This is a genomic window from Streptomyces sp. SCPE 10, assembly GCF_051980735.1.
Lineage (GTDB): Bacteria > Actinomycetota > Actinomycetes > Streptomycetales > Streptomycetaceae > Streptomyces > Streptomyces misionensis.
In genome coordinates this window covers 7,166,319-7,395,584 of record NZ_CP197069.1, presented here as the reverse complement: position 1 = coordinate 7,395,584, position 229,266 = coordinate 7,166,319, and the positions used below count along the sequence as shown (strand labels likewise).

The window sequence follows — 229,266 nt, the reverse complement described above, 5'->3', positions numbered from 1 at the left end:
GAGTACACGTTGGCGGTGTCGAAGAAGTTGATGCCCGCGTCCAGCGCCTGCCGGATCAGCGGACGGGATGCCTCCTCGTCCAGGGTCCATTCGTGGTTGCCGCGGTCCGGCAGACCGTAGGTCATGCAGCCCAGACAGACGCGCGAGACGTCCAGGCCCGTCGAACCGAGCTTCACATACTGCATCGTTGCTGCTCCTGCCTTCGGGACGGGTGATCGCCTCCGAGCCTACGACGTGGCCCGGCACCGGCTTGACGGCCTCGGGGCACGGACGCTTTGATCCTGACACGTGCCGCGCCGCCCGGCGTGGGCAGGAAGGAGCGGACGTGCCCCTTTGGGGTGTCTTTCGCGCCACCGGTCCGGCCAGGACCACCGGCGCCCTGTCACTGGCCCTCGGCGTCGCCGCCTCGGTACTGGCGGGCTGCGCCGCGCCCGACGGGACCGGCTCCGCGAAGCCCGCCGCCGTCCGGCTGCCACCGCGGCACGCCGGGTTCGACTACCAGATCGGCGGCGCGTACACCCCGCCGGCCGGAGTGCGGATCGTCAGCCGCGACCGGTCCGACGCGCCCGCGCCCGGTCTGTACAACATCTGCTACGTCAACGCCTTCCAGGCGCAGCCCGACGAGCGCGGCTCCTGGCCGCGCGACCTGCTGCTGCGCGACGCGCACGGCGGGGTCGTCGTCGACCGGGACTGGAACGAGGCGCTGCTGGACATCGGCACCGCGGCCAAGCGCGAGCGGGTGGCGCAACGGGTGAACCGCTGGATCGACGGCTGCGCGCGCAAGGGCTTCGACGCGGTGGAACCGGACAACTACGACAGCTACACCCGCTCCCACGGACTGCTCGACGCGGGCGACGCGACGGCCTTCATGGCCCTGCTCTCCCGCCACGCGCACGCCCGGCACCTGGCCATCGCCCAGAAGAACACCGCCGAACTGGCCGGGCAGCGGCGCCGGGCCGGGCTGGACTTCGCGGTGACCGAGGAGTGCGGGCAGTACGACGAGTGCGGGGTGTACGCGAAGGCGTTCGCGGACCGGGTGGTGGACATCGAGTACACCGCGAGCGGACTGCGCAAGGCCCTCGCGGGCTGGGGCGACCGTCTGAGCATCGTCCGCCGCGACCGTGACGTCACGACACCGGGCAGCAAGGGGTACCTGCGGGCGGTGCGCTAGGAACGGCGGACCGCGCGGACGGGGGCACGGCCGCGCGGTGCGTCCGCGGTCGCCCCGCGGCGGGGCGGGTGCCGGGCAGCCCATGGCCACCAGGTACAAAGGTCGCCGGGCTCCGCCCCGGGTTTCGGGTGGTGGGGCCGCGGTCACCCGGCCGGTCCCGGCCGCCGGGTGGCGCCATCACCGACCGAAGGGGTTCGACCATGGGACACGACGAGGCGGCGGGCTCTGCCGTGGTGACGGGGGCGTCGTCCGGTATCGGTGCCGAGTACGCCGTCCAGTTGGCGCGGCGCGGCTGGAATCCGGTGCTGGTGGCCCGGCGCGCCGATCGGCTCGACTCCCTGGCGCGACGGCTGCGGGCGGAGACCGGGGCGGAAGCGGAGTCGGTGGTGGCCGATCTCGCGCGGTCCGCGGACCTCGCCCGGGTCGCCGAGCGGGTCGCCGCGGACGACGTGGGCCTCCTGGTGAACAACGCGGGGATCAACGGCTACGGGCCTTTCGCCGAGGTCGACCCCGCCCTGCTGACCAAGGTGATCGACGTGAACGTCGTGGCGCCGACCGTGCTGACCCGCGCCGCCGTCCCCGGCATGGTGGCGCGGGGCCGCGGCGCGATCGTCAACGTCGCCTCGCTGCTGGCGTTCGCCGGCGCCCTGCCGCCCGGCCCCCTCCCGCAGCGGGCCGTGTACGGGGGCACCAAGGGGTACATGGTGACGTTCACCAGGACCCTCGCCGCCGAACTCGCCGGCACCCCGGTGGGCGTCCAGGTCGTCTGCCCCGGGCTCACCGCCACCGAGTTCCACCTGGGCACGGGCGAGGCGCCCGTCGCCGGGGAGGCCCGGGTCCACGACGAGGGCGGCATGGCGCCGGCCGACGTCGTCACCGCGTCCCTCGCCGCCCTCTCGGCCGGGGAGGTGGTGTGTGTGCCCGGTCTGTCCGAGTCCGCGGCCGTGGAGCGGCTCGCCGAGGCGGAGCTGGCGGTGCGCAACGGCTCCGGCACCGCCCTGGCCCCCCGCTACCGCGCCGCGGAGCGCGCACGCGACTGAACGGGTGCCGCCGCCATCCGGCCTTCGGGGCGTAGATGTTGCTGCCGCCAGGTGACCCTCCGGCGTGGGAGGCGGCCGGAGGTCGTACCGTCGGATGATCCTCGACCGCAGGCGACCGGTGCCCGGCCGGTCACGGCCGTACCGGAGGAACGCGGTGCCGACCCATCCGACCACGCTGAAAGCCCTGGCCGGGGCGGCACTGCTGCCCCTGGCCCTCGTCACCCCCGCCTGGGGCGGCCCCGCGGCCCCGGCCCCGCGGGCCGAGCAGCCCAGCACCCTGTGCGCCGTCGCCGGCACCCTGCGCGGCGACCACGGCCAGCACGCCGTGGTCTCCCTGTGCGCGGGCACCGGGACCCCTCGGTTCTCCGTCTCCGCCCCCGCCTCCTGCGGCCGGGCCGGCACCCGCGTCCGGTACAACTGCCGCAGCGACGGCAGGTGGACGGCCACCCGCTCCGGGAAGACCCTGTCGGGGGGCACGCTGCCCGGCTCCGGCGAGTACCCGGGACCCGGGGCCTACGACATCACGGCCACCGTGCGGGTGCGGTCCGCGCCCGCCGGGGTCGACCTCACGGGCACGGTGCGGGCCACGCTGACCCTGACCGACGCCAAGGCGAAGCCCACCCACGCCATCACCGTCGACCGCACGACGCTGCGCCGCAACGCCACCACCACGCTGACCTACACGGTCCGCCGGGACAGCGCCCAGGGCGACGGCAGCGGGCGGTTCGGGCTGATCGGCGAGGCGGGCACCAGCGTGCGGATCGCCACCTCCGACGCCCGCTGCGTCAACCCGCTGGTCGGCGAGTACCCGGCGAAGACCCGGCTGTCCTACTCCCTGGACTGCGCGCTGACCGAGTTGCAGCCCGGCCACCCGGAGCAGGTGAAGGTCCGTGTCACGGTCGGCGGCACCTGCTCCACGGTGGTGTCCAAGCTCGGCTTCTGGATGCCGAACGGCCAGGACCTGGAGACCGGCGGCATGCTGGAGGGCCCGAAGGTGACCTGCGTCTAGGGTCTTTCGTTTGGATCAGGCCGGATCAGGGAGCGGGGTCTGGTGCCGTGCATCGCAAGGCGGAGGAGGGCGACATGGCGGAGCCATGGCAACCGACGACAACGCCGCGAGGCGCGGTGCCAGGGCCCGCGAGCCCGGCACGATCCAAACGAGAGGCCCTAGGCCGTGTCCGCAAAGTCGGTTGCTCGTTGGTTGGTTCGTGGTGCGTCGTCATGAGTTGACTGATGAGTCGTGGGCGGTGATCGAGCCGTTGCTGGCTCCGTCGCGGATGGGCAGGCCGGTGCGGGACCGCCGTCAGGTGGTGAACGGGATTCTGTGGAAGCTGTCCACGGGTGCGGCCTGGCGGGACCTGCCCGAGCGGTACGGGCCGTGGAAGACGGTCTACGAGCGCTTCCGCCGCTGGTCGGCCGACGGAACCTGGGACCGGCTCCTGGCCCACGTCCAGCAGCACTCGGATGCCGTCGGCACGGTCGACTGGACCATCGCGTGCGTCGACTCCACCACCGTGCGGGCCCACCAGCACGCGGCCGGGGCCCGAAAAGGGGGCCCTGGCCGGGCGAGGCGATCGGCCGGTCCCGCGGCGGGCTGACCACGAAGATCCACCTCGCCTGCGACGGCCAGGGCCGGCCCCTCGCCTTCACGATCACGGCCGGGAACGTCAACGACTGCACCCAGTTCGAGCAGGTCATGGCCCGCATCCGCGTCCAGCGGTGCGGTCCCGGCCGGCCCAGGACCCGACCCGAGCGGGTCGCCGCCGACAAGGGCTACTCGTCCGCGAAGATCCGCTCCTACCTCCGCCGCCGAGGCATCAAGGCCGTGATCCCCGAACGGATCGACCAGATCAACGGCCGCCTCCGCCGCGGCGAGAGCCTCTGCCGACTCGACCGGGCCGCCTACCGGCGCCGCAACGTCGTCGAGCGCTGCTTCAACAAGCTCAAACACCACAAGGCCCTGGCCACCCGCTACGACAAACGCGCCCGCCACTACCAGGCCATGGTCACCATCGCCTGCCTACTGCTCTGGCTGCCCTGACTTTACGGACACGACCTAGGTGTGCTGTCCGAACAGCATGTCCGAACAGCACACCTAGGGTCGATCCAGCAGGTCGAGGGCCATCGCCCAGGCGAACTCCGGGCGGCTGCCGTCCGGGCCCGGCTCGCCGGAGTACGGGTCCCCGAGGCGGACGCCCATCCCGCGCAGCCGCGCCAGGCTGTCCCGGTAGGCGGGGTGGGCGGCCAGCGCACCGGCGACACAGGGCAGCACGGCGATGGGCACTCCGAGTCCCGCGGCCTCGCACAGGGTGCCGAGGGCCAGGGTGTCGGCGATGCCCGCCGCCCACTTGTTGACGGTGTTGAAGGTGGCCGGCGCGACCACCACGGCGTCCGGTGGCGGGAACGGGCGCGGGTCGGCCGGTGTCCGCCACGCCGACCGCACGACCCGGCCGGTCTGCGCCTCCACCGCCGCGGCGTCGAAGAACCCGTTCATCGCGACCGGGGTGGCGATCACCCCGACCTCCCAGTCCCGCTCCTGCGCGGCCGTGATCAGTTTGCTGACGCCCGCGGCGATCCCGGCCGCGCAGACGACGACGTACAGGAAGGGCTTCTCGCGTGTTCCGGCGTGTTCGGTCACCCGGGAAGCGTATCGAGCGACGACCGTCCGCGCGGGTGCGGTCGGTCCCTCGCGGCCGGCGGTCCGCGACGCGGGCGCGGTCGTGGGCCGGAGGGGGTGCGTCGCCCGCGCGGGCGCCCCCGCCCCCGTCTTCCGGGGTGGCGGGGGCGCCCGGCCGGTCAGTCCGCCTGTGTCGGTGCCGGTTCGGAGTCCGTCACGGTGATCGCGCCCACCGGGCAGGCCCGGGCGGCCTCGCGGACCATGGGATCGCCCGCCCCGTCCGCACGGCCGGGGACCAGCATGCTGAAGCCGTCGTCGTCCTGGGTGAACACGCCCGGCGCGGTCAGCGCGCACTGACCCGCGCCGATACAGACGTCCTTGTCGATCTCGATGTGCATGAGCTGAGCCTCTTACCAGGTCACGGGGAGTTCCAGCATCCCCTGGATGGTGTCGCCGGGTTTGAACGGGATGGTCTCGGCGGGTGCGGCCAGCCGCAGGCCGGGCAGCCGGGTGAGCAGGGTGCCGAGGGCGATCTCCAGTTCCGCGCGGGCCAGGTTCTGGCCCAGGCACTGGTGGATGCCGAAGCCGAACGCCACGTGGTGGCGGGCGGGACGGTGGAAGTCGAGGACGTCCGGGTCCTCGTACTGGTCGGGGTCGCGGTTGATCACCGAGGTGGAGAAGAAGACGCCGTCGCCGGCCCGGATGGTGGTGCCGTCGATCTCGATGTCCTCCAGCGCCACCCTCGCCAGCCCGTCGGCGATGGACAGCATCCGCATCAGTTCCTCGACCGCGGCGGGCAGCAGCGTCGGGTCGGCCCGCAGTTCGGCCAGCCGGGCAGGGTTCTCCAGGAGGGTGTAGGTGCCGAGGGAGATCATGTTGGCGGTGGTCTCGTGGCCCGCGACCAGCAGGATCACGGCGAGCAGTACGACGTCGGCGCGCTCCAGCGTGCCCTGGGCCAGTTGCTGGTGGACCAGTTCGTCGAGGACGCCGTCGCCCGGTTCGGAGTCGCGCTGCTTGGCGTCGATCAGACCGCCGATGTACTCCTCCAGGCGGGCGCGGGCGGCCCGGGTGTCCTCGGCCGTCGGACCGCGCAGCAGCCGCCGGGACTGCTCCTCGAAGAACTCGTGGTCGGCGTAGGGCACGCCGAGCAGGTCGCAGATGACCATCGACGGTACGGGCAGCGCGAACGCGGAGACCAGTTCGGCGGGCGGCCCCTTCTCGATCATCGTGTCCAGCAGCCCGTCCACGATCCGCTGGATGGCGGGCCGCAGCCCGCTCGCGCGTTTGACGGTGAACGACGGGATCATCATCCGCCGCTGCCGCTGGTGCTCGGGGTCGTCCTGGCCGAGCAGGGCCACCCGGCGGTCGCGGATGCCCGCGAAGCGCTCCGTGGGCACCGGGAACTCGGCGCGTCGGCGGTCGCTGGACAGCCGGGGGTCGGCGAGCAGCGCGCGGGCGGCGGCGTGCCCGGTGACCAGCCAGACCTCGCGTCCGTCGTACAGGGTGACGCGGGCCAGGGGGCGCTGCTCGCGCAGGGGGGCGTAGCCGGTGGGCGGGTGGTAGGGACAGGTGCGGTCCTGGGGGAAGGCGACGGGGTCGGCCGGGATTGCCGGGCCGGTGATGTCCGTCAGTTCCGTCATGGAAAGACCTCGCAGACGAAGAAGTGCCTCGTACCGATCTTCATTAGATGCCTCAGGCACCTATGAATCGACGGCAAGTTCGGCCACTTCAATGTTCCACCCGATCTGTCCGATCCGCGAAGGTACGAGGAACCGGATCCGGCCATTCGGCCCCGGCGCGCGGGAGCGGCGCTGTGGGCCGGTTCAGGGCCGCCGGGCGCCCCCGCCGGCCCTGGCGAAGGCCTGGGCGACGGTGAGGCTGTCCTCGTAGACGTGGTGGCGTACGACGAGGCCGCCGCGCACCGTCAGATGGAGGGCGAACCGGGCGGCGTAGGAGCGGCCAGTCGGTGCGGCGGTCTGCCTGAGGACGCCGAGCACGACCGCGTCCTCGCCGTCGACCAGGATCCGTTCGACCGTGGTGGCCGCCTTCTCGGGGATGTGGTGGGCGGCCAGTTCCCGGTAGTGGGCGGCCGCGTCGGCGCGGGTGGCGCGGTGCCGGATCCACGGGGTGTCCGGGCGGCCGTGCTCCTCCTCGGGCCAGTCCAGCCGCCAGTCGCAGTCGTCGGCGTACAGCTCGGCGATCCGGTCCGGCTCGCCCGCCTCGATCCTGGCGAGCAGTTCCTGGACGGTGGTGCGGGTGGCGCGGGCGGCGTGGCCGGTCGGCAAGGCGGGTGCTCCGGGGAGAGGGCGGTCACGGTCACTCCACTGTGCCGGGACCGGCCGAGTGAGGCGATCACCCGGTGGGTAGTGATCTTGTTCGAGTTGTCATCCCGGCCGGCGTGGGGGCGTCGGCGGTGGGGAAGCACGGTACGGATGATTCACCGGGCATCCGGTGTTGCAGCCGGGTGACGGACCATCCGTTGGAACGACGAAGGGGACTGAACCGATGCCTCTCGAGGGTGAGTACGAGCCGAGCCCTGAGCAGTGGGTGCGCGAGCAGGTCGAGTTGTACGAGAGTTCGGGCGGGACGGAGGGGACCACGCTGCGCGACACCGGGCTGCCGGTGATCGTGCTGACCACCCGGGGCGCGAAGAGCGGGAAGATCCGCAAGACGCCGCTGATGCGGGTGGAGCACGAGGGCGCGTACGCGGTGGTCGCCTCGCAGGGCGGCGCGCCGAAGCACCCGGTGTGGTACTTCAACATCAAGGCCGATCCGCGGGTCGAGCTGCAGGACGGCCCGGTGCGGCAGGACATGGTGACGCGCGAGGTCACCGGGGCGGAGAAGGCCCAGTGGTGGGAGCGGGCGGTGGCCGCGTTCCCGCCGTACGCCGACTACCAGCGCAAGACGGACCGGGAGATCCCGGTGTTCGTGCTGGAGCGGGCCGAGATCGGCTGACCGGGGGCCGGCCCGCGGCCCGTTCCGGAGAAAACTCCGCCCGGCAGGTGTGAAGCCGGTTCCGGGCGGGCAGTCGTGCGATCAGGCCCCGCCGCGTTCCCCCGTCGCGGCGGGGCTCTGTCGTGTCCCGTCGGCCGGGCGGTCGGTGATGTCGAGGAAGATCTGGTCGGCGGCCGGGAACGTCGCGGTCAGGGAGCGCTTGATGCGGTCGGCGGCCTTCTCGACGCGCTCGCTGTCCAGGCCCGGTACGAGGTCGATCCGCGCGGCCACCAGGGTGGAGTCGAGGCCCAGCCTCATGGTGAACAGCGCCGCCACGCAGTCGATCTCCGGCTGCGCCCGCAGCAGCGCGTGGATCCGTCCGCTCAGCTCGGGGTCGGCGGCCTCGCCGATGAGCTGGTCGCGGGCTTCACGGCCGAGCCGGTAGGCGACGTACACCAGCAGCACGCCGATGGCGAGCGAGGCGGACGCCTCCCAGACGACCTGACCGGTCGCCATGTGCAGGGCCATGCCGGCGATCGCCAGGGTCACGCCGAGCACGGCCGTGCCGTCCTCGGCGACCACGGTGCGCAGCGCCGGGTCGCGCAGCGCGGCCCGTCCGCCGCCCCGGCGGCGCACCTGGTGCAGGGCGCGCAGCAGCGAGCCGCCCTCGGCGAGCAGCGCCACACCCAGCACGATCAGGCCCGCGACATAGCCCTCGGTCTTCTCCTGGGTGCCTTCGCGCAGGGCCTCGAAGCCCTGGAAGAAGGAGAAGCAGCCGCCCATCACGAAGATCCCGACGGCGGCGAGCAGGGACCAGAAGTATCGCTCCTTGCCGTAGCCGAAGGGGTGCCGCTTGTCGGCGGGGCGGCGGCTGCGCCGCAGGGCGGCCAGCAGGAACACCTCGTTGAACCCGTCGGCGACGGAGTGCGCGGCCTCCGACAGCAGCGCGGGCGAGCCGGAGAGGACACCGCCGACGGCCTTGGCGACGGCGATCAGCAGATTGGCGGCGAGGGCGACGAGGACGGTGATCCGGGTACGCCGGTCGGCGCGTGCGCCCTTTTGGTCTCGCGGTGATGGTTCGCTCACCCCCGGCGGTTGCCCCCGAAGCCGGCGGATCACACCGTGCGCCCGGCGGGAAACGGGGAAGTCGGTGCTTCGAGGCCCCCACGGCAAGGAGGAGACATGGGCGGTGACGGCAACCGCGCCTACGGCCACAAGACGTTCAGCCGGTCGCGCAGCCACTTCCGCGACCGGATCACGGCGGACGGCTCGGACGGCTGGCCCGTGGCGCCGGGGCGCTACCGGCTGGTGGTGTCCCGGGCGTGCCCGTGGGCCAGCCGGGCGGTGATCTCCCGCCGGCTGCTGGGCCTGGAGGACGCGCTGTCGATGGCGGTGGCCGACCCGATCCAGGACGACCGCAGCTGGCGCTTCACCCTGGATCCGGACGGCCGGGACCCGGTGCTCGGCATCCGCTACCTGAGCGAGGCCTACGACCGCCGGGAGACCGGCTACCCGGGCGGGGTGAGCGTGCCCGCCGTGGTGGACGTGCCCAGCGGGCGACTGGTGACCAACGACTACCAGCAGCTCACCCTGGACCTCGCCACCGAGTGGACGGCACTGCACCGCGAGGGCGCCCCCGACCTGTATCCGGCGAAGCGGCGCGACGAGATCGACGCGGTGATGGCCGAGGTGTACGAGGACGTCAACAACGGGGTGTACCGGGCCGGTTTCGCCACGCACCAGAAGGAGTACGAGGAGGCGTGCGCGGGTGTGTTCCGGCGGCTGGAACTGCTCTCCGAACGGCTGTCCGGACAGCGGTATCTGGTCGGGGACACCCTCACGGAAGCGGACATCCGGCTGTTCACCACGCTGGTCCGGTTCGACCCGGTGTACCACGGCCACTTCAAGTGCAACCGGTGGAAGCTGGCGGAGGACCCGGTGCTGTGGGCGTACGCCCGGGACCTGTTCCAGACGCCGGGCTTCGGTGACACCGTCGACTTCGACCACATCAAACGCCACTACTACCAGGTGCACTCGGGCATCAACCCGACCGGCATCGTGCCGCTCGGCCCGGATCTCGCGGGCTGGCTGAGTCCGCACCATCGCGAGCAGCTGGGCGGCCGGCCGTTCGGCGACGGCACGCCGCCGGGGCCGGTGCCCCCGGGCGAACGGGTGGCCCCCCAGGGCCGCCCCGCATGAGGATCCCTTGACGAGGAAGTAGTCAGCTATGTCCAAGTCGAAGAAGAAAAAGCTCCCCTTCGTCTACCAGCCGATCGGATTCGCGCTCAGCTGGGTGAGCGGCGCGGTCGCCGGTCTCGCCTTCAAACAGGCGTGGAAGGCGATGCGCCACGAGGACGACGCGCCCAGCGCCCTGGACCAGGAGCGCGGCTGGGGCGAGATCCTGCTGGCCGCGGCGGTGCAGGGCGCGATCTTCGCGGTGGTCCGCACCGCCGTGGACCGCACCGGCGCGAAGGCCATCGCGCGGTCGACGGGGGTGTGGCCGGTGGCCGACGACAAGGACGACGCACACTGAGCCGGCGGCCGGGAGCGGGCCGCGACCGCTCCCGGCCCGCTCCACCCGACCTGACCGGGTCCCGCGCCGGCCGGTTTCCGCGCGGCCCGGCGGCCGGTCCGGCCGATATCCCTGGCCGGATCCCGCTCAACCACGAGGGCCTGGCCGAAGTTCGCGCCGGGCGCGGTGGGGTCAGTCGGCCAGGAGCCAGTCGCCGTCGCGCATCAGGTCGCGGCCGGGCAGTTCGTTCGCTTCCCGCCAGGCCTGGATGCGGTCGGGGACGACGCGGAAGTACAGGTAGCGGGTGGTGAGCCAGCGGGGGTCGAAGCCGGTCTTGCCCGCGAAGACCTCGGCGTCCTCCTCGGGCAGGTCCTCGGGCGTGACCGCCCGGGCGCTGCCCTCCACGAGCACGACGTCCCGGGTGGGGCCGATGCCGAGCCGGGCCCGGCCGGTGGCCACCAGATTGCGGCCGGTGGGGCTGTCGGCGGGGGTGGCGAACAGCAGCACCGCGCCGTCCCAGACGAACGACAACGGCACCAGATAGGGCGCGCCGCCGTCGGGGCCGGCCGTGGCCACCCAGGCGTCGACGTCGTGGTCCAGCCGGTGCAGGGTGTCCTTCTTGCGCTGCTCGGCGGTGCGGGCGGGCGGCGGGGTCATCGCGTTCGGCCTCCAGGAAGTGACGAGTGCCGTCCAGTGTGGCCGCCGGGGACACGTCGGCGCACGGATGCGGGCAAGCGCCGGTGCGTCGCCGCCGGGCGTCAGTCGCAGCCGGCCTTCCGCTTCAGCAGGGGCCAGGCCTCGACGCCGTGCGCGGTGCGGACGTAGGCGGTGGCGCGGTCGGGGGTGAGCCACAGCCGCCAGTCGTGGTAGCGGTACCCGGTGTCGTACGCGTCGGCGGGCAGGTGCCCCACCCGGCCCCGGTACGGCGCGGTGAGCAGGCCCGCGTCGGCGAGGACGCCCTTGGGGTCGCGGGCGTAGTCCCGCCGGCCCATGTCCAGGAAGTGGGCGGACTCCCAGCCGCAGTGCTCCGGCCCCGACGCGCTCTCCAACGTGGTCACCGGCACCCTCCTGCCGTCGCGGCCGGTCCAGATCTCCCGGCCGGTGGTGGCCGTGAAGCTCGGCGGGAGTTCGGCCGGGTCGCAGGAGGCGCTGGTCTCGGGGCCCCAGCCGGGCCGGTTCGGCTGGTCCTTGGCCACCACGACGGCCGCCTTGGTACGGCCGCCGACGTCCAGGGAGAACAGCACCCGGTCGGCCGCACGGCGCTCCACGCGGTATCCGTGGTCGGGCAGTTCCGGCTGGAACATGCCGAGGTACAGCGCGAGCCCCTGCTCGGGGGTGGCGCCGCCGTCGGACTCGCTCCAGCCGTCGGGCCCGGTGCCGTCGAAGATCCGGCCGTCGCACTCCAGCGCCCGCCCGGCCGCTCCGGAGGCCGCCGACAGCGCCTCGGGACCGTCGTCGTCGGCGCTCTTGACCGGGACGTAGAGGGGTCCCCGGTACGGCGTGGCGGGCGGGGTGCCGTGTACCACCAGGTCCGCCCTGGGACCGTCGTCGTGGCCGCAACCGGTCGCCAGTACGGCCGTCAGGCCCGCCAGTACCCCCGTGACCAGTCCTCCGCGCATGCGCCGCCCCCTTCGCTCCCGGATCCGTACGGCTCTTGGACACCCGAGCGGCCCGGAAGGTTGGGGGGACGGGGCGAAACTCGGACCATGGTGCCGTTTCGCGGACGCGCGAGGCGGGGCACTGGGGGACCATGAGCGACGTGAACACTATGCGAGCCATCGGCCAGGACGTCCTCGGCGGTCCCGAGGTGCTGAAGGAAGTACGGCTGGAGCGGCCCGAGCCGCGGCCGAACGAGGTACTGGTCCGGGTGCGGGCCGCCGGGGTGAACCCCACCGACTGGAAACACCGGGCCACCGGCGGGTTCCTCGGCGAGCCGCCGTTCGTGCTCGGCTGGGACGTGTCCGGGGAGGTCGCCGCGACGGGGGTCGGCGTGGCCGCCTTCCGGCCCGGCGACGAGGTGTTCGGCATGCTGCCCTACCCGTTCGGGCACGGCTCGCACGCCGAGTACGTGATCGCCCCGGTCCGCGCCCTGTGGCACAAGCCGGCCTCGGTCGACCACACCCAGGCGGGCGCGCTGCCGCTGGTCTCGCTGACCGCCTGGCAGGCGCTGACGGAGCAGGCCGACGTGCGGCCGGGACAGCGGGTGCTGATCCACGCGGCGGCCGGCGGGGTCGGGCACGTGGCCGTGCAGATCGCCAAGGCGCGCGGCGCGTACGTGATCGGCACGGCGAGCGCGGGCAAGCACGACTTCCTGCGGGAGATCGGCGTGGACGAGCCCGTCGACTACCGGTCCACCGATGTCACGGAGACGGTGCGGGACGTGGACGTGGTCCTGGACACCCTCGGCGGCGAGACGTCCGTGCGTTCGCTGCGGACGCTGCGGCCGGGCGGGGTCCTGGTCTCCATCGTGCCGATGGGTTCCCCTGAGCTGTTCGACGAGGCCGAGCGGCTCGGCGTACGGGCGGTACGGATGCTGGTGGACGCCGACCGGGCCGGCATGCAGTCGGTCGCGGAGCTGGTGGAGTCCGGGAAACTGCGGGCCACGATCGCGGGGACGTACCCGCTGGCGGATGCCGCGAAGGCGCACGAACAGGGCGAGACCGGGCGCACCACGGGGAAGCTGGTCCTCCTGGTCGACTGAGCCGCCCGGCGGGACACGCCTCAAACCGCGAGACATATGTCAATCGAACATGCTCAAATTCCTTCCATCGAGGGTAACTTGACGGTCGATAACCGACGTCCGGGTGCGGGTGGGAGGTGATGCCGAGGTGCGACGGGAACCCGTGTCCCTCACCCGGCATCTGCGTGTGTACGCCTATCGTGCGCACACCGTCCTGGAGTTCCGGGGCGAGATCGACATCAGTGCGGCGGCGGAGATCCTCCCGGTCCTGGACCGGGTCACCGCCCGCCCCGGCGCACGGGTTGTGATCGATCTGCGGCCCGTGGACTTCTTCGACTGCTCGGGGCTGCGCCTGCTCTACCGGGCGCGGGCCCACGTCCAGGCGGGCGACGGACGGCTGCACCTGGTGTGCACCCATCCGCTGACCCTGCGCGTGCTGCGGGTGACGGGCCTGTCCCGGCTGCTGCCGCCGCACGCCACGCCGGACGCGGCCCTGGAGCAGGCCGCAGCCGCCTCCGGTTCGGGTGAGCCGCTCCTCAGCCCTCCTCGAACAGGGCGCTGACGGACTCGCCGTTGTGGATGCGCCGTACCGCCTCGGCGAGGGCCGGGGCGATGGACAGCACCCGCAGCTTCTCGGTGTGCTCGCCGGCGGGGATCGGCACGGTGTTGGTGCAGACGATCTCCAGCACGTCGGGCTGCTCGCCCAGGCGCTTGAGGGCGCCGGAGGCGAACAGCCCGTGGGTGCACGCCACTCGGATCGAGCGTGCGCCCAACTCCCGCAGCCGGTCCAGGAGTTCCAGCACGGTGCTGCCCTTGGCGATCTCGTCGTCCAGCACGATGACGTCCCGTCCGGCGATCTCGCCGATGACGGAGCTGATGCTCACCCGGTCGTCCGCGTACCGCTGCTTGGCGCCGGCCGCCACCTGCGCGCCGATGCGCCGGGCGAAGGCGGCGGCCTCCTTGGCGTTGCCGAGGTCCGGGGAGACCACCGTGGTGCGCGACAGGTCGTACTGCCGGAAGTGGTCGGCCAGTTCGCGCAGCGCGTGCAGATGGTCCACCGGCACCGAGAAGAAGCCGTGCACCTGCGGGGAGTGCAGGGTCATGGCGAGCACCCGGCTCGCGCCCGCCGCCACCATGAGGTCGGCGACCAGCCGCCCGCCGATGGAGATGCGGGGCGCGTCCTTCTTGTCGGAGCGGGCGTAGGAGTAGTGCGGCATGACGACGGTGATCCGGGAGGCGGAGGCGCCGCGGGCCGCGTCGCACATCAGCAGCAGTTCCACCAGGTGTTCCTGGACCGGCTTGACCAGCGGCTGGATCAGGAAGACGTCCCGTTCCCGGCAGTTGGCCTGGAGCTGGACCTCCAGGCAGTCGTTGGCGAACCGGCTGATCCGCGTGGGGCTGAGCGGCACACCGAGGTGGGCGCAGACCTCCTCGGCCAGGTCGGGATGGGCACTGCCGCTGAAGACGGCGATGTCTCGCACGATCTGCTCCTCGCATGATCATTCCGGGCTGCCGCGCTCATGCTACTGGCCGGGGCCGCAGCGGTAGAGCGTCTGGCCGGGGGCCGCGGCCGTGCCACCGTAGGCCGCGGCCGGGACCTCGGCGCAGGAGGACGCGACCCAGTCGGCGATCCGCGTCGCCGCGGTCTTCCCGGCCGCCGGGTTCGCCGTGCCGGCCGTCGGCGGGCCGAACCTCGCGCCGCCGCCCGCCAGGACGTAACGGACCCGGCCGTCGGCCACCAGCCGCCGGAACCGCGCCGGTGTCGGGAAGGGCACCTGGCCGCTGAACCCGCCGAGCGGGAGCACCTGGGCGCCGGCCGCGAGGATGTACGGGGACGCCGCGTTCCAGTTGGTGGTGGCGAACACGTAGCGGGCGGAGCCCTGGTGGGCGCGGGTGTAGTCGAGCAGCCGGCGCTGGGCCGCGCTCATGCCGCCGTCCGAGGCGATGCCGCCCCAGGCGCCGGGCCCGGCGGCGGTCGTACGGCCGCGGGCCGCCTGGGCGCCGGGGGTGCCGGTGCGCGCGGGGCCCCGGTCCGGGGCGGTCGGGCCGACCGAGCCCATGCCGGCGGTGCCGTAGGCGGGGTCGAAGACCTGCGCCGCCCACGCGGTCGGGGCGGCGAGCAGGGCCGCGAGGGAGGCGGCGAGCCCGCCGAGCGCGAGCCGGCCGCCGGCGCGCGGGCGGCCCGGCCGGGTGAGGACCAGCAGGACGACGGCGGCCGACCCGAGCACCGCCACCGCGGGCGCCAGCCACGGCAGGAAGGAGGGGAACCGGCCGGCCAGGTACGCGCTCCAGGCCGTCGTCGCCGCGACCGCGCCCGGCAGGGCCCACGCGCGGCGCCCGCCGGCCCGGTGGGCGCGCCACAGCCGCACCGTCCCGGCGCCGGTGAGCGCGGCGAGCGGCACCGCGATCACGCCCATGTAGTAGGTGTGCGGGCCGACGCTGCCGGCGCTGAAGACCAGGAAGTACGTGGCGAGCCAGGTGCCCCACAGCAGGAAGCCGGCCCGCGCGGCGTCGGTGCGCGGCCGCCCCCGGCGCCAGAGCACTCCGCAGCCGGCGGCCACGGCGGCGAACGGGTAGAACCAGCCGGTCTGGGCGGCGAGCGCGGGGCCGAACATCTTCGCCCAGCCGTCGCGGGCGCCGCCGAAGCCGCCCCCGGCCCGGTACGTGGCGCCCTCGGGGGCCGCCGCGCCCCGCTGCCCTTCGGCCCGGTGGGCGTGGCGGGCGGGCCCGGCCGCGCCCGTCGCACCGGCGCCGCGCCGTGTGCCGGAGTGCCCGGTGGCGTCCGGGACCGCGGCGCCCGGCCCCCCGGCCCCCCGCGCGGCGCCGCCCCGGTGCCCGGCCCCCTGGGTCGCGCTCACGCTCCCGGTGGCGGCCGCGCTCACGCCCAGCGAGGCGAAGCGGTTCAGGAAGTTGTAGCCGACGACCATGCTGAACGCGGAGTTGTCGGTGGTGCCGTCCACGTACGGCCGCGCCTTCGCCGGTACGAGGGTGACGGCGAGCATCCAAGAGGCCGACACGGCGAGCGTCACCAGGGCGGCCAGGCCGAGGTGGGCGAGCCGGCGGCGCAGCGCGACCGGGGCCGAGACCAGGTGGACCAGGGCGAGCGCGGGCAGCACGGCCCAGGCCTCCAGCATCTTGGCCTGGAAGGCCGCGCCGACCCAGAAGCCGGCCTGCAGCAGCGGGCTCAGCCGGCCGGCGCGGGCGGCGCGCTGGGTGGCCTCGGCGGCGAGCAGCAGGCAGAGGGTGAAGGCCGGGTCCTCGACGGAGGTGCGGAACAGACCGACCGCGACGGGGGTCACCAGGAAGGCCGCGCCGGCGACGAGGGCCGCGTGGGTCCCGGCCCAGCGGTGCACCAGGCGGTACAGCACCAGCAGGCTCGCCACGCCTTCGAGGACCTGGGGCAGGGTCAGGGTCCACGGGTGGAAACCGAGGAGGCGGGCGGAGAGCGCCTGCGGCCACAGGAACCCCGGGGTCTTGTCGAGGGTGATGGAGTTCCCGGGGTCGAAAGAGCCGTAGAAGAACGCCTTCCAGCTCTGCGTCATGCTGCGGGCCGCGTCGGCGTAGAACGTGTGGTACTGGCTGTGTCCGATGCCCCAGGTGTAGAGCAGGGCGGCGAGCGCGGTGAGGAGCAGCAGTGCGGGACGGGCGTATGCGGGCTCGCCCGCCGGGGTTTTCCAGGGTGTGCGGCGGCCGGCCCCGGTGGGGGCGGCCGCGTCGAGAACGTTCGTGGCCATGCGCCGCAGTGTTGGTCACGGCCCGCGCCGAAAACGCCGTGTCGCGGCCGCTTCAAGGAAACTCTCATCGTCGGCAGGGCAATTCTTTGATCACACCATCAGGAATTTGCTCGGGTAAAGCGCATTCATTGCATTCGGTGCCCGCGGCACCGGCGTGCCCGGTCAGCCGCCGAGCACGCCGGGCAGGGCGAGCGCGGCCAGCAGCGTGGCGCCGACCACGACCCAGGCGACGTAGTCGCCGACATGGCCGGACTGGAGGCGGCGCAGGGGTGTGGTCCACGCGGGCGCGCCCGGGCGGCGCGGCCGGGTGACGGTGACGGCGGCGACGGCCACGGCGAGGACGGCGGAGAGCAGACCGAGCAGCACACCGTGCGCGGTCCAGGCGGCCGAGGCCCGGGCACCGCCCGAGCCGGCCTCGTTGACCGAGCGGGCCACGAGGTCGCCGAAGCCGGGAACGGTGCCCACGGCGAGCGACGCGGCGAGCAGTACGGCGGCGACCGTGGTCATGGTGTCCGGGACCCGGCCGACCAGCCCGGAGGTCTCGGGCTCCTCCTCGGAGCCGCTGGTCTCGTAGGCGTCGGTGTCCTCGGGGGGCGGCCCGAGGCCGAAGAAGACGCGGGCGGTCACCCGGAGCACCGCGGCCGCCGTGAGCGCGGAGACGGCCACGTACACCACGGTGAGCGGGCCGCCGACCGCCTCCTCGCTGACCGCCTTGCCGAGCCCGGTGCCGAACGGCGGCAGGCCCGCGAGGGCGAGACCGCCGACGGCGAACAGCACGGCGGTGGCGCGCAGCCGGCCCGCCCGGCCGTGCAGCGCGTGTTCGTCCACGCTGCCGAACCGGTCCAGCAGGTGGCCCGCACAGGCGAACAGCGCGGCCTTCACCCCGGCGTGGCCGAGGATGTACAGGGCGGCGCCGTCGTCGCCCTCGGGGGTGAGGACGCCGACGGCGACGAGGAACAGGCCGGTGTGGGCGATGGTGGAGAAGGCGAGCAGCCGTTTGATGTGCCGCTGGTACCAGCACATGACGGCGCCGGTGACGGCGGTGAGCACGCCGAGCGTCAGCAGGGCACGGGTCAGGTCGGCGGCCGGGATGCCGCCGGGTCCGGCGAAGACGGTGCCGTAGACGCGCCAGACGCCGTACACGCCGAGTTCGACCATCACGCCGGACAGCAGCATGCACACCGGGGTGGGGGCGACGGCGTGGGCGTCGGGGAGCCAGAAGTGGAAGGGCACGGTGGCCGCTTTGACCAGCAGCCCGGTGAGCACCAGCACGAAGGCGGCCAGGACCAGTGCGTCGGGCCCGCCGTGGCCGGCCGTGCTGTCGAGACCCCGGCCGATCTTCGTCATGGACAGTTCGCCGGTGCGGGCGTACAGCAGCGCGATGCCGGTCAACAGGCCGTACGCGCCCAGCGAGTTGACGACGCCGAAGGTCAGCGCCCCCTGGACCGCCTTGGCCTCGTCGATGCGGTGGCCGGTCAGGGCGTAGGCCACCACGCTCATCAGCTCGAAGAACACGAAGGCGTTGAACAGGTCCCCGGCGACGGCGAATCCGCACATGGCGCCCTGGAAGACCAGCATCAGCGCGGGGAACGAACCGGCGTGGCCGTGCGGCGGCTCGTCGAAGTAGCGCCAGGAGTAGGCGAGGGCCGAGAGGGCGAGCAGGGAGACGAGCGCCGCCATGCCGAGCGACGGGCCGTCCCCGATCAGCTCGATGCCGACGCTCTCGCCGCCGACGGGCTCCCAGCCGCCGACCCACTCGACCATCGGCGGCGAGGAGCCGGACAGCAGCACGAGGGCGAGCGCGGCGGTCGCGGCGCAGACCACGAGGCCGGTCGACTCGGCGGCGGCGCGCGGCAGTCTGCGGCCCGCGACGGCCAGCAGGGCGGCCCCGAGCAGCGGCACCGCGACGAGGAGGGGGAGCAGATGACGCATCAGCCGCGCAGCTCCCGCAGTTCGTCGGGGTCGACGGTGCCGTGCCGTTTGACGATCTGCAGCACGAGGGCGAGCAGCAGGGCGGTCACGGTGGCGCCGACGACGATGTCGGTGAGGGTGAGGGCCTGCACCACCGGGTCCACCACGGGCCGGGAGCCGGGCTTGATGTCCGAGAAGACGGGCGCGGTGCCGCCGGACCGGTAGCCGACCGCCAGCAGCAGGATGTACGTGGAGACCTGGCACACCGACAGACAGCCCACGGCGTGGATCAGGTTGCGGCTGGTGGCAAGGCCGTAGACGCCGGTCAGGAAGACGTAGGCGGCGACCAGGTACGGCAGGACATGTGTCACGCTGCTCACCCTGCGCTCTCCTCCTCGATCTCGACGGCCTGGTCCAGGAAGTTGGCGAGCAGGACGACGACCGCGCTCGCCACCTCCATGCCGACGGCCGCGTTCAGCAGCGGGACGGTGCCGCCCGAGGACAGCGTGTTGAACGTGCCGTACGGCAGCAGTGTGTTGGCGAGGAACGCGGTGCCGGCCAGGACGCCGGCAAGGCCCAGCACCAGGTAGGCGGAGACGGCGCAGGCGTCGGTGGCCTCGAAGACGCCGAGGGGGCGGACGCGTTCGAGCGCGTGGTAGTCGGCGCCGAGGTACAGCAGGTGCAGGGCGGTAGCGGCGACCACCCCGCCCTGGAAGCCGCCGCCGGGGCTGAGCTGGCCGTGGGCGATCACGTACAGGCCGCAGACCAGGGCGACGGGCATCACGAGCAGCGCGTAGCGGCGCACGGGCAGGGCCACGCGGGCGGGTTCGGGGCGGGCCCGGTGTTCGTCGCGGGCCTGGCGCAGCAGCACCACACAGCCGAGGACGGCGGCGAACAGGATGCTCATCTCGCCGAGGGTGTCGTAGGCGCGCTGGTCGAAGTTGACGGAGGCGATGGCGTTGGCGGTGTGCCGGGTGAGGGAGGCGTGCACCGCACGGGTGCCGTAGGGGTGTGAACGGCCGCCGAAGCCGGGCAGGTCGAGGCAGGCGGCGGCCAGCAGGGCGGCGAGGCCCGCACCGCCCACGGCCAGCAGCCACAGCCGCAGCCGCCGGCTCACCGCGCACCGTCCCGGTCCCGGCCGCGGCGGCGGATCTTGCGGACCGACAGCATGACCAGCAGCGGGGTGAGGACGGCGCCCACCGCGAGCTGGGACAGGCCGACGTCGGGTGCCTGGAGCACGGTGAACAGCACGGCGAGCAGGACGCCGAGGACGGAGAGGACCAGCGCCTGGCGGGCGGGGTCTCGCTGGGCCACGGCCGCGGTGGCCGCGCCGGCCACCAGCAGCAGGGCCACGAGGATCACGGCTTCGTCCATGCCCCACCTCCCGTCCGGGGTGCCGGGTCAGCCACCGCGCACCCCCTGGAAGGCGCCCGACAGGGCCCGCGAGGCGATCAGGTTGCCGCCGATCAGCAGGGCGCCGATCACCAGCAGCTTCACCATGGCCCGGCCCGGCCCGGTGGCCGCGCACACCGCGGCCACGACCACGGCGCCCACCGCGGCCACCGCGTAGGTCAGCCCCCAGGCGCTCGGCCGCTGTCCCTCCAGGTCCTCGTGGAGCAGCCGGGCGAAGACCAGGGTGCCGACCGGTCCGAGCAGGGCGAGCAGCAGGGCGAGGTCGACGTAGGAGGGGCGACCGTACCCCTGGGCGAGCAGCAGCAGCGCCGGGCACAGGGCCGCGGTGGTGAGGTTCTGGGCGACGACGCGGCGGGCGGTCGGTCCGGTGGTCACGCCCCACAGGGCGGCCGCCCCTCCCCCGGCCAGTTCGACGGTCGCCGCCAGGATCCAGCCGTTCACCGCCAGCTCACCGCCCGCCGGCCGGCCCGTGCCAGCAGCGCGCCCACGGCGGCGACACTCGCGCCCACGATCCACTCCAACGGGTAGACGCTGCTGATCAGCACCAGCCAGAGCAGGGTCAACGCGACCCACCACAGGAGGAGTTCACCGACGACGAGCAGCACCGCACGGGGTGTCGTCCGCCGGTCCATCCGCCACCTCCTCGTTCTCCGGTTCGCGGCGGTGTGTCCGCTTCGCCGCCCGGTGCATCCAAGCACCGCCGCACCCCCGGCGGGGCGGCGGCACGCGGGTCCGGGGGCGGAGTGCCCCGGGAGCGTGAACGGAAACCGGGACATGACCGGCACCCCAAGTGAAGGTCCGTACCAGACTCTTGACGCCCCCTTATCTCACTCCTTAAATCAACCAGGAAATCTTCCCCCCACCGACCCCCCACGATCGGAGTGCCATGGCCTCCCCCCGACTGCTGCGCAGATGTCTGCTCGCTGCCCTGTCCGCCGTGCTGATCGGCTCGGCCGCCGTCGGCCCGGCGCACGCGCGCCCCGCCGACCCGGCCGCCGCGCCCGCCGCCGCGACCGTGACCGCCTTCTCCGACACCTTCGACGGGCCCGCGGGCTCACCGGTCGACTCCTCGAAGTGGACGCTGGAAACGGGCGACAACGTCAACAACCACGAGCGGGAGTACTACACCTCCGGCACCAACAACGCGGCCCTGGACGGCCAGGGCCATCTGGTGATCACGGCCCGCAAGGAGAACCCGGCCGGTTACCAGTGCTGGTACGGCACGTGCCAGTACACCTCGGCCCGGCTCAACACCTCCGGGAAGTTCTCCGCGCGGTACGGCCACGTCGAGGCCCGGATGAAGATCCCGCGCGGGCAGGGCATGTGGCCCGCGTTCTGGATGCTGGGCACCCCGGTGAACTGGCCGGACTCGGGTGAGATCGACGTGATGGAGAACGTCGGCTTCGAGCCCTCGACCGTGCACGGCACCATCCACGGCCCCGGCTACTCCGGCTCCGGCGGCATCGGCGCCGCCTACTCGCTGCCGAACGGGCAGGCCTTCGCGGACGGCTTCCACACCTTCGCCGTGGACTGGGCACCGGACTCCATCACCTGGTCCGTGGACGGGAACGTCTACGAGCGGCGCACGCCCGCCGACCTCGGCGGCAAGACCTGGGTCTACAACGACCGGCCGTTCTTCCTGATCCTCAACCTGGCGGTCGGCGGCTACTGGCCCGGCGACCCGGACGGCAGCACCCAGTTCCCGGCGCAGCTGGTGGTGGACTCGGTGTCCGTCACGACCACCGACAGCGCGGCCGGGGCCCCGATCCGGGGGCTGGCCGGCAAGTGCGTGGACGTGGCCGGCGCGAACTCCGCGAACGGCACCCCGGTCCAGCTCTACGACTGCAACGGCACCGCGGCCCAGTCCTGGACGGTCGGCTCGGACGGCACGATCCGGGCGCTCGGCAAGTGCCTGGACGTCACCGGCCAGGGCACGGCGGACGGCTCGACGGTCCAGCTGTGGGACTGCACGGGCGGGGCCAACCAGAAGTGGACGGTCACCGGGGCGCACGACATCGTGAACCCACAGGCGAACAAGTGCCTGGACGTCACCGGGAACAACTCGGCCAACGGGACACGGCTGCAGATCTGGTCCTGCACCGGTGGGGCCAACCAGAAGTGGACGGTCGGCTGAGCGGACCGCTCAGTGCAGCCTCCAGGTGTATTTGTCGCCACCGACCCAGCGGACCACGTCCGGGTCGTCGAGGTCGTGGATGGTGATGCCGTGCGCCGCGGCGACCTCCAGGACGTCGGTGACGGTCCTCGCCTCGCCGATCACCTCCTTGTCGATCTCCACGACCCGGAAGGGCGGCTCGCCCGGCTTCCCCGGGCAGACGCCGAGCACCCAGACCCGTGGCTGGCAGATGTGGGGAGCTGCTTGTTCGGTCATGCAATTCAGGTTAGGACGGAACGGCCGCCGACGGGTCGCCGCGCACCGGCGCCGTCCGCGCTCACGGGCGGCGCCAGTCGTCGCTGGTCAGATGGGAGCCGGCCTGGGGCCCCATGCGGAGCATGCCGCCGTCGACGCTCCAGGAGGCGCCGGTGACGTAGGAGGCGTCCGGGCCCGCGAGGAAGGCGATCACGGCCGCCACCTCGCGGGCGTCGCCCGGCCGTCCGAGCGGCACCCCGGGGCGGCGCACTCCGTGGACGTCGGTGTCCTCCTGGCCGGTCATCGGGGTGGCGATCTCGCCCGGCGCGACCGCGTTCACCGTGATGCCGTGCTCGGCCAGCTCCAGGGCCATCACCTGGGTGAGCAGCCCGAGCCCGCCCTTGGCCGCGCAGTAGGGGGCGGAGCCGACCCGGGGCTGGTGCTCGTGCACCGAGGTGACGTTGACGATCCGGCCGCCGTCGCCCTGCCGGATCATGTGCCGGGCCGCCCGCTGCCCGCACAGGAAGGGGCCGACGAGGTCGACGTCCAGGACCCGGCGGACGTCCTCCAGGGTGAGGTCGAGGTAGGGCGTGCTGGTGCCCGTGCCGGCGTTGTTGACCAGCACGTCGACCCGGCCGAGCGTGTCGCACAGCTCGTCCACGGTGTCGGCGGCCTCGGGCAGCCGGGTCAGGTCCAGCCGGGCGACGGCGGCGGTGCGGCCCTTCTCCCGGACCTCCCGGGCCGTCTCCTCGGCGCCCTGCTCGTCCGTGTGCCAGGTGATGCCGACGTCCAGGCCCGCCTCGGCCAGTCGTACGGCGGTGGCCCGGCCGATGCCGGAGTCCGCGCCGGTGACGATTGCCGTGCGGCGTGCGGCCGGGGATGCGGGCATGGTGTGTCTCCTTCGGTGGTCGGCTCTCGGCCGGGTCACCGCAGTACCCGGCGCGCGACCGGCAAAACGGGCGGGTCCGCGGCTCCCCGCGCCGGGTGCCGGGCGCCGTGCGGTGAGGCAACCTTGGCTGCATGGACCCCGTTGCCGCCCTGGAGCGGATCGCGTTTCTGCTGGAGCGGGCGCTGGCGCCGACCTATCGGGTGCGGGCCTTTCGCACGGCCGCCCGGGTGCTCGGCGGGCTCGGGCCCGGTGAGCTGGCGGCGCGGGCGGCGGACGGGACGCTGGAGGGGCTGAAGGGCGTCGGGCCGAAGACCGCCCAGGTGGTGCGGGAGGCCCTGTCCGGGTCGGTGCCCGGGTATCTGCGCAAGCTGGAGGAGGAGGCCGGGAGCGAGACCGCCGAGGGTCCCGGGTCGACGCTGCGGGCGCTGCTGCGCGGCGACTGCCACACCCACTCGGACTGGTCCGACGGGGGCAGCCCGATCGAGGAGATGGGGCGGGCGGCGGCCGCCGTCGGCCACGAGTGGACCGCGCTCACCGACCACTCCCCGCGGCTGACCGTGGCCCGGGGCCTGTCGCCCGAGCGGCTGCGCGAGCAGCTGGACGTGGTGGCGGAGCTGAACGCGCGCTGGGCGCCGTTCCGGCTGCTCACCGGGATCGAGTGCGACATCCTCGACGACGGCTCGCTGGACCAGGAGCCCGAGCTGCTGGAGCGGCTCGACGTGGTCGTCGTCTCCGTGCACTCCAAGCTGCGGATGGACGCCGACGCGATGACCCGGCGGATGGTGACCGCCGTACGCGATCCGCACGCCGATGTCCTCGGGCACTGCACCGGGCGGCTGGTCACGGGCCGGGGGCGGCCGGAGTCCCGGTTCGACGCGGACGAGGTGTTCGCCGCCTGCGCCGAGTCCGGTACGGCCGTGGAGATCAACAGTCGGCCCGAACGGCTGGACCCGCCCCGGCGGCTGCTGCGCCGGGCCGTGGCCGCGGGGACGCTGTTCTCCATCGACACCGACGCGCACGCGCCCGGCCAGCTGGACTGGCAGATCCTCGGCTGCGCCCGGGCGGAGGAGTGCGGGGTGCCGGCCGAGCGGGTGGTGACCACCTGGTCGGCCGACGAGCTGCTGGGCTGGACGCGGCACGGCCGGGTGCCGGCACGCGTGGCGGGGGCCTGACGTGGTACCCGGGACCGGAACGAGAAAGTCCCGCAGAGAGGGTCACCGGATGGAGCGCGCCGCGGTCTTCGACGTCGACGGAACCCTCGTCGACACCAATCATCTGCACGTCGTCACCTGGTGGGAGGCGTTCCGGCAGGCCGGTCACGACGTGCCCATGCACGCGGTGCACCGGGCGGTCGGCCTCGGTTCGTCGGACCTGGTCGCGCATCTGCTGGGCGAGGACCGCGACCGGGGGCAGGACGACGCGCTCAGCGCGGCGCACAAGGCGCTGTACGGGCAGTACTTCGACCGGCTGCCCGCGCTGCCGGGCGCCGGGGAGCTGCTGCGGCGGCTGCACCACGACGGCTGGACGGTCGTCCTGGCCACGTCGGCGAGTGGTTCGGAGCTGGGGGCGCTGCGCCGGGCGATCGACGCGGACGACGCCATCGCCGACACCGCGAGCAGCGACGACGTGCAGCGGGGCAAGCCCGCTCCGGAGCCGGTGGAACACGCGCTGGAGCTGGCCGGGGTACCGGCCTCGCGGGCGGTGTTCGTCGGGGACACGGTGTGGGACATGCGGGCCGGCGCCAAGGCCGGGGTGCGCTGTGTCGGGGTGCTGTGCGGCGGGATCCCCCGGGCCGATCTGGAGGAGGCGGGCGCGGAGGCGGTCTACGCGGACCCCGCCGACCTGCTGGCCCGCCTCGACACCAGCCCGTTCACCTGACGGCCGCGCCGTGTGAGGCAGGTCACGGGCGGGGGTGGAACACCGCGGTCCGCCCGCCCGTTGAACCGACCGTGGGTGCGGATGGGACAGTGTCCCCGGGCCTCACCTTTTGCCCACAGGGACGATCGTTCGGCTGAAGCCCTGTGGAGCCTTTCGCCGAGAGGCGACCGCCATCCGTGCCCACCCACAGACCGCCCCGGCCGTGAATCCCCCCGTCACGGCCGGGGCTTTCCTCTGCCTCCGCACCGGGACGGGACGTGCCGCGGCCGTCCCAGGGGCGCTCGGTGCGCGTCGGGCACGCGTGTGCGCCCGGGGTGCCCGGGTACCCGGCCGGTCGGTGCGGGCCGTGCGCCCGAGGACCGGAAGGAGCCAAGGTGAGCAGCTCAGCGGGCAGCAGGGTGGTGGTCACGGGGGCCACCGGCAATGTCGGTACGAGCGTGGTGCGTCTGCTCTCCCAGGACCCCGGGATCAAGTCGGTGCGGGGCATCGCCCGGCGCGTCCCCGGCTGGTCGCCGGCGCGGACCGAGTGGTCCGCCGTCGACCTGGCGTCGGACCGGGCGAACCTGGCCGAGCGGTTCGAGGGCGCGGACGCGGTGATCCATCTGGCCTGGGCGTTCCAGCCGACGCACGATCCGGCGACCACCTGGCGGACCAATGTGCTCGGCGGGATCCGGGTGCTGGAGGGGGTGGCCGCGGCGCGGGTGCCGGTGCTGGTGCACGCCTCGTCCGTGGGCGCGTACTCGCCGGGCCCCAAGGACCGCGCGGTGGACGAGTCCTGGCCGACGCACGGGTGGCCGGACGCCGCGTACTGCCGGGAGAAGGCGTATCTGGAGCGCACCCTGGACGTGTTCGAGCGCGACCATCCCGAGGTGCGGGTGGTGCGGATGCGGCCGGCCTTCCTGTTCAAGTGGGAGTCGGCGAGCGAGCAGCGCCGGATCTTCGGCGGGCGCTTCCTGCCCGGCCGGCTGGCCCGGCCCGACCTGCTGCCGTTCCTGCCGGACATCCCGGGCCTGCGGGTACAGGCCCTGCACACCGACGACGCCGCCGAGGCCTATCGGCTCGCGGTGCACTCGCCGACCGCGCGCGGCGCCTACAACCTCGCCGCCGAGCCGCCGCTCGACGCCGCCGTGCTCGGCGAACTGCTCGGCGCCCGCCCGATGCGGCTGCCGCGCACGGCGGCCCGCTCGGCCATCGCCGCGGCCTGGGGCCTGCGTCTGCTGCCCGCCTCCCCGCACCTGTTCGACGCGGTGCTGCGACTGCCGCTGATGGACTGCACCCGGGCCCGCGAGGAACTGGGCTGGCGGCCGCGGTGGACGGCGACGGAGGTGCTGGAGGAGTTCCTGGACGGGCTGCGGCAGGGCGGCGGCATGGACACCGCGCCGATGCACAGCGGCACGATGGGCTGACCGGACGCACTGGGGAGAACCGACATGGCCGCACATGACGAACAGCGACACGACGCACCGCCCGGCCGGGAGCCGGACCATCCGCCGGGCCCGGTCCCGCGCGACCTGCCCGACCAGCAGTCCGGCCCGGACGACCACTGGGACCCGGACCACCCGGCGCCCGGTCCGGCCGAGGACGCCCCCGACCCGGACGAGGCCGGCGCCGGCCCCCGGGACGCCCCGCGCAGCGGCACGGTCCACCCGGAGCATCCCGCGCCGCAGGAGCCCTCGGGCTGACGGACGGGCACGGCGTCTCACCGGGACGGGTGACCGGTCGGCCCGGTGCCTTGTGCGTCGGCGCGGGCCCGGGGAAGCATGATCGGCCATGCCCACCAAGACTCTTGCGATCCCCACCCCGGACGGCGTCGCCGACGCGTACGCCGCCTTCCCCGACGACGGCGAACGGCACCCGGGTGTGCTGCTCTACCCCGACGCCTTCGGGCTGCGGCCCGTGCTGGAGGAGATGGCCCGGACGCTGTCGGGACACGGGTACTGCGTACTCGTGCCCAACGTCTACTACCGCCAGGGCCCGGCGCCACTGATCGACCTTCCCGAGCACATCGGCGACGAGGACAGGCCCGCGGTCATCGCCCGGCTGACGCCCCTGGTCGACGCGCACACCACCGAACGGGTGCTGCGCGACGCCGACGCCTTCCTCGCGTTCCTCACCGCCCAGCCCGAGGTGGGCCCGGGGCCGGTCGGCGCGATCGGCTACTGCATGGGCGCCGTGCTGGCGATGCGTACGGCGACGGCGCACCCCGACCGGGTGGCCGCGGTCGCCGGGTTCCACCCCGGGTTCCTGGTCACCGACGCCCCCGACAGCCCACACCGGCTCATCCCGGAGCGTCTCGCCGCGGACGTGCACCTCGGCCTCGCGGAGAACGACATGTCGCCCGAGGCCGTCCGCGAGATCGAGCGGGCCTTCGAGGCCGCGGGCGTCGCGCACACCACCGAGGTCTATCCCGGCGCCGTCCACGGCTTCACCATGTCCGACACCGACGCCTTCGACCCGGCCGCGTACCGGCGCCACTGGGACCGGCTGCTCCCGCTGCTCGGCCGCGCCCTGAAAAACGGCTGAGGCACCGCGGGCCGGCGCGTCCGGTCACACTCCAGGTGTGCGCTCCCGCAGCGCCGTCCGCCAGGCGGGGAGCGGGCTTTCGGGGGCCGGGGCGGGGCGGTGGCCGCCGGCGGCGAAGAAGTCGGCCAGGGGGAGGATCGCGGCGCCGACGGTCACCGCGTCCGGGCCGAGCCGGCCCAGCTCGATGGTGACCTTGTCGGCGGGGTGGTGCAGGGCGTACGTCGTCGCGTGCCGGCGCACGGAGGGCAGGAAACGGGTGCCGAGCTGGAGCCCGGCCCAGCCGCCGACGATGATCCGCTCGGGCTGGAAGAGGTTGATCAGATCGGACAGCCCCGCCCCCAGGTACTCGGCGGTCTCCTCCAGGACGGCCAGCGCCACCGGGTCCGCCGCGCGGCCCTCGGCCGGGTAGGCGGCGGCGAGCATGGCGGTGAGCGCGGTCTCCTCGTCGGCGTCCGCCGGTGGCCGGCCGCCCTCCTCGCGCCAGCGGGCGAGCAGCGACTCGGCGCCCGCGTACGCCTCCAGGCAGCCGGGCGCGCCGCACCGGCAGCGGCGTCCGCGCACGCGGACCGTCAGATGGCCCCACTCGACGGCCCGCCCGCGCTCCACCTCGGGAGTGACCAGACAGGCGCCGACACCGGAGCCGAAGAGCACGACCACCGCGTTGCGGGCGCCGCGTCCCGCGCCGAACCACATCTCGGCCTGGCCCAGGGTCTTGGCGCCGTTGTCGATGAAGTACCGGACGGTTCCGGGGAGTTCGGAGGAGGCGCGGAGCAGCTGCTCCAGCGGTACCGCGTCCCAGCCGATGGTCTGCCCGTGCACGACGGAGCCCCGGTCGGCGGTGTTCTCCACGATGCCGGGCACGCCGATCCCGACGCCCAGCAGCCGCTCGGGCACGGCGGCCTCGGCGGCGAGCATCTCGGCGACTCCGTCGCGGATGTGCCCGGCGATGACCTCGGCGTCGTAGCCCTGCGGGGTCAGCGGGCGTTCGGTGCGGGCGAGTTCGGTCAGGGCGAGGTCGAACAGCTCGATGCGGACGCGGGTCTCGCCGACGTCGACGCCGATCAGCTGACCGCTGTCCGGGGAGACCCGCAGCAGGGTGCGGGGCCGGCCGCCGTCGGAGTCGACGCTGCCGGCCTCCTCCACCAGTCCGTCGGCGACCAGGTCGGCGACCACGTTGCTGACCGAGCCGGAGCTGAGGCCGGTGGCCGGGCCCAGCTCGAAGCGGCTCAACGGGCCGTCGAAGTACAGCCTTTGCAGCACCGCGGTGCGGTTGCCTCGTCGTAGGTCACGTACCGTGCGCCCGTTCCGCCCCGCCATGCGGCTCCTTTCACGAACCATGCCCGACCTGCAACATACTCCTTCGGGCAGCCGGAACGCGACCTTCCACCAACCCTTAGTTCACGCTGTGAGCTAAGGCAGGGGTTCCGGCACGCGTCCCGGCGGGGCGGCATCCCCGGCTCAGCCGGCCGCGTACACGTCCTCCACGTAACGGCCCTGCGCCACCAGGGAGTCGAGCCAGCGCCCGGCGGCCGCCTCGTCGGCACCCGGGGTGCGCTCCCGGTACAGGGTACGGAACGCCTCGCGGACGCCCGGCGCCATACGGGCGCCGTCGCCGCAGACGTACACCCGGGCCCCCTCGGAAAGCAGCGCCCACACCTCGTCGGCCTCGGCGGCGATCCGGTGCTGCACGAAGCGGGCGCCGTCCTCGGGTGCCTCGCTGAAGGCCGGGCGCAGCCGGACCGCGCCCGCGGCCTCGGCGGCCCGCAGCTCCTCGGCGTGCAGGAAGTCCGCGTCGGGCGCGTCGCAGCCGAAGTAGAGCAGTGCCTCCGGGAGTCGGCGGCCCGCGCGCAGGGCCGCGGCCCGGTCGGCGACGGTGCCGCGGAACGGGGCGAGTCCGGTGCCCGCGGCCACCATCACCACCGGCGCGCAGCCGTCGACGCGGAAGGCCTCGCGGCACGGCTGCACCCGGGCGTACACGGTGTCGCCGGGCCGCAGGCCGGCCAGGTGACCCGACCCGGTGCCCCGGTACCGGCCGCGGCCCGACCGGGCGGGGGCGTCGAGGACCGAGACCATCAGGTCGGCGTGGCGCGGGTCGGCCGCCGGGGAGGAGGAGAGGGAGTAGTGGCGGGGCCGCAGCGGGGTCAGCAGGTCGAGCAGGAGCGGCCAGTCGAGGGCACCGCGCAGCGCCGGGTGGTCCTCGGCCAGCTCCACGAGGGTGCGCGGGTCGTCTTCGGGCAGGGCCGCGAGGGCGGCGCGCTCGGGCGGGCAGGGGTTGGCCTCGGCGAGCAGGGCGAGCTGCCGGGCCGTGGGCCGCTCCTGCAGCTCGACGTGGTGGGTCAGCAACTGCCGCACGGTCAGCGGGCGGTCCACCGCCAGACCGTCGCGCCGCGCACGGGTGGCGCGGATGTCCAGGACGGTGCCGCCGTCGAGGCCGAGGGCGGCGAGCGCGCGGTCCACCAGGTCGGGGGCGTTGACGGGGAGGACGGCCAGGTGGTCGGCGGTGCGGTAGGTGACCCCGTCGGGCAGGGCGATGCGCAGGAACCGCTTGGTGCGCGGGTGGCCGGGGGCGGTGAGGTCGTACGCCTCGGTGACGGTCATCGCGGTCAGCTCGTGCCGTTCGGCCAGCGCGTCCAGCGGGCCGCCGGTCAGGGTGCGCACCTCGTAGGCGTGGCCGGGCTCCGGCGGGACGTCCCGGGCGGCGTCCGGATCGCCGTACGCGGTCAGCAACGCGGTGCGCAGCCGGGCGGTGAACTCCCGCACGGTGCCGGTGAGGTCGCCGGAGGCGTCGGCGGCCGCCCGGTCGGTGAGCCGGGTGGCGCCGAGTTCGGCGAGGCGGGCGTCGATGCGGGTGGGGACCTGCTGGTAGGTGGCGGCCCAGTTGCGGTCGCCGACGCCGAGGACGGCGTACGTCACCCCGGTGAGGTCGGGGACGCCGTCGAGCAGGGCGGTGAAGGCGGTGGCGTCGTCGGTGGGGCGGCCGTTGTAGGAGGCGGCGGTGATGACGACGGGCCGGTCCGTGGGCAGCCCGTCCGCGTAGGCGTCGAGCGCGGCCACCTCGGTGGCGCAGCCCAGCGCGGCCGCCTCGTCGGCGAGTTGTCCGGCGAAGGCGCGGCAGGTGCCGTAGTTGCTGCCGTGCAGGAAGAGCACGCCGGTGCCGGGGCGGACCCGGGACGGGAGGGCGTCCGGGGCCGGCGTCGACTCGCCCCGCGCGGGTGCGCCGGGAAGCGGGGCGTGGGCCCGGTCGGCGGGGGTGCGCGGGGTGAGGGTGAGGGTGAAGCCCTCGGGCTTGAGGGTGAGGGTCTCCTTCACGTCGAGCCGGTAGCCGGCGTGGTCGTGCAGCCGGTAGCGGTGCACCAGCAGGGCGAGCAGCATGGTCGCCTCGTGCAGCGCGAACTGCCGTCCGATGCAGGCGCGTTCGCCGGTGCCGAAGGGCTTGAAGGCGTGCACCGGGCGGGCCTCCTCCGCCTCGGCGGTGAACCGCTCGGGGTCGAACAGCTCCGGGTTGTCGCCCCAGACGGGCTGGCGGTGCAGCATCGGCGTGAGCACGGTGACGGGCTGTCCGGCGGCGAGCGGGATCCGGCCGCCGAGCAGGGTGTCCTCGCGGGCGTGCCGGCTGAACGCGGCGGCCGTCGGCCACAGCCGCAGCGCCTCGTTGAGCACCTGACGGGTGTAGGTGAGCCGTCCGACGTCCTCGTACGTCGGCTCGGGGTCGGCCGCGTCGCCCCACAGCGCGTCGGCCTCCCGCTGCACCAGCCGGAGCACGGCGGGGTGCTTGGCCAGGTAGTACAGGGCGAAGGACATCGCGCCCGAGGTGGTCTCGTGCCCGGCGATCAGGAAGGTGATCACCTGGTTGCGGATGTTGGCATGGTCCAGGGTGGTGCCGTCCGCCGGGTGCGGCGCGCTGAGCATCAGCCCGAGCAGGTCCTCGGCGCCGCTCTGGTCGGTGCCGGTGCGGGCGGCGACGACGTCGTCCACCACTCCGGCGAGGAAGTCCGCGTCCCGGCGGAAGGCCGCGTCGGCCGCTGCGTGGTCGCCGCCCGCGGGCGCGGCCACGCGGGTCATGCTCCACTCCAGGCAGCGGACCATGGACTCCACGAAGGGGTGGGGCCGTTCGCGCCCGAAGGAGCCGAAGTCGTAGCCGAACCCGGCGAGTCCGATGGTGTCGAGGGTCATCCGGGTCATGTCGTCGGCCACGTCGACCGGGCGCCCGGCGTGGGCCGCGCGGTCCCAGGAGTCGATGAGCCGGCGGGCCACCCGCAGCATCACCGGGTGGTAGGTGCGCATGGAGCCGAGCGCGAAGGCGGGCATCAGGATGTCGTGCGCCTTGGCCCAGTTGGGTTCGTCGTTGTACGCGGTGAACAGGCCGTCGGCGGTGAAGGCGCGCACGTTCTCCAGCGCGGGTCCGATGTGCTTGGCGAAGCGGTCCTCGTCGGCGAGGTCGGCGACCAGGTCCGCGTCCGCGACGAACAGGGTCTCCCGGCCGTGCAGCCGGCGCACCAGCACCGGGCCGTGGGTGCGCATCAGGCCCATGGTGTGCTGGATGGGGGTGCGTCCGACACCGGTGGTGCCGAGATCCACGACGGGGACGCCGGAGGGGGCGGGATGCGGTGCGGTGGGGGGCATGGCGCGGCAACTCCCTTTTCACGGTGCGCGGGTGTCTCGCGCTCCAGCCTGCTCGCCCCGCTCCCCTGCCCGGGACCACACCACTACACGATCGTGCAGTGGAAACCGGCCCGCGGGGCTTGCGCCCGGCCGCGGCCGGTGCCCCGCCGATTTGGCGCCGGCCTGGGCCTTCGTCTTGGATGAGGCGGACACTGCGGCACGTCGGGAGGTACGGGTGGAGGCGGGCGACGCCGTGGTCTGGCGCAACCGCGCCCTGACCCTGTTCGACCGGGTGGTGGTGCCGGTCGCGGTGTGCGACGCGTACGGCCGTGTCGTACTGGCCAATCCCGCGATGGCCGCGGAGTGCGGTACGACGCCGGGGCGGCTGCGCGGCCGGGACGTGCTGGAGCTGTTCCGCCCGCAGCGGGCCACGCAGGTGGAGCGGATCGTCGAGGCGTTGCGGCTGCGGCGCCGCTCGCGCTACCGGGTCTCGGTGTGCTGGCGGGCGCCGGACGGCGGCGAGCGGTACGGGGAGCTGACCGCGGACCCGGTGAGCGACAGCGTGGAGGAGACGCCCGCGCTGCTGGTGATGCTGCGGGTCGAGGACGAGCGCCCCGCCGCCCCGCCGGGCCCCGCCCCGGCGCCGGTCACCCCTGTCGAGGGCCGGGTGCTGGCCCTGCTGGCCTCGGGCGCCACCACCGCCCGCGCCGCCCGCGAACTCGGTCTCACCACCGACGGCGTCAACTACCATCTCCGCCGTCTCTCCGCCCGCTGGGGCGCCGCCAACCGCACCGAACTGGTGGCCCGCGCCTACGCGTCGGGGGTGCTGAGCCCGGGAGTGTGGCCACCCGAGGCACCCTGACGCACGAGCCGGCCCCCGTCGGCGTGGAGTCAGGGGGGGTCGGCCGGCGCGCCGCCCCGGCCGCCGGCGGGCGGCGCCGAGCGGCCGTCGGCCGTCAGTTCCCGACCCCGGACGGCTCCCGGACCGCGCCGAAGCGGGCCAGGACGTGCCAGACCTTCTTCAGGTCCTGCGGGTCGTAGCGGCCGGTGCGGGCCGCGTCGCCGATGATCCGCGGGGTGAGGACGCCCCGCTCCGCGATCCGGGCGCCCAGCCGCGAGTACTCGGCGCCCCGGTAGTCGGCGTGGCGGTGCAGCCGCTCGACGGTGAGCCGGTAGCCGGGGTGCCACTCCAGCGGGAACGGCAGCCGCCGGGCCGCCGCCGCCACGGGCGTGCCCCGGTAGCTCGGGTCCAGCACCAGCGCCCGCACGTCCCGGGTGAGCAGCACGCCCCCGTGCACATGGCACTCGATGTAGTCGTCGAGCGCGTCCCGCTCGTCCGCCTCGGCGAGCGCGATCAGCGGCATCGCGCCCGCCACCCCGAAGTCGGTGGGCTCGGCCGCGCTGTCCGGGTAGCAGAAGGTGGCCCGGTGCACGACCGGTGCGGCCAGCCGCAGGAACGAGGAGCCGAACCGCGGCGCGGCGCCCGCCGGTTGGCGGCGGAAGTCCAGCGCGCCGTACACCGGCCGCTCCCCCGGCTCGGCGTCGTCGTACGCGCCGCCGAAGATCCGGCTCTCCCAGCGCCAGCGGTCGCCGCCCGGGTGTGCGGTGAGCCCGCCGTTGCTCGTGCCGGTGACGAACTGGGAGTGGTAGGCGCCGTCCCGGGCGAGGGAGTCGAGGACGGGGAGCCCGCCCGACAGCCGGTCCGGATGGAAGTTGAGGGTGATGTGCGGGCCGGGGGCGAGCGCGGGCCCGGACGCGCGGGCGCCCACGTGCCGCAGGGCCCGGTGGGCGCGTGACGGCAGGCCGTCCGGAAAGCCCGGGAAATCCATTGGCTCACCCTCCCCTGGGGTATCTACGCTGCTCAGGGACCCATCTTGCGGGTTCCGTGCACGTACGACGAAGGAATTTCCCATGCGATCGCTCACCGAGCAGGACATCCGCGGCTCTTTCGTGAACTGCTCCAAGGGGGAGGCCAAGCGGCTGGCGATACCCCGGGACCTCGACGAACGGCCGTGGGACGATCTGGACTTCCTCGGCTGGCGGGATCCGGGCGCACCCGACCGCAGTTATCTGGTGACCGAGCGGGCGGACCGGCTCGTGGGCATCGCGTTGCGCTTCCCGGCGTCCCAGCGCGGCTTCCTGCACCGCAGCATGTGCTCGGTGTGCCTGACCACGCACCCCGGCGGCGGCGTGTCGCTGATGACCGCGCGCAAGGCGGGCACGGCGGGCCGCGAGGGCAACTCGGTGGGCCTGTACATGTGTACGGATCTGGCGTGTTCCCTGTACGTCCGCGGCAAGAAGGTCCCCGAGTCCGGTACGCGGTTCGAGGAGAGCCTGACGCTGGAGGAGCAGATCGCACGCACGGCCGGCAACCTGGCCGCCTTCGTCGACAAGCTCTACGCCTAGGGTCTTTCGTTTGGATCAGGCCGGATCAGGGAGCGGGGCCCGGTGCGTGCAGATGCAAGGCGGAGGAGGGAGTCGACGCGATGGGGGTGCCCCCGCGCGAGTGAAGCCGAGCGTGGGGGAGTCGGCGACTGACGACAACGCGGCAGATGCGCGTGCCGGGCCCCGCGAGCCCGGCTTGATCCAACGAGAGGCCCTAGGCCGTGTCCGCAAAGTCGGTTGCTCGTTGGTTGGTTCGTGGTGCGTCGTCATGAGCTGACTGATGAGTCGTGGGCGGTGATCGAGCCGTTGCTGGCTCCGTCGCGGATGGGCAGGCCGGTGCGGGACCGCCGTCAGGTGGTGAACGGGATTCTGTGGAAGCTGTCCACGGGTGCGGCCTGGCGGGACCTGCCCGAGCGGTACGGGCCGTGGAAGACGGTCTACGAGCGCTTCCGCCGCTGGTCGGCCGACGGAACCTGGGACCGGCTCCTGGCCCACGTCCAGCAGCACTCGGATGCCGTCGGCACGGTCGACTGGACCATCGCGTGCGTCGACTCCACCACCGTGCGGGCCCACCAGCACGCGGCCGGGGCCCGAAAAGGGGGCCCTGGCCGGGCGAGGCGATCGGCCGGTCCCGCGGCGGGCTGACCACGAAGATCCACCTCGCCTGCGACGGCCAGGGCCGGCCCCTCGCCTTCACGATCACGGCCGGGAACGTCAACGACTGCACCCAGTTCGAGCAGGTCATGGCCCGCATCCGCGTCCAGCGGTGCGGTCCCGGCCGGCCCAGGACCCGACCCGAGCGGGTCGCCGCCGACAAGGGCTACTCGTCCGCGAAGATCCGCTCCTACCTCCGCCGCCGAGGCATCAAGGCCGTGATCCCCGAACGGATCGACCAGATCAACGGCCGCCTCCGCCGCGGCGAGAGCCTCTGCCGACTCGACCGGGCCGCCTACCGGCGCCGCAACGTCGTCGAGCGCTGCTTCAACAAGCTCAAACACCACAAGGCCCTGGCCACCCGCTACGACAAACGCGCCCGCCACTACCAGGCCATGGTCACCATCGCCTGCCTCCTGCTCTGGCTGCCCTGACTTTACGGACACGACCTAGGTACCAACGCTCGGCCGGATGGCCCAAGCGTCTCCGCCCCGCGCCCGCCCTCCTCGAACGGCCACGTTCGACGCGGCCGGGGAACGGGAACAGGCGAAGGAATGTACGACGTACGCAAGGGGATCGAGGGACTGCGGCGCCTGGTGATGCGCCGTCGGGAGCCGGTGGTCGTCCAGACGCTGCGGTCGGCCGCGGCGGCGACGGTCGCCTATGTCATCGCGCTCCGGCTGAGTCCCGAGCCGGCCCCGCTGACCTCGCCCCTGACCGCGCTGCTCGTGGTCCAGGTGACCTTCTACGCCACGCTGACCAACGGCATCCGGCGGGTGAACGCGGTGGTGGCCGGTGTGCTGGTCGCCATCGCCTTCAGCGTGCTGGTGGGCCTGACCTGGTGGAGCCTGGCGCTGCTGATCGTGGCCGCACTGGCGGTGGGCCATCTGGTGCGGGTGGACGAGTACGTCGCCGAGGTGGCGATCAGCGCGATGCTGGTGCTCGGCGTGACCACGGTCGGGTTCACCGCCTGGGCACGGATCGTGGAGACGCTGATCGGCGCGGTCGTGGGCACCGCCTGCAATCTGCTGCTGCCGCCACCGGTGTGGGTGGACGCGGCGGGCCGGTCGATCGCGGACCTGGCGCGCCGGGTGCGGCAGTTGATGCTGCGGATGGGTGAGGAGGCCGCCGGCCACATCCCCTGGCAGCGGGCGGCCGAACGGCTGCACGAGGCACGCCGGCTGGACCAGTACATCGCCGAGGTCGACGCCTCGCTGCGGCAGGCCGAGGACAGTCTGCGGCTCAATCCGCGGGTCAAGGAGGGCCTGCTGCACCGGGTGGTGCTCCGTACCGGCCTGGACACGCTGGAGATCTGCACGGTGGTGCTGCGGGTGCTGGCCCGTTCCTTCACGGACCTGGCGAAGGCCCGCGGCTCCGAGGATCTGTTCCCGCCCCGGGTCGGAGCGGTGGTGGAGGAGCTGCTGTCGGAGATCGGCGACGCGGTGGTCAGTTTCGCGGTGCTGGTGACCGCCCATCTGAGTGCGGACGCCGAGTCGGCGGAGGCGCGGCTGACGGCCGAGCTGCACACCGCGGCCGGCACCCGCGACCGGCTGGCCGAGCTGCTGCGCGAGGAGGTCAGCAGGGACTGGGCGAACTGGCAGCTGCTGGGCGCCGTACTGACCGAGACGACCCGGATCATCGACGAGCTGAACACCGAGCACCGCACCCGCCGTCTGCTGGAGGAGCTGGACCGGGTCTCCGCCGAGCAGCGTGCCAAGCTGCCCCGGATGACGCGGATGCGTGAGCGGCTCGGCATCCAGGAGAAGCTGTGGAGCGACCGGGCGGGGTTCGGCGACCGTACCCGGTGAGGCCGCCCGGCCGCCGTGTCCCGCGTCGCCGTCCTTGCCCCGCGCGCCCGGCTCGGGCCAAGGTGGCCCTCACGACCGGGCGACCGACGACCTGAGGTGTGGGATGGACACGGAGGCAGCGGCGAGCGGCGGCTGGAGCAGACGCCGGTTCATCGGGGTGGGCGCGGGTGCGGCGGCCGTGGTCGCGGTGCCGTCGCCGGCCGCCCCTCCCCCGACCGCCGCGCGGACCGCGGACCCGCGGCGGCCGCCCGGCGACCGCTCCGCGGGGCCGCGCCCGCTGTACGTGGGCACCTATACCTCCACCCCGGGCGGCGGCACCGGCATCGGGCTCGCCTCCTACGACCCGCAGTCGGGTGCGATCACGGGGTCCGGCACGCTCACCGGGGTCCCCGACCCGTCGTACCTCGCCGTGCACCCGGACGGGTGCACGCTGTACGCGGTGGACGAGCGGCAGGACGGCGGGGTGACGGCCGTACGGCTGGCGGACCGGCGGGTCCTCGGCACCCGGAGCACCGGGGGCGCCGGGCCCTGTCATCTGTCGGTGCACCCCTGCGGGCGCTGGCTGCTCAGCGCGAACTACGGGTCCGGCAGTGTCGCCGTGCATCCGATCGCCGCCTCGGGCGCCCTGGGCGAGCGCACCGACCTGGTCACGCACAGCTCCCCGGCGCCCGGTCCGGGCCAGGAGGGGCCGCACGCCCACCAGTTCACGACCGCTCCGGACGGCCGGCACCTGCTCGCGGTGGACCTCGGCACGGACACCGTCTACACGTACCGTCTGGACCCGGCGAAGGGCACGCTCAGCGAGACCGGCCAGGCGCACACCCGGCCGGGCGCGGGGCCGCGGCACCTGACCTTCCACCCCGGCGGGCGGCACGCCTACCTGGCCAACGAGGTCGACGACACGATCGCGGTCTGCGCCTACGACCCGCCCTCCGGCCGGCTGACGATCGGCGCCCCGCAGTCCACGGGCTCCTCGGGGGACGTCACCAACTACCCGGCGCAGATCCTGGTCACGGGCGACGGCCGGTACGCCTTCCTGGCCAACCGCGGCCACAACAGCCTGGCGAGGTACGCGGTGGAGGCCGACGGGGCCCGGCTGCGGCTGCTGGGCACGGTGCCGGTCGGCGGGGACTTCCCGCGGCAGATCGCGTTCTCGCCGGACGGCCGGCTGCTGTTCGCGGCGAACCAGCGCTCGGGCACGGTCACCGTCTTCCACGTCGACACCGACCGCGGGGAACTGCGGCTCGCCGGCGAGCCGTTCGCGTCACCCGTCGCCGTCTGCGCGCTGCCGCTGTAGCGCCCGGGGGCAGCCCGCGGTGGCCGCCTGCGCCAGCAGGGCGTGCACCCGCTCGGTGAGCTGGGCGAGGTCGTCGGCGGGGCGGTGGAAGGACAGGCGTACGTCGCCGTGGGCGCGGGTGCGTTCGATGCGCAGGGTCAGCCCGTGCCGGTCGACGGCGAGGGGCAGTACGCGGGTGGCGGCGTGCAGGCTTTCGGGCCGTACCAGCCGGGTGAGCCGCTGCACGGCGTCCGGGTGGGCGTCGGCGAGATGGGTGAGCAGCCGGGCCTCGGCGGTGGCCAGCGGGTCGGGGCGGGCGGCGGTGAACTCGTCCGGTTCGAGGAGTACGGCGCCGCCGGCCCGCCGCAGCACCACGCGGTCGGGGTGGCAGCGCAGGGCGCCGCCGCCGGGGGCCGGGGCGAGGCGGCCGGCCAGCCAGAGGCGGGCGCGGATGCGGTCGCGCACGGGTACGGGCGCCACGTCGGCGAACTCCAGCACCGCGCGGGCGCCCTGCCGCGCCGCCGTGAGGAGGGCGCTGTCGTCGGGCAGCGCGAGCAGGACCGCGCCGTCGTCGGCCATGGTGTGCGCGCCGACGTACTCCTCCCGCGTGCCGCCCGCGGTCACCGCGCACGACCATGCGGCGACGAGCACCGACCGCGCTCGTTCCGCCGCGCCGGGGGCGGCCGTCCACGCCTGCGTGTCATCCATCCCGAGACCTCCTCATTAGGTAAGGCTTACCTAACTTATCGGAGATCGGGACGCACGCCAACCAGGCCCCGGCCGGGGAAAGGGTCGGCGGGACGGGTTCTTCAGGCGATGGCGCCCAGCAGCGCCCGTGCGCACAGATCGCGCACCTGCTCCCGGCTCGACTCGCCGTCGCGCAGCCACTCCAGGCACACGGCGGTGGTGAAGGCGAGCCAGCCGCGCACGGCCAGCCGTAGCTGCGGACCGCGCTCGCAGGCGGGCCCGAACTCGGGGTCGGCCGCGAGGGCGGCCAGGATCTGCTTCTCCTGGGCGGCCAGGGCCCGCCGGTAGACCCGGCGCACGGCCTGGTCGCCGGCGGCGTCGGCGCGGTGGAAGGCGCGGAAGCCGTGGGCGTGGGCCTGGACGTAGCCGAGGTAGGTGTCGAGCCCGGCGGTCAGCTGCTCGCGCACCGGCACGCCGGGCTCGGCCGCCGTCATGCGCAGCATCCGCTCGCTCTCGCGCTCCACGACGGCGGCGAAGAAGTCCCGCTTGGTCGGGAAGTAGTGGTACAGCAGCCCCCGGGAGACCCCGGCGAGATCGGCGACCCGCTCGATCCACACGTCGTCGTACGGACTCTCCGAGAACAGTCGCGCGCCGACCGACAGCAGCTGCTCACGGCGTTCCCCGGTGCTGAGTCGGCGCCGGGCGCGTTCCCCCTGGTTCGCGGGCATGCCGTCACTTTACTTGACGTCGGTTCAACAAGCGGACCACACTGGAAGCCGTTATTGAATCCACGTATAACAAGCGCGGATCGGCGGCTCGACGGTCCGCCCGGGCAAGGGAGTTCGGCGTCATGGCGGGTACGGCGGAGGGATCAGGTCCGAGCGGGGCCGCACCGGGCGCGGGTCCGGCCGAGCCCGCGCTGCCGAAGGGGTTCCGCAGCGCCGAGCTGGGCTGGCCCGAGCTGCACCGCATCCCGCACCCCCGCCACCGGCTGCCGCTGCTCGGCGATGTGCTGGGCGTCGACCGCGACCGGCCCGTGCAGGACTCGATGCGCCTCGGGCGCGAGCTGGGGCCGGTCTTCCGGCGGCGGATCTTCGGCAAGGAGTTCGTCCTCGTGTGGGGGGCGGAGCAGACCGCCGACCTCGCCGACGAGTCCCGGTTCGCCAAGCACGTCGGCCTCGGTGTGGCCAACCTCCGGCCGGTCGCCGGGGACGGGCTGTTCACCGCGTACAACCACGAGCCCAACTGGCAGCTGGCCCACGATGTGCTGGTGCCCGGGTTCAGCCGGGAGGCCATGGCGGGCTACCACGGGATGATGCTGACGGTCGCCGGGCGGCTGACCGACCACTGGGACCGGGAACTGGCCGCCGGCCGCACGGTGGACGTGCCCGGGGACATGACCAAGCTGACCCTGGAGACGATCGCCCGGACCGGGTTCGGGCACGACTTCGGCTCCTTCGAACGGGACCGGCCGCACCCCTTCGTCACGGCCATGGTCGGCACGCTCTCCTACGCGCAGCGCCTCAACAGCGTGCCCTCCCCGTTGGCCCCGCTGGTGCTGCGCGGCGCCGCCCGGCGCAACGCGGCCGACATGGCCCTCCTGAACCGCACGGTCGACGCGCTGGTCGAGCAGCGGCGCCGGTCGGGCGGCGGGGAGGGGGACCTGCTGGACCGGATGCTGGCCACGGCGCACCCGGAGACCGGCGAGAAGCTGTCCCCGCAGAACGTCCGCAGGCAGGTGATCACGTTCCTCGTGGCGGGCCACGAGACCACGTCCGGCGCGCTCTCCTTCGCCCTGTACTACCTCGCCCGGCACCCGGAGATCGCCGCGAAGGCGCGGGCCGAGGTGGACCGCGTCTGGGGCGGCACCGCGCGGCCCGGCTACGAGCAGGTGGCCAAGCTGCGCTATGTGCGCCGGGTGCTGGACGAGTCCCTGCGGCTGTGGCCGACCGCGCCCGGCTACGGCCGCGAGGCGCTGCGGGACACGGTGCTCGCCGGGGACCATCCGATGCGCCGGGGTGCGTGGGCGCTGGTCCTCACGCCCCTGCTGCACCGGGACCCCGGGGTGTGGGGCGAGGACGCCGAGCGTTTCGACCCGGACCGCTTCGAGCCCCGGGCGGTCCGCACCCGCCCGCCGCACACCTTCAAGCCCTTCGGCACGGGCGTACGGGCCTGCATCGGCCGCCAGTTCGCCCTGCACGAGGCCACCCTCGTCCTGGCCCTGCTGCTCCGCCGCTACGAGCTGCGGCCGGACCCCGGCTACCGGCTGACGATCACCGAGCGGCTGACCCTGATGCCGCAGGGGTTCCGGCTGCACCTGGAGCGCAGGCGGCCGGCGGGGGCGGCCCCGCCGGTCCCGGAGGAGGCGGCGCCGTGGACCGGCGAGGAGGACACGGCACCCGCCGAGGGCTGCCCGCTGCACACGGCGGGCAGCCGGTCCGCCCCCGGCGCCCCGGCGTAGCGCGCGAACGACGCGGTGCCGCGGGCGGGCCGGGCCGTCGGGATCCGGCGACCCGCCGCCCGGTGGGAGCGGTCAGTCCGCCGTTTCCCAGTGCGCCGGGCGCCGCACCGACGCGGGGAGCCTCGTGGCCCGGTTGCCGCGGGCCGCGTTCAGCTGGGGCTGGGTGAGGAAGAAGGCGCCGGTGAGGTCCGCGTCGCCGAGGTCGGCGTCACGGAGGTCGGCACCGATCATGTCCGCGTCGCGCAGATCGGCCCCGGTGAGGTCGGCCGCGATGAGGTACGCGCCGCGCAGGCTCGCCCCGCGCAGGTCGGCGCCCCGCAGCCGGGCCCCGATCAGGTCCGCGCCCCGCCGGTCCTTCACCTTGCGGCCCTTGCGGTCCGGGGCCCGGACCAGCTCGCTGGTGCGCAGCAGCAGCACGTTGACCCGTTGGCGGTGCGCGGCGACATCCAGCCCGGCCAGTTCCTCGGCCGGCTGCCGGGTGAGCCGCTCGGTCTCCCGCAGGGCCCGCCGCAGCTCGGGGTGGACGGGGCGGGCGGCGGCCAGCCCCAGCGCTTCGGTCAGGTACCACAGCAGCTCGTGGAGCTGCCGTACGACGGGAAACACGTCGAACATCAGACGGGCCCGCTCCTGTGGAGCGCCCCGCCAGTCCTGCCCGCCGAAGGTGTGCCCCGAGACCTTCTGTCCCGCGCCGAAGCAGTCGTAGACGGTGCAGCCGGTGAATCCCTTGTCGCGCAGCCGGGCGTGGATGCCGCAGCGGTGGTCGGTGCCGAGGTTGGGGCAGGGCCGCCCCGCGGGCTTGTCGAGCGCGAAGTCCGCGGAGGCCGCGAAGGGGAGGGCGACGCAGCACAGCCCGAAGCAGTTCCCGCAGTCGCCGCGCAGCTCCGCGAGCCCGGCCGTCTCATCTGACATGAGCACAGCCTACTGGCGCCGACCTGCCGGAACGCCCCGCGCCCACCGGGGTTGCGGCCCCTGCCCCGGAGGAGTTACCTGGAAGTACCGGCGGTGAAGCGCGCGGCGTGGGGGTTCCGGCACGTACCGAGGGCCCGGTCGACGTGTGCTCCCCCGGCCCTGGCTCTTGCTCGCCGCCGCCGTCCAGCGTTCTACGCGGAGGTGACCAAGGTGAAAGCCGTCGTCTACGAAAAGCCGTTCAGCGTGGCGGTGAGGGACGTCGATGACCCTCGGATCCAGCACCCCAACGACGTTCTCGTGCGCGTCACGTCGACCGCGATCTGCGGCTCCGACCTCCATATGTACGAGGGCCGCACGGCGGCCGAGCCGGGCATCGTCTTCGGGCACGAGAACCTCGGTGTGATCGAGGAGATCGGCAGCGGTGTCAGCTCCCTGTCGGTGGGTGACCGGGTTGTGATGCCGTTCAACGTGGCCTGCGGTTTCTGCAAGAACTGCCTGGCCGGTGAGACCGGTTTCTGCCTGACGGTGAACCCCGGCTTCGCGGGCGGTGCCTACGGATACGTGGCCATGGGCCCGTACAAGGGCGGGCAGGCCGAGCATCTGCGGGTGCCCTTCGCCGACTTCAACTGTCTGAAGCTGCCGCCGGGCGAACAGTTCGAGACCGACTTCGTGCTGCTCGCCGACATCTTCCCGACCGGCTACCACGGTTGTGAGCTGGCCCAGGTGTCCCCCGGTGAGAGTGTGGCCGTCTACGGCGCCGGTCCGGTGGGTCTGATGGCCGCCTACTCGGCGCTGCTGCGCGGCGCGTCCAAGGTGTTCGTGGTGGACCGGGTGCCCGAGCGGCTGGCCAAGGCCGAGGAGATCGGGGCGGTCCCCATCGACTTCACCAAGGGCGATCCGGCCGAGCAGATCCGGGCCCAGACGAACGGCGAGGGCACGGACAAGGGCGTGGACGCCGTCGGCTACCAGGCCCAGGCACACGACGACGTCGGCCACGAGGAACCGGCCGTCGTCCTCAACTCGCTGGTGGAGACGGTACGGCCGACCGGCAGGCTCGGTGTGCCGGGCCTGTATGTGCCGTCCGATCCGGGCGGGCCCGACGAGCACGCGAAGCACGGCCAACTCCTGGTCTCCATCGGCAAGATGTTCGAGAAGGGCCAGAAGGTGGGCACGGGCCAGTGCAACGTCAAGCGGTACAACCGCCAGCTGCGCGATCTGATCATCGCCGGGCGGGCCAAGCCCAGCTTCGTGGTCTCCCATGAGCTGCCGCTGGAGGACGCGCCGCAGGCGTACGAGAAGTTCGACAAGCGGATCGAGGGCTACACCAAGGTCGTACTGCACCCGGGTCACGCGCTCGCCGCATGAGGCACCAGGGGTCCGGGCGCCCGGCGCGGGTGCCCGGACCCGTGTGTCACACCTCGTCCCGGACGACCGCCAGCAGCCGGTCCAGCACCCGGGGCGCGCCCGTGCGCAGCCCGTCGTGCTCGTACTCGTTCGTCACCCAGGGCCGCAGACCGCGGATGGCACGCGCGGTCTGAAGGGAGTGGCCGGCGTCGACGTACATGTCGTCGTGGTAGACGGCCGCGGCGACCGGGACCTCGTTGCGGGCGAGACGGTCGCGGTCGTACAGCGGGGTCCAGTCGGTGCGGGCGGCGAGCAGTTCGGCCGTCTCGCGCAGCGGGCGCAGCGCCGGGTCGTTCTCGAACATCCAGGGGTGCACGGTCTCGCCGGTGAACAGCACCGGGGCGTCGCCCGCGAGCGCCTTCGCCGCGTCGAACTGCGGGAACTCGGCGCGGACGCGCTCGGCGGCCCAGGCGGTGGGGCGCGTGTCCTGGCCGTAGATCGACTCGTGGACGACGGCGTACAGCGGGTGCGCGGCGTACGACAGCAGGGCCTGCGCCTGCTCCTGGAAGGCGTCCGACAGTTCGGGTCCGGCCGGGGTGCGGACGAACGCGTCGGCGAGGAGGTGGTGGAGGCGGTGGCTGCCGTCACTCGTGCCGAGCATCAGGCCGAGGGACTGGAACGCCTCGACGGTGAAGCGGTAGCCGTTCGGCAGGACCACGTCGCGGGTGAGCAGGTGGTCGGCGATCCGCCGGGCCCGCTCGACGTCCTGCGGGTAGCGGGCGTAGTGCGCGGCGACCTTGCGCTCGATGCGCGGGTAGGCGGCGCGGTAGACGTCCTCGGCGTGCGCGTCGAGGGAGGGCAGCCCCCCGGTGATCAGTGCGGTGGCGAGGCCCTCCGGGGCGAGGGAGAGGTACGACACCGTGCAGAAGCCGCCGAAGCTCTGGCCGAGCACGGTCCAGGGGGCGCCGCCGGTGACCTCGGCGCGGATGTGCTCGCAGTCGCGGACGATGGAGTCCGCGCGGAAGCGGGCGAGGTAGTCGGCCTGCGCGGCGGGCCCGCCGCGCAGCGGCAGCGTCTGCCGGTTGGCGGGCGTGGAGCTGCCGGTGCCGCGCTGGTCGAGCAGCAGCACCCGGTACTCCCGCAACGCCCGGTCGAGCCACGCCTGCCGTCCGACGAAACGATTCGCCCCGAATCCCGGGCCGCCCTGGAGGTACAGCAACCAGGGCAGCTCCTCCCCCGCCTTCTCCCCGGCGACCACCTCCCGCGCGTACAACTCGATGCTCTCGCCGCCCGGATCGGCGTGATCAAGCGGCACGGTGAACCGGCGATCGGTCAGTACGACGCCGGGCTGGCGGTAGCTGGTGCTCAACGGGTCTCCCGGAAGGGGTGGGGCGCAGGGGGTCCAGTTCAGCACACGGGGTCGGGAGGGCAGGGCGCCAGGGTGATCCTCGCCGCCACCGGCCGGCGGTCGGACGCCGCCCCGGCCGGGCCGCTGGGGGCCACCGAGTCGAAGCCCGCGCCCGCGCCACGCCGCGCCTCCCGGTCTCCGGCAGCCGCGACGGGGCGATTAGGCTGCGATTCGTCCCGTGGTCGACTCCGAGGAGCCGCGATGCGTGTCGCCCTGTTCCTGACGTGTGTCAACGACACGCTCTATCCGGACACCGGACGGGCCGTGGTGAGGCTGTTGCGGAGGCTGGGCGTCGACGTCGAGTTCCCGCTGGGGCAGACGTGCTGCGGGCAGGCGCACTACAACACCGGGTACCGGCACGAGGCGGAGCCGCTGGCGCGCCGCTTCGCCGAGGTGTTCGAGGGGTACGACGCGGTCGTGACGCCCTCCGGGTCCTGCGGGGCGATGGTGCGCGAGCTGTATCCCCGGATGGGTGAGCGGGCGCGGGCCGAGGGGCGCGGGGACTCGCTGGCGCGGACCCTGGCGCCGGTGGTGCCGAAGACGTACGAGCTGACGGAGTTCCTGGTGGACGTGGTGGGCGTGACCGATGTGGGCGCCTGGTACCCGCACCGGGTCACCTACCACCCGACCTGCCACGGGCTGCGCGCCCTGGGCCTGGGCGACCGGCCGCGCCGGCTGCTGGAGGCGGTCAGGGGGCTGGAACTGGTGGAGTTGCCGGGCGCGGAGGAGTGCTGCGGGTTCGGCGGGACGTTCGCGGTGAAGAACGCCGCGGTGTCGGCGGCGATGGGCACGGACAAGGTGCGCAACGCCGAGTCGACCGGCGCCGAGGTGCTGTGCGCGGCCGACAACTCCTGTCTGATGCACATCGGCGGCACCTTGAGCCGTCTCGGGGCGGGCCTGCGGCCCGTCCACATCGCGGAGATCCTGGCGAGCACGGAGGAGGACCCGGCACGGTGAGCGGCACCTACGTCGGCATGCCGGCGTTTCCCGAGGCGGCGCGCGACGCCGTCGGCAACCGTACGCTGCGCGGCAATCTGCGCCACGCGACCCACACCATCCGCGCCAAACGGGCCGGCGCGGTGGCCGAGTTGGCCGACTGGGCCCAGCTGCGCGAGGCGGGCCGCCGGATCAAGGACCACACCCTGCGCCATCTCGACCGGTACCTGGAGCAGCTGGAGGCCTCGGTGACCGCGGCGGGCGGTACGGTCCACTGGGCCGCCGACGCCGAGGAGGCCAACCGGATCGTGGCCCGGCTGGTCAAGGAGACCGGCGAGTCGGAGGTCGTCAAGGTCAAGTCGATGGCGACCCAGGAGATCGGCCTCAACGAGGCGCTGGAGGCCGAGGGCATCCGCGCGTACGAGACCGATCTCGCCGAGCTGATCGTGCAGTTGGGCCACGACCGCCCCTCGCACATCCTCGTCCCCGCCATCCACCGCAACCGCGGCGAGATCCGTGACATCTTCACGCACGAGATGGGCTCCTGGGGCCGCCCGGCCCCCGAGGGGCTGACCGACCGGCCCGCCGACCTCGCCGAGGCCGCCCGGGTCCACCTGCGGGAGAAGTTCCTGCGGGCCAAGGTCGGCGTCTCCGGCGCCAATTTCATGGTCGCCGAGACCGGCACCCTGGTCGTGGTCGAGTCCGAGGGCAACGCACGGATGTGCCTGACCCTGCCGGAGACGCTGATCTCGGTGGTCGGCATCGAGAAGATCGTGCCCACCTGGCGCGACCTGGAGGTCTTCCTGCAGACCCTCCCCCGCTCCTCCACCGCCGAGCGGATGAACCCGTACACCAGCACCTGGACCGGCACCACCGACGGGGACGGCCCGCGGACCTTCCATCTGGTGCTGCTCGACAACGGCCGCACGGACACGCTGGCGGACCAGGTGGGCCGGCAGGCCCTGCGCTGCATCCGCTGCTCGGCCTGTCTCAACGTCTGCCCGGTCTACGAGCGGGCGGGCGGGCATGCCTACGGCTCCGTCTACCCCGGCCCCATCGGCGCCATCCTCACCCCCCAGATGCGGGGCACCGCGAGCGAGATCGACGCCTCGCTGCCGTACGCGTCCAGCCTGTGCGGGGCCTGCTACGAGGTGTGCCCGGTCGCCATCGACATCCCCGAGGTGCTGGTGCACCTGCGGGAGCGGGTCGTGCAGGGCGGGCCGGCGGTACGGCGGGGCAACAAGGTGGTGCTGCGCCCGGCGAAGGGGCACGCGGCCGAGCGGGCGGCGATGCGGGCGGCGGGCTGGGCGTTCACGCACCCGGGCGCGCTGCGCGCCGGGCAGCGGCTCGCCTCCCGCAGCCGCCGGCTGCACCCCCGTACCCTGCCGGGCCCCGGCCGGGCGTGGACCGGCAGCCGGGATCTGCCGGTGGTGCCGGCGGAGCCGTTCCGGGACTGGTGGCAGCGTACGCGCGGTGGAGAGGACGCCAAGTGAACAGCAGGGAACGGATCCTGGGCCGGGTGCGGCGCGCGCTCGCCGACGTGCCCGCGGACGACCCGCCGTACGAGCGGGCCGTGCCCCGGGAGTATCTGCGCGAGCACGGGGAGCGGACCACCGAGGAGACGGTGGAGCTGCTGGCGGAGAACCTGGCGGACTACCGGGCGGTCGTGCACCGCACCGGCCGCGAGGAACTGCCGAACCTGATCATGCGGCTGCTCGACGCGCACGGCACCCGGGAGGTGCTGGTGCCCGACGGGCTGCCCCCGACGTGGCTGTCCGCGACGAAGGCGCGGCGGGTCGAGGACCGCGCGACGGACACCCCGGACCGCCTCGACCGGGTCGACAGCGTGGTGACGGGCTGTGCCGTGGCCGTCGCCGAGACCGGCACCATCGTCCTCGACGGCTCCGCCGACCAGGGCCGGCGCCGTATCTCGCTCATCCCCGACCACCACATCTGCGTGGTGCGGGTGCCGGAGCAGATCGTGGGGTCCGTCCCGCAGGCCCTCGAACGGCTCGACCCCACCCGCCCGTTGACCTGGATCTCCGGGCCGTCGGCCACCAGCGACATCGAACTGGACCGGGTGGAGGGCGTGCACGGACCGCGCGCGCTGGAAGTGATCCTGGTGGGCTAGAGCCTTTCTCCCGGGTCAGATCGGCTCGGCCGGCCTGCGGGCGGCGGATCAGGCCGCGGTGAAGCCGCCGTCCGCGGCGAGTACCGCGCCCGTGACGAAAGCGGACCGCGGTGAGACCAGGAAGCACAGGACCTCCGCGATCTCACGGGGCTGCGCCACCCTGCCCAGGGGCTGGGCGTCCGCGAAGGACGCGAGGTAGGCGCGGCTGTCGGGGCGGAAGGTGTCGAGGAGATCGGTTTCGACGACGCCCGCGGCGACGAGGTTCGCACGGATGCCGAGGGGCCCGCCTTCCAGTGCCAGCACCTTGGTGAGCTGGGCCAGCGCGCCCTTCGACGCGCTGTAGGCGACCCCTTCGGGCAGCCCGACGGTGGACGCGTAGGAACCGGTGCTGACGATGGCGCCGCCACCGCGCTCCGCCATGGACCGGAAGGCTTCGCGGGCGAAGAAGAAGGCGCCGCGGGCGTTGACGTCCATCACGCTGTCCCAGTCCTGCGCGGTGGTCTGGGTGACGGGTTTGTTCAGGGTGCGTCCGGCGTTGTTGACGAGGATGTCCAGCCCGCCGAAGGCGTCGACGGCGGCCTCTACCGCGCGGGCGGCGGTCACTTCCGCGGTGACATCGCCGGTCACCGTCACGACGCCGGGGAACTCCGTTGCCAGCGAGTCCAGTTCGGGTCGTATGTCGAGGGCGACGACATGTGCGCCGCGGGCGTGGAGGAGGGCCACGGTCTCCTTGCCGATGCCCCGCGCGGCGCCGGTGACGATGGCCGTCTTTCCGGTGAACTCGGCGGTTTCGGTGGACGGGGTCGTGGATGTCATGCGGGGTCCTCCCTGATGGGGTGGTGGTCGGGTGGTCGGGTGTGGTGACGGACGGCTTGTTGGCGAGGGGGGATTACGTCGTCAGTGGTCCAGGCCGGCGGACCGGTCCCGGAGGAGAAGGGTGCCGCCCAGGCCGGCGAGCACCACGGCGACGATGACGGCGGTGCCCGGGCCGTAGCCCGCCAGGGGGTCGCCCTGGTCCGTCCGCTGTCCGGCTTCGTCGACCGCGGTGACGAGGGCGAGGATGACGGCACCGCCGATCTGCATGAAGGTGTTGAGCAGGGCTCCCGCGAGCCCCTGGTCCCGGTCGGGCACCCCGGCCACCGCGCTCATGTTCAGGGCCGGAAATGTCGCCGCGGTGCCGATGCCGTTGACGACCATGACGGGCAGGACCACGGTGAGGAAGGAACTGTCCGGTCCGATCCGGAGGAACAAGGCGTAGGACAGCGCGAGCAGCAGCATCCCGGCGGCGATCGTCCTGTGCACGCCGAACCGGGCCGCGAGCCGTCCCGCGAACGGCGCCAGTGCGCCGTTGGCGAGGCCGAGCGGGACGAAGGCGCCGGCCGTCTGCAGCGGCGTCCAGTCCAGCACGTTCTGCAGGTAGAGCGTGGCGAGGAACGCGAAGGACGTGTAGGCGCCCCACATGGCGAAGATCGTCAGGTTGGTGCCGACGGTTGCGCGCCGGGCAAGGAAGGCCAGCGGGACCAAGGGCCTGCGCGCGCGGGACTCGACGCGCAGGAACAGGCCGAGCAGGCCGGCCGCGGCGGCGAAGAGGACAAGGGTGCGGGCCGACAGCCAGCCGTGCGAGGGAGCCTGGGTGAGGGCGTAGACCAGGAGCACCAGTGCTCCGGTGGCCGTCAGCGCACCCGGAACGTCGATCCTCTCGCGTGCGCTGTCACGGGGGTCCGCCGGCAGCAGGCGCGGTCCCGCGAGCAGTGCGGCCGCGGCGATGGGCACCGGGAGCGCGAAGACCAGCCGCCACGACACTTCGGTCAGCACGCCACCGAGCACGAGCCCTCCGATGAAGCCGCAGGCGCCGGCGGTCGCGTACCAGCCGAGAGCGCGTCCGCGCCGCGTGCCTTCCGGCCAGTTGGTGGTGATCAAGGAGAGGGCCGCCGGGGCCAGGAAGCCCGCCGCGACGCCCTTCGCCAGCCGTGCCGCGATCAGCAGGCCACCGGTCGGAGCGAGCGCTCCCAGTACGCTCACCACGCCGAAGACGGCGACGGCGGTCAGGAAGGCGCGTCGCCGGCCGAACAGATCGGCGACCCGGCCGCCCAGGAGCAGAAACCCTCCGTAGCCGAGGGCATAGGCGGATACGACCCATTGCAGAGACCCCGATGACATGCCGAGGTCACGCTGGATGGCCGGCAGGGCCACGCCGACGTCGGACAGGTCGATCGCGTCCATGAAATGAGCCGCGCACAGGACCAGCAGGGCCGTGGTGCCGGGTGACGGGGAAACTTCCGGGGCGGACCCGGTCCGGCCCGCGCCGATGGTGTGTTCGCCGGTCTGCTTCATCGCTCCGCCTTCTTCCGGGGATGGTTGTGCGGGACAGGGCCCGCACCGCGGGCGTGGGAGAGGACGACGCCGCCGCGCTCCCTCACGAGGCCCGCTCCGTCCGGTCCTCGCGGTAGAGCACGAGGTGTTCGTGATGGAGCACGCCGTCCCGGATGTCCCCGGTGGCGGTGAATCCGGTGTCGTCGACGTAGTCGAGGTGGCTGCCGCTGACCGTGTACCGGCCCGTGTACGCGCTGCGCCGGTCTCCCCGGGCCTCGTCGTAGCGCCCGTCCGGCCGCAGCTCCTGACGGATGTGACCGTCCGCGGTCACCCACATGCCGACCACGTCGGCGTTCTCCGGATCGCGGTCGCTCCGCGCATCGCCTGTCATCGAGATTCCCTTCCTCGGTGGGCCGCAGGTGTCATGCCCGACCGAGTCTGCGCAGGTCAGCAAGGGTGTGCCAGGGTGCTCTGTGCCTGGGTGCGGCACACCCGGGATGCGCGGGCGGCCACCACCCACAGATCCGAACGAGAGGCCCTAGCCTGGAGGCCATGGACGACAACCACCTCGGGGAGTTCCTGCGCGCACGCCGCGCCCGCCTGCGGCCACAGGACGTCAACATGGCGAGTCACGGTGTGCGCAGAGTCGCCGGACTGCGCCGTGAGGAGGTCGCCGTCCTGGCCGGCGTCAACGCCGACTACTACACCCGGCTGGAGCAGGGGCGCGAGCGCCACCCCTCGGCACAGGTGCTGGACGCGCTCAGCCGCGCGCTCCTGCTCGACACGGACGCCCGCGACCATCTGCACCGCCTGGCCGGAGTGTCACCGGACGGCCGACGCTCCCTCCACACCACCGAGCACGTCGGTCCCGCGCTGCGTCAGCTGATGGACGGCTACCCGCACACCCCGGCGTTCGTCATGAACCGCACCCTCGACATCCTGGCCGCGAACGCCCTGGCCGACGCCCTCTACGCCCCCTTCACCCCCGCGGACAACCTGGCCCGCATGACCTTCCTCGACCCGGCCGGACGGCAGTTCTACCGGGACTGGGACCGGGCCGCCCAAGCCGCCGTCGCCAACCTGCGCCAGGCGAGCGGCTTCGACCCCGAAAACCCGCGTCTGCGTCACCTCGTGGCCGACCTGACCGAGCACAGTGCGGAATTCCGGCGGTTGTGGGCGCAGCACACCGTGCGCGGCAAAACCCAGGACGCCAAGCAACTCCTCCACCCGGACGTCGGGCCTCTCTCCCTCACCTACCAGTCCTTCGACGTCCGCGACGCGCCGGGCCAGCAACTCGTGATCTACCACGCCGAGCCGGGCAGCCCCTCCGCCCAGGCCCTGACCCTCCTCGGCACCCTGCACGCCGGCGAGCAGCGGGCGCGGTCCGGCTCCGTCGGACAGTGAGTCCCGCGCACCGCGGCTGGTCGGCGAGTCCCCTACCGTGACATGCCGGCCCGAGGGCGGACGACGCGCGCCGTCGTCGCGCGATGCGGGGGCGGCGCCGTTAGCGTGAGGACATGATCCGGTTCGAGCACGTCACGAAACGGTATCCGGACGGTACGACGGCCGTGGACGACCTCTCCTTCGAGGTGGCCGAGGGCGAACTGGTGACGCTGGTCGGGCCCTCGGGCTGCGGCAAGACCACCACCATGATGATGGTGAACCGGCTCATCGAGCCGACCTCCGGGCGGATCCGGGTCGGCGGCGAGGACATCGCCGGGGTCGACCCGGTGCGGCTGCGCCGCCGTATCGGCTACGTCATCCAGCAGGTGGGCCTGTTCCCGCACCGCACCGTGCTGGACAACACCGCGAGCGTGCCCGTGCTGCTCGGCTGGAAACGGGCGAAGGCCCGGGCCCGCGCCGCCGAGCTGCTGGATCTGGTGGGCCTGGACCCGAAGACGTACGGGCCGCGCTATCCGGAGCAGCTGTCCGGCGGGCAGCGGCAGCGGGTCGGGGTGGCGCGGGCGCTGGCGGCGGATCCGCCGGTGCTGCTGATGGACGAGCCGTTCGGCGCGGTCGACCCGGTGGTGCGCGAGCAGCTGCAGGACGAGTTCCTGCGGATGCAGGCAGCCGTGCGCAAGACGGTACTGCTGGTCACGCACGACATCGAGGAGGCCGTCCGGCTGGGCGACCGCATCGCCGTGTACGGGCAGGGCCGGATCGAGCAGTTCGACACGCCGGGGGCGGTGCTGGGGTCGCCCGCGACACCGTATGTCGCCGGGTTCGTGGGCGCGGACCGGGGGCTGAAGCGGCTGTCGGTGACCGCGATCGAGCCGGACGACCTCCGGCAGCCACCCGTGGCCCGCCCGGACGAGCCCGCCGGGACGGCGCGGCAGCGGCTGCGGGAGCAGGGCGCACGCTGGGCGGTCGTCCTGGACGCGCACGGCGATCTGCACGGCTGGGTGGGTGCCGAGGACCTGGCGGCGGGCGGCACGGTCGGGGAGCTGGCCCATCGGATGACCGCCTGGGTGCCGGTGGGGGCGCCGCTGAAGCAGGCGTTCGGGGTGATGCTCCAGTACGACGCCGGGTGGGTCGCGGTGCTGGACGGGGCGCGTTTCCTCGGGGTGCTCACCCCGGCGAAGCTGCACGAGGCGCTGCGCCGCTCGGTGGACGCGGACGCGCGGGGCGTGGCGCGCGGGCAGGTGCCCTTCGACTCGGTGTCGGACGCCTGAGGCGGCCTACTTCAGCAGGCCCTTGTCCTTGAGGTAGGTGCGGGCCACGTCGGCGGGCAGCCGCCGCCAGCTGTCCACCTGTTCGTCCAGTCCGGCCAGGTCGCGCGTGGTGAGGACGGTGTTGAGCCGGCCGAGGGTCCGGGTGACCCCGGCGGCGCCCGCGCGGGCGCGGTTGACGACCGGGACCACGTAGTCGGCGTTCTGCAGCCGCCGGTCGTCGGTGAGCAGGACCAGGCCGAACCGGTCGAGGGTGGCGTCCGTGGTGGTGGTCAGCACCAGTTGGTCGTGGCCGTCCTGCACGGCCCGCTTGGCCTGGGTGGTGCCTACGCCCTTGGGGTCGACGCCGGTGACGTCGATGCCGTACACCTTGCGCAATCCCGGCGCGCAGTAGGGCCGTTGCACGCATTCGTCGCCTGCCGCGATGCGTACCGGCAGCCGTGCCGCGCCGAGGTCGCCGAGGGTCTTGAGGTGGTGCCGGCGGGCGTAGTCGGCGCGTACCGCGAACGCGTTCTGGGCGAGGGCCCGTCCCGGTGGGAGCACGGTGAGCCCGCGGGGCGTGGCGAGCGCGCGCAGGGCCCTCATCGTGACGGCGAGGTCGGGTGAGCCCACCGGTCGGGCGCGGGGGCCGTGGGTCTTCGCGTTCAGCCAGTCGGCGAAGGTGGCCGCGTACTCGGGCACGACGTCGATCCGGCCGGACTCCAGGGCCGGTTCGTACAGCTCCCGGTTGTTGACGGTGAGGATCGAGGTGCGGTAGCCGGCCTGGTTCAGCAGCTGAGCGTACATCTGGGCGAGCAGGTCGCTCTCGGTGAAGCCGGCCGAGCCGATGGTCAGGTGGTGGCTGTCGCCGGGCGGGGCGGTGACCTGGCCGCGGTTCTCCAGGGAGGGCCCGGTGGTGCAGGCGGTGAGGGCGAGCAGCAGGGCGGCCGGGAGGGCGCGGCGGGCGCCCGTCGCCCGCCGCCTTCTCGTCCGTCCGCCGCGGTCCACTCCCCCATGGTGCCGCGGGCTCATCGCCCGGCCCGCGACCACGCCGGCCCCAGCCGTTCGGCGATCTCGAAGAGGCCCTCCACGAGCAGCGCGAACACCGCGACGATCAGGGCGCCGGCGACCACCTGGGGGGTGCTGGCGAGGTTGAAGCCCGCCGTGATGATCCGGCCGAGCCCGCCGCCCCCCGCGAGCGCCGCGATGGTAGCGGTGGCGACGAGCTGTACGGCGGCGATCCGGATCCCGTTCAGGATCATGGGGAGGGAAAGGGGCAGTTCCACGTGAAACATCACTTGCCGGCCGGTCATCCCCATGCCCCGGGCCGCCTGGACGACTCCCCGGTCGACCTCGCGCATCCCGACGTAGGCGTTGGTGAGCAGCGGTGGCACGGCGAACAGCACCAGTGCCACCACGGTGGGCCCTTGGCCCCAGTCGCCGACCGGGGTGAGCAGCAGCAGGACCAGCACGGCGAAGGTGGGGACGGCCCGGCCGACGTTGGAGATGTTCACGGCGAGCGCCCCGCCCCGGCCGAGGTGGCCGAGGACCAGGGCGACGGGCAGGGCGATCAGACAGCTGAGGAGGAGGCAGACGCCGGTGAGGGCGAGGTGCTGGAGCAGCCGGTGCCACACCCCGTCGTCGCCGGACCAGTGCGCGGGGTCGGCGAGCCAGTTCCAGGTGGCGGTGAGCGTGCTCATGGGGGGCCTTCCGGCCGGGCGGCGGTCATGGGCGGGCCGCCCGGGTCCAGGGGGTGATCAGCCACTGCACGCCCAGCAGGAGCAGGTCGGCGGCGACGGCGATCAGCACGCACAGCACGGACGCGGTGAGCACCTGGGCCTTGAAGTAGGTGTTCATGCCGGCGTAGATGAGGTTCCCGAGGCCCCCGTAGCCGACGATCGCGCCGACCGTGACCAGGGAGACCGCCGAGACGGTGGCGATGCGCAGCCCGGCCATGGCGGCGGGCAGGGCGAGCGGGAGTTCCACGGTGAGCAGCAGCCGCAGCGGGCCGTAGCCGAGGCCGCGCGCCGCCTGCCGGGTCTCCTCCGGGACCGCGCGCAGGCCCGCGAGGAGATTGCGCACCAGCAGGGTGAGCGAGTACAGGACCAGTCCGGCGACGACGAGGGTGGCCGAGAGGCCGTACAGGGGCAGCAGCAGGGAGAACATCGCCAGGGAGGGGATGGTGTAGAGGACCGTGGTCAGGGCGAGGACGGGGGCCGCGGCCCAGCCCCAGCGGCGGGCGAGGACCGCGAGCGGCACCGCGATGGCGAGGCCGATCAGAATCGACAGCGAGGTCAGCTGGAGGTGCTGGACGACCGCGTCGAGCAGGATCCGGCGGCGGCTGCTCAGATAGGCGCCGCAGATCCACTCGTTGCGCGCGAGGCAGTCGTCCGGGGCGGCGGTCACGGCTCCATTGCACCGGGCGGGGGCGCCGGCCGGCGCGTGGTGGAGGGCCGTACGAGGGAGGGCCGCACGGGGGACGGCGGCGCGGGCGCCTCAGCCGGGCGCACGCCTCGCCCGGCCGGGCACCGGGAGGATCGCGGTCTACGGCCGGTGTTCCAGGTCGCACTGGTACCAGGTGCCCGGCTTCCCGCCGAGGTCGGCGGGGTCTGCCGGTCCGACCGGCACGAACCCGGCCTTGACCAGCACTTTCCGGGACGCGACGTTGGTGTGGGAGGCGGCCGCCCGCAGGGTGCGCAGCCCGTGCCGCTCCGCCGCCAGCCGGCACAGCTCCCGGACGGTGGCGGTCGCCACGCCGCGGCCGGCGACGTGCTGTGCGACCCGGTAGCCGAGGTCGGCGGTGCCGTCCTCGATGTCGTACAGGTTGAACCGGCCCAGCACGGAGCCGTCCTCGGCGACCAGCACGTAGAAGGCGCAGATGCCCGCCTCCTGCTCGGCCAGCAGGGCGCTGTGCCGGTCGGCGAACCGCTCGAAGTACTCGTCGCCCCGGTCCGAGACGGAGGCGGCGAAGTAGGCGCGGTTCGCCAGCTCGAAGGCCAGGACCGCCGGGGCGTGGTCGGCATGCAACCGCTTCAGTTCGGGCACGGCGCGACTCTACCCAGCGGGCGCGCCGAGGCCCTCCGGATTTCCGCCGGAGGCCGGGCCGAGCCGATGCGCGGTGGCTACCGCACCAGGCCGGCCGCGTCGCAGAGGGTGGCGGCGGTGGCCGTGGCGAGGCCGTCGGCCAGCCGCTCCACCCGGGCGCCGGCCCGCGCGCCGGCGCCGTCGAAGACCAGCATCAGCTGACGGGCGAGCAGTTCCGGGTCGCGGGCGCCGCCCCGCTCGGCCTCGGTCCGGAACGCGTGCGCCAGACGCTCCTTGGCCTCGCGGGCGACCTCGCTCGCCGGGTGGCCGGGGTCCTTCAGCTCGACCAGCGCGGCAAGGAAGGGGCAGCCCTGGAAGTCGGCGTCCAGGGAGTCCCGCTCCAACCGCTCGAAGACGTACAGGATGCGCTCGCGCGGCGGCGCCTGCGGGTCGGGGTGCGTGAGCCGGGCGTCGTAGCCGGGGACGCGGCGCTCCAGGCTCGCGGCCAGCATCTCGTCCTTGCTGCCGAAGAGCTGGTACATCGACCGTTTGGAGACCCCGGCCTCCCGGCACAGCGCCTCGACGCCGATGGAGACGCCGTCCCGGTAGCAGAGCCGGGCGGCCGCGTCGAGCAGCCGGTCACGCGGGGATGCCTTGTCGGTGGTGGCCATGGGACGAGGTTACCGCGCCGGAAACCGATCGGTATATCGAGCGGAAGGCGGATGACAGAGATGCTGAACAAGCGCTTAGATAGAACCGCTCCTGACAGAGTCCGAACGCTGCTCACCCGACCCGCGGAGGCCCCGTTGTTCACATCCGTCGACGATGTCTCCGCCCGTCTCGCCGAGACCGGCTACCTCGCCTCGCCCGCCGTCGCCACCACCGTGTTCCTCGCGGCCCGGCTGGGCAAGCCGCTGCTGGTGGAGGGGCCCGCCGGAGTGGGCAAGACCGAGCTGGCCAAGGCGGTCGCCCAGGTGGCCTCGGCCCGGCTGGTCCGGCTCCAGTGCTACGAGGGTGTCGACGAGTCCCGGGCGCTGTACGAGTGGAACCACGCCAAGCAGCTGCTGCGCATCAGCGCGGGCCGGGACGAGAGCTGGGACGAGACCCGCACCGACATCTTCAGCGAGGAGTTCCTGCTCCCCCGGCCGCTGCTGACCGCCATCCGCGGCGACGAGCCGACGGTGCTGCTGATCGACGAGACCGACAAGGCCGACGTCGAGATGGAGGGCCTGCTCCTGGAGGTGCTCAGCGACTTCCAGATCACGGTGCCGGAGCTGGGCACGGTCACCGCGACCCGGCGCCCCTTCGTCGTGCTCACCTCCAACGCGGGCCGGGAGCTGTCCGAGGCGCTGCGCCGCCGCTGTCTGTTCCTGCACATCGGCTTCCCCGAGCCGGAGCTGGAGCGGCGGATCGTCCGGCTGAAGGTGCCGGGCCTGTCCGAGGCGCTGACGGAGTCGCTGGTGCGGGTGGTCGGGGCGCTGCGCGCGATGGACCTGCGCAAGGCGCCGTCCGTCGCCGAGACCGTCGACTGGGCGCGCACCCTGCTGGCCCTGGGCGCGGACACCCTGGACGAGCAGGTCGTACGGGACAGCCTCGGGGTGATCCTCAAGCACCAGGACGACATCCAGAAGGCCGCCGCCAAGCTCGACCTGGACACGCTGTGACGGATGCCGCCGACCGGATCACCGCCCTGGTCGGGGCGCTGCGCGCGCACGGGCTGCGGATCGGCACCGGGGAGAGCGTGGACGCGGCCCGCGCGGCGCGGGAACTGGGCTTCGCGAACCGGGAGCTGCTGCGCGAGGGACTGGCCGCGACGCTGCTGCACGGCACGGCCCAGCGCGCGGTGTTCGACCCCGTCTTCGACCTCTACTTCCCGCGTGGCGTGGGCGCTCCGGGCGGCCGGCCGGCGAGCCGCGAGACCCTGCGCGACCGACTGGCCGAGGCCCTCGCGGCCGACGACCGGACGCTGCTGGCCCAATTGGCCCAGGAGGCGGTCGAAAGCCTCGGCGGATACGGGAGTTCACCCGAATCGGACGGCTGGTCCGCGTACCAGACCCTGGAACGGCTGCGCCCGCAGACGCTGCTGGCCCGGGTGCGGGCCGAGGTGCGGGCGGGCGAGGGCGCGGGGGCGGGCTTCACCGACCGGCTGCTGGACGACGAGATCCGGCGCCGTATCGAGGAGTTCCGGCGGCTGGTCGGGGCGGAGGCGCGGCGCCGGGTCGCCGAGCGGCGCGGGCGGGACGAGATCGCGCGCCGGGCGGTGCGCCCGACGGCCGACCGGGTGGACTTCCTGATCGCCGACCGCGACCAACTGGCCGAGCTGCGCAGGACGGTCCAGCCGCTGGCGCGCAAGCTGGCCACCCGGCTCACGGCGCGCCGCCGCCGGGCCGCGCGCGGCACCGTCGATCTGCGCCGCACCCTGCGCTCCTCGCTGTCCACCGGCGGCGTCCCGATGCGGCCGGTGCTGCGCCGGCGCCGCCCGGTCCGCCCCGAACTGGTGCTGCTCTGCGACGTGTCCGGCTCGGTGTCGGGCTTCTCGAACTTCACCATGCTGCTGGTGCAGGCGCTGCACGACCAGTTCGCCAAGGTCCGGGTGTTCGCCTTCGTCAACCGGCTGGACGAGGTGACCGGCCTGCTCGACCACGGCCGCGCCGACCCCGGGGGCCTCGGCGCCCGCATCCGTGCCGAGGCCACGCTCACCGGCTTCCACGACAGCAGCGACTACGGCACGGCGCTGGGCGAGTTCGCGGAGCGGTACGGCGCCGCGGTCGGCCCGCGCACCACGGTGTTCGTGCTCGGCGACGCCCGCACCAACATGAGCGACCCGAACCTGCCCGCGCTCGCCGGGATCGCCCGCAGGGCCCGGCGCGTCCACTGGCTCAATCCCGAGCCGGCCGGCCAGTGGGGCACCGGGGACTCGGCGGCGCCCGCGTACGCGGAGCTGGTGGCGATGCACGAGTGCCGTACCGCACGGCAGTTGGGGGAGCTGGTGGGGCGGCTGTTGCCGGTGTGAGGGGGCGGTGGGGGACAACCGCGGGTGACTGTGATCGACTGATCGCCGTACCGCTGTCTCCGTACGGGGGCCCGTGCCCTTCTCCCACGAGGATGTCCGCCCATGACGCACCCGCCCGTGCCGCTCGGCACCTTCCCCACTCCCGTCGAACCGGCGCCCCGGCTGGCCGCGGCGCTGGGGCTCGGCCCGGAGGACCTGTGGGTCAAGCGGGACGACCTGACCGGTCTCGGCGGGGGCGGCAACAAGATCCGCAAGCTGGAGTGGACGGTGGGCGCGGCGCTCGCCGAGGGCGCGGACACGCTGGTGACGACGGGCGCCGCGCAGAGCAACCACGCCCGGCTGACCGCGGCCGCGGGCGCCAGGGTCGGGCTGGACGTCGTCCTGGTGCTGCGCGGCGGTGCCGGTGCCTCCCGGTCCGGGAACCTGGCCCTGGACGGGCTGTTCGGGGCCAGGCTCGTCTGGGCGGGCGAGGTGGACCAGGCCGGTCTGGACGCGGCCGCGGCCGAGGTGTGCGACCGGCTGCGGGCGGACGGGGCCCGGCCGGCGCTGATCCCGTTCGGCGGGTCGGGGACGCTGGGCGCCCGCGGCTACGTCCGCTGCGGTGAGGAGCTGCGCGCGCAGGTGCCGGACGTGCGCACGGCGGTGGTCGCGCTGGGCTCGGGCGGCACCATGGCGGGACTGGTCGCCGCCCTCGGCACCGATGCGGTGCTCGGCGTGGACGTCGGCGCGCTGGCCGATCCGGCCGCCGCGGTGGCGGAGTTCGCGGCGCCGCTGACCGCACAGGAGGTCACGGCACGGAAGCTGCGGGTGCGCCGGGACCAGGTGGGCGCCGGTTACGCGGCGCTGACCGGCCCGGTGACGGAGGCGCTGCGACTGGCCGCCCGCACCGAAGGGATCGTCCTGGACCCGACCTACACGGGCCGGGCACTGGCCGGACTGCGCGCGGCGGTGCGCGACGGTTCCGTACGACCCGGTGAGAAGACGGTGTTCGTGCACACCGGTGGACTGCCCGGACTGTTCGGGCACGCGCAGGCGGTGGCCGCCGCGGAGGAGGGGGCGGGGGTGTACTGACGCGGCCGAGCGCGCTCCCGGCGGTGGCCGGGGGGCCACGGAAAATTCGTCGGCCGGCACCCGCAACCTCGACCGGGGTCGGACGTCTGTCGGGGTGGAGGCCTCCACTTCGACCAGTTGTCCGAGCCGAACCACGAAGGAACCCATGTCCGCACACCGTGTCCCCCGTCCGAGCCGCGCCCGCAAGCTGCGCACCGTCCTGGGGGTCTCCGCGCTGGGCGCGGCCCTCGCCGTCACCGGCACCGTCGCCGCGCAGGCGGCCCAGCCCGGCCACCACTCCGCCGGCCGGTCCGACGGCACGGCGAGCCCGACCCCGGCCCGAGCGGCGACCCCCTCGCCGGTGCCGTCCGTCCCCGGGCACGCCAACACCCCGGTCCCCGTGCCGTCGACCCCGGCCCACGGGAAGGCCCCCAGCCCCGTGCCGTCCGTGGCGTCCCCGGTGCCGGTGCCGTCCACGCCCGCCGGGACCCCGCGCCCGGTGCCCGCGACACCCGCACCGGTGCCGGCGACGCCCTCCCCGGTGCCCTCCACGCACGACGGGCGGGCCACGCCGAGGCCCGTTCCGCCCCACGGTCCGGTGACCCCGGCCCCGGTTCCGCCGCAGCACTGAGGTGAGGCGGGTGCGGGGAGCCGTCGTACGACCGGCTCCCCGCACCCGGCCCCAGGAGATCCATGACGACAGCGACACCGCCTGCGGCCCTGCCCTGGCAACGGGCCGGCACGGCGCACTCCCCCGCGTTCTGGCGCAGATGCGCCCGGATCCTCGTCCGCGCCCGGTTGGGCACCGGCACGGACCCGGCCGGCGCACCGGCCGCGCCGGGGCGCCCCCTCGACCCGGCCACCGCCCTCGAACCCCCGCCCGGCATCGAGGAGTTGTACCACCACCGCCGGCTGTCCCTGGTGCGCCTGGCGGTGCTGCTGGTGGACGATCTGCCCACGGCGGAGGACGTCGTGCAGGACGCCTTCACCGCACTGCTGCGCCGGCACGGCCACCGGCTCGCCGCCCTCGACGACCCGGAGGCGTATCTGCGCACCAGCGTCGTCAACACGGCCCGCTCGGTGCTGCGCCGGCGCAGGACCGTACGAGCCCATGTCCCGGCCCCGGAGGAGCACGCGCCCGCACCCGAGGAGGACGTCCTCCTGCACGAGGACCACCGGGAGGTGCTGGCGGCGCTGCGCACCCTGACCCGGCGGCAGCGCGAGGTCCTGGTGCTGCGCTACTGGTCGCATCTGACCGAGGCCGAGATCGCGGCCACGCTCGGTCTGTCACGGGGCACCGTCAAGTCCACGGCCAGCCGGGCCCTGGACGCACTCGGCCGCCGTCTGGAGGGCCTGCGATGAACGATCCCGCTGCGGCGGACACGCCGCGCCCCGTCGAGGAACGGCTGCGGGCCGCACTGGCCGCCCGCGCGAACGCGGTGGGCCCGGCCGATCTGCGGCCCCTGCGCCCGCCGAGCGCCGCGCCGCGCCGGCCCGCGCTGCCCCTGCCGCTGCCGTCGCTCCGGTCGCTGCCGTCGCGCGCGGCCGTGGCGGGTCTGCTGGCCCTGGCCGCCGTGGCCGCCTTCGTCCTCCTCACGCTGCACGATCCCCGGACCCGCCCGGCGGAACCGGCGCACTCCCCCCGGCCGGCGGTCACCACCCCCACGCCGGTACCGAGCGCTTCGGCCCGCAACCCCCGGGCGGTCCCCTCCCCGGCGTCGGAGCCCCCACGGCCGTCCGGGTGAGCCCGGCCCGGCGACGGCATCCGCGCCGTCGCCGAGGGAAACGTCCGCTTCGTCCACCGGTCGAGCGCCCGCACCGCTAAGTTGGGCGGCATGAGCAACCTTGACCGCGCGCCCGTGCCCACCGTCTGCGGGGGCCGTGGATTCGTCGTCGCCGAACCCGTCCGCGAACTGCTGAGCCCCCGGCACGTCACGCTGGGGGAATCCACCGAGGTGCGCCGGCTGCTGCCGAACCTGGGCCGCCGCATGATCGGCGCGTGGGCCTTCGTCGACCACTACGGCCCGGACGACATCGCCGACGAGCCCGGCATGCAGGTCCCGCCGCATCCGCACATCGGGTTGCAGACGGTCAGCTGGCTGCACGAGGGCGAGGTGCTGCACCGTGACTCCACGGGCAGCCTCCAGACGATCCGGCCCCGGCAGCTGGGCCTGATGACCGCGGGGCGCGCGATCAGTCACTCCGAGGAGAGTCCGCGACCGCACGCCCGCCTTCTGCACGGCGCCCAGTTGTGGGTGGCGCTGCCCGACGCGCACCGGCACACGGACCCGGGGTTCGAGTTCCACGCCGAGCTGCCCACGGTGACCGCGCCCGGCCTGACCGCCACGGTGCTCCTCGGCGGCCTGGACGGCTCCGTCTCCCCCGGCACCGCCTACACCCCCATCGTCGGCGCGGACCTCGCCCTCACCCGGGGCGCGGACGTCCGGCTGCCGCTGGAACCCGACTTCGAGTACGGCGTCCTGGCCATGTCCGGCGAGGTCCACGTGGACGGCGTGCCGGTCCTGCCGGGCTCGATGCTCTACCTCGGCTGCGGCCGCTCCGAACTCCCGCTGCGCGCCGAGTCGGACGCCGCGCTCATGCTCCTCGGCGGCGAGCCCTTCGCCGAGGAACTCGTCATGTGGTGGAACTTCGTCGCCCGCACCCAGGAGGAGATCGAGCAGGCCCGCGAGGACTGGACGAAGGGGGTTCGGTTCGGCGAGGTGAAGGGCTACGACGGGGCTCCGCTGCGCGCACCGCGGCTACCGGAAGTACCGCTGAAACCGCGCGGAAGGGTGCGTTGACCTGGGGAAACCCTGATTTGCAGTCCAAGGCGTTCGAGACCGTCTCTTCGCCTATCCTCCAACGACGGTCGCTGGTGGCGCGAACCCTTGAACACTGCCTCCGGGACGCCTCCGAGGCTGCCCGCGTTTCCAAGATCTGGTCATATGAGAGCAGCTTTGGCCAGTCGAATGCTGACCCAATGCTGACTTTGCTGACGAGTCATCAGCGCATGGCGAAGCGGTGTGATCGCTCCTTGGAGCGTGGCTGAGGGAGAGATCATCTGCATCGCGTTGTCGGCTGATGCTGCCCCCGGAGCCGATTAGCCTTCGGGGCCAGGAGCACCGCACCGGCCGTACGGCCACGTTTGTGGAACCTCACGGTCTTCTCCGACGGCAGGAAAGCGAAGCACGGCGAGACTCCTGTCGCGCCTGTGACCGACGACAGAGGTCCACCGTCGAGAACGTCCGCTCCCCGGCCTTGTCCCGCTTGCCGCAGTGCTGTCGGCTGCCCGTGCGTACTTGCGCCGCCATCCGAGTGACCACGCGTGACGGCTTCCGCAGGGTCTGGGGATGAGCGGGTGCACTGAACGGCGTCCGCAGAAGGGGCCACAGTCAAGGAGACATCGAATGCGCGTACCGCGCAGAATCGCAGGGAGCGCCGTTCTCTCGCTCCTGCTGGTGGGCATCTCGCCCGCCACCGCCCAGGCCGCGGCGGCCGAGACCCGAAACGGCGTCACCTGTCCGACCCAGCATCGGGACACCGCGACGAACAAGGCGCCGTCCCCCCAACTGGAGGCCTACCACGCCAATGACTGGCGTCTCGGCCCCAAAGTACTTCCCCGGACCGGCCCCATCGGGAGGATGTTGCGGGGCTACCGCCCGGAGGGCCCCACCTCGCGGTACTGGTTCCTCGGGTGCTACTGGCAGACGAATCCACAGAACGACCCGCAGGTCGGCGGCTGGTGGTTCCCGGACCACAACGGGTTCGTGCTCCGCAACGGCCGGCCCGTGGAACGGTCACTGACCCTGCGGAAGGGGCAGTTGATCGACCTCTTCGGCAGGGGGGACGCGGGCCACTTCCTCGCACCGAAGGGCACACCGTACGCCAAGCGCGCGATCCCTCCGAGCAACCTCGACGAGTACAACGCCTCCGACCCTCCGTTCAACTACCACCTCTACGAGGTCACCGAGGAATTCACGGTCGAGGCCGGCCCCATCAGGCCCTGGTTCAACCAGCCCGGGCTCGGCACCCAGTACTACACGAGCACCATCGTCGGGGACCTGAAGAGCCAGGGGAAGCTGAGGGAAATCACCGGCACGTGACGGCACGCCGGTCCGGTCGTGTGCACCGCGTGACGCGACCGGACCGGCTGGGTCCGCAGGGGTGTTCAACCGGTGAACGCGGGGGTGCCGTTCGGGACGTCGAGGCCGGACGGGCCGTCGTACCCGGCGGTGCCGGTGCACAGGTAGGAGCCGCCACAGCTGCGGCGCGGTCGGCGACGGGCGCGGCACCTGCGCTGGGCACGCCCTAAACGGTGGGCTCCTTTCGGCGAGGCATCAGCAAGAAGGCCAGCACCGCCACCATGACCGGCAGGATGCTGACGGTCAGCATGGTGAGCCGTAGACCGTCGGCGAAGTCCAGCCCGAGGTCCAGTCCCGAGGCCTGACGGAGCAGGTTGGCGTCGTACACGGTGCTGCCCGGAGTCTGCGCCAGTCCGCTGCGCACAGCATCCACGGCCCGTCCGGCCCGGGCCACCGACAGCCCGCGTGACTTCGCGTCCATGAGCCACTGCCGCCGGAAGAAGAGATTGAGAAGCAGAACGTACACGGTGGGCCCGAAAGCGGCACCGGTCATCCCGAAGGCCATTTGGACGGAGGCCACCGCGCCGGAGTGCCCGGGCGGCGCGTGGGAAAGGACCGTTTCGGACACCGATGCGGAAGTGACCACCGACCCCAGGTTGCACAACCATGTGGTCGGCACGAGGAGCCACAGCGCCATCGCGGGGCCGGCTGTACCCGCCAGCAGTAGTCCACTTGCCGCCATCACCACCAGGCCATTGATCATCACCGGGCGCGAACCGCACTTGCCGATGAGGCTTCCGGCCAGGATCACGGTACCGGCAATCAGGAGGGTACCGGGCAGGTACAGCAGACCGACGGACTCGGGCGAGAGCGATAGCACGACGCTGCTGAACTGCCCAAGGACGATGCCAAGCCCCGCAATCAGGAAATTCAGCGTGAGGGTCGCCGCCAGGGCCACCTTGAACGGTGCGCTGCGGAACAGTGTCAGGTCGACGGCGGGTTCCGGAGTGCGACGTGCATGAAGCACGAAGATCGCGGCGAGAACCGGGCTGATCACCAACGGCGCCCATGTCTCGGGCCGGAGAATGCCGTTCTGCGCCGCGGCGAGGCCGAGGACGAGCGCCAGAAGGGTCGCTCCGATCAGGGTGACACCCACCACGTCGAGGCGACGGCCCGGCTGGACGGGTGACTCCGGAACGTACCGGGACGTCAACCACAGCGACACCAAGCACAGCAACGGGGTCATCAGGAAGAGGAAGCGCCAGCCGACGACCGCCACCGCCCAGCCCGTGAACGCGGGGATCACACCGCACAGGATCACGTCGACGGCCATGAGGCCACCGATGGCGATCGGCCGCTTCTCTGGCGTCACGGACACCTTCAGCAGGGCCAGCGGCACTGCCAGCAGCGCGGTCATCCCCAGCCCTGCCAGAAAGCGCATCGCAAGCAGGAAGCCATAGCCGGGCGAGAAGACGGAGAGCAGGTCGGCGATCGTGACGATGACCAGTCCCAGCATCAGCAGCCGCTTGAGTCCGATGGAGTCCCCGAGCCTGCCCGCGGCGAGAACAGAGGTGGCCATCACCAGCGTCGCTGCCCCGCCGAGCAACCCCACGACTTGCGGTGGCACATGGAGGGCCCGGCTCACCTCCGGCAGATTCAGGCCGAAAACCAGCGGATCGGCGACGGTGACTGTGAAAGCGAGAGCGAGAGCGAGGATGATCCGCAGGGGCGTCGAGTTGGTAGCCGACTCAGCGGATGACACCGCAGAGGCTCCCGTGCTTCGTCGCATATCGGTTGACACTAACCCGGCCACTGCGCACCGCCGGGTTCCCCGGGCCGACACGCACCGAAAGACAGCAGCGAGCCCCCTCCCGATCAGGCCATTGTCACCAGCGACCAAGGCGGCACCCCGACATCCTCACAGTCGTACCCGGGGCCGCAGCCCGGTGGCGCTCGAGAAGGTGCTGGACGCTGGTCGCGCGGGAGATGGAGAGCATCCGCGGCGAGCGGTGCGGCCGACGGCGAATCGATCCCGCTCCTCGCCGCCCTCGAACGGGGACCAGGGGATCGTGGCGCCATGACCTACCGGACCCGGTTGCCGGGGTGAGGACGCGGTGATCTACTCGAAGAAGCAGGTACGTTGGAGCACTCGCCCGGTAACACATAGAGCATGGCGCAGAACGCCGCCCACTGGCGTGCACCGGGAGAGCCGGAACATGTCGTCGAAGGTCCTTCCTCAGTTCGCGTGGTGGCCACAAGCCGTGCTGTCCAGCCATGTGAGAGGAGTGCGGTGATGGCATCCTCAGGTACCGGCCACCGTCCCATGCAACGCTTGCGGCACGGTCTCGGCGAGGCGGCGACCGGCATCGGCCAGGCGGCGGCCGTCAGCGGAAAGGCCACCGCGGCTGCCGTACGTCACCCGGGGCAGACCATCGACCGTGCCAAGAAGATGACGCGGGCCGTGCCTGTGGCATGGCACTCGGTGAAGCCGACGCTGACCGGTCGGCCGGGCGACTGGCGCCGCGAGTATGCGTACACCCTGGGGGAACAGGCGTTCGTCTACGGCTTCCCCTACATCTACAACGCCGTGCTCCGCCACCGCTGGGTGACCCAGAAGCCCGAGACGGAAACGACGCCCTACGCGCCCGTCAACCACTTCTGGCATGCGAGCAGGCTCTGGGACGCCTCGGATCGGGAGGGCGTGTCCCCCAACAACGACACGCTGTACTCCTGGGCGTGGGTGGACCTGCGCGAGGAGCCCCTCGTTCTCTCGCACCCGGACATGGGCAACCGCTACTTCACCTTCGAACTGGTCGCCTTCACGTCTGACAACTACGACTACGTGGGCATGCGGGCGACCGGATCGAAGGCCGGTGACTTCGCCCTCATCGGCCCTGGGTGGACCGGCGACCTCCCGCAGGGGGTGCGCCGCACGGCGACCGCCCCCACCCCGTGGGTCCTGGTGGTCGGGCGGACCCTCGTCGAGGGCGAACACGACCTCGCGGCCGTCCACGCACTGCAGCAGCAGTACCGGTTGACGCCGCTCCACCTGTTCGGCAAGGAAAGCGCCACGCTCCCGGAACGCCGCGACGTACCGGTACCGGCCGACCTCGCCAAGGATCCGCTCGGGCCGTGGAAGACGCTCAACGCGGTGCTGGCCGAGAACCCTCCGCCGAAACACCACGATGTCCTGCTACGGCAGTTCGCGGAGATCGGCATCGGCCCGGGGCTGGACGTCGAGGCACAACCGGAGCCGGTGAAGGAAGGCCTGATCAGGGCCGCCACCGCCGCTGTACCCATGCTCGAACAGCAGCTGCTCAGCGGCCAGTGGGGCGAGTTGATCAACGGCTGGCGGTACCCTCCCCCGCAGATCGGGCACCTCGGGGACGACTTCCTCAGACGGGCCGCGGAGCAGTCCCTGGTGGGCGTCGCGATCAACGATCCCGAGGAAGCCGTCTACCTGGCGGCCTTCACCGACGGCGCCGGTGAAACCCTGGCCGCCGGCGACTACGAACTGCACTACGAGGCGGGGACGCTGCCGCCGGTCAGCGCCTTCTGGTCACTGACCGCCTATGACGAGGACCGGAACCTCATCCCGAATCCGATCGACCGGTACTCCATCGGAGACCGCACCCAGGGACTGGTCAGGGACGCCGACGGGGGCTTGACGCTCTACCTGCGGCCCGACTCACCAGGACCCGCTCGGGAGCCGAACTGGTTGCCGACACCGCGGCAGGGCGTCTGGTACGTGGCGCTGCGCATGTACCTCCCAAAGCCGGAGGTCATCGACGCACAGTGGCACTCCCCTCCGATCACCCGTGTCGGTTGATATCGCCGACCCAGCAGGTGCCGGCGGGCTTCGGCCAGGACCAGCGGGTGTAGGTCTCCTGAACGGCGTCTTCGGCCTCCGCCAGTGAGCCGAGGATCCGGACCGGGTCCTGGTGGCAGGCTCGGCCGGCGGAAGCCAACTGCCGGGCTACGCCGGCGCCGCCGCTCGGGCGATCCGGGTTGTGACGGCACCGAGCCGGACCGGCGAAACCGGCCCCTGCCTGCGAAACAGCAGAAAGGGGCTATTCGCCTTGCGGTGCGCCGGTCATCCAGTCCCAGCGGGTGACCGTGAGGGCGACAACGGCGAGGTTGACCAGGCCGTGTTCGGCGTGCGTCCGTATCCGCTCGGCGGGGTCGGGGTCCGGGTGAGTACGTCGGGGAGCAGGAAGCACCGTCAGCCATGAACGCTCGGCGATCAGCTCGCGCATGACGTGGGAGACATGGGTGTCCAACCGGTCCCACACCAGCACGATCGGCAGGTCGCCTCCTGCCACGCGGTCACGGCCTGTTCGTCGCGTTCGGCGACCCGCCGCGCGGGCACCTGCGGGCCGAAGCCGAGCCGGTCCATCAGCTCGTTGCACCCGAGACGCTGTGGGAGACGTGTAACTCGGGTGTCCGCTTTTCCTATGTGCCGGGCAGAGGCACCCTCCAGCGCAATGTGGCACCGCCCCCGTCGGGGCTGGACACGTCGAGGTGCCCGCCCAGCTGTTCTGCTCGCTCGGCCATGTTGCACAGTCCGCTGCGCCGGCCGCCGGGTGGTATGCCCACACCGTTGTCCGAGACGGTGAGGGAAACCTCGCGGCCGTCGGTCGTCAAGACGACCTGGGCCCGGTCGGCGTGGGCGTGGCGGACGACGTTGGTGAGGGCTTCGGAGAGGACTGCCACAATGTGGTCGGCGATCTCGTAGGGCACATCCGTGTCGACAAGGCCCTCCATACGCACACTGGGCACGAATCCCAGCACCGGGGTCTCCTCGCCGACCACTCGCACCACCCGGGCCCGCAGCCCCGCGTCGCCGGCACCCTCGCGGGCTCGCAGCCCGAAGATCGTCGCGCGGATGATCTTTATGGTCTCGTCCAGGTCGTCCACGGCCCGCAGCACCCGCTCTGCGGCCTCGGGATGCTCAATGAAGTGGCCCGCACCCTGCAGCGTCATGCCGGTCGCGAAGAGCCGCTGGATGGCGAGGTCGTGCAGATCCCGGGCGATCCGGTCGCGGTCCTGGAGCACCGCGATCTGTTCGGCCTCCTTGCGGCGCTCGGCAAGTTCCATCGCGATTGCGGCCTGCGCGGCGAAGCCCCGCAGCATGTCGGTCTCCTTGTCCGAGAACACCGGCGCGCCGGCCTCGCGGGCCACCAGCACCACGCCGCGCACGCCGCCTTCCCCGGTGCCGATAGGGACAGCCACGGCGGGGCCCAGCCCGTGGAAGCGCGGAGGTTCCGGGGAGATCCGCTCGTCCTGTTGGACGTCGTCGCAGGCGACCGGCGCGGCTGCGGAGAGGGCAAGGCCCATGAGAGTCCCGGATCGGGGCAGCACCAGCCCCCGGTGTGCCTCCGAGTCCAAGCCCACGGCAATCTCCACGGTGAGGGACTTGGTGCCCTCCATGGGCAGTGCCACTGCCGCCAGGGCCGCCCCCATGATCTCGCGTGCCCGTTCTGCGATCACTTTCAGGGCCTCGGCGCGTGCGCTGCCGGACATCAGGCCGTGGGTGATCTCGGCGTTCGCCAGCAGCCAGCGCTCACGCAGCCGGGAGTCCTCGTACAGGCGGGCGTTGTCGATCGCCACGCCGGCCGCCACGGCCAGCGTGGACAGCACCGCCTCGTCCTCCTCGTCGAACTGCAACCCGCCGCGTTTCTCGGTCAGGTACAGGTTGCCGAAGACCTGGCCACGGACCCTGATGGGAACGCCCAGGAAGCTGTTCATCGGCGGGTGGTGGGCCGGGAAGCCGTACGAGGCCGGGTGTTGGGAGATCTTCTCCAGTCGGAGCGGCTCCGGGTGCCGGATCACCTCGCCGAGGATGCCGTGGCCCTCCGGGAAGGGACCGATCTCGGCGATTTGCCCCACGGTCATACCCACGGTGTGGAAGGCCGACAGGGACCTGCCGTCGGCGCCGATCACGCCGAGGGCGGCGTATTCGGCGTCGACCAGCACGGCGGCCGCCTCCACGATGTGGTGCAGCGCCTGTTCGAGGTCCAATTCGCGGCCGACGGAAAGCACGGCCTCCAGCAGGCTGTGTATCCGGTCCCGGGTGCCGCGGGCCGCGTCGATCCGGGCCTGCAGCTCCTTCAGCAGCTCATCCAATTTCAGCTGCGGCAGTCGTACACGGGGCTCTTCTGCGCTTGTCACACCGCTCCTCCGGTCCCCTCGTACACGAGTCGGGACTGACGCGGTCACTGCTCATATTAGCCATCGCCTGTCAAATAGTGCAGCGCGGCCAGGCCAATGACAGGAAGCCGTCTTGCGTCCTCGGACGGGCCACGTTGCCGGTTCTCAGGGCCGGTCGGCCCACGCCGCGGGACGGAGGGCACCTGCCCCGGCGCGCCGCTCCCTTCCAGGCTGGGAGGTACGGAGCGTTCAGAGCTGAGGAGTGGCGTCATGGTCCGCTATGTGTACGACTTCCAGGGCAGTGGCCGTGACCTGAGCGGCCGGCTCGGCGGCAGGGGCGCGAACCTGGCGGAGATGGCCCGGGTGGGGCTACCGATACCGCTGGGGCTCATCGTCGCCACCGAAGCCTGCCGCACATTCCTGGCCGCCGGTGAGGAACCGGAGGGCATGCCGGCGGAGGTGTCCCGTCACCTTGCGGCGCTGGAGGCGGGTGCCGGGCGGCTGCCTGGGCAGGGGGACGATTCTCTGTTGTTGTCCGTCCGCTCCGGGGCGCGCTTCTCGGTGCCCGGCATGCTGGAGACGGTTCTCGACATCGGTCTCAACGACGACTCCGTGCTCGGCCTGGCCAAGCCGGCCGGCAGCGAGCGCTTCGCCTGGGACTCCCACCGCCAGGTCGTCCAGATGTACGGAAGCACGGTGATGGGAGACGACGCCGACACGCGCGACGTGGAGTTGCTCGCCGCGGTGAACCGGATGCACGAGGAGAACCCGATGCTCGCTCGACCGGGAGGGTGCGGGCCGACTGGTCCGGGTCGCCGTCAACGAGGGTCGCGCTGCCCGACCGGACGTCGGCACCGGCGTCCGCGACGAGCACGGCGGCGACCCGGGGTCCCTCCACTTCTTCCACGAGGTCGGCCTGGACAGGCCTGACAGCGGAGGGAGGCACGTCGTGGCAGCCAGTGGGATGCGAGAGCATCGGCGCATCAATCTCGACCATGCCGAGGCGCTGCGGTTGCTGGGCAGCGTGTCGCTGGGAAGGATCATCTTCACCCGGCAGGCCCTGCCCACCGTCCGCCCGGTCAGCCACGTCATGGACGACGGGGACATCGTCATTCGCACCCCCGAGGGTGCCGCGCTGACGTCTCACGCACAGCAGGCCGACAGCACGGGCGTCGTCGTCGCGTACGAGGCCGATGCCATCGACCCGGACACCCACCTCGGTTGGAGCGTCGTCGTCACGGGGTACGCCCAGCTGGTGACCGACCCGGTTGAACTGGAGCGTATCCATGGGCTGATGCCGCCTTGGGTGCCGGTTGAACCCATGGACCAGGCGGTGCGCATCCGCCCCGAGCTGGTCACCGGTGTCCTTTTCACCGAGACGGGCGGCACGGCGAAGACAGCCGGCTGACGTGCGCCGACGTACACGGGCCACCGGCTCGTGGCAGGGCGGCTTCGCTACGACAACGAGGTGTGACGGACTCCGCTCCTTCCACGCTTGCAACGGCTGCGGGGCTCCTGCGCTCGGAGCCCATAGGGACCGTAGGGCCGTTCCGTACGCGATCCAGCCCTTCGCCGGGCCCCTCGGCCCCCTCGCCATCGCGGCTCCGGTCTTCGGCGCGAGCGCTCACGCACGAGCACGGCTCGATCGGCGTTGCATGTCCCGATGGGACGAGGAGTGGGACCTCGTCCTCGGGGTGGCGGCTCAGCTGTGCGCGACGACAGCGACAGGGGCGGCGACGTGGTGCAGGGCGGAGTGCGTGACATGGCCGATGTGGGCGCCGAACGCGCCGGTGCGGATGCGCCGGCCGACGACGACCAGGGAGGCATCACGGGAGTCGTTCACGAGGACCTGCGCGGCGCTGCCGCATCGGCTCGCCTCGATCACCTCGACGTTCGGGAACTTCTGCCGCCAGGGACGCAGCACCTTGCTCAGGAGGGAGGACTGTCCGCGTTCGAGCGTGTCGCAGAGTTCGGCGTCGCCGGGGAAGCGGTGAAAGGACGTGGGCGGTTCGGACCAGGCGTGGACGGCCCGTAGAACAGCTTCCCGACGAGCGGCTGCGTCGAAGGCGAACTCCAGCAGCGTGTCGTCCGGACGATCGATGTCGAGGCCGAGCACGACGGGCCGGAAAGGCGCCGCGGCGGACGGCACGCCTGCCGGATCCATCCTGTGCTCGTCGGCGGCCTGCTCCTCCGCGCGCACCAGCACCACCGGACGCTCGGCGCGGGCCACGACACCCAGACTCACCGAGCCGACCATGAACCCCTCCATCCCACCGAGCGCCCGGGAACCCAGCACCAGCAGTTCGGCGAAGCCCGCCGCCTCGCACAGGACGTCGGCCACGGTCCCCGTGAGCTGCTCGGTGATCACCTCAATGCGCGGGTGGCGCAGCCGGATCCCCTCCGCGGATTCCTGTATGAACTGCTGAGCCCAGTGCTGGTACCCGTCCAGGTCCAGCAACGGGGTGCGGGCCACGTACTTGGGCGTCGGCTCCTGGACATGCACGATCTTCAGGGGCAGGCCACGCAGCAGCGCTTCGCGAGCCGCCCACTCCGCTGCGGCCCGTCCTTCGGGCGAGTCGTCGAGGCCGACGGTGACGGTGCGGGACATGGTGTCCACCTCCCGGTGCGAGGGTTCCAGCGTGACGCCTCGGCGCCGGCCTCATCAGGGGCCACACGGCCCGTTCGGGGTCCGACCGACCCTCTGCAATGCGGTGGCCGGACGGGCCCTCCACAGGCCGGGCGGTCCCCGGCAGCTTCGGGGCAGTCAATGCTCGCCCCGGCGACGACCGCCCGCCTCGTGCGCTTCCTGCGAGCGGATCCCACTGCGGTACGGTCGCTCCACCCTGAACTGGCCGGCCTCTCAGCCCGAGAACGCGACATTCCCCCGCTGACCGGCGACGGTCCGACCAACCGCAAGATCGGCAAGGATCAGGCGGCGGTGAGCAGGTTCTTCACCTCGACCACGTCGCAGATCTCCTCGACCTCCGCCACCAGCCGGGCCAGTGTCGCGGAGGGCATCCGGCCGGACAGCTCCACAATGCCGTCGTGCACGGCCACATCGACGTTTTCCCGGTCACCCGGTGGGCAGCATGCGGCGATCGTCGCCTCGACCTCCGTCCGGATACCGGCGTCGTCCCTGATGAGCGACTGCAGCAGCGCATCACAGCGTACGACGCCCACCAGGCGGCCCTCGCGGTCGGTGACGGGCATCCGCTTCAGCCGGGACAGAGCGGCGAGCCATGCCGCCTCGGTGACGGTCGCGCCCGGCAGCACCGTGATCGCTGGACTTGTCATCAGGTCGGCGGCCAGGTCCCCACGGGCCTTGCCATGGATCCGGCGCTCGCGCAGCCTGCCGATGGGGCCGGGCCGGTGTCCGGATGCCTCGAAGGCGACCTTGGCCAGCAGGTCGGACTCCGAGACGACGCCGACCACATGATCCTCGGCATCCACGACCGGGAGCGCGCCCACGTGCTCGCGTGCCAGCGTGCGGGCGATGTCACGGTAGGGCAGGTCTTCGCCCAGGGAGGCGGCGGGCATGTCCATCACGTCCCGCACCAGCAACGGCCCCGGCCCGGACGCGGATGCGGACTGCGGCGTGAGCGGGGCGGACGGAGATGCCAGGCGGGCCGTGGCGCTCGGCAGAGCCGTCTGGGCCTGCGCTTCTGTACCCGCGTGCTTGGCCGCGGCCGTGGCCACGGCACCCAGATAGCGAAGCAACGTGTCGTGCCGTGCTGTTTCGCCGGGGCTGGAGGGGCGGGAGGGCACATCACGCCGGACCTCGGTCCCCGCGGAGAAGTTCTCGTGCTCGTTCACGGCGGCCTCCAGACTCCGTCGAGTTGCCTACCGTCCCAGTCTTCCGCCCCGTCTTCCCGTGCCAAGAGCCGAACGGCCCTGGCGGAACGGCATGACGGCCCTGTCCGATGCGGGCCGGAACGGCAACGGTGAGACTGGAAGAGCAGCCGACCGGCAGGAGGCCGCCGATGAGCCTGCGGGACTTCCTGGAACGATTCCGTCCGGTGGGCACGCCGGGAGCGTCCGCCACCGGTGTGCCCGCCGACCGTACGGCAGAACGCGCCGCGGAACTGGAACCCGCCCTCGCCCGGCTGGCGGGCGTTCAGCAGGAGGCGGCGCAGATACGGGCAGCCGCTGAGCGGGAGGCCGAGGCCCTTCGGCAGAACGCCGCACGAGAGGCGGCAGGCATGGTGGAGGCCGCGCGGAAGCGCGCTCCCGAGGTTCGCCGAGAGGCCGCGGAACCCCACCTGCGGGAGGCACGGCATGAGGCGGCCGCCCTCCGCGCCGCCGGAGACCGCACTGCCTCGGCGATCCGCGAGCGGGCCTTGGAGCGTATGCCCCGTCTCGTGGATATCGCTGTGACCGATGCCCTGCGCCTGACAGACGGGGAGCGGGAAGAGCCATGAGTGCCGGGTGGGTCGCCGGAGCGGTGCGTGCAAAGGGCCTCGTCGGCCGGTATCCGGGTACCGACGGGGCACGGGAGATCGCGTGTGGTCCGACACTCGACGACGCCCTGCAGCGCCTGGCGACCACGCCCTATGCAAGGTACACACGGATGGCGACGGACTTGCGCCAGGCGCAGCGGGCGGTGTCCGCCACCCTACTGTGGCATCTGCGGGTACTGGCCGGCTGGCTGCCCCGGGGCGGTACCCGCCTGCTGGTTCCGCTCGCCGCCGGGTTCGAGATCGCCAACGTGGCCTCCCGGCTGCCTGCATCCGACGGTCGCCGCGCGGAGGCCTTGGAGCCCTACCGGCTCGGCGCCCTGGAGACCGCCTGGCGCAGTCTGGAACACGCCGGGACACCCGCACAGACACGGGCGGTGCTCACGGCCTCGCCCTGGGGCGACCCGGGCGGCGACACGCCGTGGGCCCTGGTCACCGGCATGCGGATGGCCGCCGCGCGCCGCACCGCTGTCGCCGTACCGCCCGCGCGGCGCTCGGCCCAGGGACGCGCCGTCCTGCTGGCAGCTCGTGAGCTGTTCGTGCATGAGCGCTCCCTTGAGGAGCCGGTGCTGCGCGATGCGACGCGGCTGCTGGGGAGGCGGGGGACGGCCGCCGCCACGTACGAGGAGTTCCGCGCGTGTCTGCCTCCGTCCGCGGCATGGGTCCTGGAGGGCATCGACGAGCCGGGTGACCTGTGGCGGGCGGAGGCGCGGTGGTGGCGTACGGTGCAGGCGGACGGCGCGGCGCTGGTGCGTCAGGCCCGATACGGGCCCCGGGTGGTCGTCGGTGCGGTGGCGCTGCTGTCCGTGGACGCCTGGCGGGTGCGGGCGGCGCTGGAGTCGGCGGCGCGCGGAGGACGGCCCGGGGAGGTGTTCGATGCCCTGGTCTGAGGCGGTGACGCCGGTCCGGATGCGCCGTGTTGCGGTGATCGTGCCGCAGGCGGCCCTGCGGGCCGCTCTGGTGCGGATCGCCGAGGAGGGCTGCGTGGAACTGGACCGCGCCGAAGAAGCGGCTCCGGGGGCGGCGACCGTGCGACTACAGCGGTTGCGGGGACGGGGCGCAACGGTCGGCCCCGAATGCGCCCGGACAGCGCTCTTGGCCGCCGCCGCGCCCGATCTCGACCTTCTCGAACGCGAGGAAGAAGTCGCACTGCTGGCGGGCGAGGCCCAGTTGGAGGAGCGCGCGGAGGGCGCGGTACGGCAGGGAGAGGTGGCCGCGCTGGCCGGGTGGTGCCCGGCCGCCGAGGTACCCCGCGTTGCGGGACGGCTGGCCGCTACGGGAGGCGCGCTGCTGCCGCTGCCGTCTCCGCGCGGAACCGATCCGCCGACGCTGCTGCGGCCGGGCCGGGCCGCCTCCTTCACCCCGCTGGTGACCACGTACGGTACGCCCGCCTACGCGGACGTCGATCCCTCGTGGCCGGCGGGCCTCACTTACGTCGCAATGTTCGGGATCATGTTCGGCGACGTGGGGCACGGGGCGCTGTTGGTGCTCGGCGCGGTCGCGTTGCGCCTCGGGTGGCCGCGCCGGTTGGCCGGATTGGGCCGGTTGTGGCCGTTCCTCGCGGGTGCGGGCGTCGCTTCCATGGTGGCCGGGGCCGCCTACGGCGAGTTCTTCGGGCCCACGGGTCTGCTGCCGGTGCTGTGGCTGAGCCCGCTGGAGAGTCCCGCCCGTCTGCTGGCCGCCGCCGTGGTGTTCGGTGCTGGTCTGCTGGCCCTGGCACACGCCGCCGGAGCGGTGAACCGGGTGCGTGAGGGCGGCTGGGGCTCCGCCCTGTACGCGGCGTCAGGCTGCGCCGGGCTGATGTTCTATCCGGGCCTCGCTCTGGCCGGTACAGGTGTGGTCCTGCACCGGCAGGCTCCGGCCGTCGCCGGAGCCGCCCTTGCCGTGACCGGGCTGGCGCTGGTGGCGTCCGGTCTGTTCCGGGCCACCGCGGGCGGTGGTGCGGGACTCGCCGAGACGGCGGTACGGCTGTTCGACGTCGTCGTGCGGACCGGCACCAACACGCTCTCCTTCGCCCGGCTGGCCGCCTTCGGCCTGACCCATGCCGCTCTCGCGGATCTGGTGTGGCGCGGAACGACCGGCCTGGCCGGGCGTGGGGCCGCCGGAGTCGCGGGCGCCGCCGTACTGTTTGTCGTGGGCACGACCGTTTCCTTCGGTCTGGAAGCCCTGGTGGCCGGTGTGCAGGCGCTGCGGCTGGAGTTCTACGAACTCTTCTCCCGGCTCTTCGACAGGGAGGGCCGTCCGTTCCGTCCCTGGCACGTTCCCCGGCGGAGCCTGCCGATCCCGCTACGAAGGTGATCCCATGCTCACCTGGCTGATCGCCCTTCCCGTCCTGGTCGCGGTGCTCGGCGCCGTCCGGCTGCTGCGGCAGCGCCGGACCAGACACGCCTTCCGCTGGCTGCTCGCCGCGAACCTCACCCTCCTGGGCGGCGCCCTGGTCGTCCTCGCCACCGCGTTGACGGGGCCGGCACAGGCCTCGGCGCAGGCCACCGGATCCGGAGGGGTCAACGGTTCCGCCTTGATCGGGGCGGCTATCGCAGTGGCCGGCGCGTCGATAGGAGCCGCGATAGCCGTCGCCTACACGGGCGCCGCGGCACTGGCCGCGTTGAGCGAACGGCCGGAGATGTTCGGCCGGACCATGGTGATCGTCGGTCTGGCGGAGGGCATCGCGGTGTACGGGCTGGTGGTCGCGATCCTGCTGATCGGAAAGGCATGACGATGGCCACTGTGGCCGCCATCGGTACACGGACCAGCGTGTCCGGCCTGGCGCTGGCGGGGGTCGACGTGCTCGTTGCGGAGGATCCGAACGCCGTCCGCCGGGCCTGGTGGACGCTGCCCCGCACGGTCGGCCTCGTGATCCTCACGGCTGAGGCCGCCGAAGCGCTGGGCGGCGCGGCGACGGCGCCGGACCCGTCCAGGCCGCTGACGGTGGTGATGCCCGGATGACCGCTCCCGTGGACGCGCTGAGCCCGGTACGCGCCGAGTTGCTGCGCTCGGCACGGGCCTCGGCCGACGCTGTACGGGACCGTGCTCGGGCCGATGCGGAGGAAACCCTGCGCTCAGCCCGCGCCACGGCCGAGGCGGTGCTCGCCCGGGCCCGGGACCTCGGCAGTGCCGAGGGTGCCGCCGGGGCGGCTCGGGAACGGGTGCGGGCGGTCCAGGATGCCTGGGCGGCGGAACTGGCGGCCAGGGCCGAGGTCTACGCGGCACTCAGGGCTGCGGTCCACGCAGGCGTGCGAAGGGGATTCACGGAGGACGCGTCTCTGCGGTCGCGCTGCGCGCAGGCCGCACGAAAGCTGTTGGGTCCGCAGGCGAGGGTCACGCCAGCCTCGCAGGGCGGGGTGACGGCCGAGGTGCCCGGCCGCCGGGTCGACCTGTCTGCGGACGCCCTCGCCGATCGCGCCCTGGACCGGCTCGGTGCCCGGGCCGAGGCGTTGTGGGAGCCGGCATGACCAGCCGCGGCAACCCTTCGTCGGACTCGTCGGGCAGGCATACGCTTCCGCGGATCACACCCGGCGCTCCGCCGGACGGCGCGGACCGCCCACGAGTCCTCCGCGTCGCGGGTCCTCTCGTGGAGATCACCTGTCCGCCCACGGTGGCCATGCACGACCTGGTCGTGCTGGGTGCCGCCCGGCTGCCGGGCGAGGTGGTCGCCATCCAGGGCGACACGGCCACCATCGAGGCGTACGAGTACACCGGCGGGCTGGCCCCCGGGCACCCTGCGGAGCCCCAGGGCCGCCCCCTGTCGGTGCGGCTGGCACCGGATCTGCTCGGCGCCGTGTTCGACGGGCTGCTGCGCCCTCTGGCCGGCAGCGGCGGCCTTCTCCCGGCGAGCGGACCGACGACGGCTGAACCGGACCGACGCACCTGGTCGTTCACTCCGCGAGTGGCCGAGGGGGCGCCGCTCGCGGCCGGTGACGTTCTCGGGGAGATCGACGCGGGCGTGCCGCTGCGCCTCCTGGTCCCCCCGGACCTGTCGGGTGAGGTGACCTGGATCGCGGCGGCCGGCGATCACTGTTCAACCGGCGTGCTCGCCGTGGTGGGCGGCCAGGAAGTGCGGATGGCGCAGTCCTGGCCGGTGCGCAGACCCCGACCGGTCGCGCGGCGGCTGCCGGCGGACGTGCCCCTGAACACCGGGCAGCGGGCCGTCGACCTGATCTTCCCGGTGGCACGTGGCAGTACGGTCGCCGTGCCCGGCGGCTTCGGCACCGGCAAGACCATGCTGCTGCAGCAGATCGCCAAGTGGTGTGACGCCGACGTCATTGTCTACGTCGGCTGCGGCGAGCGCGGCAACGAGATGGCAGACGTCATCGAGGAGCTGGCGGAGCTGACCGATCCGCGTACTGGGGGCCGTCTGGCCGAACGGACCGTGACGATCGCGAACACCTCGAACATGCCGATGATGGCCCGCGAGGCCGGCGTGCACACGGGCGCGACGGTCGCCGAGTACTTCCGCGACATGGGCCTCGACGTCGTTCTGATCGCCGACTCGACCTCCCGCTGGGCGGAGGCGCTGCGCGAGTTCGCCTCCCGTATGGGCGAGCTCCCTGCCGAGGAAGGCTATCCGGCGGGACTCGCCTCGCAACTGGCCGCGTTCTACGAGCGGGCTGCCGCCGTGCGCACCCTCGGCGGGACGACCGGCTCGGTCACCGTGATCGGCGCGGTGTCTCCACCGGGCGGTGACCGCACCGAGCCCGTCACCGCGCACACCGAGCGTTTGGTGCGCTGCCTGTGGAGCCTGGACCGCGATCTCGCCTACGCACGCCACTACCCGGCCGTGTCCTGGTCGGAGTCCTTCTCCCGGGACGCCGCCACGCTGGCCGCCGCCCATGCGCGTGCCGGTGACGCCGAGTGGGCCGAGCGGCGTGCCCGTGTGGTGCGGCAGCTGGCGGAGGCGGACCGGCTGGCCGACATCGTCGAGCTGGTCGGGATCACGGCGCTGCCGCCCCGGGAACGGATCAGTGTGCTCGCCGGCCGGCTGCTGCGCGAGGCTGCGATCCAGCAGAACGCGCTGTCCCCGGCGGACGCCTACAGTGCGCCCGAGAAGACGGCGGCCCTGGTGGAGGCCGTGCTGACGGTTGTCGACCGCTGCCTGGAACTGGTGGACTCCGGCATTCCTGCGGATTCCGTCGAAGCCGTCGACTTCACCCCTCTGCTGCGGGCGCGCGAGACGGCGGGCCCCGCCGAGACCACTCCGGTGGCCGCGGCCCGCGACACCGTGCTGGCCCGGCTCAAGGAGGCGGCATGACCGGCGCCGTGGGCATCGAGTACGCGGGGGTGCGGGATCTGCGTGGTCCGCTTCTTTTTGTCGAGGGGGTGAGCGGGGTCGGGTGGGACGAGTTCGCCACGATCGCCCTCGAATCCGGTGAGCGACGGCACGGCCTGGTCCTGGAAGTGGATCGCGACATGGCGGTGGTGCAGGTCCTGGAAGATACGGCCGGCATGAACCGCACCGGCACCCGCGTCGCATTCTCCGGCACGCCACTGCGGATCCCGGTCGGTGCGGGGTGGCTGGGACGGGTGTGCAACGGGCGGGGCGAGCCGGCGGACGGAGGTCCACCGGTGCTGGGCAGGTCGTACGCCCTGGTCGGCGGCGCGCCGATCAACCCGGTACGCCGGGAACCGCCCAACGATGCGGTGCTCACCGGTGTGGGCGCCGTGGACGTGCTCACCACGCTGGTGCGGGGCCAGAAGCTGCCGGTGTTCTCGGCGGCCGGGCTGCCGCACCTGGAACTGGCCGTGCAGATCGCCGCTCAGGCGACGTGCGGAGGTGAGCCGTTCGCCGTCGTGTTCGCCGGTATGGGACTCACCCATGCCGACACGGTGTCCGTCCGCGACGGGCTGGCGGCACGCTCGGCCGCGAGGGAACTGGTCCTGCTCCTCAACACCGCCGACGACCCGGTGATCGAACGGCTGCTGACCCCGCGACTCGCCCTGACCGTGGCCGAGCACCTGGCGTTCAGCGTGGGTCGTCACGTCCTGGTGGTCATGACGGACATGACGGCCTACGCGGAGGCGCTGCGCGAGGTGTCCGCCGCGCGTGGCGAGATTCCGGCCCGCCGGGCCTATCCCGGATACCTCTACAGCGACCTCGCGTCCCTCTACGAACGCTGCGGCCGCATCAGGGGGCGGCCGGGGTCGGTGACCATCCTGCCGGTGCTCACCATGCCCGCGGGCGACATCACCCACCCTGTCCCGGACCTCACCGGCTACATCACGGAAGGCCAGATCGTGCTGTCCGCCGAGGTGCAGGCGGCAGGTACGTATCCGCCCGTGGATCCGCTGGCCTCGCTGTCGCGGCTGATGCGCAAGGGAACCGGAGCTGGACGCACCCGCGCGGACCATCCCGCCGTCGCGGCACAGTTGATCGCCGCGCTGGCCCGGTCCCGGCAGGTGCGCCAGCTCGCCGACCTGATCGGACGCTCGGCGCTCAGCCCGACGGATCTGCGCCATCTGGACTTCGAGGACGCTTTCCGGCACCGGTTCCTGACGCAAGGCGTCGACGAGAACCGGTCGCTGGACGACTCGCTGGACCGGGCCTGGGAGGTACTGCTGACTCTGCCGCGCAGCCAGCTCGGCATGCTTCCGGCCGACCTGCTCGACGCCCACGCTCCGCCGCAGAACCCGGAGGGACGATGAGTCCGCGGGCGCGCCGGGTCCCGGCCGGACGCGCCGGGCGCCTGCGGCTGCGTCGCAGCCTCGCCACCGCGGTGCGCGGGGCGGACCTCCTGGAACGCAAGCTCCGGCTCCTGCTGGACCGGGAGCGCATGGCACGACGAGCGGCTGAGGACGCGGGCCTGGTATGGCGACGGAAGCTGGCCGAGGCGGAAACATGGCTGGTGCGAGGTGTGCTGCTCGGCGGCGAACGCGCGCTGGCCGAGGCAGCGCCGGTGGAGCGGGCACGCGTCGACGTCCAGTGGGGCGTGCTGATGGGCGTGCGCCACCCGGCAGCGGTCGGCTGGACAGACCCCGTCCGCTCCCCGTGGGAACGGACCCCGTCCAACACCGCCCTCGCGCACGCCGAGACGGCCTACCGTGCCGCGGCCCGCGCCGCGGCGGAACTCGCCGCCCACCAGGCAGCCGCCGAGCTTCTGGCGTCCGAGGCCGTACGGACGCGGCAGCGGCTCCGCGCACTGCGCCAGCACTGGATTCCTCGCCTGCAGAACGAACTGGCGGCAGCAGAGCTGGCGTTGGAGGAAACGGAACACGAAGAAGCGGTTCGGCGCCGATGGGCCGTCGGCCAGAGTGACCCTGCGGCCGAACGGCCCACGCCCGGGACCTGAGGTCCCTTTCGTCCTGAGCGGTCGCGGTCAGACCGGACACCAGGAAACCGAGACACTCGGCGGCGATCACCATGTCCGACGTCGCCACCACCGACCTCTACGAAGTGACCATGGCCATGCCCTACCTCCGGGAGGACATGCGGGCCCCAGCCACCTTCAGCCTCGTCGTCCGCGCCCCCACCCGGCCGGGGTACGTGCTGAACCAGTCCCTCCTCGGCGCACACACCGACCGTGCCCGTGCAAGCGCAGGGTCGACAGGGCCGTCCCGGGGACCAATGGCCCCTGGCAGGCCGACAGCCCCGAAGACTTCCATGGAGACGGCGGCGGCGTTCCCTCCACGTCACAGCAGGGAGGAGGCGAGGGCGATGCCCGCTCCCGCACCACTGACGAAGAACGACCAGGCCGTACCGACTACAGGCATGGAGGCGACAGGCGCCTCGATGCGCGCCCGCGTCGGCGACGAGATCGTCGTACGGGGGACCGCGGCCGGAGTCGTCGCACATGACGGCGAGATCGTCGGCCTCCAGCACGCGGACGGGAGTCCGCCCTACGGCGTGCGCTGGGCCGACAGTGGACGGGTGCCCCTGTACCTCCCAGGTCCTGATGCCTGCATTCGCCATCTGGTGATCGGAGACGGCCATGTCCGGGCCCGTTGACCGCCGGCCGATCGTGGTGGGTCTCGATCCTGACCCCGGCCATCGGATGGCGCCGGCCTGGGCGGCCGACGAGGCCGCCCGTCGGCGGTTGCCGTTGCGCCTGGTCCATGTCGAGGGCATGCCCACCGGGGGCTACCGCGGGCGGGAAGTCCCCCCGTCGTGGGAGGAGTGGAACGAGGCGCTGCACAAAGCCGGCCAGCAGGTGCTGGAGGAGGCCGCGGTCTTCGTCACGACCCGGCACCCACAGCTCGAGGTGGGGTCTCTGCTCGCGGAGGGCGACCCCGTGTGGGTGCTGCGCGAGCAGAGTCGCGACGCCGCCGCCGTAGTGCTGGGATGTCGCCACCTGAGCCGCAGGCAGGAGGTGTTCGGCTCGCACTCGGTGGCCCTGCCGGTCATGGCCCGTGCGCACTGTCCCGTGGTGGTCGTTCCCGAGCCGGAACACATCACCCAGGAGCCGGCTTACTTCGTCGTCGGCGTCGACGGCAGCGAACACTCCGCCGCCGCTGTCGACGTGGCGTTCGAGGAGGCGGCCCTGCGCGGCGCCGAGCTGCGGGCCCTGCTCGTCTGGGAGCCCGGACCGCTCCGGATCTTCGACGAGTACGAGCCGCAGCAGGAGTGCCGCCGCTTGCTCTCCGAGATCACGGCAGGCCGCCATGCCCGCTTCCCCGAGGTCGACCTGCGTCACGAAGTGGTCCTCGGGCATCCCGTCGAAGTTCTCACCGAAGCTTCGGCGCACGCCCTGGGTCTCGTGATGGGAACCCGGGGCCGTGGAGGTTTCACCGGCATGTTGCTGGGCTCGGTCAGCCAAGGCGTGTTGCACCACGCCGCCTGCCCTGTCATCGCCGTTCCGGCACCGGGGTGAAACCCAGGTCCGGCACGAAGGGAAGCAGCCATGACCGCAGAACCCCCCGACGTGAAGACCGTCACCGCACTCGTGGCGGACGCCGCCGCAGCGCCCTCCCTGCACAACGCACAGCCCTGGACCTTCCGCTACCTGCAAGACATCGGCGTGCTCCGCCTGTACGCCGATCCGGAACGCACCATGCCGCGGGCCGATCCCGACAATCGGGGCCTGCACATCGGTTGCGGCGCCGCGCTGCTGAACCTGCGCGTGGCCGCCGCGGCAGCGGGCCTGGCGCCCCTGGTCCGCCTGCTGCCCGACTCGGCCTACCCGGACTTCCTCGCCGAAGTACATCTGTGCGGCACCGCACCACCCGACGGCATGCTCGCTCGGCTGGGCGCTGCGATCCGGCGCCGCCACTCCAGTCGGCTGCCCTTCCGCGACGAGGAAATCCCCGGCGCGATGCGGGAGGGGCTGTCCGAAGCGGCCGGCGACGAGGGGGCCCAGCTGTTGTTCCCCGGTGCATGGCATGCGCAGTCGATCCTGGAACTGGTGCGGGACGCAGAGGGCAGAGAGGCACTCGCGCCGGACGTGCGTGAGGAAACGGCGCGCTGGACGCACACGGGGCTGCCCCATGCCGCTGGGATGACCGACGGTATCCCTGGCGAGGCGTTCGGTCCCCGGCAGCGCGGCACCTCGGCTCCTGTACGTGACTTCGCCGTCGGCCGTGCGATGCCCGGCCGTGGCTGGGCGCCCTTCGAGAAGAACCCGAACATCGCCCTGCTGGGCACGGCTCGCGACGGGCCCGTGGACTGGCTCGTGGCCGGTCAGGCACTGGAGCGGGTGCTGCTTCGGGCCACCACCGACGGCCTCGTCGCCTCGGTCACCTCGCAGCCCCTGGAATGGCCTGAGATCCGGTGGGCCGTCCGCGACCCCCTCTCGTCCATGGCACACGTCCAGATGGTGATCAGGCTCGGCTACGGCCCCGAAGGCCCCGCGAGCCCACGTCGGCCGGTGGCCGATCTGCTCGACATTCTCTGAACACCCCAGCGGACAGCATCGGGCACTGAGGAGTGGTCGCATGAAGGCTTCTGGGGCGATGACCGCAACCTGGAGGTGGCCTGTCGGACGTTCCGTCGCCGATCGTCAGCACGCCCACCACGCAGGGCCGCCCGGCCCCCTTCGGAGACCGGAGCCCCGCATGAGCCCTGACCCGGCTCGGCAGGCGACGGCCGTCCTGCGCGAGGGCGGACCGTCGACCGACGTGACGACGACGGCGCCACCGGATCTGCGAGACACCCCCACACATCGTCAGCGCGCGGACCGCCAAGGAGACGTACCGCGTCCCGATCGTCCTCGCCCGCATCCAAGACCCGAGCCGCGCGGACACGTCGACGGCGAGATCCGGGTCGTAGAGATCACCCGTGCCGGTCGCTCACTGCTCCCCGCCCACGGTGTCCTGGCAGAGCCCGGTGACCTGGTCACCTTCAGCGTCGCCGCGACGGCTCTCGCCCGGCTGAGCGGCTTCCTCGGCAAGGAGCTCGGAACGTGAAGGTCCTGATCGCGGGCGCGGGCCGGCTCGGCACCCGGATCGCCCAGGTACTGTCCGCCGCCCGAAACGACGTCACCCTCGTCGAGAACGACGAGGGCCGGCTGGCCGAACTCGGCGACCTGCCGCACGTACGCGACGTAGTGGGGGACGCCTGCGAGCCGGCACTGCTCGAGCACGCGGGAGTCCTCGCCTGCGGCCTCGTCATCGCAACCGGAGTGGGACGAGTGGCCGCGCGTGTCAACGAGGAGGAGAACGCCTGGCTCTTCGACCAGCGGTGGGGCGTGGACGTGGCCGTGCCCGGGGCCACACCGCTGATCTCCCTGATCGCCCGGGACAGCACACCTAGGGTCTTTCGTTTGGATCAGGCCGGATCAGGGAGCGGGGTCTGGTGCCGTGCATCGCAAGGCGGAGGAGGGCGACATGGCGGAGCCATGGCAACCGACGACAACGCCGCGAGGCGCGGTGCCAGGGCCCGCGAGCCCGGCAAGATCCAAACGAGAGGCCCTAGTCCTCGTGGTTCGATCCGTAGGCCTGCCGAACGGAAGCGGCGACCCGTTCGATCAGTTCGGGGAGCGCCGACCGCACCGCTTCGCTCAGGGGCGCGCCGAGTTCGACGTCCGCCACCTCCATGGCGTACACCACGAGCCTCTGCGGCAGCTGTCCGAGTACCTCCGCCAGCGCAAGGCACTCCCCCAGACCGAGCGCATGGGTGCTCGCCGTAGCTGCTGTCCGGGAGGCAGCGTCCGCCGCTGTCAGAGTGTGCAGCTCCCCCGGCCGGGCCGGCCGTGCCCGGAGGGATTCCACCACAACCACCGTGTCCGCACCGCGCCACAGGTCGAGCATCCGTGCGGGTTCGCCGTCGCTGACCGTCAGGACGGTTCCGTCCGGGACACGGTCCCGCAAGGCCTCCACTGTCGCCGGGCCGACCCCGTCGTCTCCGCGCAGGGTGTTGCCCACGCCGATCACCACGACCCGGCTGTTCATCGACGTTCCACGGTCAGATCGAGGAAGTGGGCGGCACAGGAGATGCAGGGGTCGTGGTTGCGGATGGCGCGTTCGCACAGATGGGTGAGCTCTTCGTCGTCGGCGGCGGGCCCGGCCGCATCCAGTCGCGCTTGGACCGCCTTGCGCACGTCCTCCTCGATGGCCGTCTGGTTCTGGGCCGTGGGTGGGATGATGCGGGCCTCGGTGAGCGTGCCGTCCTCGGCGAGGGCATAGCGGTGGTACAGCAGGCCCCGGGGCGCCTCGGTGGCTCCGGAGCCGACACCCTGGCGTGCCGGTACCTCGACAGCCGACCGGGGAGGTCGTTCGTACCCGTCGATGATCCGCACGGCTTCCTCGATGGCCTGTACCACTTCCACGGCGCGTACAACGATGCTCCGGAAGGGGTTGTCGCATACGGCGCCGGCCAGCGGGTCGCCCAGTCCGGCCTCTCGTGCCGCCTCGGCGGCCACAGGATGCAGCCACCGGCCGTTGACCGCGTAGCGGGCCAGCGGACCTGTGAGGTAGCGGCGGCTGTCGAGAGTGGCCGTCAGGGCCGTGGAGTGGGGTACCTGTGCTTCCCGGACGTGCTGTTCGAACTCGGACAGGGGGAACTCGCTCGGCGCCCCGCCGTGGCCGTCGGCGGTCATGACCGCCGGTGTTCCGGAGTCGATGGCGTAGCGGCCGGGATCACGCAGTGCGAACAGGTCGTGGTCACATACGGCGTCCGGAAAGTCGAACGCCGCCACCCAGCGGACGGTTTCCAGCGCGTCCTCCCGGGCTTGCCGCAGCCGTTCCGCCAGTGGACGGAGTTCATCCGGTGCAGGCGTCCGGTAGAAACCGCCGATCCGAACGTTCACGGGGTGAATGGGGCGGCCGCCCAGCTGTTCGAGGATCGCGTTGCCGGTCTGTTTCATCCGCAGGCCTCGTTCGACGGCGGCACGCTGATCGCGGGCGAGTTCCACGACGTCCGCACGGCCGACGAAGTCCGGGGCATGCAACAGGTAGATGTGCAGGGTGTGGCTCTCGATCCACTCGCCGCAGTACAGCAGACGCCGCAGTTCCGCGAGCGGGCCGTCCACCGTGACACCGCACGCGTTCTCGATCGCCCGGCAGGCGCTGATCTGGTAGGCGACCGGGCAGATGCCACAGATACGAGCGGTGATGTCGGGCGGCTCGGTGTGGCCCCGACCGGTCAGGAATGCCTCGAAGAAGCGCGGCGGTTCGTAGATGCGAAGCCGTGTCTCGGCGACTGCGTCCCCCTCGACGCGCAGGTGGAGGGACGCCTCGCCTTCCACCCTGGCCAGCGCGTCCAGGCGCAGGACGCGGGTTTCGCGATGGTTCATGCGAGCCTTTCCGGGTGGCGGTCCGTCAGGCCGGCGGGCTCTGCTGCTCCTCGGCCGCAAGGTCGGGTACGGAGGCATATTCCGGCGACGCGGCGTTGAAGGTGCGGAAGACACGCTGGATGTCGCGCTCGCTCATTCCGTCGCGGCGCAACTGCGCGATCATGGAGCGCAAGTTGGGTTGGCTCGACGGCCCAAAGCAGCCGTAGCAGCCGCGCCCGTAGGCGGGGCAGATGGCGCCGCAGCCGGCATGTGTGACCGGGCCCAGACAGGGGGTGCCGTGGGCGACGGTGATGCAGGTGGTGCCGCATCTCTTGCACTCGAAGCAGACGCTGTGGTTGGAGATCTGGGGCCTGCGTCCGGCCAGAAAGGCGGTGATGACTTCGAGGAGTTGGTGGCGGTCGACAGGGCAGCCGCGCAGTTCGAAATCCACCGGCACGTGGGCCGAGATCGGTGTCGAGGTCTCCAGGGTGGCGATGTACTCCGGCTGAGCGTAGACGGCGGCGAGGAACTCGTCGACGTGGGCAAAGTTGCGGAGGGCCTGTACGCCGCCCGAGGTGGCGCAGGCCCCGATGGTCACCAGATACCGGGAAATGCGGCGGACGTACTGGAGCCGCTCGGCGTCCTCGGCGGTGGTGATCGACCCCTCGACCAGGGAGAGGTCGTAGGGTCCCCGGCCCTCGAGCCGCGCGCGTGTCCGGTCGGCGCCCTCGGCCGGGGTCATCTCCAGGAAGTGGTCGATCCGTACGCGTTCGGTAAGGCCGAGGAGTTCGTCCTCGCAGTCGAGCAGCGTCAGCTGGCAGCCGTCGCAGGAGGCGAACTTCCACACCGCGAGCGTCGGCCGTGTGCGGATGACCGGGCCGAGATCGGTGAGCATGTCACAGCTCCCTCATGAGGAGCAGGTCTGCCACGCGGTCGTAGCCGACGACCGGCCCGTCCCGGCACAGCAGGAGCGGACCGAGCTGGCAGTGGCCGCAGTGGCCGGTGGCGCAGTGCATGTTGCGTTCCAAGGACACCTGGATGCGGTGCGGGGCCAAGCCCCGTGCCATGAGGTCGCGTGCGGTGTATCGCATCATCGCCTCGGGTCCGCACACCAGCGCGCAGGTCCGTTCGGGGCGCAGGTGGATGCGGTTCAGGAGCGTGGTGACCACGCCCACCGCACCCTGCCAGCCCGGGCCGGGCCGGTCGACGGTCACCTCCACCCGGGCCTGACCGCGCCAGCACTCGGTCTCGTCCCGATAGACCAGATCGGCGGGCGTACGAGCTCCGACGAGTACCGCGAGGCGACCGCGCGCGGCCGGCCGGCGCAAGAGCTCGTGTACGACCGGTCGCAGCGGAGCCAGCCCGATGCCTCCGGCGACCACCAGCACATCCTGGCCCGCTGCCGCTGCGAGGTCCCAGCCGGTGCCGTACGGCCCGCTGAGCCCGACCGTGTCCCCCGGGCGCAGCCGGTACAGCGCGGTCGAGACAGCGCCCACAGCGCGGACGGTGTGCACGAGACCCCCGTGGCGGCCCCGCAGCGCGCTGGCGGAGACGGGCACCTGGCCGATCCCGAAGGTGTAGATCATCGCGAACTGCCCCGGTGAGAAGGGCGCCAGGCCTTCTCCTGCCGGTACCAGCTCGATCGACCGGGTGTCGCCGGTCTCGTCCCGGGTATCGGCGACCCGGTACGGCAGCGGGGGCGTCACGGTGCTCATGGTGGCTCCGGTGCGGATGCCGGCCGCTCCCCGGACCGCGTCCAGTCGTACAGGGCGGCCGCTTCCTCGGTGATGTCGATACCGACCGGACACCACACGATGCAGCGTCCGCAGCCCACACAACCGGACGACCCGAACTGGTCGTACCAGGTGCCGAGTTTGTGGGTCATCCACTGCCGGTAGCGGCTGCGCGAGGAGGCGCGGACCGGACCGCCGTGCAGCTGGGAGAAGTCCAGGTCGAAGCAGGAGTCCCACAGCTGCCACCGCTCCGCGTGGTCCCCGGTGAGGTCGGTGACGTCCTCGGTGGTGGTGCAGAAGCAGGTGGGGCACACCATGGTGCAGTTGCCGCAGGTCAGGCACCGCCCTGCCACGTCGTCCCAGCGGGGGGCGTCAAGCGTTCCGGCCATCAGCTCCCGCAGGTCTGCCTCGGGCATGGTCCGGCCCATGTGGTCGGCCGCGGCCGTGACGCCTGCGCGAGCCGTTTCCCTGGTTTCCGGGTCGGCCGGACGGCCGGGCAGTTCGGCCAGGATCTCCGCACCTTCCCGGCTGCCGTCGCGGACCCAGAAGCGGTGCCCGTCCTCGTCGACCACTTCCGTCATCACCAGGTCGTAGCCGGGACCGGCAGCTGGTCCGGTGCCCATCGAGACGCAGAAGCAGGTGGCGCCGGGCTCCGTGCACTCGACCACGATCAGCAGGGCCCCGGAGCGCCGCCCCTCGTAACCGTGGTCTCGGTACGCCCCACCGGTCAGTACCCGGTCCTGGACGGCGATCGCCCGCAGATCGCAGGGGCGCACCCCCAGGAAGGCATACCGAGGCGGCGTGGCCTGGTCGGGCGTGAAAACCAGCTTGCCGTCCTCGCGGTCGGCGCTCCACTGACGCACCCGCGCCGGGTGCAGGAAGGACTTCCACGACTGGGGGCCTGCCGCATTCGCGAAGGCCGCTCCGTCCGGCCGCTCCCGCAGCCGGTACCGACCCGCCTCCAGCTCCACTCCCCACCCGTACGGCAACTCGTCGGCCGACCGCAGTTCCGTCAGCACGATGGCACCGTCCCGCGCGGTGGGTCCGATCACGGTGAAGCCGCGCCGGATCAGCACCTCCACGAGCGCGGCCATGCCGTCCTTGCCCATGACGAGCCCGTCGGACGCGGGCGGCCGGGAGGCGTTCACATCGGCGTCGGCACTCATGACCGGCCTCCTTCGGCACAGCGGATGGCACGTAGACCTCGCCGTCTCCTCAAGTCCAACGATCGCAGCATTTCCCGTGCGGCGCCGCGCCGACAGAGCCAGGTGGGCAGCTGCGGGGCCCATTGGTCCCGGCCGGTCCCGGCCGGCCTTCTGCAGCGGGAGCACCGGAACGGGACCGGTGCCGCGGCCGGGTTGCTCCCCGGTCTCGGAAACCTGACGAAGTTCACCCGAAGCCTGGGTTCTCTCTGAAAACCGCAGCACTGTTTGGCCACGGCTCGTGCCGACGAACCGAGCGCAGTCGGCCGGACCGACGTTCGGCCATGCAGGAGGGACGAACGTCCCCTGCCGCACGCCCTGGCCATCGCGATGTCATGAGGAAGGACTGATCCGGGAGCCATCGCGACGGCCGGACCGAGGTATGCCATGAACGACCGTCCCACCCTCACAGCACGGCTGTGCCACCAGATCACGGCGCTCGTGTCCTCACGGTACGAACCGGCCTTGCTGACCGTCACCGCGGCGGCCCTGACCGCCGGCGGTACGGCCTGGCTCATCGGTGCCGGCCCGCTCGCCGACCTGTTCTGGACGCTGGGCACGCTGTCGGCCGTCGTCCCGGCGGTGGCATGGGTGCTCGCCTCGTTGCGGCACGGTCACGCGGGCGTCGATCTGATCGCTGTCCTCGCGCTCGGCGGCACGCTGGCCGTTCACGAGTACCTGGCCGGTGCCCTGATCGCGCTGATGCTGGCCACCGGCCGCACTCTGGAGGCCGCGGCCCAGCGCCGCGCCTCCCATGACCTGCACGCCCTGCTGGAACATGCCCCGCGGTTCGCGCGCCGCCGGGCCCTCGGCGGGGTGACCACGGTGCCGCTGGCCGAGGTCGCTGTCGGGGACCTGCTCGTCGTCGGCCCGGGCGAGGTGGTCCCCGTCGACGGGCGGGTGGAGGGCGTTGCCGCCGCCCTTGACGAGTCGGTGCTCACGGGCGAGCCCCTCCAGGTCGAGCGGACCCAGGGCGACTCGGTGCGCAGTGGTGCGGTCAATGCCGGCGGCGCCTTCGAGCTGCGTGCCACGGCCACCGAGCAGGACAGCACCTACGCCGGAATCGTGCGGCTGGCCCGGCAGGCCGGTGCCGAGTCCGCGCCGGTCGTACGGCTGGCCGACCGCTACGCCGCCTGGTTCCTCCCGCTGAGCCTGGGGGTGGCGGGACTGGCGTGGCTGGCCGGCGGCTCCGAGGTGCGCGCGGTCGCCGTCCTGGTGGTCGCCACCCCGTGTCCACTGCTGCTGGCCGCTCCCGTGGCCATCGTCTCGGGTCTCTCTCGCGCCTCTCGCCTCGGCGTCGTCATCCGTGACGGCGGCGCACTCGAAAACCTCGGCCGCGCCCGCACGCTGCTGCTCGACAAGACCGGGACCCTCACCCGCGGCCGCCCCCGCGTCCTCGACGTGACCGCCGCCCCCGAGACCAGACCTGCGGACGTCCTTCGCCTGGCAGCCTCCCTCGACCAGTACTCGCCGCACATTCTCGCCCAGGCCATCGTCGACGCATCCAGGGAACGCAAGCTGGAGCTGTCGGCCCCGGCGGACGTCACCGAGGAGCCCGGCCGGGGCGCCACGGGCACCGTGGACGGGCGCCGGGTCTCCATCGGCCGTATCGACACCGCGGGCGCACGGCCGGCCTGGGCCGGAGCGGTCGATGACCGCGCCCTCCTCGACGGCGCGGCCGTCGCCTGGCTCACCGTCGACGGAAACCTGGCCGGCGCCATCCTGCTGCGCGATCCATTGCGCCAGGACGCGCCGCGCACCCTGCGGCACCTGCGGGCGGCGGGCATGGAACGGATCCTGATGCTCACCGGTGACCGCGCGGCGCCCGCCCGTGAAGTCGGTGCCGTCCTCGGTCTGGACGACGTCCGCGCGGAATTGAGCCCCGCCGACAAGGTCGCCGCTGTCCGCGCCGAGCAACGGCACGCCGTCACCGTGATGGTCGGGGACGGAGTCAACGACGCCCCCGCCCTCGCCGCCGCCGACATCGGCGTGGCCATGGGCGCCCGGGGATCCACTGCCTCCTCCGAGGCCGCCGACATCGTCCTGGTCACCGACCGTGTCGACCGCCTCGCCGACGCCGTCACCATCGCCCAACGCTCCCGGCGCATCGCCGTCCAAAGTGCCCTCGGCGGCATGCTGATGTCCCTGGCCGCCATGGCCGCGGCCGCCATCGGCCTGCTTCCACCCACTGCCGGCGCTCTGCTCCAGGAGGGAATCGACGTGGTCGTCATCCTCAACGCCCTGCGCGCCCTGCACACCGACCGGGCAGCCCGACCGGCCCTCAGCCAGGAAGCCGAAGCCCTCATCCACCGCTTCGCCGCCGAACACGACGACCTCCAGGACGTCCTCGCATCCGTTCGCGACTCCGCCGACCGCCTCTCGGACTCCCCGGGCCCACAGGCCCTGGAAGCAGTCGAGGAGACCCACCGGCTGCTCGTCGAGCGGCTCCTCCCGCACGAGTACGCCGAGGAACACGAGCTGTACCCAGCCCTCTCGCCGACGCTCGGTGGCCCCGAGGCCACGGCCACCATGAGCCGTGCCCACACGGAAATAGAACGTCTCTCCCGCCGCATCGCGACCCACTTGCAACTTGCCCACGCGAGCGGGGGCCTCTCCCCCGAGCAACTCGACGACCTGCGCTCCTGTCTATATGGCCTGAACACCGTCCTGCACCTGCACTTCACCCAGGAAGAGGAGAACTACTTCTCCCTCGCTCCGTGAGCGACGGCAGCACCGGTCTCCTCGTTCCGAGCCGGTTCCCGTGAAGGACGCGTGAGTGGGCGTTGCGGGCGCCGAGGACGACGCGGATCTGAGCCGTCCGGCCACGGATGGGGCCCTTCGACCCAGTGCGGACGGGGGACGCCGGGCGCATGGTCGAAACGGGCCCGAAGGAAGGAGGGGCCGGCATGCCATGGGAGACCATCCGGAAGAGCACCCCGCCGCGCACCGCCCCCAATCTGCGCGACTACGACGAGGAGTGCGCGAGCTTCTCGTGGCGGGCGGCGCGCGGCAGGCTTCAGGGCCTGCCTGGCGGGCGGGGACTGAACATCGCGCACGAGGCCGTGGACCGGCACGCGTCGTCGGACCGGGCCACAGCGGTCGCACTGCGTTGCATCGCACGGGACGACTCCGTCACCTCCGTGACCTATGCGGATCTGGCCCGCTCGACGTCACGGTTCGCCAACGTGCTCCGCGGCCTCGGCATCGGGTACGGCGACCGGGTGGTGACACTTCTGGGGCGCTGCCCCGAGTTGTACACCGCGGTCCTCGGCACGCTGAAGAACACCAGTGTTCTGTGCCCGCTGTTCTCCGCCTTCGGACCGGATCCGGTATTCCAGCGGATGACCCTGGGCGACGCGCAGGTCCTGGTCACCACCGCGGACCTCTACCGGAAGAAGGTCGCCGGGCGACGCGACGCCCTCGCCGCCCTGCGCCACGTGCTGATCGTCGGCGACGGGGCGGAGGACTTGCCCGGCACTCTGTCCCTCACCGCGCTCATGGCCGACGCGGCCGACACCTTCACGATCCCTCCGACCTCGCCGCACGACATGGCCCTGCTGCACTTCACGAGTGGCACGACGGGCATCCCCAAGGGCGCGGTGCACGTGCACGAGGCGGCCGTCGCCCACTACACGACCGCGTTGTACGCCCTCGACCTGCATGAGGACGACGTGTTCTGGTGCACCGCCGACCCGGGCTGGGTCACCGGGATGTCGTACGGGATCGTCGCCCCTCTCATGCACGGGGTGACGGTCGTGGTGGACGAGGGCGACTACGACGCCCGCCGCTGGTACCGGATCCTCGCCGCGCAGCGGGTGAGCGTCTGGTACACGGCGCCGACGGCCCTGCGCATGCTGATGCGGACGACACCGAGGGCGGGGCCGTACGACCTGCCCCGCTCCTTCGACCTGAGCGCACTGCGGTTCATCGCGTCGGTCGGCGAGCCGCTCAACCCGGAGGCCGTGGTGTGGGGGCGGGACGTACTCGGGCTGCCGGTGCACGACAACTGGTGGCAGACCGAGACCGGCGCCATCATGATCGCCAACTTCGTCTCCTGCGACATCCGCCCCGGTTCGATGGGGCGCCCGCTGCCCGGTGTGGAGGCGGTGGTGCTGCGGCGCGGCGAGGACGGTCGCGCCGAAGTCACCGACGGGCACGTCACCGTCCTGGAGGCGCCCGGCGCGGAGGGTGAACTGGCGCTCCGGCTCGGCTGGCCGTCCATGTTCCGTGGCTATCTGCACGACGAGCCACGCAGTGCGGCGGCCTTCGCGGACGGCTGGTACCTCACCGGTGACCTGGTACGGCGCGACGCCGACGGCTGGTTCTGGTTCGTCGGGCGCGCCGACGACGTCATCAAGTCGGCAGGACACCTCATCGGACCGTTCGAGGTCGAGAGTGCTCTGATGGAGCATCCGGCGGTCGCCGAGTCCGGGGTCATCGGCCGGCCCGATCCCGTGGCAGGGAACATCGTCAAGGCGTTCGTCACGCTGCGGCCTGGCTTCGACGCGAACAGCGCGACCCGGCGGGATCTGCTGGCCTTCGCCAGGCGTCGGCTGGGCCCGGCCGTGGCGCCCCGCGAGATCGCCTTCGACCAGCACCTGCCGCACACCCGCAGCGGCAAGGTCATGCGCCGCCTGCTGCGGGCACGGGAACTCGGACTGCCCGAGGGTGACATCTCCACCCTGGAGGACTCCACCTCGGAGGCCACCTCCACCGCGAGGACGGAGCAGCCCGCATGACCACCACTCGCACCCCTCACGCACCACGTCCCGCCGCCCGGCCGAACCGTCGGGCCGCACATCGTCTGGCCCTGCTGGAGTCCATGCTGCGCGTCCGCCGGTTCGAAGAACGCTGCGTGGAGTTGTACAGCGCGGCGCGCATCCGGGGTTTCATGCACCTCTACATCGGTGAGGAGGCCGTGGCCGTCGGCGTCAACGAGGCGCTCACGGACGACGACGCGGTCGTGTCGACGTACCGCGAACACGGGCACGCGCTTGCCCGCGGGGTTCCGGCCGAGGCCGTCATGGCAGAGATGTTCGGCAAGGTCACCGGCTGTAGCCGTGGCCGGGGCGGCTCGATGCACCTCTTCGACGCCGGCCGTCGCTTCTACGGCGGCAACGCGATCGTCGGCGGCGGGCTCCCCCTCGCGGCAGGCCTCGCCCTCGCCGACCGCATGACCGGCCAGGGCCGCGTCACCTGCTGTTTCTTCGGCGACGGCGCCTTCGCCGAGGGCGAGTTCCACGAGACCGCCAACCTCGCCGCGCTCTGGCGACTGCCCCTGCTGCTGGTCTGCGAGAACAACCTGTACGCCATGGGCACCGCACTGGCTCGCCACCAGGCCCAGACCGACCTCGCGCTGCGCGCGGCCGCGTATGGCATGGTCTCCTGGGCCGTCGACGGCATGGACGTCTTCGCCGTCGAGGACGCCGCCCGGCGGGCCGCGGAAGGGGTGCGCGCCGGAACCGGACCGCACTTCCTGGAGATGCGCACGTACCGCTTCCGCGCCCACTCCATGTACGACTCCGACCGCTACCGTGACAAGGCCGAGATCGAGCGCTGGAAGGAGCGCGACCCGGTCGAGGGGCTCGCGCGGCGGCTCCGGGATGCGAAAGAGCTGACCAACAAGGCCCGGACGGCATTGGAGGACCGTCTGGCCGCCGAGATCGACGCGGCCGTGGATGCGGCCGAGCAGGCTCCGGAAGAGCCCGTCGAGGAGTTGCTGAAGTACGTCACCAGCCCGGTGGAGGTGACCCCGTCATGACCACGACGCACACGCGTATCGCCGAAGCCGCCGCGTCTTCCGAACGGAAGACGACGTATCGGGAGGCCATGCGTGAGGCCCTGCGCGAGGTGCTGCGCAGCGACGAGCGGGTGTTCCTGATGGGCGAGGACGTCGGCCGGTACGGCGGCTGCTTCGGTGTCAGCCTCGGCCTGCTGGAGGAGTTCGGTCCGGAACGGATCCGCGACGCCCCGCTGTCGGAGTCGGCGTTCGTCGGTGCGGGCATAGGTGCGGCCCTGGCGGGCATGCGGCCGATCGTCGAGATCATGACGGTCAACTTCAGCCTGCTGGCTCTCGATCAGATTCTCAACAACGCGGCGACCCTGCTGCACATGTCAGGCGGCCAACTGCCCGTACCGATCGTGATCAGGATGACCACGGGTGCGGGACGACAGCTCGCGGCCCAGCACTCGCACAGCCTCGAGGGCTGGTACGCGCACATCCCCGGCCTGCGGGTCCTGGCCCCGGCAACCCTCACCGACGCCCGCTACATGCTGGCCCCCGCACTCGCCGACCCCGACCCGGTGCTGATCTTCGAGCATGGCAGCCTGTACAACGTCTCGGGCGACCTGCCCGCCGACGCCGGGCCGGTCGGCATCGACCACGCGGCCATCCGTCGACCCGGCACGGACGTCTCGCTGATCACCTACGGCGGCTCCCTGCCCAAGGTACTGGCCGCCGCCGACGACCTCACGAGCGGCGGCATCAGCGCCGAGGTCATCGATCTGCGCTCGCTGCGCCCCCTGGACGACGCAACCGTCGGCGGCTCCGTCGCACGCACCCACCGTGCCGTCGTGGTCGACGAGGGCTGGCGCACCGGCAGCCTCGCCGCCGAGATCTCGGCACGCCTCACGGAGCAGCACTTCTACGACCTCGACGCGCCCGTCGAGCGGGTGTGCAGCGCCGAAGTCCCCATACCGTACGCGCACAGGCTGGAGGCGGCCGCGCTGCCACAGGTCGAGGGGATCGTCGCAGCCGCACGCCGCGCCGTGGGCGAACCAGCGGCGACCGAAACCGACGGGGCGAAACGGCGGCCGGCCACCGAAAGGTCGGGCTGAGATGACCGCGTTCACCATGCCCTCGCTCGGCGCCGACATGGACGAGGGTCTGCTGCAGGAGTGGCTCGTGAGCCCCGGGGACCGGGTGCGTAGGGGCGATGTCATGGCGGTCGTGGAGACGGACAAAGCAGCCATCGAGGTCGAATGCTTCCAGGCCGGGACCGTGGGGCGGCTGCTCGTCGAACCGGGGACCCGGGTGCCGGTGGGGACACCGCTCGCGCTGATCGAGGACCACGCCGTGCCGAACGCGCTGGCGGGCACCTCCGGCGAGCCGGTTCCAGCCGGGGCGGAACGGGTCCCGGCCAGGTCCACCGAGCCGACCGGGGAGGTCATCTCCGACAAGGCACCCCCGCGCGCGGCGACCGACCAGGGACCAGTCGCACGGCACCAGCGTCCGACGCCTCGGAAGAAGGCGGCCCGCAAGCCCGAGGCCACCGCGGTCGACGTCGCATCCCGCAAGGAGCCGACCGGCGAGCAGGTACACACGCCCCCGGAGCCGTCCGGTGGATCCGTCCCGGTGATCGGCGCCGGTCCGCTCGTACGGCATCTGGCCTCGCTGCGCGGTGTCGACCTGACGACACTGCATGGCACCGGCCGGGGCGGCCGGATCACCCGTGCCGATGTGGAGCACGCCAAGCCGCCCCTCGCCCCCAGGGTGCGGGCCACCCCGTACGCACGGCGCCTCGCCCACGACCTGGGCGTCGACCTGGCGGCGGTGCGGGGTACCGGGGACGGCGGAGCCGTCCGGGCGGCGGACGTGCGCACGGCCGTCCGCGCCCCCATTGGAGGAAACGGACCCGAGCGACCCGAGTGGGGCCCGCTGAACGTCGACCAGCGTCCGGACGCCCGCGTACGGAGAGACAGTCGCCCGGAGGACCGTAAGGACATCATGCGCCGTGCCATCGCGGACCTCATGAGCCGCTCCAAGCGGGAGATTCCGCACTACTACCTGTACACCACCGTCGACCTGACGGCGGCCGAGGACTGGCTCCGCCGGATCAACCGTGCTCGTACACCTACCGAGCGGCTTGTGCCCGCGGCCCTGCTCCTCAAAGCCGCCGCCGTAGCGGCACGCGAGGTCTCGGCGCTCAACGGCTACTGGCAGAACGGTGGATTCGCCCCCGCGTGCGAGGTCAATCTGGGCATCGCGGTCTCGCTCCGGCAGGGTGGACTGCTCGTACCGGTGATCCACAACGCCGACACACTGCCACCCGACGCCCTCATGACCCGTCTGAAGGAATTGGTACAGCGTGCACGTCGAGGGCGGCTGCGCTGGACCGAGACGGTCGGCGCCACCTTGACCGTCACCAGCCTGGGCGACCAGGGCGTGGAGGCCGTGTTCGGGGTGATCCACCCACCCCAGGTGGCCCTGGTGGGCTTTGGTGCCGTCGTCGAGCGGCCCTGGGCCGCGGGCGGCATGCTCGGAGTGCGTCCGGTGGTGACCGCGACACTGGCCGCCGACCACCGGGCCACGGACGGCGCCGTGGGGGCGCGCTACCTCTCGGCGGTCGACCGGCTTCTGCAGAGACCGGAGGAACTGTGACCCAGATGAAGCCGCTGAACAACGCCGAGGCCCTGTCGCTGGTCAAGGACTCGGTCACGCAGATCGTCCCCGACGCCGACTTCACTCTGATCCGACCCGACGACAGGTTCCGCGATGTGCTTGAACTGGACTCGCTCGATTTCCTCAGCCTGATCGAACTGCTGTCCGAGCAAGCGGGCGTCCGTATCGACGAAGAGGACTACCCGATCCTGACCACGCTGGCCGACACGACGCGGTTCCTGGTCGAAAGGACCCGCCAAGGGTCATGACGACTCCCGGTGCAGCACCACTTTCAGGGGCGCCTGCGCTGGTGCCGTGCCCGAACGCCTCATGGCCGTCTTCCGTCCGGTCGGGACCGAAGGAGTGGGCGACCAAGGGAGAGACGGGCAGATGGCCGAATCTCAAAAGCCCCAGCAGCGACTCCAGATGCGGGGGCACCGGTTTGCCATGCGCGGATGTTGGCGATGTGCCGCGCACGGCACACGTGCAGAGCACGAAACCGTCCGGGCCGCCCGACGCCTCGATGACCACGTCGGACCCCGACCTCTCGGACAGCTCGGCGATCATGCGGGCCTCACCTGGAACCTGCGGTGGTCCCGACCAGGGATGCGCAGATACCCGGCCGGCCGCTCAGGGCTGTCCACACGCAGGACGAGTGAGGTGAGCGCTGCGAAGAGCCGGTCACGTCATTCCCCCATGTCCTCGGGGAACAACTCCGCGCTCCCGGATTGTGGGCGAACAGGTGGACCTAGAAGTACAGGGCCACCAGGTCAGCCCGCCGCTCCTCAGCCGCTGCGGGAGGCCCCGCCCGGACCGGCGGCCGCCTCGGTCATCGCCTCACTCATGGTGGCGGTGATCACCCCGTACAGAGCGGTCCACGACTCCTCGATCTGCGGCGTCCAGGCCTCGCCCGCAAAGTGCCTGAGGGTGGCGAGCAGGCTGGCACCGACCGCCGGGAAGTGCTCAGGCAGCGCGCCGTAGCCAACGTGCCGGGCTCCGAGACTTCGCAGGATGCGTACGACCACCTCGGTGTCTTCGAGGTTGGCCACCAGGCCGCCGAGGGCGTTCCAGAGCCGGTCCTCCTGATCCTCCATGTGCCGCGCGAACAGGCCCCGGACACCGGGGTTGTTGTCGAAGAGGTGCTCGTAGAAGTACTTGGTGATCTTGGTTCCGTGGGGCTCGACGACTGCGAAGCTGCCGGCGATCAGAGTGGCGTTGAAAGTCATGCCGCGACCGTAGGCAGGCGCTGTTACCGCTCCGTACCCGATCGATGGTGCGTACTTGTCGGATTCCTCAACCTGCGACCAAGATCCTTGAAAGGAAGATGCACCAGACAAATGACATACGCGCAACACGGCTGAGATAACAGCGGCTTCCGCAGCCCGCGCTTCCTCCGACAGCGCCAGAGGCACACCTCGCGGCGCGGCAGGCCTCTGCACGCATGGGTCCACGTACGAGTTCTTGGCCGGGATCCGGTCAGCCCGCGACCGCGGTCAGCGTTGACCCGTCGCCCCCTCGGACGTGCAACTACTCTCCGTGTTCACTCGGATGGGTGACGTGAAGGGGCGGTGGTGTGCAAGCACGGGTGGCATGAGGTGGAGGGCGTGCGCACCCACAGGGGTGTGCCCCGGAAGGAGGACATCGTGTTCCGCCATTCGACACGTACGCTTGTAGTGGGTCTGTGCGCGCTGGTCGCGGCCGCGCCTGCGGCGCCGGCCGTGGCCGCGCCGGCCGGGGGTGCGCCGTCTCCCATGCCGCACACCGCCGCCCGAGCTCTCCACGAGCAGACGCTCGCCGACCTGACCACCACGATGAAGGGCGAGGCCTACGCCTACGCCGCCTACAGTCTCTTCGCCGCCGAGGCCGACCGCCAGGGCCTGCCTGCCCTCGGCAAGCTCTTCCGAAGCACGGCGCAGACCGAGCTGAACGAGCACCTGCGCGAGGCGGCCACGCTGGCCGGAACCGTCGGGTCAAACGCGGCCAACCTGCGCCAGGCCATCAGCGGTGAGTCCTACGAGCACCAGGTCATGTACCGCCGCTTCGCCGAGCAGGCCCGGGCGGACGGGGACCTTGAGGCCGCGAAACTCTTCAGCGAACTCGCCGCGGACGAGGGCCGCCACCGCGACGCCTTCCGCACGGCCCTCACGGCCGTCACCACCGGACACGGCACCATCCCGGCACCAATGAAGGCCGACGTGGTGGCGGTGCCCGCCGGGCCGGCGAAGGTGAAGGCCGCCCGCACCAAGGCCAACCTGGACACCGCCCTGCACGGCGAGGCGCTCGCCCACGCCAAGTACATGCTCTTCGCCGCCCACGCCCGGCAGACCGGCAACACGGCGCTGGCCCGCCTGTGGGAGGGCACCGCCAAGGTCGAACTGCGCGAGCACCTCGCCGGTGAGGCAATCCTGGCCGGACTGGTCCGCACGACGAGGGAGAACCTGCGCACGGCCATCACCGGGGAGCACAACGAGGCGACCACCGTGTACTCGGGGTTCGCCCGGCGGGCCACCGCCGTAGGCGACACCGCCGCCGCTCGCTTCTGGCGCGACACCGCCGCCGACGAGGCCAGGCACGCCGCCGCCTTCCAGAAGGCACTCAACCAGCTGCGCTGACAGCCCTGTCCGCACCCGGAGACCGGCCCACGCGCCGCGCGGCAGTCCGGCCGGCTGAGGTACCTCGCATAAGCCGGACTGCCACGGCGCGGCTGCCGTCCAGCCACCACCCAGGGCCGGACCGTGGCCGAGGTCGGCGCGGCCGAGCAGCCAGACGGCGACCGTCAGCACGAACGGGGCGATCGCCCACGAAGTGAGACCGGATCCCGTCTCGGTGTGCTCTGCCACCGGCGCGCTCTCGCGCTCGGCGCCCGCGGGCGGCGCCCCCGGCCCCGCGGCGGACCCGCGGCTCCGGCGCACGTGCCGACGAGCCCCCGGCCCCGCCGAGTGACCCTGGAGTCATTGCCGGTGCCGGTGTGGTAGCCGATGGGGGGGAGCGCGCGGGGCGTGGATCGGACAGCCCTTCGTCCGAGCCATGAATGTCTATTGATCGGCAGGCGTGATCCGGCGGCCCGTGAGGATTGTGGGCTCGATCGACACCCACATCTCGCGCTCGCCGCCTGCCCACGGCGTGGTGTGCGCGCGTTGGGCGAGCCCGCGTACCGCCTCCGGGTCCGTCACCACACGTGCCGGCCCGACGGCGAGCACGCTCCAGCCCTGGCTCAGAGCGTCGTCAATGTGGTCGGCTTCGAAGGCGACCTCGGTCTCCGCTGCCGCCGCCGTCATAGAGTCGGGCGCGGTCCGGAAGACGATGGCGTCATCGACGCATTCGTAGTTGACCGGGACGACCGCCGGACGGCCCTCGGACGTCGATGTCGCGACGCGCCCCACCCCGTGCGTGGAGAGCAGGGTGCGGCACTCCTGCGGGCTCAGGTCCCGAAGCCGGGGGTGAAGCAGTGCGTGGCCCTGACCGGGGGGAGATCGATGCCTTCGCCACGCAGCGCGGCGACCGAGGTGCCCAGCGCGTCGGTCAGCCTGATGAGCGTCGCCAAGTTCGGATCGCCGGGCTGTTCCTCCAGGTAGGCCAAATAGTAGGGCGACATTCGCGCGCGGCCGGCCGTCTCCTCTCGGCTCAGTCCCCGCCTTCGGCGTTCGACGGCCACCCGCCGGCCGATCCCACCGGGGTGTCCGCCCCGGTCGGCCTGGTCGTCGTGGAGGCGGTCACCGCCTCGCCGGTTGCCGGCGATACCTGGTCCGCTCCCGCAGGCTGCTCGTGTTCGAGATGGCGGATGTGGGCGTCCGGCCCTGGAAACACGAGCGTCACATTGTGCGTGTCGGACCAGCGCACGTCGTAGGGGGGTGTTCCGTCGTCGTGGTGCAGTCCGACGATCTCGCCGTCGCGCTTGGCACCGCCGGCCGCGGGGCTTTCGATGACGAGTTGATCGCCGAGGTGAGCTCGCATGATCGCCGCCCTCTCCTCAGAATGGTGCTGTATCCAACCTGCCACGCGGGCCGCACCACCGCACGGGGCGGCGGTCCCGTATCCGCGAGGTGGGCGTCCCGCACCCGGGAGGCACGATGCATCACCGAACAGTCGAGGAGCTGATGTCCCGGGACGTCGTCCGGGCACGGCCCGACACGCCGTTCAAGGAGCTCGTCAGGCTCCTGGAGGAGAACGGGGTCACCGCCGTACCGGTGGTGGACGAGCTCGGCCGCCCGATGGGCGTGGTGTCCGAGGCCGACCTGCTGCGCAAGAGTGCCGACCAGACCGACCCGTCCGGCAGGACTCCCATCCCGCATCTCGAGGCCTGGGAACGCGCCAAGGCCGAGGGATCCCGCGCCGAGGAACTGATGTCCGCTCCCGCCGTGTGTGCACGGCCCGAGTGGACCGTGGTCGAGGCCGCCCGCCTCATGGAAATCCAGAATGTCAAACGCCTGCCCGTGGTCGACGAAGCCGATCGGCTGCTGGGCATCGTCAGCCGCGGTGATCTGCTGCGGGTCTTCCTCCGCCGTGACGAGGCCATCCGCGAGGAGATCACCGGAGATCTTCTGCGGCGCACGTTGAGGCTCGAACCCCGGGACGTGACCGCGGAGGTGCGCGATGGGCGGGTCGTCCTTGCGGGCACTGTGGAGTACAGGAGTCTGATCCCCGTCATCGAGCAGTTGTGCCGGGGCGTCGACGGCGTGGTCTCGGTCAGCGCGCAGCTCGGCTTTCGGACGGACGACGCGCGGGACACACCTGACGAGACCCTGTGAAGCGCCCCGGAGTCACAGAGGTTGTCCGGCGCTCCGCCGGGTGCCGGGCCGTGTGGCGGCCATGCCTTGGATGTCGCGTTCGGTGGTCTCCAGCAGCTGATGGGCGAGATCCACCAGGGCCCTGCCTGCCGCCAGTTCGTCGCCGATCTCCGGCATGTTCGTGTCCGCCGGGTGACAGCGCGACCTTCCGTGGCGGCGGACGCCTCCCGCTCACCGGCCGCCGCGTGCAGCAGGTGGAGCGAGATCCCGGGCCGGCCCGCCTCGTCGGCGGCCCAGTCGACGGCCTCAAGGCCGACCTCGGATCCGTCGGCGTCCACATGCGCCATGGCGAGGACCGGGAGACCCTTGAAGAGGGGAACCTCGCCGCCCATCCAGGCGAATGTCCGGACCGTCCACGCGATCGGACTCGTTCGCCGTTCCCTCCAGCCTCTTACGAGACGGAGACCGCTGCCGTGCCACCAGTCGTCACCGTGGGCCTCGACGGCTCGCCCGAGAGTCTGGCCGCCGCCCGGTGGGCCGCCGAAGAGGCCGACAGGCGAAAGCTCGCTCTCCGGCTGTTGCACGCGTGGCCGACGCTTGCCCCGGAACCGGTTTGTCTCCCCGCGGAAGTGGATCAGAACTACTGGGCGAAGCGTCTCGTCGACACAGCGCAGGCGGAACTCCGGGCCCGCCACCCGGGCCTGGCCATCGACAAGAGCCTGGTCGCCGACGACGCCCAGCACGCCCTGCTGCAAGCGGCCTCCGAGTCGGAGATGGTCGTCCTGGGCTCCCGGGGACTCGAGTCCGTGGAGAGCTACTTCCTCGGGGACGTCAGCATGCCCGTCGTGGCGCGGGCCGAGCGGCCCGTGGTGCTGGTGCGCGCCGAACCCCGGAAAGAGCAGGGCCCCGGCACCGCCGCGGGCCGTGTCGTTGTGGCCCTGAAACTGCACGGATCGCCTGAGGACCTCCTCGACTTCGCCTTCCGTACCGCTGCTGCCAGGGACCTTCCCGTCCTCGCCGTCCACGGCCGCAGCGTGCCGCTTCACGCACGTACGCCCTGGGGAGTGGACCACCGTTTCAGCGAGGAGAGGACCCGAGACGCGCACGAGCAGGTGAGCACAGCGCTGCAACCGTGGCGGGAGAAGTACCCGCAGGTCGACGTGGCCGACAGCATCCGTCTCGAAAGCCCGGCCAAGGCCGTCGTACAGGTTGCGGAGGGCGCCTCACTGCTGGTCATGGGCCGGCGTCGGCACCGTGCCGGTCTGGTGCCCCATCTCGGTCCGGTGGCGCAGGCCGCCGTTCATCATGGACGTTGCCCGGTCGCCGTGGTTCCTCATGACTGAGCCCGGTCTCCACGAGCCGTGTGCCGACGTCTCCGCTCTGCGGTCAAGTGTTCCGCGCGACGGGGAGCCGCCGTCGCGCGCCGCGGTGTGCGAGACCCACACCGCGACGCTGTTCTTCGTCGGCGACCGAGCCTACAAGCTCAAGAAGCCGGTCGATCTGGGGTTCCTGGACTACACCACCGTCGCGGCCCGCCGAGCCGCATGCGAGCGCGAGATAGCCCTCAACCGCAGGTTCGCCCCCGATGTCTACGTGGGACTCGGTGAGTTCCGCAGTCCTGACGGGGAATCACCTGAACCACTCGTGGTGATGCGTCGCATGCCGGAGGAGCGCCGCCTCTCCCATCTCGTACGGGCGGGGGCTGTCGTGGACGACGTCCTTCGCAGCATCGCCCGGCAACTGGCGGCATGGCACGCGCACGCGCCCCGTGGTCGCGACGTGGAGGAGCAGGGCACGCGGGACGCGCTGTCGGCACGATGGGAGGCGAGCTTCGCGCAGGTCCGGGCACTGACCACGGACGGCCCCGTGGCCGGCTGCCTGACAGAGATCGAGAGGCTGGTGCGCCGCTATCTGGCCGGTCGCAAGCGGCTGTTCGACACCCGCATCGAGCAGGGACAGGTGGTCGACGGGCACGGTGACCTGCTCGCCGAGGACGTCTTCTGCCTCGACGACGGCCCCCGCATCCTGGACTGCTTGGAATTCGACGACCACCTCCGCTATGTCGACGGCCTCGACGATGCCGCCTTCCTCGCCATGGACCTGGAACAGCTCGGAGCCGGGGAAGCCGCGGCGTACTTCCTTGCCCGGTATGGCGAATACTCCGGGGACCTCGCGCCCCCGTCCCTGTGGCACCACTACGTCGCCTACCGCGCTTTCGTCCGAGCCAAGGTCTCGGTGATCCAGGCCCGGCAGGGCGCGCCCAACGCAGAAGCCGCGGCGCGGCGGCTCGCCTCCATGGCGCTGCGCCACCTGCGCACCTCCGCCGTCGGCCTCATCCTGGTCGGCGGGCTGCCGGGCAGTGGGAAGTCCACTCTCTCAGGAGCCCTGGCCGACCGTCTGGGGGTCACTCTGCTCAGCAGTGACCGCATGCGCAAGGAACTGGCGGGCATCCCGGCGGAGCAGTCCGCAGCGGCGGGCTATGGCGAAGGGCTGTACACGCCCGAGTGGACGGCCAGGACTTACGCCGCCCTGCTCGACCGCGCGGCCGCACTGCTTTCCGCCGGTGAATCGGTTGTCCTCGACGCCACGTGGACGGATGCCGCACAGCGCGAAGCCGCGATGTGTGTGGCCGAACGAACCAGCGCCGACCTGGTGGCCCTCCACTGCCAGGTGCCGGGCGAACTGTCGACGGCCCGCCTGAGCACGCGCGGCCCGGGCATCTCCGACGCCGGCCCTGACATCGCCACCGCCATGGCTGCCGAGGAGCCGCCGTGGCCCGAGGCAGTCCCGGTCGACACCAGCGGCCCACTGGAGTCTGCGGTAACTCAGGCGCTGGCGGCCGTACGCCCGTGGGGCAGTGGTCAGGCGCCCGTCTTCCGCCGCCCCTACAGCGAGCCGGACTGAGGTGCTGTGAGGGGCCGTGTTGCCCGGGTACAGCGCGGCGGTGCCTCTATGTCTTCCGTCAAGCGAGACGTGGGGTTCTGGTTTCGTAGAAGGTGCCGTCGCGGAGCATCGCGAACAGCACGTTGATCCGTTGTCGGGCGCGGCGGAGGAGGGCAGATCACCCCGGCAGCGCAACCGAGCGGTTGAGGTGTGGGAGGCCGACGACGAGCTGGTTCAGGCAGACTGGGCGGCCGGCCTGGGCCCGTCCCCACGGGGCCCGGTGGTCTGGAGGCCGCCGGTTCCCCATCGGGCCACTCGCTGGGCCGGGCCTGGCGGGGCGCAATCGGCTGGAGTTTCCCGGCTAGCTCTCGGAGGAGTGCGCGGATGGTGGCAGAGCCATGTCGAGAAGCGCGTTGATGGTCTCCTCGCCGAGCGCGCTGTCGTGGTGGAGGGATCGGCGGACGAGTTGCCCGACGGTTTCCGGATCCGCGTCCAGCTGTGTGCGGGCGTCCAGGCGAATCTCGCTCAGGAGTCCTGCGGTGTGATCCGGCTTTCGCTGGACGTACCAGTCGAAGACCTTGACCACGTCGCGGTAGAGGGTGCCGAGCCGGATTCCGCTCCTCCCCTTCTTGACGCCTGTGGCCAGATGGGAGAGCACGGCTGGCTTTATTCACGAGTCGTGACGGCGGTTGTACACGGGTTTGGGAGGCGCCCGTTTCCACGGTCGGGTGATGTTCACGAGTTTTGAAGGCAGTGGGGGGCTTGCCAGGACAGCATCGGGGTGTTCCCGGTGAAAGGCCCTGGTCATGCCGCAGATGTCGAAGGTCGAGCTGTACGCGGCGATCCGGCGGGACCACCGGGCCGGCGTGACGATGCGGGAGTTGGAGCGCAAGTACAACGTTGCCTGGCGGACGGTGCGCAAGGCTCTGGACTCGGCCTGGCCGGAGCCGCGCAAGCCGTTGCCGCCGCGGCCGTCGGCGCTGGATCCGTACAAGGCGGTGATCGACGGGATCCTTAGGGCGGACCTGGACGCGCCGCGCAAGCAGCGGCACACGGTCACCCGGATCTTCCACCGGCTGATCGAGGAACACAGCGCCGACGTGTCCTATCCGATGGTCAGGCGCTATGTCGCCGACCGGAAGCCGCAGATCGCGGTGGAGGCGGGCAAGGCGCCCATCGAGGCGTTCATCCCGCAGACCCATCCGCCCGGCATGGAGGCGGAGGTCGACTTCGGCGACGTGGCCGTGCGTCTGGCAGGCGAGCTGGTGACCTGCTACCTGTTCTCCTTTCGCCTGTCGTATTCGGGCAAGGCCGTCCACCGAGTGTTCGCCTCCGCTGGTCAGGAAGCCTTCTTCGAGGGGCACGTGCACGCGCTGCGGACGCTGGGCGGTGTCCCGCGGGGGCGAGTGCGCTATGACAACCTCAAGGCCGCCGTCGCCCAGGTGCTGGGGCTGAGCCGGGCGAGGGTGGAGACCGACCGGTGGATCGCCTTCCGATCGCACTTCGGCATCGAGAGCTTCTACTGCCGCCCAGGCATCGACGGCGCCCACGAGAAAGGCGGTGTCGAGGGTCAGATCGGCTACTTCCGCCGCAACCACTTCACCCCGGTGCCGGAGGTCGCCTCGCTGGCGGAGCTGAACGAGATGGTCGAGCAGTGGGACCTGCACGACGGCCGGCGCCGGATCGGCTCGCGGCCACGGACGATCGACGAGTACTTCGCCGTCGAACAGCCGCTGCTGATGCCGCTGCCGGAGGAACCGTTCGAGACCGGGCGGGTGTTCACCCCCAGGGTCGACCGCTACAGCCAGATCGCCGTCCGCACCAACCGCTACTCGGTGCCGGTCCGCCTGATCGGCAAACGCGTCCGGGTCGTTCTGCACGCCTCTCACCTGGTGGTTTACGACCAGAACGTGGAAGTGGCCCGGCATGAGCGGCTGATCGCCAAGGGCGGCTGCCGCCTGGATCTGGACCACTACCTGGAAGCCCTGATCCGCAAGCCGGGCGCTTTTCCCGGCGCCACCGCTCTCGAACAAGCTCGCTCCGCAGGCAGGTTCACCCCGGTCCATGACGCCTGGTGGACCCAGGCCCAGAAGGTCCACGGCGAGCGGGACGGCACCCGGGCCCTGATCGAGGTGCTGCTGCTGGGCAGGCACATCCCGCACGAGTACCTGGTCGCCGGCCTGGCTACCGCCCTGCGGGCCGGGGCCCTGACCGCGGACGCGGTCGCCCTGGAGGCCCGCAAGGCCGCCCAGGCCGAGGACGAACCTGCTGTCCTTGGCCCGTCGGGCACCGAAGCGGGACAGCCATCGGGAACCGTGACGTTCCTGCATGAGTGGAAGCTGTCCCACCTTCCGCCGGACACCAGGCCGCTGCCCTCGGTGACCCCCTATGACCAGTTGCTCCGACGCCGTCGCGCCGACGGCGGCGCCCACCGAGAGGAAGAAGCCCAGTGACCCTGCCCCGCCAGCGAGGATTGACCGAGCAGGCCGCCACCACCGCCATCGACACCGCCTGCCGTCTGCTGCGGTTGCCGTCGATCCGCAAGGAGTTCGCCGACATCGCCGACCGGGCGGTGAAGGACCAGCTAACCTATCGCGGCTTCCTCGCCGAGCTGCTGATGGCCGAGTGCGACGACCGGGCCCGCCGCCGCTCGGAACGCAGGATCAAGGCGGCCGGGTTTCCGCGGGAGAAGTCGCTGCGGGCCTTCGACTTCGACGCCAACCCCAACATCGACGCGGCCACCGTCAACACGCTCGCCAGCTGCGAGTGGATCAAGAAGGGGCAGCCGCTCTGCCTGATCGGTGACTCCGGCACCGGCAAGTCGCACATGCTGATCGCCCTGGGCACCGAGGCCGCTATGCAGGGCTACCGGGTCCGATACACGCTGGCCACGAAACTGGTGAACGAGCTGGTCGAGGCCGCCGACGAGAAGCAGCTCACGAAGACCATCGCCCGCTACGGCCGCGTCGATCTTTTGTGCATCGACGAGTTGGGATACATGGAACTGGACCGGCACGGCGCCGAGTTGCTGTTCCAGGTCCTGACCGAGCGCGAGGAGAAGAACAGCGTCGCCATCGCCTCCAACGAGTCGTTCGGCGGCTGGACGAAGACCTTCACCGACCCCCGGCTCTGCGCGGCCATCGTCGACCGCCTGACCTTCAACGGCACGATCATCGAGACCGGCACCGACTCCTACCGGCTCGCCTCCACCAGGGCCCGGGTGGAGGAACCCGCCAAGGCCGGCTGACACCTGCAGGCCCCACCTCGACGGCCCGCCGCCCTCACGGGCGGCGGGCCGTCCCACCCCATCTTTGAACCCCGCTTGATCTCCTCGCGCTCACCCGGCTTCATCGCGATGAGTGCGGACACTGCCGAACACGACCTCAATCGGACAGCGAGACCGGGGACCACATGCCGAACCACTGCTCGGCTCCCCAATCCTCATACCGTTCCACCTCGGTGAACCCCAGCTTCGCCGCGAGGCGCATCGAGCGTTCGTTGGCGGTCTGGGTGGTGAGCACCACCGGCTCGCCGGGCAGCGCTTCGGCGCACCAGTCGAGTGCCGCCGCGCACGCCTCCGCGGCATACCCGTGTCCCCACGCCTGCGGCAGGAACATGTAGCCGAGCTCGACCTCCGAGGCCCCGGGGCGGACGTGAACCGGATGCTCCGGGTCGCGCCGCTCAAGCGTGACGATCCCGATCATCGCCCCGTCGAGATCGACCACGAAGAGGCCAGGGCGCCGCTTGGGTGTCTCGGGCACCGCACGCTCGAACTCGTCGCGCTGTCTGGGGCCGCCGATATAGGTGCCCACCTCGGGCGAGGTGAACAACTCGATGACCGCCGCACGGTCGCGGGCCTCGGGCTCACGGAGCACGAGCCTCTCGGTCTTGATCGGGGCAGGTGGCCAGGCGACAGGTCCTAACTCAGTCATGCAGGCCAGCTAATCAGCAGGCTCGGTAGCGATCAAGACTCGCGGACCGGTCACCCCACCTGCTCAGGCACGTCCTTCTTCTCTCACATCCCCTCCAACGAGCCACGACCCGCATTGCTTCGCCCTGCGGGCTCAAGGACGGGAACTGACGTCATTTCTCGTGAACATCCACGGCCCCGCCGACCGCTCACCGCCACCCAAACGGATGGACAAACGCTGCTGCTTGAAGTGAACGAAGCCACACGGCCTCGATCAGCGTCGTGCGCAGCGCCGACATGGGGACGAGGCTGTCGATTCCCATCGTGAGGGAGACCGCGGGCCACCAGGCAAGGACCTTGGCTGCCTCCTCGGTCTACTTTCCGTCGACGTGGATGACCTTGGTGAGGCGGTTGTGGTCGGCGACGAGCCCCTGGGGCTGCGGGGGTGCCGAAAGATGTGATGGCGGAGAGGAGCGCGCCGGGGCCGTGGGCTCGGTGATGCTGTTCAGCCCAGTCCCGGGCCACGGCCTGCGACCAGCGAGGTCCACCTGCGCCGTGGGCCTGGGGCTCGGGCATCTTGTGGTCTTCGAACCTCGGGTCCGGAAGGTCGTCCTCGGCGACGCTCGCGATCTTCGCCAGCCCGGCGCGGTCCACCAGACGGCCCGGCTCCAGCTCGGGGCATTCAGGTCGAGGACGCACACGTGCAACGGCCGTGCATCCGGCACGCGTCGGCGGTGCTCCGCCCACAGCGCCAGATGATCACGCCAGTTGGGCAGGACCGTAGTGGGCGCGGTGAACCCGGCGATGGTGGCGATACTCGCCTTGCCCGGGTCGGCGGGGTGGACCAGGAGGTCCGCGGCCGTGACAGTGAGCGCGTCCTGGACGGGGCGGGCGTCGTAGCGTTCGTAGGCGCTGTCGAAGACCACGCCGGGCCGGTGCCAGGCGGTGCCGTCCCACCAGTAGCCGCCGTGCCGGTAGAGGAAGCCGGTGTGCCCGTAGACCCAGTCGTGGTAAAGCCCGCCCCGGCTGCCGTCCTTGACCAGCACCACCGTTCGGCCGCCGACGGGAACCGCTCGGCCCCGTCGGCGCCTCAGGGCTCGCGGTACTCCTGCTCCGGCCGCCCCGCCACCCCGTAGCGCAGGCGCATCCGCAGCGCGCCGCGGCCGACCATGTCGGCCAGATACCGCTGTGCGGTGGCGCGGGAGACGCCGACCATCGCGGCGACCTCACCGGCGGACAGCGGCCCGGCCGCCTCCCGGACCGCGCGGAGCACCAGTTCCCGGGTCACGGTGTGCGCGGCGGTGGTGGTCCGGCGACCGCCGTCCCCGCTCTCGCGCAGGGCGGCGAGCGCGTCGTCCAGAGTCCGCTGGTCCACGGTGTCCGCGTCGGTCAGTTGCCGGTAGCGCACATAGCCGCGCAGCCGCCGGCCCAGCTCGTCCGGCGGGAACGGCTTGATCAGATACGCCAGCGCGCCCGCCGCCAGAGCCGAACGCACCGTACGCCCCTCGGCCGCCGCGCTGAGCACGAACGTGTCGCAGGGCAGCGCGCGCAGCAGCTCCAGCCCCGGCCGGTCCGGCAGGTACAGGTCCACGAGCGCGAGGTCGATCGGGGACTCGGCCCGCTCCAGGAGCGCGAGCGCCGCACCGGCCGCGTGCGCCGTGCCGGCGACCGCGCAGCCCGGCGTCTGCGCCACGACGTCGGCGTGCAGACCGGCGACCCGGAAGTCGTCGTCGACGACCAGGACGGAGAGCAGCCGCCCCGGACCGGCGGACGCGGACGCAGGACCGGTGCTCACGTGGCGCACTCCGGAGGGACGTCGGAACGGGCGGAGGAGGGGATCCGAGGCGCGTCCGCCCCCGCACGGGTCCCGGTATCGGCTCCGGTGCCGCTCCTGGTTCCGGTCGCGGTATTGGTCGCGGTGCTGGGGCCGGGGCCGGGGTGGGGGATCGGCGCGGTTCCGTCGGGCGTCCCCGAACCGCTGCCCGCACGGGAGGGCGACACGTCGGGGCCGCCCCCGGTCCCGGGAGCGTCCTCGTCGTCCGCGAGCACACCGGGCAGACGCGCCACGAAGACGGCCCCGCCGGTGACCCGGTCGTCCGGTTCGCCGGCCGCTTCACCGGCCGCGCCGCCGATCGTGCCAGGGCCGTCAGCCGTCGCCGCGTCTCCCGTCCCGGCCTGCGGCGGCGCGCCCGGGTCCGTCAGCCGGAGGTCGCCGCCGCGGGCGCGGGCGACCTGGCGGGCCAGCGGAAGCCCGATGCCGCGTCCGGGCGGGGCGGCGGAGTCCGGCTCCTTCGTGGAGACCCCCTCGTCGAACAGGTCCGCGCGCCGCGCCGGGTCCACCCCGTCCCCGCTGTCGGCCACCGTGATCAGCAACTCCCCCTCCAAACCGATGAGTTCGACCTCCACCCGGCGCGGAACGCGGCGTCCCGACCGCGCGGCGTCGACGGCGTTGTCCACCAGGTTGCCGAGGACCGTGGTCACGTCGACGGGCGAGGTGACGGTCCGGCGCACCCAGGTGCCGCCGCCCAGCACCAGCGTCACCTCGCGCTCCCGCGCCGCGGCCGCCTTGGCGGACAGGAAGGCGCGCAGCGAGGAGTCCCGCAGGGCCTTGTCGTCGAAGTCCGGCAGGGTCTCGCCCAGCGGCCCCGAGCCGAGCAGGGCCTCCAGGTAGCCGGTGGCCTCGGCCGGCTGCCCTGAGCGCAGCAGCCCGAAGAGCACGTGCAGCCGGTTGGCGAACTCGTGCCGCTGCGCCCGCAGCGCACCGCTCATGGTCCGTACGGCGTCGAGCTGCCGGGTCAGCGACTCCACCGCCGTTCGGTCCTGGACGGTGAGGAGTGTGCCGAGCCGGCGTCCCTCGCGCCGCACGGTCCGCGCCGACACCACAAGGACCCGCTCGCGGACGACGGCCATCACCGCGCGCCCGGCGGCAGGCCTGCGCAGCACCGCGCGCACCCGCGGGGTCAGACCCAGCTCGGCGACGGGTGTGCCGGGCGCCGCGTCCACGCCGAGCAGTCTGCGCACCTCGTCGTTGGCGACCGTCACCCGGTCCCCGGCGTCCAGCGCGAGGACGCCCTCGCCGATGCCGTGCAGCACGGCCTCGTGCTCCTGCACCAGCGTGGCCAGCTCCTCCGGTTCGAGACCGAGGGTGAGCCGCTTCCAGCGCTGGGCCAGCAGCACGGACGCGGCGAGACCGACCAGCAGCGCCGCGACGAGCCAGCCCACGCCGCTGAGCAGGACCCGCGTCTGCGCGGCCTGCACGGCCGCGGCGGACACGCCCACGTTCGCCTCGCCGACCACCTCGCGGGAGCCCGGGGCGCGCACCGGGACCTTGGCGACCACCTCCTCGCCGAGGTGGGCGTGGTGGCGGGCCAGCTCCTCGTGCCCGGAGAGCGCGACCGACGGGTCGGTGCTCACCGGGCGGCCCAGCTGCGCGGGGTCGGGGTGGGTCAGCCGGGTGCCGCGGTCGTCGGTGACGACGACGAACAGCGCGCCGGCCGCGCGCCGCACCTCCTCGGCGCGCGCGTTGAGCGGGCTGCCCGCCAGAACGGTGCGGGACACGTGTGCGGCGCCGCCGCCGGGCCGCTCGGCGGCGGCCGACCACCGGTCCGCGTCCGCGCGCACGGCGGGCTCGCCGGCCACGGTCCGGGCGACGGCGAGGGCCCGCTGCTGGTACTCGCGGGTGAGGCGCTGCTCGCTGTCGTACGCGAAGGCGCCGAAGGCGGTGCTCACCACCAGGGTGACCACCGCGCACTGCAACAGCACCGTACGGGTGCGCAGCCGCGGCCGCCGCCAGACCCGGCGCCGCCGACGCGCCGGCGGTCCTTGAGGACGGCCGGCGGCGGACGGGGGCGGGGCGGGTCTCACCGGCCCTACGGTAGCTCCCCCGCCGAGCGCTGAGCACAATGCGCACAACTCGCGGAAAGGCGGTTTCGCGGGTAACGCGCGCATGCTTCAAAGCCGCCGGGTCCGGCGCATAGCTTCCCCGCTGGAACACATGCGACGCGACCGGGGCGCCCCCACGGGGCGCGGCCGGGCCGAACCGGTCCGGCGCCCGTCGGGTCGCCGGCGGCGTCGCGGCACGAGCCGCAACCGCAGGAGAACACATGCTCATACCGCGCGCAGCGTGGCGCGTCGGCACCGCACGCACCGGCACCGCCCCCCATCGCCGCCCCCTCCCGGCGGCCACAGCCTCCCTACGCCCGGTACGCCCCGCACACCTCGTGCGCCGTACCGCCGCGGCCGCCGGGCGGCGGCCGTGACGGGGCACGCGTGGCTGCTGCTGGCCACCCTCGCGGCGGCGATCGGCGTCCTGGTGCTGCTGATCAACTCACGGCTGAGGTTCCACCCCTTCGTGGCGCTGATGGTGGTGTCGATCGGCGTCGCCCTGGTGGCGGGCCTGTCCACCGAACAGATCACGGACTCGGTGGAGAAGGGCGCCGGGGACATCCTCGGCAACGTCGGCATCACCCTGGCGTTCGGCGCGATGCTGGGCCGTCTGCTGGCCGACTCCGGCGCCACCGAACGGATCGCGGGCGTGATCGTGGACCGCGCCGGAACCCGCTCGCTGCCCTGGTACATGGCCGGGGCCGCGTTCGTCATCGGCATCCCGATGTTCTTCGAGGTCGGTCTGATCGTGCTGCTGCCGCTGATCTTCAGCGTCGCGCGCAGGCTCCAGGCCGACGGCCGGATCAAGGGCTCGGCCCATGTCTACCTGGCCGCCCCCACCATCGCGGCGCTGTGCACGCTGCACGGCATGGTGCCGCCGCACCCCGGCCCGCTCATCGGCGTCCAGGGACTGCACGCCGACCTCGGCACCACCATCCTGGTCGGCCTGATCTGCGCGGTGCCCACCATCGTCGTCTCCGGCCCGTTGTACGGCCGCTGGATCGCGCCGCGCCTGGCCGTGCACCCCGACCGGGAACTCGTCGCGCAGTTCACCGGCAGGGCGCCGGCCGAGGACGCGGACACGTCGTCCGCGGCGGGCGGCGCCGCGCGACCGGGCGCGGCGGGCGCCGGGCGGACCGGCGGTGTCGCCCTGGGCTGGGCCCTGGCGTCGGTGCTGGTGCCGGTGGTGCTGATGCTGCTGCGCACCGTCGCCGAGCTGGCGCTCGCCGGATCGAGTCCGGTGCGGCACGTGCTCACCTTCACGGGCGAGCCGGTGATCGCGATGTTCGCCGGTTTCCTGTTCGCGCTGTTCGCCCTCGGCTACCGCAGCGGGCACGCGCCGGAGAAGGTGCGCGAGTCGCTGACCGGGGCCATCAAGTCCGTGGCCGGAATCCTGCTGATCATCGCGGGCGGCGGCGCGTTCAACCAGGTGCTGGAGGACACCGGGATCGGCAAGGCCGTCGAGTCGGCCGCCACCGGCGCGCACCTCAACCTCCTGCTGCTGGGCTGGCTGATCGCCCTGGTCCTGTCCTTCTCCACCGGTTCGGCGACGGTCGGCATCGTCGCCGCGACCGGCATCCTCGCCCCCATGGCGGGCGACGGAGGCGTGCAGAACTCCTTGCTGGTCGTCGCGATCGGCGCGGGCTCGATCGGTCTCAACTACGTGAACCACGCCGGCTTCTGGCTGGTCAAGGAGTCCTTCGGCATGACCCTCGGCCAGGCGACGAAGTCGCACACCGCGATCCAGACCCTCGTCAGCGTCTGCGGGCTGCTGATGGCCCTGCTGATCTCGGTCTTCGTCTGACGCGGGCGGTCCGTGGTCATGGTCGGGTGAGGATCCCGGAACGCTGGCCACCTGCACGGGAGTTCGGGCCATCGGGCGGCTGGGCGGGGCCGGGGTACGTGGACGGCCCCGCACTCCTTCGCGAAGCCGACGGCGTGATGCAGCGCAGGCCGGTGCCCTGGTAGCCGCCGTCGGCGATGGTGGGCGTGCCGCGGCAGGCGCGGTCGACCCCGGACTCCGTGAACGCCCGGCAGTCGTTGCGGCTGCCGGGCAGCGGCAGGCCGATGGCCACCACCAGGCGGCTGCCGGGTCGGCACCACCGTCCCCCGCCCCGGCTCCCCCACCATCGCAGATCCCGCATGACCCGCTCGAAAGACCCCAGGGTGGCGACTCTCCCCACTACCGCTCAGGAACACGATCCCAGTGCACTGCGGCACCGGCTGGTCGATCAGCTTCTCGTGGCCGGCCACGTCCGCACCGCCGCTGTGGAGACCGCCCTGCGCAGGGTTCCCCGCCATGTTTTCGCGCCGGAAGTGCCCGTGCAGACCGCGTACGCCGATGACATCATCCCCACACGGCCGACGCCCGCATCAGCAGCTCCGTCAGCGCACCGTGGCTTCAGGCCGTCATGCTGGAGTCGGCCCGCCTCCGGCTTGGCCACCATGTCCTGGAGGTCGGCTCAGGCGGTTACAACGCCGCCTTGATCGCCGAACTGGTCGGCCGGACCGGCCGCGGGCCTGGCGCGACCTCGCCCGCGATGCCCAGGCCGCGGTCACCGAGTACGCGAAGGAACAGGGCGAGCCACGGTATGACGCCGAAGCCGGCGTGAAGAAAGCTGCGCGCCACCCGGCGGACGACAGCCGGCCTCGAGACCCCCATGAAGGTCGCCCAAGCCGCCCTCCAGGAGAGGCTCCCGCGGTACTTCCCGTGGCAGTTCGGCGTCGACTTCGACGTCATCGGCCGAGGAAGCCCGCAGGACATCTTCGACTCCCAGCTGGACGTCCGTGACCTGCTCCGGTCCCAGGACCAGACCGAGTGGGTCATCATCTCCACCGGCATGTTCATGAACTACCTCTTCGAGCCCGGCTCGGGCATGGTGGACCTGCCCAACGACACTGTCAACGCGCTGGGAAGTCTGCAGACGGCGGTCACCGTGACGACGCCCGAAGACATCGGCGTCCTGACCGCGGACATCCTCTTCGCCGAACCTCGCATCCGCAACGAGATCGTCTACCTCGCCGGTGACACCATCACCTACGGTGAGCTGGCCGAAACGCTCGAGACCGTGCTGGAACGTCCCTTCCGCCGTGCGGTGTGGACGGTTCCGGCGCTGCTCGACGAACTGGCCGCCGACCCGGACAACATGACGCGGAAGTACCGCGCGGTCTTCGCACGGGGCCGCGGCGTCGCGTGGGCGAAGGACGACACCTACAACGCACGCCACGCGATCCCCGTGACCGACCTCCGCCAGTGGGTCAAGGAGAACCTCGCCGGCTGACGCATCCCCCAGCCCGCGCGCGCGGGCGGCATTGGGCATCACGGGCCCCAGCAAGAACCGCACGGGAGGCTCTCATCAACGGCCCTATCACTCTCGGTGGTGACGAACGTAGTGAGGCTCGTGTGCGAGGAATGCCAACGATCTTGTGCGGGCGGTGTTTTCGGGGCTGTTCACGCTGGTAATCGAGGGGGTGTTCGACGAGGTGCTCATGCGCCACGGAACCCGCGCCCCCCACCGAGCGGCATGAGGCTGATCGGGTGACGATGGACATGTAGTGACGTGACCACGCTGCTCGCAGAAGGAGGTAGGTGCCATGACATCTCCTTCCGATCCCCCCGGTTCCGTTCCGCCGCGTGGCACCGAGCCACAAGTGGGTCCTGCGGCCGCAGGCATCGCCGCCCTGGCGAACGCGGGCTGGCAGATCCTGCTCACCATGGGCCTCGCCACCATCGCCCTGGGCGTCATCGCGCTGGTCTGGCCGGGCGAGACGCTACGCGTCGTCGGCGTGCTCTTCGGCGTCTACCTGCTGGCCACCGGTGTCTTCCAGCTCGCCGCCGCCTTCGGTACACACGTCCCCCGGCACCTTCGGGTACTGCACTTCATCACCGGCGCGGTCTCTGTCCTGCTGGGACTGGTCTGCTTCCGGGGCCCCCTGGAGTCGGTCTTCCTGCTGGCCCTGTGGATCGGCTTCAGCTGGCTGCTTCGGGGCACTTTGGAGACGGTCGCCGCAGCGTCCGATCAGACCATGCCGGCACGCGGCTGGCACGTGGCATTCGGCATCATCGGCACCATGGCCGGCATCGTGATGATCGTCATGCCGTTCACCTCCATAGCGACACTCACGCTGGTAGTGGGCGTCATGGCCATCGTCGTTGGTCTGACCGAAGTGGTCCGCGCCATCAGGACACGTGTCCAGATCGGTCATCTGGCCGACGGCACGGCCCCCCAGCGACGCCCCCTGTTCCACGCACGTCCGCACGTCCAGCACTGAGCGGCGGAGCCGGATCGACCGGGCGTCGGCGAGCGGCGGCATCCATCCACCTCTGCGGGCGGTCGGCCGGTGAGCGGCTTCTCGCTGCGCCTGTGGCGGCCGGATTCCACAGGGCCGTCATCCGGGGGCATCGGGCCGGTCGGCGTTCTCAGAGCCGTTGTCTGCCCGCATTGGCAGTCCCAGGGACCGACCGCTGCGGTGAGCCCAGATGTCACCGAGGACGGCCTGGATGATGCCGGTGACGGGAATCGCCAGCAGGGCACCGAGGATCCCGGCGACTTCGGCGGCGATCAGCGTGGCCAGCAGCACGGTGAGGGGGTTGAGTTTCACCGTCCGAGACAGGACGACCGGTTGCAGGAGGTGGTTTTCGGCCTGCTGATAGACGATGAAGAAGATGATGGCCCCGATGCCGGCCGGCAGGGAGTGGACGAACGCCACTGCGGAGGCGACGACAGCTCCTATGGTGGCTCCCACGAGGGGTATGAGGTCGGTCACGGCGACGAAGAGGGCCAGCAGTCCGGCGAACGGCACTCCGGAAACCAGCAGCACGACGTAGGTGAGAAGCCCGCAGATGACGCTGATCAGCAAGTTGCCGGTCAGATAGCCGTTGACGGTACGGGCACACGCGGCTCCGACGCGGCGTATGCGGGCTGCGGGTGCCTCGTCCACCAGGGCCAGAAACTGTCTTATGGCCTTGGGGCCCTCCAGCACCATCAGATAGGCCAGCACGAAGATGGTGAGTGCTCCCGCCGTGGTGCTCGCTGCACCGCGAAGGAACTTCGCGACGGGCGTGCTCAGTCCGGTGACGAACGCGTGGATCTGCGCCTGGTGGTGCTGGACGTACTGCAGAGCGTGCGTCCGTTCCAGCAGGTTGCCGACCGGCCCTCGGCCGGCCTGGGCGTCCCTGATCATCGCAGGTAGGCGACCGGCGAACCGGCTTCCCTCCTGGGCCAGCGGGATGACGAAGAGGGCGACCACCGCGCCGACGGCCACGGCTGCGGCCAGGAAGACCAGCAAGGCGGCCACCGATCGTCGGCACCGTGGCACCCGTCGCTGCAGGGCTTCGACCGCCGGATGAAGGGAGACGGCCAGGAACATCGCGATGACCGCCCAGATCAGGACCCGGCGAGCCTGGACCACCAACTCGATTACGACATAGGTGGCGAGCACAAGGCCGATGGTGGCGAGGATGGTTCGCACCGGAACCGGACGCGTCGCCATGGGCATCGGGTGCCCAGCCCCGGTCATGGGAAAACGAGGAGACCTCTTCGCCCGGTGGGTGCGAGAAGTCGGCGAGTGCAGTGACGCGGTGATGCCCTTCGGGTGTGGACCGATCACTGGTGGGCGACGGGGGCTTGCGGGTGCGGTATTCGGGTGATGGTGCTGAACCGTGCTGCGCGGCGGCGTAGGTGCCGGTGACCGGGGGCCGGTTGGGGGCGTGCCGGTGCACGCGAGGTCCGGTAGAAGATCCACTTGGCGAACTCGACGAGGAGCAGGTAGACGACGACCATGGCGGCCACGGCGGCGAAGAAGCCGGCCGGGAGCAGTCGGAAGCCGAGGACACGGGCCAGTGGGGTGGCCGGCAGGGCGGCACCGAGGGCGACGACACCCAGCGCCGTGAGTGTGAGGAGCAGGCTCGGGCGGCTGTGCCAGAAGGGGACGCGACGGGTGCGGATGGCGAAGATCACCAGGGTTTGTGTTGCGAGGGACTCCACGAACCAGCCGGTGTGGAACTGAGCGGCGTCGGCGTGGAAGACGCCCAGCATCACGGCGAAGGTGACGAAGTCGAACAGGGAGCTGATCGGTCCGAAGCAGATCATGAAGCGCCGGATGAAGGCGATGTCCCAGTGCGCGGGCCGCCGCACCTGCTCCTCGTCGACCTGGTCGGTGGGGATGGCGAGCTGGCTGGTGTCGTACAACAGGTTGTTGAGCAGGATCTGAGAGGGCAGCATCGGCAGGAAGGGCAGAAACAGCGAGGCACCGGCCGCGCTGAACATGTTGCCGAAATTGCTGGACGTGCCCATCAGGACGTACTTGATCGTGTTGGCGAAGATGCGTCGCCCCTCGGCGACCCCGTCTGCCAAAACCCCGAGGTCCTTCTCCAGCAGGATCACGTCGGCCGCGTCCTTGGCCACGTCGGTGGCCGAGTCCACCGAGATGCCCACGTCGGCGGCGTGCAGCGCGAGGGCGTCGTTGACGCCGTCGCCGAGGAAGGCGACGTCGCCACCGGTCTTCCGCTGGATCCGCACGATGCGCGCCTTGTGCTCGGGGCTGACCCGGGCGAAGACGGTGGTGTCGCGGATAGCTGTGGTGAGTTGCTCGTCGTCCATGGCGTCCAGGTCGTTCCCCGTCAGCACCGCGGCGTCGGTCAGCCCCAGGTCGTGGCAGACCTTGGCGGCGACCGCGGTGTTGTCCCCGGTGACGATCTTCGTCGTGATGCCGAGCGCGCTCAGCCGCGCCAGAGCCTCGGCCGCGTCGTGTTTGGGCGGGTCGCGGAAGACCAGCAGGCCGGCCAGGCGAAGGCCCCGCTCGTCGAGGGCACTGATTGCGGTTGCTGGGTGGGCAGGGCGGGTCGCCACCGCGACGACTCGGTTCCCGGCGGCGAACTCGGCGTCCAGCGCCTCGCGGACCGGCTCGGGGACCTCTGCGCAGCGTTCCAGTACCGTCTCCGGGGCTCCCTTGGTGATGAGCAGGGTGTCACCGGCGGGATCGGTGACGGTGACGGAGACCATCCGCCGCTCATGGTCGAAGGGCAGGACGGCAGTCCGCGTCCAGCCGGTCAGCGACGAGTGCTGGGCGGCCGCGGCCGGTGAGTCCCACAGAGCGTCGTCGAGCGGGTTTCCGCCCACGGGCCGACCCTGGTCGTCCACGTCCGTCTCGGTGCACAACAGGCCGAGGCGCAACACTTCTTCCGCGGAGGTACCGGCGACGGGTACGGCCCGTATGAAGTCGATGCGTCCCTGGGTGAGGGTTCCGGTCTTGTCGGTGAACAATACATCGACGTCGCCGAGGTCCTCGATACACACCAGCCGTTTGACCAGCACCTTTCGTCTGCTCATCCGCTGGGAGCCCGCGGCGAGGCTGGTGGAGACGACCGCGGGCAGCAGCTGCGGGGTGATGCCGACCGCGATGGCCAGGGAGAACAGCAGGGCGTCGATCAGAGGCTTGTGCAGTGCGACGTTGATGATGAAGATCGACGTGGTCAGTGCCCCGGCGACGTAGACCAGGAGCATGGAGAAGCGGCGCAGCCCCACCTGGAACTCGGTCTCCAGCTGGTGTCCGCTCAGACCGGCGGCGATCTTCCCGAACTCGGCCTCGGCACCGGTGGCGACCACGACACCGCGGCCGCTTCCACAGTGCACCACGGTGCCCATCAGGGCGCAGCCGGTCAGATCCGCCAGCGGCGTGCCGGGCGGCACGGCGGCGGTGTCCTTCGCGACCGGCAGTGACTCACCGGTCAGCACCGACTCGCTGCACTCCAGCCCCGCGGTCGCAAGCAACCGCAGATCTGCGGGCACGATGTCGCCGAGCCGCAACTCGACCACATCACCCGGGATCAGGGCGGTGACCTCCACCTCCTGTGGTCGCCCGTCGCGCAGTACGACCGCCCGGTGCCGGATCTTCGCGTGCAGCGACTGGGCAGTCTTCTCCGCCCGGAACTCGTTGACGAAACCCAGGCCGACGGAGAGCGCCACGATCACCCCGATGATCACCGCGTCGCTGCGCTCCCCCACGAAGTACGACACCACGGCCGCGGCCAGCAGCAGGCCGAGCAGCGGGGACCGCACCTGATGCCACAGCACCAGCCAGGCCCGGGCCCGGTGGGAGTGGACGGCGTTCGGTCCCCAGCGCTTCAGCCGTCGTGCTGCCTCCTCCGACGAGAGGCCGTCGGCGGTCACCTCAAGATCACGGAGCACCTGCGCAGTGGGCAGGGCGGCCGCCGAGACGGCCCGCTCCCCGGCCACCGGCCTCGCCCCGACAGCGGTCACCATGAACGACCACCGCCTGGGCTGCTGCCCTCCCACAGGGAGGAACGCGTCGACACAGAGCCGGACGAACGTCCGGCAGTGCTGAGCAAGCCAGGGGACGGCCCCGTGCACGGACTATCTGGCAGTGGCCTCACACTCCCACCTTCCACCCTTCGCCGCTCACGTCTCCATGGGTCAATCGGGCCCGGTCTGGGGGACGTGCTGCCCATCGTGCGGTGTGCTCCGGTCAGCCGGTGTGACGGCCATGAGATCGATCGACGAGTGAGGCAGCCCGCTGGATGACGGCCCAACCCGGCGGTCGCCGTCCCGTGCGCGCGACGCCCGGCCGATGGCGGGGAACCCACACCCGCAGCGTCCGGGGACTGATCCGGCACCGCACGGGAGTCCGCAGGGTGTCGGCCTCGCCGTCCAGCCCGACGGGGACGACCGGGGCATCGGCGTGGATGACGACGTCCTCAGGTGTTGCCAGACGGGCCAGTCCGTGCATCTGCCCGCTTCGCAGCCTGGCGGCCGTTTCGGCGGGTGTCTCCGCCCTGGCGGCCAGTACTCCCAGAAGCCCGGAGTCGAGCTGCGCACGTCTGTCGAGCCCGGCCGGGTCGTCGATCTGGTAGGGATTGTTGCTCACCAGCACGGCGTCCGGCCGGTCCACGGTGAGCAGCCCGGCACGTACCACCAGCTCCGGCCCTTGGTGACGGGCCAGGAATTCCGGGAGGATCCGCACCATCGTGCCGATCTTGTCCTCCCGGTAGGCCGGGTCCTGCACCAGGGCGGCATACGCCCCGAACGACACGTTGTTGACGAATGCCCGCTCGCCTGCGTACCCGAGATCCACGCGCAGCTCCACGCCGTCCGTCAGGGCCTCCAGTGCGGCCGAAGGGTCCTCACGGTCCAGACCGAGATCCATCGCGAAGTGGTTGCGCGTGCCCACCGGAACGACGACGAAAGGCAGGCCGCTTTCCGCGGCCACCTCGGCGACAAGTGCCTGGGTGCCGTCTCCACCGGCCACTCCCAGCAGAACCGCACCGTCATCCACCGCGCGTCGGGCGACAGCCGCCAGGTCCTGTGGCAGGGAATGATCGATCAGAAAGACCTGAGCCCCGAGCGCCTGGGCCCGCTCCGCGATCCGGAACCGGCTCGCTTTCCCTCCGCCCGAACGCGGATTCACGATCAGATAGGGCCGCCGCGCGCCGGTCGCCGGTCGCGACGCGCTCTCGGTCACGGCACCTGCCCAGAAGCCGCATGCATCAGCCTGGCGCACATCACTGGCGTCAGCAGGATTGCCACGATCACGCCCGCAGCCGGCAGGGTCGTCCGCCACCAGACCGATGCTCCGGCGATCACACCTGCGGCCACCGCTACCATGGCACTCCTTCGACAGTCGCGGCCTACGGCACCAGCTTGCCGCTCGGCCCGCACATCCGCACTTGGGCCGCATGTGGTCGACATGCCACCGCCGTTGAGCTTCATCACGCCCCGGCGCCCAGGCAGCACCAGCTCCCAGGGTGTTTCCGGTGGGTTGCGTTGGTGCACAGCCCTGTCATGCGGCCGTCGGGCGATATCTGGGTGCGCTGGGAGGAGGTGACTTCGATGCCCGGCGCAGCGACTTCATGAGTCAGATGATGCTTACGCCTGTGGTTTGGGGGCCCATCCGAACGCATGGCGGCCTACGTGGCCGCGCTGCTTGAGCGGTGATGCGACATCACCGAGGACGAAGAGGACACCTCGCCCTGGTCAACGGGGCCGCTGATCGGCGAAGCCAGTGGTCCGGTGATCTACTTCCTTATGCGGTGGAGCATGGCTGAAGAGGCGTCGGCCTTCGTGCCGGCGCTCGAGCAGTTCCTCGGCTCCGCGGCCGGCCTGTCGGCGGCGACCGTGAACCGGCTCACCAGGCAGTGGCAGGACGACCACGCCGCCTTCCAGCGACGCGACCTGTCGGAGACGGACTACGTCTACGTCTGGGCCGACGGCGTCCACCCCAGGGTCCGCCTCGGCCAGGCCCATTCCTGCGTACTGGTCCTGATGGGGGTGCGCCTGGACGGCACCAAGGAGCTGATCGCCCTGGCCGAGGGGCTGCGGGAGTCGACCGAGTCGTGGGCGGACATGCTGCGGGACTGCCGGCGGCGCGGCATGCGCGATCCGGAGCTCGTCGTGGGCGACGGGGCGATGGGCCTGTGGCGGGCCCTTGCGGAGGTGTTTCCGCAGACCAGGCACCAAAGGTGCTGGGTTCACAAGACCCGAAATGTGGTCAACGCACTGCCGAAGTCCGGGCACGCGGGAGCGAAGAAGGCCTTGCAGGAGATCTACAACGCCGAGGACCGGGCCCATGCCGAGCGGGCGGCGAAACGGTTTGCGAAGGACTACTCGACGAAGTGGCCCAGGGCCGCCGAGAAGATCACCGACGACCTGGACGAGCTCTCGGCGTTCTACAACTTCCCGGCCGAACACTGGATCCACCTGCGGACCACGAACCCGATCGAGTCCACGTTCTCCACCATCAGGCTGCGAACCAAGGTCACCCGGGGTGCCGGCAGCCCGGCCGCCGCCCTGGCGATGGTGTTCAAGCTCGCGGAAGCCGCCCAGGCCCGCTGGCGGGCGGTCACCGCACCGCACCTCGTCGCCCTCGTCCGCTCCGGCGCCCGCTCAGAAAACGGCCACCTCGTCGAGCGTGCTGAGGAGGCGGCCGCATGAGCCGGCCCACACACGGCTCGCTGCATCACGTCGAGTTGTGGGTGCCCAACCTCCACCGCGCACTCGCCTCACTCGGTTGGCTGCTGGAGGCGCTGGGATACGCTGTTCACCAAAACTGGGACGACGGCCGCAGTTGGCGGCTCGGGCCGACCTACCTGGTCATCGAGCAGTCCCCGGCCCTCACTGCCGAACGGCACGATCGCTGCCGCCCGGGGCTGAACCACCTGGCCTTCCACGTCGAAGACGCCACCAGGGTCGAGAAGCTGACTGCCGACGCCGCTCAGCACGGCTGGCAGCTGATGTTCCCCGAGCGGCACCCATACGCCGGCGGCGGACAGCACTACGCCGCCTACCTGGAGAACGACGACGGCTTCGAGGTCGAACTCGTCGCGATCAACCCACACGAGCGAAACTGAGATCAATCGGACCACAGGTCTTGACGATTACTCCCCGTGCCTGCTGCCACTGTTGCTCAGGAGATTTCGTAGATCCCGTCAAGGCGCGCTCGTCCGACGACGTGGCCCGCGAGGGCGGTGAGCATCTGGTCGAGGGAGAAGCCGTCCGGCAGTTCCGTGGCCCGGGATAGGGCGAAGAGCTGGAAGACGTAGGCGTGGGGGCCGTGCGACTTGATCGGCATGGGTCCCGCGTAGCCGCGGCGCCCGAGCGGGCCCTTGCCGAGCCGGAGGCCGGGCACGGGGCTGGGGTTCGCGAGGGCGTTCTCCGCGATGCCGGTCAGGGCGGGGTCGATGCCGAGCGCGAGTCCGTGTGTGGCCGGCTTGCCGAAAGGGACGTCGGGGTCCTGCACGATGAGCGCGAGCTCGACGGTGCCCGCGGGGGGCGGGGTCCAGGCGAGGGGCGGCGAGATGTTCGCGCCGAACACGCGGCCGCGGTATCGGGCCGGAATGGAGGCGCCGTGGGCGAAGGCGGGGCTGGTCAGCGTGAGGTTGCCCGGGGCCCGGAGGTCGGGGTGGGCCCAGACGAGGGTGTGGTGACCGGCGCGCCGGTTGCGCAGTGCGACCCCGAGAGGGTTTGCGGGCATGGCTCGAGCAACTTCCTGACCGTCAGTGGTTAGGTATACGAAAGATTTCTTTAGGTATATTAAGCAGCTATGGAGACGCATGCAACCGGCGACGACCTAACGGCCGGGCAGTCCGCCGCCGGGCTCCAGGAGACCGACCTCGGCATGCAGGTGCGTGACGCCGTCTGGCGCCTGGTCCGCCGCTTCCGCACCGAGCGCCCCGAAGGGGAGCTGGGAGATGTCGCGCTGGACGTGCTCGTTCATCTGCACAAGCGCGGGCCGCAGACACTGACCGCCCTGAGCGAGCGCGGCGGGGTCTCGCCCGCCTCGATGAGTCAGACGGTGAACCGCCTGACCTCGGCCGGTTACGCCGTGCGCTCCCGCGCCCCAGACGATCGCCGAAGGGTGCTCTTCAGCGCCACCGAGGAGGGCGACCGGCTCGGCTGCACCACGCAGGCGCAGCGCAACGCCTGGCTCGACGCGCAACTGGATGCCCTCGACGCCGAAGACCGCGCAGTGATCGCCCGGGCCGCAGCGCTGTTCGCTGCCATCGCCGACTCCTAGGCAGTGTCTTCAAATGATCACTGCTGGTGGATCATGGTGTCGTGATACGTCGCCATGAACTGTCCGATGCTGAGTGGGAGTTCGTCCGGCCGCTGTTGCCCGAGTCGTTGCGGGGGCGGAAGCGGCTGGACGACCGCAGGGTCCTGAACGGGATCGTGTGGAAGTTCCGGACCGGGACGGCCTGGCGGGATGTGCCCGATCGCTACGGTCCGTGGGCCACCCTGCATACGCGATTTCGCAGGTGGGCGGCGGACGGGACGTTCGACCGGATGCTGCGGGCCGCGCAGGCGAAGGCGGACGCGGCGGGAGACATCGAGTGGCTGGTGTCGGTCGATTCCACGATCGTCCGCGCTCATCAGCATGCGGCCGGAGCCCGAAAAGGGGGCTCCGCGACCCGGCCCTCGGCCGGTCCAGAGGTGGCCTGACCAGCAAGATCCACCTGGCCTGCGACGGCCGGGGCCGCCCACTCGCCTTCGTCGTCACGGGCGGCAACACCAACGACTGCACCCAGTTCACCGCCGTGATGGAAGCGATCCGGGTGCCCCGCCTCGGACCGGGGCGCCCCCGGATCCGGCCCGACCACGTCCTGGGCGACAAGGGCTACAGCTCAAGAGCCATCCGCGGCCGGCTCCGCCGCCACGGCATCCCACACACGATCCCCGAACGGGCCGACCAGGTCCGCAACCGGGCCCGGCGCGGCAGCCACGGAGGCCGCCCGCCGGCCTTCGACCGCGAGGCATACACACACCGCAACGTCGTGGAACGGTGCTCCAACCGCTTGAAACAGCGGCGAGGCATCGCCACCCGCTATGACAAGACCGCCCAGTCCTACGAAGCGGCCGTCGCCCTCGCATCCCTCCTGATGTGGGCGTGACATTTGACGACAGAACCTAAGCCCTGCTTGTCCGTTGGCGGTCCGGCCAACCATTTGGCCTATGTAATATAGCTATATAGAATAGCTTTTATGAGAGACGATGAGATCCGACGGTTCCGTCGGCAGCTGAAGTCGCTGCAGCGCCGCTTGCGCCAGGAGCTGCCCTCGGTGGACGGACTGTCGCGCAGCGCGGTGCAGGTGTCGGCGGTGATCGCCCGCCGTGAGGGCGTCACGCCGCGGGAGGTGGGTGAGGAGTTGCGGATGACGAGCTCGAACGTGGCGGCGGCGCTGCGCGAGCTTGAAGGCCGGGGCTACCTCGTGCGTGAGCGGGACCGTGAGGACGGGCGCCGAGTCAATCTGTCGCTGACGGAGGAGGGCGCGCGGTCGCTGTCGGAGTTCCGCGCCGAGCGCGACACCTGGCTGGGGCGGGCGATCGCCGCGCAGCTGAGCGACGAGGAGGTCGAGGTTCTCAAGCGGGCGGGTGACCTGGTCGAGCGTCTGGCTCGCTTCACGCCGGGCGGCTCCTCCGGGACCGGCTCTGCGACGGCCTGAACCACCCAAAGCATCCCGCGTGTTGTGAACTGATCGGAAAGAGACACTGATGCCACTGACCGTCCTGGACCCGACTCCCGCCCTGATCGTCGTCGACCTGCAGAAGGGGGTCGGCGGCCCGCGTCTGCCGTTCTACTCCACGGTCGTGGAGAACTCCGCCCTTCTTGCGGCCCGGTTCCGCGCGCACGGCCTGCCGGTCGTGCTCGTGAACGTCGCCGGCGGGGCCCCGGGCCGTACTGACGACAAGCAGCGCCGCGACGGGACCCGGTCCCCGCGGGCGGAGGACTGGACCGAGCTGCTGGATGAACTCGGCGCAGCCGAGGGCGACATCCGGATCACCAAACGCACCTGGGGGGCGTTCCACGGCACCGGGCTGGCCGAGGCGCTCGGGGCTCGCGGCGTGACCCAGGTCGTGGTCACCGGGGTGGCCACCAGCGTTGGTGTGGAGTCCACCGCCCGCGCGGCCCACGAGCACGGGCTGCACGTCGTGCTTGCGGTCGACGCGATGACCGACCCCCGTGCCGAGGCACACCGCAACAGCCTGGCCCGGATCTTCCCCCGCCTGGGCGAGACCGCCAGCACCGCCGACGTCGTGGCCATGCTCGAAGCCCGGGCCGTGCGCGCAGGTGAGGCATGAGCGGTGCCGCGCCCGCCGCTGCGGGGCCCGAGCGCGCCGCTGCGGGCGGCTCGGGGGACGGCGCGTTCGGGCCGGGCAGCCGTCGGGGCGCTGGATGCGGCAGTGCCGGCCCGGAGGCGGGGCCGAGCAGTGGGGTCTCGTGGGTGGGGAGGCTGCGGTCCGCGTTGTGGAGCCACCGCCGTGATGCGCTGATCAGCGCCGCTGCCTCGGTGCTGGGTTCGGCCGCGCAGGTCGCGGTGCCGCTGGTCGCCCGCCAGATCATCGACACCGTGATCGTGGGCCGCCAGGGCAGGCTGTGGCCGTGGCTGACCGTGCTGTTCGCTGTGGCCGGGATCGCGTTCGCCATGTCCTACCTGCGCCGCTATCACGGCGCCCGGGTCGGGCTGAGCGTGCAGGCCGACCTGCGCAATGCGATCCACGACCACCTCCTGGGCCTGGACCGCACCGCGTTGTCGGGGCTGCCGACCGGCCAGCTGATCTCCCGAGCGAACTCGGACACCGCGCTGGTGGGCGGGCTGCTGCTCTACCTCCCGGTCATCGGCGGCAACGTGCTGATGATGGTGCTGTCCGTGATCGTCATGATCGTCCTGTCGCCGCCGCTTGCGCTGCTCGCCCTGCTGGTGCTGCCGGCGCTGCTGGGCGTGTCCTACCGAATGCGGCAGCGGGTTTTCCCGGCGACCTGGGACGGCCAGCAACGCGAGGGCGAGCTGATCCAGATCGTCGACGACGGAGTTTCCGGTGTGCGGGTGGTCAAGGCGTTCGGGCAGGAGCGGCACGAGATCGGACGGCTCGCGGAGGCGGCCCAGCGCCTGTACGGCTCCCGGCTGCGGGCCACCCGCATCAACGCCCGCTACCAGCCGGTTCTTGAGGCGATCCCGCAACTGGCCCAGGTGGCGGTACTGGCCTGCGGCGGCCTGCTGGCACTGCACGGGCACCTGACGATCGGCACCTTCCTGGCGTTCTCGACCTATGTGGGACAGTTCGCCGCCCCGACCCGACAGCTGGCCGGCATCCTCACCGTCGCCCAGCAGGCCCGGGTCGGAGTGGAGCGCATTTACCAGCTGCTGGAGCAGCGTCCGGCGGTGGCCGACGCCCCGGACGCGATCGAGCTGGGTCAGGTGCGCGGAGAGGTCGTCTTCGACGACGTCAGCATCAGCCACGGCGGCAACCCGGTGCTGCGGGGGGTGTCGCTGCGGCTCGCCCCCGGGGAGCGGGTCGCGGTGGTCGGCGCCAGCGGCAGCGGCAAGTCCACCCTGGCCATGCTCGTACCCCGCTTCTGGGATCCCGACGCCGGAAGCGTGTCCGTGGACGGGCACGACCTGCGCGAGGTCACGCTGCGGTCCCTGCGCGGGCAGATCGCTATAGCGTTCGAGGAGCCGTTCCTGTTCTCCGGCTCCATCCGCGACAACATCGCCTACGCCCGCCCGGACGCGGGCGCCGCCGACATCGAGGCCGCCGGCCGGGCCGCCCAGGCCCACGACTTCGTGGCCAGCCTGCCGGCCGGCTACGACACCGTGGTCGGCGAACGGGGGCTCACCTTGTCCGGCGGGCAGCGCCAGCGCCTCGCGCTGGCCCGGGCGATCCTGGCCGACCCGCGCGTCCTGATCCTGGACGACGCCACGAGCGCGGTCGACGCCCGTACCGAGAACGCGATCCACAACGCCCTGCGCACGGTGCTGGCCGGCCGCACGACGCTGCTGATCGCCCACCGCCTGTCAACCCTGCACCTGGCCGACCGCGTCGTGGTGCTCGAGAACGGACGCATCGCCGACCACGGCACACATGAGGAACTGGCCACCCGCAGTCCCCGCTACCGCGAACTGCTCTCCGGGCTGGAACAGGCCGCCGACCCGACGCGCCAGGCCGGCGACTCGATCGAGGCCCTCGCCGCGATCACCGCCCGCGACCAGGTGGCGAAGGCCGGTGCGGTGACCGCCTCGGCCTGGGCCAGCACCGGGGACGCGACCGCACGTTGGACTCCGCAGGCGTCCCGCGTCCGGCAGGCCGGAAGCGGACGGCGGTCAGGGCGGGGCCGCGGCACCATGGCGGGCCTGCCGCCCACCCCGGAACTCCTCGCCCGGGTCGCAGCACTGCCCCCGGTCCGCGACCGAGCCGACATCGACCTGGACGCCGAGACCGCGCCTGACCGGGACTTCAGCCTGCGCACCCTGCTGGCCCGGTTTCGCCGGGCCCTGCTGACTGGCCTCGCCCTGGTGGTGCTGGACGCCACCGCCGGACTGGCCGGACCCTTCCTGGTCAAGGCAGGCATCGACTCCGGCGTCAGCGCCGGAGCGCAACGCACCCTGCTGATCGCGTCAGGCGTCTACCTGGCCGTCATCCTGGTCGACCTCCTCGTCGAGACCGGCAGCACCTTCATCACCGGCCGCACCGCCGAGCGGGTCATGCTCTCGCTGCGGCTGCGGATCTGGGGCCAACTGCAACGGCTGTCCCTGGACTACTACGAACGTGAGCCCGCCGGGCGGATCACCACCCGGATGACCTCCGACGTCGACCAGTTCGAGTCCCTGGTCTCCAGCGGCCTGCTCAACGCACTGGTCGCCATGGTGACCTTCGCCGGTATCGCCGCGGTGCTGTTCGCCGTCGACTGGCGGCTCGCCGCGGCCGTCCTGAGCGTCATGATCCCCGTGGCCGCCGCCACGACGTGGTTCCGCCGATGCTCACGCAGCCTCTACACCGCGACCCGCGAACGCATCGCCGCCGTCAACGCCGACTTCCAAGAGAGTCTGTCCGGCATCCGCGAGACCCAGGCATTCACCCACGAACCCGCCACCATCCGCCGCTTCCACCAGCTCAACGCCGACTACCTGCGCACCAGGGTCGCGACCCAGCGCGTCGTCGCGGTCTTCTTCCCCTTCGTGCAGCTCATGTCCGCGCTCGCCGACGCCATCGTCCTCGGCCTGGGCGCGGCCCTCATCCACTCCGGGGCGACCACCAGCGGCACCCTGGTCGCGTTCCTCCTCTACATCGACCTGTTCTTCAGCCCCGTCCAGCAACTGTCCCAGGTATTCGACATCTGGCAGCAGACCCGCGTCGCCATCGACCGCATCAGCGACCTCATGGCCGCCGAGACTCTCACCCCACAGCCCAGCCAGCCCCTCGACCTCCCCACCGCCATCGGCGAAGTCGAGCTCGCCAACGTCCGCTTCGCCTACCCCGACATGCCGTTCGACGCCCTGCGCGACTTCGACCTGCACATCGACCCCGGCCAGACCGTCGCCGTCGTCGGCGAAACCGGTGCCGGCAAGTCCACCCTCCTCAAACTCCTCGCCCGCTTCTACGACCCCCTCGACGGGTCGGTGCGCTTCGACGGCCACGACCTGCGCACCCTGGACCTCCACGGCTTCCGAAGCCACCTCGGCTACGTCCCCCAGGAAGGGTTCCTGTTCGCCGCCAGCGTCCGCGACAACATCGCCTACGGACGCCCCGACGCCACCGACGCCCAGGTCGAAGCCGCCGCCCGCGCCGTCGGCGCCCACGACGTCATCGCCGCACTGCCCCACGGCTACCTCACCGACCTCACCGAACGAGGCGCGTCACTGTCCTCCGGGCAACGACAGCTCGTAGCCCTCGCTCGCGCCCAACTCGCCGATCCTTCCCTCCTCCTGCTCGACGAGGCAACATCCAACCTCGACCTCGCCACCGAAGCACGGGTGACCGCCGCTATGCGCACCCTCGCCCACGACCGCACCACCATCCTCATCGCCCACCGGCTCCAGACCGCCCGCCTCGCCGACCGCATCATCGTGATCAACAACGGTCGCATCGTCGAGAGCGGAAGCCACGACGACCTCCTGCGACAACACGGCGCCTACGCCCGCATGTGGCGCACCTACAACACCGCCCCCGACCAATGAAGCAGCGCGCGTCGCCAAGCGGCGGGCGATGGCCCCCAACCGGCCCGGCACTTCGCAGCGCTGCACGCGCCTGCAGGTACCTCTCAGGAGGCGGGTCGACGGGCACACCGCTGGCACCGGTGAGGCGGGCGTCGACACAACGACGGACTGCGGCGCAGACGAAGCGGGAACCGCGCCGACGGGTAGGACCCGCACAGAACGCACCGCCTTGCTGCCGATCGACGTGTTCGCCGCTGCGATGACGCGGGCGGTGATCAGACGCAACCGGATGGAGTAGGCGGGCGAGTCCGGCCGCAGATCCAGCTGCCCGTTCCCGGGATGGAAGGCGACGGCCCGGACGTGGCCGGTCAGAGCTGCGGCTGATGCCTTCGAGCCGTTCGCGAGGAACGATCAACGTCGGTAGGGGTCAGCGACCTGGCCCGCCGGCACAGGTTGACCCAATCTGGCACGCACCGCGCCGACGAGGGCGGCGCGGTGCGTGCCAGAGCGGAATACGGGGGATCTCCCACTCCCCGCATCCTGGCCCGGCCGGGATGCGGCCGGCTCGCCGGGACCGGCCGGGGGCTGCCGGTCCGGATCGAGCGCGGGGACCGGGACTCATCGGCGGCCGGGGAGGTCGGACAGGGACCACCGGGCGGTGTAGAGGCGGCAGCCGACCTCCAGCCCGCGTACGGTCTTCGACTCGCCGATGTCCAGGCAGTGGGCGGAGATCGCGGCAGCCACGATTGGGTCGTCCAGGCCGGAGTCGCGGCGGCGGCCGCGCAGGACGAGGGCGAGGTGGCGGCGGGCTTCGGCGAGCAGATGCCGGCGGTGGAAGCACCCGCCGTCGTTCATCACGAACACCGTCGCGGCGACGTCGACAGCCGCCAGCGCGATGTCGACCACGGCGGCGACCCGGGCCCGGATCACCGCCGCTGCGGCGCGGGCGTGGTCGAGAAGGGAGTTGATGACCCTGCAGCACCGCGGCGGGGCCGAGCGCGCCGGGGTGAGCAGCGCGTCGCCGTCATCGCCGCTGCACCCCTACGCCACCGGAGTCGACGGGGTCTTCCTCTGCTCGGCCGCCACACCTCCTGGAGCCGGTGCACACGGTATGTCGGGATACTGGGCCGCACAGGCCGCCCTACGCAAGGTCAGAACCGCAAAGTTATGGCCCTCCGACGCGCAGGCCCGCACGGGGTGCACCTCTGCCGGATCGTGCAGGCGCCGACGTGCACGACGACCGGCAGGGGATCACCGGGCCGGACTTCGACTCCGTCAGGTATGCGGCCGACGGCGACGGTGACCTCAGGCACCTTGTTCCAGCGCAGCCGACCTCTTCAAGCACCGGATTCTCAGACGTCTCCTATGCCGTGTTGCCCGACCATGGCACCGGGTGCCTGAACACATCCTGACTGCCGCCGTGGATCACCCGCCCCGCCCGTCCCGTGCGCGCACCATGGCTCCATGGACACGCACGCATATGGTCTCCGCATAGCGGTCTTCCGTCCCTCCCCTGCCCCCGCGACGGAAGAAGACCGCCATGCACGCACCCGCTCCCACCGTCACACCGGCGCCCGCTGACCGCGCGAGCGCCTGGCTGCGGCGTCGTCTGGGCCGGGCCGTCGTCCTGTCCTACGCCGCCGCCCTGCTCGTGCCGGGCCCCGGTCTGTGGCTGCGCCACTCCCACGCACTGCCGCTCGGACCGCTGATCCGACTGCCGGTGTCCACCGCACCATGCCTGCTGTGGCTGGTGCTGTTCTCATCCGGACTCCAGGTCCCCATCCGTGAACTGGTCCGAGTCCTGCGGCGCCCGAGTGCACTGCTCGCCGGGCTGGCGCTGCACCTGGCGATCCCGTTGCTGGTCATCCCGCTCGTCGCGGTCCTGCTGCACGCCTCGCCCGACTCCGACGGCGGCAGCGGCCTGGTCACCGCGATGATCCTGATCGTGGCGATGCCCGTGGCGGCCGGCGCCACGGTGTGGACCGGCAAGGGCGCCGGCGACCAGCCGACCATGGTCGGCCTGGTCCTCGCCTCCACCCTCATCAGTCCACTCACCACACCGCTGGTGATCGAGCTGCTGACTCCGCTGCTCAGTGGCGGCTACGCCGGCTCGCTCGCCGTGAGTGTCGACACTGCGGGCGGTGGCTTCACCTTCGTCGGTGTGGTGCTGCCCTGCGCGGCGGGCATCCTGGTCCGGCTCGCCCTGCCCGCGTCGTTCCTCGGCCGGGCGCTGGGCGCAGTCGTGCCTGCGGCCCTGGCCGGCTCGCTGGTCCTGACATACGTCAACGCCAGCGGCGCCCTCGCCTCCTTCGTCGCTCGGCCACGCCCGCTGCTGCTGGGCGCCGCGCTGGTCGTGGCGGCACTGGTCTGCCAGCTGTCGTTCGTGCTCGGCCGCTGCGCGGCGCGGCTGCTGCGGCTGGACCCGCCCGCCGCTTCCTCGCTCACGCTCGCCTGCGGAATGAACAACAGCAGCGCCAGTGCCGTACTGATCACCGCCGTGCTCCCGGACAAACCCCACCTACTGCTCCCGGTCCTCGCCTACGGCCTGCTCCAGAAGACAGCCGCCAACCGAGTCGTACGGGTCCGGCCTCCCACGGTGTCGCGTTCTCTTGCCTAGAACGCTCCCCGGCCCGACACCCAGGGGCCGCAGGACACCGGCCGTCCCACCAGCGCGAGAAGCACCAACGCGGTCCATGCGTCTCCAGGGCTCGCTGCTGCGCATTCCGCTGCCTGGCCTCACGCCCACCAAGGGTCCATGCAGGCCAGGCCGATCTCGTTGGGCCTGGGGATCACGTCCCGGACGGCGGCCTCGTCCACCGCTCCAGCACCGCTCCAGTTCGCGATCACCGGGACCTGGTTCCCTGCCGTGCCGGCAGCACCAGCGCCCGCCGGAACCGTACCGGGTCCCCGGTCGCGCCCGGCCTTCAGGCGGTTGACCAGGGGAGATGGAGAAATGGGAGGGGAGTATCTAGGGTCGGCACGTGGCTTTCATCATGGTGTGCGAAGACGACGCGGCGGTCCGCGGCGTCCTCAAGCGCGCCCTGGAGCACGACGGCCACACCGTCTCCGTCGCCGCCACGGCCGAGAGCCTGCTGCGGCAGCTCACACCGGCGCCCCAGCTGGTCGTCCTGGATCTCGGACTCCCGGACGCCGACGGCCGCGACGTCTGCCTGGCCCTGCGGGCTCGCGGCGTCGACGCGCCGGTGTTGATGCTCACCGCCTTGGACGGCCTGCACCACAAGGTGGGCGGCTTCGAGGCCGGCGCCGACGACTACATGACCAAACCCTTCGACATCCCGGAACTGCTGGTCCGCGTCCGGGCGCTGCTGCGCCGGGCCACCGTGGCGCCCGCACCGCGCGAGGTCGTCCTCGATCCGGCGAAGCACGTGGTGACCTACGATTCGGTGAGCATGAGCCTGACCCCGACCGAGTTCCGGCTGCTGGGCCGCCTGATCGCCTCGCAAGGCGACGCGGTACGCCGCCACGCCCTCGTCGCCACCGGCTGGCCGCACGGGGCGCAGGTCAGCGACAACACCCTCGACTCCTATATACGCCGACTGCGGGCCAAACTGGGTGCGCTGGGTGTGGCCGAGCGTCTGCTGACCGTCCGCGGCGTGGGCTACCGATGGCAGTGACGGGATTCCGTAAGCGGGTCGTCGCACTCACCGTGCTGATCGCCACCGCCGTGGTCGCGGTCTTGGTCGTGGTCTCGCACGTGCTGCTGAGCCGGGTGACGGACACCGACGCACACGATCTGGCACGTACCCGCGCCGAGGCGGTCGCGGCGAACGTCACCGCCAAAGGCGGCCGTGTCGTACTGACGGAGAACGGCAGCGAGGCACTGGACGAGGTCGCCTGGGTGTATGCCGACGGCCGCCTGCTCGACGGGAACGTGCCGCCGAGCCTGGTCGATCGGGTCGAGGAGCTTGCGGAGTCGGGGCGATCACAGACCGTGTCGGTCGGCGACTACCTCCTGTACGCGCGGCTGGTCTCGATCGACGGCCACCACGTCATGGTGATCGTCCGGGTGGACCTCACGCCCTACGAGACATCCGAGCAGCGCAGCCTGACCTTGTCCCTGATTCTGGGCGGACTCACGATCGTCCTCGCCGGCGGTGTCGCACACCTCGTGGTGCGCCGCGCGCTGCGGGTCGTGCACGAGATGGCCGCTCTCGCGGACGACTGGGGCCATCACGAACCCGGGCGCCGCTTCAACCTCGGGGTCCCCCGCGACGAGTTCGGGGAACTGGGGCGGACCCTGGACCATCTCCTGGAGCGCGTCGACAACGCGCTGGCGGACGAGCGCCGGCTCACCGATGAGATCGCCCACGAGCTGCGGACACCGCTCACGGTCCTGCGGGCCGAGGCGCAACTGGCGCAGCTGTCCGGCGAGCCGGTGCCGCCGGAGGCGGTGCTGGGCGAGGTCGACCGCCTCGACGCCGCGATCACGACGCTTCTGCGCGCCGCGCGCGCACGGGCGGACAAGGGGTCCCGGTGCGATCTGCGCTCCGCCGCGCGGCAGGCGATCGCCGGCCGTGCGGTCGAGGTCGCCATTCCCCCGGAGGTCGAGGTCGCCATGGCGGCCGACGTGGCCGTGTCGCTGCTGTCGCCCCTGCTGGAGAACGGCCTGCGGCATGCACGGTCGCGTGTGTGGATCACCGCTCGCGCCCAGGGCGAGGTCATCGTGGTCGATGTCCTGGACGACGGCCCCGGATTCGATCCCGCGGACGTCGACCGGGTCTTCGAAGCGGGTGTGACCGGCGGCGACGGGTACGGGCTGGGGCTGCCGGTGGTCCGGCGCATCGCCGCCTCGGCGGGTGCGGAGGTCCGCGCGATCGCGGACGGCCGCGGTCATCTCGAGGTGACGTTCCCAGCAGCCCGTGCAATGACGTAGTCAGGTTACGTGCAGATTCCCTGCGTAAACCTCCGTGCATGGCAACCACAACGGAAGCACGCACGCGCAGCGGGCGCCTCATGCTCAACAAGGTCCCCGAGGTCACCATCTGGTTCTGGGTGATCAAGGTCCTGTGCACGACCGTCGGTGAGAGCTTCGCCGACTGGATCAACATGAAGCTGGGCGTCGGCCTGGTGAACACGGCCTGGATCTTCACCGCGGTGTTCGTGGTGGTCCTGGCCGTCCAACTGCGGCTGAAACGGTACGTTCCGTTCCCCTACTGGCTGACCGTCGTCGTTGTCAGCGTCACGGGCACCCTGTACACCGACATTCTGACCGACCAGCTGAACGTGCCGCTGTGGATCAGTTCCGCGGTCTTCTCGGTGCTGCTCGCGGTGGTCTTCGGTGTGTGGTGGGCGCGTGAGCGCACGCTGTCGATCCACTCGGTCACGACGCTGCCGCGTGAGTCGTTCTACTGGCTCGCCGTTCTCGTCACCTTCGCGCTCGGCACCGCGACCGGCGACTGGACTCTGGAGCTGACCGGCTGGAGCCCGGGCGTCTCCGTGTTGCTGCCGCTCGGCCTCATCGCGGCGATCACGCTGCTGTGGAAGTTCGGCGCGAACCCGGTGCTGTCCTTCTGGCTCGCCTACATCCTGACCCGCCCGCTGGGCGCGAACATCGGCGACTGGCTCGCCTCCCCCAAGGTCGCCCAGCCGGGCGAACCGACCGGTCTCGCGCTGGGCACGTTCACCACCAGCCTCATCTTCCTCGGCCTGATCCTGGCGACGGTGGTCTACCTGACGGTGACGCGCTCGGACGTGCCCGAGACCCACGAGGCGACCCACGCCGCGCCGGCCACCAGGAACCCGCGCAAGGAGCGCACCGCGCTGGCCGGCTTCGGACTGCTCGCCGTCGCCACCGCGGGTCTGCTGGTCTGGGCCCACGGCCAGCCGCACGTCGGCCCGGCGCCCGAGGAAGACAACACCTCCGCCGTCCAGATGGCTCCCGGCCAGGCGGTGAAGAAGTTCCCGCCCGCCAAGGTCGCCGCGCTGAAGAACCTCGCCTCCACCTCACTCAAGGACGCGCGCGCGGGGAACGCGACGGGCGCGCACGCGGCCGCCCAGTCGCTGCGTGACCTGTGGGACGCCGACCAGGCCTCGCTGCAGCCGCTGGACCAGACCGGCTGGACGTCCATCGACGCCCAGATGGACAAGATGCTCAAGACGTTCGGCATCGACCACTCGAACCCGCCGATGTCGCCTGCGCAGCAGGAGAAGGAACTGAAGGCCCTCCTGACGGACATGGGCTGACAGACCGCACAGCGCCCGGCCGGCCCACCCGGCCGAGCAGGCTCACTGTGCCGAGGCAGCGCAGAAAACCGCGCCGCTTCGGCACACCCGGCGAGCCGCGGACACCGCAATGCGGCGGTAACCAAGACATATCCGCAGGCCTTCAGCTTGTGGATGATGCGGGGGACGACTGGTGGGGTGGTCGCGTACCGGTCGTGCAGAACGTGATCAGGCCTTCCGCACCGGCTACCCCACGCACCTCGGCGTCCCATGCCCCGAAGGGCGGCCTGAACAGGGCCGGCCGGTGTCATGTGACAGAGGCGATCTGACCCGCCGCGGTCTTCGGCTCGTAATCGATCCGGGCGGGACGGAGACGGGTGAGATGGGGTGGGTGACAGTGTGATCGCCGATCGCGTCGCCGTCCCGCTGCTGTCACGGAAGCGGGCGGAACCCGGAGCCGATACGCCCCCGGCGATCATGAACGGCGCCGATGACGGACAATACCGGGATGACCCGACCCAGAGTCCGTGTCGCCGCATATGTGATCCGGCAGCGCGCCGTCCCTGAACTGCTGGTGTTCGACCATGTCGGTATGCCGGAGGCCGGCACCCAGGTCCCTGCGGGAGGAGTCAAGCCGGGCGAAGGGCTGGGAGACGCGGTTCTTCGAGAGGTCGCCGAGGAGACCGGTCTGCTGACAGCCACGGCGGTCCGGCAGATTTCCGTGGAGGACAAGCCCCACCCCGACACGGGTCAACCACGACGAACCGGCTTCTTCTACCTCCAGGCACCCGCGGACACCCCCGATGCGTGGGAGCACCACGTCCACGGCGACGGAGACGACGCCGGCCTCACTTTCGCCTGCCGGTTCCTCCCACTTCCCCTGAAGCAACCACTGGCCGACGATCAAGACGCATGGCTGGGCCGCATCGACCCGCGCTGGACCACCGTTGCCGGTGACAGTCAGTAATCAGCCGCCGAAACCGCACGCCGAATACTGTCCTGGCGGTGGCTCAGGGAACCTGGACGCGAAGGTGACCAGCCTCACCGATGAGGTCCGAGGCCTGGCCGAGAAGATCGACCGGAATCAGGCGCAGATCGTGGAGCTGCTGACCCGGCCCGTCGGCCGGAACCTGGGTACGCCGGGCCGGGGTCGCGGCCGCATGACCTGATTCAATCACTTGTTCGAATTCTTATTCCAGTCGACCCGCCACCAGCCAGCCAACGGGCCAGCCGCCACCCGAGGCAGCCCGCTCCAGGGCGAGCGCGGTTCGGCAGTCTGATCGGCCCATGCCATAGGCGTGGTGTTGCTGCGCCTTGGAGCCTGGTGATGGGCGGTGATGCTCTCTGGTGGGCGGGGCTGGCGTCGCCGGCCTGGAGGGAGGAGGCTGAGGGGAGCGATAAGCCTCATATGCCTGGGAGGTGCCGGCATGACGATCCTCCTGGGCGGGGCTGGATTCCCGCAGCTGCGCCCGTTTGAGTCGGCGGACGAGGCGGGGGTGCTGGAGTTGCTCGCGGTGGACCGGCTGCCGGGCCAGCCGGTGTGTTCTACGCGGATGCTTGCCGACGCCGTGACCGGCCGCTCGGCTACTGACCCCGCCGGGCGGGCCGCGTTGGAGGGGCCGGTCGTCACCACGGTGCTGTGTGCGCCCGGCGGTGGTATCGCGGGCGTCGTCTGCTGCGCCGGGCGCCCCAGCGACGCCCAGCCGTTGTTGCTGTGGTTGCACTGTCGTGAGGACTTCTCCACGGCGCAGGCTTTGATCGCCCAGGCACTTCAGTGCTGTACTGCCGGGCCGGTGCACGCCTTCACGCTGGCGTGTGCTCTGACCCGAGGCCTGGTCGGTCTGCCGGAGCGCCACCGTCGGGTCACCGTGGAAGCCCTTCGAGCCGCGGGTTTCACGAGCCGGGGCCGGTGCCGCTACCTGCGTGCCGAGCTGCCCGTCGCAGGCCTGCCCCACCTCCCCGGCGTCCAGATGAACGACACCACCGCACCGCCGGGCAAGCACCTGGAGGTCCGTCGCCGCGGCCACGTCCTGGCACAGGCCTGCCTGGAGCGTCCCATCGACGACGGGGTCGGCTTGATCCGCAGCGTCACCGTCGCGCCGCACGCCCGCGGCCAGGGCCTGGGTGTGGGCCTGCTCGGCAACGCGCTGGACGTTCTCACCGGCCTGGGCGCCCGCGAGGCGATCGTCTACCTGGACGAGCTCCCCGCCGACCCGGAACGGGACCCGGTCGCCGCCCTGCGCACGTACGTGGCCTCCGACTTCACCGAGGTCGATCGGCTGCTCACGTTCACCAGGACGCTGGCGCCGCGTTAGCGACCGAGGGCAAGATCCACCCACTCGCGCTCCTCCTGACCGCGGGCCAGGCCGCCGACAGCCCGCAGTTCAACCTCGTGCTGAAAAAGATCCGGGTCCGCAGACCTGTCGGCCACCCTGACCCGAGCGGGTAGCGGAACATCGCGGTACTCCCCCGCCTTCCGATGCTTGAGCGGGCCGTACTTACGAGTGGACATGACGACCTGCTCGGTGACGCGATACACGTCGTCAGCCACGATGTTGTTGACGTTCACCGCCGCCGCCTCGCCGTTGCGGAGGCCACAGCCGCTCATCAGGTCGACGATCAGCATGAGCGCGTGATCACCGGCGGTGCGTATCGCACGAAGTTGTTCGGGGGACGGAATAACGGCTCGCTTGGGGTCGTACTGTGGCGGCTTGACGCCGGCCACCGGGTTGTCGGTGAAGACACCGAGCCGATGTGCATCGAGAAGGATCGCGCGCAGTTTGTCGAAGGCGTTGGCCTGGGTGGCCAGACCCGCACCGTTGCGTTCCATGAGGCGGATGAAGCCGTCAACCACCTTGTGGTCGAAGGAGTTCATCCGTCGGCCGGCGAGCCCCGGATAGAGGTGGTGCTCCAGGAGGGAGTCGAGGTGTCGCACCGACGCGGCATCGCCCCGTACTTCTGGATGTGCTCCGCCTTCGACCGAGACCGCGGTCCCGCCTTCTTCTCGTTGTAGATCTCCGTCAAACGCCCAATGGCCTTGTCGCGGTCAGCGAACCCCGACTCCTCCACCTGCTTGCCGGCCGCCGACCGGTACCGGATCTTGTAGGGGTGGAAGCATTTCGACCACCGGGACCGCGGGTGCTCGCACTCCTTGAAGAACGAGCCCATCCCCCGAACCAACGAATCCCGCGCCACGGCCGACCGACTCCTCGCGACTGATGCTGCCCTTTTGCTGACCAGGAGCAGTCGCGCAGGTCGTTGACCTGCGGAAACAGCGGCGTAGTGCGATATGTGGTGGAACTTCGTCGCCCGCACCCAGGAAGAGCTCGAGCAGGCCCGCGAGGACTGGATGAAGGGGGTTCGGTTCGGCGAGGTGAAGGGCTACGACGGGGCTCCGCTACGCGCACCGCAGCTGCCGGAAGTACCGCTGAAACCGCGCGGAAGGGTGCGTTGACCTGAGAAAACAGTCACCCGTGAGGGGGGCCTCCGCTGCAAGCTCCCGCCGCACCAGCGCCGGGCCTGCTCAATCAGTCGTGGCTCTTCCGCGTCGGGTGATGGGGGGATGTGCCCGTCGTTGCGGACGGTTTCGGCTTCGGGTCGGCATGTTCGGCGTGGTCGTCGGCGTCCCGGGGGTGGTGTTGCGCGGGTTTGCTTGATTCGGCGCCGTCGTGCCCGGCCGGTGTCCGGTCCTTCGGGGCTGTCCGGTGGGATGCGCCCGGACCCTTGGAGGGGGGCTTGTTGTGAGATCCGGTCGGCGTGGCCGCCGGGCCAGAGGCGACGAATGTCCTGACGGCAGGCTCGGCGGGAAAACCGGTCGCTGCACCAGCCGGACCCGACGTGTCCATTGTCGGGGAGGCGGGCCGGGTGTGTTGCGATCCCGTCGGTGGGACAGCACCGGACCTGCTTTCAGGACTCGCCGTGCGGGAGGGCTGGTGCGCGGGGGGCGCAGCGGTCTCGGCGCGGTCGCTTCCGTTGGTGGCCGTGGTGACGGTGAGGGTGGTGCCAAGGGCCACGGAAAGTGCGGCGATCGCGGTCCCCACGGTCCGGAGACGGCTGTGGCGGGGGCCGCCCGCAGGGTATGGCCGGGTGACCGCCTCCTCCTCGGTCCGTACGTGCTCGTCCGCGTCGGGGCGAGCAGCCCGGGGCGCCGGAAGGCCGGCCTCGGAGGAAGCCGAAAGCGGCGACGGATGCGCTGCGGGCCGGGCGTGCCGGGAGGCGAGGATGTCGGCGCAACTCTCGGCGTCCGGGCGGGCCTCGGGGTCCTGGGCCGTCATGGCCCGCAGCAGGGTCGCGAGGTCCGAGGGGAGCCAGGTAGGGACCTCGGGCGGGCGGTGGAGGCGGGCGATCGCCGCCTCCAACGGGCTGCCTTCGTATTCCAACTGGCCTTTCAGGGCCTCCAGCAGGACGAGGCCGAGCGCGTAGATGTCCCCAGCTGGTCCTACCTGCTTGCCCGCGACCTGCTCCGGTGCCAGATACGCGGCGGTGCCTATCAGGACGTCGGGTGCCGTGTGGCGGGTCGCGTTGGCCAGGCGCGCGATGCCGAAATCGGCCAGGTGAGGGTCACCGGCCGCATCGAGGAGAATGTTTGACGGTTTGACGTCGCGGTGCACGATGCCGGCCCGGTGGACATACGCCAGCGCCCGCGCGAGAGCGGCGCCCACATGCAGCACACGCCGCTCAGGCAGTGCACCACCCGCCAGGAGGCTGCGCAGTGTCGGGCCCTTGACCAGTTGCATCACAAGGTAGGTGCGGTCGTCGTCGCGGCCGGCGTCGTAGACGGTGACCAGGCCGGGATGCTGCAGGCGGGCGAGGAGGACGGCTTCTGCGGTGAGACGGTCCTCAATGTGTGGGTCGGGGCCGGGCCGGAAGACTTTGACGGCCACGGACCGCCGCAGGCGAGTGTCGACGCCCTCGTAGACATCGGCCATGCCTCCCGATCCGATCCTCTTGTCCAACCGGTAGCGGCCGGACAGAACTCGGGCAGACCGCTCGTCTGCTGGAACCGAGACGGGCGCGGGCGGGGCTGCTGATTGGCGGGCCTTCACGTGATTCTCCGTTGCTGTCACCGCGTACCGGACTCGACCATGGGCCGTGCTGCGAGGCCGGGTACCCCCGCGCGTGTCGGATATCCAGACGAAGTCGGCGAGATCCGGGAGATCCCACCCCAGGTGAAGTAGAGGATCACGGCTCAGCGGTGATCTTGTGAAGGTGCGTCGCCATCCGTAACATGCAGGACCTGGACGGCGCTGAACAGAGTGACTCCTGGCGGATCACGCCGCTTGCGTTCCAAGAGAGTTATGCGGGCGGTGCCAAGACAGGTCTGGGCTCGTTCACGCCCAACCGGTGGCGGGCCCGCCCGTGTTGACCTCGCAGCGTGCCGTTATGCCGTGCTCGTGTTTTGGGAGACTGTGACGTTGTCCTCAGCGTGAGCAGCGGCCAACGCGCCAGCCGTCCGCCCACGCCCGCCCAGTGAAAGCCCCCCGCGTCTTGACCGTCTCCTTGCACGAGGCCCAGTCGGCCGGCCGGCACGCCGCCATCCCCACAGGCAGCCTGTTCCGGCAGATCTACGCACCACGCGTCTGCGATGGCCTCGCCTACTCCATGTCCACCTACGCCATGCCTCTCGTCGTGCTGGCCACCACCGGCTCCGCGTCCCTGACGGGCCTGGCTTTCGCGCTGGAGTGGATACCTCGGGTGGCCGCGTTCGGCTTCGCGGGCGCCCTGGTGGACCGTAGTGGCGCGGCGATCGTGTCCTTCCTCGCCTCCCTCGCCCGCGCCTTGCTGGTGGCTGGCGCCGCTGCCGCGCTGATCGCACTGCCGCCGGGTACGGTCGAGACCATCACCGTCATGGCACTGGCCGCTGTGACGGGGGCGCTGACGCAGTTCAGCTTCATCGCCAACGAGGCGGTTGGCGCCATCGTCAGCCGCCGCACCGGCAGGCAGGCCCACAAGGTGCAGTCGGTGCTGGTCGGCATAGATCAGACAGCTACCGTCATCGGCCCGGCGCTGGGCGGCGTTCTGCTGCTCACCGGCCCGACTCTCATGCTGGCGTGCCTGAGCGTGCTGTCTTTCCTGTCCGCCGTACTCGCGCTGCAGACCCCGCCCACCCCTCTGCGTGCCGCACGCCACGGTGGACTGGGGCCCGGCGGCGGCCTGCGGGGAGGGTGGCAGACCCTGCGCTCGCTGCCGTCCCTGCGGCTGCTGGTGGCCGGACTGGCCTGCTCCAACCTCATGCTCGGACTGCTGCAATCGGCCAGCCCCATCCTCGTGGAGGACCGCTTCGGCCACTCCCCGGCCGCCGCCGGCGCGCTCTGGTCCATCGCTGCTGTTCTCACCTTGGCCGCGGTCGCCTGCTGCCGGGCGGGCCTGGACCGACTTGGCCTGTGGGGGATCGGCGCCATCAGCGCATCCGTCGCTGCTGTCGCCTGCCTCGCCGTGCCGCAGGCCCTCTCCTACCCCGGCTACGTGACCCTCGTGGCACTCTTCATGGCCGCAGACGGAGGACTTACCGTCGTCCTGCGCACCCTCCGTTCGCAGGTCATCCCGCCTGCGGCCTTCGGCACGACCCTGTCCCTGACCGTCCTGCTCCTGCTGCTGCCCTTCCCCGTCGCGGGCGTGCTGCTCGCCCTCACTCCGCCGCCCTACCTGGACGAGCTCATCGGGGCGTGCGCAGTGGTGCAGGCGCTCGCTCTGCTCGTCACCTTCCTACGCCTGCGCAACGACCCGATCCTTCGAGCCAGCACGTCGCCGACCCGTCACGAGGCCGCGTGACCCGGCCGTTTAATGGTCGTTTGGCGCTGCCCGCGCCGTCGCGCTTGCGACCGCGAACTCTACAAGGCCGCAACGTGGTCGAACGCTGCTTCAGCACGGTGACAACTACACCTCGAAGCCGAGACCTGCCTCACCGCCGCCTTGCGGCTCGCCCGAACTTCGGGGCTTCCGGGTCATCGGGAAAGGGCTCGTGCGCAGGTGAAGTTCCGTGCCTGGTCGGTGTTGCCGTGGCCGGTGTAGCGGGCCACGAGGGGGTAGGAGCACAGTGGCCGGGACAGGGTTGCCGCGCCGGTGTCCGGGTTGGTCAGTGTGGCCGGGATGGACTGTGGCGCCTGTCCGTGCTCCACCCATTTCACCATCGCCGCCAGCGGGTCGGTGGGGGCCGGGCCGGCCGCGCCGGCGCAATGGGCTGCGCCAGGGGCGAGGAACAGCCGGGCGAACGAATTTGTCTTCGCCGCTCCGCCCATCGCGTGCTGGACGTTCTGGTAGTACTGGATGGTGCTCTGCGGGGGCAGCAGCTGGTCGGCGAGCCCGTGCCAGACGAGGATCTTGCCGCCGTTGCCCCTGAAGGCGCTCAGGTCAGGGTTGTTCGTGGCGAGGGTGGATGAGAACTGCCGCACCGATTGCGCGAACAACTTGTCGAATTGTGCGAAGGTGAGGGTTTTCCAGTCCCAGTTCGGGTTCTGCTGCAGCCATGTGCCCAGCCAGCCCACCGGGATGCCGAACGGCTGCGGGGTGGTGACCCCGTTGGTGGTGGTGGTCGCGGCGATCATGGATGTCGAGGCGCCACGTTGGAGGCCCCACCACAGTGACCGGCCGTCGGTGGTGACCGGACCCTGCCAGATTTTGTTCATGACGGCCGCATCGGTGGCGGTGATGGTGCCGCAGGGAGTACTCAGGCCGATCAGCTTGTCGGCGTTCCAGTGGCAGGCTGCCGGGTCGCCGATGATGCCGTCGGTGACGCCGTCGTGAGCGTCGCAGGCTTTCACCACCGCTTGGATGAACGCGTCTTGCTTGCAGGTCGGCAGGGCGTCATGCATCTGATTCATGACCAGGGCGGGCCAGATGGCGGCGGGGACCGAGCTCGTCCAGTTGACCGCCGGCGCGCCTGAGACGATGCCGTTGTAGTCGGCCGGGTACTGCTGCGCCTCCATCAGGCCTTCCCGGCCGCCCGTCGAGCACCCGTTGAAGTAGGAGTACTGGATCTTGTTCGAGTAGAATGCCTGGGTCACCGCCTTGCCGGCGACGGTCATGTCGTGGATGCCGGCAGAGGCGAAGTCTGTGATCAGCGGCTTGTCGAGCCGGCCGTCCGGCTTCAGCGCCCAGCTGCCGGTGAATTGGTCGGCCACCGGGACTCCGCAGTCGGTGGACGCTGTGGCATATCCGCTTTTGAGGGTCTGCTCCAGGGAGGGGTTGACGTACTGCGGTGTTGAGGCATAGACGATTCCGCAGGAGTAGCCGCCCCCGCCGATGCCCTGGAACCGCCCGTTCCAGTTCGTGGGCAGCCAGACGGCGATATGGATGGGGTTACCCGCGGAGTCGGTTTGGGTCAAGTCCACGGCACAGAAGCCGGGCAGCCCGGTGATCGGGGTGGTAGACCCGGGCGGGGTGTAGCTGCCGGTGGTGTCGAGGACGGCCGAACTCACCGTCACATGGGACAGCCGCAGCGCAGACGTCACATAGCCAGTGCTGCACCGGGAGACGGAAGATTCGGGCGCGGCGGACCGCCCAGCGGCGCCGGCCGCAGTCAAAGTGGTTGCGGGCAGCACAGCCACGAGCAGCGCGATCAGCGCCAGGCGGCTGGGCCAAGCCGGCCGACGCGCCCGGCGGCGCAGGCCACGGATATGGTCGAACATCAGCTGCTTTCCTCAATTGCGGTGACCAGTGGAGATATCGGTGCTCTCACCCCAGTGAGCAGGAGCTGAGGCGCAGCCGTACTCTGCGCCTGGCCACCTTTGTGCCGTGCACGGTTCCGGAGCCGAGTTGAGGGTGTCCCCCTGGCCAACGGTTCGGCTCTGCCAGGGGGACAGGGGTGGCGGTCTCAGGGCTGGATGTTCTCCAGGTCCTCGAGAAGGCTGGGGTGCGTCGGCTGCCATCCGAGGGCCTCGCGGGTGTGGGCGCTGGACGCCGGCTGGTCCATGGCGAAGATCGGGCCGAACGGGCCGAAGGTCTCCTCCGGTACCGCCTCGACCGGCAGGCCCAGCCGCCGACCGACGACTGTCGCGATGTCGCGCACCGCGTCGCCCTCGTCGGCCACGGCGTGCCAGGCGGTCCCGGCCGGTGCCGATTCGAGGGCCAGCCGGAACAGGACCGCCGCGTCGAGCGCGTGCACGGCCGGCCAGCGCTGGGTGCCGTCGCCCGGGTAGCCGGCCACTCCGGTGCGGCGGGCCTGTTCGGTCAGCAGGCCGGCGAATCCGCCCTTGCCCTCGTTGTGGACCGTGCGCGGCATCCGGACGGCCGTGGCGCGCACACCGCGCGAGGCCAGCTCCAGCAACGCGTTGACCGAGCGGCCCCGACCGCCCACCGGTCCGTCGGTCGGCAACGGATCGGCCTCGGTGGAGGCGCGGCCCGGCACCCAAGGCGTCCCGGAGACGGTGACGATCGGACGGTCGCTGCCGATGAGCTCTTCCCCCAGCGCGGCCATGGCCGCGCTCTCCTCGGCGATGGCTGCCGCGAGCATGTCGGGGTCGCTGTAGTCGCGGTTGAACGCCAGGCTGATCACGCCGTCGGACTGCGCGGCACCGGCGCGCAGGACGTCGAGGTCGGCCAGCCCTCCGCGCAGCACCTCGGCGCCGGCGTCCTTGAGGATCCGCTCGGAGCTGTCCGAGCGGGCCAGCGCGAGGACGGTGTGGCCGCCTGCGAGTAGTTCGGCGACGACGGCGGATCCGATGGTGCCGGTGCCGCCGGTGACGAAGACGTGCATCAAGACTCCCAAGAGTGACGGGACTATTGTCTCATCACCGTAGCAGAGTGATGGGACTGTTGTCCCATCACCGCAAGGGAGCGACGGGACACCTATCGCATCACTCTGCGTGAGATCCTGGTGGCCGGGCAGGCGACTCTGAGCCGGCTCCTCGCCGAGGGCATCGCGCAAGCGCCGGCGAGCGCCGGCGCACTTGAGGCGGTCGCCGCCGGCCTCGAACGCGCATCGAGCGGAATGGGGCCGATAGATGGCTGCCCTGGAGGACCTTCGCAAGGCGACCACGACGCTGGTCTGATCTCTTCCCCCCACCACCACCGGCCTGTTCCCGCGCCGCGTTCCGCGCCTGCCTGCCCGCGCGGTCGAGGAGTTCCCTGCGCAGGGCGTGCGGCGGCCGACACGGAAGCGAAGACCGGCTCCGGCCTCATCGCGGGCGAGCAACCCGAGCAACCCGAGCAACAGGTGGGTGCCACGTGTTCCCGGCCGCATGCCCGTCGCTCCGTCCCCGCCTTCGCGGCCGCGGTCGGCCGCCGCCGGGCTCAGCGACCGGTCGGGCCGTCGTCCCCCGGGAGTCGCGCGGGCGCCGTGCGCGATGCCGGTTGATCGAGGTGTCCAGCACGCGCGAGACGTGCCGCCACGTCCGCGACCACGTCGGCCTGCCGAGGTACGAGGTAGAAGTGGTCGCCGGGGAAGGCACGAAGGTCGAAGGAGTCCGGCGCGGTGAGATCGGACCAGGCACGGACGCTGTCGAGTCCGCAACTCGGGTCGTCCTGGCCGGCGTAGGCGGTGATGGGCGCCTTGACGGGGGTCACCCGCGAGGGGCGGTAGCTCTCGATCAGCCGGTAGTCCGATCGCAGGGCGGGCAACAGCAGCTCGCGCAGCTCCGGGATGTCGTACGCCTCCGAGTGCATGTCCCCCAGGCGTCGGACGTGGCTGATCAGCGTCGCGTCGTCGGCCTCGTGCAGGGCGGCGCGTTCGGCCCGTTGCGGCGCTTCGTGGGCGGACACCATGAGGTGTGCGGGGACGATGCCGCGCGTCTCCAGACGCAGGGCCACCTCGTAGGCGACGCAGGCGCCCATGCTGTGCCCGAAGAGCGCCAGCGGCCGATCGAGCCAGGGCCGCAGTGCCGTGGCGATCGCGTCGGCCATGGCGGCCATGGACTCGATGCGGGGTTCCGCGAGCCGGTCCTGGCGGCCGGGGTAGCGCACGGCCAGCACCTCGACGTCCGCCGGGAGGAGTACGGGCCAGTCGTGGAAGAGCTGGGCCGTGCCGCCGGCGTGCGGGAAGCACAGCAGCCGGAGCCTGGGCTCGACCGTACGCCGGTGGACACGGAACCACTTCTTCTCGTCGATGCCCCCCGCGGAAGTTCGGGTCACTGGCATCCGGTCGGTCTCCTTGAAGGTGTCTCGGTGAGGCGTCTGTCCGTTCGCGGGCTCAGGGTGCTTTCGCGGCAACGCCGCGGGGCTTGGCGGCGGGTTTGCTCCGTCCGCCGGTCTGCCCCGCGTTCGCCACCGCGTCCGCGTGCGCCGACCCGCCGGTCGTCGCGGCGTGCGGCGCGTGGAGGGCGCGCATCTCGGCGCTCGCCTCGGCCGCGAGGCCGTGCATCTCCGCGCCGGCCAGCTGGACGGCTCGCTGTACTTCGAGTCCCAGGCCCACCGACGTTCTGACGATCCCCCGCACCAAGGGCTTTCCGACCCTCTTCACCAGGGACGCGGCGACCAGACCAATCAGGAAAGGAGGCACTACAGGTGGCATGACTCGACATCCTTTTCTTCTGGCGGAGACGAAGAAGGTGCGGAAAATCAACGGTATTGGTCATGAGGGAGACTGGTCGGCCTTTGATGCCTTTTCACCCGTTCGAGTGTGATGTGGCATGTTGCCGGTCATAGGAACGTCTGTCGGGCGAGCTCGCTCGGACGGGGGACATCGTCCGGCGTGTCCCCCGTCGGACCGCGGAAGGCCCCACCGGCGCCCTCGGTCGCGGTGGCACGATGACCGCCATGCACCGCCGACCCGTTCCCGTCCCCAAGGCGCGGTCCCTCATGGCCTCGGCCGTCCTGTCGGCCCTGCTGGCCGGCTGCGGCGGTGACGTGGCGTCGACACGCACTCCGGTGGTCGTGGACGGCACCGTCACGATCGCCGGCGCCTCCGAGACGCCGAGTTTCCATCCGTACTCGCAGTTCGGTCTCTCGCTCGCTCCGTACGCCTACGACTCCTTGGTCTCGATCGCGCCGGGCGGCCGGGTGGTGTCCGCCCTGGCCGAGACGTGGCGGGCCGGGGCCGCCTCGGCGCGTTTCACCCTCCGCGCGGGGGTGACCTGCTCCGACGGCACGGCTCTGACCGCCTCGGCGGTGGCACGGTCCCTTCGCTACGCCGGCGACCCGCGCAACCGTCTCGTCGGCGCCCGGACCGCCCTGCCCGGCGTGCCGTTCACGGTGTCGGCCGACGACACGGCGCGGGAGGTGTCGGTGCGGACGGCGTCGCCGTACAGCTTCATCGTGCGGACGATCGGTCTGCTGCCCGTCGTCTGTCCCGCCGGCCTGGCGGATCCGGCGGCGCTGGACAGGAGCACCGCGGGCACCGGCCCGTACGTGCTGAGCGGCTACACCCCGGGCGGCCCGTACGTCTTCACACGACGCGCGGGGTACGCCTGGGGGCCGCAGGGAGCGGGCAACGCGGCCCCGGGGCAGCCGATGCGGATCGTGGTGAAGGTGATCCCTCAGGAGGCCACAGTGGCGAACCTGCTGCTGACGGGCGGGGTGGACATCGCCATGGTGACCGGCCCGGACCGGGAGCGGCTGGCAGGCCACGGCCTGACAGCCGTCCAGGTGCCGACCGTCGTCGGGCTGACCTTCTTCAACGAGCGCTCCGGCCGACCGCTGAGCGATCCCGTGCTGCGCCGGGCACTGGTAGGCGCCCTGGACCGCAAGGGCCTCGCCAACGTGGCGATCGGCGGCGACGGTACGCCCGCGCGTCATCTCACCGCCCGCGACTCGCTCTGCCACACCGACGTCGCCACCGGGAACGTGCCCTCGTCCGGCGCCGTGCGGGGTCTGCGCGCGGCGGGCTGGACGAAGAACGAGCGGGGCCGGCTGGTCGAGGAGGGCCGGCCACTGCGGCTGCGGGTGCTCAGCAGCGGCGACTTCGGCTCCACCCTTCCGTCGGTCGCCGAGCTGATGGCCATGATGTGGCGAGCGCTGGGCGTGGACGTCGACCTCGTCGACGAAAGCGGCAACGCGGTGGCCCACGCCATGTACGGGAGCGGCGACTTCGACGTCGTGGTCGGCAGCTCGCCGGGACCGCAACTGCCCGCGCAACTCGTCCCGTACTTCTCCGGCCCGCCGTCCTCGGGAGAGCTGAACTTCGCGCACGTCGGCAATCCCGTGTACGACCGCCTCGTCGCCCGGGCCCTGCGCTCGCCCGGCGACACCGGCTGCGCGGACTGGAACAGGGCCGCTGCGGCGCTCCTGCGCGCGGCCGACGTGCTGCCCGTCGCCGACGGCACGAGCACGGTGTACGGAAACCGGACGACTTTCCGCCTCGCGCCGGGCGGCCGGATCGTGCCGACCAGCATTCGCCTGCACCGGTAACCGTGGCGGACGCGCCGCCCGGCGCCCGTCGGTCGAGGAGGTTCCATGACGACCGTGTCCGCACGGCTCGGCGCCCGTCCCCGGGTCCACCCGTGGGTCGTGTTCTGCGCCCGGCGCGCGATGCGGCTGGTGGTGTCGCTCTTCGTGGTCGTCACCGCGTCCTTCGCGATGATCCGGCTGATCCCAGGAGACCCGGTGCGGGCCGCACTGGGCGTGGACGCGCCTGCGGACCTGGTGGCGGCGAAGCGGCACGAGCTGGGTCTGGACCGCAGCCTGCCGCAGCAGTACTGGGAGCACCTCCCGCGCCTCGCCCGGGGCGACCTGGGGGTGTCGCTGGTGTCCGGCGTGCCGGTGGCCGACCTGGTCGGGGCACGCCTGCCGGCCACGCTGCTGCTCGCGGTCCTGGCCTTCGGGTGCGTACTCGTCGTCGCCCTCCCGGGGGGACTGCTCGCCGCCGTGTGGACGCGCGGAGGTCGGCGTCCGCGGACGGAACTGGCGCTCACCGCGACCACCTCGGTCCTCGTGGGCGTGCCGGGCTTCGTCCTCGCGACGGGTCTGGCCGCGGGGCTGTCGGTGGCGCTGCCCCTGTTCCCCGTCGTCGGCGGTCTCGGTCCCCGGTCCTGGGTGCTGCCCGTGCTGGCGCTGGCGCCGGCTCCGACCGCGGTCCTGCTGCGGATCGTGCGGGTGGAGACGCTGGAGGTCCTCGGCACCGACTACGTCCGCACCGCCCGCGCGAAAAGGCTGTCCGCCGTCCGGCTCCACCTGTGCCACGTGGCGCCGAACGCGCTCACCGCATCGCTGACGTACGCCGGCAACCTGCTGCCCGCCCTGATCGCGGGGACCGTGCTGGTCGAGAAGGTGTTCGCCTGGCCGGGCATCGGTTCGGCGATGGCGCAGTCCGTGGCGGCGCAGGACTACGCGGTCGTCGAGGCGTCGGTCCTGGTGCTGGGCTCGTCGGTCCTCGTGGTGAACTTCCTGGTCGATCTGGCGCTGGCGCTGCTCGACCCCCGATCGGTCATCCGGAAGACGTGATCCGATGGTGCTGTCCTCCACTTCCCCGGCCTCCCCCGCGTCCGCTCGCCGCGAGTCCCGCGCGCACCGGTCGGGCTGGGCCACTCCCCTGGGCGTGACCACCCTGGTGATGCTGTCCTCGCTCGCCGTCCTGGCCGTCACCGGGGAGGTGCTGTGGGGGCGGCGGGCCGACCGGCCGGACCCGTCGGCGGTGCTGCGGGGGCCCAGCGCGGAGCACCTGCTCGGCACGGACCACCTCGGCCGCGACCAGCTCGCCCGGCTGCTCTCGGCGACCTGGCCCTCCCTGCTGCCGGCCGTCACCGCCACCCTCGTCGGGGCGGTCGCGGGCATCGCCCTCGGCGCGCTCACCGCCGTCGTGGGGCGGCGCGCCGCCCGTCTGCTGGGAGCTGTGATCAACCTCCTGCTGGCCTTCCCCGCGATCCTCGTGGCGATGTTCCTCGCCGCCCTCTTCGGGGCGGGCGAGACAGGCGCGGTGCTGGCGCTCGCAGTCGCCTCCGCGCCGGGCTACGCCCGGATCGCGCAGACGCTCGCCGCCCAGGTGGCCGGGACCGACTTCATGGCCGCGGCACGTGTGCTCGGGCTGCGCCGTCACCGGCTCCTGCTGCGCCATGTGCTGCCCCACATCGCCGGACCGCTGGTGCTCAACACCACGGTCGCCGCGGGGTCGGCACTCGCGGCGCTGTCCGGGCTGAGCTTCCTGGGGCTGGGGGCGCAGCCGCCCGCGTACGACTGGGGACTCCTGCTCAACCAGGGACTGGACCGCATCTACACCGAACCGCTGCCGGCCGTGGCGCCGGGTATCGCGATCGTCTACGCCGCCGTCGCCTTCCAGTTGCTCGGCGAGATGCCGGCCGGAGCCGCCGCGCGACGAGCCCGCCCGTTCCCGGAGGAAGGGACCGCCGCCCGGCCGGCCCGCGCCGCCCGCCCGGCGTCCGCGGACCACGTGCTGGAGGTGGAGGGCCTGCGGGTCGACCTCCCCACCGCGGACGGTGTGCTCCGCCCCGTCCGCGGTGTGACCCTCACGCTGCGGCGTGGCGAGATGGTCGGTCTGGTCGGCGAGTCCGGTTCCGGGAAGTCGCTGACCGCGCTCGCGCTCGCCGACCTGCTGCCCGACGGTGCACGGGCGACCTGGAGCAGCCACCGGTTCCTCGGCGCCGACGTCGGGTCGGTGAGCCGCAAGGAGCGGCGCGGGCAGCTGGCCACGGGCATCGCGTTGGTCTTCCAGAACCCGGCCTCCGCCTTCAACCCGTCGCTGCGCATCGGCACGCAGATGACGGAGGCCGTGCGCACGCACCGGGGCGTCCGCCGCGCGGAGGCCGTCGACCTGGCGCTGGACCGGCTGCACCGGGTCGCCCTGCCCGCCGGACGCCGGTTGCTCCGGTCCCGCCCCTTCCAGCTCTCCGGCGGTCAGCGCCAGCGCGTGGCGATCGCGACGGCGTCGATGATGCGTCCCGCTCTGCTCATCGCGGACGAACCGACGACGGCCCTGGACGTCACCGTGCAGCGGCAGATCATGGAACTGTTCCACCGGGTCCGGGACGAGGACGCCACGGCGGTCCTCCTGATCAGCCACGACATCGCTCTGGTCGCCGACGCCTGCGACCGGGTGCTGGTCATGTACGGGGGCACGATCGTGGAGGCCCTTCCCGCCGGCGAACTTGCGGCCGGGGCACGGCATCCGTACACGCGGATGCTCGTCGCCTCGGTGCCCGACCTCGACGCGGAACCCGGCAGCGCCCCGCGTGCCATCCAGGGGGGCCCGCCCGATCCGTACGGCACGACAGCGGGCTGCGCGTTCCGCGACCGCTGCCCCCGGCGGCTGGAGCGGTGCGCGGTGGAGGACCCCGTGCTGTCCCGGCTGGGCCCGGGACACGAGGTGGCCTGCTGGCAACCGCTGCCCGCACCGCCGTCCCGTGCGCGGCAGGGATCCGAGGAGGCGCAGAAGTGAGGGCAGGACCGGGTCTGCAGCTGGACGAGGTCACGGTCCGCCACCACGGTCCGCTCGGGCCGGTCACGGCGGTGGACCGCGTGTCGCTGGACGTTCCCGCGGGCACGACGGTCGGCCTGGTGGGCGAGTCCGGGTCGGGGAAGTCCACGCTGGCACGAGCCGTCGTCGGGCTGGACCCGTTGTCCGGCGGACGGATCACCGTCGGTGGGCGGGAGTACGGCGGGCGCCGGGCGGCCGACCGGCGCGGACTGGGACGGCGGGTCCAACTGGTGTTCCAGGACCCGGACACGGCGTTGGACCCGCGCATGACGGTCCGGCAGTCGATCGCCGAAGCGGCCGGGGCGTTCGTCCGGCTGGACCGCCACGAGCGCGCACGGCGGGTGGCCGGCCTGCTGGAACGAGTCGGTCTCGACGCCGGCTGCGCCGACCGGCTGCCACGGCAGCTCTCGGGCGGCCAGCGCCAACGGGTCGCCGTCGCCCGCGCGCTCGCCGTGGACCCGGCGGTGCTCATCGCCGACGAGATCACCTCGGCCCTCGATGTGTCGGTCCGGGCGGCGCTGCTCACGACGCTCCGGGACCTGCAGCGGCGCATGGGCTTCGCCATGCTGTTCATCAGCCACGACCTCGCCGCCGTCCGCCATGTGTCGGACACCGTCGCCGTGATGTACCTCGGCCGGATCGTCGAGACCGCCGCCACCGAGCCCCTGTTGAGCGGGCCCCGGCATCCCTACACCCGGGCGCTGCTGGCCGCCGTGCCGCGTCTGCATCCCGGTGGACGTCCGGCCGGGGAGTATCTGCTCGCCGGGGAGCCGCCCGATCCCGCCTCGCCGCCGGCCGGGTGCCGTTTCCATCCGCGCTGCCCCGTCGGACCGGACCGGCGCCCTGGGCGGGACGCCTGCGTCGTACAGGACCCGCACCAGGACGCGGCCGGACGGCCGCATCGCGCCGCCTGCCACTTCCCCTTCCTTGCCGAAGAGCGCCTGCCCCACGCGCGGCGCGCCCCCGGGAACGGCACGGGGCCGATGCCGTCCGGCGGTTGACATGCCGGACGGCACCCGTGCCGCGGCGAGCGGTCTACCGGCGACGGGCCGGCGCCGAGCCGAGCTTGGCGGCGAGCACCGACAGGAAGGTCGGGAGCTTCGCCACCGCGGACTCGGGGATGGGGGTGACCTGGACGGTGTCCCGGAGCACGTCTCTCACCACCAATTTGTAGGTGCCGTCCTCGCGGACGAGTTCGGCTGCGTAGAGCAGTGTTTCCACCAGAGGTCCTTCGGTCGTGTCGTGCGACGGGGATCAGGCGCCGTCGAGCCAGGCGTGCCACGCCTCGGTCGCCGCCGCCTCGTCCACGTCCTCGGCGAACAGGTGGTGGCCCAGCCAGATCGGCCAGTTCCAGGAACTGCCGTTGAAGAAGCGGTACAACGCGTCAGGGGCCCGCAGGCCGAGGAAGTCGGCGTCCAGCCAGTCCACGACCAGCTCGGTCGGGCCGCCGTCCGTGCCGGGCAGGTCGAGCGACAACCGGTCGCCGACGGCCGAGTCGTCGGCCAGGCCGAGGCGTCGGCGCAGCGCGGCGAAGTCCGCCGGGTCGGCGGTGCGCTCGGTGCGCGAAGCCCTGACGTAGACGGCGGGACGGCCGGCGAAGTGGGTCAGGTACGCGGCGAGGGAGTGCTGGTAGAAGTCGACGTGCCGTTCGGCGGCGTCCGTCTTGGTGTCCCACTCCCAGGCGTCGTCGACGACCCCGGTATGCACCCAGTGGATGCCGGTCCGCAGGCGGGTCGTGCCGCCGCTGGCGGGCTCGACGCGGTAGGTGAGCGTGTTCGAGAACCCTTCGTCCTGTTCCGCCCGGACCGCGAAGCGGCGTGGCGGTTCCCACGCCACGACGGTGCTGTCGCCGCGCGTCACCTTCCCACCGACGCGCGGTTCGATCTCCATGGGGTACAGCCAGCCGAGATTGCCGGCGCCGGTGGCGACCGCATCCCACACCCGTTCGGGCGGGGCGGGCAGGTCCCGTTCCCTGCTGACCTCGAATTGTCGTGCCATGGGCACGTCTCCTTCGTCGTTCTTCATGGTCGGTGCGTGAGGGGCAGCGCGGTGAGCCGCCGCTGCAACGGGTTGGGCCGCCAGTCGAGGGCCGCGCCCTCGGCCGGCCGCAGGTGCGGGAGCCGGCGGACCAGCGTGCCCACGGCGACCTCGGCCTGGAGCTTGGCCAGCGGTCCGCCGAGGCAGAAGTGGGGACCGTGGCCGAAGCTGAGGGGCCGGCTGCCGGAGCGGGTCAGGTCGAGCCCGTCGGGGTCCTGGAAGCGCTCGGGGTCCCGGTTGGCCGCGGCGAGGAACAGGTACACCAGCTCGCCCTCCCGCAGCCTTCGCCCGCCGATCGTGAGGTCCTCGGCGACGACCCGGACGATCGCCTGCGTCGGCGTGTCGTAGCGGGCGAGTTCCTCGACGGCCGGGCGGATGAGCGCCGGGTCGGCGCGCAGCCGGGCGAGTTGGCCGGGGTGGCGCAGCAGGGCGAGCATGCCGTTGCCGATGAGGTGGGTGGTGGTCTCATCGCCGGCGGTGATCAGGACGAAGCAGGTGGACAGCAGCTCGGAGTCGGTGAGCCGGTCGTCCTGGGCCTGGGTGGCGACCAGGGCGCTGATGAGGTCGTCGCCGGGGTGGGCGCGGCGGCGGCGGACGAGTCCCGCGAGGTACTCCTCGTAACCGCTGATCGCCTCCTCGGACTTGTCGATGTCCTCGCTCAGCCGGCCGAAGCGCCGGAACCAGGTCTTGACCCGCGGGAGGTCCTCGGGCGGGATACCGAAGAGTTCGCAGACGACGGCCAGCGGCAGCGGCGAGGCGACCGCCTCGATCAGGTCCAGGGTCGGACCGGCTGCGACCGCCTCGTCGACGAGCCAGTCGACGATCTCCCGCACCCGGTCGCGCAGGGCTTCGACCCGCCGGGCCGTGAACGCCCGGTTGGCCAGCTTGCGCAGCCTGGCGTGGTCCGGCGGGTCGGTGTTGCTCATGACCCGGCCGAGCCGGTCGGTGAGCCGGCCGAACGCCTTCAGGTCGCCGCCGAGCGCGGTGTAGGCACGGGTCATCCGGTCCCGGTCGCTGGAGAACCGGGGGTCGCCCAGTGCCGCCTCGATGTCGGCGTAGCGGGTGAGGTACCAGATGCCCTGGGCGCTGCGGTGGACGGGGTCCTCGCGGCGCATGCGGGCGTAGAACGGGTACGGGTCCCGGCGGGCCTCGGGCGTGAGCAGCGCCGCGGCGAGGTCGTCGGACCGGGCGGGGCCCGCGCCGTCGCGGGCCTTTTCGGTGGTTTGGGTCAGGTTCACCGCGGACCGCGCTACTGCTGGGCGTTCATGGCATCGGCGAGGCTCTTGGGCCGCATGTCGGTCCACGAGCGCTCGACGTACTCCAGGCAGGCGGCGTGGGTGTCGGGGCCGTGGGCGACGGTCCACCCGTCGGGGACGTCGGCGAACTGGGGCCACAGCGAGTGCTGGTTCTCGTCGTTGACGAGGACGAGGAAGGTGCCGTCCTGGTCGTCGAAGGGGTTGGTCATGGTCAGTCCTCCTGGTAGGGGGTGGTGTCACCGGTGGCCTCGGCCAGGCGGGCGGCCAGGATCGGTCCGATCTGGGCCAGTGAGCCGGCTTCGGTCATCTTGTTGTGCCGGGTGGTGATCTCGTGGGACGTGATCCGGCCCGTGAGGTAGGGACGCCAGGTCGCGGGGCCGGTGTCGTTCCCGTCGCGGTCGATGGTCGAGTTGAACAGCAGCAGGTCGCCGTCGAACACGGAGGGGACGAAGTCGACCGCCAGTTTCGCGTTGTTGATCATGATGTGGACGATGACTTCGATCTGCCGCTCCGTCAGTCCCTGCAGCGCGCTGCCCCGTCGGTTCAGGACCTCGGCGACCTCGGCGTAGGTCAGTTCCCGGTCGCCCAGCTCGTCGGGGTCGACGTCGAGCACGCCGACGAGCACGTCCCGCTCGGTGGGCACGGGCGTCTCCTCGAACCGGACGTCCTTCACCGGGTAGGCGTCCAGGACGGCCAGCAGCGCGGTCCGCTCGCCGCGCGACTGCAGCTCGCAGGCGAGGGCGTGGGCGATCAGCCCGCCGGCGGACCAGCCGAGCAGCAGGTAGGGGCCCTGGGGCTGGATCTTGCGGATCTGGTCGGCGTAGTCGGCCGCCATCTCCTCGAAGGAGGCGGGCAGGGGTTCGGGGCGGCCGAGGCCGCGCGCCTGGATGGCGTAGACCGGGTGCTGGGGGCCGATGTGGTTGAGCAGCCCGCTGTACGACCAGCTGATGCCGCCGCCGGGATGGACGCAGAACAGCGGTGTGCCGGTCCCGGTCGGCCGCAGCGGCAGGACGACGTCCAGTGCGTCCTCGGGGTCGTCCATGACCAGGCGCTCGCTGAGCCCGGCCACGGTCGGCGCCTCGAACAGCATGCGCAGGCCCAGTTCCAGACCGAGGGTCTCGCGGACGCGGGAGGCCAGGCGGGCGGCGAGCAGCGAGTGTCCGCCGAGATCGAAGAAGTTGTCGTCGATGCGCACCTGTTCCCGGCCGAGGACCTCGGCGAAGAGGTCGCACAGGAGTTGCTCCCGCGGTGTCCTCGGGCCGCGTCCGGCGCCGGTCGCCCCGTACTCGGGGGCGGGCAGGGCGGCCCGGTCGAGCTTGCCGTTGGCGGTCAACGGCAGTGTGTCCAGGACGACGAAGGCCGAGGGCACCATGTAGTCGGGCAGTTCGCGGCGCAGGCGCGCGGACAGTTCGGCCGGCTCGGGCGCTCCCTCGGGGGCGGCCACCAGGTAGGCGACGAGCCGCTTGTCACCGGGCCGGTCCTCGCGGGCGACGACGGCCGCCTGGGCGACCTCCGGGGAGCTCGCGAGGATGGCCTCGATCTCGCCTGGCTCGATGCGCAGTCCCCGGAGCTTGACCTGGTGGTCGGTCCGTCCGGCGAACTCCAGGGTGCCGTCGGCCGCCCACCACGCCAGGTCGCCGGTGCGGTACATCCGGCTCCCGGGCGGCCCGTACGGGTCGGCGGTGAAGCGCTCCGCCGTCAGGCCGGGCCGGCCGAGGTAGCCGCGGGCCACGCCGGTGCCCGCGAGGTACAGCTCGCCGACCAGGCCCACGGGCGCCGGGCGCAGGTGCGCGTCGAGCACGTAGGCGCGCGTGTTCGCCATGGGCCGGCCGATCGGCACGGTCGCGGCGTGCTCGGGGAGGTCGCGCACCGGGTGGCAGGTGGCCAGCGTGGTCGCCTCTGTGGGCCCGTAGCCGTCGACCACCTCGATGCCGGGGCAGGCCCGGAGCACCCGGGCGACGGCGGCCGGGGAGACCACGTCGCCGCCGGTCCACACCTCCCGGACTCCGGCGAGCAGGTCCGGCCGCTCCTCGGCGACCAGGCGGAACAGGCCCGCCGTCAGCCACAGTCCGGTCACCCCGTGCGTGCTGATCGTGTGCTGCAGCAGGTCCAGGTCGAGCCGCTCGGGCGGGGCGACCACGACCGTACCGCCGCTCAGCAGGGGCACCCACAGTTCGTAGGTCGAGAGGTCGAAGGCGGTCGGGGAGTGCATGAGCACCCGCTCGTGTCCGCCCCGGTGCCATTCGGGGCTCAGCGCGAGGCCCACCACGTCGCGGTGGGTGACGGCCACCCCCTTGGGCCGGCCGGTCGAGCCGGAGGTGTACATCACGTACGCCAACTGCCGCTGGTCGCAGCGCACTTCAAGGTCGGACGCGTCGGGTTCACCGTCCAGCAGCACGGTCAGCGCGTCCTCGGTGAGCACCAGCGCGGCCCCGGCTTCCTTGAGGATCAGCTCGATCCGGGTCTGCGGGTAGCGCGAGTCGAGGGGCACGTAGGCGCCGCCTGCCTTGGTGATCGCCAGGAGGGCCACGACCAGGTCCGCGGAGCGGTCCAGCAGCACCGCGACCGGTGTCTCCGGGCATACCCCCTGGCGGATCAGTGCCCGCGCGAGACGGTTGGACCGCTTGTCGAGTTCCCGGTACGTCAGCTCGCCGGGGCCCGCCACGACGGCCACCGCGTCGGGGGTGGCGCGGACCTGGTGGGCGAACAGCTCCGGCAGCGCGGCCCCGGGCAGCTTGGCCGGGACGCCGGTGGACGCGGACAGCAGCCGGTCGCGTTCCTCGTCCGACAGGACGTCGATGCGGCCGATCGGCCGGTCGGGGTCGGCGACCGCCGCGCGCAGCAGCCGGGCCCAGCGGGCGAACAGCAGCTCCACGGTGGCCGGTTCGAACAGGTCGGTGGCGAACTCCACCGCGCCGACCAGGCCGTCGGGTCCGCCGTCCGCGCGGAACCGCTCGGCGAGGCTGAACGTCAGGTCGACGCGCGAGGTGCCGGTCGGCGCCTCCAGATGGCCGGTGGACAGACCCGGCAGCGCGAACTCGCCCACCGGCGCGTTCTGCAGGGCCAGCATGACCTGGAACAGCGGGTGGTGGGACAGCGACCGGGCCGGGTTGACCACCTCGACCAGGTACTCGAAGGGCACGTCCTGGTGGTCGTAGGCGGCGAGCGCCTTGTGCCGCACCCGATCGAGCAGTTCGGCGAAGCCGGGGTCGCCGCTCGTGTCGGTACGCAGTACCAGCGTGTTGACGAAGAAGCCGACCAGGTCGTCCAGCGCCTCGTCGGTGCGGCCGGCGATGGGACTGCCGATCGGGATGTCGGTGCCGGCGCCGAGGCGGGTGAGCAGCGCGGCGAGACCGGCCTGGAGCACCATGAACATGCTGGCGCCGCGCGCGGCCGCCAGGTCGCGCAGCGCCTGGTGCAGGTCCGGGTCCAGCGCGACCGTGACCCGGTCGCCCCGTTGGGTGGCGACCGGGGGGCGGGGCCGGTCGGCGGGCAGCGGCACCTGCTGCGGGATGCCCGCCAGCTCGTCCTTCCAGTAGGCCAGTTGCCGGGAGAACAGGCTGTCCGGGTCGGCGGTGTCGCCGAGCAGTTCGCGCTGCCAGCAGGTGTAGTCGGCGTACTGCACCGGCAGCGGGGACCAGTGCGGCTCCTCACCTCGGCAGCGCGCCGTGTAGGCGGCCGCGAGGTCGGCGGAGAGCGGTCCCATCGACCAGCCGTCCGCGGCGATGTGGTGCACCACGACCAGCAGGACGTGCCGGTCGGGCGCGAGCGCGTACAGTTCGGCCCTGACCGGCGGTTGTGCCGCCAGGTCGAAGCCCCGCCGTGCCGTCGCGGCCAGCCGCTCGGCCAGCCGGTCCTCGTCGAGCGGGATCACCGGCAGCTCCGGGTACGCCTGCTCGGCGTCCAGGACGACCTGGTACGGCACGCCGTCCGTCTCGCGGAAGACCGTCCGCAGGCTCTCGTGCCGGGTGATCACGTCCGCGAGCGCGGCGTGCAGGGCCGGGCGGTCGAGCGCGCCGGTCAGGCTCAGCGCGAGCGGCATGTTGTAGGTGGCGCTCGGCCCGTCCATCCGGTGCAGGAACCACAGGCGGCGCTGGGCGAAGGACAGTTCCACGCGGTCGGGGCGCGGCCGGGCGGTCAGCGCGGGCCGCGCCGTGCCGGAGCCGTCGAGGCGGGCCGCAAGTCCGGCCACGGTCGGCGTCTCGAAGAGCGTACGGACGTCAAGTTCGGCGCCGAGGGTCGCGCGGACTCGGGCGGCCAGGCGGGTGGCCAGCAGTGAGTGCCCGCCCAGGTCGAAGAAGCTGTCCTCGACGCCGACCCGGGCCAGGCCCAGAAGTTCGGCGAACAGTTCGGCGAGGAGCTGTTCCTGGGGGGTGCGCGGCGCCCGCGCGGTCCCGGCCGTCCCCAGGTCGGGCGCGGGCAGCGCGCGGCGGTCGAGCTTGCCACTGCCGGTCAGCGGCAGTGCCTGGAGCGCCACGAACGCCGACGGGACCAGGTAGTCGGGCAGTCGTCCGCGCAGCCATTCCCGGAGTTCGCCGATGAGGGCGCCGGTGCCGCGGCTGCCGGTCGGGCGGTTGGTCAGCGACGACAGGGACCTGGAGGCGGTGACGGCCGGCCGGTAGGGCTCGACGGGGGCACCGTGACACACCCGCGGGTCGGCGAGGACGACGTCCACGGCGTCGTCCTGCCCGGCCGACCAGGTGACGCCCACCCAGCGGCCGAACTCCTGCCCGAGGGCCACGAAGTCCTCCGGGTCGGGCAGTGCGCCGTCCTCCGGGCCGTGCAGCCGTTCCAGCAGCTCGGCGAGCGAGCCGTCACCGTCCTGCAGGGCCCGGGCCAGCGCGGTCTCGCGCGCCACGCGGCGGTTCGGCACCCCGGTGATCCGCAGCAGGTCCGCGTGCGGCCGGGCGAGCAGTTCGCGCAGCTCGTCCGTGCCCGTGATCTGCCGTCCCCACTCCAGCTCGGCCGTCCGGCGGGGGGCGGCCGGGGCGACCGGCGGCTTGTACAGCGTCACGTCGTAGCGGTAGCGGGTCAGTTCGTTGTGGTGGCGGCCGCGCTTGACCTCGACGCTCACCGCGCCGATGTCCGTGCCGCGTGCGCCCAGGACGGTGAAGAAGTCCGGGTCGACCAGGAGTTCCTTCTCGACCCTGACGGCCTGCTCCACCGCCCGGCGCACCGCCGCGAGGTCGCCGTCGGCGCCGGTGCGGTGCAGTTGGACCGCGGTGGCCAGCGGGCGCAGCAGCCGCAGGTTGCGCACGTCGCCGACGAAGAGCGTGCCGCCGGGCGCGAGCAGCTCCATCAGCTTCCCGATCACGTCCGCGAGGTAGTCGGCGGACGGGAAGTACTGCACCACCGAGTTGATCACGACGGTGTCGAAGTGGCCGGCCGGCAGGCCTTCGGTGTCGTGCGCCGGGCGGGTCTGGAGCACGGTCCGCCCGGCCAGGTCGTCCCGGCGGGCGATCTGGGCGGTCAGCGCGTCGATCGCCGTGGCGGAGAAGTCCGTCGCCCAGTAGGTCTCGCAGTGCGGTGCGATCCCCGAGAGCAGCAGTCCGGTCCCGACGCCGATCTCCAGCACCCGGCGGGGGCGCAGGGCCAGGATGCGGGCCACGGTGGCGTCACGCCATTCCCGCATCTGCTCGACCGGGATCGGGCTCGTGTCGTAGCTGCTGTTCCAGCCGACGAAGTTCTGGCCGAAGCCGGCCTCGTCCGGGGTGATGGGCAGGGCGTCGTAGATGTCCCGCCACTCGCTCACGTGGTCCGTCTCCAGGACGCTGTCCCGGTCCTCGTGCTGCTGCGGGACGACGTAGCCGACGAGCCGGTCGCCCTGGGCGAGGACGGCGGCCCGGGCGACGTCCGGATGCTCGGCCAGCGCCGCCTCGATCTCGCCGGGCTCGATCCGGAAGCCGCGCACCTTCACCTGGTCGTCGGCGCGGCCGACGTACTCCAGCGCTCCGTCGGCACGCCGGCGCACCAGGTCTCCGGTGCGGTACATCCGCGCACCCGGCGGACCGAACGGGCAGGCGACGAACCGACCGGCCGTCAGACCCGGCCGGTTCAGGTACCCCCGCGCCAGGCCGGCGCCCGCGGCGTACAGCTCCCCCGTCACGCCCTGCGGCACCGGCCGCAGCCGCTCGTCCAGCACGTACACCCGGGCGTTGGCGATCGGACGGCCGATCGGAGGCACGCCCGTGCCGGGTGCCAGCGGGTCGCTCATGGTCGCGCACACGGTGGTCTCGGTCGGGCCGTAGGCGTTGACCATCCGGCGTCCGGAAGCCCAGCGGTCCACCAGCTCCGGCGGGCACGCCTCACCGGCCACCACCAGTGTCGACAGCCGCACCGAGTCCTCCGGGACGGCGGCGAGGACGGACGGGGGCACGGTCGCGTGGGTGATCGCCAGGGCGCGGTCGGCCAGCGCGGCGACCGGGTCCCCCGTCGGCGGCAGGACCAGGGCGGCGCCGCACAGCAGCGCGGTGCAGATCTCCGACACCGAGGCGTCGAAGCTGGGCGAGGCGAACTGCAGCACCCGGCTGGTGGGTTCGATCGCGAAGCGCTCGATCTGCGCGGCGACCAGGCTCGCGATGCCGTCGTGGCCGACGACGACACCCTTGGGATGGCCGGTCGACCCCGAGGTGTAGATCACGTAGGCCGGGTGCCGGGCGTCGAGTGCGACCGCGGGGTCGGTCTCGGGCCACGCGGACACCTCGGTCACCAGCGCCGGGTCGTCGACCACCAGGGACGGCCGGGCGTCGTCCAGCATGTACGCGATCCGCGCCCGCGGGTACGCCGGGTCCACCGGCAGGTACGCGGCCCCGGCCTTCAGCACGCCGAGGACGGCCACCACGGCCTCCACCGAGCGTGGCAGGGCCACGGCCACCGTCTGCTCCGGCCCGACGCCCCGGGCGATCAGCGCGTGCGCGAACCGGTTCGCGCGGGCGTCGAGCTGCCGGTACGTCAGCTCGGTGTCGCCGCACACCAGGGCCACCGCGTCGGGGGTCGCCGCCACCTGCGCCGCGAACGCCTGCGGCACCGGGACGGCCGCCACCTCCCGGGCGGTCTCGTTGCTCCCCTCCAGCAGACGGTGCCGCTCGTCGGCGCCGAGCAGCTCGATCGCGCCGATCGGCCGGTCCGGGTCGGCGGTGACGGCTTCCATCAGGCGCGTCCAGCGTGCGGCGAGGGCCGTGACCGTGGCGCGGTCGAACAGGTCGGTGCTGTACTCGATCGCGCCGACGATCCCCGCCGGGCCGCCGTCCGGTGCGGACCGCTCGACGAGGCTCACGCCGATGTCGAACTTCGCGGTCCTGGTGTCCACCGCGTAGGTGGTGACGTCCAGGCCCGGCAGGGAGAAACGGCCCATGGGAGCGTTCTGCACGGCCAGGATGGTCTGGAACAGCGGGTGGTGGGAGAGGGACCGGGACGGGTTCAGCACCTCCACCAGATGCTCGAAGGGCACGTCCTGGTGCGCGTACGCCGACAGCGCCGTCTCCCGCACCCGGCCCAGCAGCTCGGTGAAACTCGGATCACCGCTCGTGTCGGTGCGCAGCACCAGCGTGTTGACGAAGAACCCGACCAGATCGTCCAACGCCTCGTCGGTCCGCCCCGCGATCGGGCTGCCGATCGGAATGTCCGTCCCGGCCCCCAACCGCGTGTACAACGCCGCCAGCGCGGCCTGCAACACCATGAACAGGCTCGCGCCCGAGCGACGCGCCAACTCCAGCAGGGACGCGTGCAGTTCGGGGCTCAGCTCCAGAGGAACATGGTCCCCGTGCCATCCGGCCACGGCCGGCCGGGGCCGGTCGGTGGGCAGCCGGAGCAGCTCCGGCAGGTCGGCGAGCTGGTGTTTCCAGTGGTCGAGCTGTTCGGCGAACCGGCTTCGGTGGTCGGCGGCGTCGCCGAGCAGGTCCCGTTGCCACAGCGTGTAGTCCGCGTACTGCACCGGCAGGGCACGCCAGTGCGGCGCGCGTCCCTCGCACCGGGCGGTGTACGCCTCGGCCAGGTCGCGGGCCAGGGGGCCGGTCGACCAGCCGTCACCGGCGATGTGGTGCATCACCAGTAGCAGGACGTGCGTGTCCGGTGCGAGCGCGAACAGCTGCGTCCGCAGGGGCGCCTCGTTCTCCAGGTCGAACGGCAGTCGGGCGAACTCGGCCAGCCGCTCGGGGAGGTCCGCCTCCGGCACCCGGACCAGCCGCGTCCGGGGCCGGGCCGTGGCCGGGGCGAGGACGAGCTGGCGGGGTACGCCGTCGACCTCCGGGAAGACCGTCCGCAGGCTCTCGTGCCGGGCCACCACGTCGGCCAGCGCCGCGTCCAGCGCGGTCCGGTCGAGCGTCCCCGTCAGCCGGAGCGCGAGCGGGATGTGGTAGGTCGCGGCGGCGTCGTCCATGCGGTGCAGGAACCACAGGCGTCGCTGGGCGAAGGACAGCGGCACCACCTCCGGCCGTTCGCGCCGGGTCAGTGCCGGGCGGGTGCGGTCGGCCTCGGTCAGCGCCTGGGCGAGTCCGGCCACGGTGGGTGACTGGAAGAGGGCGCGCAGTCCGACCTCCACGCCGAGCACCGAACGCACCCGTGCGGCCAGCCGGGTGGCGAGCAGGGAGTGTCCGCCCAGCTCGAAGAAGTCCTCGTCGACACCGACCCGCGGCACGCCCAGCACCTCGGCGAACAGCTCGCACAGGATCTGCTCCTGCGGTGTGCGCGGCGCCCGGCCGCCAACGGCCGTGTCCGGCGCGGGCGCGGGCAGCGCCGCCCGGTCCAGCTTCCCGTTCGGCGTCAACGGCAGCGCGTCCAGCAGCACGAACGCGGACGGCACCAGGTAGTCGGGGAGCCGGTCGCGCAGGTGTGCCACCAGCTCCGCGGGGCGGACGGTGACGCCGGGGCGGGCCGCGACGTAGCCGACGAGCCGGTCGTCCCGGGCGAGCACGGCGGCCTGGGCGACGTCCGGATGCTCGGCCAGCGCCGCCTCGGTCTCGCCGGGCTCGATCCGGAAGCCGCGCACCTTCACCTGGTCGTCGGCGCGGCCGACGTACTCCAGCGCTCCGTCGGCACGCCGGCGCACCAGGTCTCCGGTGCGGTACATCCGCGCACCCGGCGGACCGAACGGGCAGGCGACGAACCGACCGGCCGTCAGACCCGGCCGGTTCAGGTACCCGCGCGCCAGGCCGGCGCCGGCGACGTACAGCTCCCCCGCGACACCGGGCGGCACGACGCGCAGCCGCTCGTCGAGGACGTACACCCGAAAGCCCGCGACGGGCCGGCCGATCGGCGGTGCGCCGGCCCCCGGGGACAGCGGGTCGCTCATGGTCACGCAGACGGTGGTCTCGGTCGGGCCGTAGGCGTTGATCATCCGCCTGCCCGGCGCCCAGCGGGCCACCAGCTCCGGCGCGCACGCCTCACCCGCGACGACCAGGGTGGTGGCCGTGAGGTCGGCGCCGTCCACCGCGGCCAGGGCCGACGGCGGAAGGGTCACATGCGTGACACCGAGCCGTGGGTCCGTCAGGGCCTCCAACGGGCTGGCGGAGGGGGCCAGGACGAGAGCGGCGCCGGTGAGGACGGCAGCGCACAGGTCCCAGAAGGACGCGTCGAAGCTGGGCGAGGCGAACTGCAGCACCCGGCTGCCCGGTGCCACACCGAGCCGGTCGGCCTGCGCCGCCACCAGCGCCGACACACCGGCGTGGCTCACCACCACGCCCTTGGGGCGCCCCGTCGAACCCGAGGTGTAGATCACATAGGCCGGGTGCCGGGCGTCCACCGCGACACCCGGGTCGGTGTCCGGCAGGTCCGGCGCGCCGGCCACCAGGGCCGGGTCGTCGACGACCACCGTCGGACGCGCGTCGTCCAGCATGAACGCGATCCGGGCCGCCGGGTACGCCGGGTCCACGGGCAGGTAAGCGGCCCCGGCCTTCAGCGTGCCCAGCACCGCCACCACCGACTCCACCGACCGCGGCAACGCCACCGCCACAACGTGTTCCGGGGCCACGCCCCGCGCCCTGAGCGCGTGCGCGAACCGGTTCGCCCGGGCGTCGAGCTGCCGGTACGTCAGCTCGGTGTCCCCGCTCACCAGCGCGACCGCGTCGGGCGTCAGTGCCGCCTGGGCCGCGAACAGCGCCGGCAGGCTCTGCCCGGCCGCCTCGCTCCCGGCGGCGGGCAGCAGCTCACGGCGCTCCTCGGCGGACAGCAGGTCGATCCCGCCGATCGGCAGGTCCGGCCCGGCGACGACCGCGGCCAGCAGCCTGGACCAGCGGGCGGCCAGGGCCTCGACCGTCGTGCGGTCGAACAGGTCCGTGCTGTACTCGATCGCGCCGCTGAGCCCGGCCGGCGCGCCGTCCGGCCCGTGCTCCTCCGCGAACCCGAAGGTCAGGTCGAGCCGTGCGGTCCCGGTGAGCACGGGGATGCCGGTGACCCTGAGCCCCGGCAGGTCGAAGTCACCCCCCGGTGCGTTCTGCACGACCAGGCCAGTCTGGAACAGCGGGTGGTGGGAGAGGGACCGGGACGGGTTCAGCACCTCCACCAGATGCTCGAAGGGCACGTCCTGGTGCGCGTACGCCGACAGCGCCGTCTCCCGCACCCGGCCCAGCAGCTCGGTGAAACTCGGATCACCGCTCGTGTCGGTGCGCAGCACCAGCGTGTTGACGAAGAACCCGACCAGATCGTCCAACGCCTCATCGGTCCGCCCCGCGATCGGGCTGCCGATCGGAATGTCCGTCCCGGCCCCCAACCGCGTGTACAACGCCGCCAACGCGGCCTGCAACACCATGAACAGGGTCGCGCCCGAGCGACGCGCCAACTCCAGCAGGGACGCGTGCAGTTCTGCGTCGATCCGCATTTCCAGCAGGTCGCCGCCGTACGACATGGTGGCCGGGCGCGGCCGGTCGGCGGGCAGCGGCACCTGCTCGGGCAGCCCGGCCAGCGCGTCCTTCCAGTAGGCGACCTGGTGGGCGAAGAGGCTGTCCTCGTCGTGCTCGTCGCCGAGGACGTCGTGCTGCCACAGGGTGTAGTCGCCGTACGTCACCGGCAGCGGGGGCCAGGCGGGCGCCCCGCCGCCGCGCCGGCTGGTGTAGGCGGTGGCCAGGTCGCGGGCGAGCGGGCCCATGGACCATCCGTCGCCGACGATGTGGTGCATGACCAGCAGCAGCACGTGTTCGTCGGGGGCGAGGGCGAACAGTTCGGCGCGCAGCGGCACTTCCCTGGTCAGGTCGAATGCCCGCACCGCGGCGGCGCGCAGCAGGGCGGGCATCTCCGCCTCGCCGGCCGCGCGCACGGTGAGCGGGACGGGGACCTCCGCGGTGTCCACGACCCGCTGGTGCGGGATCCCGGCGGTGTGCGGGAAGACCGTGCGCAGGGTCTCGTGCCGGGCCACCACGTCGGCCAGCGCGGCGCTCAGCGCCGCCCGGTCGAGGTCCCCGGAGAGCCGCAGGGCGAGGGGCATGTGGTACGTGGCGCTCGGGGCCCCGAACTGCTGGAGGAACCACAGGCGGCGCTGGCCGAAGGACAGCGGCATGGCCTCGGGACGGGGCCGGGGCATCAGGGCCTTGCGTGCGGTGCCCGTGTCGTGCAGCCCGGCGGCCAGTCCGGCGGGGGTCGGGTGCCGGAAAAGGGAGCGCAGCTCCAGTTCGACTCCGAGGGTCGCGCGGACCCGGGAAACCAGCCGGGTGGCGAGCAGGGAGTGCCCGCCCAGCTCGAAGAAGCCGTCGTCGACACCGACCCGCGGCACGCCCAGCACCTCGGCGAACAGCTCGCACAGGATCTGCTCCTGCGGTGTGCGCGGCGCCCGGCCGCCAACGGCCGTGTCCGGCGCGGGCGCGGGCAGCGCCGCCCGGTCCAGCTTCCCGTTCGGCGTCAACGGCAGCGCGTCCAGCAGCACGAACGCGGACGGCACCAGGTAGTCCGGGACCCGGTCGCGCAGGTGTGCCACCAGCTCCGCGGGGCTCGCCACGGTCGTGGCCGGCGGGACGACATAGGCGACGAGCCGGTCCTCCCGGGCGAGCACCGCGACCTGTGCGACCGACGGGTGCGCGGCGAGTTCGGCCTCGATCTCACCGGGCTCGACCCGGAACCCGCGGATCTTCACCTGGTGGTCCGCTCGGCCCGCGAACTCCAGCTCGCGGTCGGCCCGCCAGCGGACCAGGTCGCCGGTGCGGTACATCAGGCTGCCGCCCGGACCGTGGGGGTCGGCGACGAAGCGCGTGGCGGTGAGCCCGGGCCGGTTCAGGTAGCCGCGGGCCAGACCCGCGCCGGCGAGGTACAGCTCACCCAGCACGCCGGGGGCGACCGGTCGCAGTGCCGCGTCCAGCACGTACGCCCGGCAGTTGGCGATCGGTCGGCCGATCGGCACGGGCAGCGGGCAGTCGGCCGGGAGCGGGTAGGCGGTGATCACATGGGTCTCGGCGGGGCCGTAGTGGTTGTGCAGTTCCCGGCCCGGCCGCCGGGCCGCGAAGCGGCGTACGACACCACCGAGCCGCATCGCCTCGCCGGCCTGCGCGATCAGCCGCAGCCTCGGCAGCGCGAGACCGGCCTCCTCGGCGGCCTCGGCCAGCGCCTCGATCACCAGGTTGGGCGCGAACAGCTCCTCGACCTCGTGGCGGTCCAGCCAGCGGGCGAAGAGCTCGGCGCTGCGGCGCTGCTCCTCGGTCGGCACCACCAGCGTCTTGCCGTACAGCAGCGCGGAGAGTGTCTCCTGCACCGAGACGTCGAAGCTGAGGGCGGTGAACTGCGCGGTGCGCGCGCCGGGTGCGCCGCCGACGGATTCGTGGTGCCAGGCCAGCAGGTTCAGCAGGCCGGCGGCGGGCATCACGACCGCCTTGGGCCTGCCGGTGGAGCCTGAGGTGTAGATCACGTACGCGGGATGGCGCGGATCCGCGGCGACGGCCGGATCGTGCTCCGGCCAGGACCCGTCCGGTACGACGGCCCCGAGGTCGTCGAGCACCACGACCGGCCGGGCGTCATCCAGCATGTAGGCGATCCGGGCGGCCGGGTAGTCGGGGTCGACCGGAAGGTACGCCGCGCCCGTCTTGAGCACGGCGAGGACGGCGACGACCAGCTCGGCGGAGCGCGGCAGACGCAGGGCCACGACCTGCTCGGGGCCGGCCCCGCGCGCGATCAGCGCGTGCGCCAGGCGGTTGGCCCTGCGGTTCAGCTCCCGGTAGGTCAGCACCGTGTCCTCGAACACCACCGCGGGCGCCTCGGGAACCGCCCGGACCTGTGCCTCGAACAGAGCGGCCAAGGTGGCGGCGGGTACCGGGCGCGCGGTGTCGTTGCGCGCGACCAGCAGGTCGTGCCGTTCCTCGGCGGTGAGGACGTCGATCCGGCTCAGCGGCCGGTCCGGGTCGGCGGCCACCGAAGCCAGCAGACGCAGCCACCGCGCGACCAGTGCCTCGACCGTGGTGGCGTCGAAGAGGTCGGTGCTGTACTCGACCCGCCCGACGATGCCTTCGGCCGGTCCGCCGGTGCCGCCGCGCTCCAGCAGGTGGAAGCCGAGGTCGAACATGGCCGTCGGCGTCCGCACCGGGAAGATCTCGGCGGTGAGACCGCTCAGGGCGAACTCGGTGCCGGGCACGTTCTGCAGCGCGAGCAGCACCTGGAACAGCGGCTGGCGGGCGAGGGACCGGGACGGATTGCACGCCTCGACGACGTGCTCGAAGGGCAGGTCCTGGTGCGCGTAGGCGCTCAGCGCGCCCTCCCGGACCCGGCCGAGCAGCTCGGCGAAGGTCGGGTCACCGCTGGTGTCGGTGCGCAGGACCTGGGTGTTGACGAAGAACCCGACCAGGTCGTCCAGCGCTTGGTCGGTCCGCCCGGCGATCAGGCCGCCGACCGGGATGTCCTGCCCGGCGCCGAGTTTGTCCAGCAGGGCCGCCAGCGCGGCCTGGAGGACCATGTACACGCTGGCGCCGTGCCCCCGGCCCAGGCGGACCAGGCCGGCGTGCAGGTCGGCATCCAAGGTGATCGGGAGCCGGCCCCCGGACCAGGAGGGGGTCGCGGGGCGGGGGCGGTCGGCGGGGAGCCGGATCTGCTCCGGCAGGCCTGCCAGCCGCTGCGTCCAATAGGCCCGCTGGCGGGCGAACAGGCTGTCCGGGTCGGCCGGGTCGCCGAGCAGCTCGCGCTGCCACAGGGTGTAGTCGGCGTACTGCACGGGCAGCGGTGCCCACCGCGGCTCCTCGCCCGCGCGGCGTGCCGCGTACGCGGTGGCCAGGTCGGCGGCGAGCGGGCCCAGCGACCAGCCGTCGCCCGCGATGTGGTGGATCACCAGGAGCAGCACGTGGTCGTCCGCCGCGACCCGGAACACCTCGGCGCGCAGCGGCGGTTCGGCCGCGAGGTCGAACCCCCTGGTCGCGGCCCGCGCCAGCAGGTCCGGCAGGTCCGTCTCGCCGGCCGCAACGACCGCCAGTGCCGGGCGCGCCTCCGCGGGCGGCAGCACCCGCTGGTGGGGCACGCCGTCGACGGCCGGGAAGACCGTGCGCAGGGTTTCGTGCCGGTCGACGACGTCGCCCAGCGCCGTCTCCAGGGCGGACACGTCCAGCGGCCCCGTGAGCCGCCACGCCAGGGGCATGTTGTAGACGGAGTCCGCGTCTTCCATCTGTCGCAGGAACCAGAGCCTTCGCTGCGCGGACGACAGCGGCACCAGCTCGGGCCGCTCGGCCCGCCGCAGGGCGAGCCGGGCCCGGTCCGCATCACCCAGCGCGGCGGCCAGCCCGGCCACCGTCGGGCTCTGGAACAGGGTGCGCAGGGCGAGTTCCACACCGAGAGCCGCACGGACCCGGGCCGCCAGCCGGGTGGCCAGCAGGGAGTGCCCGCCCAGGTCGAAGAAGTCGTCGTCGACGCCGACCTCCGACACGCCCAGCACCTCGGCGAACAGCCTCGCAAGCACCTGTTCCCGGGGCGTGCGCGGGGCCCCGCCGGACCGGGTCGCGTCGGTGTCCGGCTCGGGGAGCGCGCGCCGGTCCAGCTTGCCGCTGGCGTTGACCGGCAGGGCGTCGAGGGGGACGAACACGGCGGGCACCATGTAGTCGGGCAGCCGCTCGCGCAGGTGCGCCCGCAGTTCCTCCGCCCGGAGCGCGGCCCCTGCGGCGGGCACCGGGTAGGCGACCAGCCGGGGATCCTCCGCCCGGTCCTGCCGGACGATCACGGCGGCCTGGGCGACCTGCGGGTGTGCCGCCAGGGCCGCCTCGATCTCGCCCAGCTCGATCCGGAACCCCCGGACCTTGACCTGGTCGTCGGTGCGGCCCAGGAACTCCAGGTTCCCGTCCGCGCCCCAGCGCGCCAGGTCGCCGGTGCGGTACATCCTCGTGCCGGCCGGGCCGGAGGGGTCCGCCACGAACCGCGCCGCGGTCAGCCCGGGCCGGTCGAGGTAGCCGCGTGCCAGGCCCGCGCCCGCGAGGTACAGCTCACCGGGCACGCCGGCGGGCACCGGCTGCAGAGCGGTGTCGAGCAGGTGCAGCCGTACGCCGTCGAGCGGTCGGCCGATCACCGGGTGGGAGTGCGGCCCGAGCGGCGCGCACAGCGAGTCCACCGTGCACTCGGCCGGCCCGTAGTAGTTGAGGGAGGACACGCCCTCGGCCGCCCGCAACCGCTGCCAGAGCCGATCAGGTACGGCCTCCCCGCCCAGGCCGACGAAGGAGGGCCGCCACCGCGGCTGGTCCAGCAGGCCATGGTCCACGAGGACTTGCAGGTAGGAAGGGGTACCGCCGACGGTGTGGAGCCCGGCCCGCGAGGCGTACGCGAGGTAGGCGTCCGGATCGGTCCAGGTCGCCTCGTCCAGCACGTGCAGCTCGTGGCCGGCGTAGAGGGCGAACAGCTGGTCGCAGGAGGCGTCGAACGACACGGACGTCGTCAGCCCGATCCGCATGCGCTCACCCGTCCCGAAGACCAGCGGGCGCTGGGCGGCGAACAGGTTGGCCAGGCCGCCGTGCGTCACCACCACTCCCTTGGGCTGCCCGGTGGAACCCGAGGTGTAGACCACGTAGACCGGGTGGTCGCGATGGACGGTGACGCCCGGATCGGTCGACGGGCACGCGGCCACCGCCGCGGCCGTTCCCGGTTCGTCGGTCACCAGCCACCCGGCGGGGCCGGCCTGCGGCAGCCGACCGCGGGTGCGGGTGTCGGTCACCCCCAGGACCGGCCGGGCGTCGTCGAGCATGTACGCGATCCGCGCGGCCGGGTACCCCGGGTCGACCGGGAGGTACGCGGCGCCGGTCTTCTGCACCGCGAGGACGGCCACCACCAGCTCGGCCGACCGGGGCAGGGCCACCGCCACCAGCCGCTCCGGGCCCGCGCCCCGCGCGCGGAGCGCGTGCGCCAGCCGATTCGCCCGCGCGTCCAGCTCCGCGTACGTCAGCGAGGCGTCCGGTCCCACCACGGCGAGGGCGTCCGGGGTCGCGCGGACCTGGGCCCGGAACAGTTCGGGCAGGCTCTCGGTGAACGGCCGGGCCGCCGGGCCGACGCCCAGCGCCGTCAGCCGGGCGCGCTCCTCGGCGCCGAGCAGGCCGAACCGGCTGAGCCGGGACCGCGGGTCGGCGACCACGGCACGTAGCAGCCGGACCCAGCGCTCGCACATCGTCCGGACGGTGGCCGGGTCGTACAGGTCGCAGGCGTACTCGACGGAGGCGTCGATCCCCGCCGGGGAGCCGTCCTCGGCGTGCCGCTCGGCCAGGGTGAAGAGCAGGTCGAGCTTGGCGGTGGTCGAGGCGGGCGGCATGTCGGCGACGCGCAGGCCGGGCGGCGCGAAGTCGGCGCGAGGGGCGTTCTGCAGCACCAGCATGACCTGGAACAGCGGGTGGTGCGCCAGCGACCGGGCCGGGTTGAGGACCTCGACCAGGTACTCGAAGGGCAGGTCCTGGTGGGCGTACCCGGCCAGTGCGGTCTCCCGGACCCGGCCCAGCAGTTCGGCGAACGTCGGGTCACCCGAGGTGTCCGTGCGGAAGACCAGGGTGTTGACGAAGTAGCCGACCAGCTCGTCCTGGGCCTGGTCCGTCCGGCCCGCGACGGGGCTGCCGACCGGGATGTCGTCGCCCGCGCCGAGCTTGCTCAGCAGGACCGCCAGCCCGGCCTGGAGCACCATGAACAGACTGGTGCCATGGGTTCGGGCGAGTTCGCGCAGCCCGCGGTGCAGGTCGGCGTCCAGTTCGGCTCGGACGGACCCGCCCTGGTGCGAGGCGAGGGCCGGGCGGGGCCGGTCGGCGGGCAGCGCGAGCTGTTCGGGCAGGTCCGCCAACTGCCGCGTCCAGTAGGCCGTCTGGCGGGCGAACGGGCTGTCCTCGTCGGCGGCGTCGCCGAGCAGCTCGTACTGCCACAGCGTGTGGTCGACGTACTGGACCGGGAGCTCGGCCCACTGCGGTGCCTCGCCGCGGCGCCGCGCCGCGTAGGCGGTGGTCAGTCCGTGCGCGAGCGGGCCCAGCGACCAGCCGTCGCCCGCGATGTGGTGGAGGACCACCTGGAAGACGTGCTCGTCCGCGGCCAGCTCGAACAGCTCGGCGCGCAGCGGTGTGTCGACGGCCAGGTCGAACGGCCGGGCCTGGGCCTGCGCCATGACGTCCGCCAGCTCCGCCTCGGTCACCCGGCTCACGAGCAGCCGTGGGCGGGTCGCCGCGATGTCCAGCACCCGCTGGCGGGGGACACCGTCCACCGCCGGGAAGACGGTGCGCAGGCTTTCGTGCCGGGCCACCACGTCCGCCACGGCCGCCTCCAGGGCCCGCCGGTCCAGCTCCCCGGACAGGCGCCAGGCCAAAGAAATGTGGTAGTTGGCGCCGGCGTCCTCCAACTGGTGCAGGAACCACAGGCGTCGCTGGGCGAAGGAGAGCGGGATCGCCTCGGGACGCTCGCGCCGGGCCAGGGCGGGCTGTGCCGGTCCGGCCGCCACCAGGGCGGCGGCCAGACCGGCCGGGGTCGGCGCCTCGAACAGGGCTCGCAGCGGCATCTCCACCCCGAGCGTGGCGCGGATCCGGGCGGCGAGACGGGTGGCCAGCAGCGAATGCCCGCCCAGGTCGAAGAAGCCGTCGTCGACACCGGCCGACGCGACGCCCAGGACCTCGGCGAACAGCTCGCACAGGATCCTCTCCTGCGCGGTGCGCGGGGCGCGGGCCTGGACCGCCGGGGCGATCTCCGGTGCGGGCAGGGCCCGGTGGTCCAGCTTGCCGTTGGCCGTCAGCGGCAGCGCGTCCAGCACGACGAACGCCGATGGCACCATGTACTGCGGCAGGCGTGCTGCCAGGTGCGTGCGCAGCGCGTCCGGCCGGGGGCCGGCCCCGGCCGCGGGCACCAGATAGGCGACCAGCCGGGTGTCGTCGGCCCGGTCCTGCCGGGCGAGGACGGCGACTTGGGCGACGCCGGGGTGCGCGGCCAGCGCCGCCTCGATCTCACCCGGCTCGATCCGGAAGCCGCGTACCTTCACCTGCTGGTCGGCGCGGCCGACGTAGCGCAGGCTGCCGTCGGCCGCACGGCGGACGACGTCGCCGCTGCGGTACATCCGCGATCCCGGCGTGCCGAACGGGTCGGCCACGAACCGCCCGGCGGTCAGGCCGGGCTGGTCGAGGTAGCCGCGCGCCAGGCCGGCGCCCGCGACGTACAGCTCGCCGGGCACGCCCGGGGCGACCGGGCGCAGGTGAGCGTCGAGCACGTACGTCCGCAGGTCCGCGAGGGCCGTGCCGATGTGGCCGGCGGCGCCGGTCCGGCCGAGTGCCGCGTGGGTGACGTGCACCGTGGTCTCGGTGATGCCGTACATGTTGACCAGCCGCGGCGCGTCGTCCGGGTGCCGCGCGTACCAGCTCGCCAACCTGGTGTGCTCCAGCGCTTCGCCGCCGAACACGACCGTGCGCAGCGCGAGGCGGCGGCTGGTCTCCGGAGCGTCCGCGTCGGCCTGCATGAGCTGGTAGAACGCGGACGGCGTCTGGTTGAGCACGGTCACCCGCTCACGGGCGAGGAGGGCGAGGAAGCGGTCGGGCGAGCGGCTGGTCTCGTGGTCCACGACCACCAGACGGCCGCCGTGCAGCAGCGGCCCCCACAGCTCCCACACCGAGAAGTCGAAGGAGTAGGAGTGGAAGAGCGTCCAGACGTCCTGGGCGTGGAAGCCGAACAGTGCCCTGGTCGCCTCGAACAGCCGCACCACGTTCCGGTGCGGGACCACCACGCCCTTGGGGGCGCCGGTGGAGCCGGAGGTGTAGATGACGTAGGCCGCGTGCCGCGGGTCGAGGGGGACCACCGGGTCCGTGTCCGGCAGGCCGTCGAGGTCTGTGGCGTCCAGCAGCAGCCGGCCCACGTGGTCCGCGCCGGGCAGGTCGCCGGTCCGGCTCGTGGTCACCAGGAGCGCGGGCCGGGCGTCCTGGAGGAGGTGGCTGATGCGTGCGGCGGGGTACGACGGGTCCACCGGGAGGTAGGCGCCCCCTGCCTTGAGCACGGCGAGCATCGCCACGACCTGCTCCGCGGAGCGCGGCAGCACCAGCGCCACCCGCCGCTCCGGGCGTACTCCCCGGGCGATCAGGGCGTGCGCGAGCCGGTTCGCGCGGGCGTTCAGCTCGGCGTAGGTCAGGGAGACGTCGCCGTCGGTGACGGCGACGGCGGCCGGGTTGGTGCGGACCCGCCGCTCGAAGAGCGCGGTCAGGTGGTCCGCCGACGGCTCCTCGCGCCGGTCGGCGGGCGCCGGGCGCAGCGCGCGCAGTTCCTCCTCGGACAAGATGTCCACCTGGCCGAGCCTGCGGGCCGGGTCGGCCACGGCGGCGCGCAGCAGCCGCAGCCACCGCTCGACGATGCCGGTCACGGTGGGTTCGTCGAACAGGTCGGTGCTGTACTCCACGACGCCCGACAGGCCGTCCTCGTCGGGCTGTTCGGCGAGGACGAAGGTCAGGTCGCACTTGGCCGTCCCGGTGGGCGCCAGGTCGGTCGTCACCCGCAGCCGGGGCAGGTCGAAGGCGCCGAGCGGCGCGTTCTGCAAGGCGAGCATGGTCTGGAACAGCGGATGGTGCGCCAGCGACCGGGCCGGGTTCAGCGCCTCCACCAGGTGCTCGAACGGCACGTCCTGGTGCGCGTACGCGGCGAGCGCGTCGGTGCGCACCCTGCCCAGCAGTTCGGTGAACGACGGGTCCCCGGAGAGGTCGGTGCGCAGGACCAGGGTGTTGACGAAGAAGCCGACCAGGTCGTCGGCGGCCTCGTCGGTGCGTCCGGCGACGGGTGTGCCGATCGGGACGTCGGTGCCCGCGCCCAGCTTGCCCAGCAGGGCGGCCAGTCCGGCCTGGAGCACCATGAAGAGGCTGGCGCCGCCGCTGCGGGCGAGCGTCCGCAGGCCCTGGTGCAGTTCGGCGTCGATCCGCACCGGCAGCCGGTCGCCCCGGTAGGACATCGCGGCAGGCCGGGGCCGGTCGAACGGCAGCTCCACCTGATCGGGGAGGTCCGCCAGCCGACGGCGCCAGTAGGCGAGCTGACGGTTCAGGAGGCTGTCCGGGTCCTTGCCGTCGCCGAGCAGCTCCCGTTGCCAGAGGGTGTAGTCGGCGTACTGGACCGGCAGCGGCGACCACGTGGGTTTCGCGCCCTCGGCCCGGGCGGCGTAGGCGGCCGTGAGGTCCCGCGACAGCGGGCCCGTCGACCAGCCGTCACCGGCGATGTGGTGCACGACCAGCAGCAGTACGTGCTCCTCGGCCGTCAGCCGGAAGAGTTCGGCGCGAACCGGTGGCTCCGCGGCGAGGTCGAAGCCGTGCCGGGCCGCTCGCGCGAGACGCTCGGGCAGCTCGTGTTCGCCGGTCTCGGTCGTCCGCAGCCGGGGCCTGGCCTTTTCCGGGTCCAGCACCCTCTGGCACGGCACGCCGTCGATCGCGGGGAAGACGGTGCGCAGGCTCTCGTGCCGCTCGACCACGTCGGCCAGGGCGGCCTCCAGGGCCCGCTGGTCCAGGTCCCCCGACAGCCGTACCGCCAGCGGAATGTTGTAGGTGGCGCTCGGACCCTCCATGCGGTGCAGGAACCACAACCGGCGCTGCGCGTAGGACAGCGGGACGACGTCGGGCCGCTCCCGTGGCGCGAGCGCCGGACGGGCCCGGTCCGCGCGGTCCACGGCCGCCGCCAGTTCCGCCGCGGTCGGCGCGTCGAACAGGTCTCCCAGCCGCAGCTCCACGCCGAGGACCGAGCGGATCCGGGCGACCAGCCGGGTGGCGAGCAGGGAGTGCCCGCCGAGGTCGAAGAAGTTGTCGTCCGGTCCGGCGTCGGGCACGGCGAGCACCTCGGCGAACAGCCCGACGAGCAGGTGCTCGGTCGCGGTGCGCGGGGCCCGGCCCGGCGCGGTGGGTCCTTCCGGCGCCGGCGCGGGGAGGGCGCGCCGGTCGAGCTTGCCGTTGGGGGTCAGGGGCAGCGCGTCCAGCAGCATGTACGCGGCCGGCACCATGGGCCGGGGCAGTCGCTCGCGCAGGTGGTCGCGGAGGACGGCGCCGGTCAGGGTGGCGCCGGGTTCGGGCACCGCGTAGGCGACGAGCCGTGGCTCCCCTCCCGGCTCGGTGTGCGCCGTCACGGCGGCCCGGGCGACCTGCGGGTGCTCGGCGAGCACGGCCTCGATCTCGCCTGGTTCGACCCGGAAGCCGCGGACCTTGACCTGGTCGTCGGTGCGGCCGAGGAACTCCAGGGTCCCGGCCGCGTCCCAGCGCACCAGGTCCCCGGTGCGGTACATCCGCGACCCGCTCGGCCCGAACGGGTTCGCGACGAACCGTCCCGCGGTCAGCCCCGGCCGGTTCAGGTAGCCGCGCGCCAGCCCCGCGCCGGCGATGTACAGCTCGCCCGGCGCACCGGTCGGCAGCGGCCGCAGAGCGCCGTCGAGCACGTACAGCCGGGTGTTGGTCACCGGCCTGCCGATCACCGGGTGCGGGCTCGACTCCATCGGTGCGACGACCGAGTTGACGGTGCACTCGGACGGTCCGTAGAGGTTGAGGCAGGTCACGCCCTCGGCCGACCGCAGCCGGTCCCACAGCGTCTGCGGGACGGCCTCGCCGCCCGCGGCGACCAGTGCCGGGCGCCACTGCGGGTCGCTCAGCAGCCCGTGCGCGACCAGCTCCTGCAAGTAGGAGGGGGTGGCTTCGAGGTAGTCCAGTCCGCGGCGCGCCGCGTAACGGACGAGGGCGGCGGGGTCGGACCAGGTCGCCTGATCAAGGACGTGCAGCTCGTGGCCCCCGAACAGGGCGAGCAACTGGTTCCAGGAGGCGTCGAAGGAGACCGACGTGGTCAGCGCCACCCGCAGCCGCCGGCGCGTCCTCAGCGCCGGCGCGAGGTGCTGCTGTTGGAGGTCGGTGAGCAGGTCGAGCAGGCCGCCGTGGGTGGGCAGCACTCCCTTGGGCCGCCCGGTGGAGCCGGAAGTGTGGATGACGTACGCGGGGAGGTCCGGGGCGATGGCCACCCCCGGGTCGTCCGCAGGCCGGGCGGCCACCGAGGCGGCCGTCTCCGGGTCGTCGAGGAGCAGCCGGTCGAAGGAGCCGGAACGCGGTAGCCGTTCTGCGCCGCGGGAGTCCGTGACGAGCAGGGCCGGCCGGGCGTCGTCGAGCAGAAGGGCCGTCCGGGCGGCGGGGTACTCGGGGTCGACCGGGACGAACGCCGCCCCGGTCTTCAGCACCGCGAGGACCGCCACCACCAACTCGGCCGAGCGTGGCAGGGCCACCGCCACCAGCCGCTCCGGGCCCGCGCCCCGCGCGATCAGGGCGTGCGCCAGCCGGTTGGCCCGCGCGTCCAGTTCCGCGTACGTCAGGGACACGTCGCCGCACACCAGGGCGGCAAGGTCCGGGGTCGCCCGGACGTGCTCCCCGAACAGCTCCGGCAGGCTCGCGGCCGGGGCTTGGGCGACCGGGCCGGTGCCGAGCGCCGCCGACTCACGGTGTTCCTCGTCGGTGAGCAGGGGGACCCGGCCCACCGGCTCGTCCTCGTCCCAGTCCGCGAGGGTGTCCAGCAGCGCGAGCAGCCGCCGCTGGTGGTCGGCGAGGTCGCCGGGGCCGTACGCCTGGGGGGAGCCGTGCAGCCTGAGCAGCGGCGGGTTGCCGTCGCGGTAGTCGAAGACCCAGACGGCGAGGTCGGTGGTCGCCCCGGAGACGAAGTGGTGCGCGGAGGCGGGGTGCCCGGCGAAGCTCGGCCGGGAGTTGAAGGCCATGATGTTGACGATCAGCGGGAACGCCGTCCCGATGCCGCCGGGGACGCCGAGGTCCCGCAGCAGGTCCTCGCTGCGGTACCGCTCGTGCGCGACCGCAGCCTCGACCTCCCGTGCCACCTGGGTGACGAGTTCGCGCCAGGGCATGTCCGGCCGCACGGTCAGCCGCAGCGGCACCACGTTGGAGGTCGTGCCCGGCACCGCCGTCAGGTCTCGGTCGGCGCCCCGGCGGGCGGTGACGGGCAGGGCCAGCACGATGTCCTGGTCGCCGGTCAGCCGGTGGGCGTAGAGGGCCGTCGCGGCGACCAGCAGCCGGGACCAGCGGACCCCGGACCGGTCCGCCGCCGCCCGCAGGGCCTCCGGGCGGCGCAGTTCCCGTTCCTCGGCGAGCCGGAGGGGGCGGTGCGGGTCGGTCGCGGAGGCGTCGGTGAGCCGGGTCGGGGCTGGAACGTCGGCGAACCGCTCGGTCCAGTAGGCGCGGTCGGCGGTGAAGTCGGTGGAGGCACGGTAGGCGGTGTCGCTGTCGACCAGGTCCCGCAGCGGGCCGAACGGGCAGGGGGGCACGGCGGCGCCTTCGGCCAGGGCCGAGTACACCTCACCGACCCGTTGGCGCAGCATGGAGCTGCTGATCGCGTCGAGTACCAGGTGGTGGTAGTTCAGGTACCAGAGGTACTCCGTGGGTGACGCCTTGATCAGCGCGTGGCCGAACAGCGGGTCGCGGGCGAGGTCCAGCGGGCGCAGCAGGTCCCGCTCCATCCAGCGAACGGCCTCGGCCCGGGGGTTGGGCTCGGCGCTGAGATCCAGGTGGGCCGGGGCCCAGTCCCAGTTCTCCCGGAGAATCTGGCGCGGGCCGTCCCCGTCGTCGGTGAACGTCACGTGCAGGGCGTCGATCTCGTCGACCACCTGGCGCAGCGCCGTCTCGAACAGCTCCCGGTCCACCGGGCCGTGGATCTCCAGGCACTCGCCGACACGGTAGCCCGTCAGGGGCGTGCGGGCGCTCTGCTCCGCGAGCCAGATCTCGCGTTGGGCTGCGGTCAGCGGAAGGGCGTCACCATCGCGACGGGACATGCGGGTACCTCCGGAAGTCGGGCAGGCGTGGTGACAGGACACGCCGGAGCGCGCCGGCCGTGGTGTCGTCACGCGGTCGGCCGGGCGGAGAAGGGTGGTCAGGCGGCGGGTTCGCCGGCCTGGAGTTGCCACAGGGACGCGTAGAGTCCGTGTCGCGCGAGGAGTTCGTCGTGGGTGCCCTGCTCGGCTACGACGCCGCCCGCGTCCATGACGTAGATGCGGTCGGCGTGGCGGACCGTGGAGAGGCGGTGGGCGATGACCAGCATGGTCCGGTCGGCCGCGAAGCCGCGGAGCGTGCGCTGGATGGCGGCCTCGGTCTCGTTGTCCACGGCGGAGGTGGCTTCGTCGAGGATGACGACCGGCGCGTTCTTCAGGATGGCGCGCGCCAGCGCGATCCGCTGGCGCTGTCCGCCGGAGAGCGCCGCACCGCGCTCTCCGATCACCGTCTCGTAGCCGTCGGGCAGCGCCGCGACGAAGGGGTGGGCCTCGGCCGTCCTGGCCGCTTCGACCACGGCCTCGTCCGAGGCGCCGAAGGTGCCGTAGCGGATGTTGTCGGCGATGGTGCCGTCGAAGAGGAACGGGTCCTGGGCGACGAAGCCGATCGCGTGGCGCAGCTCGCGCCGCGACATCTCGCGCACGTCCCGTCCGTCGAGCAGGACGCTGCCGAGGTCCGCGTCCTGGAACCGCATCAGCAGCCTGGCGATGGTGGTCTTGCCCGAGCCGGTGGCACCCACCAGGGCGGTGACCTGCCCGGCCGGGATGGTCATCGAGAGGTCGTCGAGCGCCGGCGTCCGGCCGGGGTAGGCGAAGGAGACGTGCTCCAGGGCGATCTCTCCCCGCACCTTCCCGACGTCGACCGTTTCAGCGGTGCCGTCGGCCTCGACGGGCAGGGCCCGCAGCCGCTGGACCCGGTCGTAGGAAGCGACGGTGCGCTGGTACTGATCGACGATGCCGCCGAGCCGGCTCATCCGCATCATCAGCATCTGGGGCAGCCCGATCAGCGGGCTGAACACCTCGAAGCGCAGGGTGCCGTTGAGCACCGAGCGGCCGCCGACCAGCAGAGTGCCCGCCATGGAGGCGGTGGTGCAGGCCCGGACGGTCTCGGCGTGCCGGATGGTGCTGCGGTCGGTCCGGCGGCCGCTCTCCAGGGCGGCCTTGCTCAACTCGTCGGTGCGCTCGGCCTCGTGGTCCTCGGTGCAGAAGCTCTTGACGGTGGCGCTGGCCTCCAGCGAGTTGATCACTTGGCTGCCCAGCCGGGCTCGCCGCTCGCCGGTGACGGCGTAGTCGGCAGCGGCCTTGCCCTGGTGGCGCAGCGACAGCCAGGCGACGACCGGGATCGGCAGGAACGCGATCCAGGCGATCTGCGGGGCCAGCAGCAGGAACGCCGGGACCAGGAGGGCCAGGCTGGTGCCCAGTTGCAGCACCTCGTTGGCCGGTCCGGCGAAGAAGGCGCCCAGTTGACCGACGTCGTCGGTGAGCGTGCCGGCCACGCGGGTGGTCCGCTCGCCTTCCAGGTGCCGCAGTTCCAGGTGCTGGACGTGCCGGTAGGTGCGGCTGCGCCAGTCGTGCTCGACGTCCTGGCCGAGCCGGCGCCACTGGAGGTTCGACGCGTACGTGAGGCCCGCCACGGCGGCGCAGGCGGTCGCCACCAGACCGGCGAGGCCCAGGAGTTGTGCCGACGCGGTGGTCAGGCCGAGGCGTACCAGCGGGGCTGCCCGGCCTTTGATGAGGACCAGTCCAGTCCAGCCGAGGAAGGTGCCGAGCGCGATCTCCGAGACCTGGCAGGCGACGGACAGGGCAGCGGCACGGGAGAGTCTGCGGCGATGGGGGCCGACGATCTCCACCAGGGGGTGCCGTCCGGCGCCCCGCCCGGCCGCGTCCGGGGCGTTGCCGGACGTCACACACGCGACCGTTTCTGAAGGCGCGTCGGCCGCTCCGCGCCATGCCCTGCGGAGGACGGCACCGGTCGCGACGGCCACCCCGCCGAGGGCCACCAGTTGCCTGGTCAGCGCGGATCCCCTGGCCAGCGCGACTGCCGCCGCGGCCCCTGTGCCGACGGCGAGGACCGGTCGCACGACCGGGCCGTGATCCGGGTGGAGTGCCGGCGCGTCCGCGGCTCGGGCCGCCGCCGGACGTCCGCCGGCGCCGGCCGGATCACCGGCGATCACGGTGACCGCTCTGCGGACCATCCGGCCGACGTCCACGGCGCGCACCCGGGCGTCGTGCCGGACGAGCAGTCCGCCGGTGACGGGGTTGGCCTGGGCCTGGGTGATCCCGGGGATGCGCCGGAGTGCGGCGGTGAGGAGTTCGGCCGTCCGCGGCCGTCCACGCACCAGTCTCACGTCCCAGCGCTGGCGGCCCGGAGTGACCGAGCGCGGACGCACGTCCCGTTCCACGGTACGCAGTCCTGTTGCGGCGCCCACTAGCGATGCCATGCGTATGATCACCTGTTCGCGGAGGTCACGGGTAACCCGTCGACGGGCACGGCAGAGCGCGGCGCGCGGCGGATCACGGCGAGGGAACGGAAACCCCGGAAGCGGCGGGGGTGCGGCCGGCGCGAGGACGGGCCGGGACGGCTGGCCGGACCGGGCATCAGAGGGGTCACTGTCCCTTTCCGGCGCCGGTGGTCGCCCGGGTCCTCGGGATCTTGCCTTCCGCTTCGCCCCGCGCCCCGGCCTTGGCCGCCTCGTCCGCCGCGGCCGTTCCCTCGGCGGACGCGATCTGCGTCGCCATGACCTCGGCGGCCACCTCGGCCGCGAGGTCGTTGATGTTCTCCCCTGCCTCGTGGGCCGCCTTCTTGACTTCCATGACGACACCGACGGACGTCGTGATGACACCCCGCACGAGCGGCTTGAAGATGCGCTTGGCCAGGGGGGCCACGATGAGACCGATCAGGAACGGGGGGACGATGGGGGGCATGGCGCTCCAACCTCTTCACGCGAATTCGGGACAGGAAACCAGGGCGCGGCTGATTCCGGACGCACGACGCGAAAACACGGGAGAAATCCGTCTTCGCCGTTGTCCGGCAATTCCGCGCCGGACGGCCTGCCGGGTGGCTTTCCTTCGCCGAAGTGGTGAACCGTCCGCTGCTGGACAACCGTAGTCCAGCCGCGCCCGACGGAGCCAAACGGACCTGCCGATTTCACTCCTGCGAGTACCTCACTCCATATTCTCCCGATAAGCCTATCGACGAGATCGTCCGATCTTCGCCCTGCACGGACGAGTGAACTCCCGACGGACCGGTGGCACACCGGCTTCCGCCGCCACGAGCATGGCCGGCATGACGATCACGCGTCCCCGGGCTGAAAGGGCCGCTCAGGCCCGGGCAGCCGAAGCCCAGCTTGAAGCCGACGGAATCGACGGGGTGGTGTTCGGATGGGTCGACAACGCCGGCCTCACCCGGGTGAAGTCCGTCCCGCGCGCCCGCCTGGCGCATGCTGCCGAGCACGGCGTGGGCGCGGTGCCCTGCTTCGACCTCGCCCTGGTGGACGACTCCTTCACCGTCACGCCCTCGAGCACCGGCCCGGTGGGTGACCTGCGGCTCGTCCCCGACCTCGATCGGCTCGTCCCGCTCGCCGCCCAGCCCGGCTGGGCCTGGGCGCCGGCCGACCGCTACGCGCAGGACGGCACCCCGCATCCCGGCTGCCAGCGTGGCTTCGCGCGCCGGGCCGCCGAGGCGGTCGAACGACGGGGATTCTCGGTGGAGGCCGGCATCGAGGTCGAATGGGTGGTGGCCGACGCCGCCGGGGCACCCGCGACGCTCGGGCCCGCGTACGGGATGACCCGCTTCATCGAGCACTCCGACTACCTGCGGGACCTGCTGCGCGTCCTCACCGACCAGGGGCTGACCGTGCTCCAGCTCCATCCCGAGTACGCCGCCGGACAGTTCGAGGTCTCGGTCGCCGCCGAAGGACCGGTCGAGGCGGCGGACACGACCATGCTGGTGCGCCACACGATCCGGGCCGTCTCCGCACGCCACGACCTGCGGGTCTCGTTCGCGCCCGTCTTCGCCGAGGGCTCGCTCGGCAACGGCGGCCATCTGCACCTCAGCCTCTGGCGAGAGGGCCGCAACCTCGCGCACGGCGGCCCCGGGCGCCACGGAATGCACCCCGACGCCGAGCACTTCCTCGCGGGCGTACTGGCGGAGCTGCCCGCCCTGCTCGCCCTCGGTGCACCCAGCGTCGCCTCCTACCTGCGGCTGGTGCCCTCGCGCTTCGCGGGAGCCTACCGGTGCTGGGGCCTGGAGAACCGTGAGGCGGCGCTGCGCCTGATCACCGGCTCCGCCGCCGGGCAGGCCAACGCCGAGGTGAAATGCTTCGACGCCGCCGCCAATCCGTACCTGACGGTCGGCGGCGTGCTGGCCGCCGGGCTCGCCGGCCTGGAGACCGGGCTGCCGCTCCCGCCCGAGACGCCGGGTGATCCCTCCGTCCTCGGCTCCGCCGAGCGCCTCCCGGCGAGCCTGCCGGAGGCGATCGACGCGTTCGAGAAGTCGGCGCCGCTGCGGGAAGCACTCGGCGGCGAGCTGTACGAGGCCGTGCTGGCCGTCCGGAAGGCGGAGGTGGAACTGTTTTCCGGGCGTACGCACGCGGAGGTCGTCGAGGCCGTCCGCTGGCGCTACTGACGAGTGCGCTCCCGGCCGGCGCGGCCGGTCGGGAGCGGTTCAGGAAACGGGGTGCCCGGGTGAGGCGGACGCGCTCGCGGTCCTGTCACGAGTGCCCGGGTGTCGCGTGGGCGTGCAGGTGTCCACGGCCGACGCGGCATGCCTGGATGAACGGTGGGGAGCGGCGCGGGTCGTCGGGCGTACGGGCAAGGGCATCAGCTCGTCGCGCGGGCGGACCCGGGCGGCGCGTCGGCGGTGGGAGCCAGTGACTTCGTCATGTAGACCGCATCGGCGCCATAACTCACGGGCAGCGCGACCTCGGGCCGGATGCGGTAGCCCAGCCGGGACCACAGCGTGCGGGAGCCCTGCACGGCGACCAGCGACAGGGACCGGTAGCGGGCCGCCCAGCCGGTCTCCTCGAGGTGCCTCGTCATCCGGCGGGCCAGGCCCCGGCCGCGGAGGCACTCGGCGAGCGCCAGGTCGTGGAGGTGAAGGTTGCCTCCCCGATGGCCTTCGCGCCCGACGCCACGCTCCGCCAGGCTCAGGTCCGGGCAGTGGAACAGCGGGTACGGCAGGGCGAGCAGGTAACCGCCGAAGGCGCCCGCGTGCTCCAGCACGAAACAGGTCGACGGCGAGGCGCGGTGCCGCGAGCGGAGCGCCTCACGGCCCTCGGACAGGCCGCCGGCGGCGTAGGCGAGCGCTTCCAGAGCGGCCACGTCGTCCCAGTCCTCGTCCTTGAGCAGCCGGATCCTGGTGTCGGTCATGCGTCTTCTCCGCCCCGCGCCCGACCGCCGACGCAGGTGCACGGCAGCGGCTCGAAGCCGTTGAAGCCGCGGGTGGCGTAGGCGGTGGCGTACGCGCCGCAGGAGTGGACCCACACCGGGTCGCCGGAGGCGAGGGCACGCGGGACCCGTACCAGGCCGCCCTCCTGGGCGAACGCGTCGTCGCTGTCACAGGTCGGTCCGGCCACCACGGCGTCGACGAACCGTCCGCCGGAGTGCGTGGGAAACTCCAGGCGGTACTGCAACTGGTCGATCTCGTACAGGCCGTTGAACTTGCCGCAGCTCAGATAGAGCCAGCGCTCGCGGGTGCCGTCGAGCCGGTGCCGGGAGGTGAGCCGTACGACGTGGGCGCGGATCGCACCGTGGTCGGCGACCAGGTGCCTGCCGGGCTCCAGCAGAAAGCGGAGCGGGACGGCGTGGGCGGCGCGCAGCCGTTCCATGCCCTCGCGGATCGTCCTGAACATGCTGCTCAACGGCGGTACCAGCGGTCGCCCGTACCGGTCGAGGACACCGAGGGCGGGCAGTCCGCCGCCGAGGTTGATCCAGTTCGGGGCGATGCCGTGCCCGTCGAGCGCCCGGAGCACGGTGGCCAGCGAGTCGACCGCCGTGACCCACGCTTCGGCGGTCATCTGCTGGGAACCGACGTGCAGGGACAGACCGGAGGGGACCAGTCCGAGAGTGCGGGCGGTGTCGAGCACGCGCGGCACGTCCTCGGGTGAGCAGCCGAACTTGCGGCTGAGGCCCCACAGCGCTCCTTCCCCGCTGGTCGCGATCCGGCAGAACACCCGGGATCCGGGGGCGTGTTCGGCGACCGCCACGACGTCCTCCGGGCTGTCGGTGGCGAAGTCGCGCACACCGAGCCGGTAGGCCGCGGCGATGTCGCGATCGGACTTGACGGTGTTGCCGTAGTGGATCAGCCCGGGGGCGACCCCGGTACGCAGCGCCTGGGCGATCTCCTGCGGACTCGCGGCGTCGAAGCCGGCGCCGAGCCGGGCGAGGTGACCGAGCACCTCGTCCACCGGGCACGCCTTCATCGCGAAACGCACCGCCACTCCGGGGAGTTCGTCGCGGAGCGCCGCGTACTGACGGCCGATGCCGTCCAGGTCGTAGATGATGGTGTCCTCGGCGGCGACGGCGAGCGCGGCGCGCAGGGCGGAGCGGTCCTGCCGGGAAGGAAGGGGCCCGTCGGCCCCGTACGGGGGAGCGAGTGCGGTCGCGGCGCGGTGGTGGGCTCTGCCGAGATCAACGGCCTGGCGCGGTCCGCTGATCTGGTGCATGTCAGTGATCTGTGGCCTCACGTGTGAACTTTCGTTCCGACTGGAAAAGGGCGCCAAGAGCTGGCTGACGCGCGGAATGTCGAGCGAGAGAGGGCAACGGAACGCCGTGACGGGCGACTTGGGCTCCCTCTCTGTTTCGCACTCTATGCGGCCCCGCGGGTCTTCCAACGGGCCGAAGACCACGGCACCCGGCGACGAGGTGTCGGCTGTGTGAGGAATTCCCGTCCCTGAGTCACTCGAACGGCATCGACGCGAGTCATTACGGGATTGACGCACGAACTCTCGCAGTTACCTACCGATCAGACGCCCATGTCAAGCGGTTGAGCATTTCATCACGCGGACGAAGGAAATCCGATGTCCGCGATCAGTGCTCCATGAAACGATGCCGGAGCGGTAGAGATCGATTCCGGCGAAACGCAGAAGAAGGGAACGGACATGGCCTTCTCCCGAGGGGAACCGGTCGCGCGGGAACGGAGCACCCTGGGGTGACCGTCACCGAGGACCGGACCCTGGTCCATCAGACGGGCGCCGGTCTGCCCGTGCCGTTCGCCGTCGCCGGCACCGGCGTGCACCTGCCCCCGGCGATCGTCACCAACCAGGAACTGACCCGCACCCTGGACACCAGCGACGAGTGGATCACCAGCCGCACCGGCATCCGGGAGCGCCGACGCCTGGCCCCGTCCCTGGCGACCTCCGACATGTGCGTCGCCGCCGCCGCGCCGGCCCTGGGCTCGGCCGGCGTCGCGCCCCACCGCCTCGACGCGGTCATCGTCGCCACCTACACCGGGGACCAGCCGCTCCCGTCGACCGCGCTGATCGTCAAGGACGCCCTCGGCGCTCACACCGCCCTGGCCCTGGATGTCACCCAGGCTGCCTGTGCCAACGGCGTCCACGCCATGCTGATCGCCGCCCACCTGTTGCAGAACCCGTCCCTCACCACCGTCCTGCTCATCGCGGCCGACTGCGCCTCCCGGGTCACGGACCCCGCCGACCGCACCACCGGTGTCTTCTTCGGGGACGCCGCGGCGGCTGTCGTCCTCACTCGTACCGGTGCTACCGGAGCGGGCCTGCTGTCCTACGATCTCGGCTCCCAGCTGTCCTACGGCGTCCAGATCGCCGCCGGCGGCTCCCGTATGCCGACCAGCAGCTCCACCGTCACCGCCGGCCATCACTACCTGCGTATGGACGGCCGTGCCGTCTGGGACACGGCCACGGTCCGTCTGCCCGAAAGCATCACGAACGCCGTCCGGCGCGCAGGCGTGCCGATCGACAGCGTCCAGCACTTCTTCCTGCACCAGGCGAACCTGAACATCCTCACCGAGACGTTGGCCGCCCTGGGCATTCCCCCGGAGCGTGCCCCCGTCACCGTCGACCGACTGGGCAACACCGGATCAGCCGGCATGTTCACCGCGCTCCACTCCGCCCTCACCGAGGGAAGCCTGCTCCCGGGAGACACCTACGTACTCTCCGGGATCGGCGCGGGTTTCCAGTGGGGCACCCTCTGCCTGCGGCACGCCTGATGACGCGCGGCCTCCTGGCACGTCCTGCTCTCGTCAGCGCAGCAGGTCCTCCGCCGCCCCTGTGTTGACGATCCACCGTGCCTCGTCCTCGTCACCGATCTTGAGCGCGACGGCGGTCACCGCGCCCTCCAGGTCGAAGAGGCCGCCCTTGAACTCGTCGTCGAGGGCCCTGTACCCGGCGGCCGGCAGCGGATCCGCGTACACGCCGGTCCCCTCGGCGAATCCGCGGTCCTCGGCCCGGTCCGCGCGGGGGCCGGCCAGGCGGCGCAACACCTCGTCCAGGTCGCCCAGTTCCTCATGCAGGCGGTGGGCTCGGTCCACCAGGAGCGGCCGGCCGCCGGTCAGTGGAGACGGTCCAGGCGGTCCTCCGTCTGGACCGTCTCCACGCGCTGGGCCCAGCCGCGCAGACTGCGGTGGTCGTGGCGGCGCGGCACCACGGGGGCGGCCCAGGTGGGCCCGGCGCCCGTGTCACCTCGACACGGGCGCCGGACCGGTCTCCTCGTCCGGCCGGTCTGCCCGGCCCACGTCACCCGCACAGGGCCCGGACAAGTTGCACTCTGTGTACCGTCGGGCCCGTTGCCGGACCTACGGATAGCTCACCAGGTACGCCACGTTGCTGCTGGGGGTCACCCGGTTGCCGGTGTTGTCGATGATGTGGTTGATGGTGCCGTCTCCGCCCAGGACCGTGGTGACCATGCTGTGGAACTTCACCGCTGACGTGGTAGGCACCTCGATGGCGTGGCCGAGGACGACGGACGGGTTGTCGCGGAGGTAGGCGTAGACACCCACACCCCACGCCTCGTGGGAGGTGACCGAGTTCGCGACCTTGTAGGAGGCGTAGCCGAGGTCCCCTCCGCTGGTGGTCCAGCTGGACTGGTCGGGCACGTCGTAGGGGGTCTCGCTCTGGTAGAAGTACGTGCGGCCGCCGTTGCCGTTCCAGGTGGTCTGGTACTTCTGGTAGTGCTCGACCGCCAGGCCGTACATGGTGACGTTGTTGCCGTTGACGATCAGTCCATTGGCAGCCGGGTTGGTCGTCCAGCCGACGCCGTTGGTGTGGTCCGCCCGCCACAGCCAGAGGTCGTCGCCGATGACGTCGTTGCTGTTGATCACCAGTGACTGGGTGGCCTTGCCGGCGACGTCGCCGCCGATGCGGAAGAACACGTCGTGCAGCACGATCGGGTCGGCGGTGTGACTGGCAGTCGAGCCGGTCGGGCCGACCTGCATGAGCGTGTTGGAGTTGGTGGTGTTCGCGCTGATCAGCAGGCCGGCGATGTCGATGCCGTCGGCATCTGCGGTGGTGATCGCGGTGACGCCGTTGTCCGGGACGAGGGTGGCCAGGCCCAGGCCGAGGACGACGGTGTCGGGGCGGGTGATGTTGAGCGGGGCGGACAGGTGGTAGACGCCCGGGGTGACGATCAGGTTCTTGCCGGCGGCGAGCGCGTTGTTGATCGTCGTGGCCGTGTCACCGGGTTTGACGATGTAGAACTGGCTGATCGGCAGCGAGGTGCCCGGGGCGCTGCCGTTCGTCCAGTCCGGGCCCTGCACATTGGTGCGCACCGAGGGGACGAACACCTGCCAGTTGCCCGAGCCGTCGACGTAGATGAACGGCTTCTCGCGCATCACGGAGCTCTGGGCGACGGTGGTGTACTGCGGATTGGGGAAACTGGTCGCCGGGGCGCCGGTGTCGCCGACGAAGACCATGTTCCAGTTGTGCCCGGTCCAGCCGCCGTTCATGGCGGTGTCCTGGGTGAGGAACTGCTGCTGGGTACCGGAGTTGATCTGGCCGGAGACCCGCGAGTCGCCGATGTAGCCGCCGCTGGACCAGTTGGTGCTGCTGCCGTGGGTGTCGTCCCACAGCTTCATGTTGCCGTGCACGTCCATGCGCCGGAACGGGTCGGCCTGCGAGACGGCCCACATGGTGCTGCCCGAACTGGGGCTCACCGACATGTTCTCGGCATCGCGCCAGAAGTTCTGGGTGGCGTTGCCGTCGCTGGTGTGACCCTCGACGTGCACGCCTCCGCCGGTGATGGACACCTGGTCCGGTGACAGGCCGAGCCCGGCGACCTGGGTGTAGTAGCCGACGGGTATGTCGACGTTGTAGGTGCCGGGGGTGAACAGCAGGGCGTTGCGCTGGGTGCCGAACTCGTTGTTCTGCTGGGTGCTGTAGACCTGGTTGATCTTCGACTGGATGGTGGACGTCGACATCGACGGGTCGAACACCGTGACGTTGGGGCCGAAGTCCGGGGTGCCGGCCGGCGGGGTGATGCCGGCGGAGAGCGAGAAGGACTGGGCGGCGGTGCCGTTGCAGGTGTATTGCTGCAACTGGACGCTGTCGGCGGTGGACGCCGACGGCACGTCGAGGCACTTGCCGCTGTTGCGGTTGACGAAGTGGTAGGTGCCGGAGGCCTCCGCGACCGGCAGCCACTGCTGGTTGGCGCCGCCGCCGTAGAGCCACAGTTGGGTCAGCGCGCCGTCGGCGGTGGAGACGTCGGTCTCGTCCCAGACCTGGTCCGGCGCCGAGGCCACGCCGATCCGGTAGTAGCCGCTGTCGGTCGGGGTGAACTGCCAGGTCTGCGCCCCGGTGCCGTTGCAGGCGTACTGCTGCACGGCTGTGCCGTTCCCGGTGGCACCGCCGCTCGCGTCGACGCACTTGCCGCTGCCTGCGTTGACGACGGCGGTGGGAGCGGTGGGGATGCTCGCGGCGGCGGCACTCGGGGCGGTAGCCAGCGCGATACCGGCGGCGGTCGGCAGCAGGAAGGCTGTCGTGAGGGCGGCCGTGCGTCTGCGCCGGTGGGGTGCGCGGACGCGCGCGGCGGGAACGGCGGCGGGAACGTCGGTCACACGTGTCTCCTTGGTCGCGATGTGGGGGCGCGATGCGGACCGGACGCTAGGGGCAGCCCGCCCAGCCGTCAATAGATCAAAATATAAGGCGTGAATTATCTGGGTCATCGGCGAGTGGTCGCCATCGGCTGGTAGCCGATCCGGTGGCACGGACACCGAACGCATGCCGCCCCCCTGACCGGCGGACCCGCCGGCCCCGTCTCCGTCACCCCCACATGCCCCGTTCCCCGGACGGAGGGGCACAACGTGGGATCACCCGGCACACCGATCACACCGGTTCGCCCGACAACCGCCCGAGTCGCTGAGGCTTCCGCACTCTCGGCGCCGCCGTCGGTGCGCCCCCGACTCTTGGCCGCCTTCCCGCCAACCACCTTTTCACTGTGCTTACTTCACTACTTGACGAAAGTTCGCCGCCCCCTTTAGGTTCTCGGCTCAGCCACGCGTTGTGCGACGCCTCCCGCCGTTCATGAGGTGGGGCGTCGGCCGCCGCCCCCCACGTGAAAGGCCACCCCCCCTCTCATGGCCCGATCCCTTTCCGCAGCCGTCCTCACCGCCGCACTGGGTCTCTCCGCGTGCCTGCTCACCGCAGGCCCCGCCCAGGCCGCCACCGGCACCATCACCGGACTCGCCGGCAAGTGCCTCGATGTCGCCGGGGCCAACTCGGCCGACGGCACGCCCGTCCAGCTCTACGACTGCAACGGCACGAACGCCCAGCAGTGGACGGTCGGCAGCGACGGCACGATCCGCGCCCTCGGCAAGTGCCTTGACGTGACCGGCAATTCGACCGCCGACGGCGCCAAGGTGCAGCTCTGGTCCTGTACCGGCGGCGCCAACCAGAAGTGGACCGTCACCGCCGCCCACGACATCGTCAACCCCCAGGCGAACAAGTGCCTGGACGTCACCGACAACAACTCCGCCAACGGCACCCGTGCACAGATCTGGAGCTGCAGCGGCGGCGCCAACCAGAAGTGGAACGCACCCGCGAGCGGCGGCGACAGCGCTCCCTCCGGCTTCGTGGTGAGCGAGGCGCAGTTCAACCAGATGTTCCCGAACCGGAACTCCTTCTACACCTACAGCGGACTCACCGCGGCCCTCAGCGCCTACCCGGCCTTCGCGAACACCGGCAGCGACACGGTCAGGAAGCAGGAGGCCGCCGCCTTCCTCGCCAACGTCAGCCACGAGACCGGCGGACTGGTCTATGTCGTCGAGCAGAACACCGCCAACTACCCCACCTACTGCGACTGGAGCCAACCGTACGGCTGCCCCGCCGGACAGGCCGCCTACTACGGCCGCGGACCGCTCCAGCTCAGCTGGAACTTCAACTACAAGGCGGCGGGTGACGCGCTCGGCATCGACCTGCTCAACAACCCCTGGCAGGTGGAGAACAACGCCTCCGTCGCCTGGAAGACCGGCCTGTGGTACTGGAACACCCAATCGGGCCCCGGCAGCATGACCCCGCACAACGCCATGGTCAACAGCGCCGGATTCGGCCAGACGATCCGCAGTATCAACGGCTCCCTCGAATGTGACGGCAAGAACCCGGCCCAGGTGCAGAGCCGCGTGGACGCCTACCAGCGCTTCACACAGATCCTCGGGGTGTCACCGGGCAGCAACCTGTACTGCTGACGCCAGCCGCCCCGACAAGGAGCCGTAATGCCCAACGTGAAGTCCCTTGCCAAGGGCCTGCTCGCAGCACTCGGTGCGATGACGCTCGTCGTGGCCATCCCGGCGGGCGCCCACGCCGACGTCCTGCAGTTGCTGCCGCAGAACGCCGACGGCCTGGAACAGACCTTCTCCCCCGCCTACGACTACGATGGCGACGGCTGCTACGCCACAGCCGCCATCGGCGCCGACGGCACCATCAACCCCGGTCTGAAACTCGGCGGCGACGTCAACGGCCACTGCCACGACTACGCCCAACTCGCCAACGCCAACACCTACTCGCGCGAGAAGTGCAACAACGGCTGGTGCGCCGTCATGTACGCCAGCTACTTCGAGAAGGACCAGGCCACCTACGGTCCGGCCGCCATCGGGCACACCCACGACTGGGAGCACGTCGTGGTGTGGATCAACAACAACGAGGTCCAGTACGTCTCGGTGTCCCAGCACAGCGGCTACCAGGTGGCCGCCCGCTCCGCAGTCCGCTTCGACGGCACCCACCCGAAGATCGTCTACCACAAGGACGGCCTCTCCACCCACGACTTCCGCTTCGCCAACAGCAACGACGAGCCTCCCGAGAACGTGACCGGCGGCTGGTTCTACCCCCGCCTGGTGGGCTGGAACGGCTACCCGGCCGGTTTCCGGGACAAGTTGCTGAGCGCCGACTTCGGCGAAGCCACCATCAAGATCAAGGACGGCGACTTCGCCTACGCGCTGGCACACTCCATGCCCTCGGGCATCCCCTTCGATCCCAACGCCTGACCTGCGCGACAGAGGGGGCGGCAACCGGGTCGGTAGCGCCGCTTCCAGCTTCCTGGGCGTCCGCGCCACCCTGCGCGGCCCGGATGCCTTCCCCTGGAACCGTCCCCCTCACCGTCCGCAAGTTGAATCCCCAAGGCGTGGTCGCCTGTCGGCTCAGGCGGTTTCAGGGCCGCCGGAACGCTTCGGCGTGACGCACGCACCAATCGGCGAAGGTCCGCGGCCCGCGTCCGAGCAGCCGCTCCACGGTGTCCGTGCGGAACCCGACGGTGTCGGCGCGCATGAGGGTGAAGCCCTCCGTGATGGCGTCGGCCAGTTCCCGGGGTGCCCCGTTGGGGAAGCGGAACCGTACGACCTCGGCCGGTGTGGCCGTTTCCCGGACCTCGATGTCGCGGCCGATCGTCTCGGAGATGATCCGGACCTGCTGGGCAACGGTGAACATCTCACCCCCGGTGAGAACGTACTCCGCGTCCTGGTGGCCGGCCTCGGTCAGGGCGAGGGCGGCCACCGCGGCGATGTCTGCGGGGTCGATCGGCGCGAAGCGGCCCGGGCCGATCGGGTCGAGGACGTAGTTTCCCTCGCGGATGGTGGGCAGCCAGTCGAGGGTGTTGGTCATGAAGCCGCCCGGCCGCAGGAACGTCGTGGGTATGCCGGAGGCGCGGATGATCTTCTCGCGTTCGTGGTGCCAGCGTCCCATGGCGGGTATCGGGTCGAAGGTGACGTGGAAGGACGACAGGTGCACGATGTGGCGCACCCCGGCGGCCTGGGCGGCGGCGATGGCGGCGGCGGTGTAGTCGGTGCCGATGCCCTGTGTCAGCAGGAAGAGTTTGTCGACGCCGGCGAAGGCGGGAGCCAGGGTCGCGGGTTTCCCCAGGTCGCCGACGGCGCGCTCGACGCGCTCGGGCAGTCCTGCGGCACGGGCGGGGTCGCGGACGAGGAGACGTAACGCCGCGCCTCTCGCGTCGAGTTCGCGGGTGAGTTCCCGGCCGATGTTTCCGGTGGCTCCGGTGACCAGTATCATCATGACTCCCCAAAGTCGTTTGCCGTCTAGCGAGTTCAAGAGAACGCTAGCCGGTGAATGATTAGCCGTCAATCGACTTCTGTGCGGCTCGGGCATCCGTCCCGTACACCACCGAAAGGCCTCGATGTCAGAGTTCCTGGACCTGCACGGCAGAACGTCGAAGGTGCTCCGGGCCCTGGCCGACGCGGCCATGCGACGCCATGGGCTGCACGTCGGACAGAACTACCTGCTCGCCGTGCTGTGGGAGCGGGACGGCAGCACACCGGGCGAGGTCGCCGCCGCGCTGAACGTCACCACGCCCACCGTCGTCAAGATGGCCGACAGGATGACCGCGGCCGGGTTGCTCACCCGTCGCCGCGACGACCGGGACAACCGCCTCGTGAGGCTCTGGCTCACCGACGCGGGGCGTGCGCTGCAGAAGCCGGTCGAGGCGGAACGGCGGTTGATTGAGGAGAAGGTCACCGCGGGTCTCACCGAGACCGAACGCCGATCCCTCTTGAACGCCCTGGCGAAGGTCCACGAGGCGGCGAGCGAGCTACTGAGCGAGCCCAACGATTACGGTGACTCGGGCCCCACCTGACACTCCCATGCTTCCTTGTCCGACCGGAACCGACCAAAGACGGCTTCCCGTTCATCCCCTACAACGGCTGACACGATGAGCCGAGTTGTCGGTGGGTGATCAGGCGGCAGGCGAGTTCGAGGAACGCTTCGCGCATGTCGGTCCTGCGTTCCCAGCGGGTGCGTAGGCGGCGGAAGCCTCATAGCCGCGGTCGGCGAAGAGTGAGTCGGGTCTGCGGCGGGGCCGGCCGACCCGGCCACGGGCCGGCGGGATCGCGCCGAGCAGGGCCAGCACTGGGTGACAGGACTTTGCGATCCCCGGCGCAACCGGGCTGAGCTATCGCAGACCCTCTCCGTGCGCGGGCTGCGGGACGCTGCGCAGCCGTTCCTCCAGGGAACCCAGCAGACCGTGCAGGTCGGGGGCGACGGCAAGGTCGTCCAGGGTGGGGGCGGGCAGGAAGCCGGAGTCGACCAGGCCGCGCAGGGCATCGAGCAGCGGCGTCCAGAAGCCTCCCGCGTCGAGGAAGCCCACAGGCTTGGCGTGGAAGCCGAGCTGGCGCCAGGACCACACCTCGAAGATCTCTTCCAGCGTGCCGAGTCCACCGGGCAGGGCGATGAAAGCGTCCGAGTACTCGGCCATGATCGCCTTGCGCTCGTGCATCGAACCGCACCTGACCAGCTCTGTCACGCCCTCGTGAGCCCACTCCCGCTCCACCATGCTGTGCGGCATGACGCCGACGACCTCACCGCCGGCCTCCAGCACGCTGTCCGCCACGATTCCCATCAGCCCCCGGCGGCCACCGCCGTAGACCAGACCTATTCCGCGCCGAGCCAGTTCAGCGCCGACATCGGCTGCCAGCGCGGCGTGCGCGGGGTCGTAGCCGTTGGACGAGGCGAGGAAGACGGCGAGGCGGCGCATGAAGATCTCCGGAACAGAGGGAGCGGACCCTTCGGTCTACCACGGGCGCCACAGCTCTCACCAAGGGGTTTTCAACGAGAGACGGCCCACTTCACGCCGAGGCTCGTGCAGCCGGGGCCGCACGCCGGCCTCGGCCCACTCGGCCGGGCGGCGCCAGCACGTCATGCCAGGACCGAAGCCTTTTCGTTGGCGGTTCTCATTACTGAACCGTAACCTACCGCGTGCTACCGCCGGTAACAGACTGCCGGGTAACTTCTCGTCTGCTCACTCCCCGGTGAGGCGAGGGGGCCGGTGGGACGACCGTGCCGCCTTGCATTGGCATGTCTTCGCCCAGGGTGTCCGGCCCGTCGGCCGCCGTCCGGGGCGAGGCCGCCTCTCCTGCCCGGCTGTATCCCAGGAGGTTCCCCCATGCCCCCACGCAGATACCTGATCGCCGCCGCGGTGGTGGCCGCGGCCTCGTGCCTCGGTGTCCAGGCGGTGCCCGCCGCCGCGGCGGACTCCGCCCCGGTCGTCTCCCGCGGCGTCACGATCCCCGCGTTCTACACCCCGCCCGCCGAACTGCCCGCCGCCGACGGCGCCCTGATCCGCAGTGAGCCGCTCCCTCTCGCCCTCAGCCTTTCCGGCCTCGACGGCCCGCTGCCCGGCCGGGCCACCCGGCTGATGTACAAGTCGACCGACGCGAACGGCCTGCCCGTGGCCGTCACCGGCGCCTACATCGAACCGTCCGCGCGCTGGAAGGGCGACGGCCCCCGTCCGCTGGTCGTCGTCGCGCCCGGCACCATGGGCCAGGGCGACCAGTGCGCGGCCTCGCTGGGCCTGGAGCACCCGATCACGCTCAACGGGCAGACGATGTCGGTCGGTTACGAGGACCTGTCGGTCTACCGGCTGCTGGCCGCGGGCGCCGCGGTCGTGGTCACCGACTACGCCGGCCTGGGCGCCACGGACCGGCTGCACACCTACGTCAACCGGATCGACGAGGCGCACGCCGTCCTGGACGCGGCCCGCGCCGCCCGCTCCGTCGAGGGCGCCTCGATCACCGCCGCCTCCCGCGTCGGCCTGTACGGCTACAGCCAGGGCGGCGGCGCCACTGCTGCCGCCGCCGAACTCCAGCCGGCGTACGCCCCCGACGTCGCCCTCGCCGGCACCTATGCCGGCGCGCCGCCCGCGAACCTGACCGAGGTCACCAAGGGCATCGACGGCACCGAGCTGACCGGTGCGCTGGGCTGGTCGCTCAACGGTTTCCTGCAGACCGACCCGGAGCTGCGGCCGATCGCCGAGGCACACCTCAACGCGGCCGGAAAGGCGGCGCTCGCCGATCTGTCCACCATGTGCGTGGGCGACGCGCTCCTCCACTACGGCTACGCGCGCAGCACCAGGTGGACCACCGACGGCAAGTCGCTCAGCGACATCATCGCCGCGACTCCCGCCCTCCAGGACTTCCTGGACACCCAGCGCATCGGCCGGCTCAAGCCCGCCGGCCCGGTGCGGGTGGCCACCGGCATCAACGACAACCTCGTGCCGCACGGCCAGGCCCGGCAGCTCGCCGTGGACTGGTGCCGCAAGGGCGCCGACGTCACGTACAAGCCGGTGGTCCTGCCGAACGTGATCAGCCCGCTGCTCAACCACTTCGGGCCGCTGCTCACCGACCAGGACGCGGCCGTGTCCTGGCTGACCGACCGGCTGGCCGGCAAGCCCGCCGCGTCGAACTGCGCGACGCTGCCGCTCCAGCCCTGAACCGCTACCCGCGGCACTCCGGACACGGCGAGGCCGCCCCGTCGGTGACGAGGGCGGCCGGCAGGGCGGCGGCGCCGACCGGACGTCGTGCTGGGAGACCACGGCTACGACCACGCAAATTACCGCCGCCTGGTCCGAGACCTCGGCGTGAAACCGCTGATCGCCCGCCGCCGTACCGGCTCCACGCCCCAGGACTCGGTGCCCAGCGCTGGGTCGTGGAGCGCGCGTTCGCCCACCCGCACTGGTTCCGCCGCCTGCGGATCCGCCGGGAGATACGCGACGACACCCGCGAAGCCTTCCTCACCCTCGCATGCGCACTCATCTGCTGGCGACGCCTGAAGGCATCCCCGTAGGAGTTCTCAGGTGATGTCGTCGACAAGAGCCTCAAGGTGCCGCTCTCCGTCGCGGGTGTGCGCACCGGCGGCCAGTGCAGCCTTGGCAAGACGGGCTGCAGCGGGCTCACTGAAGAGTCCGCTGAGGAGTTCGTCGGCCTTCCGCAGGCCGTGGGTGGTCGACTCGACCGCGGTGTCGACCGCTTCGGTCGCGGCGCGGGCGACACCGGGCGGCAGAGCGGCGATGCGGGCGGCGAGGGTGTCGACGACGTGGTCGAGCTCGGTGTCCGGCACGGCCCGGTTCACCCATCCGATCCGTTCCGCGGTCGCGGCATCGATCAGCTGCCCGCCAAGGATGATCTCCAGGGTGCGTGCGCGACCCACGAGACCGGGCAGGTATGCAGTGCCTCCCGCGCCCGGGATGATTCCCAGCCGGCACTCCATCTGGGCCATTCCGGCGCGCTCGAGCGAAGCGAACCGCATGTCCATCGCGGACAGCAGTTCCGCACCGCCGCCGCGTGCCAGTCCGCGGAGCTTGGCGATGGTGATCTGCGGCAGCGACCGGATGCGTTCATGGAGCCGCATCATCGGGTTGAGGGACTGGTCTTGTTCGGGCGCAATGGGGAGGGCAACGAATGCCGCGGGGTCGTCGGCGGTCGTCATGTCGCCGTGCGCGACGAAGAAGTCCGGGTCCGCGCTGTCAAAAACGATCACCCGGATGTCGTGGTCGCCGGACATGGCGTCCGCGAACCGGTCCAGGTCCGTCATCAGGGCGGCATCGAGCAGATTGATGGGAGGGTTGTCGATCACGACGTGCGCCACGCCGCTGGTGAGAGAGATCTTGAGGGTCGAGTATGCGTCGGTCATGATTCCCGTCTTCACGCTGGGCACTAGGTATCCGAGGTATATCTAATAGTGCAGATATACTTCAACGAAATCAGGTATCGCGAGGGAGACCGACGTGCCCGAAGTGGAACTCGACGGCAACGGCCGGCAGCTGCTGGACCAACTCTTCGACAAGTGGTCCTTGCTGGTACTGGCCGCACTGTGTGACCGCCCCCGACGCTTCAACGAACTCCGGCAACACATGCCCGCTGTCACCCCGAAGTCACTGACCGCATGCCTGCGGCGACTGGAGCGCAACGGCATGGTCGAGCGAACGGTCGTGTCCACGGAGCCGGTGGCGATCGAATACCGCATCACCCCCCTGGGCCGGACCCTTCGGCCCCCTGTGCACGCCATGCTGGAATGGGCCGTCGATCACCTCGACGCGGTCGAAGCCGCCCGCTGTCACTACGACGAGCGACGTGTGGACAAGTGACACCACGGCATGTCTCGCACAGGACGACGCCGTTCACCTCAACGGTCACCCAGCCGATCCCGGCCAGGGCTCATCCACGAACCTGCGCGCCCGGCCCTCGCCGCACCGTCGCGACACTCTCGATGAACTGCTGCTCGCCAGTCGCTATCGCCTGAAGGTATTTCGACAGGATTTCTTAGTGCTCATCCCGAAAGAACCCGTCCGAGGAAGCGATCCGGTAGATCCATTCCTCGGACAACTCCAGTAAGGCCCGGTTGCCGCCCTCGAAACCGGGGGTATCGGCCAACCTGACGTGTGCTCGGGACGCCTCCGCCGCGATCTCCTCGGCCTCTTCGCCACGCTGTGCCCGTCTCAACAAGTGGGCCAGGCCGTACAGAGTGATGACCAGGGACTCCAGCGCGGCCGGCAGTTCACCGGGCACGATGAACTGGAAGGGGAGGAAGGGCTTGACGATCTCGCCCACCACCTGCCGGCGGGTCTGCGCGCACTTCTGCTTCCACTCGATCGCTTCGTTCGTCCGACCGACGGCGGCGAGGGTGCGCGAGTAGTTCTCCATGTAGTCGGCTGTCGTCGACAGTTCCTTCAGCGACTCAAGCTCGTACCAACCCGCCGCCGTCATGCAGAGTTCGGCCTGTTCCACCGCGGCCGAGTGCATGTGCTCCCGGCTCAGTGTGACGCTGAATAGGTAGAGGCAGCGGGCGAGTTGACGTCCATGAGTCAACTTGTCGCTCTTGGCGAGCTCGATGGCGAGACCAGCGGCCTGTTGGAGTACGGGCAACCCGCGGCGTCTACGGTCCGTCTCCACGTACAACTTCCCGACGCCCAACCACGCGTCGACGAGTTGGGGGGCGTACTGGGCCTCTCTGCGGACGACTGCCTCCCACTCGCGGGCGGCCGATTCGCACATCCGCAGCGCCGGTTCGAGCCGGCCCAGGCTGTACAGTCGCATTGCCAGGTCATCGAGGCATCCGGCGTATCCCACCTGGTAGCGGGCGGGGTCGGTGCCGGCCATCTTGCGAGCCAGGTCCGCTCTTCGCTCAGTGGCCTTGGCCGCCTGCTCGGGCTCCCCGACGATCTCCAAGTGGATCGCCAGGTCACTGAGGGCCCGGGCCAGCCGGATCGCCTCCTCCGGATGCGACCGGACCCAGCCGCGACGCGGCAATGCGGCCTCCAGCCGGCTCACCAGTTGCTGCGTCACCAGTAGCTTGAATTCCTGGTCGGCGCCCCCGGCCGTGGACAGCCGGACGTGCATTGCATCCAACAGATCCGTATCTGCCCGCTGGACCACAGAGACCACTGCGGCCCTCACCTCGTCAGGTTGCCAAGTCAGGCTCGCCGCTGCGGCGATGGCGAACCAGCGGGGCTGCTGCCGCACCAGGGCGGGCAGCGCGGCCGCCAGCAGCTGGGTCCGTTCCGTCATTGTCGGACCGGAGAGGAAGGGGTTGGCGGCGCGGCCCAGTACCACCATGGCTTGCTCGGCCTGCTCGGCGTCACACTGCGACAGCACGGCGACCAGCAGCCGGGCGGCCGCGTCCGCAGTGCCGGCCTCGGTGACCACGTCGAGGGCCAGCGCCTCGCCCAGCCGGTCGGGCTGCATCGGGGCCCAGTACAAATCTGGGTGCGGGTAGAGCTGGCGGAGCAGTTGTGCGGCAGGGCGGGCCTCCGAGCCCTGGGCCGTCGACAGCTCGCCAAGTGCCTGGAGCGCGTTCGCCGCTTGTTCGCCATCCGCAGCAGCGAACAGGGTGGGCACCAGCAGCGTCTGGCGCAGACGAACGTCGTCCAAGGCCAGTGCCAGTCCGTGCTCGCGACTGATCCTGCGCCAGTAGCGCTGCTCGTGGCCGAGGACGGCGCGCAGCGGGTCCGGTGCGGCCGAGCGGGTCTCCTCCCGTTGGGCCAGCACCTCGTCGAGGGCCAGGGCGTGGAGGGTCAGCGCGTCACCGAAGCTGCCAGGCCCGGCCCCTGGAACGGGCTTTCCGTGCTCCGGGCCGTCCAGATGAACCAGTCCAAGTTCACCTCGACCAGTCGTGCTCGCTGCTCCGCCACAGTCCCCCCTCATATGGACGATTAGCGGGCACCAAATCTGATGAATTCTCAATCATGTGGCTCTCTGGCCGTATGCAGGACTCGCCTTGCGGGGTTCGGCCCGAGCCAGGCGTGTGGCCTGGGAAATTCACCGACGAGGCAGCCGCTGTCGACACCAGGGAGCGGCCACGACAGAGGGTTCCCGTTCACCGCGCCGTCAGCCGAAGCTGAGGCCTTCGAGGACAGCGCGCACCGTCTGCGAAGGCGCGGGCCGAGTAACATTTGCTGCACCGCTCGATCGTCGGGGAGTCGCAGTCGCAGCGCTTCCTCGATCATCTCGAGGAGAACGGCGACAGGACCGACGTGGGCGACTCCGGGTGCCGCTTCGCGCGCTGCTCCCTCGACTACGCGGACTACCCCGGGTGGGAGAGCACGGGCCCGCTTCGCGCAGCCGGTTCCGCGCGTATGATGCCGCCCGCCGGGAGAAACGGCGTACCGCCGAGGCGGCCCTGAGTAGGCGAGCCCGGTGCCCGCGGGCTCCCCGAGCAGAGGGTCCGACGGTGGCACGCCGGTCATATCCGCGCCGGGCCGCCGTCCCGCCGGAACGGGGCGATGATCCTCCGTACGGTCTCCGCGGCTCCCCAGTCGTCGTCGTCATGGGCGATGACGCTCAGGAGTTCCCGGAGATGGAAGAGGTCCATCCGGCCCCGCCAGCCGTCGTCGATCCCGGTGATCTCCTCGTACACGGCGAAGAAGCGGTCCGAGGCGGGCGGGCGCGGGGAGCACCACAGCATGCTGAGGTCGATTTCCGGCCAGTTGTAGGACACAGCGGGGTCGATGAGCACGGGCGCGCCGTCGGCGGTGGCGACGATGTTCTCCTGCCATAGATCGCCGTGGGTCAGGCACGGGGGCCGGTCCGGCACCAGCTCGGGCAGGGCCGCGCAGAGCCGCTCCAGGGCCTGCCGCTCCGCGGCGTCGAAGGCCGCCTCGACCAGGGGTTCCGACAGCCAGCGCAGGATGCGCCGCTCCGCGAGGAACGCGTGGCCGTCGCTGTCCCAGGTGTTGTCCTGGCGCAGCCGGCCCAGCCAGCCCGGACGGTGCCAGCCGAACCGTTCGGCGGTGGTGGAGGTGTGCAGGGCGGCGACCGTGTGTGCGAGTTGCTCCCAGAAGCGCTCGTCGTCGCGACGTGGCTGCATCTTCTCCAGCACGAGCAGCCGGGGTGAGGCGCACAGCACCTCCGGCGTGATCGCCCCGCCGGTTTCACGAAGCTCTGCCAGGCCGGCGGCTTCGACGGTGAAAATGTCCCGATCCGGCCCGAGAAGCGTTTTCGCGAATACCGGGGAATCGTCCGCGAGGGTTACCAGACCGGAAATTGCGATCACTCCGCCGCTGGCTTTCTTCACCTCTCTGACTGCGTATCCCGCGTCAAGGAGACGCTTGATGAGTATCTCTTCTTCAAACACCTGGAAATCAGACCATGTTCTTCCCGGACACGCCAGGGCTCCGTTCCGGCCACATTCACCGGTAGTTGCGGGCCTGAAGCGTGTACAGCTCCGCGTAGAGACCACCGCGCCGCAGCAGTGTGACGCCGCGCAGGCCGAAAGGTCGGCGGCCGACGGCGGGACCACCCTGCTGGTTTCCCACCGTTTCTCCACGGCGGGAATGGCCGACCTCATTGTCATGACGCTGGAAAAGGGCGTGTTCCGCCTCGGCGTAAAGGGCGGCGGCCGGTTCGTCCAGATCCCTCTGAAGCGGCCGGTCCCGCATGAACACGCGGCCGAGCGCTCATTTCCGCCACTGGCCGCCGGAGAGTTCCGCCCCGTCCGTTTAGCTCCGGCCAAGCCTGGGTGACCAGACCCACCGTGCGTAGGGCCGGCCTTCGCATGTGATCGCCCCCCGGCACCCCTGTTGGCGGAGTGCACTTGTTCCGTAGCTGCTGTATTCCGGCGCCAAGAGAGCCACGCGCCATCGCCTGTCGGCGGGGGAGCCAGCTGTGACTGAGCGTGGTAGTTGGCCGCGCAGAGCGGTGGCCGAGTAAGCCCCCTTCGGGTCCGGCTGGAGTCCGTCGCTAGGCTCCGGGCCCATGACCAGTGATTTGGGGTTCACCTGCGCGTGCTGTGGAGCCCACCACCCTGAGCTGCCGATGAACTACACGGCCGAGGCCCCCGCCGTGTGGGAGCCGGCCTTCGCCGACGCCGAGGACTGCTTGCTCTCTGCGGACCAGTGCGTGGTTCGCGGGCAGCACTACTTCGTGAAGGGCCTGATCGAGATACCGGTCATCGGCAGTGCCGAGGTGTTCTCCTGGGGCGTCTGGGTCTCGCTCAGCCGAGAGAGTTTCTCCCGAGCCTCGGATCTGTGGGACAGGCCCGGCCGCGAGGCTGAGAAGCCGTACTTCGGCTGGCTCACCACCGATCTTCCAGTATACCCGGCGACGACGCTCAACCTGAAGACGCGCGTCCATACCCGTCCGGTCGGTGAGCGTCCCTTCGTGGAGTTGGAGCCCACCGACCACCCTCTCGCCGTCGAGCAGCGCACCGGGATCAGCCCGGAGCGCGTGCGGGAGATTGCGTCGGCCGTGCTCCACGCCGGTGACGGCGAGCAGCGGTAATGGCTGACCAGCGCGTATCGTCCGTCCCGGTCGCACCTGCCGGCCTGAGCCGCAGGGCCCAGCGGTTTATCGAGACGGAGGGCATACGTGTTCGCCGGCCGGACATCCGGCGACACCGCGACGCGTGGATCGAGCACGGGATCCCCGCTGCGGAGATCGAGCGGGCTGCTGCCTTCCAGGACCGCTGGGGCGGCCTCGCCTTGCCGCCGGCCCCGTTCTACGAGGGCGGTCCGCGCGTCCTGGACGCCGACTGCCCCGAGGAGATTCCCGCAGAAGGCTGGTCGTTCCCGGCAGGGGGCTGCCGGGTTTCCATGGCCTACAGCTTCGCGATCGGCGCCGACGGTGCGTTCGGCATCGACGCCTACCAGTGGACGCCCCTGCATGCCAACACTGACGGATGGGTGGAATCCCTGGCGCTCGCCGCTCATGCCCGCCGCTGGGCCACGACCGTCACAAGGGTCAAGCGCAAGGCCGTCGACGCACTGGATCTCGGCGCATTCGAGCCGGTACCCGAAGTGCAGGGTTTGACCGACTCTTGGTGGCGGGGCAAGGACTCCCTCATCGCCGTGTACCGGGGTGAGGCCGTAGGCCTTGACGCCCCGCAATGCCTCGAGGCGCACATCTACGGGGGTCTCGACGAGTGGGGCCTTTACGGCGGCTGACCTACGGGCCTTGGGTCTGAGCGCATACTTCAGCACTGGTGCCAACTGCCGTACTCATTCACATCGGGGCAAGGGAGGACTGGCTCTGTTCCGAGGCGGCAAGGCAAGATCGCCAGTGTGATACGCCATCCTCACGACGATGCTGAGTTGCTGGCATTGGTTCGTCGTTATGTCACGCCCGAGCGACGCTACCTGAAGCTCGGCGGTGGCTTGCTGCGCATGCAAAGTCCTGAGTGTGACCGATTTATGCGAGACCTTCGTGAGGACGCGGGACTCATCACCGCAGATGAGGTCGCCAAGCTTCTTGAGGGCGGCTGGCGTGAGCGGAGAACTGCGGCTTGGCTCGTAGCTGTCTCCCGCCGGACCGAGTTCCGTGAGCACCTCGGGGCACTCCTGCTGGCCAGCGAGGTCTGCTGCGTTGGGCTGGCCTATTGCGTGGTCCTGGCCAGTTTCGGAACGGCGCGCGACGCTGATCTGCTCGCCGCCTACCTGGATCGCTACCTCTGCCGCCCTGACCTCGCGTACGACCAGGCCGTCGTCATGGGCGCTCTCCAGTTCATCGACCTGAACCTTGGAGGTGGTCAAGCCGACCGCTTCCGAGAACCGGGGGGCCCGTGGCAGCGGTGGCTCCAGGATGCAACTCACATGAAGGGCGACTCGGACCCCACCCCCTTCTTCTTGAGCCTCATTCGTCGGCTCTGCGCATTCGTCGACGAATGCGCAGAGGTGCTATGACCGCCCCCAGCTCGTGATGGTCTCTCTGATCCATGGCCGTCGACCGGGGAGCAGTCAGGTCTGCGTGCGGGACGCGATGTAGTCGAGCCAGTCGCGTCTGGCGTATCCGGTCCACCGTGTGGCGTTGCTGATGCTTGTGCCGGTGAGGTCGGCGAGGACGGATGCCGGCAGGTCGTAGGCCAGGGCAAGACGGGCGCTGTTGCGGCTGGCGAGGCCTTCGAAGCCGTGACGTCGTAGCAGTAGGCCGAGGTATTCGGACCGGATGGGTCGTGCGGGTTCCCGGCCGGGGAAGAGCCACGGTGTTCTGCTGGCTGTCTGGTTGATAGTCCAGCGCTCCGCGCTTACTTTCCGCTGCTCGAGCAGCAGTTGATCGACTCTGGGCGGCAAACGCAGGCTGTGCCCATCAATACTGAGTTCCACAACGTCGCCGCCGATGATCACGTCGTGGGTGGTGAGGCCGAGGAGCTGCGTGTAGGGAAATCCGAAGAGCAGCACCAGGGCCCCGACGGTGCGGACGATGCCAGGGAGATCCTGCTTCCTGCCGTCGTAGTCCGTACGCGTAGACAGCCTTGAGGACCATGGCGTCACGCAGGGCGGCGAGGGAACCCTTGCGCCGCCGCTTGCGAATGGCCTCCACACGGCCGTCAGCAGCGTCGAAAAGCGCCTGGACCTCGTCGTAGGTGAGTGGGCGCCGTTCGGCGGCACACTCGTACTCACTGGTATGGGTGACGGTGTTCCACTCGTGCAGCAACTGAACCGGAGCCCGGTCGAAGCGCTCACTGCATGTCGTCGGCCAGCCGTAACGGGCATCGGTGACGTAGTCGAGAAACAGTCGAAGATCGTTCTGGTAGTTCCGAGCCGTCGACACAGCGAGCGGCTTCCCCGGACGCCGAGTTCGGAGGTAGTCGAAGAACGCCTCCACTTCCGCGGGCTCCCACTGCCAGGGGTACTGGTTCGTGAACCGAGCGAGCCGCTTGACCAGGGAGACCCTGGGGCGAATGGTCGACTCCCAGTCGAGGAACCGCGTGCGCTGCTGACGGGCCCATCCTTCCAACATTGCGTCGAAGACGGCGGGCTCGGGGTCCAAGTGCACGACCCCACCGGCGAGGACCAAATGCGCGGCCCCTGGCAAATCAACGACTCGACTCACGTTGCATTTCACGCAACAACGTTGGGTTGGTTACGCGGGCCTGGCCAGAGCGTCAGCGGCATCGATGAACTGAAGCTGGCTAGCCTCTTCACCACCTGCCATTACCGGCCTTGACGGTGCGAACCGTATGTTGCATTAGATGCAATACGGCAGCCTGGGAGCACCCGTAGCAGCACCCAGTGCAGCGAACACAGCAGTGCCCGGCCGGCCGCCCGCACCGCGGCTGCCACAAGGTCCTGGGCACCCGCGGTACGAGTGGGCCCCTCCGTGGTCAGACCGTCGGGATTCGCCGGCCGTCCCACAGGAATCCACCCTTGCCCTTGGCCCAGCTGAGCCCGTTGATCCCCACCGGCGGGAGAATCCGCGGGACGCCTGCCGCGTCCTGCCGGGGCCGGTGAAAGCGAGTCACATACCAGCTGCCGCGGGTGCGGTCTCGGCAGTACTGCCCGGCTGTGACCCCGCACTTGGGGCAGGCCGTCTCGGCGCACGCGTTCCAGGCTTGGCGGAGGGCCGCTTCAACAGCCGTCGAATCACCGGCCGTTGACTTGGCCGTCAGGGTGAAATACTCCATCGGCCGATGGTGGCACCCCGTCCTGGTGCTCGTCAGGCGTATGCGGTCCCCGCACGGCGCGGGCCGCGATCCCGCTCGTCCCGCTCCGCTTCAACGCGACGGACGGCCCCGGTGACCGTTCGACTTCCGAACCGCGCCGCGGCCCAATCGGCTTCTTAAGTACAGACCATTGACTCAGGCGCGGGTGCTTGCAAACATCACTCGCCAGCAAGTGCTCGTCTCCGTCACGGCCCCACCCGTAAGAGGAGTACGACCGTGTCACACACCGTCATACCGTCCCGCATGCCACGGAGCACGAGGCGTCGCACTCAGACCATCCTCGGCGTCCTCCTGGCGCTGATCGCCGCCATAGCCGTCAACACCGCCTCACCCTCCCCCGCCCGAGCAGCTGGAACGCTGCTCTCCCAGGGCAGGCCGGCCACCGCCTCCTCCACCGAGAGCACAGCCTTCCCCGCCTCCCAGGCGGTGGACGGCAACGACCAGACCCGCTGGTCCAGCGCGTTCAGCGACCCCCAGTGGATCCAAGTGGACCTTGGCTCCGAACAGCCCATCACGCAGGTCACCCTCAAATGGGAGGCCGCTTACGCCAAGGCCTTCGAGATCCAGACGGCCACGAGCGCGTCCGGCCCCTGGACGACCGTCTACTCGACCAGTACGGGCACGGGCGGTGTACAGAACCTGAACGTGACCGCTTCCGGTCGGTACGTGCGCCTGTACGGCACGCAGCGTGCCACGCCATACGGCTACTCGCTGTACGAGTTCCAGGTCTACGGCGGCTCCGGGGGCGGCGGAACCACGCCGCCCGACAGCTTCTGGGGCACGACCGACGACATCCCGGCATCATCGGCCGTCATGACGGTGAAGGTGCTCAACCGCACCAATGGCGCCTACCCGGACAGCCAGGTCTACTGGAGCTACAACGGTCAGGTCCACTCGATCGCCGAGCAGCCCTACGTCGACGTCATCGCGGCCCCTGCCCAGCGTATGTACTTCTATGTCGGCTCCCCGAACAGCCAGTACTACGACTTCATCGAGTTCACCACGGGATCGGCGTCCTTCAGCGGCAACACGACCCGCGTGGACGCCTGGGGACTGCCCTTGGCCATCCGGCTGCACTCACACAGCGGGCAGGATGTCCAACTGGGTGACTCCCAGGACCTGTTCACCATGAGCCGCGACCAGGTCTTCCAGAACTTCCAGAGCTCCGTCCCGCAGCAGTTCAAGGTGCTGGCCCAGACCCAGGCGCCGTACCGGATCATCGCCCCGGGAAGCGATCCGAGCTTCCGCGCCGGTGGCGCGAACGCCAACTACTTCACGTCGTACGCGAGTTCGGTCGGCGTCAGCGAGTCCACCTCTAACATCTTCGGATGCGCCGGTTCGCTCGCGGCCAATGCCAGCCTGTGCGCGGCACTGAACCGGCACACGGCCGACCTGCCGACGGCCGAGCAGCAGGACCCGTCCAGGTTCTATTCCGCGGACCCGGCCAACTGGTACGCCAAGTACTGGCACGACCACGCGATCAACCACCTCGCCTACGGCTTCCCCTACGACGATGTGGCCGGCCAGGCCGCCTACACCACGGTGCAGAACCCCCAGTGGATGGAGGTCGCGGTCGGCTACTGACATCACACCGACCGGCCCGAACTGCTCCACGGTGCTGCGAGCGGCTTTGCCGCTCGCAGCACCGCCCCGTTCTCGTCGGCCGCCGGGAAGACGATCCACCAGGCCGTCGCCGCGCGGCTCGCCGACACCGCCCGCGAGGCCGGGGCCGCCGACCCCGAACAACTCGGCGAGCAACTCGCGCTGCTCCTCGACGGCGCCGCGGCCCGCACCCGGGTCCTCGACGCCGACACCTTCCCCACCGCCGCCGCCATCGCCGCCGTCCTCATCGACAACGCCATCCCCGCCCCAGCCGGCGATGACCGGCGACGAGAGCCGAGCCGACCTGGCACTGCGGGCCCGGGCCGTACGCGCTGACAGACGAACTCCAGGGCGCGGCCCCGTGATCGAAGAGAACCGGTGATTCCACTGGCTGGTCCCGCCGGGATCCTCCGAGCGGTGGAGGCGGGGCGTTCGGGTGGAGCGACGGCGCACTCGCGTTCATCGGGTGTGCCGTTCCTCGGCGGCGATGACGGGGAGGCGCACTGCGACGTGTGGCAGGAAGTAGCCGACGAGGGGCCCCATGCACAGTGCGATGAGCACGGTTCCCACCCCGACAGTTCCACCCAGAAGCCAGCCGACTCCGGTGACGACTGTTTCGATGCCGGTTCGCACCGCCGCGATGGGCAGTCGGGTGAGCCGGACAAGTCCGGTCATGATGCCGTCGCGGGGGCCCGCACCAAACTGCGCACCGAGGTAGAGCGCGTCGAAGAAGGCCAGCGCGAGGAGGCCGAGTGCCAGGTATCCGATGTCGGCAAGTGTCCCCTGGGGGCGGGGGAGCACGGTGGCGGTGGCATCCGCGGCGAAGCCGATGATGGCGACATTGAGGAGTGTGCCGAGGCCGGGCAGTTCTCGCAGCGGAATCCATGCGAGAAGCACAAGCAGGGAGATCAGGTTGTTCGCCCAACCGAAGGAGATACCAAGGGACTTGGCCGTGCCCTCCGTGAGCACGCTCCAGCTGGCCGGCCCCAGCCCGGCTTCGACCAGCATCATGACGGCGGCCCCGTACCCCACCAACCCGACCAGGAGCTGGGGTATACGACGCGCCTTTCGGCCCGCTCGGACTTGAGCGAAAGCGTTCATCCGGATCATCACGGGCCGCTGTTCGTGGCGGACCGGGTCGGAGACGTGTGCAGCGGAAACAGGAGGTGCCATGGGGCAAGCCTCCGCGGCATCTGGACCTGGGTTCCATAGCCAGATTGGTTAGGCTGGCTGGGTGAAAGTCACTTCGCACGCGGTAGCGCGCATGCTGGGGACCTGGCAGGAGGGGCCCGGGCCGGCGCATCAACGCCTCTCCGACAGACTGCGATTGCTGGTCCTGGACGGGCGTCTCTCCCTCGGCTCGACCCTGCCGAGCGAACGTGACCTGGCTACCGCGCTCTCCACCAGCAGAACCACCGTCAGCGCCGCGTACCGCACTCTGGTCGATCACGGATATCTCGCCACACGGGCGCGCGCCAGGGCGACCGTGCGGCTCCCCGACGACCCGCCGCCCGAACACCGGTCCAGCACGAGCTCGGCGACCATCGACTTGTCCTTCGCCGCGCCACCGGCACCCGTCGAAATCCTCCACGCCGCGTTCGCGACGGCGCTCGAACAGCTGCCACGGTACTTCGAGAGGCACGGCTACGACCGGTACGGCACCACCGAGCTGCGCGAAGCGGTGGCCAACTGGTATCAACGACGCGCACTGCCCACGCCGCCCGATCACATCCTGATCACCAACGGCGCACAACACGCGCTGGCCCTTCTGGCGCGCACCCTGCTGTCGCCGCGCGACAGGGTCCTGATCGACCATCCGACCTATCCGCACGCGATCAGGACATTCACCGAGGTGCGCGCTCGGCCCCTGGCCGTCGCCGTGGCCCCTTCGGGCTGGGACACCGCACAACTCCACGCGGCGGCCCGAACCGCGAGTCTGGCCTACCTGATACCCGACTTCCACAATCCGACAGGGCTGTGCATGCCCACGAGCGTCCGTCAAGCGCTCAGACTCGCGTGCCCCACGGTCATCGACGAAACCATGACCGACCTGGCCCTGGACGGAGCAAGCCCGGAACCCTTCGCGTTGCACATGCCGACCGCCATAAGCATCGGCTCGGTCTCCAAGAGCATCTGGGGCGGCCTGCGCATCGGCTGGATTCGCGCAACGCCGTCTCTCCTGGAACGCGTCCAGCAGACCCGCCTCGCCACGGATCTCGGCACCCCTGTCCTCGAACAGCTCGCCACCGCCGTCCTCCTGAACGAACACCAGACCAGGCGCCCGAGCACACTCCGGCACCTGCGATCGCAACGCGACGCACTGCGTCAGGCACTCGGCGAGCACCTGCCCGACGTCCACGCCCCCCTACCACCCGGCGGCGTCACGCTCTGGGCAACCTTCCCCGAACCCATCAGCTCACGGCTGGCGGCGATCGCACCCGATCACGGAGTGACCATCGCCGCCGGACCACGATTCGGGATCGGCGGCGCGTTCGAACGCAACATCCGACTGCCCTACACGCTCCCTCCGCGTCAACTGGCCCAGGCGATCCGCAGACTCGCAAAGGCAGAACAGGCACTCGCCCGAGGCGCCACCGGAACGCACAGACCCGCACCCGTCGCATGAGCGTCAACAACGTCATGACGCAGGGGAAGATCACGGCACCTGACGGGCGGCGGCGCGGGCAGGCGGACCGCAGCGCTGATCGCAGCGCCCGGAGAGGTGGTCGTCCCCTCGACAGCGGAGTCAGGTCGCGGCCGGACAGACGTTCTGGTTCGCGTGGAAGAAGTTGTCCGGGTCGTAGGTTCGCTTCACCTCCGCGAGCCGGTCGTAATGGTCGCGGTAGGTGGCCCTGACCCGGTCCTGCCCTTCGCCGGACCCCATGAAGTTGACATACGCGCCGCCCATCGAGTGGGGGCGCAGGGCGTCGGAGTAGGCGACGCTCCACTCCTTGATCGTCTCGGCGTTGGCGGGGTCCGGGTCGATGCCGGCGATGACGCCCGACCAGGTGGCGTCGCGGTAGGCCCATGCCGTGTCGTCCGGCTCCACGTGGTGGGCGGCCCCGTCGATCGGGTAGAGGTGCATGGTCGACAGGCCGGTGGGCAGTGCCTCGGCGAAGTCGGCGTGCACCTCGATGGCCTCGTCGCTGATCCGGTCGAAGAACGCTCCGCGCCAGTACCACTGCAGGCCCGGAGCCAGCAGGTCGTCGAACATGCCCTGCACAGCGGGGTACGGCATGGGCGCGGTGAGGTGGAAGGCCGGCCCGAAAGGCGCGCCGACGGATGCGAGCGCGTCCGCCCCGCGCTCCGGGTCACCGGTCCAGCAGTACACGACACCGCACATCTTGCGGCCGTGGATCTCCCCGGGGAACGGCTGACTCGGCGGTACTGCGAGCGCGGCGAAGAAACCGTTGAGGTCCTCGGGCGCCTGGGGCAGGAAGTCGCGGTACCACCGCAGTACCTCCCGGGTGCGGTCCACGGGCCACAGGGTGATGCCCAGCACGACGACGTCGACCGGGTGGAGCCGGAAGGTGAACGCGGTGACCGCACCGAAGTTGCCCCCGCCACCGCGCAGTGCCCAGAAGAGGTCCGGGTGCTCCTCCTCGCTCGCGGTGACGAACGAGCCGTCGGCCAGCACCACGTCGGCGGCCAACAGGTTGTCGATGGTCAGTCCGTACCTGCGGGTGAGGTGACCGTGCCCGCCGCCCAGGGTGAGGCCGCCGACGCCCGTGGTGGACTGGATTCCGGCGGGCGTGGCGAGGCCGAACGCGTGACCGGCATGGTCCAGGTCGCCGAGCCGGGCGCCACCGCCGACGTGGGCTGTGCGGGACTTGGGGTCCACGCGCACCCAGCGCATCGGCGACAAGTCGACGGTGACACCGCCGTCCACCACGCACAGCCCCGGACCGCTGTGGCCTCCGCCGCGCACGGCGATCTCCAGGCCGTGGTCCCGCACGAAGTCCACGGCGTCCATCACGTCCGCCGCGTCCGCGCAGCGCACGACCGCGGCGGGGCGCCGGTCGATCATGGCGTTGTAGATCGTGCGCGCCGCCGTGTACGCGGAGTCCTGGGGTCCGATGACCGGGCCACGCAGTGCCGTCCGCATCTCTTCCAGTGTGGCGTCATCCATCACGTTCTCCTCGCAACGGTCCACCGCAGCATGGAGCCGTGCCGGGTTCTGGCCGGCGGCGGGTCACTGTCGCGCGGACCACTCGGCGCGCCGCATGGCCGGCTGTGTTCCCAGCGTCTCGCCGACGCGAGGTGCCCGCATCCGCACTGATCCGGCACCTGTGGGGCGGGGCGGCGGCACAAGATCAGACGGTGCGAGCGGCCCGTCATCCGGGCCGCCGGACGAGGCTTGCGTGGCAAGATCCGCTCCGTCCTGCCCCGTACCGCCACGCCATCCCCGGGCGGAAAGCCGGGCCGTCCGGTCGGGTGTGACCGGTCAGCGCAGCGCGATCGCGGTCCACGACACCGGTGGCAGCTCGATGGTGAGCACGCCCTCGGCGAGGGTGGCGCTCGGGTTCGCGGACGGGGTCACCCGGTTCTGCTCGGCGAGCGTGTTCTTCGCGTAGACGTCGGAGTCGGCGAGCGTGACCGCCTCGGCGATCCGCGACGAGCCGAGGCCGCGCACGTCGATCGTTACCTGCGCGGCCTCCCTTAGGTCGCGGTTGACGAGGAACACCGCCGCCCGGTCCTCGTCGGCGGTCGCGACGGCGTCGATGACGGACGCCTCGCCGTGGCGGGCCGTCTCGTACGTCGGCGCCTCGATGACGGGGCGGATCACCTCGCCGGAGGCGAGCCGGCTCGTGATCGAGAACGGGTGGAAGGTCGTCTGCCGCCAGGCCGGGCCGCCGGGCTCGGTCATGATCGGCGCGATCACGTTGACGAGTTGGGCGAGCGAGGCCGAGGTGACGCGGTCGCTGCGCCTGAGGAGCGTCATCAGCAGATTGCCGACGACGACGGCATCGGCCACCGTGTACTTGTCCTCGAGTTGCCGAGGGGCGTGGCGCCACTCGTCGTTGACGTCCCCGGACTCCTGGTGCTCCTTGAGGTACCAGACGTTCCACTCGTCGAAGGAGATGTTGATCTTCTTGTTCGAGCGTTTCTTGTACCCCACGTGGTCGGCGGTCGCGACGACGGTGTCGATGAAGTAGTCCATGTCGATCGCGGAGGCGAGGAAGGAGCCGAGGTCGCCGTCGTGCTCCTGGTAGTACGCGTGGCAGGAGACGTAGTCGACATGGTCGTAGGCGTGCTCGAGCACCGTGCGCTCCCAGTCGCCGAAGGTCGGCATGCCGGACCCGGAGGAGCCGCAGACGACGAGTTCGAGGTCCTTGTCGGCCATCTTCATCGCGGCGGCGGTGCGGGCGGCGATCTTGCCGTAGTCGTCCGCCGTCATGAAGCCGGTCTGCCACGGTCCGTCCATCTCGTTGCCGAGGCACCACATGCGCACGTTGTGCGGTTCCGGGGTGCCGTTGGCGATGCGCAGGTCGGACAGCGCGGTGCCGGACGGGTGGTTGGCGTACTCCAGGAGGTCCAGGGCAGGCAGGATGCCTCGTGTGGCGACGTTGACGCTCAGCATCAGCTCGGAATCGGTGAGCTTGAGCCACCTGGCGAACTCGTCGAGACCGACCTGGTTCGACTCCAGCGAGTGCCAGGAGAGGTCGCGGCGCACCGGGCGTTTGTCGCGCGGGCCGATCGAGTCCTCCCAGCGGAACCCGGAGACGAAGTTGCCCCCCGGGTAGCGGACGGTCGTGCTGCCCAGCTCCCTGACCAGTTCGACGACGTCCATGCGGAAGCCTTCGTCGTTCGCGCTCGGGTGTTCCGGCTCGTAGAGGCCGGTGTACACGCCGCGGCCGAGGTGTTCGACGAACGCGCCGAAGGTGCGGCGGCGGACGGGGGCGACGACGGCCTGCTTGTCGAGCTCGATGTGGGCGCGGGGCAAGGCGGGGGTCCTTTCCGTGGGGTCGTGCGGGATGTGCCGGAACATGGGTGACGCCGCCGGTCGGCGGCCTGCCCCCGCCGGGGGGCGGCAGGGGCGGGGCGTGAGCCGGTGCGTGCGGCTCCCGGGGGCGGTTCAGCCCTTCACGGCACCGGTGAGACCGCCGACGATCCGCTTCTCGAAGACCGAGAAGAAGACCAGTGCGGGCAGCATGGCGAGTGAGGTGAACGCGAGGACCTTCGCGGTGTCCGAGGAGTACTGCGAGGAGAACGCCTGGACGCCGAGCGGCAGGGTGTAGTTCGCGTCCGAGTTGAGGACGTACAGGGGCAGCACGTAGTTGTTCCAGCTGCCGATGAAGGCGAGGATGCCGACCGTCACCACGCCGGGCAGCGACAGCGGGATCACCATGCGGAAGAAGAATCCGAGCCGGCTCGTGCCGTCGATCGCGGCGGCCTCCTCGATCTCGCGGGGAATCGCCTTGAGGAACGGCACCAGGATGATGACGGTCGTCGGCAGGCCGAACGCGATCTGCGGGACGATGACGCCGAAGAGGTTGTCGACGAGGCCGATGTTCTTGACGATGATGTACAGCGGGGTGATCGCGATGACCATCGGGAACATCAGGCCGGCGGCGAACAGGGAGTACATCGCGCCCTTGAGCTTGAAGTCGTAACGCGCGATCACGAAGCTCACCATCAGTCCGAAGGCGACGATGCCGACGGTGCTCACGAGCGCGACGATGACGGAGTTGGCGAATTCGCCCCAGAACGTCCTCGACGTCAGCACGGCTTCGTAGTTGCCGAGGACCCACGGGTCCGGCAGGGCGGCCGGGTGGGTGGTGATGTGCGAGTTGGTGCGGAACCCGCCGAGCACGATGTAGAGCACCGGTGCGACGCAGACCCCGATGAAGAGCAGGGCGACGAAGTAGGTGAAGGGGCTCCCCCACTTCCGCGGCGCGTCCCGCCTGTCGCGCCGGCCGCGGGGCGTCTTCGGGTCGGCGTCGGAGTTCAGCCAGTCGGCGGTGGTCGCGCTCATCAGGCGGCTCCTTCGGTGACGGCACCCTGGAGGTCTCGGCGCAGGACGAAGCGCTGGTAGACCAGCGCGACGACGAGCGAGATGAGGAACATCACGACCGCGATGGCGCTGCCGTAGCCGTAGTTGCCCGCGTTGCGGCCCTGGGCGACCATGTAGATCGCCATGGTGGAGGTGCCGGCGGTGGCCGAGATGTACGGGCCCCAGATGATGTAGACGAGGTCGAACAGCTGCAGCGAGCCGATGATCGACAGGAAGGCCCAGATGCGGACCGTCGGCCCCAGCAGCGGCAGGGTGATGCGGCGCTGGATCTGCCAGTAGGAGGCGCCGTCGATCTGGGCGGCCTCGAAGAGTTCGTCGGGTATCGACTGCAGGCCCGCGAGCATCAGGATCACCGCGAAGCCGATGTACTTCCACGAGATGATGCCCATCAGGGTCCAGATGGCCAGCTTCGGGTCGGAGAGCCAGTCGGCCCGCAGGGAGCCCAGCCCGATGTGCTGCAGGAGGTCGTTGAGGGCGCCGTTCGTCTGGAGCATCAGGCTCCAGCCGGTGCCGACGACGACCTCGGAGACGACGTAGGGCACGAAGATCAGGACGCGGATGACCGAGCGGCCGCGGATCTTCTGGTTGAGCAGGAGCGCGAGGAAGACGGCCAGCGGGCCCTGGACGACCAGGGAGAGCGCCAGGATCAGGAAGGTGTGCCACAGGACTTGCCGGAACGCTGGGTCGGTGAGGATCAGCTTGTAGTTGCCGAGACCGACCCAGTCGGTCGGCGCCCCGTAGCCCTTCCACCGGTAGAAGCCGTAGAACGCCGCGAGCACCACCGGAAAGATCACGAACGTCAGGAACATGATGATCGCCGGCCCGGACAGGACCGCGATCTCCAGTCGCGCCCGGGCACGGCCGCGGCGGCGCGTGGCCGCTCGCGGCGGGGACGGGGAGGCGGGCTCGGCCGCGTCCCCGCCTCCGGGCGTGCCCTGCGACCGGCGGCCCGTGGCCGCGTCAGCACCCAGGGTGTTGCGCATCGTCGGTTTCCTCAGCCCTTCGCGGCAGCGGCGTTGGTGTCCCTGGCGATGTCGGCGGCACTGCCCTTGCCGGCCAGCAGGTTCACGACGGCGGTGTTCATGGCGTTGCCGACGTTCTGGCCGTACATGGTGTCGAGGAACATCATCGAGTAGGGGGCCTTGTTGAACGCCTCAAGTGCCGAGACGTTGTAGGGGTCGGTGACGACCTTCTGGGCGTCCTTGTTCACCGGAATCGTCAAGAACGCCTTGGCGTACGCCTGTTGCTGGTCCTTGGTCACCAGGAACTCCAGGAAGCCGAAGGCCTCCTTCGGTGCGTTCTTGGACAGGGAGAACCCGTCGAGGCCGCCCATGATGGCGCTCGGGTCGCCCTGTCCGCCGTTCACCGCGGGGAAGGGGAACCAGCCCAGGTCGGGGAGCTGCTTCTTGTCCGGGGTCAACGTGGAGTACACGCCGGGCTGCCAGTTGCCCATGAGTTCCATGGCCGCCTTGTGGTTGGCGACCATGCCCGCCGACGACCCGGCGCCCTGCTGGGACGAGGTGGTCAGGAATCCCTTCTGGAAGGGGTCGGACTTCACGAAGGACGCCAGATCGTCTCCGGCCTTGGTCCAGCACGGATCGGTGAACTTGAGTTCCTTGCCGGCCTTCGTCATGGTGTCCTGGCCGCACTCGCGCAGGGCGAAGTTGTAGTACCAGTGCGCGGCCGGCCAGGCGTCCTTGGCCCCGACCGCGATCGGCGCGACGCCGGCCGCCTTCAGCTTCGCGACGTCGGCCTCGAGCTCTTCCATGGTGGTCGGCGGCGCGGTGATGCCGGCCTTCTTGAACAGGTCCTTGCTGTAGTAGATGCCCTCGGGCTGTGTGTCGACCGGCATCGCGTAGACCTTGCCGTCGATCGAGTAGCCCGCGACGGATGCCTCGCCCGCGTTCGTCTTGTCGGCGGCGGTGAGGTTCAGCGGCTGGATCTGGCCGGCGTCGACCATCGCCTGCATCTTGCCGCCGCCGCGCTGCAGGAAGATGTCCGGCGCGGAGTTCGAGTTGAGCGCGGTCTGCAGCTTGCCGTCGAAGTCCTCGTTCTGGACCGCCTGTATCGTGACCGTGACGTTCGGGTGCAGCTGGTGGTACTCCTTCACGGCGGCCTTCCAGTACTCCTCACCCGGCCCGGGCTGGGCGTTCTCCCAGAGGGTGAGCGTGACCTTGCCGTTGGACGAGCCACCGCCGTTGCCGGTGTCGCCGCCGCCGGCGCAGCCGGTGGCCGCGAGCGCGACACCCAAGCCGATCGCGACAGCCGTCGCGCTGCGTGTCTTCCTCGACATCCTGAAAACTCCCTGATCTGGCGTCATAGACACACGAGTGCAGTCGATTCGCGCAACATGACGGTCTGTATTGGGGTCCGGGGGGTCTCGTACGCGCTGCTGGTCCGGGCTCGGGCGGCAGTCGGCCGCGGCAACAGGCGACCCGGCCTCCGGCGCCGGGCACGCTCATGTGAACGTGCGAGATCGATGGTGTGACCGTACGAAGTCGTCTTCGTTACGGCGGGTTGCGATTGCACGAGAGTATGGGCTTGGCGCGGAGCGGCAGTCAATGACTTGTTTTCGAAATATTCTCGAAACTTACGAGCCGCTGTCCGGGGTGGATTGTCGAAATATTTCGCCAACTCGTGCTCGACACCCCGGTGTTCGTGGAGACGCCGAAGTGGAGGACCGTCTCGCGGATCGACGTCGGCATGGCCGGACCCGCAAAGGGCCGCGAATGTTTTGACGCGGCCCTCGAATCATGCGAGAGGTATTGACGCCGCCCGCCGGTTCCCTATCATCCAGTTGCCCGGACGAGCGGTCCGCCGTGGCGCAGGTGCTCGACCGGCGACGCCGAACGGCGCGCGGGGCCCGGCGGGATACCGGCCGTCAGGCGGAGGGTGCCGGGTCCGGGACGTACTCGAACCAGTCGAAGGCGACCGTGCCCTCGGTGGCGTACATGCCGATGACGCGGCCGGTGAAGCCGCCGGCGACCTCGGTGGACAGGTAGCGTCCGTCCAGTTCCGCGAGCGGCCTGGCGTCCTGGCCGCCGAGCAGGAAGGCGATGGTGTCGGGGCCGGTGGTCCCGCCGTCGGTGAGTTCGGGCGAAGCGGGCACCAGGCGGGACGTCCGGATCGCGATGGTGAGGGTCAGCGGACCGGCCGGGACCGGTCGGCCGGCCAAAATCTGGCGCAACGGACCGATCCGGGCGACGACGCGGACCTCACCGTCGCCCACCTCCAGTTCGTAGTGGTGAGCCTCGTCCAGGCGCACCCCGAGACCGCCGCGTCCCGTGCCCGGATCGACGACGGCGGTGACCCGGCAGTCGTGGTGCTGCTGGCGGCGCCCGACGAAGGTGTACCCGGGGCGGTCGAGGGTGGCGCCGGTGGCCCTGAGGACCAGCCGGCCGGGGCGTTCGGTGAGCGACCAGGAGCCCTCGGGGCGGGCGAACGGCGAGATCCAGTGCGGGGCGAGGGCGGGCCCGTCGAAGTCGTCGCGGGCGGGCAGGGCCGGCACGGGGTGCCAGGCGCCCCCCGGCGCGGGATGGCGCTCCGGGACGGGCGCGACGACGGGCCAGCCGTCCTCGTCCCACTCCACGGGGGTCAGGTACGTCTCGCGGCCGAGCACGTGCACGTCGGGGGTGAAGCCCCGGGGCCGGACGCCGAGCAGCAGCATCCACCAACTCCCGTCCGGGGCCTCGACCAGATCGGCGTGGCCGGTGTTCTGGATGGAGCGGGCGGTGCCGCTGTGGGACAGCAGGGGGTTGGCGGGTGCCCCTTCCCAGGGGCCGCGCGGCGAGCGGCCGCGGGCGATGGACACGCTGTGACCGCGTTCGGTGCCGCCTTCCGCTATCAGCAGGTACCACCAGTCGCCGATGCGGTAGAGGTGCGGCGCCTCGGGGAACTTGAGGCCGCTGCCCGACCACGTGGCGACGGGCCCCTCCAGCACCGCCCCCTCGACCGGGTCGATCCTGGCCATGTTGATGCCGCCTCCGGGCCCGGAGAAGGCGCACCAGCACGTGCCGTCCTCCTCCCACGCCAGATCCGGGTCGATCCCGGGCAGGTCGATCCACACCGGGTCGCTCCACGGCCCCTCGGGCCGCTCGGAGGAGACGACGAAGTTGCCGCCGCCGTCGATGTTGGTGCAGATGACCCAGTAACGGCCGTCGTGGTGCCGGATCGTGGGGGCGTAGAGGCCGCCGGACGCCTTGGAACCCGGCAGCGGCAACGGCAGTTGCCCGGGCCGGTCGAGCACGTTGCCGATCTGCTCCCAGTGCACGAGGTCCTTGCTGTGGAAGAGCGGCAGTCCCGGGAAGTACTCGAAGCTGGAGCACACCAGGTAGTAGTCGTCACCGACCCGGCACACGCTGGGATCCGGATGGAACCCGCCGATCACGGGGTTGTCGTACGTGCGCACGGAATGTGTTCCCTTCGAGCCGTCGGCGCCGTGGAGCGGGTCCAGGCGTGTCCGACGCACGAGCGTAGGAGACGCGGCGGCGGCACGGGAGGCCCCCGCCCGGCCTGGCGGGGTCGTTGCCGCGCTCGCGGGTGCCGGCTGCCGCCGGTCCGCACCGCGCCCCTCGGGCGGTTCCTGGTTCACTGTTGCCCCCGGCAACAACACGGAAGGCCCAGCTCCCGCCATGGTGTATCGGCGCACGGAACGTACGAAGCGGCATGCCCGGACGAAGGAGGAGGCCCTGGTGCACGCCGCGCACGAGCTGGTGGCCCGCAAGGGTTTCGCCGGGGCGAAGGTGGCCGCGGTGGCGGAGGCGTGCGGGGTGAGCGCGGGCTCGCTCTACTCGTACTTCGGCAGCAGGGACGAGCTGCTGGCGCAGGTCTTCCGGCGGGCCGCGGGGCGCGAACTGGCCGCCGTGCGCGGTGCGGTGGACGCCGCGCCCGCGCATCCGGAGGCCCGGCTCAAGGCGTTCGCGGACACCTTCACCCGGCGCGCCCTGCGCGGACGGCGGCTGGCATGGTCCCTGCTCTTCGAACCGGTCTCGCCGGTGGTGGAGCGGGAGCGGCTGGTGTACCGGCGGGAGTACGCCCAGCTGTGCGAGGGCGTCATCCGGGACGGTGTCGCGGCCGGGCTGTTCGCCCGGCAGAACGCGGCGATCGCGGCCAGTGCCGCCATCGGCGCCATCTCCGAGGCGCTGGTCGGCAGACTCTCGCCGGAGGTCGCGCAGAAGGCGGAGGTGCCGGACGAGCAACTGGTCGTCGAGATCCGCGACTTCTGTCTGCGCGCTCTCGGCGGCACGCCTTCCTGACGGTCCGTCATCGGACTTTCGTTGCCTCGCCCCGGTACCCTCCGTACCATGATTTGAACGAGTATTCAGATCTTGATCTGCGACGGGGGCCTGATGCGGCACAGCGAACAAGTGGCGATGATCAAGCGTCTTCTCGCGCTGCGCGAGACGCGCCGTGACGAGAAGATGCTGGACGAGGTCGTCACCATCCCGGTCACCAAGTACACCGACGAGGCGCTCCTGGAGCGGGAGATCGCCTCGGCCTTCTCCCACTATCCGCTGGTCGCGGGGCACGCCTCGGCGCTCGGTGCACCGGGGTCCTACCTCACCAGCGACTGGGACCGGTTCCCCTACGTCGTCGTCCGGGGCGAGGACGGCCGGGTCCGCGCCTTCTACAACCAGTGCCGCCACCGCGGAGCCCGGCTCGCCGACCAGCCGGCGGGCACGGTGCAGAACTTCGTCTGCCCCTTCCACGGCTGGGTCTACGGGCTCGACGGCGCCCTGAAGGGCATCACCCGGTCCCATGACTTCCCCGGCGTCAAGACCTGCGACTACGGGCTGGTGGAACTGCCCGCCGCGGAGTCCGGCGGACTGATCTGGGTCGGCCGCACGCCCGGGGAGACGCTCGACATCCCCGGCTTCCTCGGGACGTTCCACGAGGACCTGGTGAACTTCGACGTGGCCTCGCTCGTTCGGTACAAGAAGACGAAGGTGGTCAAGGAGGCCAACTGGAAGCTGCTGATCAAGACGTATCTCGAGGGCTACCACGTCCCGTACCTGCACCGGGACACCCTCGCCTTCGCCTTCAAGCGGGGGGTGATCGCGCACGACGAGGACGGGCCGCACATCCGGCTGTCCGCGGCGCGCACCAACATCGGCGAGACGGCCCTGAAACCGGAGGAGGAGTGGCGCATCCTGGACTACGCCTCGGTGTACTACACGCTCTTCCCCAACACCTTCTTCATCCTGCATCCCGACTACGTGTCCATCAACACCTTCTGGCCCCTGGCCCCGGACCGCACGATATGGACCCACGAAATGCTCTACCGCGACGCCGACTTCACCGGGTCCGCGGGGCAGAGCGCGCTGGCCAAGCGCTTCCGGTTCACCAATGACACGGTCTTCGACCAGGAGGACTTCGCCATCGCCGAGGACGTGCAGCGCACCCTGCCGCACGGCGGCAGCGACCACCACGTGCTGGGACTGGCGGAGGGCCTGCTCGCGATGTTCCAGCAGACCATCGACGAGCGGCTGACCGACCCGGACGCGGCCACCCCCACCACCCCCCGAGCCACAGGACGGCACTCATGACCACGGATCTCGCCGATTTCGCGCACGGCATCTTCAAGGCCCAGCCCTTCAGCATGTTCCTGGGCGCCGAGCTCACCTCGGTGGGACCCGGCTCGGCCGAGATCCGCATCGTCAACCGGCCCGAGATCCAGCAGCAGCACGGTTTCGTGCACGGAGGGGTGCTCGGCTACCTGGCCGACAACGCGCTGACCTTCGCCGGCGGACTCGCTCTCGGCGGCGATGCGCTCACCGCCGAATACAAGATCAACTACGTGCGGCCCGCGGTGGGCGACCAGGTCGTCGCCCGTGCCGAGGCGACCGTCACCACGCGGCGGCAGGCCGTGTGCCAGTGCTCGGTCTACGTCGTCTCGGAGCAGGGCGAGGAGCAGCTCGTCGCCCTGGCCCAGGGGACGATCGTCAGGGCGGGCAAGCAGGCGGACTGACGCGCGAGGGCCAGCCGGGCGATCGGCCGGCCCATGGCGCCCGGGCGTGTCATGGGCCGGTGGCCACCTGTTCGCGCAGGACGTGCTTCTTCACCTTGCCGGAGGGCGTGCGCGGCAGCGAGGGGACCACCACCAGCTCCCGGGGGATCTTGTACTTCGCCAGCCTGGTGGAGAGGAAGTCGCGCATCTCCTCCAGCGTCACCGCGGCGTCGGCCTCCACCACGGCGACGACGGTCTCGCCCCAGTCCCGGTGCGGCCGCCCGACGACGGCGGCGTCCCGGATCGCCGGGTGCCCCAGGATCGCCTCCTCCACCTCGGGCGAGTAGACGTTCTCCCCGCCGGTGATGACGACGTCCTTGATCCGGCCGACGATGAAGAGATAGCCGTCCTCGTCCACCCGCGCGAGGTCCCCGGACCGGTACCAGTCGCCCGCGAAGGCGCGCTCCGTCGCCTCCGGGTCGTCGAGGTACCCCAGCATCCGGGTCCCCGACCGCAGCCACAGCTCCCCGACCTCGCCGGCCCCGGCGTCCAGGCCGTCCTCCCCGACCACGCGGATGTCCACGCCCGGCATGCCGCCCGCCCCGATCGACCCGGCCTTGGCGAGCTGCTCGTGCGGGTGGAGCACCGAACCCACCGGTCCCATCTCGCTCATCCCGTACACCTGGCAGAAGCGGTCCGGGCCGTACACCGACTCCAGCGTCCGCACCGTCTCGGCGCCCAGCGGCGCCCCGCCGTAGGCCCACAGCCGCACGTCCGACAGACCGAAGCCGGACAGGTCGGCCCCCGCCGCCGGCAGGGCCCGCAGCGGGGCGAGGTAGGCGATGGGGGCGCCGAAGAAGGCCGTGACCCGGTATTTGCGCACCGCCTCCAGGAAGGCGAGGGGCTGGTACTCCTTCAGCAGGACGACGGTGCCGCCCAGGTAGATCATCGAGAGGAACCAGTTGTTCAGGGGCGAGGCGTGCCAGATCGGCATGGCCAGCAGGAACCGGTCCTCGCGGCGCAGCCCCGCGGCGGCCGTGGTGTACGCGGGCACGGCGGACAGCCCGCGGTGCGAGTGCAGACAGCCCTTGGGCGCGCCGGTCGTCCCCGAGGTGTACAACACCTGTGCGACGGCCTCGGGCCCGACCTCCACGCCCTCCCATGCGGGCGCCCCGGCGACCAGCCGGTCGAACTCCCCGCCGCCGGTGTCGTCGGTGGTGAGCACATCGACCTCGGGTGCGCCTTCGCGCATCCGCCCGGCGAGTTCCTCGGCGACGACGGCGACCCGCAGCTTGGCATGCCCCGCCAGGTACGCCAGTTCGGGCGCGGTCAGCTTGTGGTTGACCGGCACCAGCGCCGCCCCGGCCCGCCAGATCCCGAACGCCGCCACCGCGAAGGCGGGGGTGTTGTACGTCATCACCCCCACACGGTCCCCCGGCCGTACCCCGCGCTCCCGCAGCACGGCGGCGGCCCGCTTGGAGGCGGCGAGCAGCTCGGCGTACGTCATCGACCCCAGATCGGACACGAGGGCCGGCTTCCCGCCGCAACTGCGGGCCGACCCCTCCAGCATCCACGTCAGGTTCACCGCGGTCCTCCGTATCCTCGCGGGGCTGCCGCGCCGAGGGCCACTCGGCACGGCAAGGATTGAACCATCGTTCAATACACCGGGGAAGGTTCGACTCCCGTCGCGCGGAGGGCGCTTCGGTACGGGCCGGCGCAGGGCCCGCCGGTCCCGGGCGGCGGGAGCGCGGTCACGCCGGGACGGGTCCGCGTCCCGGGTGCGCCGGGTCCAGGGTGAAGAGGGTGCCGTCGGAGGTCGCCAGGACCAGGGCGCCCTTGTTGAACCACACGGTGGGCAGCAGGCCGCTGTCCAGCACCTCCGCGCGGGCCGAGGACTCCCACAGCAGGGTGCCGCGCTTCGCGTCCAGGGCGGCCACCCGGCCGCTGCCGCCCGCCAGGTACACCGTCCGCCCGCTCGGGTCCACCGACACCTGGCCCGGTGTCTCCAGGCTCGTGTGGCGCTCCCACAGCCGGGCTCCCGTCACCGGCGAGACGGCCGTGACCAGGCCGCTGGAGGTGGCGAAGTACAGGGTGCCGTGGGCCAGGGTGGGCGGCCCGCCCCGGTACCGCTCGGGAAGCGGCGTGAGCGCGCGCTCGCCGGTGCGCGGGTCGACGCGCACGATCCGGGTGTGGATCAGGTCGGGACCGTTGGCCACCGGGCGGTCGTCCGTTTCCACGAAGACCAGTCGGCCGTCCCGGACCCCGACGAAGCTCCGCTGCTGGGCGGGGGACGTGAGGGTGCGCACGGAACCGTCGGCGGGATCGACGACGAGGAACCTCGTGGTGTGCACGCCTTCGGCCTCGGTGACGCACTCCACGTACGGGCGGTCGTCGACGGCGAGCGGGGAGCAGTCGTACCCGGCGGGCACGGGGATCGTCCGGCGCACCGTTCCGTCGCGTGCCGAGCGGACGGTCACCGCGCTGCCGTCGCCCTCCTGCGTCAGCGTCACCCCGGCCGCGTAGACCGAGCCCGGGCTGTCGATGCGCACCGGGTGGGACCAGAGCCTCGTGCCGGTCGCCGCGTCGAGCGCGAGGAGGGACTGCGACCGGCCCGTGCCGCCCTCGCCGGTAACGGTCAGCTCCACCAGCACCTCGCCGTGGTACGTGCCGAGGACGTTCGTGACGTAGCGGTCGGCCGGGATCGCGGCGGGCGCGACGCCGGAGCGCCACAGGGTGCGCCCGGTGGTGGCGTCGATCCGTTCCGGGAGAAGCGCGCTGCCCGCGCAATAGAGGGCGCCGCCGTCCGGTACGCACGCCGGTGCCCGGTTCCCCTCGTAGCCCGGGGCCTGCTTCACGCCCTTCTCGGCGACCGCGGAGACGGTCGTCTGCCAGGGCTTCCAGCCGGTCGGGAGCGGGGCCCAGCGCCCGGCGGCAGCCGGGTTCGCCCGTGCCGTGCCGTCGTCGCCGGGCGGACCCAGCAGGAGGTAGCCGGTCACGGCCGCGGCCAGGGCGCCGCAGACGGCCAGCGCCCACGGCCCGCGCCCTCGGCGGCGGCCGGCGACGGTCGGGGCGCCGGCGGCGGTCGGGGTGCCGGCGGCGGTCGGTTCGCCGGGCGGCGCGGAGGGCAGCCGCAGCGTCATGGTCTCCGGTTCGTCCGGCGACGGCTCGGGCAGGGCCGCGGCGAACTCCCGTGCCAGTTCGTCCGGGCCGGGCCGGTCGGCGGGCTCCTTGGCCAGGCAGCGCTCCAGCACCGCCCGCACGGATCCGGTCACCCCGTCGAGGACCGGCTCGTCGTGGACCACCCGGTAGCCGGTCAGATAGGGGCTGTCGGCGTCGAACGGGCCGCGCCCGGTAACGCAGTACACCAGCAGCGCGCCGAGCGAGAAGACGTCCGAGGCCGGGCCGACCGTACGGGCGTCGGTGAACTGTTCCGGGGACATGAAGGGCGGGGTGCCGATCACCTGCCCGGTCTCGGTGAGCGTCAGGTGGTTCTCGGCCGCGCGGGAGATGCCGAAGTCGATGACGCGGGGGCCGTCCTCGGCCATCAGCACGTTGGCCGGCTTGAGGTCGCGGTGCACCACCCCGGCCCGGTGGATGTCCCGCAGCGCCTCCACCAGGCCGAGCGCCAGCGGCCGTAGTTCGGCGGGGCGCAGCGGGCCCTGGTCGCGGATGCGCGCGGCGAGCGAGCGGCCGGGGACGTACTGGGTGGCCATCCAGGGCGACTCCGCCTCCGGGTCGGCGTCCACCACGGCGGCGGTGAAGGCACCGCTCACTCGGCGGGCGGCCTCGATCTCCTGCCGGAAGCGGGCGCGGAAGACGGGGTCCTGGGCGTACCGGGCGTGTACGACCTTGACGGCG

General features: G+C 71.8%; 184 protein-coding genes and 14 pseudogenes (2 of these 198 running past the window's edge). 106 read left to right on the top strand and 92 right to left on the bottom strand.

Annotated features, from left to right (window positions below):
- Positions 1-185, bottom strand: the 5' portion of a protein-coding gene (locus tag ACSP97_RS33565; RefSeq protein ID WP_355147069.1) for an aldo/keto reductase. Its footprint begins 784 nt before the window's first position; 185 of the gene's 969 nt are visible here — the first part of the coding sequence; it begins with the start codon at positions 183-185; its stop codon lies beyond the left edge, outside the window.
- A gap of 140 nt (positions 186-325) precedes the next feature.
- On the opposite strand from ACSP97_RS33565, the gene ACSP97_RS33560 reads away from it, so the two are divergent.
- The 4 genes and pseudogenes from ACSP97_RS33560 to ACSP97_RS33545 all read left to right on the top strand — a co-directional run bounded on the left by ACSP97_RS33560 (position 326) and on the right by ACSP97_RS33545 (position 4,252).
- Entirely contained in the window at positions 326-1,171 is an 846-nt protein-coding gene (locus ACSP97_RS33560) for an endo alpha-1,4 polygalactosaminidase (protein WP_382014718.1), read from the top strand.
- A gap of 200 nt (positions 1,172-1,371) precedes the next feature.
- Positions 1,372-2,211, top strand: a complete 840-nt coding sequence (locus ACSP97_RS33555; protein WP_391871163.1) for an SDR family NAD(P)-dependent oxidoreductase — start codon at positions 1,372-1,374, stop codon at positions 2,209-2,211.
- Positions 2,212-2,365: 154 nt separating this feature from the next.
- Positions 2,366-3,220, top strand: coding sequence for a hypothetical protein (locus ACSP97_RS33550; protein WP_440555744.1), 855 nt, complete (start codon positions 2,366-2,368; stop codon positions 3,218-3,220).
- Positions 3,221-3,422: 202 nt separating this feature from the next.
- Positions 3,423-4,252 (top strand): annotated as a pseudogene (locus tag ACSP97_RS33545) (IS5 family transposase).
- A gap of 54 nt (positions 4,253-4,306) precedes the next feature.
- On the opposite strand, the gene ACSP97_RS33540 reads toward ACSP97_RS33545, so the two are convergent.
- From ACSP97_RS33540 to ACSP97_RS33525, 4 genes are all read right to left on the bottom strand, one after another.
- Positions 4,307-4,849 carry a flavoprotein gene (locus tag ACSP97_RS33540; RefSeq protein ID WP_440555742.1) on the bottom strand — a complete coding sequence of 181 codons (543 nt, stop codon included), beginning with the start codon at positions 4,847-4,849 and terminating at the stop codon, positions 4,307-4,309.
- Between the two features lie 158 nt (positions 4,850-5,007).
- Entirely contained in the window at positions 5,008-5,226 is a 219-nt protein-coding gene (locus tag ACSP97_RS33535) for a ferredoxin (protein WP_355147061.1), read from the bottom strand.
- Positions 5,227-5,238: 12 nt separating this feature from the next.
- Positions 5,239-6,468, bottom strand: a complete 1,230-nt coding sequence (locus tag ACSP97_RS33530) for a cytochrome P450 (protein ID WP_358274975.1) — start codon at positions 6,466-6,468, stop codon at positions 5,239-5,241.
- 183 nt (positions 6,469-6,651) lie between these two features.
- Positions 6,652-7,113, bottom strand: a complete 462-nt coding sequence (locus ACSP97_RS33525) for a nuclear transport factor 2 family protein (RefSeq protein WP_355147057.1) — start codon at positions 7,111-7,113, stop codon at positions 6,652-6,654.
- A gap of 220 nt (positions 7,114-7,333) precedes the next feature.
- Here ACSP97_RS33525 and ACSP97_RS33520 point away from each other — a divergent pair, with 220 nt between their 5' ends.
- Positions 7,334-7,783: a nitroreductase family deazaflavin-dependent oxidoreductase gene (locus tag ACSP97_RS33520; protein WP_440555741.1), complete on the top strand. Its 450-nt coding sequence runs from the start codon at positions 7,334-7,336 to the stop codon at positions 7,781-7,783.
- Positions 7,784-7,864: 81 nt separating this feature from the next.
- On the opposite strand, the gene ACSP97_RS33515 is transcribed toward ACSP97_RS33520, so the two are convergent.
- A complete protein-coding gene (locus ACSP97_RS33515; protein ID WP_355147053.1) occupies positions 7,865-8,848 on the bottom strand; it encodes a cation diffusion facilitator family transporter in 984 nt (327 codons plus the stop codon).
- Between the two features lie 96 nt (positions 8,849-8,944).
- Here ACSP97_RS33515 and ACSP97_RS33510 point away from each other — a divergent pair, with 96 nt between their 5' ends.
- Together ACSP97_RS33510 and ACSP97_RS33505 are read left to right on the top strand one after the other, a co-directional pair.
- Positions 8,945-9,961 (top strand): glutathione S-transferase family protein, encoded by a 1,017-nt coding sequence (locus ACSP97_RS33510; protein ID WP_355147051.1) that lies wholly within the window; start codon positions 8,945-8,947, stop codon positions 9,959-9,961.
- 28 nt (positions 9,962-9,989) lie between these two features.
- Complete coding sequence (locus ACSP97_RS33505; RefSeq protein ID WP_355147049.1) at positions 9,990-10,295, top strand: DUF4235 domain-containing protein; 306 nt, start codon at positions 9,990-9,992, stop codon at positions 10,293-10,295.
- 171 nt (positions 10,296-10,466) lie between these two features.
- On the opposite strand, the gene ACSP97_RS33500 is transcribed toward ACSP97_RS33505, so the two are convergent.
- Together ACSP97_RS33500 and ACSP97_RS33495 are read right to left on the bottom strand one after the other, a co-directional pair.
- Entirely contained in the window at positions 10,467-10,931 is a 465-nt protein-coding gene (locus ACSP97_RS33500) for a pyridoxamine 5'-phosphate oxidase family protein (RefSeq protein ID WP_440555740.1), read from the bottom strand.
- Between the two features lie 101 nt (positions 10,932-11,032).
- Positions 11,033-11,893: a hypothetical protein gene (locus ACSP97_RS33495; protein ID WP_382014326.1), complete on the bottom strand. Its 861-nt coding sequence runs from the start codon at positions 11,891-11,893 to the stop codon at positions 11,033-11,035.
- A 131-nt stretch (positions 11,894-12,024) separates the two neighbouring features.
- Between ACSP97_RS33495 and ACSP97_RS33490 the strand changes: the two genes are divergently transcribed.
- Together ACSP97_RS33490 and ACSP97_RS33485 are read left to right on the top strand one after the other, a co-directional pair.
- A complete protein-coding gene (locus ACSP97_RS33490; protein ID WP_355529166.1) occupies positions 12,025-12,975 on the top strand; it encodes an NADP-dependent oxidoreductase in 951 nt (316 codons plus the stop codon).
- Between the two features lie 127 nt (positions 12,976-13,102).
- Positions 13,103-13,516, top strand: a complete 414-nt coding sequence (locus ACSP97_RS33485) for an anti-sigma factor antagonist (protein WP_358682370.1) — start codon at positions 13,103-13,105, stop codon at positions 13,514-13,516.
- Here ACSP97_RS33485 and ACSP97_RS33480 read toward each other — a convergent pair.
- The 8 genes from ACSP97_RS33480 to ACSP97_RS33445 form a co-directional block, all read right to left on the bottom strand.
- Entirely contained in the window at positions 13,491-14,435 is a 945-nt protein-coding gene (locus ACSP97_RS33480; protein WP_355147040.1) for a ribose-phosphate diphosphokinase, read from the bottom strand. The two genes, ACSP97_RS33485 and ACSP97_RS33480, sit on opposite strands and share 26 nt — an antisense overlap.
- Before the next feature lie 42 nt (positions 14,436-14,477).
- Entirely contained in the window at positions 14,478-16,688 is a 2,211-nt protein-coding gene (locus ACSP97_RS33475; protein ID WP_440555739.1) for an ArnT family glycosyltransferase, read from the bottom strand.
- A gap of 162 nt (positions 16,689-16,850) precedes the next feature.
- Positions 16,851-18,620, bottom strand: a complete 1,770-nt coding sequence (locus ACSP97_RS33470) for a complex I subunit 5 family protein (RefSeq protein ID WP_358274965.1) — start codon at positions 18,618-18,620, stop codon at positions 16,851-16,853.
- Positions 18,620-18,970, bottom strand: coding sequence for a sodium:proton antiporter (locus tag ACSP97_RS33465; RefSeq protein WP_180333653.1), 351 nt, complete (start codon positions 18,968-18,970; stop codon positions 18,620-18,622). The genes ACSP97_RS33470 and ACSP97_RS33465 overlap by 1 nt, the downstream gene beginning before the upstream one ends.
- Before the next feature lie 5 nt (positions 18,971-18,975).
- Positions 18,976-19,716 carry an MnhB domain-containing protein gene (locus tag ACSP97_RS33460; RefSeq protein ID WP_355147034.1) on the bottom strand — a complete coding sequence of 247 codons (741 nt, stop codon included), beginning with the start codon at positions 19,714-19,716 and terminating at the stop codon, positions 18,976-18,978.
- A complete protein-coding gene (locus ACSP97_RS33455) occupies positions 19,713-19,973 on the bottom strand; it encodes a hydrogenase subunit MbhD domain-containing protein (protein WP_146464319.1) in 261 nt (86 codons plus the stop codon). The genes ACSP97_RS33460 and ACSP97_RS33455 overlap by 4 nt, the downstream gene beginning before the upstream one ends.
- Before the next feature lie 27 nt (positions 19,974-20,000).
- Positions 20,001-20,453: a monovalent cation/H+ antiporter complex subunit F gene (locus ACSP97_RS33450; protein ID WP_355147032.1), complete on the bottom strand. Its 453-nt coding sequence runs from the start codon at positions 20,451-20,453 to the stop codon at positions 20,001-20,003.
- Positions 20,450-20,644: a hypothetical protein gene (locus tag ACSP97_RS33445; protein WP_180328029.1), complete on the bottom strand. Its 195-nt coding sequence runs from the start codon at positions 20,642-20,644 to the stop codon at positions 20,450-20,452. Before ACSP97_RS33445 ends, ACSP97_RS33450 begins: the two co-directional genes overlap by 4 nt.
- Positions 20,645-20,898: 254 nt before the next feature.
- Between ACSP97_RS33445 and ACSP97_RS33440 the strand changes: the two genes are divergently transcribed.
- Positions 20,899-22,146 (top strand): lectin, encoded by a 1,248-nt coding sequence (locus tag ACSP97_RS33440; protein WP_355529154.1) that lies wholly within the window; start codon positions 20,899-20,901, stop codon positions 22,144-22,146.
- Between the two features lie 9 nt (positions 22,147-22,155).
- Here ACSP97_RS33440 and ACSP97_RS33435 read toward each other — a convergent pair whose 3' ends face one another.
- The gene (locus ACSP97_RS33435; RefSeq protein WP_355147028.1) at positions 22,156-22,401 is read right to left on the bottom strand and encodes a hypothetical protein; all 246 of its coding nucleotides are present in this window, start codon (positions 22,399-22,401) and stop codon (positions 22,156-22,158) included.
- 61 nt (positions 22,402-22,462) lie between these two features.
- Positions 22,463-23,269 carry an SDR family oxidoreductase gene (locus ACSP97_RS33430; protein ID WP_355147026.1) on the bottom strand — a complete coding sequence of 269 codons (807 nt, stop codon included), beginning with the start codon at positions 23,267-23,269 and terminating at the stop codon, positions 22,463-22,465.
- Between the two features lie 131 nt (positions 23,270-23,400).
- Between ACSP97_RS33430 and ACSP97_RS33425 the strand changes: the two genes are divergently transcribed.
- From ACSP97_RS33425 to ACSP97_RS33405, 5 genes are all read left to right on the top strand, one after another.
- On the top strand, positions 23,401-24,441 hold the full coding sequence (locus ACSP97_RS33425; RefSeq protein WP_355330342.1) for a PHP domain-containing protein: 1,041 nt from the start codon (positions 23,401-23,403) through the stop codon (positions 24,439-24,441).
- A 49-nt stretch (positions 24,442-24,490) separates the two neighbouring features.
- A complete protein-coding gene (locus ACSP97_RS33420) occupies positions 24,491-25,147 on the top strand; it encodes an HAD family hydrolase (RefSeq protein WP_440555738.1) in 657 nt (218 codons plus the stop codon).
- 374 nt (positions 25,148-25,521) lie between these two features.
- The gene (locus ACSP97_RS33415) at positions 25,522-26,553 is read left to right on the top strand and encodes an SDR family oxidoreductase (RefSeq protein ID WP_355529148.1); all 1,032 of its coding nucleotides are present in this window, start codon (positions 25,522-25,524) and stop codon (positions 26,551-26,553) included.
- A gap of 24 nt (positions 26,554-26,577) precedes the next feature.
- On the top strand, positions 26,578-26,829 hold the full coding sequence (locus ACSP97_RS33410) for a hypothetical protein (protein WP_355330349.1): 252 nt from the start codon (positions 26,578-26,580) through the stop codon (positions 26,827-26,829).
- A gap of 88 nt (positions 26,830-26,917) precedes the next feature.
- Entirely contained in the window at positions 26,918-27,670 is a 753-nt protein-coding gene (locus ACSP97_RS33405) for a dienelactone hydrolase family protein (RefSeq protein ID WP_355147016.1), read from the top strand.
- 24 nt (positions 27,671-27,694) lie between these two features.
- On the opposite strand, the gene ACSP97_RS33400 is transcribed toward ACSP97_RS33405, so the two are convergent.
- Together ACSP97_RS33400 and ACSP97_RS33395 are read right to left on the bottom strand one after the other, a co-directional pair.
- Positions 27,695-28,987, bottom strand: coding sequence for an ROK family protein (locus ACSP97_RS33400; RefSeq protein WP_440555736.1), 1,293 nt, complete (start codon positions 28,985-28,987; stop codon positions 27,695-27,697).
- Positions 28,988-29,128: 141 nt separating this feature from the next.
- Positions 29,129-32,293, bottom strand: a complete 3,165-nt coding sequence (locus tag ACSP97_RS33395; RefSeq protein ID WP_440555735.1) for a cytochrome P450 — start codon at positions 32,291-32,293, stop codon at positions 29,129-29,131.
- Positions 32,294-32,507: 214 nt separating this feature from the next.
- On the opposite strand from ACSP97_RS33395, the gene ACSP97_RS33390 reads away from it, so the two are divergent.
- Positions 32,508-33,134 carry a helix-turn-helix transcriptional regulator gene (locus ACSP97_RS33390; RefSeq protein ID WP_440555734.1) on the top strand — a complete coding sequence of 209 codons (627 nt, stop codon included), beginning with the start codon at positions 32,508-32,510 and terminating at the stop codon, positions 33,132-33,134.
- A gap of 94 nt (positions 33,135-33,228) precedes the next feature.
- On the opposite strand, the gene ACSP97_RS33385 is transcribed toward ACSP97_RS33390, so the two are convergent.
- Positions 33,229-34,101: a DUF3626 domain-containing protein gene (locus tag ACSP97_RS33385; RefSeq protein ID WP_440555733.1), complete on the bottom strand. Its 873-nt coding sequence runs from the start codon at positions 34,099-34,101 to the stop codon at positions 33,229-33,231.
- Positions 34,102-34,183: 82 nt separating this feature from the next.
- Between ACSP97_RS33385 and ACSP97_RS33380 the strand changes: the two genes are divergently transcribed.
- The 4 genes and pseudogenes from ACSP97_RS33380 to ACSP97_RS33365 all read left to right on the top strand — a co-directional run bounded on the left by ACSP97_RS33380 (position 34,184) and on the right by ACSP97_RS33365 (position 38,416).
- Positions 34,184-34,678 (top strand): FBP domain-containing protein, encoded by a 495-nt coding sequence (locus tag ACSP97_RS33380; RefSeq protein ID WP_070023257.1) that lies wholly within the window; start codon positions 34,184-34,186, stop codon positions 34,676-34,678.
- 237 nt (positions 34,679-34,915) lie between these two features.
- Positions 34,916-35,745 (top strand): annotated as a pseudogene (locus ACSP97_RS33375) (IS5 family transposase).
- 120 nt (positions 35,746-35,865) lie between these two features.
- On the top strand, positions 35,866-37,119 hold the full coding sequence (locus tag ACSP97_RS33370; protein WP_355147005.1) for an FUSC family protein: 1,254 nt from the start codon (positions 35,866-35,868) through the stop codon (positions 37,117-37,119).
- A 103-nt stretch (positions 37,120-37,222) separates the two neighbouring features.
- A complete protein-coding gene (locus ACSP97_RS33365) occupies positions 37,223-38,416 on the top strand; it encodes a lactonase family protein (RefSeq protein ID WP_440555732.1) in 1,194 nt (397 codons plus the stop codon).
- Here the strand turns inward: ACSP97_RS33365 and ACSP97_RS33360 are convergent.
- Complete coding sequence (locus tag ACSP97_RS33360; protein WP_355147001.1) at positions 38,384-39,103, bottom strand: DUF2470 domain-containing protein; 720 nt, start codon at positions 39,101-39,103, stop codon at positions 38,384-38,386. The two genes, ACSP97_RS33365 and ACSP97_RS33360, sit on opposite strands and share 33 nt — an antisense overlap.
- Before the next feature lie 101 nt (positions 39,104-39,204).
- Positions 39,205-39,810, bottom strand: a complete 606-nt coding sequence (locus ACSP97_RS33355) for a TetR/AcrR family transcriptional regulator (RefSeq protein ID WP_355529130.1) — start codon at positions 39,808-39,810, stop codon at positions 39,205-39,207.
- A 122-nt stretch (positions 39,811-39,932) separates the two neighbouring features.
- Here ACSP97_RS33355 and ACSP97_RS33350 point away from each other — a divergent pair, with 122 nt between their 5' ends.
- Positions 39,933-41,543, top strand: coding sequence for a cytochrome P450 (locus ACSP97_RS33350; RefSeq protein WP_391871174.1), 1,611 nt, complete (start codon positions 39,933-39,935; stop codon positions 41,541-41,543).
- A 72-nt stretch (positions 41,544-41,615) separates the two neighbouring features.
- Here ACSP97_RS33350 and ACSP97_RS33345 read toward each other — a convergent pair whose 3' ends face one another.
- Positions 41,616-42,452 carry a pentapeptide repeat-containing protein gene (locus ACSP97_RS33345; RefSeq protein WP_355146995.1) on the bottom strand — a complete coding sequence of 279 codons (837 nt, stop codon included), beginning with the start codon at positions 42,450-42,452 and terminating at the stop codon, positions 41,616-41,618.
- A 210-nt stretch (positions 42,453-42,662) separates the two neighbouring features.
- Here ACSP97_RS33345 and ACSP97_RS33340 point away from each other — a divergent pair, with 210 nt between their 5' ends.
- Positions 42,663-43,817 carry a glutathione-independent formaldehyde dehydrogenase gene (locus tag ACSP97_RS33340; RefSeq protein ID WP_355147527.1) on the top strand — a complete coding sequence of 385 codons (1,155 nt, stop codon included), beginning with the start codon at positions 42,663-42,665 and terminating at the stop codon, positions 43,815-43,817.
- A gap of 46 nt (positions 43,818-43,863) precedes the next feature.
- Here ACSP97_RS33340 and ACSP97_RS33335 read toward each other — a convergent pair whose 3' ends face one another.
- Positions 43,864-45,165 carry an alpha/beta fold hydrolase gene (locus ACSP97_RS33335; RefSeq protein WP_355146993.1) on the bottom strand — a complete coding sequence of 434 codons (1,302 nt, stop codon included), beginning with the start codon at positions 45,163-45,165 and terminating at the stop codon, positions 43,864-43,866.
- Positions 45,166-45,405: 240 nt separating this feature from the next.
- Here ACSP97_RS33335 and ACSP97_RS33330 point away from each other — a divergent pair, with 240 nt between their 5' ends.
- Genes ACSP97_RS33330 through ACSP97_RS33320 form a run of 3 tightly spaced genes read left to right on the top strand, consistent with a single transcriptional unit; the run spans position 45,406 to position 48,271 of the window.
- The gene (locus ACSP97_RS33330; protein WP_355146991.1) at positions 45,406-46,161 is read left to right on the top strand and encodes a (Fe-S)-binding protein; all 756 of its coding nucleotides are present in this window, start codon (positions 45,406-45,408) and stop codon (positions 46,159-46,161) included.
- Complete coding sequence (locus tag ACSP97_RS33325; RefSeq protein ID WP_355146989.1) at positions 46,158-47,633, top strand: LutB/LldF family L-lactate oxidation iron-sulfur protein; 1,476 nt, start codon at positions 46,158-46,160, stop codon at positions 47,631-47,633. The genes ACSP97_RS33330 and ACSP97_RS33325 overlap by 4 nt, the downstream gene beginning before the upstream one ends.
- On the top strand, positions 47,630-48,271 hold the full coding sequence (locus ACSP97_RS33320) for a LutC/YkgG family protein (RefSeq protein ID WP_355529115.1): 642 nt from the start codon (positions 47,630-47,632) through the stop codon (positions 48,269-48,271). Before ACSP97_RS33325 ends, ACSP97_RS33320 begins: the two co-directional genes overlap by 4 nt.
- A gap of 48 nt (positions 48,272-48,319) precedes the next feature.
- Here ACSP97_RS33320 and ACSP97_RS33315 read toward each other — a convergent pair whose 3' ends face one another.
- From ACSP97_RS33315 to ACSP97_RS33305, 3 genes are all read right to left on the bottom strand, one after another.
- Entirely contained in the window at positions 48,320-49,087 is a 768-nt protein-coding gene (locus ACSP97_RS33315) for an SDR family NAD(P)-dependent oxidoreductase (protein WP_358274932.1), read from the bottom strand.
- Between the two features lie 81 nt (positions 49,088-49,168).
- On the bottom strand, positions 49,169-50,605 hold the full coding sequence (locus ACSP97_RS33310) for an MFS transporter (RefSeq protein ID WP_440555731.1): 1,437 nt from the start codon (positions 50,603-50,605) through the stop codon (positions 49,169-49,171).
- An 82-nt stretch (positions 50,606-50,687) separates the two neighbouring features.
- Positions 50,688-50,975, bottom strand: coding sequence for an Atu4866 domain-containing protein (locus ACSP97_RS33305; protein ID WP_355146981.1), 288 nt, complete (start codon positions 50,973-50,975; stop codon positions 50,688-50,690).
- A 161-nt stretch (positions 50,976-51,136) separates the two neighbouring features.
- On the opposite strand from ACSP97_RS33305, the gene ACSP97_RS33300 reads away from it, so the two are divergent.
- A complete protein-coding gene (locus ACSP97_RS33300) occupies positions 51,137-51,988 on the top strand; it encodes a helix-turn-helix transcriptional regulator (protein ID WP_355529106.1) in 852 nt (283 codons plus the stop codon).
- 113 nt (positions 51,989-52,101) lie between these two features.
- Complete coding sequence (locus ACSP97_RS33295; protein WP_355146977.1) at positions 52,102-53,256, top strand: betaine/proline/choline family ABC transporter ATP-binding protein; 1,155 nt, start codon at positions 52,102-52,104, stop codon at positions 53,254-53,256.
- A gap of 6 nt (positions 53,257-53,262) precedes the next feature.
- Here ACSP97_RS33295 and ACSP97_RS33290 read toward each other — a convergent pair whose 3' ends face one another.
- The 5 genes from ACSP97_RS33290 to ACSP97_RS33270 form a co-directional block, all read right to left on the bottom strand.
- Positions 53,263-54,240 carry an ABC transporter substrate-binding protein gene (locus ACSP97_RS33290; protein ID WP_382077551.1) on the bottom strand — a complete coding sequence of 326 codons (978 nt, stop codon included), beginning with the start codon at positions 54,238-54,240 and terminating at the stop codon, positions 53,263-53,265.
- A 20-nt stretch (positions 54,241-54,260) separates the two neighbouring features.
- Positions 54,261-54,932, bottom strand: coding sequence for an ABC transporter permease (locus ACSP97_RS33285; protein ID WP_358274927.1), 672 nt, complete (start codon positions 54,930-54,932; stop codon positions 54,261-54,263).
- Positions 54,933-54,957: 25 nt separating this feature from the next.
- Positions 54,958-55,638 carry an ABC transporter permease gene (locus ACSP97_RS33280; protein WP_355330834.1) on the bottom strand — a complete coding sequence of 227 codons (681 nt, stop codon included), beginning with the start codon at positions 55,636-55,638 and terminating at the stop codon, positions 54,958-54,960.
- A gap of 138 nt (positions 55,639-55,776) precedes the next feature.
- Entirely contained in the window at positions 55,777-56,277 is a 501-nt protein-coding gene (locus ACSP97_RS33275; protein WP_355146971.1) for a GNAT family N-acetyltransferase, read from the bottom strand.
- Positions 56,278-56,354: 77 nt separating this feature from the next.
- The gene (locus tag ACSP97_RS33270; protein WP_355146969.1) at positions 56,355-56,927 is read right to left on the bottom strand and encodes a TetR/AcrR family transcriptional regulator; all 573 of its coding nucleotides are present in this window, start codon (positions 56,925-56,927) and stop codon (positions 56,355-56,357) included.
- Positions 56,928-57,062: 135 nt separating this feature from the next.
- Between ACSP97_RS33270 and ACSP97_RS33265 the strand changes: the two genes are divergently transcribed.
- From ACSP97_RS33265 to ACSP97_RS33230, 8 genes are all read left to right on the top strand, one after another.
- Positions 57,063-57,920 (top strand): AAA family ATPase, encoded by an 858-nt coding sequence (locus ACSP97_RS33265; protein WP_355146967.1) that lies wholly within the window; start codon positions 57,063-57,065, stop codon positions 57,918-57,920.
- Positions 57,917-59,269 (top strand): VWA domain-containing protein, encoded by a 1,353-nt coding sequence (locus ACSP97_RS33260; RefSeq protein WP_388312989.1) that lies wholly within the window; start codon positions 57,917-57,919, stop codon positions 59,267-59,269. Before ACSP97_RS33265 ends, ACSP97_RS33260 begins: the two co-directional genes overlap by 4 nt.
- Positions 59,270-59,371: 102 nt before the next feature.
- Complete coding sequence (locus ACSP97_RS33255) at positions 59,372-60,340, top strand: D-cysteine desulfhydrase family protein (RefSeq protein ID WP_355146963.1); 969 nt, start codon at positions 59,372-59,374, stop codon at positions 60,338-60,340.
- Between the two features lie 145 nt (positions 60,341-60,485).
- On the top strand, positions 60,486-60,950 hold the full coding sequence (locus ACSP97_RS33250) for a hypothetical protein (protein WP_388295352.1): 465 nt from the start codon (positions 60,486-60,488) through the stop codon (positions 60,948-60,950).
- Between the two features lie 62 nt (positions 60,951-61,012).
- Entirely contained in the window at positions 61,013-61,681 is a 669-nt protein-coding gene (locus ACSP97_RS33245) for an RNA polymerase sigma factor (protein WP_355146959.1), read from the top strand.
- Positions 61,678-62,064 carry a hypothetical protein gene (locus ACSP97_RS33240; protein ID WP_440555730.1) on the top strand — a complete coding sequence of 129 codons (387 nt, stop codon included), beginning with the start codon at positions 61,678-61,680 and terminating at the stop codon, positions 62,062-62,064. The genes ACSP97_RS33245 and ACSP97_RS33240 overlap by 4 nt, the downstream gene beginning before the upstream one ends.
- A 90-nt stretch (positions 62,065-62,154) precedes the next feature.
- Positions 62,155-63,120: a pirin family protein gene (locus ACSP97_RS33235; RefSeq protein WP_355146955.1), complete on the top strand. Its 966-nt coding sequence runs from the start codon at positions 62,155-62,157 to the stop codon at positions 63,118-63,120.
- A gap of 606 nt (positions 63,121-63,726) precedes the next feature.
- Positions 63,727-64,422 (top strand): TNT domain-containing protein, encoded by a 696-nt coding sequence (locus ACSP97_RS33230; protein ID WP_355529082.1) that lies wholly within the window; start codon positions 63,727-63,729, stop codon positions 64,420-64,422.
- A 205-nt stretch (positions 64,423-64,627) separates the two neighbouring features.
- On the opposite strand, the gene ACSP97_RS33225 is transcribed toward ACSP97_RS33230, so the two are convergent.
- On the bottom strand, positions 64,628-66,163 hold the full coding sequence (locus ACSP97_RS33225) for an MFS transporter (RefSeq protein ID WP_358682281.1): 1,536 nt from the start codon (positions 66,161-66,163) through the stop codon (positions 64,628-64,630).
- A gap of 531 nt (positions 66,164-66,694) precedes the next feature.
- On the opposite strand from ACSP97_RS33225, the gene ACSP97_RS33220 reads away from it, so the two are divergent.
- Entirely contained in the window at positions 66,695-68,230 is a 1,536-nt protein-coding gene (locus ACSP97_RS33220) for a DUF1254 domain-containing protein (protein ID WP_440555729.1), read from the top strand.
- 289 nt (positions 68,231-68,519) lie between these two features.
- Here ACSP97_RS33220 and ACSP97_RS33215 read toward each other — a convergent pair.
- Together ACSP97_RS33215 and ACSP97_RS33210 are read right to left on the bottom strand one after the other, a co-directional pair.
- Positions 68,520-68,838, bottom strand: a pseudogene (locus ACSP97_RS33215) (helix-turn-helix domain-containing protein); the annotation flags it as partial.
- Between the two features lie 15 nt (positions 68,839-68,853).
- Positions 68,854-70,572, bottom strand: a complete 1,719-nt coding sequence (locus ACSP97_RS33210; RefSeq protein WP_440555728.1) for a GAF domain-containing protein — start codon at positions 70,570-70,572, stop codon at positions 68,854-68,856.
- Between the two features lie 249 nt (positions 70,573-70,821).
- Here ACSP97_RS33210 and ACSP97_RS33205 point away from each other — a divergent pair.
- Together ACSP97_RS33205 and ACSP97_RS33200 are read left to right on the top strand one after the other, a co-directional pair.
- Positions 70,822-71,265 (top strand): annotated as a pseudogene (locus tag ACSP97_RS33205) (pyruvate, phosphate dikinase); the annotation flags it as partial.
- 250 nt (positions 71,266-71,515) lie between these two features.
- Positions 71,516-71,959, top strand: coding sequence for a pyridoxamine 5'-phosphate oxidase family protein (locus tag ACSP97_RS33200; protein WP_355529314.1), 444 nt, complete (start codon positions 71,516-71,518; stop codon positions 71,957-71,959).
- Between the two features lie 294 nt (positions 71,960-72,253).
- Here the strand turns inward: ACSP97_RS33200 and ACSP97_RS33195 are convergent, their stop codons facing one another.
- Complete coding sequence (locus ACSP97_RS33195; protein ID WP_440555726.1) at positions 72,254-73,159, bottom strand: universal stress protein; 906 nt, start codon at positions 73,157-73,159, stop codon at positions 72,254-72,256.
- A 144-nt stretch (positions 73,160-73,303) separates the two neighbouring features.
- Between ACSP97_RS33195 and ACSP97_RS33190 the strand changes: the two are divergent.
- Positions 73,304-73,477: pseudogene (locus ACSP97_RS33190) on the top strand (DNA-binding response regulator); the annotation flags it as partial.
- Positions 73,478-73,479: 2 nt separating this feature from the next.
- On the opposite strand, the gene ACSP97_RS33185 reads toward ACSP97_RS33190, so the two are convergent.
- Positions 73,480-74,364: a CBS domain-containing protein gene (locus ACSP97_RS33185; protein WP_440555724.1), complete on the bottom strand. Its 885-nt coding sequence runs from the start codon at positions 74,362-74,364 to the stop codon at positions 73,480-73,482.
- Positions 74,365-74,531: 167 nt separating this feature from the next.
- On the opposite strand from ACSP97_RS33185, the gene ACSP97_RS33180 reads away from it, so the two are divergent.
- The 14 genes and pseudogenes from ACSP97_RS33180 to ACSP97_RS33115 all read left to right on the top strand — a co-directional run.
- On the top strand, positions 74,532-74,969 hold the full coding sequence (locus ACSP97_RS33180; RefSeq protein ID WP_358682268.1) for a hypothetical protein: 438 nt from the start codon (positions 74,532-74,534) through the stop codon (positions 74,967-74,969).
- 149 nt (positions 74,970-75,118) lie between these two features.
- Entirely contained in the window at positions 75,119-75,895 is a 777-nt protein-coding gene (locus tag ACSP97_RS33175; RefSeq protein WP_355529061.1) for a hypothetical protein, read from the top strand.
- On the top strand, positions 75,882-77,303 hold the full coding sequence (locus tag ACSP97_RS33170; RefSeq protein WP_440555722.1) for a V-type ATPase 116kDa subunit family protein: 1,422 nt from the start codon (positions 75,882-75,884) through the stop codon (positions 77,301-77,303). Before ACSP97_RS33175 ends, ACSP97_RS33170 begins: the two co-directional genes overlap by 14 nt.
- 4 nt (positions 77,304-77,307) lie before the next feature.
- The gene (locus ACSP97_RS33165) at positions 77,308-77,721 is read left to right on the top strand and encodes an ATPase (protein WP_355529055.1); all 414 of its coding nucleotides are present in this window, start codon (positions 77,308-77,310) and stop codon (positions 77,719-77,721) included.
- A complete protein-coding gene (locus ACSP97_RS33160) occupies positions 77,718-77,951 on the top strand; it encodes a V-type ATP synthase subunit F (RefSeq protein WP_355529052.1) in 234 nt (77 codons plus the stop codon). Before ACSP97_RS33165 ends, ACSP97_RS33160 begins: the two co-directional genes overlap by 4 nt.
- A complete protein-coding gene (locus ACSP97_RS33155) occupies positions 77,948-78,457 on the top strand; it encodes a hypothetical protein (protein WP_391871183.1) in 510 nt (169 codons plus the stop codon). Before ACSP97_RS33160 ends, ACSP97_RS33155 begins: the two co-directional genes overlap by 4 nt.
- Positions 78,458-78,576: 119 nt before the next feature.
- The gene (locus ACSP97_RS33150) at positions 78,577-80,253 is read left to right on the top strand and encodes a V-type ATP synthase subunit A (RefSeq protein WP_440555719.1); all 1,677 of its coding nucleotides are present in this window, start codon (positions 78,577-78,579) and stop codon (positions 80,251-80,253) included.
- A complete protein-coding gene (locus ACSP97_RS33145; RefSeq protein WP_440555717.1) occupies positions 80,250-81,644 on the top strand; it encodes a V-type ATP synthase subunit B in 1,395 nt (464 codons plus the stop codon). Before ACSP97_RS33150 ends, ACSP97_RS33145 begins: the two co-directional genes overlap by 4 nt.
- The gene (locus tag ACSP97_RS33140; protein ID WP_440555715.1) at positions 81,641-82,288 is read left to right on the top strand and encodes a V-type ATP synthase subunit D; all 648 of its coding nucleotides are present in this window, start codon (positions 81,641-81,643) and stop codon (positions 82,286-82,288) included. The genes ACSP97_RS33145 and ACSP97_RS33140 overlap by 4 nt, the downstream gene beginning before the upstream one ends.
- Positions 82,289-82,653: 365 nt before the next feature.
- Entirely contained in the window at positions 82,654-82,944 is a 291-nt protein-coding gene (locus ACSP97_RS33135) for a DUF1918 domain-containing protein (protein WP_358275051.1), read from the top strand.
- On the top strand, positions 82,928-83,806 hold the full coding sequence (locus ACSP97_RS33130; RefSeq protein ID WP_358274893.1) for a universal stress protein: 879 nt from the start codon (positions 82,928-82,930) through the stop codon (positions 83,804-83,806). The genes ACSP97_RS33135 and ACSP97_RS33130 overlap by 17 nt, the downstream gene beginning before the upstream one ends.
- A gap of 30 nt (positions 83,807-83,836) precedes the next feature.
- Complete coding sequence (locus ACSP97_RS33125) at positions 83,837-84,826, top strand: Acg family FMN-binding oxidoreductase (protein WP_391871187.1); 990 nt, start codon at positions 83,837-83,839, stop codon at positions 84,824-84,826.
- 263 nt (positions 84,827-85,089) lie between these two features.
- Positions 85,090-85,337, top strand: a pseudogene (locus ACSP97_RS33120) (TrkA family potassium uptake protein); the annotation flags it as partial.
- Positions 85,334-85,489: pseudogene (locus tag ACSP97_RS33115) on the top strand (NAD-binding protein); the annotation flags it as partial. The pseudogenes ACSP97_RS33120 and ACSP97_RS33115, both read left to right, overlap by 4 nt.
- A 352-nt stretch (positions 85,490-85,841) precedes the next feature.
- Here ACSP97_RS33115 and ACSP97_RS33110 read toward each other — a convergent pair.
- Genes ACSP97_RS33110 through ACSP97_RS33090 form a run of 5 tightly spaced genes read right to left on the bottom strand, consistent with a single transcriptional unit; the run spans position 85,842 to position 90,542 of the window.
- Positions 85,842-86,321: a hydrogenase maturation protease gene (locus ACSP97_RS33110; RefSeq protein WP_355529033.1), complete on the bottom strand. Its 480-nt coding sequence runs from the start codon at positions 86,319-86,321 to the stop codon at positions 85,842-85,844.
- On the bottom strand, positions 86,318-87,664 hold the full coding sequence (locus ACSP97_RS33105) for a Ni/Fe hydrogenase subunit alpha (RefSeq protein WP_440555711.1): 1,347 nt from the start codon (positions 87,662-87,664) through the stop codon (positions 86,318-86,320). The genes ACSP97_RS33110 and ACSP97_RS33105 overlap by 4 nt, the downstream gene beginning before the upstream one ends.
- 25 nt (positions 87,665-87,689) lie before the next feature.
- The gene (locus ACSP97_RS33100) at positions 87,690-88,538 is read right to left on the bottom strand and encodes an oxidoreductase (RefSeq protein ID WP_358274885.1); all 849 of its coding nucleotides are present in this window, start codon (positions 88,536-88,538) and stop codon (positions 87,690-87,692) included.
- A gap of 1 nt (position 88,539) precedes the next feature.
- Positions 88,540-89,358 (bottom strand): FAD/NAD(P)-binding protein, encoded by an 819-nt coding sequence (locus tag ACSP97_RS33095; RefSeq protein WP_358274883.1) that lies wholly within the window; start codon positions 89,356-89,358, stop codon positions 88,540-88,542.
- On the bottom strand, positions 89,355-90,542 hold the full coding sequence (locus tag ACSP97_RS33090) for a 4Fe-4S dicluster domain-containing protein (RefSeq protein WP_355529021.1): 1,188 nt from the start codon (positions 90,540-90,542) through the stop codon (positions 89,355-89,357). Before ACSP97_RS33090 ends, ACSP97_RS33095 begins: the two co-directional genes overlap by 4 nt.
- 423 nt (positions 90,543-90,965) lie before the next feature.
- Here ACSP97_RS33090 and ACSP97_RS33085 point away from each other — a divergent pair, with 423 nt between their 5' ends.
- From ACSP97_RS33085 to ACSP97_RS33060, 6 genes are all read left to right on the top strand, one after another.
- Complete coding sequence (locus ACSP97_RS33085) at positions 90,966-93,299, top strand: heavy metal translocating P-type ATPase (protein WP_388295311.1); 2,334 nt, start codon at positions 90,966-90,968, stop codon at positions 93,297-93,299.
- Positions 93,300-93,484: 185 nt separating this feature from the next.
- On the top strand, positions 93,485-95,317 hold the full coding sequence (acsA, locus tag ACSP97_RS33080; protein WP_358274879.1) for an acetate--CoA ligase: 1,833 nt from the start codon (positions 93,485-93,487) through the stop codon (positions 95,315-95,317).
- Positions 95,314-96,339: a pyruvate dehydrogenase (acetyl-transferring) E1 component subunit alpha gene (pdhA, locus tag ACSP97_RS33075; protein ID WP_355529012.1), complete on the top strand. Its 1,026-nt coding sequence runs from the start codon at positions 95,314-95,316 to the stop codon at positions 96,337-96,339. The genes acsA and pdhA overlap by 4 nt, the downstream gene beginning before the upstream one ends.
- Positions 96,336-97,415, top strand: a complete 1,080-nt coding sequence (locus ACSP97_RS33070) for an alpha-ketoacid dehydrogenase subunit beta (protein WP_440555707.1) — start codon at positions 96,336-96,338, stop codon at positions 97,413-97,415. Before pdhA ends, ACSP97_RS33070 begins: the two co-directional genes overlap by 4 nt.
- 1 nt (position 97,416) lies before the next feature.
- Positions 97,417-98,958 carry a dihydrolipoamide acetyltransferase family protein gene (locus tag ACSP97_RS33065; RefSeq protein WP_440555706.1) on the top strand — a complete coding sequence of 514 codons (1,542 nt, stop codon included), beginning with the start codon at positions 97,417-97,419 and terminating at the stop codon, positions 98,956-98,958.
- 5 nt (positions 98,959-98,963) lie between these two features.
- The gene (locus ACSP97_RS33060; RefSeq protein WP_440558509.1) at positions 98,964-99,227 is read left to right on the top strand and encodes an acyl carrier protein; all 264 of its coding nucleotides are present in this window, start codon (positions 98,964-98,966) and stop codon (positions 99,225-99,227) included.
- A 516-nt stretch (positions 99,228-99,743) separates the two neighbouring features.
- On the opposite strand, the gene ACSP97_RS33055 is transcribed toward ACSP97_RS33060, so the two are convergent.
- A complete protein-coding gene (locus tag ACSP97_RS33055; RefSeq protein ID WP_355529003.1) occupies positions 99,744-100,184 on the bottom strand; it encodes a globin domain-containing protein in 441 nt (146 codons plus the stop codon).
- Positions 100,185-100,709: 525 nt separating this feature from the next.
- Here ACSP97_RS33055 and ACSP97_RS33050 point away from each other — a divergent pair.
- Positions 100,710-101,570 (top strand): ferritin family protein, encoded by an 861-nt coding sequence (locus tag ACSP97_RS33050; protein WP_358274869.1) that lies wholly within the window; start codon positions 100,710-100,712, stop codon positions 101,568-101,570.
- Positions 101,571-101,993: 423 nt separating this feature from the next.
- On the opposite strand, the pseudogene ACSP97_RS33045 reads toward ACSP97_RS33050, so the two are convergent.
- A pseudogene (locus ACSP97_RS33045) lies at positions 101,994-102,912 on the bottom strand (pyridoxamine 5'-phosphate oxidase family protein).
- Positions 102,913-103,028: 116 nt separating this feature from the next.
- Here ACSP97_RS33045 and ACSP97_RS33040 point away from each other — a divergent pair.
- On the top strand, positions 103,029-103,706 hold the full coding sequence (locus ACSP97_RS33040; RefSeq protein WP_440555703.1) for a CBS domain-containing protein: 678 nt from the start codon (positions 103,029-103,031) through the stop codon (positions 103,704-103,706).
- A gap of 12 nt (positions 103,707-103,718) precedes the next feature.
- Here ACSP97_RS33040 and ACSP97_RS33035 read toward each other — a convergent pair whose 3' ends face one another.
- A complete protein-coding gene (locus tag ACSP97_RS33035; protein ID WP_355528995.1) occupies positions 103,719-103,862 on the bottom strand; it encodes a dsRBD fold-containing protein in 144 nt (47 codons plus the stop codon).
- Between the two features lie 296 nt (positions 103,863-104,158).
- On the opposite strand from ACSP97_RS33035, the gene ACSP97_RS33030 reads away from it, so the two are divergent.
- Both ACSP97_RS33030 and ACSP97_RS33025 read left to right on the top strand, forming a co-directional pair.
- Positions 104,159-105,028: a universal stress protein gene (locus tag ACSP97_RS33030; protein ID WP_440558508.1), complete on the top strand. Its 870-nt coding sequence runs from the start codon at positions 104,159-104,161 to the stop codon at positions 105,026-105,028.
- A complete protein-coding gene (locus ACSP97_RS33025) occupies positions 105,021-106,589 on the top strand; it encodes an AAA family ATPase (protein ID WP_440555701.1) in 1,569 nt (522 codons plus the stop codon). Before ACSP97_RS33030 ends, ACSP97_RS33025 begins: the two co-directional genes overlap by 8 nt.
- Before the next feature lie 340 nt (positions 106,590-106,929).
- Here the strand turns inward: ACSP97_RS33025 and ACSP97_RS33020 are convergent, their stop codons facing one another.
- On the bottom strand, positions 106,930-107,226 hold the full coding sequence (locus ACSP97_RS33020) for a hypothetical protein (protein WP_440555699.1): 297 nt from the start codon (positions 107,224-107,226) through the stop codon (positions 106,930-106,932).
- Between the two features lie 157 nt (positions 107,227-107,383).
- Here ACSP97_RS33020 and istA point away from each other — a divergent pair, with 157 nt between their 5' ends.
- Both istA and istB read left to right on the top strand, forming a co-directional pair.
- Complete coding sequence (gene istA, locus ACSP97_RS33015; protein ID WP_440558507.1) at positions 107,384-109,021, top strand: IS21 family transposase; 1,638 nt, start codon at positions 107,384-107,386, stop codon at positions 109,019-109,021.
- Positions 109,018-109,815, top strand: a complete 798-nt coding sequence (istB, locus tag ACSP97_RS33010; RefSeq protein WP_440555697.1) for an IS21-like element helper ATPase IstB — start codon at positions 109,018-109,020, stop codon at positions 109,813-109,815. Before istA ends, istB begins: the two co-directional genes overlap by 4 nt.
- A gap of 136 nt (positions 109,816-109,951) precedes the next feature.
- Here the strand turns inward: istB and ACSP97_RS33005 are convergent, their stop codons facing one another.
- The 4 genes from ACSP97_RS33005 to ACSP97_RS32990 all read right to left on the bottom strand — a co-directional run bounded on the left by ACSP97_RS33005 (position 109,952) and on the right by ACSP97_RS32990 (position 114,342).
- The gene (locus ACSP97_RS33005; protein WP_440555695.1) at positions 109,952-110,500 is read right to left on the bottom strand and encodes a GNAT family N-acetyltransferase; all 549 of its coding nucleotides are present in this window, start codon (positions 110,498-110,500) and stop codon (positions 109,952-109,954) included.
- A gap of 352 nt (positions 110,501-110,852) precedes the next feature.
- Complete coding sequence (locus ACSP97_RS33000) at positions 110,853-111,527, bottom strand: hypothetical protein (protein WP_440555693.1); 675 nt, start codon at positions 111,525-111,527, stop codon at positions 110,853-110,855.
- 41 nt (positions 111,528-111,568) lie between these two features.
- The gene (locus ACSP97_RS32995) at positions 111,569-112,273 is read right to left on the bottom strand and encodes a response regulator (RefSeq protein ID WP_440555691.1); all 705 of its coding nucleotides are present in this window, start codon (positions 112,271-112,273) and stop codon (positions 111,569-111,571) included.
- Positions 112,270-114,342, bottom strand: coding sequence for an ATP-binding protein (locus tag ACSP97_RS32990; RefSeq protein ID WP_440555689.1), 2,073 nt, complete (start codon positions 114,340-114,342; stop codon positions 112,270-112,272). Before ACSP97_RS32990 ends, ACSP97_RS32995 begins: the two co-directional genes overlap by 4 nt.
- Before the next feature lie 391 nt (positions 114,343-114,733).
- On the opposite strand from ACSP97_RS32990, the gene ACSP97_RS32985 reads away from it, so the two are divergent.
- The gene (locus tag ACSP97_RS32985; RefSeq protein WP_440555687.1) at positions 114,734-116,167 is read left to right on the top strand and encodes a GntP family permease; all 1,434 of its coding nucleotides are present in this window, start codon (positions 114,734-114,736) and stop codon (positions 116,165-116,167) included.
- Positions 116,168-116,282: 115 nt separating this feature from the next.
- Here the strand turns inward: ACSP97_RS32985 and ACSP97_RS32980 are convergent.
- Positions 116,283-116,450 (bottom strand): annotated as a pseudogene (locus ACSP97_RS32980) (IS5/IS1182 family transposase); the annotation flags it as partial.
- Positions 116,451-116,774: 324 nt separating this feature from the next.
- Between ACSP97_RS32980 and ACSP97_RS32975 the strand changes: the two are divergent.
- The 3 genes from ACSP97_RS32975 to ACSP97_RS32965 all read left to right on the top strand — a co-directional run bounded on the left by ACSP97_RS32975 (position 116,775) and on the right by ACSP97_RS32965 (position 118,635).
- The gene (locus ACSP97_RS32975; RefSeq protein WP_355146938.1) at positions 116,775-116,975 is read left to right on the top strand and encodes a hypothetical protein; all 201 of its coding nucleotides are present in this window, start codon (positions 116,775-116,777) and stop codon (positions 116,973-116,975) included.
- A 48-nt stretch (positions 116,976-117,023) separates the two neighbouring features.
- The gene (locus tag ACSP97_RS32970; RefSeq protein ID WP_440555685.1) at positions 117,024-117,644 is read left to right on the top strand and encodes an NmrA family NAD(P)-binding protein; all 621 of its coding nucleotides are present in this window, start codon (positions 117,024-117,026) and stop codon (positions 117,642-117,644) included.
- Positions 117,645-117,957: 313 nt separating this feature from the next.
- Positions 117,958-118,635 (top strand): HdeD family acid-resistance protein, encoded by a 678-nt coding sequence (locus tag ACSP97_RS32965; protein WP_440555683.1) that lies wholly within the window; start codon positions 117,958-117,960, stop codon positions 118,633-118,635.
- Between the two features lie 117 nt (positions 118,636-118,752).
- On the opposite strand, the gene ACSP97_RS32960 is transcribed toward ACSP97_RS32965, so the two are convergent.
- The 3 genes from ACSP97_RS32960 to ACSP97_RS32950 form a co-directional block, all read right to left on the bottom strand.
- Complete coding sequence (locus tag ACSP97_RS32960) at positions 118,753-119,856, bottom strand: AI-2E family transporter (protein WP_440555680.1); 1,104 nt, start codon at positions 119,854-119,856, stop codon at positions 118,753-118,755.
- 113 nt (positions 119,857-119,969) lie between these two features.
- On the bottom strand, positions 119,970-122,627 hold the full coding sequence (gene mgtA, locus ACSP97_RS32955; RefSeq protein WP_440555678.1) for a magnesium-translocating P-type ATPase: 2,658 nt from the start codon (positions 122,625-122,627) through the stop codon (positions 119,970-119,972).
- A gap of 223 nt (positions 122,628-122,850) precedes the next feature.
- On the bottom strand, positions 122,851-123,942 hold the full coding sequence (locus tag ACSP97_RS32950) for a diacylglycerol/lipid kinase family protein (protein WP_440555677.1): 1,092 nt from the start codon (positions 123,940-123,942) through the stop codon (positions 122,851-122,853).
- 430 nt (positions 123,943-124,372) lie between these two features.
- Between ACSP97_RS32950 and ACSP97_RS32945 the strand changes: the two are divergent.
- Both ACSP97_RS32945 and ACSP97_RS32940 read left to right on the top strand, forming a co-directional pair.
- Positions 124,373-125,312 (top strand): annotated as a pseudogene (locus ACSP97_RS32945) (IS256 family transposase); the annotation flags it as partial.
- Positions 125,309-125,728 carry a VOC family protein gene (locus ACSP97_RS32940; protein ID WP_355146926.1) on the top strand — a complete coding sequence of 140 codons (420 nt, stop codon included), beginning with the start codon at positions 125,309-125,311 and terminating at the stop codon, positions 125,726-125,728. The pseudogene ACSP97_RS32945 and the gene ACSP97_RS32940, both read left to right, overlap by 4 nt.
- Positions 125,729-125,784: 56 nt before the next feature.
- Here the strand turns inward: ACSP97_RS32940 and ACSP97_RS32935 are convergent, their stop codons facing one another.
- Positions 125,785-126,351, bottom strand: coding sequence for a YbhB/YbcL family Raf kinase inhibitor-like protein (locus tag ACSP97_RS32935; protein ID WP_355146924.1), 567 nt, complete (start codon positions 126,349-126,351; stop codon positions 125,785-125,787).
- 69 nt (positions 126,352-126,420) lie between these two features.
- Here ACSP97_RS32935 and ACSP97_RS32930 point away from each other — a divergent pair, with 69 nt between their 5' ends.
- The 5 genes and pseudogenes from ACSP97_RS32930 (at position 126,421) to ACSP97_RS32910 (ending at position 132,832) form a co-directional block, all read left to right on the top strand.
- Entirely contained in the window at positions 126,421-126,894 is a 474-nt protein-coding gene (locus ACSP97_RS32930; protein ID WP_440555674.1) for a MarR family winged helix-turn-helix transcriptional regulator, read from the top strand.
- Positions 126,895-126,938: 44 nt separating this feature from the next.
- A pseudogene (locus ACSP97_RS32925) lies at positions 126,939-127,768 on the top strand (IS5 family transposase).
- 90 nt (positions 127,769-127,858) lie between these two features.
- Positions 127,859-128,320: a MarR family winged helix-turn-helix transcriptional regulator gene (locus tag ACSP97_RS32920; RefSeq protein WP_355146920.1), complete on the top strand. Its 462-nt coding sequence runs from the start codon at positions 127,859-127,861 to the stop codon at positions 128,318-128,320.
- A 49-nt stretch (positions 128,321-128,369) separates the two neighbouring features.
- Positions 128,370-128,957, top strand: a complete 588-nt coding sequence (locus ACSP97_RS32915) for an isochorismatase family protein (protein WP_440555672.1) — start codon at positions 128,370-128,372, stop codon at positions 128,955-128,957.
- Positions 128,958-129,100: 143 nt separating this feature from the next.
- The gene (locus tag ACSP97_RS32910; RefSeq protein WP_440555670.1) at positions 129,101-132,832 is read left to right on the top strand and encodes an ABC transporter ATP-binding protein; all 3,732 of its coding nucleotides are present in this window, start codon (positions 129,101-129,103) and stop codon (positions 132,830-132,832) included.
- A 597-nt stretch (positions 132,833-133,429) separates the two neighbouring features.
- Here the strand turns inward: ACSP97_RS32910 and ACSP97_RS32905 are convergent.
- On the bottom strand, positions 133,430-133,741 hold the full coding sequence (locus ACSP97_RS32905; RefSeq protein ID WP_355146914.1) for a hypothetical protein: 312 nt from the start codon (positions 133,739-133,741) through the stop codon (positions 133,430-133,432).
- Positions 133,742-134,351: 610 nt separating this feature from the next.
- On the opposite strand from ACSP97_RS32905, the gene ACSP97_RS32900 reads away from it, so the two are divergent.
- From ACSP97_RS32900 to ACSP97_RS32870, 7 genes are all read left to right on the top strand, one after another.
- The gene (locus tag ACSP97_RS32900) at positions 134,352-135,428 is read left to right on the top strand and encodes a sodium-dependent transporter (RefSeq protein ID WP_355146910.1); all 1,077 of its coding nucleotides are present in this window, start codon (positions 134,352-134,354) and stop codon (positions 135,426-135,428) included.
- 364 nt (positions 135,429-135,792) lie between these two features.
- The gene (locus tag ACSP97_RS32895) at positions 135,793-136,446 is read left to right on the top strand and encodes a response regulator transcription factor (RefSeq protein WP_355146908.1); all 654 of its coding nucleotides are present in this window, start codon (positions 135,793-135,795) and stop codon (positions 136,444-136,446) included.
- Positions 136,437-137,705 (top strand): sensor histidine kinase, encoded by a 1,269-nt coding sequence (locus ACSP97_RS32890; protein ID WP_440555667.1) that lies wholly within the window; start codon positions 136,437-136,439, stop codon positions 137,703-137,705. The genes ACSP97_RS32895 and ACSP97_RS32890 overlap by 10 nt, the downstream gene beginning before the upstream one ends.
- Before the next feature lie 38 nt (positions 137,706-137,743).
- Positions 137,744-139,015: a COG4705 family protein gene (locus tag ACSP97_RS32885; RefSeq protein WP_440555665.1), complete on the top strand. Its 1,272-nt coding sequence runs from the start codon at positions 137,744-137,746 to the stop codon at positions 139,013-139,015.
- Positions 139,016-139,502: 487 nt separating this feature from the next.
- Positions 139,503-139,961, top strand: a complete 459-nt coding sequence (locus ACSP97_RS32880; RefSeq protein WP_440558506.1) for an NUDIX hydrolase — start codon at positions 139,503-139,505, stop codon at positions 139,959-139,961.
- Positions 139,962-140,025: 64 nt separating this feature from the next.
- On the top strand, positions 140,026-140,163 hold the full coding sequence (locus tag ACSP97_RS32875; protein WP_355146902.1) for a hypothetical protein: 138 nt from the start codon (positions 140,026-140,028) through the stop codon (positions 140,161-140,163).
- A 258-nt stretch (positions 140,164-140,421) separates the two neighbouring features.
- The gene (locus ACSP97_RS32870; protein ID WP_440555663.1) at positions 140,422-141,309 is read left to right on the top strand and encodes a GNAT family N-acetyltransferase; all 888 of its coding nucleotides are present in this window, start codon (positions 140,422-140,424) and stop codon (positions 141,307-141,309) included.
- Here ACSP97_RS32870 and ACSP97_RS32865 read toward each other — a convergent pair.
- Together ACSP97_RS32865 and ACSP97_RS32860 are read right to left on the bottom strand one after the other, a co-directional pair.
- Positions 141,306-141,869 (bottom strand): hypothetical protein, encoded by a 564-nt coding sequence (locus ACSP97_RS32865; RefSeq protein WP_440555661.1) that lies wholly within the window; start codon positions 141,867-141,869, stop codon positions 141,306-141,308. The two genes, ACSP97_RS32870 and ACSP97_RS32865, sit on opposite strands and share 4 nt — an antisense overlap.
- Positions 141,866-142,162: a hypothetical protein gene (locus tag ACSP97_RS32860; RefSeq protein WP_440555659.1), complete on the bottom strand. Its 297-nt coding sequence runs from the start codon at positions 142,160-142,162 to the stop codon at positions 141,866-141,868. The genes ACSP97_RS32865 and ACSP97_RS32860 overlap by 4 nt, the downstream gene beginning before the upstream one ends.
- A gap of 121 nt (positions 142,163-142,283) precedes the next feature.
- Here ACSP97_RS32860 and ACSP97_RS32855 point away from each other — a divergent pair.
- Positions 142,284-142,448 (top strand): annotated as a pseudogene (locus tag ACSP97_RS32855) (pirin-like C-terminal cupin domain-containing protein); the annotation flags it as partial.
- 73 nt (positions 142,449-142,521) lie between these two features.
- Here ACSP97_RS32855 and ACSP97_RS32850 read toward each other — a convergent pair.
- A complete protein-coding gene (locus ACSP97_RS32850) occupies positions 142,522-143,922 on the bottom strand; it encodes a protein kinase domain-containing protein (RefSeq protein ID WP_440555657.1) in 1,401 nt (466 codons plus the stop codon).
- A 559-nt stretch (positions 143,923-144,481) separates the two neighbouring features.
- Between ACSP97_RS32850 and ACSP97_RS32845 the strand changes: the two genes are divergently transcribed.
- Positions 144,482-145,765: an MFS transporter gene (locus ACSP97_RS32845; RefSeq protein ID WP_440555655.1), complete on the top strand. Its 1,284-nt coding sequence runs from the start codon at positions 144,482-144,484 to the stop codon at positions 145,763-145,765.
- Between the two features lie 173 nt (positions 145,766-145,938).
- Here the strand turns inward: ACSP97_RS32845 and ACSP97_RS32840 are convergent, their stop codons facing one another.
- Both ACSP97_RS32840 and ACSP97_RS32835 read right to left on the bottom strand, forming a co-directional pair.
- The gene (locus ACSP97_RS32840) at positions 145,939-147,621 is read right to left on the bottom strand and encodes a tannase/feruloyl esterase family alpha/beta hydrolase (protein WP_440555653.1); all 1,683 of its coding nucleotides are present in this window, start codon (positions 147,619-147,621) and stop codon (positions 145,939-145,941) included.
- Positions 147,622-147,806: 185 nt separating this feature from the next.
- The gene (locus ACSP97_RS32835) at positions 147,807-148,688 is read right to left on the bottom strand and encodes an SDR family oxidoreductase (RefSeq protein WP_440555651.1); all 882 of its coding nucleotides are present in this window, start codon (positions 148,686-148,688) and stop codon (positions 147,807-147,809) included.
- Positions 148,689-148,796: 108 nt separating this feature from the next.
- Between ACSP97_RS32835 and ACSP97_RS32830 the strand changes: the two are divergent.
- A pseudogene (locus ACSP97_RS32830) lies at positions 148,797-148,931 on the top strand (TetR family transcriptional regulator); the annotation flags it as partial.
- A 293-nt stretch (positions 148,932-149,224) separates the two neighbouring features.
- Here ACSP97_RS32830 and ACSP97_RS32825 read toward each other — a convergent pair.
- Positions 149,225-150,067: a thioesterase II family protein gene (locus ACSP97_RS32825; protein WP_388294477.1), complete on the bottom strand. Its 843-nt coding sequence runs from the start codon at positions 150,065-150,067 to the stop codon at positions 149,225-149,227.
- A gap of 52 nt (positions 150,068-150,119) precedes the next feature.
- On the bottom strand, positions 150,120-150,440 hold the full coding sequence (locus ACSP97_RS32820; RefSeq protein ID WP_358274830.1) for a DUF5132 domain-containing protein: 321 nt from the start codon (positions 150,438-150,440) through the stop codon (positions 150,120-150,122).
- Between the two features lie 245 nt (positions 150,441-150,685).
- On the opposite strand from ACSP97_RS32820, the gene ACSP97_RS32815 reads away from it, so the two are divergent.
- From ACSP97_RS32815 to ACSP97_RS32800, 4 genes are all read left to right on the top strand, one after another.
- On the top strand, positions 150,686-152,275 hold the full coding sequence (locus ACSP97_RS32815) for an ABC transporter substrate-binding protein (RefSeq protein ID WP_440555649.1): 1,590 nt from the start codon (positions 150,686-150,688) through the stop codon (positions 152,273-152,275).
- A gap of 45 nt (positions 152,276-152,320) precedes the next feature.
- Positions 152,321-153,307 carry an ABC transporter permease gene (locus ACSP97_RS32810; protein WP_440555647.1) on the top strand — a complete coding sequence of 329 codons (987 nt, stop codon included), beginning with the start codon at positions 152,321-152,323 and terminating at the stop codon, positions 153,305-153,307.
- A 94-nt stretch (positions 153,308-153,401) separates the two neighbouring features.
- Positions 153,402-155,255 carry a dipeptide/oligopeptide/nickel ABC transporter permease/ATP-binding protein gene (locus ACSP97_RS32805; RefSeq protein WP_440555644.1) on the top strand — a complete coding sequence of 618 codons (1,854 nt, stop codon included), beginning with the start codon at positions 153,402-153,404 and terminating at the stop codon, positions 155,253-155,255.
- Positions 155,252-156,295, top strand: coding sequence for an ABC transporter ATP-binding protein (locus ACSP97_RS32800; protein ID WP_358274826.1), 1,044 nt, complete (start codon positions 155,252-155,254; stop codon positions 156,293-156,295). The genes ACSP97_RS32805 and ACSP97_RS32800 overlap by 4 nt, the downstream gene beginning before the upstream one ends.
- A 34-nt stretch (positions 156,296-156,329) precedes the next feature.
- On the opposite strand, the gene ACSP97_RS32795 is transcribed toward ACSP97_RS32800, so the two are convergent.
- The 7 genes from ACSP97_RS32795 to ACSP97_RS32765 form a co-directional block, all read right to left on the bottom strand.
- Positions 156,330-156,515 carry a hypothetical protein gene (locus tag ACSP97_RS32795; protein ID WP_355146874.1) on the bottom strand — a complete coding sequence of 62 codons (186 nt, stop codon included), beginning with the start codon at positions 156,513-156,515 and terminating at the stop codon, positions 156,330-156,332.
- Positions 156,516-156,548: 33 nt separating this feature from the next.
- Positions 156,549-157,292 carry an SRPBCC family protein gene (locus ACSP97_RS32790; protein WP_440555640.1) on the bottom strand — a complete coding sequence of 248 codons (744 nt, stop codon included), beginning with the start codon at positions 157,290-157,292 and terminating at the stop codon, positions 156,549-156,551.
- A 23-nt stretch (positions 157,293-157,315) separates the two neighbouring features.
- Positions 157,316-158,569 (bottom strand): cytochrome P450, encoded by a 1,254-nt coding sequence (locus tag ACSP97_RS32785; RefSeq protein WP_435642482.1) that lies wholly within the window; start codon positions 158,567-158,569, stop codon positions 157,316-157,318.
- 11 nt (positions 158,570-158,580) lie between these two features.
- Positions 158,581-158,796: an MbtH family protein gene (locus ACSP97_RS32780; RefSeq protein WP_311578353.1), complete on the bottom strand. Its 216-nt coding sequence runs from the start codon at positions 158,794-158,796 to the stop codon at positions 158,581-158,583.
- A 2-nt stretch (positions 158,797-158,798) separates the two neighbouring features.
- A complete protein-coding gene (locus tag ACSP97_RS32775) occupies positions 158,799-182,735 on the bottom strand; it encodes a non-ribosomal peptide synthase/polyketide synthase (RefSeq protein ID WP_440555637.1) in 23,937 nt (7,978 codons plus the stop codon).
- A gap of 98 nt (positions 182,736-182,833) precedes the next feature.
- Entirely contained in the window at positions 182,834-185,170 is a 2,337-nt protein-coding gene (locus ACSP97_RS32770; RefSeq protein ID WP_440555635.1) for an ATP-binding cassette domain-containing protein, read from the bottom strand.
- A 166-nt stretch (positions 185,171-185,336) separates the two neighbouring features.
- Positions 185,337-185,654 carry a DUF5132 domain-containing protein gene (locus ACSP97_RS32765; protein WP_355154344.1) on the bottom strand — a complete coding sequence of 106 codons (318 nt, stop codon included), beginning with the start codon at positions 185,652-185,654 and terminating at the stop codon, positions 185,337-185,339.
- Positions 185,655-186,015: 361 nt separating this feature from the next.
- Between ACSP97_RS32765 and ACSP97_RS32760 the strand changes: the two genes are divergently transcribed.
- The gene (locus ACSP97_RS32760) at positions 186,016-187,356 is read left to right on the top strand and encodes a glutamine synthetase (protein ID WP_440555633.1); all 1,341 of its coding nucleotides are present in this window, start codon (positions 186,016-186,018) and stop codon (positions 187,354-187,356) included.
- A 194-nt stretch (positions 187,357-187,550) separates the two neighbouring features.
- Here the strand turns inward: ACSP97_RS32760 and ACSP97_RS32755 are convergent, their stop codons facing one another.
- Together ACSP97_RS32755 and ACSP97_RS32750 are read right to left on the bottom strand one after the other, a co-directional pair.
- A complete protein-coding gene (locus ACSP97_RS32755) occupies positions 187,551-188,099 on the bottom strand; it encodes a GNAT family N-acetyltransferase (RefSeq protein ID WP_355154348.1) in 549 nt (182 codons plus the stop codon).
- Positions 188,096-189,394, bottom strand: a complete 1,299-nt coding sequence (locus ACSP97_RS32750) for a type III PLP-dependent enzyme (protein WP_440555631.1) — start codon at positions 189,392-189,394, stop codon at positions 188,096-188,098. Before ACSP97_RS32750 ends, ACSP97_RS32755 begins: the two co-directional genes overlap by 4 nt.
- A 485-nt stretch (positions 189,395-189,879) precedes the next feature.
- Between ACSP97_RS32750 and ACSP97_RS32745 the strand changes: the two genes are divergently transcribed.
- Positions 189,880-190,914, top strand: coding sequence for a 3-oxoacyl-ACP synthase III family protein (locus ACSP97_RS32745; protein WP_440555629.1), 1,035 nt, complete (start codon positions 189,880-189,882; stop codon positions 190,912-190,914).
- A gap of 33 nt (positions 190,915-190,947) precedes the next feature.
- Here the strand turns inward: ACSP97_RS32745 and ACSP97_RS32740 are convergent, their stop codons facing one another.
- The gene (locus ACSP97_RS32740; protein WP_355330124.1) at positions 190,948-191,235 is read right to left on the bottom strand and encodes a hypothetical protein; all 288 of its coding nucleotides are present in this window, start codon (positions 191,233-191,235) and stop codon (positions 190,948-190,950) included.
- A gap of 264 nt (positions 191,236-191,499) precedes the next feature.
- Positions 191,500-193,755, bottom strand: a complete 2,256-nt coding sequence (locus ACSP97_RS32735) for an RICIN domain-containing protein (protein ID WP_440555626.1) — start codon at positions 193,753-193,755, stop codon at positions 191,500-191,502.
- A 519-nt stretch (positions 193,756-194,274) separates the two neighbouring features.
- On the opposite strand from ACSP97_RS32735, the gene ACSP97_RS32730 reads away from it, so the two are divergent.
- Complete coding sequence (locus tag ACSP97_RS32730) at positions 194,275-195,381, top strand: lectin (protein WP_440555624.1); 1,107 nt, start codon at positions 194,275-194,277, stop codon at positions 195,379-195,381.
- 27 nt (positions 195,382-195,408) lie between these two features.
- Positions 195,409-196,176 carry an NPP1 family protein gene (locus ACSP97_RS32725; protein ID WP_355154358.1) on the top strand — a complete coding sequence of 256 codons (768 nt, stop codon included), beginning with the start codon at positions 195,409-195,411 and terminating at the stop codon, positions 196,174-196,176.
- Between the two features lie 163 nt (positions 196,177-196,339).
- On the opposite strand, the gene ACSP97_RS32720 is transcribed toward ACSP97_RS32725, so the two are convergent.
- Entirely contained in the window at positions 196,340-197,197 is an 858-nt protein-coding gene (locus tag ACSP97_RS32720; protein WP_440555622.1) for an NAD(P)H-binding protein, read from the bottom strand.
- 121 nt (positions 197,198-197,318) lie between these two features.
- On the opposite strand from ACSP97_RS32720, the gene ACSP97_RS32715 reads away from it, so the two are divergent.
- Positions 197,319-197,774, top strand: a complete 456-nt coding sequence (locus ACSP97_RS32715; RefSeq protein WP_355530727.1) for a MarR family winged helix-turn-helix transcriptional regulator — start codon at positions 197,319-197,321, stop codon at positions 197,772-197,774.
- 58 nt (positions 197,775-197,832) lie between these two features.
- Here ACSP97_RS32715 and ACSP97_RS32710 read toward each other — a convergent pair.
- Positions 197,833-198,047: pseudogene (locus ACSP97_RS32710) on the bottom strand (IS5/IS1182 family transposase); the annotation flags it as partial.
- A gap of 42 nt (positions 198,048-198,089) precedes the next feature.
- Positions 198,090-198,671 carry a TIGR00730 family Rossman fold protein gene (locus ACSP97_RS32705; RefSeq protein ID WP_440555620.1) on the bottom strand — a complete coding sequence of 194 codons (582 nt, stop codon included), beginning with the start codon at positions 198,669-198,671 and terminating at the stop codon, positions 198,090-198,092.
- Between the two features lie 408 nt (positions 198,672-199,079).
- Between ACSP97_RS32705 and ACSP97_RS32700 the strand changes: the two genes are divergently transcribed.
- Positions 199,080-200,405, top strand: coding sequence for a lipase family protein (locus ACSP97_RS32700; RefSeq protein ID WP_358299770.1), 1,326 nt, complete (start codon positions 199,080-199,082; stop codon positions 200,403-200,405).
- A 359-nt stretch (positions 200,406-200,764) separates the two neighbouring features.
- On the opposite strand, the gene ACSP97_RS32695 is transcribed toward ACSP97_RS32700, so the two are convergent.
- Positions 200,765-201,604 (bottom strand): enoyl-CoA hydratase/isomerase family protein, encoded by an 840-nt coding sequence (locus ACSP97_RS32695; RefSeq protein ID WP_440555618.1) that lies wholly within the window; start codon positions 201,602-201,604, stop codon positions 200,765-200,767.
- A gap of 94 nt (positions 201,605-201,698) precedes the next feature.
- On the opposite strand from ACSP97_RS32695, the gene ACSP97_RS32690 reads away from it, so the two are divergent.
- On the top strand, positions 201,699-202,058 hold the full coding sequence (locus ACSP97_RS32690) for a winged helix-turn-helix transcriptional regulator (protein WP_355530738.1): 360 nt from the start codon (positions 201,699-201,701) through the stop codon (positions 202,056-202,058).
- Positions 202,059-202,233: 175 nt separating this feature from the next.
- Here the strand turns inward: ACSP97_RS32690 and ACSP97_RS32685 are convergent, their stop codons facing one another.
- From ACSP97_RS32685 to ACSP97_RS32675, 3 genes are all read right to left on the bottom strand, one after another.
- Positions 202,234-203,958, bottom strand: a complete 1,725-nt coding sequence (locus ACSP97_RS32685; protein WP_440555616.1) for a tetratricopeptide repeat protein — start codon at positions 203,956-203,958, stop codon at positions 202,234-202,236.
- Between the two features lie 694 nt (positions 203,959-204,652).
- Positions 204,653-205,462 (bottom strand): fructosamine kinase family protein, encoded by an 810-nt coding sequence (locus ACSP97_RS32680; RefSeq protein WP_440558505.1) that lies wholly within the window; start codon positions 205,460-205,462, stop codon positions 204,653-204,655.
- 136 nt (positions 205,463-205,598) lie between these two features.
- Complete coding sequence (locus tag ACSP97_RS32675; RefSeq protein ID WP_435644753.1) at positions 205,599-205,724, bottom strand: hypothetical protein; 126 nt, start codon at positions 205,722-205,724, stop codon at positions 205,599-205,601.
- Positions 205,725-205,742: 18 nt separating this feature from the next.
- Between ACSP97_RS32675 and ACSP97_RS32670 the strand changes: the two genes are divergently transcribed.
- From ACSP97_RS32670 to ACSP97_RS32655, 4 genes are all read left to right on the top strand, one after another.
- Complete coding sequence (locus ACSP97_RS32670) at positions 205,743-205,931, top strand: hypothetical protein (protein WP_382076701.1); 189 nt, start codon at positions 205,743-205,745, stop codon at positions 205,929-205,931.
- 292 nt (positions 205,932-206,223) lie between these two features.
- Positions 206,224-206,688, top strand: coding sequence for a DUF2199 domain-containing protein (locus ACSP97_RS32665; protein WP_355530746.1), 465 nt, complete (start codon positions 206,224-206,226; stop codon positions 206,686-206,688).
- On the top strand, positions 206,688-207,350 hold the full coding sequence (locus ACSP97_RS32660; protein ID WP_355530748.1) for a hypothetical protein: 663 nt from the start codon (positions 206,688-206,690) through the stop codon (positions 207,348-207,350). Before ACSP97_RS32665 ends, ACSP97_RS32660 begins: the two co-directional genes overlap by 1 nt.
- Before the next feature lie 117 nt (positions 207,351-207,467).
- The gene (locus ACSP97_RS32655; protein ID WP_440555614.1) at positions 207,468-208,085 is read left to right on the top strand and encodes a DUF6000 family protein; all 618 of its coding nucleotides are present in this window, start codon (positions 207,468-207,470) and stop codon (positions 208,083-208,085) included.
- A gap of 54 nt (positions 208,086-208,139) precedes the next feature.
- On the opposite strand, the gene ACSP97_RS32650 is transcribed toward ACSP97_RS32655, so the two are convergent.
- Complete coding sequence (locus tag ACSP97_RS32650) at positions 208,140-208,580, bottom strand: hypothetical protein (RefSeq protein ID WP_440555612.1); 441 nt, start codon at positions 208,578-208,580, stop codon at positions 208,140-208,142.
- Positions 208,581-210,088: 1,508 nt separating this feature from the next.
- Between ACSP97_RS32650 and ACSP97_RS32645 the strand changes: the two genes are divergently transcribed.
- Positions 210,089-211,429, top strand: coding sequence for a beta-1,3-glucanase family protein (locus ACSP97_RS32645; RefSeq protein WP_358680518.1), 1,341 nt, complete (start codon positions 210,089-210,091; stop codon positions 211,427-211,429).
- 477 nt (positions 211,430-211,906) lie between these two features.
- On the opposite strand, the gene ACSP97_RS32640 is transcribed toward ACSP97_RS32645, so the two are convergent.
- Positions 211,907-212,458 carry a YczE/YyaS/YitT family protein gene (locus tag ACSP97_RS32640; RefSeq protein WP_440555610.1) on the bottom strand — a complete coding sequence of 184 codons (552 nt, stop codon included), beginning with the start codon at positions 212,456-212,458 and terminating at the stop codon, positions 211,907-211,909.
- Between the two features lie 223 nt (positions 212,459-212,681).
- Between ACSP97_RS32640 and yczR the strand changes: the two genes are divergently transcribed.
- The gene (yczR, locus tag ACSP97_RS32635; protein ID WP_440555608.1) at positions 212,682-214,073 is read left to right on the top strand and encodes a MocR-like transcription factor YczR; all 1,392 of its coding nucleotides are present in this window, start codon (positions 212,682-212,684) and stop codon (positions 214,071-214,073) included.
- A gap of 120 nt (positions 214,074-214,193) precedes the next feature.
- Here yczR and ACSP97_RS32630 read toward each other — a convergent pair whose 3' ends face one another.
- The 6 genes from ACSP97_RS32630 to ACSP97_RS32605 form a co-directional block, all read right to left on the bottom strand.
- Complete coding sequence (locus ACSP97_RS32630; protein WP_440555606.1) at positions 214,194-215,576, bottom strand: FAD-binding oxidoreductase; 1,383 nt, start codon at positions 215,574-215,576, stop codon at positions 214,194-214,196.
- A 315-nt stretch (positions 215,577-215,891) separates the two neighbouring features.
- Positions 215,892-217,391 carry an arabinosylfuranosidase ArfA gene (gene arfA / locus ACSP97_RS32625; RefSeq protein WP_355530760.1) on the bottom strand — a complete coding sequence of 500 codons (1,500 nt, stop codon included), beginning with the start codon at positions 217,389-217,391 and terminating at the stop codon, positions 215,892-215,894.
- A gap of 132 nt (positions 217,392-217,523) precedes the next feature.
- Positions 217,524-218,423: a carbohydrate ABC transporter permease gene (locus ACSP97_RS32620; RefSeq protein WP_440555604.1), complete on the bottom strand. Its 900-nt coding sequence runs from the start codon at positions 218,421-218,423 to the stop codon at positions 217,524-217,526.
- Entirely contained in the window at positions 218,423-219,445 is a 1,023-nt protein-coding gene (locus ACSP97_RS32615) for a carbohydrate ABC transporter permease (RefSeq protein WP_355330098.1), read from the bottom strand. The genes ACSP97_RS32620 and ACSP97_RS32615 overlap by 1 nt, the downstream gene beginning before the upstream one ends.
- An 11-nt stretch (positions 219,446-219,456) precedes the next feature.
- Positions 219,457-220,755, bottom strand: coding sequence for an ABC transporter substrate-binding protein (locus tag ACSP97_RS32610; protein ID WP_440555601.1), 1,299 nt, complete (start codon positions 220,753-220,755; stop codon positions 219,457-219,459).
- 588 nt (positions 220,756-221,343) lie between these two features.
- A complete protein-coding gene (locus ACSP97_RS32605) occupies positions 221,344-222,870 on the bottom strand; it encodes a glycoside hydrolase family 43 protein (RefSeq protein WP_355530766.1) in 1,527 nt (508 codons plus the stop codon).
- Positions 222,871-223,153: 283 nt separating this feature from the next.
- Between ACSP97_RS32605 and ACSP97_RS32600 the strand changes: the two genes are divergently transcribed.
- The 3 genes from ACSP97_RS32600 to ACSP97_RS32590 all read left to right on the top strand — a co-directional run bounded on the left by ACSP97_RS32600 (position 223,154) and on the right by ACSP97_RS32590 (position 225,429).
- Complete coding sequence (locus ACSP97_RS32600; RefSeq protein ID WP_440555598.1) at positions 223,154-223,717, top strand: TetR/AcrR family transcriptional regulator; 564 nt, start codon at positions 223,154-223,156, stop codon at positions 223,715-223,717.
- A 117-nt stretch (positions 223,718-223,834) separates the two neighbouring features.
- Positions 223,835-225,007, top strand: a complete 1,173-nt coding sequence (locus ACSP97_RS32595; RefSeq protein WP_358299731.1) for an aromatic ring-hydroxylating oxygenase subunit alpha — start codon at positions 223,835-223,837, stop codon at positions 225,005-225,007.
- Entirely contained in the window at positions 225,004-225,429 is a 426-nt protein-coding gene (locus ACSP97_RS32590) for a PaaI family thioesterase (protein WP_355154397.1), read from the top strand. The genes ACSP97_RS32595 and ACSP97_RS32590 overlap by 4 nt, the downstream gene beginning before the upstream one ends.
- Positions 225,430-225,478: 49 nt before the next feature.
- Here the strand turns inward: ACSP97_RS32590 and ACSP97_RS32585 are convergent, their stop codons facing one another.
- Both ACSP97_RS32585 and ACSP97_RS32580 read right to left on the bottom strand, forming a co-directional pair.
- Positions 225,479-226,993 carry a class I adenylate-forming enzyme family protein gene (locus tag ACSP97_RS32585; protein ID WP_440555595.1) on the bottom strand — a complete coding sequence of 505 codons (1,515 nt, stop codon included), beginning with the start codon at positions 226,991-226,993 and terminating at the stop codon, positions 225,479-225,481.
- A gap of 166 nt (positions 226,994-227,159) precedes the next feature.
- Positions 227,160-229,266 carry the 3' portion of a protein kinase domain-containing protein gene (locus tag ACSP97_RS32580; protein ID WP_440555593.1) on the bottom strand. The gene runs 116 nt beyond the window's last position, so the window shows 2,107 of its 2,223 coding nt (coding positions 117-2,223); the start codon falls outside the window, past its right edge; its stop codon occupies positions 227,160-227,162.

Excerpts from the sequence above, each read along its gene's own strand:
- ACSP97_RS33245 (WP_355146959.1), top strand. The coding sequence starts at position 61,013 with ATGACGACAGCGACACCGCCTGCGGCCCTGCCCTGGCAACGGGCCGGC.
- ACSP97_RS33285 (WP_358274927.1), bottom strand. The coding sequence starts at position 54,932 with ATGAGCACGCTCACCGCCACCTGGAACTGGCTCGCCGACCCCGCGCAC.
- ACSP97_RS32660 (WP_355530748.1), top strand. The coding sequence starts at position 206,688 with ATGGCTGACCAGCGCGTATCGTCCGTCCCGGTCGCACCTGCCGGCCTG.
- ACSP97_RS32765 (WP_355154344.1), bottom strand. The coding sequence starts at position 185,654 with ATGCCCCCCATCGTCCCCCCGTTCCTGATCGGTCTCATCGTGGCCCCC.
- ACSP97_RS32670 (WP_382076701.1), top strand. The coding sequence starts at position 205,743 with ATGGCCGACCTCATTGTCATGACGCTGGAAAAGGGCGTGTTCCGCCTC.
- ACSP97_RS33355 (WP_355529130.1), bottom strand. The coding sequence starts at position 39,810 with ATGCCCGCGAACCAGGGGGAACGCGCCCGGCGCCGACTCAGCACCGGG.
- ACSP97_RS33345 (WP_355146995.1), bottom strand. The coding sequence starts at position 42,452 with ATGTCAGATGAGACGGCCGGGCTCGCGGAGCTGCGCGGCGACTGCGGG.
- ACSP97_RS32900 (WP_355146910.1), top strand. The coding sequence starts at position 134,352 with ATGCACGCACCCGCTCCCACCGTCACACCGGCGCCCGCTGACCGCGCG.
- ACSP97_RS33065 (WP_440555706.1), top strand. The coding sequence starts at position 97,417 with ATGACCGCGTTCACCATGCCCTCGCTCGGCGCCGACATGGACGAGGGT.
- ACSP97_RS33420 (WP_440555738.1), top strand. The coding sequence starts at position 24,491 with ATGGAGCGCGCCGCGGTCTTCGACGTCGACGGAACCCTCGTCGACACC.
- ACSP97_RS32940 (WP_355146926.1), top strand. The coding sequence starts at position 125,309 with ATGAGCCGGCCCACACACGGCTCGCTGCATCACGTCGAGTTGTGGGTG.
- ACSP97_RS33385 (WP_440555733.1), bottom strand. The coding sequence starts at position 34,101 with ATGGATTTCCCGGGCTTTCCGGACGGCCTGCCGTCACGCGCCCACCGG.
- ACSP97_RS32770 (WP_440555635.1), bottom strand. The coding sequence starts at position 185,170 with ATGGCATCGCTAGTGGGCGCCGCAACAGGACTGCGTACCGTGGAACGG.
- ACSP97_RS33405 (WP_355147016.1), top strand. The coding sequence starts at position 26,918 with ATGCCCACCAAGACTCTTGCGATCCCCACCCCGGACGGCGTCGCCGAC.
- ACSP97_RS33490 (WP_355529166.1), top strand. The coding sequence starts at position 12,025 with ATGAGCGACGTGAACACTATGCGAGCCATCGGCCAGGACGTCCTCGGC.
- ACSP97_RS32620 (WP_440555604.1), bottom strand. The coding sequence starts at position 218,423 with ATGAGCGCGACCACCGCCGACTGGCTGAACTCCGACGCCGACCCGAAG.
- ACSP97_RS32665 (WP_355530746.1), top strand. The coding sequence starts at position 206,224 with ATGAACTACACGGCCGAGGCCCCCGCCGTGTGGGAGCCGGCCTTCGCC.
- ACSP97_RS32960 (WP_440555680.1), bottom strand. The coding sequence starts at position 119,856 with ATGGCGACGCGTCCGGTTCCGGTGCGAACCATCCTCGCCACCATCGGC.
- ACSP97_RS32610 (WP_440555601.1), bottom strand. The coding sequence starts at position 220,755 with ATGTCGAGGAAGACACGCAGCGCGACGGCTGTCGCGATCGGCTTGGGT.
- ACSP97_RS32615 (WP_355330098.1), bottom strand. The coding sequence starts at position 219,445 with ATGCGCAACACCCTGGGTGCTGACGCGGCCACGGGCCGCCGGTCGCAG.
- ACSP97_RS33005 (WP_440555695.1), bottom strand. The coding sequence starts at position 110,500 with ATGACTGAGTTAGGACCTGTCGCCTGGCCACCTGCCCCGATCAAGACC.
- ACSP97_RS33170 (WP_440555722.1), top strand. The coding sequence starts at position 75,882 with ATGCCCTGGTCTGAGGCGGTGACGCCGGTCCGGATGCGCCGTGTTGCG.
- ACSP97_RS33235 (WP_355146955.1), top strand. The coding sequence starts at position 62,155 with ATGAGCAACCTTGACCGCGCGCCCGTGCCCACCGTCTGCGGGGGCCGT.
- ACSP97_RS32595 (WP_358299731.1), top strand. The coding sequence starts at position 223,835 with ATGATCAAGCGTCTTCTCGCGCTGCGCGAGACGCGCCGTGACGAGAAG.
- ACSP97_RS32640 (WP_440555610.1), bottom strand. The coding sequence starts at position 212,458 with ATGATGCTGGTCGAAGCCGGGCTGGGGCCGGCCAGCTGGAGCGTGCTC.
- ACSP97_RS32720 (WP_440555622.1), bottom strand. The coding sequence starts at position 197,197 with ATGATGATACTGGTCACCGGAGCCACCGGAAACATCGGCCGGGAACTC.
- ACSP97_RS33200 (WP_355529314.1), top strand. The coding sequence starts at position 71,516 with ATGCGAGAGCATCGGCGCATCAATCTCGACCATGCCGAGGCGCTGCGG.
- ACSP97_RS32775 (WP_440555637.1), bottom strand. The coding sequence starts at position 182,735 with ATGTCCCGTCGCGATGGTGACGCCCTTCCGCTGACCGCAGCCCAACGC.
- ACSP97_RS32700 (WP_358299770.1), top strand. The coding sequence starts at position 199,080 with ATGCCCCCACGCAGATACCTGATCGCCGCCGCGGTGGTGGCCGCGGCC.
- ACSP97_RS33510 (WP_355147051.1), top strand. The coding sequence starts at position 8,945 with ATGGGCGGTGACGGCAACCGCGCCTACGGCCACAAGACGTTCAGCCGG.
- ACSP97_RS32935 (WP_355146924.1), bottom strand. The coding sequence starts at position 126,351 with ATGCCCGCAAACCCTCTCGGGGTCGCACTGCGCAACCGGCGCGCCGGT.
- ACSP97_RS33270 (WP_355146969.1), bottom strand. The coding sequence starts at position 56,927 with ATGGCCACCACCGACAAGGCATCCCCGCGTGACCGGCTGCTCGACGCG.
- ACSP97_RS33440 (WP_355529154.1), top strand. The coding sequence starts at position 20,899 with ATGGCCTCCCCCCGACTGCTGCGCAGATGTCTGCTCGCTGCCCTGTCC.
- ACSP97_RS32885 (WP_440555665.1), top strand. The coding sequence starts at position 137,744 with ATGGCAACCACAACGGAAGCACGCACGCGCAGCGGGCGCCTCATGCTC.
- ACSP97_RS32890 (WP_440555667.1), top strand. The coding sequence starts at position 136,437 with ATGGCAGTGACGGGATTCCGTAAGCGGGTCGTCGCACTCACCGTGCTG.
- ACSP97_RS33500 (WP_440555740.1), bottom strand. The coding sequence starts at position 10,931 with ATGACCCCGCCGCCCGCCCGCACCGCCGAGCAGCGCAAGAAGGACACC.
- ACSP97_RS33180 (WP_358682268.1), top strand. The coding sequence starts at position 74,532 with ATGAGCCTGCGGGACTTCCTGGAACGATTCCGTCCGGTGGGCACGCCG.
- pdhA (WP_355529012.1), top strand. The coding sequence starts at position 95,314 with ATGACCACCACTCGCACCCCTCACGCACCACGTCCCGCCGCCCGGCCG.
- ACSP97_RS33125 (WP_391871187.1), top strand. The coding sequence starts at position 83,837 with ATGACCGCAGAACCCCCCGACGTGAAGACCGTCACCGCACTCGTGGCG.
- ACSP97_RS33365 (WP_440555732.1), top strand. The coding sequence starts at position 37,223 with ATGGACACGGAGGCAGCGGCGAGCGGCGGCTGGAGCAGACGCCGGTTC.
- ACSP97_RS33520 (WP_440555741.1), top strand. The coding sequence starts at position 7,334 with ATGCCTCTCGAGGGTGAGTACGAGCCGAGCCCTGAGCAGTGGGTGCGC.
- ACSP97_RS33135 (WP_358275051.1), top strand. The coding sequence starts at position 82,654 with ATGCCCGCTCCCGCACCACTGACGAAGAACGACCAGGCCGTACCGACT.
- ACSP97_RS32850 (WP_440555657.1), bottom strand. The coding sequence starts at position 143,922 with ATGGCCGATGTCTACGAGGGCGTCGACACTCGCCTGCGGCGGTCCGTG.
- ACSP97_RS32725 (WP_355154358.1), top strand. The coding sequence starts at position 195,409 with ATGCCCAACGTGAAGTCCCTTGCCAAGGGCCTGCTCGCAGCACTCGGT.
- ACSP97_RS33380 (WP_070023257.1), top strand. The coding sequence starts at position 34,184 with ATGCGATCGCTCACCGAGCAGGACATCCGCGGCTCTTTCGTGAACTGC.
- ACSP97_RS33445 (WP_180328029.1), bottom strand. The coding sequence starts at position 20,644 with ATGGACCGGCGGACGACACCCCGTGCGGTGCTGCTCGTCGTCGGTGAA.
- ACSP97_RS33105 (WP_440555711.1), bottom strand. The coding sequence starts at position 87,664 with ATGAACCATCGCGAAACCCGCGTCCTGCGCCTGGACGCGCTGGCCAGG.
- ACSP97_RS33085 (WP_388295311.1), top strand. The coding sequence starts at position 90,966 with ATGAACGACCGTCCCACCCTCACAGCACGGCTGTGCCACCAGATCACG.
- ACSP97_RS33165 (WP_355529055.1), top strand. The coding sequence starts at position 77,308 with ATGCTCACCTGGCTGATCGCCCTTCCCGTCCTGGTCGCGGTGCTCGGC.
- ACSP97_RS32750 (WP_440555631.1), bottom strand. The coding sequence starts at position 189,394 with ATGCACCAGATCAGCGGACCGCGCCAGGCCGTTGATCTCGGCAGAGCC.
- ACSP97_RS32715 (WP_355530727.1), top strand. The coding sequence starts at position 197,319 with ATGTCAGAGTTCCTGGACCTGCACGGCAGAACGTCGAAGGTGCTCCGG.
- ACSP97_RS33425 (WP_355330342.1), top strand. The coding sequence starts at position 23,401 with ATGGACCCCGTTGCCGCCCTGGAGCGGATCGCGTTTCTGCTGGAGCGG.
- ACSP97_RS32835 (WP_440555651.1), bottom strand. The coding sequence starts at position 148,688 with ATGCACGTCTTCGTCACCGGCGGCACCGGCACCATCGGATCCGCCGTC.
- ACSP97_RS32630 (WP_440555606.1), bottom strand. The coding sequence starts at position 215,576 with ATGGATGACGCCACACTGGAAGAGATGCGGACGGCACTGCGTGGCCCG.
- ACSP97_RS33070 (WP_440555707.1), top strand. The coding sequence starts at position 96,336 with ATGACCACGACGCACACGCGTATCGCCGAAGCCGCCGCGTCTTCCGAA.
- istA (WP_440558507.1), top strand. The coding sequence starts at position 107,384 with ATGTCGAAGGTCGAGCTGTACGCGGCGATCCGGCGGGACCACCGGGCC.
- ACSP97_RS33495 (WP_382014326.1), bottom strand. The coding sequence starts at position 11,893 with ATGCGCGGAGGACTGGTCACGGGGGTACTGGCGGGCCTGACGGCCGTA.
- ACSP97_RS32730 (WP_440555624.1), top strand. The coding sequence starts at position 194,275 with ATGGCCCGATCCCTTTCCGCAGCCGTCCTCACCGCCGCACTGGGTCTC.
- ACSP97_RS33160 (WP_355529052.1), top strand. The coding sequence starts at position 77,718 with ATGACGATGGCCACTGTGGCCGCCATCGGTACACGGACCAGCGTGTCC.
- ACSP97_RS33230 (WP_355529082.1), top strand. The coding sequence starts at position 63,727 with ATGCGCGTACCGCGCAGAATCGCAGGGAGCGCCGTTCTCTCGCTCCTG.
- ACSP97_RS33300 (WP_355529106.1), top strand. The coding sequence starts at position 51,137 with ATGGACGACAACCACCTCGGGGAGTTCCTGCGCGCACGCCGCGCCCGC.
- ACSP97_RS33130 (WP_358274893.1), top strand. The coding sequence starts at position 82,928 with ATGTCCGGGCCCGTTGACCGCCGGCCGATCGTGGTGGGTCTCGATCCT.
- ACSP97_RS33435 (WP_355147028.1), bottom strand. The coding sequence starts at position 22,401 with ATGACCGAACAAGCAGCTCCCCACATCTGCCAGCCACGGGTCTGGGTG.
- ACSP97_RS33395 (WP_440555735.1), bottom strand. The coding sequence starts at position 32,293 with ATGCCCCCCACCGCACCGCATCCCGCCCCCTCCGGCGTCCCCGTCGTG.
- ACSP97_RS33475 (WP_440555739.1), bottom strand. The coding sequence starts at position 16,688 with ATGGCCACGAACGTTCTCGACGCGGCCGCCCCCACCGGGGCCGGCCGC.
- ACSP97_RS33090 (WP_355529021.1), bottom strand. The coding sequence starts at position 90,542 with ATGAGTGCCGACGCCGATGTGAACGCCTCCCGGCCGCCCGCGTCCGAC.
- ACSP97_RS33155 (WP_391871183.1), top strand. The coding sequence starts at position 77,948 with ATGACCGCTCCCGTGGACGCGCTGAGCCCGGTACGCGCCGAGTTGCTG.
- ACSP97_RS32590 (WP_355154397.1), top strand. The coding sequence starts at position 225,004 with ATGACCACGGATCTCGCCGATTTCGCGCACGGCATCTTCAAGGCCCAG.
- ACSP97_RS32915 (WP_440555672.1), top strand. The coding sequence starts at position 128,370 with ATGCCACTGACCGTCCTGGACCCGACTCCCGCCCTGATCGTCGTCGAC.
- ACSP97_RS33040 (WP_440555703.1), top strand. The coding sequence starts at position 103,029 with ATGCATCACCGAACAGTCGAGGAGCTGATGTCCCGGGACGTCGTCCGG.
- ACSP97_RS33050 (WP_358274869.1), top strand. The coding sequence starts at position 100,710 with ATGCCGCACACCGCCGCCCGAGCTCTCCACGAGCAGACGCTCGCCGAC.
- ACSP97_RS32970 (WP_440555685.1), top strand. The coding sequence starts at position 117,024 with ATGAAGGTCGCCCAAGCCGCCCTCCAGGAGAGGCTCCCGCGGTACTTC.
- ACSP97_RS32840 (WP_440555653.1), bottom strand. The coding sequence starts at position 147,621 with ATGTTCGACCATATCCGTGGCCTGCGCCGCCGGGCGCGTCGGCCGGCT.
- ACSP97_RS33430 (WP_355147026.1), bottom strand. The coding sequence starts at position 23,269 with ATGCCCGCATCCCCGGCCGCACGCCGCACGGCAATCGTCACCGGCGCG.
- ACSP97_RS32975 (WP_355146938.1), top strand. The coding sequence starts at position 116,775 with ATGCTGGAGTCGGCCCGCCTCCGGCTTGGCCACCATGTCCTGGAGGTC.
- ACSP97_RS32860 (WP_440555659.1), bottom strand. The coding sequence starts at position 142,162 with ATGGGCTCGTTCTTCAAGGAGTGCGAGCACCCGCGGTCCCGGTGGTCG.
- ACSP97_RS33400 (WP_440555736.1), bottom strand. The coding sequence starts at position 28,987 with ATGGCGGGGCGGAACGGGCGCACGGTACGTGACCTACGACGAGGCAAC.
- ACSP97_RS33060 (WP_440558509.1), top strand. The coding sequence starts at position 98,964 with ATGAAGCCGCTGAACAACGCCGAGGCCCTGTCGCTGGTCAAGGACTCG.
- ACSP97_RS32695 (WP_440555618.1), bottom strand. The coding sequence starts at position 201,604 with ATGACCGACGCATACTCGACCCTCAAGATCTCTCTCACCAGCGGCGTG.
- ACSP97_RS32645 (WP_358680518.1), top strand. The coding sequence starts at position 210,089 with ATGCCACGGAGCACGAGGCGTCGCACTCAGACCATCCTCGGCGTCCTC.
- mgtA (WP_440555678.1), bottom strand. The coding sequence starts at position 122,627 with ATGGTGACCGCTGTCGGGGCGAGGCCGGTGGCCGGGGAGCGGGCCGTC.
- ACSP97_RS33220 (WP_440555729.1), top strand. The coding sequence starts at position 66,695 with ATGGCATCCTCAGGTACCGGCCACCGTCCCATGCAACGCTTGCGGCAC.
- ACSP97_RS33195 (WP_440555726.1), bottom strand. The coding sequence starts at position 73,159 with ATGTCCCGCACCGTCACCGTCGGCCTCGACGACTCGCCCGAAGGACGG.
- ACSP97_RS32880 (WP_440558506.1), top strand. The coding sequence starts at position 139,503 with ATGACCCGACCCAGAGTCCGTGTCGCCGCATATGTGATCCGGCAGCGC.
- ACSP97_RS33240 (WP_440555730.1), top strand. The coding sequence starts at position 61,678 with ATGAACGATCCCGCTGCGGCGGACACGCCGCGCCCCGTCGAGGAACGG.
- ACSP97_RS33360 (WP_355147001.1), bottom strand. The coding sequence starts at position 39,103 with ATGGATGACACGCAGGCGTGGACGGCCGCCCCCGGCGCGGCGGAACGA.
- ACSP97_RS33555 (WP_391871163.1), top strand. The coding sequence starts at position 1,372 with ATGGGACACGACGAGGCGGCGGGCTCTGCCGTGGTGACGGGGGCGTCG.
- ACSP97_RS32815 (WP_440555649.1), top strand. The coding sequence starts at position 150,686 with ATGCACCGCCGACCCGTTCCCGTCCCCAAGGCGCGGTCCCTCATGGCC.
- ACSP97_RS32760 (WP_440555633.1), top strand. The coding sequence starts at position 186,016 with ATGACGATCACGCGTCCCCGGGCTGAAAGGGCCGCTCAGGCCCGGGCA.
- ACSP97_RS32810 (WP_440555647.1), top strand. The coding sequence starts at position 152,321 with ATGACGACCGTGTCCGCACGGCTCGGCGCCCGTCCCCGGGTCCACCCG.
- ACSP97_RS33470 (WP_358274965.1), bottom strand. The coding sequence starts at position 18,620 with ATGCGTCATCTGCTCCCCCTCCTCGTCGCGGTGCCGCTGCTCGGGGCC.
- ACSP97_RS33530 (WP_358274975.1), bottom strand. The coding sequence starts at position 6,468 with ATGACGGAACTGACGGACATCACCGGCCCGGCAATCCCGGCCGACCCC.
- ACSP97_RS32780 (WP_311578353.1), bottom strand. The coding sequence starts at position 158,796 with ATGACCAACCCCTTCGACGACCAGGACGGCACCTTCCTCGTCCTCGTC.
- ACSP97_RS33410 (WP_355330349.1), top strand. The coding sequence starts at position 26,578 with ATGGCCGCACATGACGAACAGCGACACGACGCACCGCCCGGCCGGGAG.
- ACSP97_RS33250 (WP_388295352.1), top strand. The coding sequence starts at position 60,486 with ATGTCCGCACACCGTGTCCCCCGTCCGAGCCGCGCCCGCAAGCTGCGC.
- ACSP97_RS33330 (WP_355146991.1), top strand. The coding sequence starts at position 45,406 with ATGCGTGTCGCCCTGTTCCTGACGTGTGTCAACGACACGCTCTATCCG.
- ACSP97_RS33455 (WP_146464319.1), bottom strand. The coding sequence starts at position 19,973 with ATGGACGAAGCCGTGATCCTCGTGGCCCTGCTGCTGGTGGCCGGCGCG.
- ACSP97_RS32705 (WP_440555620.1), bottom strand. The coding sequence starts at position 198,671 with ATGCGCCGCCTCGCCGTCTTCCTCGCCTCGTCCAACGGCTACGACCCC.
- ACSP97_RS33025 (WP_440555701.1), top strand. The coding sequence starts at position 105,021 with ATGACTGAGCCCGGTCTCCACGAGCCGTGTGCCGACGTCTCCGCTCTG.
- ACSP97_RS32965 (WP_440555683.1), top strand. The coding sequence starts at position 117,958 with ATGACATCTCCTTCCGATCCCCCCGGTTCCGTTCCGCCGCGTGGCACC.
- ACSP97_RS33055 (WP_355529003.1), bottom strand. The coding sequence starts at position 100,184 with ATGACTTTCAACGCCACTCTGATCGCCGGCAGCTTCGCAGTCGTCGAG.
- ACSP97_RS33110 (WP_355529033.1), bottom strand. The coding sequence starts at position 86,321 with ATGAACAGCCGGGTCGTGGTGATCGGCGTGGGCAACACCCTGCGCGGA.
- ACSP97_RS33095 (WP_358274883.1), bottom strand. The coding sequence starts at position 89,358 with ATGAGCACCGTGACGCCCCCGCTGCCGTACCGGGTCGCCGATACCCGG.
- ACSP97_RS32870 (WP_440555663.1), top strand. The coding sequence starts at position 140,422 with ATGACGATCCTCCTGGGCGGGGCTGGATTCCCGCAGCTGCGCCCGTTT.
- ACSP97_RS33535 (WP_355147061.1), bottom strand. The coding sequence starts at position 5,226 with ATGCACATCGAGATCGACAAGGACGTCTGTATCGGCGCGGGTCAGTGC.
- ACSP97_RS33140 (WP_440555715.1), top strand. The coding sequence starts at position 81,641 with ATGAGTCCGCGGGCGCGCCGGGTCCCGGCCGGACGCGCCGGGCGCCTG.
- ACSP97_RS33505 (WP_355147049.1), top strand. The coding sequence starts at position 9,990 with ATGTCCAAGTCGAAGAAGAAAAAGCTCCCCTTCGTCTACCAGCCGATC.
- ACSP97_RS33035 (WP_355528995.1), bottom strand. The coding sequence starts at position 103,862 with ATGCCGGAGATCGGCGACGAACTGGCGGCAGGCAGGGCCCTGGTGGAT.
- ACSP97_RS32820 (WP_358274830.1), bottom strand. The coding sequence starts at position 150,440 with ATGCCACCTGTAGTGCCTCCTTTCCTGATTGGTCTGGTCGCCGCGTCC.
- ACSP97_RS33100 (WP_358274885.1), bottom strand. The coding sequence starts at position 88,538 with ATGCTCACCGATCTCGGCCCGGTCATCCGCACACGGCCGACGCTCGCG.
- ACSP97_RS33370 (WP_355147005.1), top strand. The coding sequence starts at position 35,866 with ATGTACGACGTACGCAAGGGGATCGAGGGACTGCGGCGCCTGGTGATG.
- ACSP97_RS32755 (WP_355154348.1), bottom strand. The coding sequence starts at position 188,099 with ATGACCGACACCAGGATCCGGCTGCTCAAGGACGAGGACTGGGACGAC.
- ACSP97_RS33310 (WP_440555731.1), bottom strand. The coding sequence starts at position 50,605 with ATGAAGCAGACCGGCGAACACACCATCGGCGCGGGCCGGACCGGGTCC.
- ACSP97_RS32865 (WP_440555661.1), bottom strand. The coding sequence starts at position 141,869 with ATGAACTCCTTCGACCACAAGGTGGTTGACGGCTTCATCCGCCTCATG.
- ACSP97_RS33145 (WP_440555717.1), top strand. The coding sequence starts at position 80,250 with ATGACCGGCGCCGTGGGCATCGAGTACGCGGGGGTGCGGGATCTGCGT.
- acsA (WP_358274879.1), top strand. The coding sequence starts at position 93,485 with ATGCCATGGGAGACCATCCGGAAGAGCACCCCGCCGCGCACCGCCCCC.
- ACSP97_RS32930 (WP_440555674.1), top strand. The coding sequence starts at position 126,421 with ATGGAGACGCATGCAACCGGCGACGACCTAACGGCCGGGCAGTCCGCC.
- ACSP97_RS33175 (WP_355529061.1), top strand. The coding sequence starts at position 75,119 with ATGGCGACGGACTTGCGCCAGGCGCAGCGGGCGGTGTCCGCCACCCTA.
- ACSP97_RS33255 (WP_355146963.1), top strand. The coding sequence starts at position 59,372 with ATGACGCACCCGCCCGTGCCGCTCGGCACCTTCCCCACTCCCGTCGAA.
- ACSP97_RS33315 (WP_358274932.1), bottom strand. The coding sequence starts at position 49,087 with ATGACATCCACGACCCCGTCCACCGAAACCGCCGAGTTCACCGGAAAG.
- ACSP97_RS33295 (WP_355146977.1), top strand. The coding sequence starts at position 52,102 with ATGATCCGGTTCGAGCACGTCACGAAACGGTATCCGGACGGTACGACG.
- ACSP97_RS32825 (WP_388294477.1), bottom strand. The coding sequence starts at position 150,067 with ATGCCAGTGACCCGAACTTCCGCGGGGGGCATCGACGAGAAGAAGTGG.
- ACSP97_RS32790 (WP_440555640.1), bottom strand. The coding sequence starts at position 157,292 with ATGGCACGACAATTCGAGGTCAGCAGGGAACGGGACCTGCCCGCCCCG.
- ACSP97_RS33350 (WP_391871174.1), top strand. The coding sequence starts at position 39,933 with ATGGCGGGTACGGCGGAGGGATCAGGTCCGAGCGGGGCCGCACCGGGC.
- ACSP97_RS32920 (WP_355146920.1), top strand. The coding sequence starts at position 127,859 with ATGAGAGACGATGAGATCCGACGGTTCCGTCGGCAGCTGAAGTCGCTG.
- ACSP97_RS33305 (WP_355146981.1), bottom strand. The coding sequence starts at position 50,975 with ATGACAGGCGATGCGCGGAGCGACCGCGATCCGGAGAACGCCGACGTG.